The 230,686-nt window shown below is 43.2% G+C and carries 189 protein-coding genes, 1 tRNA gene and 3 pseudogenes (2 of these 193 cut by a window edge); 116 read left to right on the forward strand and 77 right to left on the reverse strand.

Annotated features, from left to right (window positions below; genetic code table 11):
- Window positions 1–549: the 5' portion of an RsiV family protein gene (locus BSHG_RS07895; protein WP_005787233.1), read on the reverse strand. The gene continues 306 nt to the left of window position 1, outside the view; 549 of the gene's 855 nt are visible here — the first part of the coding sequence; its start codon is at window positions 547–549; its stop codon lies off the left edge, out of view.
- A gap of 138 nt (window positions 550–687) precedes the next feature.
- On the opposite strand from BSHG_RS07895, the gene BSHG_RS07890 reads away from it, so the two are divergent.
- From BSHG_RS07890 to BSHG_RS07880, 4 genes are all read left to right on the forward strand, one after another.
- Entirely contained in the window at window positions 688–1,083 is a 396-nt protein-coding gene (locus BSHG_RS07890; protein ID WP_008768506.1) for a hypothetical protein, read from the forward strand.
- A 179-nt stretch (window positions 1,084–1,262) separates the two neighbouring features.
- A complete protein-coding gene (locus tag BSHG_RS07885; protein WP_005787236.1) occupies window positions 1,263–3,479 on the forward strand; it encodes a TonB-dependent receptor in 2,217 nt (738 codons plus the stop codon).
- Window positions 3,480–3,529: 50 nt separating this feature from the next.
- On the forward strand, window positions 3,530–3,841 hold the full coding sequence (locus tag BSHG_RS0220490) for a heavy-metal-associated domain-containing protein (protein ID WP_005794486.1): 312 nt from the start codon (window positions 3,530–3,532) through the stop codon (window positions 3,839–3,841).
- A gap of 51 nt (window positions 3,842–3,892) precedes the next feature.
- Window positions 3,893–6,103 (forward strand): heavy metal translocating P-type ATPase, encoded by a 2,211-nt coding sequence (locus tag BSHG_RS07880; protein WP_008659938.1) that lies wholly within the window; start codon window positions 3,893–3,895, stop codon window positions 6,101–6,103.
- A gap of 175 nt (window positions 6,104–6,278) precedes the next feature.
- Here the strand turns inward: BSHG_RS07880 and BSHG_RS07875 are convergent, their stop codons facing one another.
- Window positions 6,279–7,118 (reverse strand): helix-turn-helix domain-containing protein, encoded by an 840-nt coding sequence (locus BSHG_RS07875; RefSeq protein ID WP_005787242.1) that lies wholly within the window; start codon window positions 7,116–7,118, stop codon window positions 6,279–6,281.
- Between the two features lie 65 nt (window positions 7,119–7,183).
- Between BSHG_RS07875 and lipB the strand changes: the two genes are divergently transcribed.
- Together lipB and BSHG_RS23725 are read left to right on the forward strand one after the other, a co-directional pair.
- Window positions 7,184–7,849: a lipoyl(octanoyl) transferase LipB gene (gene lipB / locus BSHG_RS07870; protein WP_008659941.1), complete on the forward strand. Its 666-nt coding sequence runs from the start codon at window positions 7,184–7,186 to the stop codon at window positions 7,847–7,849.
- A 320-nt stretch (window positions 7,850–8,169) separates the two neighbouring features.
- Window positions 8,170–8,367 (forward strand): hypothetical protein, encoded by a 198-nt coding sequence (locus BSHG_RS23725; RefSeq protein WP_008659943.1) that lies wholly within the window; start codon window positions 8,170–8,172, stop codon window positions 8,365–8,367.
- Window positions 8,368–8,421: 54 nt separating this feature from the next.
- On the opposite strand, the gene BSHG_RS0220495 is transcribed toward BSHG_RS23725, so the two are convergent.
- From BSHG_RS0220495 to BSHG_RS07845, 6 genes are all read right to left on the reverse strand, one after another.
- On the reverse strand, window positions 8,422–9,198 hold the full coding sequence (locus BSHG_RS0220495; protein ID WP_005794479.1) for an N-acetylmuramoyl-L-alanine amidase-like domain-containing protein: 777 nt from the start codon (window positions 9,196–9,198) through the stop codon (window positions 8,422–8,424).
- A gap of 37 nt (window positions 9,199–9,235) precedes the next feature.
- Window positions 9,236–10,099: an alpha/beta hydrolase gene (locus tag BSHG_RS0220500; protein ID WP_011202700.1), complete on the reverse strand. Its 864-nt coding sequence runs from the start codon at window positions 10,097–10,099 to the stop codon at window positions 9,236–9,238.
- Window positions 10,096–12,084, reverse strand: a complete 1,989-nt coding sequence (locus BSHG_RS07860) for an OPT family oligopeptide transporter (RefSeq protein ID WP_005787253.1) — start codon at window positions 12,082–12,084, stop codon at window positions 10,096–10,098. Before BSHG_RS07860 ends, BSHG_RS0220500 begins: the two co-directional genes overlap by 4 nt.
- A 130-nt stretch (window positions 12,085–12,214) precedes the next feature.
- Window positions 12,215–12,610: a DUF1573 domain-containing protein gene (locus BSHG_RS07855; RefSeq protein WP_005787254.1), complete on the reverse strand. Its 396-nt coding sequence runs from the start codon at window positions 12,608–12,610 to the stop codon at window positions 12,215–12,217.
- Window positions 12,611–12,793: 183 nt separating this feature from the next.
- Entirely contained in the window at window positions 12,794–14,113 is a 1,320-nt protein-coding gene (locus BSHG_RS07850; RefSeq protein ID WP_008659947.1) for a sensor histidine kinase, read from the reverse strand.
- A gap of 19 nt (window positions 14,114–14,132) precedes the next feature.
- Window positions 14,133–15,503, reverse strand: coding sequence for a sigma-54-dependent transcriptional regulator (locus BSHG_RS07845; protein WP_008659948.1), 1,371 nt, complete (start codon window positions 15,501–15,503; stop codon window positions 14,133–14,135).
- A 189-nt stretch (window positions 15,504–15,692) separates the two neighbouring features.
- Here BSHG_RS07845 and BSHG_RS07840 point away from each other — a divergent pair, with 189 nt between their 5' ends.
- The 4 genes from BSHG_RS07840 to BSHG_RS07825 all read left to right on the forward strand — a co-directional run bounded on the left by BSHG_RS07840 (window position 15,693) and on the right by BSHG_RS07825 (window position 21,716).
- The gene (locus BSHG_RS07840) at window positions 15,693–17,051 is read left to right on the forward strand and encodes a DUF4933 domain-containing protein (protein WP_008659950.1); all 1,359 of its coding nucleotides are present in this window, start codon (window positions 15,693–15,695) and stop codon (window positions 17,049–17,051) included.
- 181 nt (window positions 17,052–17,232) lie between these two features.
- Window positions 17,233–18,600, forward strand: coding sequence for a DUF4933 domain-containing protein (locus tag BSHG_RS07835; RefSeq protein WP_008659953.1), 1,368 nt, complete (start codon window positions 17,233–17,235; stop codon window positions 18,598–18,600).
- Window positions 18,601–18,613: 13 nt separating this feature from the next.
- Entirely contained in the window at window positions 18,614–21,025 is a 2,412-nt protein-coding gene (locus tag BSHG_RS07830; protein WP_032497476.1) for an ABC transporter permease, read from the forward strand.
- Window positions 21,026–21,041: 16 nt separating this feature from the next.
- Entirely contained in the window at window positions 21,042–21,716 is a 675-nt protein-coding gene (locus BSHG_RS07825; RefSeq protein ID WP_008659956.1) for an ABC transporter ATP-binding protein, read from the forward strand.
- 52 nt (window positions 21,717–21,768) lie between these two features.
- Here the strand turns inward: BSHG_RS07825 and BSHG_RS07820 are convergent, their stop codons facing one another.
- The 5 genes from BSHG_RS07820 to BSHG_RS07800 all read right to left on the reverse strand — a co-directional run bounded on the left by BSHG_RS07820 (window position 21,769) and on the right by BSHG_RS07800 (window position 26,161).
- Window positions 21,769–22,368, reverse strand: a complete 600-nt coding sequence (locus BSHG_RS07820; protein ID WP_005787260.1) for a DUF4923 family protein — start codon at window positions 22,366–22,368, stop codon at window positions 21,769–21,771.
- 15 nt (window positions 22,369–22,383) lie between these two features.
- Window positions 22,384–22,989 (reverse strand): ribosome biogenesis GTP-binding protein YihA/YsxC, encoded by a 606-nt coding sequence (gene yihA / locus BSHG_RS07815; protein WP_005794469.1) that lies wholly within the window; start codon window positions 22,987–22,989, stop codon window positions 22,384–22,386.
- A gap of 14 nt (window positions 22,990–23,003) precedes the next feature.
- Window positions 23,004–24,455, reverse strand: coding sequence for a sodium:solute symporter (locus BSHG_RS07810; RefSeq protein WP_008659961.1), 1,452 nt, complete (start codon window positions 24,453–24,455; stop codon window positions 23,004–23,006).
- Window positions 24,456–24,951: 496 nt separating this feature from the next.
- The gene (locus tag BSHG_RS07805; protein WP_005787267.1) at window positions 24,952–25,467 is read right to left on the reverse strand and encodes an isoprenylcysteine carboxyl methyltransferase family protein; all 516 of its coding nucleotides are present in this window, start codon (window positions 25,465–25,467) and stop codon (window positions 24,952–24,954) included.
- Window positions 25,468–25,750: 283 nt separating this feature from the next.
- The gene (locus tag BSHG_RS07800) at window positions 25,751–26,161 is read right to left on the reverse strand and encodes a hypothetical protein (protein WP_008659964.1); all 411 of its coding nucleotides are present in this window, start codon (window positions 26,159–26,161) and stop codon (window positions 25,751–25,753) included.
- 275 nt (window positions 26,162–26,436) lie between these two features.
- On the opposite strand from BSHG_RS07800, the gene recR reads away from it, so the two are divergent.
- From recR to BSHG_RS07785, 3 genes are read left to right on the forward strand one after another with little or no spacing between them, the layout of a single operon-like run.
- Window positions 26,437–27,054, forward strand: a complete 618-nt coding sequence (gene recR, locus BSHG_RS07795; RefSeq protein WP_005787270.1) for a recombination mediator RecR — start codon at window positions 26,437–26,439, stop codon at window positions 27,052–27,054.
- 38 nt (window positions 27,055–27,092) lie between these two features.
- Window positions 27,093–27,542 (forward strand): hypothetical protein, encoded by a 450-nt coding sequence (locus tag BSHG_RS07790; RefSeq protein WP_005787272.1) that lies wholly within the window; start codon window positions 27,093–27,095, stop codon window positions 27,540–27,542.
- 3 nt (window positions 27,543–27,545) lie between these two features.
- A complete protein-coding gene (locus BSHG_RS07785) occupies window positions 27,546–28,082 on the forward strand; it encodes a GNAT family N-acetyltransferase (protein WP_005787274.1) in 537 nt (178 codons plus the stop codon).
- Between the two features lie 2 nt (window positions 28,083–28,084).
- On the opposite strand, the gene BSHG_RS07780 is transcribed toward BSHG_RS07785, so the two are convergent.
- Together BSHG_RS07780 and BSHG_RS07775 are read right to left on the reverse strand one after the other, a co-directional pair.
- Window positions 28,085–28,675, reverse strand: a complete 591-nt coding sequence (locus BSHG_RS07780) for a YqgE/AlgH family protein (protein ID WP_005787276.1) — start codon at window positions 28,673–28,675, stop codon at window positions 28,085–28,087.
- A gap of 71 nt (window positions 28,676–28,746) precedes the next feature.
- A complete protein-coding gene (locus tag BSHG_RS07775; protein WP_008659970.1) occupies window positions 28,747–30,063 on the reverse strand; it encodes an aminotransferase class I/II-fold pyridoxal phosphate-dependent enzyme in 1,317 nt (438 codons plus the stop codon).
- Window positions 30,064–30,235: 172 nt separating this feature from the next.
- Here BSHG_RS07775 and BSHG_RS07770 point away from each other — a divergent pair.
- Window positions 30,236–30,309, forward strand: a tRNA-Asp gene (locus tag BSHG_RS07770).
- A gap of 220 nt (window positions 30,310–30,529) precedes the next feature.
- Here the strand turns inward: BSHG_RS07770 and BSHG_RS07765 are convergent.
- The 10 genes from BSHG_RS07765 to BSHG_RS23535 all read right to left on the reverse strand — a co-directional run bounded on the left by BSHG_RS07765 (window position 30,530) and on the right by BSHG_RS23535 (window position 39,668).
- Window positions 30,530–31,057 (reverse strand): hypothetical protein, encoded by a 528-nt coding sequence (locus BSHG_RS07765; protein WP_008659972.1) that lies wholly within the window; start codon window positions 31,055–31,057, stop codon window positions 30,530–30,532.
- A gap of 10 nt (window positions 31,058–31,067) precedes the next feature.
- Window positions 31,068–31,511, reverse strand: coding sequence for a hypothetical protein (locus BSHG_RS07760; RefSeq protein ID WP_008659973.1), 444 nt, complete (start codon window positions 31,509–31,511; stop codon window positions 31,068–31,070).
- An 11-nt stretch (window positions 31,512–31,522) separates the two neighbouring features.
- Window positions 31,523–31,972 carry a hypothetical protein gene (locus BSHG_RS07755; RefSeq protein WP_008659974.1) on the reverse strand — a complete coding sequence of 150 codons (450 nt, stop codon included), beginning with the start codon at window positions 31,970–31,972 and terminating at the stop codon, window positions 31,523–31,525.
- A 332-nt stretch (window positions 31,973–32,304) separates the two neighbouring features.
- A complete protein-coding gene (gene mobV / locus BSHG_RS07750; RefSeq protein ID WP_008659977.1) occupies window positions 32,305–33,651 on the reverse strand; it encodes a MobV family relaxase in 1,347 nt (448 codons plus the stop codon).
- A gap of 182 nt (window positions 33,652–33,833) precedes the next feature.
- On the reverse strand, window positions 33,834–34,802 hold the full coding sequence (locus tag BSHG_RS07745; protein ID WP_008659979.1) for a toprim domain-containing protein: 969 nt from the start codon (window positions 34,800–34,802) through the stop codon (window positions 33,834–33,836).
- Window positions 34,803–35,009: 207 nt separating this feature from the next.
- On the reverse strand, window positions 35,010–36,080 hold the full coding sequence (locus tag BSHG_RS07740; RefSeq protein ID WP_008659980.1) for an AAA family ATPase: 1,071 nt from the start codon (window positions 36,078–36,080) through the stop codon (window positions 35,010–35,012).
- 11 nt (window positions 36,081–36,091) lie between these two features.
- Window positions 36,092–36,400, reverse strand: coding sequence for a DUF3853 family protein (locus BSHG_RS07735; RefSeq protein WP_008659981.1), 309 nt, complete (start codon window positions 36,398–36,400; stop codon window positions 36,092–36,094).
- A 221-nt stretch (window positions 36,401–36,621) separates the two neighbouring features.
- Entirely contained in the window at window positions 36,622–37,656 is a 1,035-nt protein-coding gene (locus tag BSHG_RS07730; protein ID WP_032497411.1) for a hypothetical protein, read from the reverse strand.
- A gap of 13 nt (window positions 37,657–37,669) precedes the next feature.
- On the reverse strand, window positions 37,670–38,956 hold the full coding sequence (locus tag BSHG_RS07725; protein ID WP_008659984.1) for a site-specific integrase: 1,287 nt from the start codon (window positions 38,954–38,956) through the stop codon (window positions 37,670–37,672).
- Window positions 38,957–39,572: 616 nt separating this feature from the next.
- Window positions 39,573–39,668, reverse strand: coding sequence for an AraC family transcriptional regulator (locus tag BSHG_RS23535; protein WP_224223220.1), 96 nt, complete (start codon window positions 39,666–39,668; stop codon window positions 39,573–39,575).
- Between the two features lie 106 nt (window positions 39,669–39,774).
- Here BSHG_RS23535 and BSHG_RS07720 point away from each other — a divergent pair, with 106 nt between their 5' ends.
- The 3 genes from BSHG_RS07720 to BSHG_RS07710 all read left to right on the forward strand — a co-directional run bounded on the left by BSHG_RS07720 (window position 39,775) and on the right by BSHG_RS07710 (window position 42,855).
- A complete protein-coding gene (locus BSHG_RS07720; RefSeq protein ID WP_008659986.1) occupies window positions 39,775–40,908 on the forward strand; it encodes an aldo/keto reductase in 1,134 nt (377 codons plus the stop codon).
- A 7-nt stretch (window positions 40,909–40,915) separates the two neighbouring features.
- On the forward strand, window positions 40,916–41,908 hold the full coding sequence (locus BSHG_RS07715; RefSeq protein WP_005787282.1) for a flavin reductase: 993 nt from the start codon (window positions 40,916–40,918) through the stop codon (window positions 41,906–41,908).
- A 95-nt stretch (window positions 41,909–42,003) separates the two neighbouring features.
- A complete protein-coding gene (locus tag BSHG_RS07710; protein WP_008659989.1) occupies window positions 42,004–42,855 on the forward strand; it encodes an aldo/keto reductase in 852 nt (283 codons plus the stop codon).
- A gap of 161 nt (window positions 42,856–43,016) precedes the next feature.
- On the opposite strand, the gene BSHG_RS0220505 is transcribed toward BSHG_RS07710, so the two are convergent.
- Window positions 43,017–43,202, reverse strand: coding sequence for a hypothetical protein (locus BSHG_RS0220505; protein WP_025814671.1), 186 nt, complete (start codon window positions 43,200–43,202; stop codon window positions 43,017–43,019).
- Between the two features lie 95 nt (window positions 43,203–43,297).
- On the opposite strand from BSHG_RS0220505, the gene BSHG_RS0220510 reads away from it, so the two are divergent.
- Window positions 43,298–43,930: an aldo/keto reductase gene (locus BSHG_RS0220510; protein ID WP_225550633.1), complete on the forward strand. Its 633-nt coding sequence runs from the start codon at window positions 43,298–43,300 to the stop codon at window positions 43,928–43,930.
- On the opposite strand, the gene BSHG_RS23310 is transcribed toward BSHG_RS0220510, so the two are convergent.
- Window positions 43,924–44,217 carry a hypothetical protein gene (locus BSHG_RS23310; RefSeq protein ID WP_165354106.1) on the reverse strand — a complete coding sequence of 98 codons (294 nt, stop codon included), beginning with the start codon at window positions 44,215–44,217 and terminating at the stop codon, window positions 43,924–43,926. The genes BSHG_RS0220510 and BSHG_RS23310 overlap by 7 nt on opposite strands.
- Window positions 44,218–44,546: 329 nt before the next feature.
- On the opposite strand from BSHG_RS23310, the gene BSHG_RS07705 reads away from it, so the two are divergent.
- From BSHG_RS07705 to BSHG_RS07620, 19 genes and pseudogenes are all read left to right on the forward strand, one after another.
- Entirely contained in the window at window positions 44,547–45,413 is an 867-nt protein-coding gene (locus BSHG_RS07705; protein ID WP_008659990.1) for a DUF3737 family protein, read from the forward strand.
- Window positions 45,414–45,432: 19 nt separating this feature from the next.
- Window positions 45,433–46,866 carry an MATE family efflux transporter gene (locus BSHG_RS07700; RefSeq protein ID WP_008659991.1) on the forward strand — a complete coding sequence of 478 codons (1,434 nt, stop codon included), beginning with the start codon at window positions 45,433–45,435 and terminating at the stop codon, window positions 46,864–46,866.
- 3 nt (window positions 46,867–46,869) lie between these two features.
- On the forward strand, window positions 46,870–48,033 hold the full coding sequence (locus tag BSHG_RS07695; protein ID WP_008659993.1) for a MalY/PatB family protein: 1,164 nt from the start codon (window positions 46,870–46,872) through the stop codon (window positions 48,031–48,033).
- A gap of 119 nt (window positions 48,034–48,152) precedes the next feature.
- Window positions 48,153–49,097, forward strand: a complete 945-nt coding sequence (locus BSHG_RS07690) for an aldo/keto reductase (RefSeq protein WP_008659995.1) — start codon at window positions 48,153–48,155, stop codon at window positions 49,095–49,097.
- Between the two features lie 16 nt (window positions 49,098–49,113).
- Window positions 49,114–50,121 (forward strand): amidohydrolase family protein, encoded by a 1,008-nt coding sequence (locus tag BSHG_RS07685; protein ID WP_008659998.1) that lies wholly within the window; start codon window positions 49,114–49,116, stop codon window positions 50,119–50,121.
- A gap of 29 nt (window positions 50,122–50,150) precedes the next feature.
- Window positions 50,151–50,978 carry an SDR family oxidoreductase gene (locus BSHG_RS07680; protein ID WP_008660000.1) on the forward strand — a complete coding sequence of 276 codons (828 nt, stop codon included), beginning with the start codon at window positions 50,151–50,153 and terminating at the stop codon, window positions 50,976–50,978.
- A gap of 141 nt (window positions 50,979–51,119) precedes the next feature.
- Window positions 51,120–51,932 carry an AraC family transcriptional regulator gene (locus BSHG_RS07675; RefSeq protein ID WP_008660002.1) on the forward strand — a complete coding sequence of 271 codons (813 nt, stop codon included), beginning with the start codon at window positions 51,120–51,122 and terminating at the stop codon, window positions 51,930–51,932.
- A gap of 130 nt (window positions 51,933–52,062) precedes the next feature.
- Window positions 52,063–52,896: a carboxymuconolactone decarboxylase family protein gene (locus tag BSHG_RS07670; RefSeq protein ID WP_008660004.1), complete on the forward strand. Its 834-nt coding sequence runs from the start codon at window positions 52,063–52,065 to the stop codon at window positions 52,894–52,896.
- Window position 52,897: 1 nt separating this feature from the next.
- Window positions 52,898–53,470, forward strand: coding sequence for a flavodoxin (locus BSHG_RS07665; RefSeq protein ID WP_008660006.1), 573 nt, complete (start codon window positions 52,898–52,900; stop codon window positions 53,468–53,470).
- Between the two features lie 11 nt (window positions 53,471–53,481).
- Window positions 53,482–53,748: a hypothetical protein gene (locus tag BSHG_RS23315; protein WP_008660008.1), complete on the forward strand. Its 267-nt coding sequence runs from the start codon at window positions 53,482–53,484 to the stop codon at window positions 53,746–53,748.
- A gap of 1 nt (window position 53,749) precedes the next feature.
- Window positions 53,750–54,127: an acetyltransferase gene (locus BSHG_RS07655; protein WP_008660011.1), complete on the forward strand. Its 378-nt coding sequence runs from the start codon at window positions 53,750–53,752 to the stop codon at window positions 54,125–54,127.
- 4 nt (window positions 54,128–54,131) lie between these two features.
- Window positions 54,132–55,196 (forward strand): MBL fold metallo-hydrolase, encoded by a 1,065-nt coding sequence (locus tag BSHG_RS07650; protein ID WP_008660013.1) that lies wholly within the window; start codon window positions 54,132–54,134, stop codon window positions 55,194–55,196.
- Window positions 55,197–55,861: 665 nt separating this feature from the next.
- On the forward strand, window positions 55,862–56,233 hold the full coding sequence (locus tag BSHG_RS07645; RefSeq protein WP_005787322.1) for a hypothetical protein: 372 nt from the start codon (window positions 55,862–55,864) through the stop codon (window positions 56,231–56,233).
- Window positions 56,234–56,508: 275 nt separating this feature from the next.
- On the forward strand, window positions 56,509–57,261 hold the full coding sequence (locus BSHG_RS07640; RefSeq protein WP_008660016.1) for an SDR family NAD(P)-dependent oxidoreductase: 753 nt from the start codon (window positions 56,509–56,511) through the stop codon (window positions 57,259–57,261).
- A 25-nt stretch (window positions 57,262–57,286) separates the two neighbouring features.
- A complete protein-coding gene (locus tag BSHG_RS07635) occupies window positions 57,287–58,450 on the forward strand; it encodes an aldo/keto reductase (protein ID WP_008660018.1) in 1,164 nt (387 codons plus the stop codon).
- Between the two features lie 94 nt (window positions 58,451–58,544).
- Entirely contained in the window at window positions 58,545–59,222 is a 678-nt protein-coding gene (locus tag BSHG_RS07630; protein ID WP_032497412.1) for a dihydrofolate reductase family protein, read from the forward strand.
- A gap of 7 nt (window positions 59,223–59,229) precedes the next feature.
- Window positions 59,230–60,300: pseudogene (locus BSHG_RS0220520) on the forward strand (alpha/beta hydrolase).
- 76 nt (window positions 60,301–60,376) lie between these two features.
- Window positions 60,377–61,612, forward strand: coding sequence for a DUF418 domain-containing protein (locus tag BSHG_RS07625; RefSeq protein ID WP_008660022.1), 1,236 nt, complete (start codon window positions 60,377–60,379; stop codon window positions 61,610–61,612).
- A 39-nt stretch (window positions 61,613–61,651) separates the two neighbouring features.
- Entirely contained in the window at window positions 61,652–62,668 is a 1,017-nt protein-coding gene (locus BSHG_RS07620) for an aldo/keto reductase (RefSeq protein WP_005787335.1), read from the forward strand.
- 383 nt (window positions 62,669–63,051) lie between these two features.
- Here the strand turns inward: BSHG_RS07620 and BSHG_RS23540 are convergent, their stop codons facing one another.
- Window positions 63,052–63,237: a hypothetical protein gene (locus BSHG_RS23540; protein ID WP_032529501.1), complete on the reverse strand. Its 186-nt coding sequence runs from the start codon at window positions 63,235–63,237 to the stop codon at window positions 63,052–63,054.
- Window positions 63,238–63,582: 345 nt separating this feature from the next.
- On the opposite strand from BSHG_RS23540, the gene BSHG_RS07615 reads away from it, so the two are divergent.
- The 5 genes from BSHG_RS07615 (at window position 63,583) to BSHG_RS07595 (ending at window position 70,341) form a co-directional block, all read left to right on the forward strand.
- Window positions 63,583–64,068 (forward strand): DUF6769 family protein, encoded by a 486-nt coding sequence (locus tag BSHG_RS07615; protein ID WP_005794279.1) that lies wholly within the window; start codon window positions 63,583–63,585, stop codon window positions 64,066–64,068.
- Between the two features lie 507 nt (window positions 64,069–64,575).
- Window positions 64,576–65,784, forward strand: coding sequence for an efflux RND transporter periplasmic adaptor subunit (locus BSHG_RS07610; protein WP_008660026.1), 1,209 nt, complete (start codon window positions 64,576–64,578; stop codon window positions 65,782–65,784).
- Window positions 65,785–65,802: 18 nt separating this feature from the next.
- Window positions 65,803–68,916: an efflux RND transporter permease subunit gene (locus BSHG_RS07605; protein WP_005787339.1), complete on the forward strand. Its 3,114-nt coding sequence runs from the start codon at window positions 65,803–65,805 to the stop codon at window positions 68,914–68,916.
- A 1-nt stretch (window position 68,917) separates the two neighbouring features.
- Entirely contained in the window at window positions 68,918–70,093 is a 1,176-nt protein-coding gene (locus BSHG_RS07600) for a TolC family protein (RefSeq protein WP_008660028.1), read from the forward strand.
- Between the two features lie 11 nt (window positions 70,094–70,104).
- Entirely contained in the window at window positions 70,105–70,341 is a 237-nt protein-coding gene (locus BSHG_RS07595) for a hypothetical protein (RefSeq protein ID WP_005787343.1), read from the forward strand.
- A 195-nt stretch (window positions 70,342–70,536) separates the two neighbouring features.
- Here the strand turns inward: BSHG_RS07595 and BSHG_RS07590 are convergent, their stop codons facing one another.
- On the reverse strand, window positions 70,537–72,213 hold the full coding sequence (locus BSHG_RS07590) for a S41 family peptidase (protein ID WP_008660031.1): 1,677 nt from the start codon (window positions 72,211–72,213) through the stop codon (window positions 70,537–70,539).
- Between the two features lie 11 nt (window positions 72,214–72,224).
- Complete coding sequence (locus BSHG_RS07585) at window positions 72,225–72,959, reverse strand: outer membrane beta-barrel protein (RefSeq protein ID WP_005794274.1); 735 nt, start codon at window positions 72,957–72,959, stop codon at window positions 72,225–72,227.
- A gap of 734 nt (window positions 72,960–73,693) precedes the next feature.
- Between BSHG_RS07585 and BSHG_RS07580 the strand changes: the two genes are divergently transcribed.
- The 8 genes from BSHG_RS07580 to BSHG_RS07545 all read left to right on the forward strand — a co-directional run bounded on the left by BSHG_RS07580 (window position 73,694) and on the right by BSHG_RS07545 (window position 84,501).
- Entirely contained in the window at window positions 73,694–76,462 is a 2,769-nt protein-coding gene (locus BSHG_RS07580) for an outer membrane beta-barrel protein (protein WP_008660036.1), read from the forward strand.
- 113 nt (window positions 76,463–76,575) lie between these two features.
- Window positions 76,576–77,994 carry a hypothetical protein gene (locus BSHG_RS07575; RefSeq protein WP_008660039.1) on the forward strand — a complete coding sequence of 473 codons (1,419 nt, stop codon included), beginning with the start codon at window positions 76,576–76,578 and terminating at the stop codon, window positions 77,992–77,994.
- Window positions 77,995–78,035: 41 nt separating this feature from the next.
- Window positions 78,036–78,539, forward strand: coding sequence for a hypothetical protein (locus tag BSHG_RS07570; protein WP_008660041.1), 504 nt, complete (start codon window positions 78,036–78,038; stop codon window positions 78,537–78,539).
- Between the two features lie 295 nt (window positions 78,540–78,834).
- On the forward strand, window positions 78,835–79,482 hold the full coding sequence (locus BSHG_RS07565; protein ID WP_005787354.1) for a DUF4903 family protein: 648 nt from the start codon (window positions 78,835–78,837) through the stop codon (window positions 79,480–79,482).
- 36 nt (window positions 79,483–79,518) lie between these two features.
- Complete coding sequence (locus BSHG_RS07560; protein ID WP_008660045.1) at window positions 79,519–81,876, forward strand: TonB-dependent receptor; 2,358 nt, start codon at window positions 79,519–79,521, stop codon at window positions 81,874–81,876.
- A complete protein-coding gene (locus BSHG_RS07555; protein ID WP_005787358.1) occupies window positions 81,873–82,589 on the forward strand; it encodes an HmuY family protein in 717 nt (238 codons plus the stop codon). Before BSHG_RS07560 ends, BSHG_RS07555 begins: the two co-directional genes overlap by 4 nt.
- A 90-nt stretch (window positions 82,590–82,679) precedes the next feature.
- Entirely contained in the window at window positions 82,680–83,600 is a 921-nt protein-coding gene (locus tag BSHG_RS07550; RefSeq protein WP_008660047.1) for a hypothetical protein, read from the forward strand.
- A 1-nt stretch (window position 83,601) separates the two neighbouring features.
- Complete coding sequence (locus BSHG_RS07545; protein ID WP_008660049.1) at window positions 83,602–84,501, forward strand: hypothetical protein; 900 nt, start codon at window positions 83,602–83,604, stop codon at window positions 84,499–84,501.
- A 106-nt stretch (window positions 84,502–84,607) separates the two neighbouring features.
- Here BSHG_RS07545 and BSHG_RS07540 read toward each other — a convergent pair whose 3' ends face one another.
- Entirely contained in the window at window positions 84,608–84,928 is a 321-nt protein-coding gene (locus BSHG_RS07540; protein WP_005787369.1) for a hypothetical protein, read from the reverse strand.
- A gap of 326 nt (window positions 84,929–85,254) precedes the next feature.
- Here BSHG_RS07540 and BSHG_RS07535 point away from each other — a divergent pair, with 326 nt between their 5' ends.
- The 4 genes from BSHG_RS07535 to BSHG_RS07520 all read left to right on the forward strand — a co-directional run bounded on the left by BSHG_RS07535 (window position 85,255) and on the right by BSHG_RS07520 (window position 90,395).
- Window positions 85,255–85,866, forward strand: a complete 612-nt coding sequence (locus tag BSHG_RS07535; protein WP_005787373.1) for a TetR/AcrR family transcriptional regulator — start codon at window positions 85,255–85,257, stop codon at window positions 85,864–85,866.
- 149 nt (window positions 85,867–86,015) lie between these two features.
- Window positions 86,016–86,834, forward strand: coding sequence for a class I SAM-dependent methyltransferase (locus tag BSHG_RS07530; RefSeq protein WP_008660051.1), 819 nt, complete (start codon window positions 86,016–86,018; stop codon window positions 86,832–86,834).
- Window positions 86,835–86,849: 15 nt separating this feature from the next.
- Window positions 86,850–88,661 (forward strand): ABC transporter ATP-binding protein, encoded by a 1,812-nt coding sequence (locus tag BSHG_RS07525; protein ID WP_008660053.1) that lies wholly within the window; start codon window positions 86,850–86,852, stop codon window positions 88,659–88,661.
- 3 nt (window positions 88,662–88,664) lie between these two features.
- On the forward strand, window positions 88,665–90,395 hold the full coding sequence (locus BSHG_RS07520; protein ID WP_005787376.1) for an ABC transporter ATP-binding protein: 1,731 nt from the start codon (window positions 88,665–88,667) through the stop codon (window positions 90,393–90,395).
- 300 nt (window positions 90,396–90,695) lie between these two features.
- Here BSHG_RS07520 and BSHG_RS07515 read toward each other — a convergent pair whose 3' ends face one another.
- Entirely contained in the window at window positions 90,696–92,231 is a 1,536-nt protein-coding gene (locus tag BSHG_RS07515; protein WP_008660058.1) for a sensor histidine kinase, read from the reverse strand.
- 301 nt (window positions 92,232–92,532) lie between these two features.
- Between BSHG_RS07515 and BSHG_RS07510 the strand changes: the two genes are divergently transcribed.
- Window positions 92,533–93,378: a helix-turn-helix domain-containing protein gene (locus tag BSHG_RS07510; RefSeq protein WP_005794262.1), complete on the forward strand. Its 846-nt coding sequence runs from the start codon at window positions 92,533–92,535 to the stop codon at window positions 93,376–93,378.
- A 43-nt stretch (window positions 93,379–93,421) separates the two neighbouring features.
- Here BSHG_RS07510 and BSHG_RS07505 read toward each other — a convergent pair whose 3' ends face one another.
- Window positions 93,422–93,859, reverse strand: a complete 438-nt coding sequence (locus tag BSHG_RS07505) for a DUF2000 domain-containing protein (RefSeq protein WP_005787381.1) — start codon at window positions 93,857–93,859, stop codon at window positions 93,422–93,424.
- A 156-nt stretch (window positions 93,860–94,015) separates the two neighbouring features.
- Here BSHG_RS07505 and BSHG_RS07500 point away from each other — a divergent pair, with 156 nt between their 5' ends.
- Entirely contained in the window at window positions 94,016–94,483 is a 468-nt protein-coding gene (locus BSHG_RS07500) for an Lrp/AsnC family transcriptional regulator (RefSeq protein ID WP_005794261.1), read from the forward strand.
- Between the two features lie 151 nt (window positions 94,484–94,634).
- Here the strand turns inward: BSHG_RS07500 and BSHG_RS23545 are convergent, their stop codons facing one another.
- Window positions 94,635–94,847, reverse strand: coding sequence for a hypothetical protein (locus BSHG_RS23545; RefSeq protein ID WP_232282868.1), 213 nt, complete (start codon window positions 94,845–94,847; stop codon window positions 94,635–94,637).
- Window positions 94,848–94,866: 19 nt separating this feature from the next.
- On the reverse strand, window positions 94,867–95,715 hold the full coding sequence (locus BSHG_RS07495) for a helix-turn-helix transcriptional regulator (protein WP_005794260.1): 849 nt from the start codon (window positions 95,713–95,715) through the stop codon (window positions 94,867–94,869).
- Window positions 95,716–95,915: 200 nt separating this feature from the next.
- On the opposite strand from BSHG_RS07495, the gene BSHG_RS07490 reads away from it, so the two are divergent.
- The 7 genes from BSHG_RS07490 to BSHG_RS07460 all read left to right on the forward strand — a co-directional run bounded on the left by BSHG_RS07490 (window position 95,916) and on the right by BSHG_RS07460 (window position 103,147).
- Window positions 95,916–96,311, forward strand: coding sequence for a hypothetical protein (locus BSHG_RS07490; RefSeq protein ID WP_005787390.1), 396 nt, complete (start codon window positions 95,916–95,918; stop codon window positions 96,309–96,311).
- A complete protein-coding gene (locus BSHG_RS07485; RefSeq protein WP_005787392.1) occupies window positions 96,308–97,612 on the forward strand; it encodes a DUF3440 domain-containing protein in 1,305 nt (434 codons plus the stop codon). The genes BSHG_RS07490 and BSHG_RS07485 overlap by 4 nt, the downstream gene beginning before the upstream one ends.
- On the forward strand, window positions 97,609–98,154 hold the full coding sequence (locus tag BSHG_RS07480; RefSeq protein WP_005787394.1) for an IbrB-like domain-containing protein: 546 nt from the start codon (window positions 97,609–97,611) through the stop codon (window positions 98,152–98,154). Before BSHG_RS07485 ends, BSHG_RS07480 begins: the two co-directional genes overlap by 4 nt.
- 336 nt (window positions 98,155–98,490) lie before the next feature.
- Window positions 98,491–99,057 (forward strand): DUF3575 domain-containing protein, encoded by a 567-nt coding sequence (locus tag BSHG_RS07475; RefSeq protein WP_008660065.1) that lies wholly within the window; start codon window positions 98,491–98,493, stop codon window positions 99,055–99,057.
- A 26-nt stretch (window positions 99,058–99,083) separates the two neighbouring features.
- The gene (locus tag BSHG_RS07470; protein ID WP_008660067.1) at window positions 99,084–100,535 is read left to right on the forward strand and encodes a DUF3868 domain-containing protein; all 1,452 of its coding nucleotides are present in this window, start codon (window positions 99,084–99,086) and stop codon (window positions 100,533–100,535) included.
- Between the two features lie 40 nt (window positions 100,536–100,575).
- The gene (locus tag BSHG_RS07465) at window positions 100,576–102,135 is read left to right on the forward strand and encodes an Mfa1 family fimbria major subunit (protein ID WP_008660069.1); all 1,560 of its coding nucleotides are present in this window, start codon (window positions 100,576–100,578) and stop codon (window positions 102,133–102,135) included.
- A gap of 31 nt (window positions 102,136–102,166) precedes the next feature.
- Window positions 102,167–103,147, forward strand: a complete 981-nt coding sequence (locus tag BSHG_RS07460) for a FimB/Mfa2 family fimbrial subunit (RefSeq protein ID WP_008660071.1) — start codon at window positions 102,167–102,169, stop codon at window positions 103,145–103,147.
- 114 nt (window positions 103,148–103,261) lie between these two features.
- Here BSHG_RS07460 and BSHG_RS07455 read toward each other — a convergent pair whose 3' ends face one another.
- Together BSHG_RS07455 and BSHG_RS07450 are read right to left on the reverse strand one after the other, a co-directional pair.
- The gene (locus BSHG_RS07455) at window positions 103,262–104,221 is read right to left on the reverse strand and encodes a hypothetical protein (protein WP_005794255.1); all 960 of its coding nucleotides are present in this window, start codon (window positions 104,219–104,221) and stop codon (window positions 103,262–103,264) included.
- Between the two features lie 249 nt (window positions 104,222–104,470).
- Window positions 104,471–105,430: a hypothetical protein gene (locus BSHG_RS07450; RefSeq protein ID WP_005787400.1), complete on the reverse strand. Its 960-nt coding sequence runs from the start codon at window positions 105,428–105,430 to the stop codon at window positions 104,471–104,473.
- Window positions 105,431–105,681: 251 nt separating this feature from the next.
- Between BSHG_RS07450 and BSHG_RS07445 the strand changes: the two genes are divergently transcribed.
- The 3 genes from BSHG_RS07445 to BSHG_RS07435 all read left to right on the forward strand — a co-directional run bounded on the left by BSHG_RS07445 (window position 105,682) and on the right by BSHG_RS07435 (window position 108,240).
- Entirely contained in the window at window positions 105,682–105,999 is a 318-nt protein-coding gene (locus BSHG_RS07445; RefSeq protein ID WP_005787402.1) for a hypothetical protein, read from the forward strand.
- Between the two features lie 140 nt (window positions 106,000–106,139).
- Window positions 106,140–107,078, forward strand: a complete 939-nt coding sequence (locus BSHG_RS07440) for a UDP-glucuronic acid decarboxylase family protein (RefSeq protein WP_005787404.1) — start codon at window positions 106,140–106,142, stop codon at window positions 107,076–107,078.
- Window positions 107,079–107,112: 34 nt separating this feature from the next.
- Entirely contained in the window at window positions 107,113–108,240 is a 1,128-nt protein-coding gene (locus tag BSHG_RS07435) for a response regulator (protein WP_005787406.1), read from the forward strand.
- Window positions 108,241–108,484: 244 nt separating this feature from the next.
- Here BSHG_RS07435 and BSHG_RS07430 read toward each other — a convergent pair whose 3' ends face one another.
- The 3 genes from BSHG_RS07430 to BSHG_RS07420 are packed head-to-tail and all read right to left on the reverse strand — an operon-like array spanning window position 108,485 to window position 116,129.
- Window positions 108,485–111,358: a PD-(D/E)XK nuclease family protein gene (locus BSHG_RS07430; protein ID WP_008660076.1), complete on the reverse strand. Its 2,874-nt coding sequence runs from the start codon at window positions 111,356–111,358 to the stop codon at window positions 108,485–108,487.
- Window positions 111,355–114,528, reverse strand: coding sequence for a UvrD-helicase domain-containing protein (locus BSHG_RS07425; RefSeq protein ID WP_008660078.1), 3,174 nt, complete (start codon window positions 114,526–114,528; stop codon window positions 111,355–111,357). Before BSHG_RS07425 ends, BSHG_RS07430 begins: the two co-directional genes overlap by 4 nt.
- Window positions 114,529–114,551: 23 nt before the next feature.
- Window positions 114,552–116,129, reverse strand: a complete 1,578-nt coding sequence (locus BSHG_RS07420; protein WP_008660080.1) for a beta-N-acetylhexosaminidase — start codon at window positions 116,127–116,129, stop codon at window positions 114,552–114,554.
- Window positions 116,130–116,385: 256 nt separating this feature from the next.
- On the opposite strand from BSHG_RS07420, the gene BSHG_RS07415 reads away from it, so the two are divergent.
- The 3 genes from BSHG_RS07415 to BSHG_RS07405 all read left to right on the forward strand — a co-directional run bounded on the left by BSHG_RS07415 (window position 116,386) and on the right by BSHG_RS07405 (window position 123,813).
- Complete coding sequence (locus tag BSHG_RS07415) at window positions 116,386–119,025, forward strand: zinc-dependent metalloprotease (protein WP_008660082.1); 2,640 nt, start codon at window positions 116,386–116,388, stop codon at window positions 119,023–119,025.
- Window positions 119,026–119,153: 128 nt separating this feature from the next.
- A complete protein-coding gene (locus BSHG_RS07410; protein WP_008660084.1) occupies window positions 119,154–122,459 on the forward strand; it encodes a SusC/RagA family TonB-linked outer membrane protein in 3,306 nt (1,101 codons plus the stop codon).
- Window positions 122,460–122,481: 22 nt separating this feature from the next.
- A complete protein-coding gene (locus tag BSHG_RS07405) occupies window positions 122,482–123,813 on the forward strand; it encodes a RagB/SusD family nutrient uptake outer membrane protein (RefSeq protein WP_005794243.1) in 1,332 nt (443 codons plus the stop codon).
- A 502-nt stretch (window positions 123,814–124,315) separates the two neighbouring features.
- On the opposite strand, the gene BSHG_RS07400 is transcribed toward BSHG_RS07405, so the two are convergent.
- Together BSHG_RS07400 and BSHG_RS0220535 are read right to left on the reverse strand one after the other, a co-directional pair.
- A complete protein-coding gene (locus BSHG_RS07400; protein WP_005817735.1) occupies window positions 124,316–125,686 on the reverse strand; it encodes a VWA domain-containing protein in 1,371 nt (456 codons plus the stop codon).
- Window positions 125,661–127,235 (reverse strand): annotated as a pseudogene (locus tag BSHG_RS0220535) (AAA family ATPase). The gene BSHG_RS07400 and the pseudogene BSHG_RS0220535 overlap by 26 nt, the downstream one beginning before the upstream one ends.
- 187 nt (window positions 127,236–127,422) lie before the next feature.
- Here BSHG_RS0220535 and BSHG_RS07395 point away from each other — a divergent pair.
- Window positions 127,423–128,205, forward strand: coding sequence for a HipA family kinase (locus BSHG_RS07395; protein WP_005787419.1), 783 nt, complete (start codon window positions 127,423–127,425; stop codon window positions 128,203–128,205).
- Window positions 128,183–128,566, forward strand: coding sequence for a DUF3037 domain-containing protein (locus BSHG_RS07390; RefSeq protein WP_005787420.1), 384 nt, complete (start codon window positions 128,183–128,185; stop codon window positions 128,564–128,566). Before BSHG_RS07395 ends, BSHG_RS07390 begins: the two co-directional genes overlap by 23 nt.
- A 5-nt stretch (window positions 128,567–128,571) precedes the next feature.
- Here BSHG_RS07390 and BSHG_RS0220540 read toward each other — a convergent pair.
- A pseudogene (locus tag BSHG_RS0220540) lies at window positions 128,572–130,237 on the reverse strand (long-chain fatty acid--CoA ligase).
- 213 nt (window positions 130,238–130,450) lie between these two features.
- Entirely contained in the window at window positions 130,451–131,917 is a 1,467-nt protein-coding gene (locus BSHG_RS07385; RefSeq protein ID WP_005787423.1) for a potassium/proton antiporter, read from the reverse strand.
- Window positions 131,918–132,088: 171 nt separating this feature from the next.
- Between BSHG_RS07385 and BSHG_RS07380 the strand changes: the two genes are divergently transcribed.
- Entirely contained in the window at window positions 132,089–133,276 is a 1,188-nt protein-coding gene (locus BSHG_RS07380; RefSeq protein ID WP_005817724.1) for a uracil-xanthine permease family protein, read from the forward strand.
- 126 nt (window positions 133,277–133,402) lie between these two features.
- On the opposite strand, the gene hcp is transcribed toward BSHG_RS07380, so the two are convergent.
- The 6 genes from hcp to BSHG_RS07350 form a co-directional block, all read right to left on the reverse strand.
- Entirely contained in the window at window positions 133,403–135,034 is a 1,632-nt protein-coding gene (hcp, locus tag BSHG_RS07375) for a hydroxylamine reductase (protein ID WP_008660090.1), read from the reverse strand.
- Between the two features lie 515 nt (window positions 135,035–135,549).
- Window positions 135,550–136,215, reverse strand: a complete 666-nt coding sequence (locus BSHG_RS07370) for a Crp/Fnr family transcriptional regulator (protein ID WP_005787429.1) — start codon at window positions 136,213–136,215, stop codon at window positions 135,550–135,552.
- Window positions 136,216–136,330: 115 nt separating this feature from the next.
- Entirely contained in the window at window positions 136,331–137,644 is a 1,314-nt protein-coding gene (locus BSHG_RS07365) for a sensor histidine kinase (RefSeq protein ID WP_008660093.1), read from the reverse strand.
- On the reverse strand, window positions 137,641–138,972 hold the full coding sequence (locus BSHG_RS07360) for a sigma-54-dependent transcriptional regulator (protein WP_005787435.1): 1,332 nt from the start codon (window positions 138,970–138,972) through the stop codon (window positions 137,641–137,643). The genes BSHG_RS07365 and BSHG_RS07360 overlap by 4 nt, the downstream gene beginning before the upstream one ends.
- Before the next feature lie 138 nt (window positions 138,973–139,110).
- Entirely contained in the window at window positions 139,111–139,821 is a 711-nt protein-coding gene (locus tag BSHG_RS07355) for a hypothetical protein (RefSeq protein WP_005787437.1), read from the reverse strand.
- The gene (locus BSHG_RS07350) at window positions 139,796–140,605 is read right to left on the reverse strand and encodes a metallophosphoesterase family protein (RefSeq protein ID WP_005787439.1); all 810 of its coding nucleotides are present in this window, start codon (window positions 140,603–140,605) and stop codon (window positions 139,796–139,798) included. The genes BSHG_RS07355 and BSHG_RS07350 overlap by 26 nt, the downstream gene beginning before the upstream one ends.
- 254 nt (window positions 140,606–140,859) lie before the next feature.
- Between BSHG_RS07350 and BSHG_RS07345 the strand changes: the two genes are divergently transcribed.
- Genes BSHG_RS07345 through BSHG_RS07320 form a run of 6 tightly spaced genes read left to right on the forward strand, consistent with a single transcriptional unit; the run spans window position 140,860 to window position 151,509 of the window.
- On the forward strand, window positions 140,860–143,148 hold the full coding sequence (locus BSHG_RS07345; RefSeq protein WP_008660097.1) for an ABC transporter permease: 2,289 nt from the start codon (window positions 140,860–140,862) through the stop codon (window positions 143,146–143,148).
- A gap of 25 nt (window positions 143,149–143,173) precedes the next feature.
- On the forward strand, window positions 143,174–143,848 hold the full coding sequence (locus BSHG_RS07340) for an ABC transporter ATP-binding protein (RefSeq protein WP_008660099.1): 675 nt from the start codon (window positions 143,174–143,176) through the stop codon (window positions 143,846–143,848).
- A 16-nt stretch (window positions 143,849–143,864) separates the two neighbouring features.
- On the forward strand, window positions 143,865–146,171 hold the full coding sequence (locus tag BSHG_RS07335; protein WP_008660101.1) for an ABC transporter permease: 2,307 nt from the start codon (window positions 143,865–143,867) through the stop codon (window positions 146,169–146,171).
- Between the two features lie 15 nt (window positions 146,172–146,186).
- Entirely contained in the window at window positions 146,187–146,861 is a 675-nt protein-coding gene (locus BSHG_RS07330; protein WP_005794222.1) for an ABC transporter ATP-binding protein, read from the forward strand.
- A gap of 16 nt (window positions 146,862–146,877) precedes the next feature.
- A complete protein-coding gene (locus tag BSHG_RS07325) occupies window positions 146,878–149,184 on the forward strand; it encodes an FtsX-like permease family protein (protein WP_008660104.1) in 2,307 nt (768 codons plus the stop codon).
- A 30-nt stretch (window positions 149,185–149,214) separates the two neighbouring features.
- Window positions 149,215–151,509 (forward strand): ABC transporter permease, encoded by a 2,295-nt coding sequence (locus BSHG_RS07320; protein ID WP_008660106.1) that lies wholly within the window; start codon window positions 149,215–149,217, stop codon window positions 151,507–151,509.
- An 83-nt stretch (window positions 151,510–151,592) separates the two neighbouring features.
- Here the strand turns inward: BSHG_RS07320 and BSHG_RS07315 are convergent, their stop codons facing one another.
- On the reverse strand, window positions 151,593–152,957 hold the full coding sequence (locus BSHG_RS07315) for an MATE family efflux transporter (protein WP_008660108.1): 1,365 nt from the start codon (window positions 152,955–152,957) through the stop codon (window positions 151,593–151,595).
- 107 nt (window positions 152,958–153,064) lie between these two features.
- Here BSHG_RS07315 and BSHG_RS07310 point away from each other — a divergent pair, with 107 nt between their 5' ends.
- From BSHG_RS07310 to BSHG_RS07290, 5 genes are all read left to right on the forward strand, one after another.
- Entirely contained in the window at window positions 153,065–153,727 is a 663-nt protein-coding gene (locus BSHG_RS07310; protein WP_005803409.1) for an HAD family hydrolase, read from the forward strand.
- A gap of 71 nt (window positions 153,728–153,798) precedes the next feature.
- On the forward strand, window positions 153,799–154,794 hold the full coding sequence (locus BSHG_RS07305; protein WP_008660112.1) for a quinone-dependent dihydroorotate dehydrogenase: 996 nt from the start codon (window positions 153,799–153,801) through the stop codon (window positions 154,792–154,794).
- A gap of 14 nt (window positions 154,795–154,808) precedes the next feature.
- Window positions 154,809–155,537: an alpha/beta hydrolase gene (locus BSHG_RS07300; RefSeq protein WP_008660114.1), complete on the forward strand. Its 729-nt coding sequence runs from the start codon at window positions 154,809–154,811 to the stop codon at window positions 155,535–155,537.
- A 91-nt stretch (window positions 155,538–155,628) separates the two neighbouring features.
- Window positions 155,629–156,450, forward strand: coding sequence for a 3-methyl-2-oxobutanoate hydroxymethyltransferase (gene panB, locus BSHG_RS07295; RefSeq protein WP_008660118.1), 822 nt, complete (start codon window positions 155,629–155,631; stop codon window positions 156,448–156,450).
- 7 nt (window positions 156,451–156,457) lie between these two features.
- Window positions 156,458–157,624, forward strand: coding sequence for an MFS transporter (locus BSHG_RS07290; protein ID WP_005803413.1), 1,167 nt, complete (start codon window positions 156,458–156,460; stop codon window positions 157,622–157,624).
- Window positions 157,625–157,712: 88 nt separating this feature from the next.
- Here the strand turns inward: BSHG_RS07290 and BSHG_RS07285 are convergent, their stop codons facing one another.
- Together BSHG_RS07285 and BSHG_RS07280 are read right to left on the reverse strand one after the other, a co-directional pair.
- Entirely contained in the window at window positions 157,713–158,099 is a 387-nt protein-coding gene (locus BSHG_RS07285; protein WP_005794207.1) for a diacylglycerol kinase family protein, read from the reverse strand.
- A gap of 2 nt (window positions 158,100–158,101) precedes the next feature.
- Complete coding sequence (locus tag BSHG_RS07280; protein WP_008660120.1) at window positions 158,102–160,315, reverse strand: RelA/SpoT family protein; 2,214 nt, start codon at window positions 160,313–160,315, stop codon at window positions 158,102–158,104.
- Between the two features lie 107 nt (window positions 160,316–160,422).
- Between BSHG_RS07280 and BSHG_RS07275 the strand changes: the two genes are divergently transcribed.
- Complete coding sequence (locus BSHG_RS07275; RefSeq protein ID WP_008660122.1) at window positions 160,423–161,940, forward strand: DUF4301 family protein; 1,518 nt, start codon at window positions 160,423–160,425, stop codon at window positions 161,938–161,940.
- Between the two features lie 69 nt (window positions 161,941–162,009).
- On the opposite strand, the gene BSHG_RS07270 is transcribed toward BSHG_RS07275, so the two are convergent.
- On the reverse strand, window positions 162,010–162,255 hold the full coding sequence (locus BSHG_RS07270; RefSeq protein WP_005787472.1) for an RNA recognition motif domain-containing protein: 246 nt from the start codon (window positions 162,253–162,255) through the stop codon (window positions 162,010–162,012).
- Window positions 162,256–162,902: 647 nt separating this feature from the next.
- Here BSHG_RS07270 and purT point away from each other — a divergent pair.
- The 11 genes from purT to BSHG_RS07215 all read left to right on the forward strand — a co-directional run bounded on the left by purT (window position 162,903) and on the right by BSHG_RS07215 (window position 174,633).
- Window positions 162,903–164,069 carry a formate-dependent phosphoribosylglycinamide formyltransferase gene (gene purT, locus BSHG_RS07265; protein ID WP_008660128.1) on the forward strand — a complete coding sequence of 389 codons (1,167 nt, stop codon included), beginning with the start codon at window positions 162,903–162,905 and terminating at the stop codon, window positions 164,067–164,069.
- A 642-nt stretch (window positions 164,070–164,711) separates the two neighbouring features.
- The gene (atpD, locus tag BSHG_RS07260; RefSeq protein WP_005787476.1) at window positions 164,712–166,229 is read left to right on the forward strand and encodes a F0F1 ATP synthase subunit beta; all 1,518 of its coding nucleotides are present in this window, start codon (window positions 164,712–164,714) and stop codon (window positions 166,227–166,229) included.
- Between the two features lie 11 nt (window positions 166,230–166,240).
- Entirely contained in the window at window positions 166,241–166,486 is a 246-nt protein-coding gene (gene atpC, locus BSHG_RS07255) for an ATP synthase F1 subunit epsilon (protein WP_005787478.1), read from the forward strand.
- A gap of 33 nt (window positions 166,487–166,519) precedes the next feature.
- Window positions 166,520–166,948, forward strand: coding sequence for a hypothetical protein (locus BSHG_RS07250; protein WP_005787480.1), 429 nt, complete (start codon window positions 166,520–166,522; stop codon window positions 166,946–166,948).
- On the forward strand, window positions 166,932–168,083 hold the full coding sequence (gene atpB, locus BSHG_RS07245; protein ID WP_005787483.1) for a F0F1 ATP synthase subunit A: 1,152 nt from the start codon (window positions 166,932–166,934) through the stop codon (window positions 168,081–168,083). The genes BSHG_RS07250 and atpB overlap by 17 nt, the downstream gene beginning before the upstream one ends.
- 26 nt (window positions 168,084–168,109) lie before the next feature.
- The gene (atpE, locus tag BSHG_RS07240; protein WP_005777530.1) at window positions 168,110–168,367 is read left to right on the forward strand and encodes an ATP synthase F0 subunit C; all 258 of its coding nucleotides are present in this window, start codon (window positions 168,110–168,112) and stop codon (window positions 168,365–168,367) included.
- A gap of 15 nt (window positions 168,368–168,382) precedes the next feature.
- On the forward strand, window positions 168,383–168,880 hold the full coding sequence (gene atpF / locus BSHG_RS07235) for a F0F1 ATP synthase subunit B (protein ID WP_005787487.1): 498 nt from the start codon (window positions 168,383–168,385) through the stop codon (window positions 168,878–168,880).
- Between the two features lie 9 nt (window positions 168,881–168,889).
- Window positions 168,890–169,450, forward strand: coding sequence for a F0F1 ATP synthase subunit delta (locus BSHG_RS07230; RefSeq protein ID WP_008768717.1), 561 nt, complete (start codon window positions 168,890–168,892; stop codon window positions 169,448–169,450).
- A gap of 13 nt (window positions 169,451–169,463) precedes the next feature.
- A complete protein-coding gene (gene atpA, locus BSHG_RS07225) occupies window positions 169,464–171,047 on the forward strand; it encodes a F0F1 ATP synthase subunit alpha (RefSeq protein WP_005787491.1) in 1,584 nt (527 codons plus the stop codon).
- 21 nt (window positions 171,048–171,068) lie between these two features.
- Window positions 171,069–171,941 (forward strand): F0F1 ATP synthase subunit gamma, encoded by an 873-nt coding sequence (locus tag BSHG_RS07220; protein WP_008660135.1) that lies wholly within the window; start codon window positions 171,069–171,071, stop codon window positions 171,939–171,941.
- 157 nt (window positions 171,942–172,098) lie between these two features.
- Complete coding sequence (locus BSHG_RS07215; RefSeq protein WP_008660137.1) at window positions 172,099–174,633, forward strand: helix-turn-helix domain-containing protein; 2,535 nt, start codon at window positions 172,099–172,101, stop codon at window positions 174,631–174,633.
- Window positions 174,634–174,790: 157 nt separating this feature from the next.
- Here the strand turns inward: BSHG_RS07215 and BSHG_RS07210 are convergent, their stop codons facing one another.
- Window positions 174,791–175,147 carry a thioredoxin family protein gene (locus tag BSHG_RS07210; protein WP_005787498.1) on the reverse strand — a complete coding sequence of 119 codons (357 nt, stop codon included), beginning with the start codon at window positions 175,145–175,147 and terminating at the stop codon, window positions 174,791–174,793.
- A gap of 232 nt (window positions 175,148–175,379) precedes the next feature.
- On the opposite strand from BSHG_RS07210, the gene BSHG_RS07205 reads away from it, so the two are divergent.
- The 6 genes from BSHG_RS07205 to BSHG_RS07180 all read left to right on the forward strand — a co-directional run bounded on the left by BSHG_RS07205 (window position 175,380) and on the right by BSHG_RS07180 (window position 183,810).
- Window positions 175,380–176,642, forward strand: a complete 1,263-nt coding sequence (locus BSHG_RS07205) for a TolC family protein (RefSeq protein ID WP_005787500.1) — start codon at window positions 175,380–175,382, stop codon at window positions 176,640–176,642.
- Window positions 176,643–176,655: 13 nt separating this feature from the next.
- Entirely contained in the window at window positions 176,656–177,747 is a 1,092-nt protein-coding gene (locus BSHG_RS07200) for an efflux RND transporter periplasmic adaptor subunit (protein ID WP_008660142.1), read from the forward strand.
- A gap of 15 nt (window positions 177,748–177,762) precedes the next feature.
- Entirely contained in the window at window positions 177,763–180,888 is a 3,126-nt protein-coding gene (locus BSHG_RS07195; RefSeq protein ID WP_008660143.1) for an efflux RND transporter permease subunit, read from the forward strand.
- Between the two features lie 34 nt (window positions 180,889–180,922).
- The gene (locus BSHG_RS07190) at window positions 180,923–181,597 is read left to right on the forward strand and encodes a response regulator transcription factor (protein WP_008660145.1); all 675 of its coding nucleotides are present in this window, start codon (window positions 180,923–180,925) and stop codon (window positions 181,595–181,597) included.
- A gap of 17 nt (window positions 181,598–181,614) precedes the next feature.
- On the forward strand, window positions 181,615–182,952 hold the full coding sequence (locus BSHG_RS07185; RefSeq protein WP_005817691.1) for a sensor histidine kinase: 1,338 nt from the start codon (window positions 181,615–181,617) through the stop codon (window positions 182,950–182,952).
- 183 nt (window positions 182,953–183,135) lie between these two features.
- The gene (locus BSHG_RS07180; protein WP_005787510.1) at window positions 183,136–183,810 is read left to right on the forward strand and encodes a MarC family protein; all 675 of its coding nucleotides are present in this window, start codon (window positions 183,136–183,138) and stop codon (window positions 183,808–183,810) included.
- 189 nt (window positions 183,811–183,999) lie between these two features.
- Here the strand turns inward: BSHG_RS07180 and BSHG_RS07175 are convergent, their stop codons facing one another.
- Entirely contained in the window at window positions 184,000–185,745 is a 1,746-nt protein-coding gene (locus tag BSHG_RS07175) for an SGNH/GDSL hydrolase family protein (protein WP_008660147.1), read from the reverse strand.
- A 194-nt stretch (window positions 185,746–185,939) separates the two neighbouring features.
- Entirely contained in the window at window positions 185,940–186,647 is a 708-nt protein-coding gene (locus BSHG_RS07170) for a precorrin-2 C(20)-methyltransferase (protein ID WP_008660149.1), read from the reverse strand.
- Window positions 186,648–186,760: 113 nt separating this feature from the next.
- Between BSHG_RS07170 and BSHG_RS07165 the strand changes: the two genes are divergently transcribed.
- Genes BSHG_RS07165 through BSHG_RS07155 form a run of 3 tightly spaced genes read left to right on the forward strand, consistent with a single transcriptional unit; the run spans window position 186,761 to window position 189,990 of the window.
- Window positions 186,761–187,909, forward strand: a complete 1,149-nt coding sequence (locus BSHG_RS07165) for an ABC transporter substrate-binding protein (protein WP_008660150.1) — start codon at window positions 186,761–186,763, stop codon at window positions 187,907–187,909.
- Window positions 187,910–187,917: 8 nt separating this feature from the next.
- Complete coding sequence (locus BSHG_RS07160; RefSeq protein ID WP_005787518.1) at window positions 187,918–188,955, forward strand: iron ABC transporter permease; 1,038 nt, start codon at window positions 187,918–187,920, stop codon at window positions 188,953–188,955.
- Between the two features lie 6 nt (window positions 188,956–188,961).
- Complete coding sequence (locus BSHG_RS07155; protein WP_005787520.1) at window positions 188,962–189,990, forward strand: ABC transporter ATP-binding protein; 1,029 nt, start codon at window positions 188,962–188,964, stop codon at window positions 189,988–189,990.
- 133 nt (window positions 189,991–190,123) lie between these two features.
- On the opposite strand, the gene BSHG_RS07150 is transcribed toward BSHG_RS07155, so the two are convergent.
- The 5 genes from BSHG_RS07150 to BSHG_RS07130 form a co-directional block, all read right to left on the reverse strand.
- The gene (locus BSHG_RS07150) at window positions 190,124–191,014 is read right to left on the reverse strand and encodes an SDR family oxidoreductase (RefSeq protein ID WP_005787522.1); all 891 of its coding nucleotides are present in this window, start codon (window positions 191,012–191,014) and stop codon (window positions 190,124–190,126) included.
- 12 nt (window positions 191,015–191,026) lie between these two features.
- A complete protein-coding gene (locus BSHG_RS07145; protein WP_005787524.1) occupies window positions 191,027–191,560 on the reverse strand; it encodes a hypothetical protein in 534 nt (177 codons plus the stop codon).
- 63 nt (window positions 191,561–191,623) lie between these two features.
- Entirely contained in the window at window positions 191,624–192,412 is a 789-nt protein-coding gene (locus tag BSHG_RS07140) for a hypothetical protein (protein ID WP_008660154.1), read from the reverse strand.
- A 12-nt stretch (window positions 192,413–192,424) separates the two neighbouring features.
- Entirely contained in the window at window positions 192,425–193,120 is a 696-nt protein-coding gene (locus BSHG_RS07135) for a response regulator transcription factor (protein WP_005787526.1), read from the reverse strand.
- The gene (locus BSHG_RS07130) at window positions 193,117–194,646 is read right to left on the reverse strand and encodes an ATP-binding protein (protein WP_008660156.1); all 1,530 of its coding nucleotides are present in this window, start codon (window positions 194,644–194,646) and stop codon (window positions 193,117–193,119) included. Before BSHG_RS07130 ends, BSHG_RS07135 begins: the two co-directional genes overlap by 4 nt.
- A gap of 205 nt (window positions 194,647–194,851) precedes the next feature.
- On the opposite strand from BSHG_RS07130, the gene BSHG_RS07125 reads away from it, so the two are divergent.
- Window positions 194,852–196,969, forward strand: a complete 2,118-nt coding sequence (locus tag BSHG_RS07125) for an outer membrane beta-barrel family protein (RefSeq protein ID WP_008660159.1) — start codon at window positions 194,852–194,854, stop codon at window positions 196,967–196,969.
- Window positions 196,970–196,995: 26 nt separating this feature from the next.
- Here the strand turns inward: BSHG_RS07125 and BSHG_RS07120 are convergent, their stop codons facing one another.
- A complete protein-coding gene (locus BSHG_RS07120; RefSeq protein WP_050443355.1) occupies window positions 196,996–199,005 on the reverse strand; it encodes a sensor histidine kinase in 2,010 nt (669 codons plus the stop codon).
- Between the two features lie 168 nt (window positions 199,006–199,173).
- Between BSHG_RS07120 and BSHG_RS07115 the strand changes: the two genes are divergently transcribed.
- A complete protein-coding gene (locus BSHG_RS07115) occupies window positions 199,174–200,841 on the forward strand; it encodes a formate--tetrahydrofolate ligase (protein WP_005817680.1) in 1,668 nt (555 codons plus the stop codon).
- A gap of 295 nt (window positions 200,842–201,136) precedes the next feature.
- Here BSHG_RS07115 and BSHG_RS07110 read toward each other — a convergent pair whose 3' ends face one another.
- The 6 genes from BSHG_RS07110 to pyrB all read right to left on the reverse strand — a co-directional run bounded on the left by BSHG_RS07110 (window position 201,137) and on the right by pyrB (window position 206,180).
- Complete coding sequence (locus BSHG_RS07110) at window positions 201,137–201,847, reverse strand: hypothetical protein (RefSeq protein WP_032497418.1); 711 nt, start codon at window positions 201,845–201,847, stop codon at window positions 201,137–201,139.
- Window positions 201,848–202,019: 172 nt separating this feature from the next.
- Entirely contained in the window at window positions 202,020–203,300 is a 1,281-nt protein-coding gene (glyA, locus tag BSHG_RS07105) for a serine hydroxymethyltransferase (protein ID WP_005787540.1), read from the reverse strand.
- Between the two features lie 107 nt (window positions 203,301–203,407).
- Window positions 203,408–204,136, reverse strand: coding sequence for a porin family protein (locus BSHG_RS07100; protein WP_005787542.1), 729 nt, complete (start codon window positions 204,134–204,136; stop codon window positions 203,408–203,410).
- Complete coding sequence (locus BSHG_RS07095) at window positions 204,133–204,702, reverse strand: flavin reductase family protein (RefSeq protein ID WP_005803433.1); 570 nt, start codon at window positions 204,700–204,702, stop codon at window positions 204,133–204,135. Before BSHG_RS07095 ends, BSHG_RS07100 begins: the two co-directional genes overlap by 4 nt.
- 85 nt (window positions 204,703–204,787) lie before the next feature.
- Window positions 204,788–205,249 (reverse strand): aspartate carbamoyltransferase regulatory subunit, encoded by a 462-nt coding sequence (gene pyrI / locus BSHG_RS07090; RefSeq protein ID WP_005787546.1) that lies wholly within the window; start codon window positions 205,247–205,249, stop codon window positions 204,788–204,790.
- A gap of 4 nt (window positions 205,250–205,253) precedes the next feature.
- Entirely contained in the window at window positions 205,254–206,180 is a 927-nt protein-coding gene (gene pyrB / locus BSHG_RS07085) for an aspartate carbamoyltransferase (RefSeq protein WP_005787548.1), read from the reverse strand.
- Window positions 206,181–206,611: 431 nt separating this feature from the next.
- Between pyrB and BSHG_RS07080 the strand changes: the two genes are divergently transcribed.
- Window positions 206,612–206,890, forward strand: coding sequence for a LysO family transporter (locus BSHG_RS07080; RefSeq protein WP_005803434.1), 279 nt, complete (start codon window positions 206,612–206,614; stop codon window positions 206,888–206,890).
- A complete protein-coding gene (locus BSHG_RS07075) occupies window positions 206,887–207,507 on the forward strand; it encodes a lysine exporter LysO family protein (RefSeq protein WP_005803436.1) in 621 nt (206 codons plus the stop codon). The genes BSHG_RS07080 and BSHG_RS07075 overlap by 4 nt, the downstream gene beginning before the upstream one ends.
- Here BSHG_RS07075 and BSHG_RS07070 read toward each other — a convergent pair whose 3' ends face one another.
- Both BSHG_RS07070 and BSHG_RS07065 read right to left on the reverse strand, forming a co-directional pair.
- Window positions 207,508–208,425 carry a FimB/Mfa2 family fimbrial subunit gene (locus BSHG_RS07070; RefSeq protein WP_008660173.1) on the reverse strand — a complete coding sequence of 306 codons (918 nt, stop codon included), beginning with the start codon at window positions 208,423–208,425 and terminating at the stop codon, window positions 207,508–207,510.
- 23 nt (window positions 208,426–208,448) lie between these two features.
- The gene (locus tag BSHG_RS07065; RefSeq protein ID WP_008660176.1) at window positions 208,449–209,828 is read right to left on the reverse strand and encodes an Mfa1 family fimbria major subunit; all 1,380 of its coding nucleotides are present in this window, start codon (window positions 209,826–209,828) and stop codon (window positions 208,449–208,451) included.
- Between the two features lie 234 nt (window positions 209,829–210,062).
- Here BSHG_RS07065 and BSHG_RS07060 point away from each other — a divergent pair, with 234 nt between their 5' ends.
- Together BSHG_RS07060 and BSHG_RS07055 are read left to right on the forward strand one after the other, a co-directional pair.
- The gene (locus BSHG_RS07060; RefSeq protein ID WP_008660179.1) at window positions 210,063–211,025 is read left to right on the forward strand and encodes a helix-turn-helix domain-containing protein; all 963 of its coding nucleotides are present in this window, start codon (window positions 210,063–210,065) and stop codon (window positions 211,023–211,025) included.
- A 179-nt stretch (window positions 211,026–211,204) separates the two neighbouring features.
- Window positions 211,205–213,376, forward strand: coding sequence for a fimbrial protein (locus tag BSHG_RS07055; protein WP_008660180.1), 2,172 nt, complete (start codon window positions 211,205–211,207; stop codon window positions 213,374–213,376).
- A 3-nt stretch (window positions 213,377–213,379) separates the two neighbouring features.
- Here the strand turns inward: BSHG_RS07055 and BSHG_RS07050 are convergent, their stop codons facing one another.
- The 3 genes from BSHG_RS07050 to BSHG_RS07040 all read right to left on the reverse strand — a co-directional run bounded on the left by BSHG_RS07050 (window position 213,380) and on the right by BSHG_RS07040 (window position 219,921).
- The gene (locus BSHG_RS07050) at window positions 213,380–214,330 is read right to left on the reverse strand and encodes a Dyp-type peroxidase (RefSeq protein ID WP_008660182.1); all 951 of its coding nucleotides are present in this window, start codon (window positions 214,328–214,330) and stop codon (window positions 213,380–213,382) included.
- 220 nt (window positions 214,331–214,550) lie between these two features.
- Window positions 214,551–216,635, reverse strand: a complete 2,085-nt coding sequence (locus tag BSHG_RS07045) for a RagB/SusD family nutrient uptake outer membrane protein (protein ID WP_032496903.1) — start codon at window positions 216,633–216,635, stop codon at window positions 214,551–214,553.
- A 16-nt stretch (window positions 216,636–216,651) separates the two neighbouring features.
- On the reverse strand, window positions 216,652–219,921 hold the full coding sequence (locus BSHG_RS07040; protein WP_008660184.1) for a SusC/RagA family TonB-linked outer membrane protein: 3,270 nt from the start codon (window positions 219,919–219,921) through the stop codon (window positions 216,652–216,654).
- 336 nt (window positions 219,922–220,257) lie between these two features.
- Here BSHG_RS07040 and BSHG_RS07035 point away from each other — a divergent pair, with 336 nt between their 5' ends.
- Complete coding sequence (locus BSHG_RS07035; protein WP_005817665.1) at window positions 220,258–220,746, forward strand: PepSY-like domain-containing protein; 489 nt, start codon at window positions 220,258–220,260, stop codon at window positions 220,744–220,746.
- Between the two features lie 87 nt (window positions 220,747–220,833).
- Here the strand turns inward: BSHG_RS07035 and BSHG_RS07030 are convergent, their stop codons facing one another.
- From BSHG_RS07030 to kdsB, 3 genes are read right to left on the reverse strand one after another with little or no spacing between them, the layout of a single operon-like run.
- Window positions 220,834–222,105: a WD40/YVTN/BNR-like repeat-containing protein gene (locus BSHG_RS07030; protein WP_008660185.1), complete on the reverse strand. Its 1,272-nt coding sequence runs from the start codon at window positions 222,103–222,105 to the stop codon at window positions 220,834–220,836.
- Complete coding sequence (locus BSHG_RS20915; RefSeq protein WP_008660186.1) at window positions 222,077–223,378, reverse strand: histidine phosphatase family protein; 1,302 nt, start codon at window positions 223,376–223,378, stop codon at window positions 222,077–222,079. The genes BSHG_RS07030 and BSHG_RS20915 overlap by 29 nt, the downstream gene beginning before the upstream one ends.
- Complete coding sequence (gene kdsB, locus BSHG_RS07025; protein ID WP_005787574.1) at window positions 223,375–224,205, reverse strand: 3-deoxy-manno-octulosonate cytidylyltransferase; 831 nt, start codon at window positions 224,203–224,205, stop codon at window positions 223,375–223,377. The genes BSHG_RS20915 and kdsB overlap by 4 nt, the downstream gene beginning before the upstream one ends.
- Window positions 224,206–225,061: 856 nt before the next feature.
- On the opposite strand from kdsB, the gene BSHG_RS07020 reads away from it, so the two are divergent.
- From BSHG_RS07020 to BSHG_RS07000, 5 genes are all read left to right on the forward strand, one after another.
- Window positions 225,062–225,529 (forward strand): HU family DNA-binding protein, encoded by a 468-nt coding sequence (locus BSHG_RS07020; RefSeq protein ID WP_005787578.1) that lies wholly within the window; start codon window positions 225,062–225,064, stop codon window positions 225,527–225,529.
- Between the two features lie 210 nt (window positions 225,530–225,739).
- Window positions 225,740–228,073: a transglycosylase domain-containing protein gene (locus tag BSHG_RS07015; RefSeq protein ID WP_008660187.1), complete on the forward strand. Its 2,334-nt coding sequence runs from the start codon at window positions 225,740–225,742 to the stop codon at window positions 228,071–228,073.
- 13 nt (window positions 228,074–228,086) lie between these two features.
- Window positions 228,087–228,455 carry a 2-amino-4-hydroxy-6-hydroxymethyldihydropteridine diphosphokinase gene (locus tag BSHG_RS07010; RefSeq protein ID WP_005787582.1) on the forward strand — a complete coding sequence of 123 codons (369 nt, stop codon included), beginning with the start codon at window positions 228,087–228,089 and terminating at the stop codon, window positions 228,453–228,455.
- 62 nt (window positions 228,456–228,517) lie between these two features.
- Window positions 228,518–229,804, forward strand: a complete 1,287-nt coding sequence (locus BSHG_RS07005) for a M16 family metallopeptidase (RefSeq protein WP_005787583.1) — start codon at window positions 228,518–228,520, stop codon at window positions 229,802–229,804.
- Between the two features lie 50 nt (window positions 229,805–229,854).
- On the forward strand, window positions 229,855–230,686 hold the 5' portion of the coding sequence (locus tag BSHG_RS07000; RefSeq protein WP_008660188.1) for a phosphatidylinositol-4-phosphate 5-kinase. 329 nt of this gene lie beyond the right edge of the window; the window shows 832 of its 1,161 coding nt (coding positions 1–832); it begins with the start codon at window positions 229,855–229,857; its stop codon lies beyond the right edge, outside the window.

The following is a 230,686-nucleotide window of genomic DNA, read 5'->3' on the forward strand; positions in this document are numbered from 1 at the left end:
CGGACGCAGGTTTATCAGGTCCATATTCAGGAAAGTTGTCATGTAAATGCCGTGTGCGCCTCCGGTATATTCATTGTAGTTAATGCGATAGACCAACAGATTCTTATAATAAAGTTGCACGTGGCTTTCTATCCCTTTATAGTATGAGTACCATGCACCGATGGAGCCTTCACTCTCTTTGTTCTTTTCGTCTTCGGCATACATCGGTTCGAGGTCTGTGCGATATTCTTTTACGTAATGTTCGGTGTACTCCTTGACCACCTGCGCCGGTTTCTCTCCGATATATCCTTCACCGAAGCAGGCGGCTATAAAGTAGCTGTTCAGGCTGTCTTTCAGTTTATTGTCCGTCGACTTCACCGGATAGGCGAAATTGATGGTCAGATTACATGCCGGTTTTGCGGTATCTCCGAAGAGATGTGCTGTTTCGTTTACCTGTATACTGTCGAATTCCAGTGCACCGGTATTCTTGTTCATCTTGTCACCGCAAGAAAATAAAAAGCCACTTGTAGCAAGTATTATCGCAAGCAGGCTGACATATTGTTTTTTCATAAGGGGTTCTTCTTTAAATTCAACATTTATATAATCGTTCACTATCGACAAATATAGTTCATATTAGTGAATCGACAGCATAAAAAAAGAAAAAAGAATGTGGCAGGCTGGTTAAATCTGCTTATCTTTGCAACCGTTATGAAGAGATTCCGCTATATACTTGCCGTTATTCTTTCTCTCCTTATAGTATATGTAGGAGCGGGAGTCTCTGTTGCCCAATATTGTTGCAGTGGTTGTGAAACGGCCAATTGTTGCTGTGCCGACAAATGCGGCTTCTGTGGTAAGTTTGACTTTGAGTTCCATAAATCATGCCGGGGCGAGGGATGTACGGCGACCATCTATAAGCTTGATCTGGTAAAGCAGGCATTCGAATCCTCTGTTCCTGCTCCTGTCAGCTTGTTGCTTTGTGACCAGGTATCGGACTTGCTATGCGCTCTTTTCCGCGATGAGGTGTTGGATCCTCCTTATGTGATACCGCCACCCAAGACAAGTTCCCGGCATTATCTGGCTCTTTATTCTACTTTGCTTATTTAGTTTCTTCGATTTTTATTGTTTGGATTGCATCGCAGATTGCACTGGCTTTCACCGTTTAAGGATTGATTCCGTAGATTGTTGGAGCCGGGTAACTTGTGTCACCCTGTGCAGTCTGCGGTGAATCCTATCTGTTTCTTATTGAATATAAACCGAATAAAAAAGACAAACGAAGAAATTTAATGAAATACATGTTATTGACCGGACTGCTTCTCGGCAGTCTGACCGTACAGGCGCAAGTGAGCGGTACGGTGAAAGATCAGGCAGGCGAACCGATTATAGGCGCCAACGTTTTCTGGAAAAACATTCCCGGTGGGGTAGCCACTCGTGAGGACGGTACTTTTTCCATATCTAAACCCGACAAGTCCAATCATCTGATTGTAAGTTTTATAGGTTACGAAAACGACACCATACAAGTGAACGATAAGAAAGCCGTTCTGGACGTGGTGCTGCGCGAAGGAATGGAACTGAGTGAAGTGCAGATTGTCAGCCGTAAGTTGAGTACGCTGAAGTTGCGCAGCAGTGTGATGAACGAAGAGATCATTACCAGCGACGAGCTCTGTCGTGCGGCATGTTGCAATCTCGGTGAAAGTTTTGTTACCAATCCGTCGGTAGACGTCAGCTATTCGGATGCTGCAACGGGAGCGAAACAGATCAAGTTGCTCGGGCTTTCCGGAACCTATGTGCAGATGCTGACCGAGAATATCCCGAACTATCGTGGTGCTGCTTCTCCTTATGGGTTGGGTTATGTGCCCGGTCCTTGGATGCATAGCATACAGGTTTCAAAGGGAATCTCGTCAGTAAAAAACGGTTACGAGGCCCTTACGGGGCAGATCAATGTTGAGTTTAAGAAGCCACAGTTGCCTGAGGCCGATTGGGTTTCGGCCAACCTCTTTGCCAGTACTACCAATCGTTATGAAGCGAATGCAGACGCCACCGTGAAACTGTCCAAGCGGTGGAGTACTTCATTGCTGGCGCATTACGAGAATGAAACAAAGGCACACGACGGCAATGATGACGGCTTTGCCGATATTCCCCGGATAGAGCAGTATAACTTCTGGAATCGCTGGGCATATATGGGGGATCATTATGTGTTTCAGGCAGGCATCAAGGCATTGGACGAAAGCAGAAAAGGCGGTCAGGTGAGTCATAGCGGCGTGCCGGCAGCCGATCGGTATGAAATAGACATCGACACCCGGCGCTACGAGGCCTTTACCAAGAATGCCTATATATTTAATAAGGAGAAGAATACCAATCTTGCACTGATTCTGTCCGGTACGTTGCACAATCAAGATGCACTTTATGGACGGAAGATCTATAACGTCGACCAATCCAACGCCTATGCTTCACTTATGTTCGAAACCGAATTTACGAAAGAGCACAATCTATCTGCAGGCTTCAGCTATAATTATGACGGATACGACCAGCATTACCGACTGACCAATAACGCTGAAACACCGTTGACGAAAGCTTTTGCACGTGAATCGGTGGGCGGGGCCTACGCACAGTATACCTTCAACCTGGATAATAAGTTCGTGTTGATGGCCGGACTTCGTGGCGACCATAGCAGTGAGTACGGATTCTTTGTGACTCCGCGTGCGCACATTAAGTACAACCCCAATGACTTTGTTCATTTCCGTCTTTCCGCCGGAAAGGGATATCGCACCAACCATGTGCTTGCCGAGAATAATTATCTGATGGCAAGCAGCCGCAAGGTGAGCATCGCCGATCATCTCGATCAGGAAGAGGCTTGGAATTATGGAGCAAGCATATCGGGATATATCCCGCTTTTCGGGAAGACGCTGAACCTGAACCTGGAATACTATTACACCGACTTCCTGAAACAGGTCGTTGTCGATATGGATACGAATCCGCACGAGGTGGCCTTTTACAATCTCGACGGACGCTCGTACTCACAGGTATTTCAGGTGGAGGCCACTTATCCCTTCTTTCAGGGATTCTCGCTGACTGCCGCATATCGCTGGACAGACGCGAAGACTACCTATAATCATCAATTGATGGAGAAGCCCCTGACGGGAAAATATAAAGGCCTCGTCACTGCCTCTTATCAGACTCCGCTGGGTTTGTGGCAGTTTGATGCCACATGGCAGATGAACGGGGGAGGACGTATGCCCAATCCGTACACACTTGCCGACGGAACCTCTTCGTGGGATGCACGCTACAAAGGCTTCAGCCAACTCAGCGCCCAAGTGACACGCTACTTCCGCCGCTGGTCGATATACATCGGGGGCGAAAACCTGACTAATTTTAAACAGAAGAATCCGATTATCGATGCTGCCGATCCTTGGGGCGACCGTTTTGACTCGACCATGATATGGGGGCCGGTTCATGGAGCGAAAGGTTATATCGGAGTCAGGTTCAATCTGGCGAGAGATTAAGAATAAAAAGTGACAGATCACAGAATTTATCAATACTAATACTTACATTTATGAAGACTAAAAAAATGATTGCTACCCTGGTGGTGGCTTTGCTCTCGGTGACGGCCGTTATGGCAAAAGACTTCCGTATTGTCGTTTTCAAAGTGGCACAGATGGAATGTGCCAACTGCGAACGAAAGGTGAAGAACAATATCAAGTTCGAGAAAGGGCTTAAAAACTTTACAACCGATCTTAAGGAACGAACTGTTACCATTACCTATGATGCCGAGAAGACAAATGTTGAAAAGCTGAAAGAAGGCTTTCGGAAATTTAAATACGAAGCTGTAGTCATAAAGGAGGCAAAGGAAACGGACAAGAAGTGAACATTGTTCTTTACCTCATTGTTTATTAGATAGTATATATAATAATAGATTATGAGTAATATAACAAAGAAAGCGTTTCCTGTACTGAATATGCACTGTGCAGGGTGCGCTAATAATGTGGAAAAAACAGTGAAGAAACTGGCCGGTGTGGTAGACGCATCGGTCAACTTCGCCACAAACACACTGTCCGTTTCGTACGAGGCCGACAAGCTGACCCCCGGAGAGATCCGTGCGGCTGTACTTGCCGCAGGTTATGACCTGATAGTGGAAGAGGCCCTGAAAGAGGAACGTCAGGAGGAGGCACAGGAGAAACACTACCGGCTGCTGAAACGGCAGGTTATCGGTGCATGGATCTTCGTTGTTCCTATGTTGCTGTTTTCTATGGTTCTGATGCATGTACCTTTCTCTGACGAGATCCAGTTGATACTGGCCCTCCCTGTAATGATCTTTTTTGGTGGATCTTTCTACGTCAACGCCTGGCGGCAGGCACGTCTGGGGAGGAGTAACATGGATACGCTGGTGGCACTGAGTACCTCCATCGCATTCCTGTTCAGTGTCTTCAATACATTTTTCCCTGAGTTCTGGTATAGCCGCGGACTTGAGCCGCACGTCTATTACGAAGCCGCAGTAGTCATCATTGCCTTTGTACTGACCGGAAAGTTAATGGAAGAGCGTGCTAAGGGAAACACCTCTACCGCCATTCGTAAATTGATGGGACTTCAGCCCCGTGTGGCCCGAGTGCTTCGCGAAGGGATCGAAGAAGACATCCTGATAGACCAGTTGCAAACCGGCGATCTGGTGGTCGTACGTCCGGGCGAACAGATTCCCGTGGACGGACGTCTGTCTGAAGGAGAGTCTTATGTAGACGAAAGCATGATTAGCGGAGAGCCTATTCCTGTAGAGAAGAAGGTCGGTGACCGGGTACTGGCGGGAACCATCAACCAGAAGGGAGCTTTTGTAATCAAGGCGTCCGGTGTGGGAAGTGAGACGGTGCTGGCGCGCATCATCCGCATGGTTCAGGAAGCGCAGGGAAGTAAAGCTCCCGTACAGCGTATCGTAGACCGGGTGACGGGTATCTTCGTACCGGTGGTGCTGTGCATTGCCGTGCTGACATTTGTCATCTGGCTGTTGGTGGGAGGAACCGATTATTTCTCACATGCCTTGCTTTCGGCTGTATCCGTACTGGTTATTGCCTGTCCGTGTGCTTTGGGACTTGCTACTCCTACCGCTCTGATGGTGGGTATCGGCAAAGCAGCCAGCAACCATATTCTGATAAAGGATGCTGTTGCCCTCGAGCAGATGCGTAAAGTCGATGTAGTGGTGCTCGACAAAACCGGGACATTGACCGAGGGACACCCCACTGTCTCCGGATGGCTTTGGGCCCAAGTACAGGAAGAGCATTTCAAGAATGTTCTGCTGGCAGCCGAGCTTAAATCCGAACATCCGCTTGCCGGAGCCATTGTCTCTTCTCTGCAAGAGGTGGAGAAGATAGTTCCTGCCCAGTTGGAGAGTTTTGAGAGTATCACCGGAAAAGGTATCAAGGTGGTATATCAGGGTGACACTTATTGGGTGGGCAGCCACAAATTGCTGAAAGATTTCAGTGCTTCTCTTTCTGACGTACTTGCCGAGATGATGGTGCAATACGAATCGGACGGGAACAGTATCGTTTACTTTGGCCGTGGAACAGAGGTACTTGCCGTTGTCGCCATTGCCGACCAGATAAAGCCGACTTCTGCCGAGGCGGTGAAGGAACTGAAACGTCAGGGCATCGACATTTGCATGCTGACCGGTGACGGACAACGGACGGCACTTGCCGTATCGGGCAAATTGGGCATCGACCGCTTTGTGGCAGATGCCTTGCCGGATGATAAAGAAGAGTTTGTGCGTGAGCTCCAGATGCAGGGCAAAACGGTTGCTATGGTGGGTGACGGAATCAATGACTCACAGGCGTTGGCTTTGGCTGATGTCAGCATAGCGATGGGGAAAGGTACCGATATAGCCATGGATGTGGCGATGGTTACGTTGATGACATCGGATCTGCTGTTGCTGCCCCGTGCATTCGAACTCTCCAAGCAAACAGTAAAACTGATTCACCAGAATCTGTTTTGGGCGTTTATCTATAATCTGATAGGCATTCCCATTGCAGCCGGAATCTTGTTCCCTGTCAACGGGTTGCTGCTCAATCCGATGCTTGCCAGTGCAGCGATGGCATTTTCAAGTGTAAGTGTCGTGCTGAATTCACTGAGTCTGGCCAGAAAATAACAATTCCTTTCAAAACGAACTCACCACAGAGGGCACAGAGTAACACAGAGGATACAGAGGGCAGAGAGTACACAGAGCGTTCATGTTGGTCATCCATAATTTGAAGTTTGCTCTGTGTTACTCTCTGCCCTCTGTGGTAAAAAAGGGTTTTGAATGTCTTTCCCGGAGAAAGTCGTCAGCTGTTTCTGAATTCCAGCGGACTCATGCCTACATATCTCCTGAAATATTTTCCAAAGAACGAAGCACTGGGGAAGTTCAGTGAATAAGCGATTTCCTGGATAGTCATGTTGCTCGATTTGAGTTTGGCTTTCGCGTCGATGATAACCACGTAGGCTATGACGTCCAACACGTTACGTCCGGTCACCTGCTTGACCGTAGTACTGAGGTGTTGCAGCGATATTCCCAACTTGTCCGCATAGAACTGGGCACGACGCTCCTCGGTGTAATGTTCCGTGACCAGTCCTACCAGTTCACGGCAGATTTCTTCCTTACGGTTCGTATTGTGGTTTTTCGAGGAGTATCTCTGATAGATTAGTCCGACGGCAGTCAGGATCGATCTTAAAGACACCTCTGTCATTTCGGAGGGGAGAGATAATTTTTCGTCACACGTCACGCGTGCCAGCAAAGAAAAATAATCTATCAGATAGCTGGCTATATCCTCCTGCAACTCTACAATCGGACATTCGGTTATTTTGGAGAAGGAACTGACCATTGATTTTATCAGATTGATGCGTTCTACGCATTCCGATGAGAATCCCGCAAAGCATAAACGTACTTTTTCCGTGCGTTCGCGGAATTGGATAATGGTACCCGGTAACAGTGTGATCAAGTCGTTCGGTTTTATCTCGTAGTCAATCAGATTAATGGTTGCGGTCATCTTGCCTTCCGTACAAATAGCAAAGATGCCGGCTTTCAGCCTGCATGATTGTTTGTAGATATTTAATATATCTTCGGTTACATCATTCCATGCCAAAATCTCGCACGGAAGATCTACTTGTGGAAAGTCAAACTTCATATTACTTTCTTTTTTTGAATCACGCAAATATACACATTTTCTTTTATTTTTTTATCTTTGTCCTTATGAAAACAATTACAACCGATTGGGAACTTATTCCATATTCTGAGGCATGGAGCCGCCAGACTGAATGGTTCGATGCCCTTGTCCATGCGAAGCAGAACGGGGAGAATTACGAGAACCGTATAATTTTTTGTGAACATCCGCACGTTTACACGCTGGGGCGTAGCGGGAAAGAAAATAATATGTTGCTGGGAGAGGAGCAACTGAAGACTATCGGTGCCACTCTCTATCATATCGATCGTGGGGGAGACATCACTTATCACGGTCCCGGGCAGTTGGTGTGCTATCCGATTCTCAATCTTGAAGAGTTCGGATTGGGATTGAAGGAGTATGTGCATTTATTGGAAGAAGCCGTCATCCGTGTCTGTGCGTCTTACGGTGTTGTGGCGGGGCGGTTGGAGAAGGCGACCGGTGTCTGGCTGGAGGGAGATACGTCCCGTGCCCGCAAGATATGTGCGATAGGGGTCAGGAGCAGCCATTATGTGACAATGCACGGATTGGCATTGAATGTCAATACCGATTTACGTTATTTCAGCTACATCCATCCTTGTGGTTTCATTGATAAGGGTGTGACCTCGCTTCAGCAAGAACTTGGCCGTAGCATCGATATGGCGGAGGTGAAAGAACAGTTGGGCCGGGAGTTGCTTGCTGCCCTTTTGTCAAAATGATAATCAAACCTCTCTGGATTGCTCTATTTCCGTCCAATGATGCACTGAACGGATAAAATCGCCTTCCTTGCGGGTTAGCAATTTTGTTTTTGATATCAGATGTCTTTGCAGGCTGTCATAATGGCGATGTCGTGAAGCTATCGGAATGAAAAGGTGCGTAATAAGAGCATGTGGCTCTCTTTCTGTTAGTTCGGACTTGTCTGCTTCGGGAGTACAACCAGAGAATAATCTTTCTCTTTTAACCTCCGAAACCCTAACAATAGATGTAAAGTAGGAAAACATATAGAGATAATTTGAAAAGACGTAAGCATATTCTGTAAATGCTTACGTCTTTCGGACCGAATGCTTACTTCTTTTTGCTGAAATCCGGTTACTTTTCGGGTCAGACCCCGGCTCTCCGGCTACAAAAGTCCGGTTTTCCGGGAAGAAAAGTCCTGCTTTCCGCCTTCCGCACTTCCGGTTGCTGTCTAAAAGCAGAAGGTGCTGTCATGGAATCCGCTAATTTCCTTTCATATTGACAAGAAAAAGAGGATATATCAAAACTCGTGTTCACCACAGGTAGGTTATGCAGATTATTTTTTCATTCTCAGCACTCTGATGCCGGTCAGTGATTTTCTGTCTTTCAACATTTGGCTCAGTGCGGTTTTGCCCACTACTACTTTACCCTCTTTGGATGAAGCATGCAGCAGGTGCAACTGCCCCTTGATGTAAATGGCAATGCCCATGTGGCTTACGTCCAGTCCCGGAGTATTGGTGGTCAGGGCGATGATGTCTCCGTTCTTGATCCAAGGCAGTCCGTCCGGTTCCAGTTTGTCTTTGGGCAGATAGTGTACCTCTTTGCCGCTCAAGGCTTTTTCATACTTTGCCATTTGGGCTACGTTCTCCGGAGAATTTTTCAACGATTTGTAGAGTTCCGGATGCGTACTCATGTACGAGAGCGACAGTTTTTGTTTGAAGGGGCTGTAGGCAGCCGTTACATCTTCGAGCAGGCCTTGGCGGACCGCATTGTTGATCCAGTCGGATATATAGTGCAGGCGGGAGGTGTATCCGTCTATTTTTCCGTCACGATAGCGGATGCGTTGCAAATTGCGGGCGAAATCGCCTTCCTGCATTTCGTCTCCTTGCTGCGGGCAGAGGGCCATTGCCAGTGCATATTCAACGAAAGTGGTACAATCCACTTCGTCACAATTGATAATAAGGTCTTCTGTGTCATCTACTTCCAGGGTGCCTGCCTTATAGGGGGTGTCGACAAACCCGAGTCCGTTACTCAGCACCAGGCTGCTCTCCTGTGCTGCAACTGTTCCGGCCAATAGGCTGGTACATAATAAAAGTGTGCGAATTGTTTTCATTTTTATAAAGATTGTTTTTGTAATACCTTCGTTGTATCTATTGGAACCTGACTCCGTCCCGCAACCATTTCTCTAATTCTTCCGTCCATTGGCGTTTATAGGTAAAACTGTCATAGAACCCCCATCCGTGTCCGCCCGTGGGATAAATGTGGAGGGTGGCAGGCACCTTATGCTTTTGCAACGCCAGATAGTAATTCACGCCATTGGCGGGAGGCACTCCTTCGTCGTCCGAAGAGAGGGTGATGAAAGCCTGCGGAGTGTGATCCGTCACTTGCTGTTCGTTGGAGAACTTTCTGGTTAATTCCGGCGTTGCGTCCGGCCCGAGCAGATTGTGGCGTGATCCTCCGTGGGTGTCGCCGGATTCCATCGTGATTACCGGATAGAGCAATATCTGAAAGTCGGGTCGTGTGTCCTCACTGCTGTAATGCGTAGCAAGGGTAGAGGCGAGATGACCGCCGGCCGAAGCTCCCATAATGCCCACCCGGTCTGTACGAATATTCCAGTCTTTGGCATGTTTCCGCACTATTCGTATCGCTTGTTCAGCATCCGACAAAGGCACCTCGCAGTGTCCGTTAGGCATCCGGTATTTTAGTACCACATAGGTGATGCCCAATGAATTGAACCATGGTGCCATGTCGTGTCCTTCATGATCCATGGCCAAGAGAGCGTAAGCACCGCCGGGACACATGATGATGGTCATGCCGTTAGGTGTCGCCGGACGATAGACGGTGATGGTGGGCTGTGTGACGTTAGTGAGCCGGTATGGAGCCGACATCACTTCTTCGCCTTTCAGCCCGTTATCATTGGGAGCGCCGTTGGGCCATAAAGGCAGCTCAACGGGCTTTTGTGCTGACAAGCCGGTAGCCATGAACAGAAGAATGGATGTGATTAATGTTTTCATTTTACTTTCATGGATGCTTTGATGAAATAGAGAATCAACAGGGCATAAGCTATCAGGGCCGCAAGTTGAGACAGAGTGTTGTTCAGCCACGCGTCATTTACCAGATTGATGCCTCCGAAGCGCATTGCCGCACTGACTACACCCATCAGGGCACCTCCGGCGATGAATCCGGATGCCAGTAATGTACCTTTCTCTCCCCGTTCCGTGTTGAGTGAAGCGTCTTTACTGCGGGTAGTCACATACCAGTTGATCGCACCGCCCACCACCAGCGGTATATTCAGTTCGAGAGGAATAAACATACCGAGTGCAAATGCCAGTGCGGGAACTTTCAGGAGCGTCAATACGATGGCCAGTACGGCACCGATGCCATAGAGCATCCACGGAGCACCCACACCACTCATTAACGGCTCGATGACGGCAGCCATTGCGTTAGCCTGCGGGGCAGCCAGCTGACCGCTTGTGAATCCGTAAGTTTTGTTCAGGATAATCATTACACCGCCTACGGTAGCAGCCGAAACGATGGTTCCGAGGAACTTCCATGCTTCCTGCTTGGCCGGTGTGCTGCCGAGCCAGTATCCGATTTTCAAGTCTGTGATAAAACCTCCTGCCATGGAAAGTGCGGTACAGACCACACCACCCATTACCAATGAAGCCACCATGCCTGAAGGGCCTTTCAACCCGACAGCCACCATAACGACCGATGCCAGAATCAATGTCATCAGAGTCATGCCCGATACGGGATTAGTGCCCACGATAGCGATTGCATTGGCGGCTACCGTTGTGAACAGGAATGAAATTCCGGCCACTAGCAGGATGGCTACCAGTGTATGCACCAGGTTGCCTTGCATCACATCGAAATAGAAGAAAAGCACTACCAGAATCAGCGTGATAATGGAACCGATGGCAATGATTTTCATTGAGAGGTCGCGTTGGGTGCGGATAATGTTCTTTTCGGCATCACTCTTTCCGCCCATTTCCTTAGCCGCCAGTCCCACCGCACTGCGGATGATGCTCCATGATTTGATGATGCCGATGACACCTGCCATGGCAATGCCGCCGATACCGATGCTTTTGGCATAGTGGCTGAATATCTGTTCGGGACTCATAGAGCCTACCGTGGCGGTTATGTCCGGATTCCACTGATTCAGTACCGAATCACCGAAGAAGAGTGACATGCCCGGTACGATGATCCACCATACGGCCAGGGAGCCGAAGCAGATAATGGAAGCATATTTCAGTCCGACGATATATCCCAGGCCGAGTACGGCTGCGCCGGTGTTTACCTTGAAAACCAGTTTGGCTTTGTCGGCCAGCATTTCGCCTACTCCGCATACGCGGGTGGTGAAGTTTTCGTTCCACCAGCCGAAGGTAGCCACGATGAAATCGTACAGACCGCCGATCAATCCTGCCATCAGCAATGGCTTGGCCTGGCTGCCTCCTTTTTCACCCGACACCAGCACCTGTGTGGTGGCTGTCGCTTCGGGAAAAGGATACTTGCCATGCATGTCGCTTACAAAGTATTTGCGGAAAGGAATCAGGAACAAGATGCCCAGTACACCGCCCAGCAGTGAACTGATGAACACTTGCATAAAGGTGACCGACATATCCGGATATTTGGCTTGCAGGATATAGAGGGCAGGCAGTGTGAAGATGGCTCCTGCCACGATGACGCCTGAGCAGGCGCCGATGGATTGGATAATGACGTTTTCGCCGAGTGCGTTTTTGCGTTTGGCTGCGCCGGATACTCCGACTGCTATGATGGCGATGGGGATGGCAGCTTCGAATACTTGTCCTACTTTTAGTCCCAGATAGGCTGCGGCAGCCGAGAAAAGGATGGCCATGGCGATACCCCATGCTACAGACCAGAGGTTTACCTCCGGATACGTTTTCTTTGGACTCATCAGCGGGTTGTACACTTCTCCCGGTTTCAGTTCCCGGAATGCGTTCTCGGGTAAGCCCGTAAACTTGTCTTCTTCTTGTTTCATAATTGTTTTTTGTAGTTTATGTATAGTTTATCAGATTTCCAAACGGTCGGTTTCTCAAAACAGCTTCAAAGTAAGCAAAAAAAAAGGAGAATCCCGAAAGATTCTCCTCATTGTTGTTATTAATTTTTGCTTATTTCGCGTCTTTGGCTGTCATGTCGCCTTCCACGAAAAGACGTATCATCTCCGTCTTGGCGTTTGTACGCAGGGTTATGGACTTTTTGAAGTGTCCCGGATATTTATCCGTTCCGTTGTAAGTCACCTTGATTGTACCTGTTTTTCCCGGCATGATAGGTTCCTGGGTATATTCGGGTACGGTACATCCGCAGGATGCTACAGCCTGATGAATGACTAACGGGGCATCGCCGATATTTGTGAACTTGAAAGTGCAACTCACAACAGGATTGTTTTCCGAGAACGTTCCGAAGTCGTGGGTTGTCTTATCAAACTTTATTTCTGCTTTTCCTTGAGCTTGGGCAAGTCCGATGCTCAGCACCATCATAGTGATAAAAAATAGTATTTTCTTCATTTTCTATTTCTTTTTATGGTTTTGTGAGTGGCAAAGGTAAGGTTTTTTTTGATAAATGATGTCGTATGACGGTGAAATTGTATTAAAAAGGCATCTGACAGAGAGGGTGTAGCTGTCCGGTATATAGGGTGTAGCCATGCGAGGCTTAGGGCTACACCCTGTGCACCGTATGGCTACACCTCTTTAGAATACGCCCGGAAACAAGAGGGTGAAGATACTGCCTTTCCCCGGTTCGGATGAAACGGTGATGGTGCCGCGGTGCAGATGCATGATCTGTCGTGAGATGGTCAGGCCGATGCCCGATCCGGTGGGTTTAGTCGTGAAGAACGGGATAAAGATGCGGTCGAGCACCTCTTGCTCGATTCCTGTCCCGTTGTCTTCTATCCTTATATAGGGGCGTTCTCCGGAGCTTAATCCGGCTGAGATCCGGATGTCGGTCGCATCGTTCTCACGGGCGTTTTTAATCAGGTTGATCAGCACTTGTTCAATCAGATCTTTGTCCGCCATCAGGCGTTGGGCCTTGGGCGGAAGTATCAGGTGCAGGTCATTCGGTTCTCTGTACATCAACCGTACCACACCTGTCAGTAATTCTTGTGATGTATATATCTTCAGCAGGGGTTGTGGCAGGTGAGACACTTCCCGGTAACTGTTGACAAACCGAATTAACCCGTCGCCCCGCCGGCGGATGGTTTGTAACATCCGGAGCATTTCGGCCCGCTCTTCTTCATTGCCGTCAAAGTCTTCGATCTGATGTTCCAGCAATTCGGACAAAGACGTGACCGGAGTGATGGAATTCATGATTTCGTGTGTCAGTACACGGATCAGTTTCTGCCAGGCTTCGGTTTCCTGGCTGTCTAATACCGAATCGATGTTTTTCATGCTGGCCACTGTGAGCGGTCGTCCCTGTATCACAAACTCCATTCCGGAAAGTGCCAGTTGGATGGTCTCTTCCTCTTTTTTCGCCTGCAGAACGGCGATGTCACCCGCTTTTAAGGAGTAAAGGCGGGCAGGCAGCTCGCTGTGAAAGTATTTCAGTTCATCAATACTTTTCAGATTGTGGTTATCGAGCAGTCTTTTGGCGGCTTCATTCATCCACTCGATCCGTCCGGAAGGGGTATATACCAATACGGACATATCGATGTGGTTGGCCAGAGCCTGAAAATATTGTAGTTTGCTTTCTTTCTTCTGAAGGTTCTGTTTGTAGAAATCCAAGGCTTGGTTCATTTCGTTCAGAAGCTCTGCCGGCAGTGAACGGAGGCTTTCTTCGCTTTGCACGGGGGAGGAGAGGAACTCGGAATAGCGGACAGACCAGATGAACTGTGCCATGGCACGTGTGGAGCGGAGGATGTAGCGATAGATTCTGTAGGCTGTGTATAGCAAGAGGCATACGGATACCGGCAGGCTGATATAGAAACCGTGCATGCCTAACCACACGGTGGTGTAACAGCAGATCAAAAGGGCTGCTGTCAATATAAGGGGTTTCCTCGCCCATTTTTGTTTCATGTCGTGTAACTGTTTGAGGTTATAATCCGTGTTTCTCGATCCGCCTGTATAGCGATGTCCGGGTGATTCCCAGCATTTCTGAGGCTAACGTAATGTTGCCGGCACAAAGCCGGAGTACTTCGCTGATGGTTTCGCGCTCCTGGCGTTCAAGGTTGTATTTCTCTTTCTCCGAAACCTGTCCCTGAGGCGATGTGCGAAGCATGAAGTCGTTCGGCATCAACATTGGATTGCCTGAGAGGATGACCGCCCGTTCGATGGTATGTTCTAGCTCGCGTACATTCCCCGGCCAACGATAGAGTTGCATCAATCTGCGCGCTTCTTTCGAAATGCCCCGGACTTCTTTTTTATATTTTTTCCGATAGCGTTGTAAAAAGTGATCGGCAAGCAGGAAAAGGTCGTTGCCCCGTTCGTGTAAGGGAGGGATACGTATTTCGATCGTATTGATGCGGTAGAGAAGATCTTGCCGGAACAGCCCGTTATCGATGGCTGTATACAGGTCGGTATTCGTTGCGCATATCAGTCTCACGTCTACCGGATAAGAAGTGGTGGAACCCAGTCGCGAACTTTTGCGTTGTTCGATGACCGAAAGCAGCTTGGCCTGTAAAGGCAGGCTCAGGTTGCCAATTTCATTTAGGAACAGAGTACCTCCCGAGGCTACCTCCAGCCTTCCGGGTTTCTTTTTCCGCGCATCTGTAAAAGCACCTTTTTCGAATCCGAAGAGTTCGCTCTCAAACAGTGTTTCGGGGATGCTTCCCAAATCGATCGGGACGTATATTTCGCCTTTCCGGGGCGACTGTTCGTATACATAGCGTGCTATCAGATCTTTTCCTGTACCGTTTTCACCTAAAAGCAACAGGTTGGCGTCCGTATCGGCAAATTTCCGGATGGTCTGGAAAATAGCCTGCATGGCGGCCGATTCGCCGATGATTCGGGCCGGTTCCGGCGAGGGGGCGGTCAGAGCTTCTTTCTGCTCCTTCAGTGATTCTACTTCCGTACGGCTGAAGCTGAGTTGCAATGCCGCAGATACGGTTGCAATCATCTTATCGTTTTGCCAGGGCTTGGCGATGAAGTCGGTAGCCCCGAGCTTGATGGCCCGTACAGCCTTTTCGGTATCGGCATAAGCCGTGATGAAGATTACCACTGCTCCCGAATCCAGTTTCAGGATCTCTTCCAACCAGTGGAATCCTTCCCGTCCGCTGACAGCATCGTTCCTGAAATTCATGTCCAGCAAGATGACATCATAGTGTGTGCGTGACAGGATGGGGAGCAGTTCTCTCGGATCGGTCGTGATGCTGATTGATTCTGTAATGGGGCGTAACAGCATTTTCAGTGTGAAAAGGATGTCTTCATTATCATCGGCTATCAGTATTTTGCCTCGTTTCAGTGTCATAGTATAGTATGTTGATTGGCAGGAACAAAGATAGAGAAAAAGTTTGGGTAATCTGTGTACGATATCGTACAAAAACTGCACGCTTTCGTACGAATTACAGATCGTCCGTTTTCGGTAACAGGTTGATAAATAATAGGATGTCTGTTTGGTATACTTCTTGCTTTTATTTAATAAATAGAATTTGCAAAGATGATCGGAAGTAAAATGAAAAGCACTTGGATGTTGGGACTGCTGCTCCTCCTGGGAAGCTGTCAGCAGAAAGGGCCGGCAAGTGGCCGGGTGGAGATGAAAGGAGAGTCGGATAGTTTGAGTGTCCGGCATGGGCAAGAGAATGCATTGTCGGTTTCGGATGAATATCCGGAAGGGTATGTTCCTGTTCCGGGCATTCGGTATCAGGCGAACTATCTTACCGGAAATCCGGAGCGTCTTGACGTGAAGGCCGCATTGCGGAATGTCCGTCCTCTGAAGTTGAGTCAATTGGGCAGTCAGCTTGATTTCATGGTATTTAAAGATGTGAAAGGAGGCATCTTCCGCCTGATACCGATTGAAGAGGGCTGCTTGGGAGTGGGGATTGGTGGCATCTGGCTGCTGGATGGGAACCTGAAAATGATTCGGATGTTGTTTCGCAATGATGTGGATATTACGGAAGAAAATGGATTTACCAACTTTCAGACGAAGCGTTACATCAATCCGGATTATTATGAAAAGACTTCCCGGACGTTGATCGGCGTGCTGTATGATCAGAGGGATAAAAAGAATCCCAAATCCTTTGTCAGGCTTTCTCTGAAAGATTTGTTAAGCGCATCCCGGCCTCTGACACCGGACGATATCCATAAACGTGCAGGTATTTCCGGAAATTATCTGTTAGGAATGGCAGACGGGTATGCTACCTGGACCCGATTTACGAACGACGTTTATACCTTCAATTTGCGGGGTGATACACTTTGTCATTTTACTATCGGAGAGAAAGTAAACTATCCTCCCCGCGGTAACGGTTCATATCGTTCGGGAGAACAAGCGACTGTTTATCATTATAAGGGCTGTCCCATGATCATTATGCCTTATGGGAATACGGTTTATCGTATGAAAGACGCCTTTACCCTGGAACCGGTTTATGAACTTGATTTCGGCACGTTGCATCGGGCTACGGGAGAAGAGGTGGTTGGCGGTGCCGATGTGGACAATGCCTATTTCCTGTCGGATTGGGTGGAGACCGACAGCTACGTATTCATGCATGTAGAAAAAGGATATGACTGTCCCTATGCACGCGACAAGAAGCAAGTAACGCTTTACTCGCTGATATATGACAAACGGTCTAAAGCGTTTTTCTCCTTACCGCAGGCTGAAGAAACGGTTCATCCCTGTCCGGAGCCTGATCTTCCTGACGGCATTCCGTTTTGGCCCCGGAAAGGTTTTTCTGAGAAGCAGCTTGCTACATTTACAACCGGGTGGAAATTAAGTAAATCTTCTCCTGAAGTATTCAAGCGGATACCTGCTTTACAGGGTACCGAGAAAGAGACTACGTCACTTATAATCACTCTAAAATGAACGATACACGATGCTGAAACACTACTTCCGCCAACTCGGCTTATAAAACGGAATATGGATAGTCTCAGGGCCCGGTTAAATCCGGCCCGGGATTGTTTTGAGATCTGTTCTCGATAAAACTCGTATAAAATTTATTCAAGGAAAATTTAAACAGGCTTTTTAAAAAGGGGAGTGAAAGGTAATGATTAAAAGATATTATTATTGGGGGAATTTACTTTTGATGGGAGGACTGTGCCTGTCGGCTTGTGGTAATAAAAATCCGGGGGTGAGTAAGGAGGAGCTGCGGAGGGAGTTTGCTAAAAGTGCAACTCCGGCGGCCGATGTGGAAGACTCGCTTGCCGGATGGGGAGATAACGATTCTCTACAGGTATTTCCGGAAGACTATCAGGCCCCTTCCGGAATTAAATATGATTCTCACATCACAGATCATGGAATGATTGTTTTGAACGTGGAGTCTGCATTGCGAAACGTTCGCCCGATGAAACTGACTGATCTCGGGCAGCAGGTGCAATACAGGATCATGGAAGCCAATGATGATTGGACATCCCTGATTGCTGCCGGTGATGATTTTCTGATACCTGATGAAGAGGGTGTGTGGCTGTTGGATAAGGACCTGAGGAAGAAACGACTGCTTATTCGATCGGATTTACAGGTGATACACACGCCGGGCGGTGGCGTCGGAATAGGAGGGGGACACTTGATGCAGAACTTTTATTATGATTCTGAAAGGAAACAATTACGCTTTACGTGCTATAATACAGATAAACGGAGGTCTTATCTGGTAGTCGCCTCTTTGACCGGACTGATGGCTTCTTCTCAGCCGGCGGAGCTTAAGACATTCCGAAACAGACTGCCTATAGGAAACAGCTATCTGTTTTCAATGCCCGGAGGATACGGAATGGCGGTAAGACATTCGGATGAACTCTATACATTCGGGATGAAGGGGGATACTCTCTGTCACTTTGTTTTGGGAAATTCCGAACGTTATAAACCTCGTCTTTTTGAGGCTGAACGGGACATTGTGTATCATGTGGGAGGAAGAACACTGTTTTATCATGCATACGGCAATAAGATCTACAGGGTGAAGGATGCCTCGACACTGGAGGTCGTTTATAAACTTGATTTCGGTTCATTATCCCGCATTACAGGGGCCGACGTGGCTAGAGGGGGCAATGTGCGGAGTTCATATTTTGTAACTTCGTGTATGGAGACGGATCATTTCCTCTTTTTGAATGTCGATAAAGGGTACGATAGTGAAAATGCCCGTAGGAAGGGGGAAGTGCAACTTTATTCTTTGGTCTATGACAAGCGGAACGGAGAGTTTTTTTCTTTGCCGGAAGTTACCGGTGGGGGACATCCGGAATCACCGCTGATAGCTGCCGGTCTACAAGAAGATTTACCCTTCTGGCCCAACTTGAATCTGAATGGGGATCCTGCTTTTGTTGTCGGAAAAGCTGTTTTGGAAAAATACTATCCGATACAGCTGCGGGGAAATGACAAGCTTGGAGAGTTTAATGAAACCGATCTGATTTTGATGACCGTTAAATAAGTTGACCGCTATGATGATAAACCATTATTTTAAAGTTGCTCTTCGTCTGATCAAACGGAGCTTTCTGTTTTCAAGCATTCATATACTTGGATTTGTATGGGGGATGGCAGCGGCTTTCCTTATCTACTTGTGGGTGATAGATGAATTTACTTTTGAAGATCACAATCCGGATGCAGGTAGAATTTTCAGGGTGATTGAAGCGAATTGCTCCGAAAGCGGAGAGGTGACTGAAAATCCTTATACTTCGAAACTTCTGGCAGATGCTTTCCGTAAAGAGTTTCCGCAGGTGGAAGAAGCCACTTATCTTGGGAATGTCGATATGACTTCTTTGAGGTCGGGTGATAAATTTTTGTCACTCAATTGGATGCGTGTGGATACGGCCTTTTTTGATGTTTTCCATTTTCCTGTGGTAGAGGGAGATCCCGGCAGGCTGAAATCGGGATTCAATCACATCGTTTTGTCTGAGACGCTGGCTAAAAAGTTTTTTGGGAATGAACCGGCGGTGGGGAAAGAAGTAATGTATAACAGAGGAATGGATGGCGAGTCGGTATTGAGGATCGTAGGGGTGGTGAAAGTACCCCGTAAAAGCCATATTCAGTTTGATGCGATTGTAGGGCAGTCTTTTTTTGATAAGATAGATGTCAACATCGTGCGGATGTCTTCTCCTTGGGATGTTCGGGATGCGATGGTGTATGTGAAAATGCGTCCCGGGACATCTGTGTCCGACTCCGACCGGGTGCGGATGAGTCGTATACTGAGTAAACACACACATACGGAACGTCTGCTCCGTTTCCAACCGCTCAGGGACATTCATTTAAAGACCGATTTTGCTGATATTTCCGTTAAGAATCATGGTAGTATGGCCTCCATCTATCTGTTTATAATCTTGGCCGTATTGATTATATTTATGGGAGCGTTCAATTTCACCACTTTGTCGACTGCACGTGCCGCATTACGATATAAAGAGATCGGAGTGCGTAAGGTGACGGGGGCCAAGCGGAAAACGCTGATCGTTCAGTTTCTTTCTGAAAGTTTGGTGCAAGCATTCATTTCGTTGATATTGGCGCTGGCCTTGACCGAACTGCTGTTGCCGGTCTTTAATCGGATAATGGATAAGGACATCACGTTGCAGGCAAGTTGGAGTGTGTTAGTCTACGTTGTTTTGGGCATTATCGGTGTGGGATGCCTTTCGGGCAGCTATCCGGCATTCTATCTTTCGGCGGTTAACCCTTTGATTGCTTTTAAAGGAGGACAGAAGAACGGGAAAAAGGGGGGCTTGATACGGGGGCTGCTCTGTGTGCAGTTTGTCATAGCAATCACGTTGTTGCTGTGTACCGGTATTGTGTTTAAACAACTGAACTATTTGCAAAACAAGGACCTGGGATTGGAAAAAGAAAATGTTGTTTCCATTTATACAGGTCTGTGGTATAATGTGGACGGGTTCAAGCAGGAAATATTAAAGAATCCGAATGTACGCAGCGTCTCGATGGGAGCTGAAATTACTGATTATCTGGAAGGGGACAAAAGTCAGGGGGATGTATTGAGGTGGACTGACGAAAGAGGAGAGACTGACTCTTTACGAATGATGTGTATTTGGGCGGATGGTGATTTTGTGAATACATTCGGATTAAAACTTCTGAAAGGAGAGGGTTTGAAGGCGGATGGAGGAGCCTACTTCAGTGGCACGTACGATTTTCCGGTGATTATTAATGAAGCGGCCCGGAAGGCTATGAAGGTAGCAGATCCGATAGGTATGGAGATAAGCGGAGGGTTTGGAGTAGGCACAAATAAAAAACGGATTGTAGGAGTGGTACAGGATTTCAATTTCCAGTCGTTGCGACAGAAGATAAAGCCGGCATATTTGATGTATAGTCCCGAATGTTTGGGGAATATACATATCAAAATAGCTCCGGAACATAAACAGGAAACCTTGAACTTCATACAAAAGAAGTTTGAGGAGATGGCCCCCTTTTTCATAAAGGAGTTTAAATATAAGTTTTTCTCAGATGCTTTAAACCGGAACTATGAACAAGAGAGACAACAGAGCCGGATGTTACTTGCGTTTACGATCCTTGCCGTTGTGATTGCCATGATGGGAGTCTTCGGATTGGTAACGCTGTCCACCCGGCAGCGAACGAAGGAAATAGGGATTCGAAAAGTGAATGGAGCACATTCCGGTGGGATCGTAAAAATGTTCTGTCTGGAATATCTGAAATGGGTGGGCATTGCTTTCATGCCGGCTTGTCCGTTGGGTTATCTTTTTATGTATCACTGGCTGGGTGAATTTGCTTACCGGACTACTATGAGCTGGTGGCTGTTTTTGGGGGGCGGACTGATTATTGCGGGGATTACGTTATTAACTGTTATCGGACAAACCTGGCGGACGGCTTCACAGAATCCGGTGAGATCATTGAGATATGAATAATAAATAGTTGGAGATTATGATAAAAGCAATTGGATTGACTAAGATATTCCGTACAGAGAGTGTACAGACTATTGCGTTGAATGAAATCAGTATCGATATATCGGAAGGCGAATTTGTAGCTATAATGGGACCCTCAGGATGTGGCAAATCGACCTTGCTGAATATACTGGGACTATTGGACAATCCGACTTCCGGTGAGTTGTGGTTCATCGGTAAAGAAGTTTCCCGCTACTCGGAAAATGATCGTACAGACATGCGGAACGGCAATATCGGCTTTGTATTTCAGAGCTTTAACCTGATAGATGAACTGACTGTATTTGAGAATGTAGAATTACCGTTGCTATATGCCGGTGTGTCGGTTCATGAGCGTGTAGATCGAGTGAACAAAGCGTTGGAAAGGATGCAGATAGGCCATCGTACGGAACATTATCCTCAACAACTTTCCGGAGGTCAACAACAGCGTGTGGCTATTGCCCGAGCTATTGTGACGAACCCGAAAATTATATTGGCTGACGAACCGACGGGTAACCTCGATTCTACCAATGGCAACGAGGTGATGCTTTTATTGAAGGAGTTAAATCAAGATGGAGCTACAGTCGTGATGGTAACTCACTCTGAAGAAAATGCCCGGGAGGCAGGCCGTATTGTGCGGATGATGGATGGTTGTATCCTGACGGAGAACAGACGATGAAAAGTTTTGAACGATGAATGATCACCGCCGATCATTCATCGTTCAGAACCTTTCATCGTTTCAATTCATATCCCAGCATCATGCCGTCATAGCTATCTGCCAATGAACTGATGGCTTTGAGGGTGGCACTGCTGCTCTTACTGGATAAGAAAGTGATTAGCTTCAGCAATTTGTCTGCTTCGAACAGAAGATCCATCTGCTGAGTGGTATAATTGACTTTTGCATTCATGGGGATTAATTTCATATACCTCAGGTGGAGCATCTGGGTGCCGGCATCGTAAGAGTATGTTCCGTTCAGCTTGCGTTTGCCTAAAGTGCTTACGAAAGTACTGTCCGCATTGAATGTAAAACTCAGTTGCCCCTCTTTAATGCCGACTTTGGCCAGCTGTTCGTCCAGCTTTTGTTCGGCAGCGGAAGCAGCGACGGTTCCTCCGGCTTTCTTCAGCAGGTTTTCAGACTCGAACTCAATGGCCGAGCCGGTATAACGCCAGGTCCCGGTCATATCCACTGTTTCGGTATGTCCTGTGACAGCGTTGACAACTTTGGAGATATTGTCTTTATTGAATAAGTCCTTGATAGATTGTGCACGGTTTACGGTCGGTACAAGCAGTAGTGTGATAAGAACTGCAAATGATAATAGTTTTCTTTTCATTTGATATCCTTGTTTTTATTTTGAATTAAGTTCTTTATTGATTGACTCGATGTAGTTTAATACCTCTGTCCTGCCAAGGCGCTCTTCTGATGAAGTGATGAAATAGGGAGGGAGTTCTTCCCATTGTTTCCGTAATTCTCTCAAGTAAGCGCTGATATTTATTTTGAGTCGTCCCCCTTTCAGTTTGTCTGCTTTGGTGAAGATAATGGCAAAAGGAATGCCGTTCTCACCCAGCCATTCCATGAATTCAAGATCTATTTTCTGGGGTTCCAGACGGCTGTCTATCAATACGAATAGATTGGTCATCTGTTCGCGTTCGAGGATGTAATCTTCGATGATGGTGCGTATCTGTTCCTGTCCTTTCTGACCTCGTCTGGCATATCCGTATCCGGGTAAGTCAACCAGGTACCAGCTGTTGTTGATCAGAAAATGATTGATAAGCATGGTCTTACCGGGAGTAGCGGAAGTCATGGCCAGCCCCTTTCGTCCGGTCAGCATATTGATGAGGCTGGATTTTCCTACATTGGATCGGCCGATAAAGGCATATTCGGGGAAAGTGCCTGCCGGACATTTTTTCACGTCCGTATTACTAATTACAAATTCAGCATTGGTTATTTCCATATTTCTTGTTGGTTTTAAAATTCATTTTTTAGTTGTTTCTTTGATACGATCCACATTCCTGCAAAAGTAAGGATGCCGTTCAGCATCAATAATTCGTATCCGAACTGATAGCCGGTTTCCTGCCGGGCAAATCTATCGGCTGCGTAACAAATCAGTGGTGAAGCTATCGCAATAAACGGCACCCATCGGTCGTTTGTTTTTCGTTGGGTGAATAATCCGAAAGCAAACATTCCCAGAAGAGGTCCGTATGTATAGGAGGCTATGATGTAAATAGCATCGATGACGCTTTGGTTATTCAATGCATCGACAAGGCAGATAAAGAAAATAAGTAGGACGGATAGTCCTATATGTACCCGGTTTCGTTTTCTACGGGCTTCTTCCTCTGTGTCTTTGCCTGTGTCGAGCAAGTCGATGCAAAAGCTCGTTGTCATGGCGGTTAAGGCTGAATCCGAATTGCTGAAAGCGGCGGCAATGATACCGATTGTAAATAGGATAAGTACTCCTTCGCCCAGATAACCCTGGGTAGCAAACAACGGCAGGATGTCGTCACCGGCAGCCGGAAGTTCCAATTGCATCTCTTGAGCAAGGACCAGTAATAAAATGCCAAGCCCCAGAAACAGCAGGTTGAGCGGAGCGAATGCAAAGCCATAACAATACATGTTCTTCTGCGCGTCACGCAGACTACGGCAGGAAAGGTTTTTCTGCATCATATCCTGATCGAGTCCGGTCATGACAATAACAATAAAAATCCCACTTAGAAACTGTTTGAAGAAATTCTGGCGCGACATCCAGTCATCAAATACAAAGATGCGACTGTGTTCATTGCTGCTGATTGTTTGTATAACTCCGCTGAAGTCAAGATTTAACTTTGCAGTGACAAAAACAAGGATGCTGATCAGTGCTGCGATCAGGCAGAAAGTCTGTAAAGTATCCGTCCAGACAATTGTTTTAATGCCACTTTTGTGAGTGTATATCCATACTAAAGCTACCGATCCGGCAGCAATACTCCAGAATGGGATACCCATATCACGAAATACGTAGGTATATAGAATCAGACAGACAAGGTATAGTTTTGCAGCTGTGCCCAGCATACGCGAAAGAAGGAAAAAAGAGGCTCCTGTACGGTAGGCACGCTTTCCGATACGGGTATCCAGATAAGTGTATATACTGGTCAGGTTGAGTTTATAGTAGAGTGGGAGGAGTATATGGGCGACAGCCAGATAACCGAAGAAAAAGCCGAATACAGTTTGCATATACGTCATATCCATCGCCTTTACCATGCCCGGTACGGATACAAAGGTTACTCCCGAAATAGATGCGCCAATCATTCCGAAAGCAACGACGTACCATGGAGACTGGTTTTCTCCTTTAAAAAACGCTGCATTCGAACCTCCTTTCCGTCCGGTGATACGGGCTATCAGCAAGAGAATGGCAAAGTAGCATACAATAGTGGCAAGTATCATCATAACGAGCGCAAAGGTAACACTTATTTTGCAAACGATGATTGCTAATTAAAATTTGATATTTGTCTTTGAAGGCATATACCATCAAAAGGCCACCCAGTATAGGTGTCAGAGTGCCGAGTGTTATTAACAGATTTCCATCGCCATTAGGATCGAATACGATGTTCATGATGGCATAGACAGGGACAATGCCGGCTAATAGTACAAGAATTGTGACAAATTTTTGATATTGTTTTCATGATAGTTAAGCGCTTGATAATTAGTACGGCAAAATTAAACAATAATAGTGGATAATGGATAGCTCAAATACCGGCTTGGGACAGAATGTTTTTTCCGGAGTGGTTTTGAATTCACCACGGATCACATGGATTAACACGGATTCTTTAATCTAATTCTCAATGAAATAAATTATTTGTCTGTGTTACGTGTAATCTGTGGTGAGACCTATCCAGTTCTATTATATGATGAAAATGTTTCCTCCAAATACAAATGTAGAAACTTAATTCTCCAATAGTTCTTTCATGGCCCTTTCCTCTTGTCGGATACGTATAGCGAGCAAACAAGCGTAGATAGGGAGTCCAATGAGTAATGTATACCAGGCATTGCAGAGTAAAGCAACTCCAATTAGTTCAGGTATGATATTCAGATAGTAATTGGGGTGTCTTACTGTTCTGAAAAGGAAGCTTTTTTCAATGCGATGATCGGGAATGATATAAAGTTTTACTGTCCATACATCATGGAGTTTATAGATCACATAGAATAGCATAGCATAAGCAAAGCCCATTATAAAAACACCACAAACAGAGAAGTAGTTGAAGGTAGTTCCCGAAGTGTATGCTTCATAGAGGGCCGAAAAATAGTAGACGATATGTGCTAATGTCAGTAATAGCGAATTAACTTTACCATATTGTACCGCTCCACTTTTCAGAAGACGTTTCTCGTTACGAATGGAGTAGGATAAGGAAAGTAATCTGAGTACAAAAAAGGCAATAAATGTAATAATGATATTTTGCATCGTTTTATTTTTTGAGGGATAAGATATATTTTATTTTCTTTCTTAGAACTTATGAAGGAATACCCAAGAGGGCGATTGAACCGGAATTCAGTTCATTTCGGAATAGTTATAAATCGGAGGAGCATAATAAGTTTCAAGAACTGGTTAAGAAATATGGTTTCTATCCTGAGTTGTGCGATACCTGTAGAAAAGGGAATCTACTGAAGATAAAATCAAAAAGGCGGTTTTATAAGTCACTCTGTGGGGGCATGACCCGCGATTTGCTTATAAAACCGTTTTTCGTTTATAAAGGCTTAAGTTTCAACTCGATTTGTGTAACTGAACCCAGGCGTACGGTACGTCCTGCAGACCATATTTCATAATTTTCTGTACCACTGCCATATTGGACAGCGAAAGTGAAAAATCGGTCTTTGTTTGATTCGAACCACTTATCATAAGTAAAAATGAAAGTGGCAACTCCGGTGGAGTTAGTTAATGCATATGCCGTAGGAGTTGTTCGATTGTCTTTTTTGAACTCTTCATAAGTCTTTTCATCGAACATTTGCACAATTTCGTTGGGCAGAGGTTTGCCATCAGCACTGACTACAGTAACTGTTACCTGCGCATCATTTTTGTTTTCATCATCGTTGCTACAGGAAATTAACATCAAACTAAAGAGCGTAAATAAGTAGAAAGTTGTCTTTTTTAAGTCCATAAATTTAGTTTTTTAGCTATAATAACAAAAATGTAGACTTGATTGTTCAACAATCAAGAGACGACTGTATTGTTGTAGCAGGAGCAATGAACAAGATGACCGATAAATAGCCTATTTTATTAACACCTGATTTGCCATTTATAAAATATGCGTATCTTTGTACTCCATAAAGTATACAGTGGCTTTATGGGGTTGGAGTCCTTTCTATTATAGGTTTGCAACTTTTTTACTGGTATATACTTTATTGATAATTAAATAGATATACTTGTTTGTACATGAATCAACAATATCCATCGACGTTACTTGAAAAGGCCGTCGGAGAGTTTTCTAAATTGCCGGGTATCGGACGGAAAACAGCTATGAGACTGGTGCTTCACCTGTTGCGTCAGGATACCTCTGTGGTGGAAGCTTTCGGAAGTTCTATTATAACTTTAAAGCATGAGGTGAAATATTGCAAGGTGTGTCATAATATATCTGATACGGAAACTTGTCAGATTTGTGCAAATCCGCAGCGGGACGCGTCTATGGTCTGCGTAGTGGAGAATATACGGGATGTGATGGCCGTAGAGGCCACTCAACAATATCGTGGGTTGTACCATGTTTTGGGGGGAGTGATTTCACCGATGGATGGGGTAGGACCGGGCGATCTGCAGATAGAAAGTCTGGTGCGCCGGGTAGCCGAAGGGGGAATAAATGAAGTGATTCTTGCTCTAAGCACAACCATGGAAGGGGATACCACGAATTTTTATATTTACCGTAAACTTGAGAAAATGGGTGTCAAATTGAGCGTACTTGCCCGTGGGGTATCCATTGGTGACGAGCTGGAATACACAGACGAGATAACGTTGGGTAGAAGTATTGTGAACCGTACGACTTTTACCGGAACCGTTTAAAAGGAAACTTACCATTAACTGATAATCATTATATATAAATGGAAGAGCAAATAAAACGCATTGTGAAAAGCCAGAAGGTACAGTATATTTCTTTTTGGATTATTCCGTTATTGTTGGTGCTATTGGGAGAAGCCGGCGTGTTGCCTGTAGGAATAAAAGCAGACAATGTACGGGCTGTTTATGTTTTCGAAACAGTAGGTATTTTGATGACTGCCGTCTGTATACCTCTTTCTCTTAAACTATTTAGTTTTGTTCTGACAAAGAAAATAGATCAGCTGACGTTTCCGGTGGCCCTGAGCCGTTATATGCTTTGGGGGGCTGTTCGGCTGGCTTTACTGGAATTTGTAGTGGTGTTTAATCTGGCCGGTTACTACTTTACACTTAGTAGTACAGGTGCGTTATGTGCACTTATAGGACTGACAGCCTCTTTTTTCTGTCTTCCGGGAGAAAAAAGATTGCGTGCCGAACTGCATATTGATAAAGAATAAATGATGAAGCAATCTTTCTTAGCCAACGAGCGAATATATCTCCGTGCAGTGGAACCGGAGGATTTGGATCTTATGTACGAAATGGAAAATGATCCTTCTATGTGGGATATCAGTAGTTTTACAGTTCCCTATTCGCGTTTTGTACTCAAACAGTATATTGAAGGATCGCAAAGTGACATGTTTGCCGATAAACAGTTGCGGCTGATGATTATGCGTCGGAAAGATAATTGTACTTTGGGTACGGTCGATATAACTGATTTTGTACCTTTACATTCAAGAGGGGCAGTCGGAATTGCCGTTCACAGCAATTATAGACAGGAGGGGTATGCTTCCGATGCATTGAAACTGCTTTGTGAATATGCTTTCAACTTTTTATTTATAAAACAATTGTATGCCCATATAGCTGTGGATAATGAACCCAGTTTGCGATTGTTCAATTCTTGTGGATTTACCCAATGTGGAGTATTGAAAGAATGGCTGTTAACACACGAAGGTTATAAAGATGCCGTGCTTGTGCAATGTATGAATCCCAAACGATAATTTTAGTTTAAAGAAGGAACTTGCGGGAAGCGGGACCAGGTTTCATACTTGCTGCCCAATTTCCCTAAGGCTTCCTTCCACATACCTTTTATATCTTCATTCATTAAGTAGGTATTTTCTTCTTTTGAAATAATCCAGGTATTCTCCTTTATTTCCTGAATCAGTTGTTCGCATTCCCAGCCGGAATATCCGAGGAAAAAGCGTATCTTTCCTTTTATAGGGTTTCCTTGTAAAATGTATTTCTTGATAGCATCGAAATCTCCGTTGAGATATAATCCATTGTTGATCGGAAGGGTTCCGGGTATTTCGTGTAAAGTATGCAGATAAAACAAAGTGTCAGTTCCGATAGGACCTCCTTTGTGTAACGGAATATCTTCTATATATTTAAATTCTTTAATGATATCATTGAGCATCAATGGGAGTGGTTTATTTATAATCAATCCCATACTTCCTTCTTCAGTATGATCAACAAGCAATACTACTGACCTTCCGAAAGTTACATCGTGGAGGAAAGGCTCTGATATCAGAATCTTTCCTCTCGACGGCATTACATTATTCGATTGTATCTTAAATATGTCAGTATTGATGTTCATGCCCCTAATTTAAAGATTTATTTTACACGAACAAACAATATTCCTCTTTTTTTCGATTTAGTGTGCTCTTTTTAAGATATAGGATGATTTTCGGCAAATAACTTCATTCTTTCATCCAGTTGAGCATATTGGTGCTCTTTGATAAAGGAAGTGCATGCACGTAGTCCCTGTTGTTGGCTACCTGTAGTAACCAAGGAAATTGCACTGACCCCATAATACATCAACTCTTTTGCCAGCTCTCCACTTGTCATTCCCGGATAGCCTATGGTGAAATAGAAACCGTCGGCAACAGGATCTTCAAGATCTTTGTCGTATACCAGATGGAATCCGTAACGCAAGAATATTTCTTTCAATTTACGGGCGCGTTCACCATATATCCTCACTTCGTTCAGGAAATTGTATTTACCTTCGTTCGCTGCTTTCAGCATAGCTGCCATGGCGAATTGTGCCGAATGGCTCGTCCCCGAAGAGAGGGCATAAAGCACACGATGGATAAATACAGTGCCAAAAGTACCGCCTCCGTAGCGTTTATCGAATCCGGGATAATGGCGATGGTATAATTTATCAGAAATACAGCTGACACCAATACGTTGGCCTGCATAACTGAAGGCTTTGGAACCGGATATAAGCAAAATATAATTATCTGTATAGTGTGCCACCGAAGGCTGATAAGGTGCATGATACGGAGTACTCAGATCTTGGCGGAAGTCCATGGCAAAATAAGCTAAATCTTCAAGGACGATTACATCATATTGGGTGGCTAGTTCACCGATGATCTTCAGTTCTTCATCTTTTAAACAGATCCAGCTGGGGTTATTCGGATTTGAGTATATAACAGCTGAAATATTTCCTTTTTTCAGGTGGCTCTCGAGTTTTTCTTTTAATTTGTCTCCCCGATAATCGTATACATCAAATGTCTCGTACTTCTGTCCCATGACCACCAATTGCTGCTTTTGGACCGGAAAGCCAGGATCTATGAACAGAATAGTATCTTTTTTTTCATCACATTGACTACAAGTAAGGAAAGATGCGAAAGTACCTTGCATGGATCCCGTGACAGGTACGCAACCTTCCGGTTTGAGATCTATATCGATAAATGCTTTTATAAATTTGGAGGCTTCCGATTTTAGTTCCGGTAGTCCATTAATATCGGGATACAAACTGGCTATTCCATTTTGCAATGCTTCTATCTCGGCTTTTACTCCTACAGTAGAAGGGGGGAGACCCGGTACGCCCATTTCCATTTTTATAAATTCGACTCCGGATGCTGTTTCTGCTTTAGCTGCTATGGCTTTTACTTCACGAATGGTTGCTTTTGAGAAATCTGTAATTTGAAATTCTTCGATAGTTTCATCAATAAGATGCCGTTTGATAGGTGTATCTTTCATGTTTCTTTTTGTTGCTTTATAAATTGTGTCACAAAGATAGATATAATCTACTTATAATCAACAAATGAATGAGAAAGATGAAAAAAATCTTTTTCAGCTATTGCAGATATAAAAAAAACAGCTACCTTTGCAACCGCAATCGAGAGAGACAGCAATAAAGAAATGAAATTTTGGTGCGTTAGTTCAGTTGGTTAGAATACATGCCTGTCACGCATGGGGTCACGGGTTCGAGTCCCGTACGCACCGCAATAAACATTGAAAATCAATAGTTTGCAAAAATAACACCCAATTTTACACCCGTTAATGTAAAATTGGGTGTTTTTGTATTGTTTAGCATTTACACGTCTTAACTCCAATTTTAGTTGTTCAAATATTTGTTATTACTTACTTTAATAACTACACGTAGGGTAAAAATGCGGGACAAGAAAACATCCTCGTCCCGCTACTATAAAACGTATGTTTAATACTAAAAATCCTCACTATGTTCACATAAAGAGAACTGTAGTTTATATCCGACAAAAGTTCCATAAAAGTCAATAAAACAGTTAGCTTCCTTGCTATTAGAAATCCACTGTACTCCTATTCTATTATATTGGGAATGGTTTTCAGTTAGCTTATATTGGGGGTCACCATATAATCTGGTCAGACCTGCTTGAATAACATCCAGTTCACTTGCGTCAAATACTGTAGCATGTTCATTCGTAGCTTTAACCATTTTTATCACTTCTATAGCATGTACCTTTCCATTCAAACCGATAACTCTTACATAATTCATAGTTACATTAAAAATGCTATAATAATAAGCATCTGTCACTTTGTAAATAGAGTAACCATTTGAACTTTTCTCAAAACTCAATTTATTAGATATTTCAGATATTGGCATTCCGATAGTTATCCCTTTAAAGGAAGGTTTAGCTTCCAATTGTTGAATATTTTGAGAGTGCATAGTAAATATGCTCATTAAAAACGAAAGAAGTAAAAGTATATTTTTCATAACATTCTATTTATTTGGAGATAAACTCCCACCGTCTATATAACTCATTCCATTTATAGTAACCTACCATATTCCCATAAGTATCGTAAATCTCATATCGTTGGTATAAGTCATTCCACTTTTTCTTATATTTTACATTGCCATATGAGTCATATTCTTCATTTTGGTTATAAAGATTGTTTCTTTTCTCATAACCCTGCTGGTTTCCGTATTGATCTTTGATATCTTTTCTATTATATAAGCTATTATATTGTTCTGTTTTTAACAAATCTCCGTTTGCATTGTAATACTCTAAGCGGTCATATAATGAGTTATATTTGGCATATCCAATGAGATTGCCATAGGAATTGTAAAACTCTGTTCTATCATATAGCTCATTGTATTTTTGCGTATAATTCTGTCCCCATAATAGGGTAGAAATGCATAAAAGAACGATTGTAAATAATGTTTTCATAATTGTAATTTTTAATATATAAACCATGAATAAGATAATATCTCCTTTTTCTTTATCGCGAACAATGCACGATTTGCTTCAAGAAAGCCTTTTTTTAAAGCCTTTTTTAGAAATTTCTTTCCTTTTCTTTTTTGTCCAGACAAGTAGTATGATATTCCCAAATTGTAGTATAACTGGCTATTGTAATAGCCAGTACTTAAAGCAGCATTGGCATAACTCGTAAAATATCCAATTTGTTTCTTTTGTAGGTATTCATAAGCAGTCCGTGAATACTTGTCAAAATCTTCTCGAGCTCGCTTCTCTCTATACACTTCTGCCGCCGCTCTTAACATCATTTCTTCATGTGTCATCGGAACATAAGTGTTAGTAAATGTTGCGTTAGCGGGAGTGTCATAACGGTTTTGTGCATTAGCAAATATTGAAACCGTAAGAAATACAAAACATAGTAACTTTTTAGTCATGTACTACAATATTTTTATTCTTCCCAGCTCCATGAAGAAGTTTATAAAAACACGAAGCGTGGAACTGCAATGCCACGTCTTAGATGAAGGTCGTAGGAAAAATACCTTGAGTACAGATATGGATATAGCAGCCCACGCTATAGCGTGAGAACCACTATGCTATCCCTTGTACTCTTTGAAAATTTCCTACGTTTTCATCTACAAGATAAGCATAACGCTTCTTTCTTTACTAATATGTCTGGAGAGAGTGTGTGCTCAATCCGGTGCAAAAGTATGAAAAATAATCAAATAAACTCTGTAAAAGCCATTCTTATTTTCTCATTTCTTGTGTTTTATAACCTTAATCCCCTCTTCGGTCTGTTTTCTTCTTTTTGGGTGTGGCTTACACCCAGCTTTTCTTTGAGCTCTTTGAATTTCATCCTGAACCATTCAAGTATCGGCATACCGTCAATACACAGCTGGAATTTACCTTTCTCTTGTGGGTTTCTCTCTACGGTAGCCGTTGAGTGCTCCGTCCTGAACTTCTCCTTGTGTTCTTTCGAATAGAGCCTGCCTTTGAACCCTACGGGCTGCAGGCTGACGATTCGCCTTGTCAGTTCCTCGGTAAACCCCACTTCCCGGCATTGTTCGGCTATGGGCAGCAGTTCCGTTACGATAGGGAAATAGGTGTCTATCTGTTTCAGCCTATTGTCGTACCCTGCAATTTTCTGTTGGTAACTCCGGTCTATTCTGATTATCTCGCTGTTGTGGCGGTTCTCCATGTTCTTCTGCTCCCTCTGTTCGGCTTGCACCTGCTTTTGCAGATTCACAACGTCCTGCTTCAAGCCCTCATTCTCCGCTTCCAGCCTCCTGACCTTGCTGCCGCCCAAAAGAGAACTCACCCCGTCCGCTATGGCTGTGGTGGCGTTTACCGCCGCACCCTTCATCTTCTGCACGTTGATTTCTCCCTTGACCTGCTTCAACCTCTTCTGCGCTTCCTCTTCCAGTCCCAGCAGGGTTTCTATGTTCTCCTGCAGGCTGTCTTGTTGTTCTACCAGCTCCTTGTAGTATTGCATGGTGGAGATGTGTTTTGCCAGTGAACCGTCTATTCCTCTTTGCAAGCCATATTTGCCCATGGCTTGTGCGTAGGTGTCCTGATAGTGTTTCAGCTTGTGCCTTGCCATGACATCATCAGCACACAGCCGCACGTCCTGCGTGCTCTTCTTGCGGTATTTCTTTTTCCCGTTCTGTTCTTCTTTTTTGGCTTTCCTGCGCTCTCCGGTCACTATCGGTACGATAGTGGCGTGTATGTGCGGTGTCTTTTCGTCCATGTGCAGAACTGCCGACACGAGGTTCCGCTCCCCGTATGTTTCACGGAGCCATTGCAGGCTGTCGTTGCACCATTCGTCAAGCTGTCCGTCCGCTTCCATTTGCTTCATGTCCTTGTTGCTTCCGGTGAGCAGTACCCGGATTGCCTTCACCTGGTTGGTGCCCACCTTGCGTCTGATACCTGCCGTCTCTATCCGGTGCGCTATTGCCTGTGTGCGGTTCCTCACTCCTTCGGGGAATTGCACCAATTCCCGGTTCAGGTGCGTGCGCGTTCTGTCCGCGTTCTTGGGGTGGACGGTGCGCTCTATGTGTGCGGACATCCTGCTGTCCGTACCCTTTGCTTTCTCCAAATGCAAAACTACATATCCCATAACTGTAATACATTTTTCGGTTAATACTTCCCCTGCCTTGTTCCCCTGCCGCATGGCTCCGGGGTTTCAAAAGGGGCGGCGTCCCTTTTGCTCATTGGGGCTTTTTTAGCAATGCGTGCATTGCGTGAAGAAAAAGCCCTAATAAGCTATGGCTTTTTTAAAGCCATCTGCCGGCTGTGCGGTTACATCCTGAAACCTCTGCCTTTCCTCTCCGGCTGCCTTGCCTGCCGTTGTTCTCTTTCCGGTTCCGGTTTCTCCTGCCGCCGTTCCGCTTGTCCTGACCGTTTACCACAAAGGAAGTCGTTCAGGTCGTTGTAGTCTCCGTATATGTGTGATGCGTCCCGGACACGCAGCCCGTATTCCTCCCGCAGTTTCTGAACGGCTTCCATTCCCGCCTTGTCGTTGTCAAGGAAGCAATGGATGTGCCCGTAACCACCCAAAGGTCGGATTGCTTTGGATAGGTTGGAAGTCGAGTTCAGCACGATGTAGTCCTGCCCGTCAAGGTCGGGGCAGTTGGGACACCTTTCCAGCCGCAGGGTGAGGAAGGAGAGGTAGTCCATGAAGCCCTCGAAGAGGCAGCAGGTCTCCCTCGGCTGTTCCTGCCGTATGTGGGTGATGTCCTTCGGTGCGATGCACCCCTTGAAGAACTTGTTGCGTATCTCGTAGCCTCCCGAACGGTTGGGGAAGCCGACGGCAAAGTATGGTTTGCCGTCGGTCAGATAGCGCACTTCCCTGCATTCTCTTTTCGCCAGCTCCGTATTTATCCCCCTCTGCCGCAGATAGGAATACAAGGCGGGGGAAGAGAGCGGCACCACCTCCAACTGTTGGAAGCTCGGTTTTGAGAGTGCCTGCTTGCCAAAATAAAAGGAGACCGGATGCACGCCGGGCGCCTGCTCCGCTATCCGTTCCAAAAGGTAGGGCAGGCTGTCGGATGCGTAGAGTTCCTGCGCCAGTGCGATGATGTTCCCGCCCCTGCCTGCGCTAAAATCGTACCATAGATTGCGTTCCGTGTTGACCTTGAAGGACGGTTCCCGTTCATTCCTGAATGGTGACTTGTACCATAGGCTGTCGCCCTGTTTCCTTACCGGGTCGTAGCCGAGACTGTGCAGATATTCCTCTATGCGTATCTGTTTCGCTTCATTCGTATTCATGTAGGTTTCTGTTTAAGTGGATATTGTTTTTTTTCTTTTCGCCCGTACCTTTCCGTATATTACGGGCTGTATCCACTTTACTTTACTTCCGTATATATATGGTACGGGAATAAAGTAAAGTGCTTTTATCAGCAACCGGAACACTTCACTTTACTCTGACATATATATATACCCTGACTAAAGTAAAGTGGTTTCCGGTCTGTGCCGCTAATAGTGGAAGTCGGGGTTGAAAGTGTATTTCCTGCCGTTCTCCTGCACTATCATCCGCTTGCTTTTGAGTACGGTGATGAGTTTTACCACCTTGTTGTCTCCAAGCGTGACACCGACAGAGGCGTATGCTTCCTGCAAGGCTTCCGCAAGTTCCTGATAGCCGTATTCGGCTTTCAGGGTGAACGCCGCTTCCAGTGCAATGCGGTGTTGCCGCTCGGTGATGTCCTTGTACGGGTCGAACTTCTCCCTATTTCCTTTTGTCTCATCCTTGTCCTTGAACTGGTAGTCCTCCAGCAGTTCGGGCAATGCTTCCTCATTAATGCGGAATGCGAACGGTTCGAAGTCCACCGCTCTGATATGTGCGGTTTTGACCGTACTTATGTCGGGGTTCTTGCTGTCCTTCTCCACTTGCAGCACCGTTTCCGCCTTGTTGCTTAGCTCGGTTCCGATGTGCCCCCTTGCGTTCTCGTCCCCCTTGTTCTGATGCAGTATGGTATGGATGTGGATGTTCCTTTCCCCCGTCCATGTCATCAGCAGGGAGATTACCTTCGTGGATTCGCCGGGGCTGTTGATGTCGTACACCATGTCCCGTATTCCGTCGATGACTACCAGCCCGATATTCTCGGTGCGGTAGATTGCCTCCCTCATGATTGCTATGCGCTCTTCAGGCGTGTATTTCCGCAGGACGAGGAACTCGAGGTTCTCATGGTTGCTGCCTGTCGGCAGTCCCGCCATGCGCAGGCTGCGCCTTGCCACTTTCGCACAGTGGTAGGAGCTCTGTTCGGTGTCCACATAGAGTATTTTCCGCTTGTTTTCGGGCAGTTCCGCCGTATAGTTCAGTACCGTCCCGTTTTTCAGCGCAGCCGCCACGATTGCGGAGACGTTGAATGTTTTCTTGCTTTTGGCTTTTCCGATTGACGCGCTGAAGTTTCCCAGTGTGCCGATGACGGAGCCCTGCACTTTCAGGATTTCAGGTGCCTGCTCATAGTCTTCCGAAAGGTCAAGTCGCGAGGCATGCCATAGGATTATCGCCTCTTCGGGCGTGATGTTTCTTTCCTTGTTTTCCATATGGCACCTCCCTATCTGCGTCCCCCGCTTTTACGTCCTGCCAGTTCCAGTGCCATGTCCGCATCGACGATGATTTTGCGCCCTATCTGCGTAATGGCTCTGTCTATCCTCCCGCTTTTCTTGATGCGGTTTGCAGTGGGTATGCTGCACCCGAACAGCCGGGCTATGCCGCCTATCCCGTACACGTATTTCTTGTCCTTGTCGGCTGCTGGCTGGGCTGGCTTCGTTTCGCTTTCCTGCAAGGCATGTCGGTTCAGGAATATGAACTCTTCGCCCGTCATCTGCCATACGGGCTTTGATAAAAGGTCTCTAATTTCCATATCAGAATGAAATTAACGTTTGTACTGTAAGCCCTGCGCATGGGCTTTTTATTTCGTTCGAACAGTGCAAAGTTAGTTCCGGGTACGGGTGGTAAGGATGTGGATAGCGTGATTGGGGTATCACGCTATCTTATTAAGTATCAGTAAGTAATAAAAGGTGGTAGAAATTATTTTGAGTGGTAAAAGTGGTCGTGTCGTGGAATGTCGGGGCATATCATCGGCTATCGGAATATTAACCGCATTTCCTTGGCAAATTCCTGATTGCTGTCACTGGCTAAATCTGTACGGGGAACGGGTGCCTTGTATTTGGATTTGTAATATTTTATGTCTATATCCAGCAATCTCATGATTTCATCCTTCCACTTCTCTCTGTCCTGATTGGAGAGGGTCTCACCCATGAGGAATATCAGGTAGCATACACGCGCCTTTTCTCCCGGTCTTATCTTCAGCCTGTTCCTGCATGGCTGCAAGTTCATTCCGGCGTAGAAATCGGCTTCGGGAACGGCTTCAAACTGTTTGTCGTTGCATTTCTCATAAATGGCTGACAGCAGTCGCATGGGGAAATAGGCGGGTGGGCTTGCCGGGGTGGTACCGGATGAGGGAATTTCCTTTTCTTCCCCCTCCTTTTTCTTTTGGTCGGTCAGGTATTTATCAAGGATTGCCAATAGTGAGCCTCCCAGCCTGCAAATGTCCCCGCAACGGTTTTGCAGGCATTGCAGGGCTTCCCGCCTTGCCTGCTCCTTCTGCCTGTACAGTTCATCCAGTTTGGCTTTCTCCTTGTCGTATTCCCGTTTGCACCGGTCGTACCTTCTTTCCAGCAGTTCCTCTTCCTGACGGTCGTGTTCCCTGAAACCTACTGCTTCCAAAGAGCCGTTAGCTGCCATGAGTTCCCGGTAATATCCGTTTGTGACTTTCATCTGTCTGTCGATGCTCCAGTCGAAGCGCTCTTCATGCTGTCGGCAGACATATCCGGTATCGAGACAGTCAAAAAACTCCTTGCAGGCGCTGTAAGTCGAGATGTTGCCCTCAATCTCCCGTTTCAGGCTGTTCAGCAATATGGAGAAGTGCGCGGCGTCCGCTTCAAGCATGAGGCTGATAAGTGCGGTTTCAAAGGTCTGCGTGTCCCCGTACTCTCTGTAAAAATCAGAAATGAACTGTTGCTTCTCAAAAGAGAAACTGCCGCCGGATATTATTTCGGCGTATATTTTGTTGAGCTTCCCGTAGCGGGGTATCATTGACGTTATTCTTTCTTCCATGATATAATTGTGGTTACAGTTGGTTGAATTTGTTCATCGCATTAGCTTTGATGTTGTCGGCTATGTCTATGTACGGTTTCATCGCCTTGTAGTCGCTGTGTCCCGTCCATTTCATCACCACTTGTGCGGGAATGCCCAATGCCAAAGCGTTACAGATGAATGTCCGCCTTCCGGCATGGGTTCCCAGCAAGGCGTATTTGGGTGTGACGGTGTCTATACGTTCGTTTCCCTTGTAGTAAGTTTCCCTTACCGGGTCGTTGATTTCCGCAAGCTCCCCCAGTTCTTTCAAATAATCGTTCATCTTCTGATTGCTGATGACCGGAAGTGCCTTATGGTCTTCAAAGTATACGTCCTTGTATTTTTCCAGTATCGCCTTGCTGTGGTTGTTTAACTCTATGATAAGGCTGTCCGCTGTTTTGACGGTGGTCACTTCTATGTGGTCGGGCTTGATGTCACTCCGTTTGAGGTTGTACACGTCCGAATAGCGCAGCCCGCTGAAACAGCAGAACAGAAAGACGTCCCTTACCCGTTCGAGATATTGCTTGGTCGGGGGTATTTTGTAGTCTTTCAGCTTGTTCAGTTCTTCCCATGTGAGAAATATCACCTTCTTTTGGACGCTTTTCAGCTTCGGGTTGAAGCTCTCGTAGGCGTTGTTCATGCAGTACCCTTTCTTGGTGCACCACCGTAGGAACCATTTCAGGTAGGCTATCTGCTTCATGGTGGACGTGTTGCGCAAGCCTTCCACGTCCTTGAGGAAATTCACATAGCTTGTCAGCTTGGGTTCGTCCAGTGTCTCGAAGGTCAGTTCCTTGTCGAACTTCTCAAGGTGTTTCCTCACTGCGGCGAACTTCTCATAAGTGGCGTCAGACCAGCCGTTCTGTGTCCCGCATTCCTTGATGAACTCCCCGAATACCTCCATAGGGGCGAACGTCAGGGGTTTCTGCTGTTCTTCCTCCCTCTTTTCGCTGTGCAGGCTGTTGAAAGCCTCCTTTACTTGTGCGGTGGTAGGCATGGTTCCCTGAACCTCGAACTCCTTGAAGATGTTCTGTATTTCCGTATAGTAGCGCAGCAGGTCGGTATTGATTTCGGATGCGCTCTGTTTCAGCTTGTTGGTGCAGCCCGGCTTTACACGTTGTTTGTCTGTGTCCCATTTGGCTGCGTCGATGCGGTAGCCCGTTGTAAACTCGATGCGCTGGCTGGCAAATATCACACGCATACGGATAGGCACATTCTCCACGATTGGTACGCCGTTCTTCTTCCGGCTTTCCAAAGAAAAGATGATGTTTCTCTTGATATTCATATTCGGGTGTAATTAAATTAGCACCCAAATATACACCCAATTATTGAGATAGCAAAAGATTTTAGGTGATATTTTACGATATATACCAATCATAATAAGCTGTTTACTAGTAGATAGTTGCAAGTTTATGATATTTTGTAAAATTGTAGGTTAAAGTACCGTACGCACCGCAAAGGATAATTAAGAACAAATATTTAGCACTGATATTCAATATATTAGTGCTTTTTTTATGTTCTTACCTTTGCTACACTTTTAAAAATAGTGTGCATAATGTGCGACCAACTATTAGTAACCCGTGCGACCAATCCATACGTAACATTCATGTGTTATAACTATTTGATTCGATGAATGTTATATATTAGTTGTCCGTAAGGCTGCTCGTTCCATTGAAATGGTAATAAATATCGTGTTCAGATTGCGTAGCTGGGAAAGTCTGTATTTCTGATAGCATCTGATGAAAATTCTGTATCCGAACAATAAGAATATCGGTTGTTTGTTGTTTTGTATGACAGGATACAAGGAAAGAACGGTATTTTCTTGAATCCCTGCTAAAGAGCGTCCGGACTGCTACCCATACCTAGGGGATATGTCATCATGTACTGTCCCTCCCTTTTTGTTAATTTATTAACCGATATTCATTAGGAGCAAACCCCATTATCTTCTTAAAAAGAAAACTGAAATATTGTATTGAAGGAAATCTGAGCTCATGCACTATTTCGAGGATTCGGGTATAAATATCCGTAAATCGTATACAAGCCGACTTATTCAATCGCGGTAAATTTGCAATCAGAAAATGAACAATGAAAAAATAGAAGATTATGGATCGCAGAAATTTCTTAAGGACGGCATCAAGTTTTGCACTACTCGCGGCCGGAGCTACAACGGGTGTTTCCCGTGTGTTTACCGAATCCCCTATCTCTTCTTTATCAGGAAATTTATCTGATAAAAATACGCCAAATGCGGACGATACGATGGAGTATCGCAAGCTCGGAGAGCTGGACGTATCAGCTATTGGTCTGGGTTGTCTGCCAATGGTGGGATATTACGGTGGGAAGTACGACAAAAAGGATATGATCGCTCTGATTCGCCGGGCATACGACAAAGGTGTCACTTTCTTCGATACGGCGGAGGTCTATGGCTCTTACACCAGCGAAGAGTGGGTCGGCGAGGCACTCGCACCGTTTCGCGACAAAGTGAAAATCGGGACGAAATTCGGCTTCGGTGTCGAGGAGAAACAACCGACCGCTATCAACAGCCGTCCCGATCACATCCGCCAGGCTGTGGAAGGTTCGCTGAAACGCCTGCGCACCGACCATATCGACCTGTTGTATCAGCACCGTGTCGATCCTGCCGTTCCGATGGAGGATGTGGCCGGAACGGTAAAGGATTTGATGCAGGAGGGTAAAGTGCTGCATTGGGGGCTGTCGGAAGCGAGTGCCCGTTCCATCCGTCGGGCGCATGCCGTCTGCCCGCTTTCCGCCGTGCAGAGCGAGTATGCCATTTGGTGGCGGGAGCCTGAAACCAAAATCTTCCCGACATTGGAAAAACTCGGTATCGGCTTCGTGCCTTATTGTCCGCTGGGGCGTGCGTTTCTCACCGGGATAATCAATGAAAACAGCCGTTTCTACGAGGGAGACCGGCGTTGGAACTTGCCGCAATTCACGCCCGAAGCTTTGAAGCACAATATGCCGCTTATCGCCTTGGTTCGCAAATGGGCCGAGCGCAAGGGAGTGACACTCGCGCAATTCGCTTTGCTATGGATGTTATCTCGCAAATCGTGGATTGCTCCGATACCCGGAACGACCAATCCGGCACACTTGGATGACCTGCTCGGTGCGGGAACGGTCCGTCTCTCAGCTTGGGAGATGGAGGAGTTTGATAAGGAGTATGCCAAAATCGATTTGATGGGGCATCGTGCCGATCCGTTCACCGAAAGTCAAATAGATAAATAAATCAATCATGGTAAAAATAATCTTAGGTGTTCTGTCACTGCTTGTCATGTTGTCGTGCAGCACTGCCGTGAAAGAGAACACTACACAACCCGATATAATGGAGACAAACAAGAAAAATCTCGGAAATCTGTTGGCACTCTATCCCAAACCAATGACGGTTGTCGGGGCGGAGGTCGAAGGGAAAGTAAACTGGCTTGTGGTAGGACACACGGGAGTCATCGGCCATGACCGGATACTGGTCAGCATGAGTAAAAGTCATTATACCAATCAAGGTATTAAAAAATCAAAACGACTTTCCGTCAATCTTGTGAGTCGTGAGATGTTACCGAAAGCTGACTATGTAGGAAGTGTAAGTGGTGCGACGGTCGATAAGTCGGAGGTGTTTGCTTACCATATCGGAGAGAACGATACGCCCGTTATAGACGCATCACCACTCACGATGGAGTGTGAAGTGGTGGACATTTATGAAACCGACGGTTTCGACAATTTCATTTGCGCGATAGTCAATACATACGCTGCTTCCGATGTGCTTGACAGCGATGGCAAACTCGACTATACGAAACTAAAACCCGTATTATTCGAGTTCCCGACCTACTCCTACCTTGCGACAGGAGAGATCATCGGCAAATGTCTGAATCCGGATAAGCCGGGTATGTGCGTTAAAGAGCCGATGACGACCGATGGTATCGTACGGCTGTCGAAAATAGAGGTTTATCCGCAGTATCTTGACGAGTATATGAACTATGCAACCGAGGTAGGTGAAATCTCCCTGCGTACCGAACCGGGCGTACTGACGATGTATGCTGTCGGCGAAAAGGAGAATCCCTGTAAAGTAACGATTCTCGAAACCTATGCGAGCCGTGAAGCATACGAGCAGCATATCGCTTCGGAACACTTTCAGAAGTACAAGCAGGGAACGTTGCATATGGTCAAATCGTTGGTATTGTCCGACCAAACACCGCTCAATCCGGCCAACAAACTCAATAACTTCATGCAATAGATAATGTTTTTTATTCAGGTTATTGGAATGGATTCGGAGTGTATCTACAATCATGATTGAATATCTTGAAAAACTAATTATAACGATATTATGGTATGGATTTCAAAGAATTGAATAACGGAGTAAAGATGCAGATACAAGGCTTTGGTGTCTTTCAGATACCCGATGCCACCGAGTGCGAAAGAGTTGTTACCGATGCGCTTGCCGTCGGCTATCGGCTCATCGACACCGCTTCGGTCTATGGAAATGAACGGGCGGTCGGTATGGCTATTCGGAAAAGTGGTATTCCGCGTGAGGAACTGTTCATCACGACCAAAGCATGGATTTCAGAAATGGGTTATGAACGGACATTGCGGGCATTAGACACTTCGCTCGCCCGTTTGGGATTGGATTACCTCGACCTCTATCTGATCCACATGCCTTTCGGCGACTATTACGGAGCATGGCGGGCTATGGAAAAACTTTATGCGAAAGGACGTGTGCGGGCTATCGGGGTATGCAATTTCGAGCCGGACAGATTGCTGGATTTATGCCATAATGCTAATGTTATTCCGGCGGTCAATCAGATAGAGGTGCATCCTTATACTCCGCAAACCGATGCGACACGGACCATGCAGGAACTCGGCATACAAGCAGAGGCATGGGGGCCTTTGGCCGAAGGACGGAACGGATTGTTCACGGACGATATTCTGACCGGTATCGCTCGCAAATATGATAAATCGGCAGCACAGGTCGTACTGCGCTGGCACTTACAGCGCGGAGTTGTCGCCATTCCCAAATCGGTACATCGGCAGCGGATGCAAGAGAATTTCAACATCGGGGATTTCATGCTGACACCGGAGGATATGGCCGCAATTGCTTCCATGAATATGGGATACAATATGATTCTCGACCTACACGCTCCGGAAGAAGTACAGCGACTCTATGGTATTGAGTGTCCTGCATGACAGACATTTTCTCGATTTTTCTGAAGTTCCGGTAATCGATAAGGTTATCGGAACTTTCGTTCCTCTATATCTCTACTGTATTCCGAGAGAGTCTGTCCGGTCTGTTTTTTGAATATACAACTTAAATGTTGCGGGTATTCGAACCCCAAGTCATAAGCGGTCTACATGATTTGTTCTCCGTTGATAAGTTTACTTTTGGCCATATCGATGATATGACAACGGATGTGCTCTCCGGCTTCATTGGACTGATAAGAAAAGAAAGAGAAGTCTTTGATGTGATTACCCAACGGAGTTCCATGCAACAAGTCCGGAGAGAAGAGTAACGCCCATCCCTTTATAAAGTGCATAGACTGAAAATTGGCTGTGCGTATGCAAGATGGGCGTGACGGTATCGTAATCTATCACGCTGACCAAGGGATGCTGGTCGGCATGTCCTACAAAAGTGTTTCCTGACAGGAACCATACTGACAGGTTGTGGGGCAGAACTTCCAACAACGGACAAACGGCTCAAACGGCCGATACACTGCCTGCCATTCTCCGTGTCGTGCTGAACAACGGGATAGAGATGCCGCAGTTGGGTGTTGGCACGTCTACTCTCAAGGAGACTGCCGCAGAGTGTGTGAAACACGCCATCGGACTGGGATACCGTTTGGTCGATGCGGCGCAAGGCTACGACAACGAGGCCGAAGTGTGGTACGGAATCAAGGAAAGCGGTATCGGCCGGAGTGAAGTGTTCATTATTTCGAAAGTCTCTCCCGATGCCGTACGTAGCGGAAAGGTACGCGAGTCGCTCGACCGGACTATTGAAGCATTCGGGGGAACGTATGTTGACCTGATGCTGATTCATTGGTCGGTAGCCAGAAAGGTCAAGGAGAGATGGAGAATCATGGAAAAGTATGTCGATGTGGGGAAGATCCGTGCCATCGGGGTGAGCAACTTCAATCCGCATCATGTGGACGAATTGCTGGCATACGCTCGTATCAAGCCTGTCGTCAACCCGATCAAGATTCATCCCTACATGAAACATCAGGAGGTCGTGGGCAACACTTTTGCCAAAGGTATTCAAGTTCAGTGATGGCCCCGTTGGGACAGAGTAAGATCAATGAAATCTACGATGACGAAGTATTGCAGTATATCGTCGACCGCTATCACAAGACGGTACGCCAAGTGGTATAGCGCTTTCAGATCCAGTCGGGTATGGTTGTTATCCCAAAAACGACACACATCGAACGTATGAAGGAAAATCTCGAAATGTTCGATAACGAAATGGAGATACTGCGGGCCCTTGACAAAGGACAGCCCCTTATCGGGAATCCCCAAAATCCAGATTTTGTTTCTTCTTCGGTCAATTGGTAACTTCATTCAATCGTTTGGACCAAAGAGCCGGTATCGGAATAATATAATCCACTACTACACGTTAAAACAGAGTTAGATTAGGCTTTAGGCAATTTGTGTAGAATAGGCATAAGCATAATCCGTAATTTGGGTATGAATACCGGGAATTCGTCTACAAAGCATGTGGCAGATACCATCTATTTTTGCATCAGAGAGATAAAATATTACCTCACCATTACAAGGTGAACTTCAGAACAAAGTAGTTTGAGCCTTGAAGCAAAGTTGTTATGGAGGGAGCTTCGTACTTTTGCGTTGTTACAAGTTGAATATGAATAATAATTAAAAATAAGGAAAGTATGAAAGTAATATCAAATGCAGAATTCGGAGGTGAAAGACCTTTGTTCGAATCACATGACTTACGTTTGGAGAATGTAATTATCCGTGCCGGAGAATCAGCCATCAAGGAATGCAGCAACATCGAAGCCGTTGATTGCCGGTTCGAGGGAAATTATCCCTTCTGGCACGTGCACGGTTTCGTTATCGACCGTTGTTTCTTCGATGTCGGCGGGCGTTCGGCTCTGTGGTACTCCGATAATCTGAAAATGACGAACACACGCATCGACGCCCCCAAGATGTTCCGCGAGATGCACGACATCGAAATTGAGAACGTAGAGATAAAAGATGCCGACGAAGTGTTCTGGCGTTGCAAGAATTTGGACATCAAAAATCTGAAACTGCATGGCGGCACTTATCCGTTCATGTTCAGCAGCAATATCCGCATAGACGGATTGGAGGGTGACAGTAAATACGTATTCCAGTACGTGAAGAATGTGGAACTGCGCAATGCCAAAATCACCACGAAAGATGCCTTTTGGGAAGTGGAGAATGTGACAATCTACGATTCAGAACTCAACGGTGAATACTTGGGCTGGCATTCGCACAACCTTCGGTTGGTAAACTGTCACATTACCGGCGAGCAGCCGCTCTGCTACGCCCACGACCTCGTATTGGAAAATTGTACGTTCGGCCCCGACTGCGACCGGGCTTTCGAGTACAGTTCGGTGCAGGCGACCATCAAAGGCGCAATAGGTGGGGTGAAGAATCCGCGAACGGGCTGTATCACCGCCGAGAGCTACGGGGAGATTATCCTCGACGAGAATATCAAGGCTCCCGCCGATTGCAAGCTGAAACTCTGGGACGAGAAAACTTGTTTCACAGACTAATGCCCTTGTACATAACCTGATGGGAACAGGAAAGGGAAAGACAGATTACCTGCTATCGCTTATCCGCGAAGGGAAGCAGATGACACTGGGGCAACAGTTGCGCCTGACTGCATACCTCAGTGTCCCTGCCATTATGGCACAGATATCTTCCATCGCCATGCAGTATATCGATGCCTCGATGGTGGGCAGCCTGGGCGCGAATGCCGCTGCTTCCATCGGATTGGTCTCTACCACGACATGGCTGTTTTGGGAGCTGTGCGCAGCCGCCGCAACGGGCTTCTCCGTTCAAGTAGCGCATAAAATCGGAGCCGGGGATTTCGTGGGAGCACGAAAGATACTCCGCCAGTCGATTGCTGCCACATTGGTTTTCAGCTCATTGTTGGCGGCTGTCGGCATTTCCATCAGTGGTATGCTTCCCGGCTGGTTGGGCGGTGATGAAGCAATACGGAGCGATTCATCCCTCTACTTTTGGATATTCGCACTTTTCCTTCCTGCCTTGCAGTTGAATTTCCTTGCGGGTGGCATGTTGCGATGCAGTGGAAATATGCATGTGCCCAGTATGCTGAACGTGCTGATGTGTCTTCTGGATATCGTGTTCAACTTCTTCCTGATTTTCCCTTCGAGGCAGGTGGAATGGTTAGGGGTGGAATTTACCGCTCCAGGTGCAGGCTTAGGCGTGGAAGGCGCGATATTGGGAACGGTGCTGGCCGAACTCATCACTGCCGGAGGAATGATGTGGTATCTTTGCCATCGCTCGCCCATGTTGAGACTATCCGGAGAATGGGGAAGTTTCCTACCTCAAAAAGAGACGCTGCGTAAAGCTTTCCGCATCTCCCTGCCGATGGGATTCGAGCACATGGCCATTTGCGGGGCGCAGATTGCAACGACGGTGATCGTCGCTCCACTCGGTATCATCGCCATTGCCGCCAACTCGTTCGCCATCACTGCCGAAAGTCTCTGCTATATGCCCGGCTACGGTATCTCGGAGGCTGCCACGACGTTGGTCGGTCAGAGCCTCGGAGCGAACCGTATCCGGTTGCTCCGTCGTTTCGCCAATATTACCGTCTGGTCGGGAATGTTGATTATGGGTGTCATGGGAGCATTGATGTATATGGCAGCTCCACAAATCATCGGAGTGATGACTCCCGTGGAGGAAATCCGCACGTTGGGAATCGAGATTCTGCGGATAGAAGCCTTTGCGGAGCCGATGTTCGCGGCGTCTATCGTAGCCTACGGTATATTCGTGGGTATGGGTAATACATTCGTACCCAGTCTGATGAACTTCGGCTGCATTTGGGGCGTGCGACTGACACTGGCGGCATGGCTCGCCCCCACGATGGGACTACGCGGCGTGTGGTTTGCCATGTGCATTGAGCTTTGTTTCCGGGGGGTAATCTTCCTCGCGAGACTTTGGGGCAGTAACTGGATTTATAAATTACGAATAAATAGATAAGTTATGAGATACGATTTCGATACGATTGTCCCGCGTCGCGGGACGAACTCCTACAAATGGGACACTCCCGAAGAGGAAAATGTACTGCCCATGTGGGTGGCGGATATGGATTTCCGTACCGCACCCGCCATTATCGATGCCCTGCAAAAGCGGGTGGAGCACGGCATTTTCGGCTATACAAAAGTGCCCGAAACCTATTACGATGCGGTCGTCTGGTGGTTTGAAGACCGCCATCGTTGGCGGATAGATCCCCGGTGGATTATCTATACAAGCGGTGTCGTGCCGGCTCTGTCGGCCATTATCAAAGCCCTGACCGTACCGGGCGACAAAGTAATCGTCCAGACTCCGGCATACAACTGTTTCTATTCGTCAATTCGCAATGACGGGTGCGAACTGTCGGCCAATAACCTCGTTTACCGGAACGGTCGCTACTCAATCGACTTCGACGACTTTGAAGCGAAAGCGGCCGACCCGAAGGCGAAACTGCTGTTGTTGTGTAATCCTCACAATCCGGTCGGGCGGGTCTGGACACCGGAAGAACTGCGGCATATCGGTGACATCTGTTTGCGCAACGGAGTGTTTGTTGTGGCAGATGAAATTCATTGCGAACTGACCTACGAGGGACACGACTATACGCCTTTTGCCTCCCTCTCCGAACGCTTCCAGCAAAACTCCATCACTTGCGTTTCACCGAGCAAGGCGTTCAACCTTGCCGGACTGCAAATCGCCAACATCATTGCGGCCGATGATGATGTACGTCGTCGTATCGACCGTGCCATCAATATCAATGAGGTGTGCGACGTCAACCCGTTCGGCGTGATCGCTACGATAGCCGCTTACAACGAGGGTGGCGAGTGGCTCGATGCTTTGCGAAAATACCTGCGAGGGAATTATGAATATCTATGCCATTTTTTCGCCGAAAGGCTGCTGCAATATCCCGTATTGCCACTCGAAGGAACTTATTTGGTCTGGATAGACTGCCGGGCACTCGGTATCGGTTCGGACGCCACGACCCTGCGCCTGCAAGAGCAGCAGAAACTGATGGTCAATTCCGGCACGATGTACGGCCCCGGTGGCGAAGGGTTCATCCGCCTGAATATCGCCTGCCCCCGTGCGTTGCTTGCCGACGGACTGGAAAGGATGGCGCGTGTATTGGAATACAGTTAAAAGATTGGAATCGAGTATTTGGGTATAAATATCCGTAAATCGTCTACAAGCGGATCATTTTGAACCGTGTAATTTTGCAATGTGAATTAGAAATTGAATAACGAAAAAAGAAATTGGATATGGAAAAATTACCATCAATAGCATTAGGAACATGGTCGTGGGGTACGGGATTCGCCGGAGGCGACCGGGTATTCGGGAACAATCTCGGAGTGGAAGAACTGAAACCCGTATTCGACGAGGCGATGGCCAACGGGCTGAACCTGTGGGATTCCGCCGTGGTATATGGCATGGGAGTTTCGGAAACGGTGCTTTCGACATTTACGAAGAACTGCAAGCGGGAGGATGTGTTTATCTCGACCAAGTTCACACCGCAGATTGCTGGCGATTCGGAGAACCCGGTAGCGGATATGCTGGCAGGAAGCCTCGATCGTTTCGCCACCGATTACATCGACATTTACTGGATACACAATCCGGCCGACGTGGAGAAATGGACGCCTTATCTTATCCCGTTGGTAAAAAGCGGCAAGGTAAAACGGATTGGTGTATCTAATCACAACCTTGCGCAAATCAAGCGTGCGGAGGAGATTCTCTCGAAAGAAGGGGTACATATCTTTGCTGTACAGAACCATTACAGCCTGCTGTATCGTTCTTCGGAGAAAGCCGGTATTCTGGACTATTGCAAGGAGAACGGTATCGACTTCTGGGCTTACATGGTATTGGAGCAAGGAGCGTTGAGCGGGAAATACGATACCGCGCAGCCGTTACCCGCCGGTAGCCAGCGTGGGGAAACCTACAATCCGTTGTTGCCGCAAATTGAGAAACTTGTTGCCGTGATGCGCACAGTCGGCAATAAATATGGTATCACACCGGCACAAGTCGCTCTGGCGTGGGCGATAGCGAAAGGCACGACACCGATTATCGGCGTGACGAAACCCTCGCAAGTGCAGGATGCCTTGCAAGCGACAAAAGTTTTCTTGACTGCCGACGAAATGAAGGCATTGGAAGAAGCTGCCGAAAGTACCGGTGTCGATACGAGAGGTTCGTGGGAAATGCCGATGGTTTAAGAAAGGAGGAATGGGTATGAAGTGTTATTTGATCGGTTTATTGAGTATGCTGTCCGTACATGCCGCTATGGGGCAACAGGCGATAGACGTGCATTGTCATAATATACTTCCCACATTCAAGGAACTGTTGGACAGGCATGGGGCAACTTTGGAAGAGACTTTCCCGCTTCCGGATTGGGATGTGGCTTCTCATCTGAAATTCATGAAAGAAGCGGGTATCGAAACATCCGTCCTTTCGATGCCTGCTCCCCAACCGTGGTTCGGCGATGTGGAAGAGAGTCGTCGTGCGGTCAGGCAATACAACGAGACGTGCTCCCGGCTGAAAGCGGATTATCCCGGCAAATTCCTCTTCTGTGCTTCATTGCCCCTGCCCGATGTGGACGCGGCTATCAAGGAAGCGGTCTATGTACTCGACACGCTCGGCGCGGACGGCATCAAGCTGGCTACCAACAGCCGGGGACAGTATGTGGGCGATGCGGCACTCGATACGCTGATGCAAGTTCTGAACGAGCACCATGCCGTCGTGATGCTGCATCCGCACAAACCTTCGCCCGTAAACGATGGAATCATTGCAACAGCACCGCTAGCCGTTTACGAATATCCGGCCGAGACGACCCGTACCGTCGTCAATCTGATTGCGAGAAATGTTCCGGCCCGGTATCCGAATCTGAAGTTCGTCGTACCGCATTGCGGTTCATTTCTGCCGCTGGCCCTTCCGCGCATGAAGGTGGTATATCTGGTCATGGCGGCGAAAGGGCTTATGGAACCGATTGACTGGAATGCCAATCTGAAGGCGTTCTATTATGACCTTGCAGGAGGTGCAACACCTGAAGTTGTTAAGGTTCTGCTGACCATAACCACCCCCGACCGGTTGCTTTATGGCTCGGATTATCCATACCAGCCGGCAACAGTTCTGACAGGAAATTTGAAACAATTGCGAACGTGGATAACCGATGATGCCGAGCTCACACCTTTTGCGGAAAAAATCCTGCATGACAACGCCCTTAAACTGTTTGGCAAATAAAAATGAGTAAACAGATAAAAAAGAGTAATATGAAGAAAGAGGTAATGATATTGACCGGTGCCGGTCAGATAGGAATGGCGATAGCCCGCCGTATGGGATATGGGAAAAAGATCATTGTCGGAGACCTGAACCCGGAGAGTGCCGAGGCTGTTTGCCGTATATTGAATGAGGCGGGATTTGATGCAGTACCCGTCGAAATGAATCTCTCTTCAAGGGAGTCCATTTTGAACTTGATTGCGGTTGCACGGGAACATGGTGAAATTTCAATGCTCGTCAATGCGGCGGGCGTATCACCGAGTCAGGCTTCCATCGAAACGATTTTGAAAGTCGATCTGTACGGAACGGCTGTCTTGCTCGAAGAAGTGGGGAAGGTTATTAAAGAGGACGGTGTCGGGGTGACGATTTCCAGCCAGTCGGGACATCGGATGCCCGCGCTGACCATCGAGGAGGATATGCTACTGGCCACGACTCCTACCGAAGAATTACTCTCGCTCGACATGCTGCAACCGGATAGTATCAAGGATACGTTACACGCTTACCAGATGGCCAAGCGTTGTAACGTGAAACGTGTAATGGCCGAAGCTGTGAAATGGGGTGAGCGCGGGGCAAGAATCAACTCCATTTCACCGGGTATCATCGTAACTCCCTTGGCTATCGACGAATTCAACGGGCCGCGAGGTGATTTTTACAAAAACATGTTCGCCAAATGCCCGGCAGGACGCCCCGGAACCGCGGACGAGGTTGCCAATGTTGCCGAACTACTTATGAGCGACAGAGGGGCATTTATCACGGGAGCGGACTTTCTGATTGACGGCGGTGCCACGGCATCTTATTTTTACGGCCCGTTGAAACCTTAATGTATTGTAAACAGTAAGGTAACCGCTGTCATACAATGTCAAGCGTACAAAAATATTTTATCCGTTTTGCAAATTTGAGCCTTACAACAAAGACTTTATGGTTGGAATGCGTTATATTTGTAAAAATTAAAAACTGACAATATGGAACGATTAGATGTATTCGATTGCTCGAACGTGCTTATAGCGAGTTATTTCACCGATGACCGGGGATGCGCCCATGAAAACAGGGAGCATACGCTTATTTATCTGTGCTCCGGTGAATTGGAGATAGAAGAGCGTGGCAAGAAAACCGTGTTGCATCCGGGGGATTGCGCTTTCATGCGGCGCGATAACCGGATGTGGTTACAGAAAAAGGTTGAGGACGGAAAGCCTTACCGTTCTGTCGTACTGAAGTTCTCAAGACCGTTTCTAAGAGAATTTTACCAGACGCTTAACCGGCAACAGATTCCGACCGACTCCGAACGTGAGAAGGTAAGCCTGCGTGTGTTGCCCAGTAACAGGCTTGATATCCGTTCGCTGTTCGAATCCGTCATTCCCTATTTCGAGGCAGGCGAAAAACCGTCCGAAGACGTACTGAAGCTGAAAATGGTAGAAGGGATATATGTACTGCTTAATACTGACCGGAATCTTTATGCTTCGCTGTTCGACTTCGTGGAGCCGTGGAAAATCGACATTCTCGACTATCTGAACGAGAACTATATGTGTGATCTCTCTTTGGAGGAAATCGCAAGTTACACGGGACGCAGCCTGGCTACCTTCAAGCGGGACTTTGCCAAAGTCAGTAATCTGACACCGCAAAAGTGGATTATCAAACGCCGTCTGGAAGTCGCGCACGGCCTGATAAAATCAGGCAAGAAGAAAGTGACGGAAGCCTGCTTCGATGTGGGTTTCAAGAACCTGTCGCATTTCTCCAAGATATACAAGGAGGCTTATGGTGTCGCTCCTTCATGGTAAGATGAACTTCAGGACAAAACAGTTTGAGCCTTGCAGCAAAGTTGTTGTGGAATAATGCCCGTACTTTTGTATCGGAAACAGGAAAGACCTGTCGGTTGTCTTGGAAATGTCGAACTAAAAATCATATCGTATGAAAACAAAAGTAGCATCATTAGCTTTATTATTGACTTTAATTTTTCCGATCATGGCAAAATCACAAGTAAAAATTCAACAGACTGCCGGACGCGACGCGCTCGGCGAATTTGCCCCCGAATTTGCACGTTTGAACGATGATATTCTTTTCGGGGAAGTGTGGAGCCGGAACGATCTGCTTTCGCTCCGCGATCGTTCCATCGTAACCGTAGTGGCCCTGATGTCGCAGGGACTGACCGATTCCTCGTTCAAATACCATCTCGAATCGGCGAAGAAGAACGGAGTGACCCGAACCGAGATAGCCGAAATACTCACCCATGCCGCATTCTACGCGGGCTGGTCGAAAGCGTGGGCGGCTTTCCGTATGGCAAAAGAAGTTTGGACCGACGGTAATGCCGACAGCGTGGCGGCAGGTTCACTCGAAGCGTACGCGCAAACCATCATTTTCCCCGTGGGGAAACCCAACGATGCCTATGCCAAGTATTTCATCGGTCAAAGTTACACGGCTCCCGTGGTAACGGACGGAGTCCCCGTGGTAAATGTGACCTTCGAGCCGGGCTGCCGCAACAACTGGCACGTGCACAAGGCAACGAAAGGCGGCGGTCAGACATTCGTATGCGTGGGCGGTCGCGGCTACTATCAGGAATGGGGTAAAGAGCCGGTGGAACTGCGTCCCGGGGATGCTATCAATATTCCGGCAGGCGTGAAACATTGGCACGGGGCGGCTCCCGACAGCTGGTTTTCGCATTTAGCCATCGAAGTGCCCGGTGAGAACAACAGTACCGAATGGCTGGAACCTGTCGGTGATGAAGAATATTCTAAATTAAAATGACATGAAACAGTTAGTATTGATATTTATGAGCCTGCTTACTTTCAGTTGCCCGTCGAAAGCACAAAAACAGACAGCGGATACCGACAGGCCGTCCGACAAGAAAATCCTTGTAGCCTATTTCTCCTGCACGGGGACGACAGAGAAAGTGGCAACCGCTATCGCAAAAGAGACTGGCGGTAAACTTTACCGGATTACTCCGGCTACGGCCTACACTTCGTCGGATCTTGACTGGAACGACAAAGCGAGCCGCAGTTCGGTGGAGATGACAGACGAAAAATCACGTCCTGCATTGGGTGGAGAAACGATTGATCTGAAAGATTACGATGTGGTGTTCCTCGGTTATCCGCTATGGTGGGACTTGTGTCCGCGTCCGGTCAATACCTTTCTTGAGAAATATGATTTCGCGGGTAAAACCGTTATTCCTTTTGCCACTTCGGGTGGCAGTTCAATCACGGGTAGCGTGAAACAACTCAAGAAACTCTATCCCAAAATCGAATGGGAAGAAGGCCGACTGTTCAACAGTGGTACGGTAAACGTCGCCGGATGGTCGAAGCAGATTATTGAAAAACTCTAAAAACGACAGATATGGAAAATTTCGCATATTATACTCCGACCCGTTTGATTTTCGGGAAAGGGCTCGCCATCATCACACCGAGATGGATGCGACATATCCTCAACGACCACACGCTGGAACGTTTTGTGAAGTTCAGTGTGGATATTTACGGTTTGCTCCGCTTACGGAAAAGGACATTTACGAAATACTTGAAGCATCATTGTAGAATATACGAGGAATATAATCGCGGACGGATTTTCGGACAAGGAGTCTGTCTGTTTATTATTTATTATAAATGATATGGAAGAATTCAGAATAGACTGCCTGTACCAGACGGAAGAAGAACTGGTAGTAACAAAAGAGTTACGGCAAAATATCTTCCGGTTGAATCATACGATGCCGGATACGGAGGAATATCGTGAATTATTGCACAAGGTTTTTCCGCATCTCGGAGAGAATTGCCGTATCGAAACACCGTTTTCGGGTGTCCGTACCGCTAACGTGAAGTTCGGACGCAATGTGATTGTCATGCCGGGCTGTCTGATGATGTCGGCGGGAGGCATTACCATCGGTGAGAATGCTGTGGTCGGAGCCGGCAGTGTTGTCACGCACGATGTGGAGCCGGATACCCTTGTCGCAGGCAATCCCGCCAAATTTATTCGCAAGATAAAATCATGATTGGATGAAACAGAAAATGATTATATGTGTATCCATTTTTATAGTATTGGTTCTTACCGTTATTATCGTTCTGAACCATCCGGCTTTCGGTCGTACTCCTCGTGGAGAACGACTGGTACGGATCGAACGTTCTCCGAACTACAAGGAGGGGCAATTCGTAAATCAGGAACCTACTCCGTTTATGACCACCGATAAAAGCCGGTGGCGGATCATGTGGGATAACCTGACGGAAAAGAAACCGGACAATCTTGTTCCGTCTGAAAGCATCCGTGCGGTCAAGACCGACCTGAAACAGTTGGACTTGTCGAAAGATGCCGTCGTATGGTTCGGGCACTCGTCTTACCTGCTGATTAACGGCGGTAAGAAAATATTGGTCGATCCGGTGCTGACGACAGGTTTCCCGGCCTCTCTTATGATGAAGCCTTTCAAAGGGACAGACATTTACTCGCCGGAAGACATCCCGGAGGTGGATTACCTTATCATCACGCACGACCATTACGACCACCTCGATTATGGGACTGTGAAAGCGATACGCGACAAAGTGAACAAAGTCATCTGTCCGCTCGGTGTGGGGGAACATCTCGAATACTGGGGATATTCCGCAGAGAAGATTGTCGAAATGGACTGGAATGAAGTATATACCTCCGAACCCGGCTTTCGGATTACGTGTTTGCCTGCCCGCCATTTTTCAGGCCGGTTCCTTCGGCAGAATCCCTCGTTGTGGGCTTCATTCATGCTCGAAGGGCACTCTACGGTCTATATTGGCGGTGATAGCGGCTACGGTGCTCATTTCTCGGAAATCGGCAAACGGTTTCCGCATATCGACCTTGCCATCCTCGAAAACGGGCAATACAATGAAGACTGGCGGTATATACATACGATGCCCGAACAGCTTCCGGTAGAGGTTCACGAACTGGATGCGGCTAAAGTCCTTCCGGTGCACAACAGCAAATTTTCACTGTCCCGTCACGCATGGGACGAACCGATCCACCGCATCGAACAAGCAGCAACAAAGGACAGCAGCCTGCATGTAATACATGGTATCATCGGTAGTCCCATAACCTATTGAAATAGTCCATAAGATACATCCTGTTCCTTTTTTAACAAAATGAACTTCTTGACAAAGAACGTTGAGCCTCGCAGCAAAGTTGTTGCGGGGCTCAATTCGTAATTTTGCACCAGAACATTAAAGCAAATCGTTATGGATTCAAAAAATATGGGAACAATCAGCAACACGGACTATGGAGGAGAATAGCCGTTGGTCCGGATTTCGCAACCTCCAATTGGAAAATGCAGTTCTTGCATTTGAATATTCCAATTTTGCAGGTCTAAATTGGACATATAGCGAGTATCAAGAATTCCGGTGAGGAGGGCTATTCTGACCGACAGTATCGATGAGATTATACCGGACGAATTTATATCGTTCCCAGGTTTAAATAGCCATAGTAGCCACCGAATTTATATGGCAGTCTCGTTATCCGTTTCAGGCAATTTACTTTTACTCCAGTGTTTTCATCTCACCTGAAAACGGAAGACCTGGCTGCCATTTCATCTCTTTACACTGATTGTAGCGTGCGGTCATGACCGGAAAGTCAGATTTTCGATTGCGGTCTTTTTACCAGCCATCGACTCTTTACTATCCGGTATATCCCTGGTTACAATACTGCCATTATTATGTTACAGCCCTGACGTGGCGTGATGCTTATTTATCTCAAACATGAAAAAAGGGAATTTATGATTAATGAGAAATACCAAATGACCTTGGATGATACCCTCGTGCTAAGAAGTATATCCATATTGATTATTATTTTGCATAATTATATTCACCGGTTTTCAAATGTCGTACTTGAAAATCAGCATGTATATTATCCTGAAAGAAATAAGGAGCTTATAGATAGTTTCCTTGAATTTGATTCCGGTTTATTCCTGGATTTGATTTCCCACTATGGGCATTATGGAGTACCGGTATTCGTTTTTCAAAGTGGATATGGTCTGGTCATGAAATATGAGAAAAAAGAGGTCTCCTTAAAATTTCGGAAGTTTATGAAGAGGCATGCCGACAAACTTTGGCTGCTTCTGTTACCGGATCATGCATGCTCGGAATAAACCAAGACTTCCCTTGTCTATCTATTTTGGGGTATACATTTCTAAACATATTGTTTGCGTGGGAATATGAAAGACTTCTACTGTGGTGCAAAAACAGAATCGTATTCAAACAGAGGGAATAATATATGGATCTGGAAGGAAATTTATATTGTAAAATATCCAATGGTATTATTTTAACAAATTGAACTTTATAACAAAGCAGAATGAGCTTTGCAGCAAAATTGTTGCGGGACTCTCTTCGTAACTTTGCATCAGAACATTAAAACAAAAGAATCATGGAAACAATGAATGAAAAGGTAGCAATGGTAACGGGTGCAGCGGCAGGTATCGGGCTGGCCTCGGCAGAAGCATTTGCAAAAGCGGGTGCAACCGTAGTATTGGTGGACATCAATGAACCGAAAGAACAAGTCGAGAAGTTGGTTTCAGAAGGGTATAAAGCCGTGGCATATCGCTGCGACGTGTCCGACACGCGGGCTGTAAAGGAGATGATCGATTGGATCGTTGCGACTTACGGCAGGTTGGACGCTGCATTGAACAATGCCGGGATACAGACCCCGCAACGACCGATGGCCGAGATTACCGACGAGGAGTTCGACCGTACGATGGCTGTCGATCTGAAAGGTGTCTGGAACTGTATGCGTTATGAGATTATCCAGATGCTGAAACAAGGCGGTGGCGCTATTGTCAATACTTCGTCGCATGGCGGCGTTACGGGGTTCCCCGGACAAGCGGCCTATATCGCCTGCAAACATGCGGTGATCGGTCTGACCCGCACGGCTGCCATCGACTACTCGGCAAAAGGGATTCGTATCAATGCCATCTGTCCGGGTGTGATCCGAACACCTATGGCCGAAGAACTGATACGGCGTAACCCCGATCTGGAAAAGGAACTGGTCCGCGATATTCCTGCCGGACGTCTCGGTAAACCGGAAGAAATAGCCAACGCCGTATTGTGGCTTTGCTCACCGCAGGCAAGTTTCGTAGACGGACACGCCCTTTTAGTGGACGGGGCATTTTCTATTCATTAAGTTATAATGCATAAAACATAAAATCATGGAAGAAAACAATAAAATGGATATCAGCCGTCGTGGATTTCTCAAGACGGCTGCATTGGCAGGAGCCGCAATGGCCATGCCTTCTGGATTGGGCAAGGTATTCGCTTCAGAAGCGAAACAAGCGGAAACATCCGATGTGGATACCGATGCAGCCCGTATCAAGGGACATCGTGTATTGGGTACGGGCAAGGCGGCATTCGAGGTGTCGGCACTCGGCTTCGGCGTGATGGGCATGACCTACAACCGCAGCCAGCACCCGGACAAGAAAGAGTGTATCCGATTGTTGCATGAAGCGGTGGATCGCGGTGTAACGCTTTTCGACACAGCTATCATTTATGGACCGTTGACCAATGAGAACCTGGCAGAAGAAGCGCTGTCCGAATTCAAGGGACGGATTAACGTAACGACTAAATTTGGGCATGAAGTCATCGACGGTAAAGGAACCGGCCGTCAGGACAGCCGTCCGGCCACCATCCGTCGCTATTGCGAGGAGTCACTTCGCCGATTGAGACTCGATTCACTGCCGATGTTCTACCAGCACCGTGCAGACCCGAATACTCCGGCCGAGGAGGTAGCGGCTACCATTGCCGACTTAATCAAGGAAGGTAAAGTGCAACGCTGGGGCATGTGCGAGGTCAGTGCCGAAACAATCCGTAAGGCCCACGCCATTTGTCCGCTGACGGCTATCCAAAGCGAGTACCATCTGATGCACCGCCTGGTGGAAGAGAACGGCGTTCTCGATGTATGCCGGGAGCTGGGTATCGGCTTTGTACCGTACAGTCCGATTAACCGTGGCTTTCTGGGAGGCTGCATCAACGAATACACGGTATTCGATGTGAACAACGACAACCGTCAGACCCTGCCGCGTTTCCAGCCGGAAGCGATGCGTGCGAATACCCGCATTGTAAATGCGCTGCAAGCTTTCGGTCGCACACGGGGCATGACCTCGGCACAGGTGGCTCTTGGCTGGTTGCTTCAGAAAGCACCGTGGATCGTACCGATTCCGGGAACAACAAAACTGTCTCATCTGGAGGAAAACCTGCGTACACTCGACTTCAACATCAGCTCCGGGGAGTGGAAAGAGTTAGAGGATGCCGTGGCTGCTATTCCCGTTGTGGGAGACCGGTACAATGCGGAACAGCAACGTCAGGTAGGCCGATAAAGAATCAGTAAATAAGGTAGTATAATCCGTAATTTGTCTACCGGCAGAGTGGAGAAGCTGCCTTACTTTTGCATTATAAATAAAAACCAAGAATATGAGACCATATATAATCAGTCACATGATGACTTCGGTCGATGGCCGCATCGACTGCCCGATGGTCGGGCAACTGAGTACGGATGAATATTACATAGCCTTGGAAAAACTGGGGCCTTGCTCGAAACTGTCAGGACGAATAACTACCGCACTCGAATGTTCCGCCGTCAAAGAGGAAAGTACCCCCATGGAGGGAACTCCGATAGGTCATAAATCCGTATATGTCGCCAGTAAATCGGACGAATATACGATCATTGTCGATACCTATGGGAAACTGCGTTGGCAGGAGGGTGAAGCTGACGGGCATCCTCTACTTTGTATTGTCAGTGAACAGGTGTCCGAGGAATATCTGGAAACGCTGCGCACATTGGGTATTTCATGGATTGCGGCCGGTACGGAACGCATTGACTTGCCGGAAGCGATGGAGTTGCTTCACGAACATTTCGGTGTCGAACGCTTGGCGATTGTCGGGGGAGGGCATATCTGTGGCGGTTTCCTGGAGGCCGGACTGATTGACGAAGTGAGTATTATGGTAGCCCCGGGTATCGACGGTCGCAAGAGACAGACGGTGGTTTTCGATGGAATTTCCCGTATGGAATGTAACCCGTACAAGCTGAAATTAGAGAGTGTGGAACAATGGGAAGCAGATATTGTCTGGCTCCGCTATAAAATAAAATAATACGGCTATGAAGTTACAAGCAATCGCCATATTGACGTTCCTGATCTTTGAGAATGTCATGGCACAAGAAACGACAACAGCAAAATATATAAATTCAACCGATATGGAAGCATTGAAATTGACGCAGGAATGGGATAAGACCTTTCCGCAGAGCGATAAGGTGGAACATACGAAAATCACGTTTCACAACCGTTACGGCATCACGCTTGCCGCAGACCTTTACAAGCCGAAAAATACGCAAGGACGTCTGGCAGCCATTGCCGTCAGTGGCCCTTACGGTGCGGTGAAAGAACAAGTGTCAGGCCGTTATGCCCAGACACTTGCCGAACGAGGCTTTCTGACCATTGCTTTCGATCCCTCCTATTACGGCGAAAGTGGTGGTACACCTCGCTATCTTACGTCACCCGAAATCAGTACGGAGGATTTCAGCGCGGCAGTCGATTATCTGACATCCCGTGCGGACGTCGATCCGGAACGTATCGGAATCTTAGGCATCTGCGGTTGGGGCGGGTTTGCACTTAATGCTGCGGCCAATGACCCTCGTATCAAAGCGACGGTAACATCCACTATGTATGATATGAGCCGGGTAAATGCCAACGGGTATTTCGACGCCATGAGCTCCGATGACCGTTACAAATTGCGCGAATAACTCAACGCACAGCGTACTGAGGATTATCGTGATGACAGCTATGTACGCGACGGTGGCGTACTTGACCCCGTAACGGACGATACTCCGCAATTCGTCAAGGAGTATCACGACTACTACAAGACGGAACGAGGCTACCATCGCCGTTCACCGAACTCCAACGAGGGAATCACGAAAACCAGCGTATTGTCATTCATCAATATACCGTTGCTCACCTATATCAGCGAAATCCGCAGTGCCGTGTTGATGATTCATGGAGAAAAAGCTCATTCCCGCTATTTCAGCGAGGATGCCTACAAACGGCTGACGGGTAGTAACAAGGAACTGTTGATTATACCCGGAGCCAACCATGTCGATTTGTACGATAATCTCAACGTGATTCCGTTCGACAAGATAGATGCTTTCTTTAAGAATGCCTTAAAGGAGAAATAGGCTTTAAATTTTTAGTAAAAATTGGTAGGAATTTTCTCCACTCATGCTTGTGAGAATCCGGTAAAAGAAAGAATCAATGAATAAGGAAATAGACATAAAAGACATGGCACCCGTGAAGGCCTCGGAACGCCATGTCATCCTCGATGCTCTAAGAGGATTTGCATTGCTGGGAATCTGCTTTGCCAACTTTCCGGAATTCTCGCTTTACACTTTTCAAAAACCGGAAATTACGGAGGCTATGCCTACGGCGGAAATAGATAAGGTAATTCGCTTTCTTCAATACCTTTTCGTGGACGGTAAGTTCTACACCATATTCTCGCTGCTGTTCGGTATCGGATTCTCAATCATAATCAGCAACGCGGTTAAAAAGGGAACGGACGGATTCCGTATTTTTTACCGGCGGATGATTGTTCTGGCCGCCATTGGTTTTCTGCATCTGATGTTTATCTGGAGTGGGGACATCTTGTTGTTGTATGCCTTATTGGGCATGTTGCTCCCTCTTTTCCGGCATGTTTCGGACAGAGTGTTGCTGGGGACTTCCGCTGTCTTATTGCTACTTCCTATTCTGATTGATTGGTTGGCCGGTACATTCGGAGTGTCCCGGTCGGCTCCCGCAGTGCGAATGCAACAGCACTATTGCAATTTATATGGTATAACGGAATATAACTTCGGAATCTGGCTACGCGACGCGGAAAACTACGGAGGGGTCTTTCAATTCCTGGTACAAGGTGCATGGGTGCGCTTGCAGGAATTTATCGACGGCAATCGCTATTTTAAGGTATTGGGATTGTTCTTATTGGGCTTCTACATCGGACGAAAGCAAATATACGCCGATCTTGAGGCCAATCGGGTACTACTGAAAAAAACGGTGACATACGGTTTTCTGCTGGGACTTCCCCTATCCGTTCTCTATGCCTGGAGTGCGGTAAACGGGCATCCTTTCGGAACGACTGCACACACCGCCATCTATACGGCAAGTGTCTATCCTTTAGGTTTTGCATACGTTTCCGCTATCTGTCTCCTGTACCTGCATGGTAGAGAGTGGCGCTTGTGGCGCTGTCTTGCCGCTCCGGGGAGAATGGCACTGACTAATTACGTGGGACAGTCGGTATGGGGCATGGTTCTCTTCTACGGTATCGGCTTCGGACTGGGTGCCGGCATTGGATTGACAGGAACAGAATCCATAGCTTTCTACGTCTTTCTTGTCCAGATGGCATTCAGTGCCTTATGGCTCTCCTATTTCCGCTTTGGGCCTCTAGAATGGGGCTGGCGGATGCTGACTTATGGGAAGTGGTTAAAAATAAGGAAATAAAGTAATTCAATAATAATCTCACTCTAAAAAAATAATAGTATGGATAAAAGGAAATTAGGACAGCTGGAAGTATCTCCGATAGGAATGGGATGTATGGGATTCAGCCACGGTTACGGGCAAGTGCCACCCGAAGCGTATGCCATAGAAGCCATCCGCGGGGCATACGACTACGGCTGCACGCATTTCGATACGGCGGAAGCCTATGGCAAAGAACAATTCTACGCCGGACATAACGAGGAATTGGTGGGTAAGGCGATTGAACCGTTCCGTAAGAAGGTGGTGCTCGCCACCAAATTTCATATTGGTGAACTCTCGAAACCGGACGAGACGAATCTCTACCAGGAGGTACGCCGGCATCTTGAAGATTCCATGAGCAGACTTCGTACGGATTATATCGACCTGTATTACCTGCACCGTATCAGTGAGGCAGTCCGGCTTGAGGATGTGGCAACCGTCATGGGACGGCTTATTCAGGAAGGACTGATACGTGGTTGGGGATTGTCGCAAGTATCGGCCGATCAGATACGGGCGGCACATAAGATTACTCCATTATCCGCCGTCCAGAACATCTATTCGATGGTGGAACGCGATTGCGAAACGGAGATTTTCCCGGTGTGCCTTGAAAAAGGAATCGGAGTCGTACCGTTCTCGCCGATTGCAAGCGGGTTCCTTTCGGGTAAGGTAACGGCACAGGAGCAGTTCGGCTTCGATGACGTGCGGAAATTCGTTCCCCAATTATCGAAAGAGAATATCGAGGCCAACCAGCCCATACTCGATTTGCTGTATCGGTTCGCCGTAGAGAAAAATGCTACCAACGCCCAGATATCGCTCGCGTGGATGCTCCATAAATATCCCAATGTCGTACCTATTCCCGGTTCCAAGAACCAGGAAAGGATTCTGGAGAACCTGGGGGCTTGGAACGTCACGCTTTCCGATGATGAGTTCCGGCAGTTACAATCAGCATTGGATGAATGTAAGGTACACGGACATCGTGGATGCGTGGAAACGGAACAGACGAGTTTCGGTAAACAATGGAGTGAAGAAACAGATAAGTGAATTAAGTCACATTCAGTCCGGTACTGAATAATCAAGAAAAAAGGTAGTGAACTTCCTGGCAAAACAAATTGAGCCTCGCAGCAAAGACGTTGCGGGGCTTTGCTTTTACCTTTGTATCAAAGGAATAACTTAAAAATAGCAGATATGAAAACGAAACTCTTATTTTTCTTTGTATGGCTTGTGTTGCCCGTTACGGGCTGTTCCGCAGGTGAACCCTAAACGGATTTGCCAAGTACATCTCCGGTTGAAAAACCGGAAGAACCTGTCGAACCTTCCGGGGATAAAAAAGTGTTGATTGTCTATTTTTCGGTTCTTCTTTAAATTTGGTGGTAAATTCTTTATTTCTTTATTTTCAAGTTGATAATTGTTCTTTTTGTTTGCTTTTATAAGAAAAAATAGACACAGGCTGAATAAGATAACTCAAGTTTCGGAAGTGAGTTTACGCCGTCTGAACCGGTATCTTCATCCTTGTACCTTTTTTCAATTAACATTGTTAACGCCTTTTGTAGGTTGTCAGGTTCTTGTGCGCAAATAACAAGTCTTTTGCATTTAAAGAACTTCTTATTCACATCCAAAGAACAAGCTTTAACTCTGTGTTAAAACAAAGCTTTTGAAGACAGAAATCTTACTTTTTAAAGATATTGATTTTCAGTTGGTTTAGTATAAAATACGCTTCTTCACTTCACGGATGGATTCTTCAGGCGAAAGCTGGGATACTTGCTTTTTTGTCAACTATAAACGAGGGTTTACACTTCTGAAAACTGAATTAGATTCCATGAGTAAAAGAAAACTTACCACCAAATGGCCTTTGAGTAACTTGATATATTAACATGAATCTGTTTGTGAAGTTAAAATAATAGGTTCTATAACAAATGGGGTTTAGAACAAAAAATTGAGAAAAATAACATTGTAACATGTTTGCAACTTGGTTGCAAGAAATATACTCTATTTTTGTCCCGAAAGTAAAAACCAAACAGATGAAGCGTATCTTTTTCGTATATCCACTTGCCATAGCGACACTATTCTTAATAGTGCTTTCCGCTATTCCGCATCACCATCATAAAGAGATGATGTGTACGGTGATGGAATTATGTGAACAAGACGATATCTACAATGATGGGCATACGGATCATGAGGCGGGGCAAGATGCACATAATGAAAACACCTGTGTATCACAAGCTGGTTATATTTTTCCTTCCAGCGTTGATAAAAGTAATCTGCATGATGGAAGCCTGATGAATATCCACTTGCCGGTTCTATATCTGTTTGCTGACATTCTGACTATTCATTTCGATATACCAATCCCTGAAAACACATACGATAGGTATGTTGTCTCTTATACGTCCGTAGTGCTGGGTGAGAGCAGCGGATTGCGTGCTCCTCCCTATTTTTTCTCTTAAGTATTTATTGCAGGGTTTATAATACTGTAATATCTGCTATTCTTTCCGGTAACTGTAATCAGTTACCTCCAATATTTATCTTTTGATAATTAGATTTCACCACTTTGGGAGAAAGCCCAAACGAACCAGAATCGGTAATGACAGGGATATGTGCTCTGACTGTTTATGACACGGTTAAAACTTTCTTGGCTAATCAATTATGGAACAAAATATGAGGTTGTCAATCAATGTGAAATCGAAATTTTGGATAGACGATATTTTCCCTTTCAGATAGACCATTGCTGCCTGAACAGGGCTTCTTGGGGGCAACGATTATTAGTTCGGTGATATGCTTGCAGATGCCGGAATGGGTATTCTCAGTATTCGTGTTGTTTATTGGCACTATTCTGTATTACAGAGGAAACTCTCAAACAAAAAAAATGGGGGAGTAGCCTTGTCTTTGCGTTGTTTTACAATGGTTGGCAAGGTTGTCCTTCTTTTTCAATTCAACTTTAAAATATAACAAAAATGAAAATATATATATTTATTATACTGGCTGCGGCCACTTCAATCTCCCTGATATCTTGCGATTCGAAACAGAGTGACACCCGCTCGGCCTCTTCCTCAGAGGTTCACCGGAATGACGACGGTCATGATCATCGGGAAAGTTATGGAGACAACCATAGTGAAATAGAGAACTCCGGCAAGGGACATGAGGACGAAATCATTTTCACTCGGCAACAGGCGGAAGCTATCGGGTTGGAGATATATAATGTGGTACCCGGATCTTTTGCACAGGTAATCAGAACCAGCGGACAGATACAGGCAGCCCAAGGAGATGAAGAAACTATTGTCGCCACGACCAATGGTGTCGTATCTTTTCCCGGACAAAACATCATCGAAGGAGCAACTGTTGGTGTGGGAAGTACTATTGTAACCATTTCAGCTAAAAATCTTTATGAAGGAGATCCGGTGGCAAAAGCCAAGATTGCCTATGAAACTGCCTTGAAAGAGTATCAGCGTGCAGAAGGTCTGGTAAAGGATAAGATTATTTCCGCTAAAGAGTTCGAACAGACTCGTATGAAATATGAAAATGCCAGAACTGCTTATGAAGCCCAAGCTGCCAATGTAACTGTTTCCGGGGTAAAAGTTACTTCTCCCATCAGTGGATATGTCAAAAACAGGCTGGTGAGTCAGGGGGAATACGTGACTGTCGGACAGCCTGTTGCTACAATTTCCAAGAACCGGAGATTGCAACTGCGAGCCGATGTTTCAGAAAACTATTTCAATGAACTTAAGAAAATCAGGGGAGCCAACTTCATGGTATCCTACAATAACAAGGTTTATAGGTTGGAAGATCTTCACGGGCGTTTATTATCCTTTGGCAAAGCCGCTGCTGAATCTTCTTTCTATATCCCGATTACTTTTGAGTTCGATAATATCGGTGATTTCATTCCCGGTTCTTATGTAGAGGTATACCTGCTCACCACTCCCCAAAATAACGTATTTTCCATTCCTGTTACTGCATTGACGGAAGAACAGGGTATCTATTTTGTCTACCTGCAAATAGCAGAGGAGGAGTTCGTGAAGCGTGAAGTCGGTATCGGAGAGAGTGACGGTAAAAACGTGAGAATACTTTCTGGCTTGAAAGGGGGTGAGAGAGTGGTCGTTAAAGGTGCTTATCAGGTAAAGCTGGCTTCTAGTTCATCGGTGTTGCCCGAAGGGCATAGTCATTAATTATAAAAGGAAGAAATCATGTTGAATAAAATTATAAAATTCTCTCTGAACAACCGTATTGTTGTTCTGATAGGGGCTCTATTATTGATTATTGCGGGAACTTATACTGCTGTGAATATGGAAGTGGATGTTTTCCCGGATCTGAATGCCCCTACTGTTGTTGTGATGACGGAGGCTAAAGGGATGGCTCCTGAAGAGGTGGAGCGTCTGGTGACTTTTCCGGTAGAAACCGCTGTAAATGGTGCCACTGACGTACGTCGTGTGCGTTCTTCTTCTACTACAGGTTTTTCTATTGTATGGGTCGAATTTAATTGGGGTACGGATATTTATCGTGCCCGTCAGATAGTCTCCGAGAAGTTGGCTGTGTTGGGTGACGCCTTGCCTTCCAATGTGGGTAAGCCAACCTTAGGTCCACAGTCCTCCATTCTGGGAGAGTTGCTTATTATCGGTTTGACCTCCGATAGTGTATCCCTACAGGATTTGCGAACGATGGCAGACTGGACTATCCGTCCCCGTTTGTTGTCTACTGGCGGTGTAGCCCAGGTAACAGTTTTAGGGGGTGATATTAAAGAGTACCAGATATTACTTGATCCGGGTAAGATGAAACATTATGGAATCGGCTTGAACGAGGTCATAGACGTAGTGAAAGATATGAATCAGAATGCCGCCGGTGGTGTTTTGTATGAATTTGGAAATGAATTTATTGTTCGTGGCGTATTATCCACTAATAAGGTGGAGGCCCTTCGTAAGGCTGTAATTAAGAATGTTGATGAAGTACCCATTACACTGGAGAATATTGCTGAGGTTAAAATCGGTGCTAAGGCTCCCAAGATGGGACTGGCTTCCGAACGCGGTAAAGCCGGTATATTGTTGACTGTCACCAAGCAACCCAACACAAGTACCCTTGATCTGACCGGTAAGTTGGATAAGTCTTTGGAGGATTTGCAAAAGGTATTACCTAAAGATGTGAAGGTTACTACCGATATTTTCCGTCAATCCCGTTTTATTAATAATTCGATTGATAATGTTCAGAAGTCTTTATATGAAGGCGGTATCTTTGTAATTATTGTACTGCTCTTATTCCTGATGAATATACGTACTACCGTTATTTCATTGATTACCATACCGCTTTCGGTTATTGTAGCTATTCTTACTTTGAAGACTTTGGGGCTTACCATCAATACGATGAGTTTGGGAGGTATTGCCATAGCTATCGGTTCTTTAGTGGATGATGCAATTGTGGATGTGGAGAATGTATTCAAACGCTTGCGGGAGAACAGGCAAAAACCTAAAGAGGAACAAAAAAATGTTCTGACAGTTGTCTTTGAGGCCTCCAAGGAAGTACGTATGCCTATCTTAAACTCCACTCTGATTATTGTAGCCAGTTTTGTTCCTCTTTTCTTCCTTTCCGGAATGGAAGGCAGGATGTTGGCACCATTGGGCATTACTTTCGTTATTTCACTTTTTGCTTCCACTGTGGTTGCTCTGACCCTTACACCGGTTTTATGCAGTTACCTGCTGAATAAACCAAAGAACAATGGTGAGGAACATGACCCTTATTTGGTTCGTAAGTTGAAATCCGGTTATGGGATGGCTTTGCGGTGGACGTTATGCCATAAGAAAGTGGTTTTGGGAGCTATCGGAGCCATTTTGATTGTTTCGTTGGTGATGATGGCTTCCTTTGGACGTAGTTTTCTTCCACCTTTCAATGAAGGCTCGTTCACCGTGAGCATCAGTACTTTGCCCGGTATTTCTCTGGAAGAGTCTGATAAGATAGGCCGGATGGCCGAAGATATACTTCTCTCGGTACCGGAGGTACAGACTGTAGGACGAAAGACCGGACGTGCTGAACTGGATGAGCATGCCTTGGGTGTGAACACTTCCGAAATAGAGGCGCCGTTTATACTCGACAAGCGTTCAAAGGATGAAGTTCTGACAGAAATCCGGGAGAAAATAAAGGTTATTCCGGGTGTGAATATTGAAATTGGTGCACCTATTACACACCGTATCAATGCTATGTTATCCGGATCGAGAGCTAATATCGCCATAAAGTTGTTTGGTACGGACTTGAACAGGATGTATGAAATCGGAAACCAGATAAAAAATTCGATTCAGGATATTGAAGGTGTAGCCGACCTGAATGTGGAGCAGCAGGTAGAACGTCCACAGTTAAAGATCGAGCCCAAACGGGAGATGTTGGCTAAATATGGCGTTACACTTCCTCAGTTTGGTGATATTGTAAATGTCATGCTGGGAGGTGAGGCAGTGTCTCAGGTATACGAGGAAAATAGGTCTTTTGATTTGACGCTGAAGGTGAATGATGCCAGTCGTGCTAGTGCCGAGAGAATACGCAAGCTGATCGTGGACGCCAATGGTCGTAAAGTGCCGTTGGAAAATATTGCCAATGTGACATCATCGATGGGGCCTAATACGATTAGCCGTGAGAATGTGGCTCGTAAGATTGTTATTTCAGCCAATGTTGCCGGTCGTGATTTACGGGGAGTAGTAAATGATATTCAGTCGAAAGTTGACAGTGAGATACAATTACCCGAAGGATATCATATTGAATATGGCGGACAGTTTGAAAGTGAGCAGGCTGCTTCGCGTATTATCACTATCACTTCCATTTTCTCTATCCTGGTTATTTTCCTGCTCTTGTTCAAAGAGTTCAAGAGTGCGACTCAGTCATTGGTAATCCTGCTGAATCTGCCACTTGCACTGATTGGAGGTGTGTTCAGTATCTATTTCACATCCGGTATATTGAGTATCCCGGCCATTATCGGGTTTATTTCTCTTTTTGGTATTGCAACCCGTAACGGTATGCTGTTGATAGACAGGTATAACAGCCTGAGAGCTTCCGGAATGTCTGTGAATGACAGTATCCTGCACGGTTCTCTGGACCGTCTGAATCCGATTCTGATGACAGCTTTGTCTTCCGGATTGGCATTGATACCGCTGGCATTGGGAGGTGAACTGCCCGGTAATGAAATTCAAAGTCCTATGGCCAAAGTTATCTTGGGAGGACTTTTGAGTTCAACTATCCTCAATGGATTTATTATTCCTATTATGTACCTGTATATCAGTCGTAAACAAGAAAAGAAAATTGAAACAATTGAACTAACTGAAGACTAAAATGAGAACAATTATATTAATAATGGCGTTGCTGGCAAGTGTGTCACTTGTCGCCCAAGAAAACATAGGCAGCATACTTTTCTCCATTGAGGAGAATAATTCAACCCTGAAAGCATTGAGAGAAGAAACAAACGCTCAGAAATTGGGGAATAAGACAGGTATATACTTGTCCGACCCTGATGTAGAGTTTGGTTATCTTTTGGGAAATCCCGGAAAGATCGGTAATCGCCAGGATTTCAGTATCAAACAGACTTTTGACATTCCGACCCTTACCGGGATGCGAAGTCGCTTGGCCGGCAACCAGAATAAGCTGGTAGAACTTCAGTATGCTTCTGAAAGAATTAACCTGCTTTTGGAGGCGAAGCAATATTGCATCGATCTGGTTTATTATAATGGTTTGAAAAAAGAACTTAAAGTCCGATTACGACATGCACAAGCCATAGCCGATGCTTATCGACAACGACTGGATCGTGGAGACGCCAGTATTCTGGAGTACAATAAGGTTCAGTTGAATCTTTCCACCGTGCAAGGGGAGATGTCAAGAATAGAAGTGGAGAGGAACGCTCTTCTTTCCGAACTCAAACGATTGAATGGTGGTATGGATGTGATTTTTGAGGCGAGCAATTATTCTCCGGCTTCGCTGCCTGTCAATTTTGAAGACTGGTATCTGTCGGCTCAACAAAAGAATCCGCTACTGCAATATGTAAAGCAACAGATAGAGGTCAGTAAGGAGCAGGTTAAGCTCGGTAAGGCCATGACACTTCCGAAATTTTCAGCCGGTTATTCGCTGGAAAGGACCCTTGGACAAAAATATCAGGGAATAAGTGTGGGGATTTCCATCCCTTTATGGGAGAATAAGAATCGGGTGAAGCAGGCCAAAGCCGGTGTTGTGGCGGCACAGGCCAGAGAGCAGGATAGCAAACAGCAGTTCTATGACAGGCTCCGGAATTTATATATGCGTGCCAGTGGTCTCCAGCAGACAGCCATTGCCTATCGTGAGTCCCTCAAGGCACTCAATAATACCGCTTTACTGATGAAAGCACTGGATGTGGGTGAGATATCCTTGTTAAACTATATCGTTGAGATAGGCCTGTATTATGACACAGTTAATCAGACGTTGGCTGCCGAGCGTGATTTTGAAAAGGCTTTGGCAGATTTGTCTGCTGTTGAACTCTAAAAAAACGACCTATGAGAAAACTAAAAAAGCCATATTCTCAAAATTGGAGAGGTCTGTCTGCCAAATGGCTGTTTATTTTGTCTACTGTTTTAGGGATTATAGCAGGGACTTGTTTTTGGATTTTTATTTCTCGCTGTGGAAATGAGGAGTGTTTTTTAAATTATGATCCATTGCCGGAAATGTTTATTGGTGGCGTAATAGGAGCGTTTTTATATGTTATCATATGGGGTATGACGTCTGATATGTGATATGGTTTAGGAAGTCCTGCATGAACGATAAGTTTCTGCAGGACTACAAAAAATCACACTTTTTAATAAATTACCGCTTGATATTCTATCAATAGATGTATACTGAATAGAGTACATCGTGATTGGAATATCAATGCGGTAACCAATATTTAGTAGGTTTTCGAACCTCATCGGTTTTAGTTGTAAAAAGAAGTGTTAATTATTGCTCAAGACTTCTATTGCCTGTTTTAATGTACGATCAATATGAGTAAAAGGTGAAAGAGCCATTTCACGAACTTCATCTTCTGTTAGTGGGTCTACTAGTAGGTCCGGTTTGATACCTATTCCTTCTATTACAGTATGGGTTGCATCCTGCATTGCAAGTAAAGGCATATAAAACTCTAAATAGTCACTAACCTTTCCTCTTATTCCTCCGTTGAATTGATCCGAATCTCCCAATCCAGCAGTTGCACCAGCGCTATAGCCTCCTACGACTGTGACATGTTTTCCTTGGCTTTTTAACATTAAAGTGCTGATTTCGGACATACTAGCACTATTGTTATCTAAAAGAATAACTATCGGTATTTCCTTTTTTATCCCAATGCCTGTTGTTTTTGTCATGCAAGGTATCCATGGGGTATAACTGAATGGATTATTATCTTCCTTAAATCTTTGGTAACCAAATATAGCATCTTTAGTGATAAAACGATCTGTAAATGTTCTTGCATCAAGTACCATACCGCCACCATTTCCTCTAAGATCCAGTATTATCTTTTTTATTTTTCCAACTTTGAGGGGTACCAAAAAGTTTCTATAGAAATCTATTTTATATTGATTGTTGATGACATTATCTATGTTTGATAGAAAGACGGTATATTCACATGCTAATTGTAAATGTTCGGTTGAGCGCTGTTTAAACCATGTAGTATAATTAGGATTTAATCTAAATTCTTTCAAACCACTTAACTGTGATAATTCAATATTTATATCAGGCGCATTTTCTTTTGCTTTGGATAATGCTTCAATAAAACTATTGTCTGGATTTTCTGATTGATTAAAATCCGCTATTTTTTTTATTGCATCTTGTGCGATTTCAGACCTCATGAAGGAGTTAAACTTATTCATGTATTCTATCGATTTCTCAATTAGGGCACTTTTTACTGCGGGGTCTTTAATTTTATTCGCTTCGACAGTATCTCTGATCTCTTTTTCTGTTAAATAGTACGGACTTTTATCGTCTATAACCAAGTATTCGCTGCCAAATGACAATATATAATGATTACTTATTGTAAATGATTTAAAGCTGAAGTAATATATGTCAGGATTGTCTGATAAGAAACCACCTAACATATCGTTGGCCTGTCCGAATACTCCTGTTTCAGATTGTATTTTAGATCTCATGTATTCATACTTGAGTTCAAAAGGGTAAGTATATATCTTTTCTTTACTCTTCATACCACCATGAAAGTAGACATTTCTGATAAAACTATGCGATACAGGAAGTGAAATCTTTACATAGAAGTGCCTGTCTATGATGGGATCTATGATTTCTGTAAAATATTCTATCGCTTTATTACAATCTTCTGAGATTTCCGCTTTGCTATACTGCTTATCTCTGTTGAACGTTTTCAATTTTTTGAATTTCGGAGCATATTCATTATATACCGTTTCCCAATTAAAACTGCTCTGCTCGTAAAAATAATTATATCTTTGATTCATTGTATTCCAAAACACTTCAAACAGGTCAGAATATGATTTTATATCGTTTGCTGTATACCGTGTTGGTTCTTTGGTTGATTCTGTAACATCTTCAACGCAGCTGCTGGAGATAAAGATCACAAGAAATAAAAGAAAGGAATGACGTAATGTCCAATTATATTTTTTAGCTTTCATAATCTATAATTTTAAAATTTATAGGCAACGCCTAACGATATGATGTTTGAGATTCTTTTTGATTTACGATTAGAAGAAGTTTTTGCTTTGTATATATCGGTAAGACCATACTGATAGGTATATGAAGCAAAAACGTCGATCCTATTGAAAGAATAGCCAACTTCTCCTGTCCCCTCTATCCCGAATAGGTTTCTTTTCAAGTTGTTTTCATTTCTCTTAAAATCGTATGTTTCATTTACCTGAGCTTTGATGTAGGAACCATCTTCTTGTAATTGTGCAAAGATTGGATATTCGCCTTTCCGATGCATTCTTGTGAAGTACTCATAGAAGACGCCACCTTGAACTTTTAGCCATATACCATTTTCTTTATGAGGGTTATTAAAAAGATACAAGCCTACATTTAACGGTATATCCATAAAGTTGTTTTTATACAGTGTATGTGTTCCTGTAATATTATCCGTCTTTTTGTATTCATAATTCTTTTGTATGAATCCCAGTCCTGTTCCTACTATAAAATCTTTAAAAAAATTATATTCAAGATTTACCCTTGTTGCAACACCTGTTTTGGTATTATAACGTGTATTGACCAAATTAGAAACATCGCTATTCAAAATGCTTTTGGATAGACCGGCACTTAAACTAACTTTTAGTTTCTGTGCTTTTACTGACGAAGGAATTGCAATAATTCCTAGCAGAATGAAAATTACTAATTGTTTTTTCATAAAATTAATGTTTAAATTAAACATAGAACCAATTGTTTGTTATGGTTCGGAATAAATAATTTATAATGGATAAAATATTAGGTATAGTAGGAACAGGTATTGAGTGTATATGAATGGTTGTCACGAGAAATGCACAACAATTTAATCATCTATGGAGTTGTATGCTATTCATATCCATAGCATGCTCAGCAATAGTAAATATCTTATGCTGGCAATATCACTTGACAAATCCCTTTTTTAGAAAGAATTCGTCCATATGCTGATTATCTCTATAAATTTTAAATTTCTTCATAATAATATAGGTTTTGATTAAAATAAGAACTTCTACATTTCGCAAAACTATTATTCTAAGACACATAACAAACACATTTCATTGCTTTTTTTTAGGATTTATATGAAAAATACCATAAATATGTTAGATGATATTGATAATATTGCCTCATATGTTGATGCTTTTAAGTGGATTTCCTATTCTTCATTTCGATAGAATGTGTATTTATACCCATGATGTTTATACCCAGATATCGTTTCTGTTTTCCTTTATCACGTGCCGCATGCAGACCGATTCTTTTTGATTTGAATTTTTTAAATGAAATAAGCTACAGATTTAGTGCCATGATAAGAATTTCCATTCCTAGCGTGAATTATTAGTCCTTTTTGAAAAGGATAGTAAAGCATTATCGGCATATTACCTATTTTAAGGTATTGAGCAGCCAATGAAAACTGTCTAATTTTGCGTCTGTTTAGTTTTCTTCGGAATGAATATACGAATGAACATACTTTTATGCTTTTTATGGCTATTTTCAGCTACCCTGTCCGCTCAGCAGGTGAAAATAGTCAAAGGACATGTTTGCGTTCTTTCCGAAGATTCGATAGAGAGAAGTTTGCCTTATGCAAGCGTGGTCGTTTTGGAAGGAAAGGATTCCGCTTTTGTAAAGGGGATGGCGAGTGATGCAAATGGGAGCTTCAAGTTGGAGTTTATACCACAAAAGCGAATGGAATACTTGTTGCGGATATCTTATATCGGTATGTCAACTATCTTTCGGAAGTTAGATCCGCATATGATGGATACTGATTGTGGACATATTCTGATGAAAAGTGGTATCAAACTGGCCGAAGTGCTGGTGACTGCTCCCGTCAAAGAGATAGATATGGTAGGGGATACGACCGTAATTAATGCTGATGCCTACCGGACTCCAGAAGGCTCAAATCTGGAGGAGTTAGTGAGAAAGATTCCGGGACTGGAATACGACGACCGAAGTAAATCCTTATCATACAACGGTCTTGTCATTAGCGAAATCAGTGTGAATGGTGAGGCTTTTTTTTCAGGGAATCATGTATTGGCATTAGAAAACTTGCCGGCCGATTTAATAAGTAGGATAAAGGTCTATGATAAGCGTAGTGAGATGGAAAAGTTTACCGGAGTCAGGACTGTTGATGAAAACTATGTGCTCGATTTGCAAACCAAAAAAGAGCTTAATGGTACGCTGATAACTTCGGTTGCTGTGGGAAAGGGAAATAAGAAAAAGAAAGAGGCAGAGTTAATAAGCAACTTTTTCAAAGCTGATGGAGAAAACCTGTCCGTTATTGCCAAAAGTGGTAATCGTGATATAACCACTGAGAATAAAAAGAATCGTCAAGACAACATAGCGGTCAATTTCTTGAAGAAGTTTGGAGAAACAGTACATATCAATGGGAATATCATGTACAACAATGCGATTAATGGTATTAACGGGACTTCCTATTATGAGCAATACCTGATGACAGGAAACCGTTATCGGTATGCGACCGATAATGGTTATCATACGAATCGTATGATAAGTGCCATGTTAAGTGTGAGATGGAACATTGACAAAAAGACCTTGCTTAATATTTCGGGAAGTTTTAATGCTCTAAAAGGTATTAATGATGATAGTAACAGGCAAGCTACTTATAATGCAGATCCAAAGTTAGATGTAACAAGTCCCTTTAATAGAGACGCGAGTGAGCAAATTGAGGATAGTATACGGGTGAATGACATCTGTATGACTTCGAGGTCATCAAGCATTAACCGACTATATTCTATCGGTGCTGACATTACCCGACGACTGAATGCAAAAGGTACAAGTTTGGGACTGACCGTTCAATATTCGGAGGAACGAGGCAACAATAAAGCTTTCTCTTTATCATCCACTACCTATTATCAGTTACAGAATGTAAAGGGCAATGACTCTATACTCTACCGTAACCAATATCAAGAAAGTCCGAACAGAAACCGTACTATTAAGTTGGGACTAATACTGACACAAATACTTCGCAAGAACTTGAGGGCGCAGTTGTCATACATATTTAAATTGGATAACCAAAGTCGTGACCGTAACACTTACGTTCTTTCTCCTGTGATAGACGGTGAAGAACATACACCTACCGGTAATTTTCCGAAAGGTTACGAAGTGGAATATACCGATAGTTTGAGTAACAAAAGTCGTAGTCATACGATGGCACATGGAGTTTCCCTTAATCTTAATTATACTGATAAAACGTGGGAGATTACTACCGGTTTGTCCGTTACACCCAAACGACAAACTCTTGACCAAAAGACAGGGTGGACACAGGCTGATACATTGAGATATTCTGTAAACTATCATCCCACTCTTACCATCTTATGGCGCAAAAGAAAGACATGGGTGCAACTAAGTTATGAAGGGAATACTCAACAACCAGGACTGGCAGAATTGCTTACGCTAACAGACAACAGTGACCCTTTGAATATCATTCGTGGGAATCCCGATCTAAAATCTTCATACACCCAAAAGGTAAGGTTTGAAGTTCGGGATACGAAAACCGGGCTAAGCGGTGACGTGAATTGGACGAGCATGTTGAACAATGTGACGAGGGCTGTGATATATGACAGTCAGACAGGAGGTATTGAGAGCCGTCCTGTGAATGTCAACGGGAATTGGAATATAAAAGCTGCCATGCGTTATCAAAAGCGTATTAATCATTACTTCAATTTGTCTGCACGTACCGGTACTTCATTTATCCAAAACGTGAGTCTTGTAAACGATGGACAACGAGAACAGCCCGAACGTAGCGTTACCCATAATCGACTGTATAATGCCGGTCTACGTGTAGGCTACCAACCTAAATGGGGAGGTTTTGATTTGAGCGGTGACTGGCGATTCCGCCATTCTACGAATCTTTTAAGAGAAACAAACAATTATATTCGTGATTATTCTTTCGGATTGACCGCTTACGCCGTTTTTCCGGGTAATATACGTTTGAAAAGTGAGACAACCCATACGTTTCGCAACGGTACCAATATCAATAGAAGTGAGGATAACGAAGTAGTTTGGAACCTCCACTTGTCATGGAGTTTTCTCAAATATAAGAAAGCTGAATTTTCTGTGTATTGGGCGGATATTCTCAGTCAGAAAAAGAGCTATAGCCGTAACGTTACATCCCATGGATTGTCCGAACGATATACTCAGCAGATCGGCAGTTATTTCATTGTATCTTTTAAGTATCGTTTTAATAGACAGTTATAGGGGAATCACCTCTTCATTTCTATTTAATTTACCGATTAATAGGTATTGTCAGGTATAATTGCCTACAGTAAATTTGCAACTATTAAAATATATATTATAAATAGTGTAATGAAATGAACAATTTGAGAAACTATCTCGGTTTGAGTGCTCTTACAATGGGCCTGTGTTTAATGTCGTGCAATGACGACAATACACCGTCATATAGCCAAACGACTATGAAGAATAGTGAGTTGAAGACAATTTTGCAACAGAAAGGATACCAATTTAATGAACAGGGTAACTTACTGTTGGATGATTTAGCTAATAATACTACTACTTTAGATTTATCGGGAACAAAACTTTCTAACTTGTCGGAACTTGATATTCTTCCCAATCTGACAGAAGTAAAATTGTCAGATAACGATTATGGTCCTGTATTCGACTTTTCAAAACTGCCCAAACAGATTACAGGAATTGATCTGACTGGTAATGATATTTATGATTATGATAATCTTGTTAACGTTGTAGTAGAAGAAAATGGTAATGAAACAGTAACAAATTTGCATGATATTACCAAACTTTACCTTCCCCGGACAGCTAAAGACAATATTAAGGATCTGGTACGTTTCTATATTAAAAATAAGGACGCTATAACAAATGGGAAAATAGATATGAAGATAAAAGATGAGAGCGGAACCTTACAAACGTATACCACATTGAGGGAGGTGCCAGATGAAAATTTGCGTACTTATTTACAGGCCAATTTTTCTGATTTATTCAATGGTGACCAAATAGATCTTAGCAAGCATTTGGGATATGCTCAAAAGACTACGATTCTGCTTATTCAAGCTAATGCCGGAGTGACTAACTTTGAGGGAATACAATACATTATACAGAATCCTTATTGGGAAGGTGCAGCAGTCGCTCTTTATTCTGCTGCGCAAAGTGGTGCTAACATGCCTTCTGTCAAATTGGGTAAATATGTCACCAATCTTGTATTGAATAATCTGAATGTGAGAAGTTTGGACTTGTCGAATGCCGGAAGTCTTTTTGTACTTAATATCGGAACTGTTGCCGGTTTGAGCACATTAGATTTAACCCACACTATTTGGGGGCAGCGTGAAAAGGAGATAGAAGCAGAGGAATCCAAAGGCAGTTATTTGATCGTTTATGATTGTCCTTCGCTGAAAGAAATTAAACTGCCAAAGAAAGATGAGCTGAAAACGTGCTTCTTAGATCTTGAATGTTTGGATGCATTGGAAACATTTGATATATCTAATCTGAAGATGGTAAAGAATCTTATTTTTGGAAATTTACCGGAAAATTTCAATCTCGTTTATCCAGAGCTGACTGTTTTTTATTCTCCGGAAGGGAGGTCTGCAACTTCTTTTTGTTGTTCAGAAAGTACATTCAATAGAGAATCGACAAAGACGTTTCTTGATAGATATTATACTAAAGGTACGGGAGTTGAAAAGTTAGGATTTAGTATCTCTATGAGTTGTAATAAGAATGATGGGTACAATTGGAGAAAAGCTCTTAAGAAGAAGTCTTAGGAGACGTTTATAATTTTTGTTTAATTTAATGCTTTAATTTTATGAAAAAAGGTATTTTGTTTATTGCTCTTTTTGCAGCAAGTTTCGGATTTATGCAGTCTTCTTTCGCTGCACCATCGATGAGTGCTAACTCTATAACCAACGTGTTGGCTATAAGTGACTATGAAGGCACTTATAGCGGTACGATGGATAATATCATAATGAGAGGTAAGCCTTATGAATCACGGGCTGCAACTTATAAAATAGAGGGTGGCCGTTTGAAATGTGATTTTCCGCAGATAGGTAGTATGCCGGGTACAATTACTATTTCTTTGGCTGTGGAAGTAGATGAGGAAACCGGCGAGATTACAGCTTACAACGGGGACGAAGCAGGCACTTTGTCGCTTCCGTTGGGAATAAAGGTCAAATTGTATTTGGACGACTTGAGAGATGCAAAGATTACGGATAATGGTAGCTCTAAACAAATAGAATTTACACTGGACGTTTCCGGTACATTCTTGGGAGCTAATTTCCCTGCATCTGTGCATTTTGTAGGTACAAAATAGCAGCAAGTGTATCATAGTAAGATTATTATATTTTGCCTGACACTAATTTAAAGTTCTAAAGGAGTTAAGGAGGAGTTTTTAGTGAATACCCCTTAACTCCTTATCCTATATAATTTATTTATTGTAATCCAATCGGAGAGGTATGGGGGACTTGCTTTAATCCTGCTGCCCTGCTTTTGCTAACTTCCTTTAGTTCGATAGTGGTTTGCAGTATGTTTTATTTCTTTCTACAGGTATCTGTAGAAGAAACCAATAAAAGAAAATCATTTATAAACTATATAAAAAGAAAACTGAAATGTATAATAAAATAAGATTTGATACTTTTATGTTGATGTGCTTCTTTATGATAACAATTCTCGGATTAAGTGCGTGTGATAGCGATGAAAAGATAACACAGGAGCCACCTTCCCAGACATATGTTAAAAAGGCGAAAGAGATTCTTGCAGGAGATATTGTACTCTCTACCAGAGCAACAATGAATGGTGTGGACAAGACATTGTTGAAGAGTGGTTGCCCAACCAAATTTAACTTTTCCTGGCGTGAGGACGGTATGATGATACTGAACCTGAGTGATTTCAGCGTAGGTGCTATGCCATTTGCCATTAGCTTCAAATGTGCTACGAAAATCATGCAGCTCAACAGTTGGGAACAGGATGAATATCCCGGAGATGGATGGATTAAGTTTGTTGGTACAGATGGTAATGTTACGACTTCCGGTGATGATGCCGAAGATAATCAAGAAGGGAGCGGAGCGAGAGTAGATGGTTATTTGAACGTGAATACCAACCAAATAGAGTTTATTGTAGATTACAATATGATGAATGTCCGCACTGAAACATTTTTGCAAACAATCGATAAAACCCGTATCGATCGCTTTAAGGAAGAGTTTGCACAATACGAGAAAGATTTGGAAGAGGCTAAGAAAGACCAAGGAAAGGCCTAATCTTTCTTCCGTTGCATAATATGTTTTTAACGACGAATGAAAAGAGTAACTACAATTCTATTCTTAATGTTGCTGATATGTGTTCATACGGCAGCACAACAAAAAGTCAAGTTAGAGGTGTTGGAGAAGGGCACGGAACAACCCATTATCGCAGCCAATGTGATCTATGCCGATAATGAAGCTTTGCGAAATCCCCAATATGCCATTACGAATACATCCGGACAGGCTGAATTAAAGCTTCCTTCTAAGGGAATCTGCTATTATAAGGTGACTTATATCGGCTATGTACCTGTGACGGGGAAGATTGGAGGGACACAAGATGAAAAAGTCATTTATATGAAAGAAGATGACCTGGGAATAAATGAAGTTGTCGTGACAGGTTCACGTACAGCCCGTCCCATCAAGATGTCTCCGGTTACGACACAGGTACTTGGCGGCAAAGCACTGGTAGATGCCGGATATAGTAATCTTCAACAGGCACTGCAGCAGGAAACGCCTGGACTTAACATACAGAAGGTGGGGTTCGGTAATGAAATCTCCATGCAAGGGTTGGACGCACGCCACGTGTTGTTTTTGATGGACGGAGAGCGCATGACAGGCGACATGGCGGGTAATTTGGATTACGAACGTTTTAACCTGCATGCCATAGATCGCGTCGAGATAGTGAAAGGTGCGAGCAGTACCCTCTACGGATCACGTGCGGCCGGTGCAGTCATTAATTTGATTACCAAGAAGACAGACAAACCTCTCTCGATAGATGCCGGAATACGTTATGGGCAGATGAATGAACGCAATTACAAGCATCCGCAACCGAAGGACTTCCTTTACATGTTTGAGCAAAATGCAGATCGCCCTAACTTACAAAGCTGGGTATCTGCCGGATTCAAGGCCGGAAAATTCACGTCGCAGACCGACGTATGGTATAGCGAGAGTGATGCCTTTTATATGTATCAGGCAGAAAATGACAAGAAAGTTTACACAAAGGAAGCGAATCCCTTCTTGCCACATGACATAATTGTGGTCAGCAATGCTGTCCGTCCACCCATGGGTATCGAAGGCAAAGAGCACATTACGGTATCGCAGAAACTGTACTATAATCCGAATCCGAATCTGTCGGTGCTGGTTTATGGCAGTTCTTTTTTCATGAACACGTATGACTTGATACAGGATATGACGTTCAGCCAGGCACGAGATTGGACAGCTGGGACTAAAGTGACTTATCATGTGAAAGACTGGTTTAGTGTGACAGGAAGTCTGCACGCTGATTTTTACGATCGCTTCAAACGCCATGAACGTATCGACAAGCGGCAGAAGGATTATGAAAGTAGCATTTATCAGCCACGTTTGACCGTTACGAGCAATTACTTCAACGGACACAGCTTAATATTGGGTATGGAGCATACGTCGGATGAATTGACTTCCGATCGTTTCTCCGGCAATGCTAACCATGACCTGAAAACGCGTGCATTGAAAGAAACAGAATACTTTCTGCAAGATGAATGGACCATCAATCCTCGGTGGATGATATCTGCTGGTATCCGTACTAACTTCTCGAAAGCATTTGGTTTCATGGGAATGCCCAAAGTGGCAGCCAAATATTCGCCTGATAAGCATTGGAGCCTTCGTGCCAACTATTCGATGGGTTATCGCTCACCGAGTATCAAGGAGTTGTTCTTCAACTGGGATCATCTGGGAATGTTCATGATCCGCGGTAATGAAAATATGCGACCGGAGAAAAACAATTATTTCTCGCTCGGAGCGGAGTACAGTAACGACCGTTTGTTTGTTTCCGGAACAGCATACGGTAACTATTTTCGTGATAAGATTGAAGGTGTATGGCGTATTTACGATATGCAGTACAATTTTGAGTATACCAACCTGAGCCAACAACGCCTGCTGGGACTGGAAGTGCTGGCACGATGGAGTGTGCTGGACTGTCTGACGCTGAATGGAACTTACAGTTTTGTAGATGTAAGTAAGAATAAAGGCATACAGGTGAATACCACCTCGCCCCATGCGGCTACGGCAAGCATGGATTACAAATACATGAAGAAAAATTATCGATTGAACGCTGTGTTCAGTGCCTCTTATATGGGAGGGAAAAAGTTTGATGTACAGGACCGGGTGTTTGTAAAGGAGGAGAATAAAAGCTATGATGCCTATTTTCGGTGCGACCTGCCACAATATGTACTTTGTAATTTATCCGTTTCGCAGACTTTTTGGAATAAGGTGAAATTGACGTTGGGAATGGACAATCTCTTCAACTATGTACCTAAAACACTTGGCTCAGGGATCACCATGTTCAATGTGCCTGCCACAGCCGGAGCACGTGGATGGGTACAGGTAGAGTTCATGCTGGATGATGTGATAAACTCTTTAAAGAAAAAGAAATGAAACATACAGGATTATTCAAAACCCTCTGCTTTTGTGCAGGCTGCCTTCTACTGTCTGCCTGCGTGGACTACAGTGATATACAACCCTTCGATGGGAAAACTTTACCCCGCAAGTCGGGCTATACCACCGGAGTGACAAATGACTGGATTTACTTCAACCTGCGTACGGGAGAGATTTTCAATGCACTGGGGGTAAACCGGGATATCAAGGAAGGTGGGCAGATGAATCGCACAGACTGGGATCTGGCTTTTTGCGGTTACGTGATGCGTACCAATTCCGGTACGAGTGGGATCGGTCGGGGAGGAGCTGCCGATTTGGGCTATGGGAACTACGAAAATTGGACAAGTGTGGCTCAATTACCCTCCGATCTGAAATGGGTGGAAGACAATCAAGAGGTGTATGTCACTATGTCTCAGAATGACTGGAATCACTATCTGATAGAAAATGGTCTGGACTTCAACAGTAATCCATGGTTTGATCCGAATAACGGACCGCAGAAGACTACAACCAACGCTAATCCCGTACTGGCTCAAGCCATGAGTTTTGCCGGCCCGCCTCCTGTATATACTCCCTCATATCATACTTATGTGGTACGTACTGCTGATGGCAAACATTACTTCAAGATTCAGATCATCAGTTGGTATGATGCGAATGTGGAGATAGGTGATGAAGGCGGACGTCTAAGTTATTACTGTGACGAACTGCAACCATGAGAAGAAGTAATGTGATAGAAATAGTTGCATGCCGTCCTGTCAGTGGCGCCATGTTGTATAATTAAGTATATTAAAGTAAACTAATGAAATATGGAACAAATAACCGATGTAAAGACGACAGAAATGAACCTGATGCCATCTGCCGGTTCTAAACGCTATTGGTGGAAAGCAATAGCTTCTTTCCTGATGGTACTGTTTACTATGCCTTTGGGGCATGCACTGATGATTATCATGGAACATGTCATGAATGAGACCGTGTTGCATTATTCTGCTTTTGCTATGGGAGCGGTGGGGATGGTCATGGTAATTATAGGCGTGTTTGCCCAAGGAGATACCCGCCAGACGCTATGGGGCTTTTTTGGAGGACTGCTTTTTTGGACGGGTTGGGTGGAATTTTTATTTATGTATTTTGCCAATCGTTTCGGTACACAACCTGAACTGGATCCGGTGACGGGAGAAATCGTGACCCGTCCTGAATATCTGATACTGCCCGCTTCTTTTGGCTTTTGGATGATGGTGATGGTAATGTATTTGTTCAGTACGAAGAATGGCTGCAATTTCATCAACTGGTGGCAGCGTTTGTTATTGCGCGGACGAAAAGCCGATATAGCGGCACGTCCCATGACACGCCATGTGTCGATCATCACCTTTATGGAACTGATGATGATCCTGTGGACTTCTTATCTTGTGCTGATGTTTTGTTATGACGATGTATTTCTCGGCGAACATCATCCGGTGACTCTGTTAGTGGGGTTAGGATGTCTGGTAGGAGCGTTCTTTATCTTTGTCAAGCAATTACGCATTGCCTCGTGGGGAGCGAATATACGTATGGCTATTGCTACAGTGGTGGTGTTCTGGACACCGGTGGAGATACTGGGACGCATGAATCTGTTCAGTGAGATATGGATTGATCCGATGAACCACGTGATGGAGATGGGTATTATTCTTGCTGTGTTCATTATCCTTACTGTTTATCTCTGGTACATGAGTGCAAAGAAAAAAAAACGGTAAAATGAAAGATAGCAAATTAAAAACGGCAGGTATGCGGAAACTTCACTGGGGTAAAGCGGTTATGTCCATAGTAGTGACACTGGCTGCTATGCCGTTGACCCATAGCCTGGCACGTGTCCTGAAAGAGGGAACCACAGGAGTGGAGCAGTTTTATGCCGGAATGGGAATGGGGGCTTTCGGATTATTCATGGTGATTGCGGGAGTGTTTGTGAAAGGGCATATCCGGCAGACTTTATTGGGATTGTTCGGAGGAATGTTCTATTGGATGGGAGCTGTCGACTTTCTGTTTATGTATTTTGCCAACCGTTTCGGTACGCAGGCACAACTTGATCCGGTGACAGGAGAGGTCGTCAGCCGGCCGGAGTATCTGTTACTGCCTGCTACCTTCGGTTTTTGGGTTATGGTGATGATACTCTATCTGTTCTGTACTCGGAACGGATGCAACTTCTTGAACTGGTGGCAGAAATTATTTTTCGGCAAGCACAAAAAGGAGATTGTTGTCCGGGCCATGACGCGCCACACAAGTATTGTAGCTTTTATGGAAGTGATCACTATGCTATGGACGTGTTACCTGGTACTGATGTTTTGTTATGATGAACGGTTCTTTGGCGATCACCATCCGGTGACACTGTTGGTGGGAATGTTGGGACTTATCGGTTCGATTTTTATGTTTGCCAAACTGCTGCGTCATGCCTCGTGGGATATGAGTTTACGGTTCGGCTTTGCCACCGTCATTATTTTTTGGATAGCGGTAGAGGTGTTTGATCGTATTCATTTGTTCCCCGGTCTGTGGGAAAATCCGGGTGGACATAAGCAGGAATTGCTTCTTATAGCGGCTTCTATCATTTTTACAGGGTGTTGTCTTGTATATAATAACCTATTAGTTTTAAAGAATAAATGAAACCTTTTATATTCAAGGTTATGCTTTTATATTCATATACCAATGAAAAAATCCGGTTCATAACGAACCGGATTTTTTCATTGATTCTTTGCATTCAAAGTTTTCGTTATGCCTCTTTTATCTCTTCGCCCTTTTCGTCCAGAAGTACGGTAACTTCCTGAGAATCTTTGGTTGTAAGAATCACCTTATAAATCTTACCGGTCTCTTTGTCAGCCGAATAAACTTCTTTGATTGAGGCACCTTCATAAGATTTAGCCAAGGCATTCATAACTGCATCCGGAAGTTTTTTGGCATCAATTTTCGTAAACTCATCTTGTGGAGCTTGTGCCTGCGTTTCTACTGCCGTAGAGTTTTCAACTTCCTGTGCAAATGCTACAGAACTACCTAATCCCATTACCAATGCTACTGCTACTAATACCTTTTTCATGATCGTAATTTTTTTAATGATTATTAAAATTCTAACCTGTTATCTCTTGTACAAATAGTATTGCAAACGGGATGCCAAAAAAACATTTGAAATATAAATCATTGAAAATTAATGTGTTGGTTGTTTGGGATAATGGTGGTGTGAAATAAATTATGTGGAATAGTGTAGAATTGGGGAACACAGTATTGGGGAAAATAATATAAAGGGTGAGTATTGCTGTCGTCCGAATGTTTGAAGGTGTCATTCCAAAACCACTATTTATAGGTATTGTGTGTCAAAGTGAAATACCGTAATTTTACGTCCGGAAACAAAACGCTGTTCGTCATATGCAAACACTCAAATCGGATATACGCAACCGGATTCTGTCGGCCGCAAAAGAGCAATTTGTGCAGAGAGGATATTTGAAGACCTCTATGCGCGAAATAGCCGATGCTGTAGATGTAGGCGTAGGAAATCTCTATAACTATTTTGAGAATAAAGATGAGTTGTTTTGTGTGATACTTCGTCCTGTATCGGATGCTTTGGAGCGAATGCTGCAGGAACATCATGGAGCCAAAGGAGCAGATATTATGCTTATATGTTCCGAAGAGTATCTCAAGTCTGCTGTCGATGAATATATATCCTTGATAAACAAGCATGGTGAGCTGATGAAGATTCTATTGTTCCATTCACAAGGCTCTTCATTGGAAACATTCAGGGAAGACTATACAAACCGTTCGACGGAGATGGTTAAAACATGGTTTGCCGAAATGAAAGAGAAGCATCCGGAAATCAATGTGGTGGTATCGGATTTTATGATCCATCTGCAAGCAGTCTGGATGTTCACCCTTTTTGAAGAAATGTTGAAGCATGCTATCGATAGCAAGGAAATGGAGTATATCGTGCATGAGTATATATTGTTTGAAATTCAAGGTTGGAGGGCTTTGCTGAGAGTATGAGCAATAGAAGACAAAAATATAAATCGCCGTTTACCGGATTAAAATTGAGAAGAGAATCTTTACGAAGGTTCTCTTCTTTTTTTGTGAACGATTTTGAATACCGTTCATTTTTCAGCGCTACTCTGACACTAACATCATAAAAGTATAGAATGAAACAAAAACATGAATTTGAAAACATCGTGGCGGAAACATTATTGATTCCGCTTTACATGAGAGCCAAGGAGAACCGTCGGAAAAATCCGATTCTATGTGACAAATTGGCTGAGCAACTGGTTGAGAACATCGAATATGATTATTCCAGGTTCGATGGGGCCAAGTTGAGTGAAGTAGGTTGTGTGATACGCGGTTGGTATTTTGATCATGCTATCCGGCGGTTCATTGACACTCACACCCGCCCGGTAGTGGTAAATGTGGGTTGCGGACTCGATACCCGTTATCAGCGTGTCGGAAATGATGGAAAGGCCGTATTTTATGAGTTGGATCTACCGGAGGTTATTGCTATACGTCGTCGGTTGATACCCGAACCGGAGAATGATTGTTACCTGTCTGCATCGTTGTTGGAAACCGATTGGATGGATAGGATCCGACTCCTTCATCCCAATGGAGATTTCATCTTTGTTGTGGAAGGAGTATTGATGTATTTTCGTGAGGAACAGGTACGGACATTTCTACATAACATAACCATGCGCTTCGAAGGCGGCGAGTTGTGGTTCGATGTATGCGGAACGATGATGAGCCGATGTGGTGTGAAGCCCGACTCCTTGAGGGAACATAAGGCGCAGATACGTTCGGGGATAGATGACGGGCATATGGTGGAGTTGTGGGAACCCGGATTGCATTTGTTGGAACAGGCCAATTATATGAAATTTTTCCGTTCCCGTTGGGGATTTTTTTTCGGGCAGATATTGGGCAGGATGACGAAGTTGTGCTACAAGTTCAGTTCCATGCTCGGGTATAAAATAGGATAAATAAATTGGTTGATCATGGTAAATAAGAAGAAAGAAGGGCTGTCCCGTCTGTTTGAGATTGCAGGACAGAAAAAAAGTCTGCTTCTGTTGGCAGGCTTGTTATCGGCTGGGAGCGCGGTGTGTATGCTCATACCTTATTGGGCGATCTACCGGATACTCTATGAATTGTTGAACCATAGCCGGGAGCTGTCGTCCATCGATGAGACCAATATGATTCGTTGGGGTTGGATAGCCTTTGGCGGGCTGATCGGCGGATTATTGTTGCTGTATGCTTCCCTGATGTCATCTCATGTGGCAGCATACCGTATTCTCTACGGACTGCGTGTCCGGTTGACGGAACATATCGGGAGATTGCCGCTGGGTTATCTGAACGGGACATCAACGGGAGCCATCAAGAAGACGATGGAGCAGAATGTAGAAAAGATAGAGAACTTCATAGCCCACACGATTCCCGATTTGGTGAACGTTATGGCAACAGTAGTGGTGATGTTCCTCATTTTCTTTTCGCTCGATGGATGGCTGGCAGGTGTCTGTTTGGCAGTGATCGTACTAAGTATATTCTTGCAATTTTCCAATTTCATGGGAAAAAAGGCACGGGAATTTACACGCATCTATTACAACGCGCAAGAGCAGATGAGTGCTTCTGCCGTGCAATATGTGCGCGGAATGCCTGTGGTGAAAATCTTTGGACAGAGTGTCCGCTCATTCCGTCAGTTCAATGCCGAAATCGAAGCTTACAAGACCTATGCATTGAAAGTTTGCGACACTTACGAATCGGGTATGACATATTTTACCGTACTGCTCAATTCGATTGTCACCTTCATTCTCCCTGTCGGTATTTTACTAATGCAAAATGACTCCCGGAGTCTTACGCTGGCAGCTGTATGGCTTTTCTTTATCATACTCGGTCCGGGCGTGGCTTCACCCGTCTATAAGTTGATGTATCTGGGCAGCAGTACGCGGGAAATCAATGAAGGTGTATCGCGTATTGATCGTATTCTTGAAAATCAGCCGGTCTCGGAACCTGCTTGTCCGAAAATTCCCGCGACGTATGATATAGAGTTTCGTCATGTCTCGTTTTCCTATGAAAACAAGGAGCAGGCTACTCGTACCGAAGCGTTGCACGATCTCTGTTTCACGGCCCCTCAAGGTAAAATTACCGCTTTTGTCGGTCCGTCGGGAAGTGGTAAATCTACCGTCGCCAATCTGATTCCCCGGTTTTGGGATGTGGAGCAGGGAGAAATCCTTATCGGCAATGTGAATGTGAAGGATATTGCAACGGAGCAGTTAATGGATCTCGTTTCGTTCGTCTTTCAGGATACGTTCCTTTTTTACGATACACTCTATGAAAATATTGCCGTAGGTTCGTCCAAGGCAACGAGAGATACGGTCATTGCTGCCGCTCGTGCTGCGCAATGCCATGAGTTTATCGAGAAGTTACCGAACGGATACGAAACACGTATCGGAGATAAAGGTGTTTTCCTTTCCGGTGGTGAAGCACAACGAGTCTGTGTGGCACGGGCTATTTTGAAGAATGCTCCTATACTTGTACTGGATGAAGCAACGGCTTTTGCCGATCCCGAGAACGAGTACAAGATGCAGCAGGCTTTGAAATCACTTATTAAGGATAAGACGGTCATCATCATAGCCCACCGCCTTTCTTCCATTGTATCGTCCGACCGGATCATCGTACTGAAAGATGGAAGGGCAGTACAATGCGGACGGCATGAAGAACTTTCCTCTCAAGAAGGGGTATATAAAAAGATGTGGAATGCTTATACGAGTGCGTTCCGCTGGCAATTGAATGTGAAACAAGAAAAAGAATAGAGAATGAGTGCAATAAGAAATATTACAATAGGCCGTACGGAAAGGCTTTATAAACCTGTAGGCTACACTATGCTTGCCAATTTGGTGAACATTGTTCCTTTTTGCCTTTCTATCGAGGCGATTCGTATTATATTCCGTGCTTTTAACGGAGGCGGGCAATCGCTTGATACCACCCGGTTGTGGTGTATATTTGGCTGTATGACAGGTTATATAGCTGTTATGGTACTGGCGGAAAGGGCTGCCTATCGTGCCAATTTCCGTGGTGCTTACGAAATGAGTGCATCGGGACGCATCTCTTTGGCAGAACATTTACGCAAACTTTCGTTAGGTTTTCTGGGTAAACGGGATCCGGGTGATTTATCATCCATGCTTATTACCGATTTTACAATGGCGGAAACAGGTATCTCGCATTATTTGCCTCAACTGATGGGAGCATTGGTGATGCCTGTACTGGCTTTTGTTTCGCTTCTTTGGATCGATTGGCGCATGGCGGTCGCCATGTTCGTGGCTCTTCCGTTTGCAATGGGCATTTTGTGGTTGAGCACGAGCGTACAGGAGAGGCTGAGTGGCAGGCAGATCAAAGCAAAAGTCAATGCCGGAAACCGCCTGGAAGAGTACCTGCAAGGCATCCGGGTGATGAAAGCCTACAATCTGCTGGGTGATCGTTTTGTTCGGTTGCGTGATGCTTTTGCCGAATTACGTCGTGCCTGCATTCGGTTGGAGGCTCTATTGGGACCTTTTGTTCTATTGGCTATTACACTCGTGCGTGCAGGATTGACATTGATGGTACTGTGCGGAACATACCTGCTTTTAGGTGGCCAGTTGTCGATTCTCACGTTTGTCATGTTCCTTGTTGTCGGTTCCCGTGTATTCGACCCGCTGACTTCCGCTCTTACCAATTTTACAGAGTTCCGTCATTTTTCTATTTCGGGAGGACGTATTCTTTCTCTTATGAACGAACCCGAAATGAAAGGGACAAAAGAAGCTCCCGAAGACGGTAATATCATCTTTGAAAATGTGTCATTCGGCTATCAGGAGAAAGAGGTCCTACATGGCATTTCTGTCATTTTATCGCGAAATTCACTGACAGCTCTTGTTGGCCCGTCAGGAAGTGGAAAGAGTACGGTAATGAAACTTTGTGCCCGTTTTTATGATCCGACAAAAGGGCGTATACTGTTTGGTGGAGTACCGGTACGAGAGATTGAACCTGAAAAATTGATGAGTCGTATTTCGATGGTTTTTCAGGATGTTTATTTATTTCAGGATAGCATACGCAACAATATTCGGTTTGGTAAAAGTGATGCCACAGATGAAGAGATTGTAGCAGCGGCCAAAAAGGCCTGTTGTCACGACTTTATCATGCATCTGCCACATGGTTACGATACAATGGTGGGAGAGGGAGGCTGTACGTTATCAGGTGGTGAAAAACAACGGCTTTCCATTGCGCGTGCCATGCTGAAAGACGCACAGATCGTTCTGCTGGACGAGGCAACTGCTTCGCTTGATCCCGAGAACGAAGTAGAGATACAGAAGGCTATCGATACGTTGATTAAAGGACGAACGGTTATCGTTATCGCCCATCGTCTCAAGACAATAATGGGGGCCGACCACATCGTTGTCTTATCCGATGGAAAAGTGGAAGAACAAGGTACGCATTCGGAATTGATGTGCCGGGATGGTTTATATCGGAAGCTCTGGAACATTCAAGAAAGTACATTGGGATGGACATTATAGTGGGTTATTGTAACTTATATGAATGAAGTGAAATGCAGACTTCACATCCGGACTGTGCCGGATGGATGAAAAGAGGTGCTTTTGTCCGGAGCAACGCACTTCTTCAAAGAAGCTGCATTTTATAGGTTCCGCTATGGGTTGCTTTATGTCAGTCTTGCTACCCGGGCCCATCAGTCCGGATATCTGCGTTCTTCAGCCCGGGCTGCGGGGGGGGGATGGGACTGGGCAGCAGAGACTTTGGGTGGGAGATGGAAGATTGAAATGCATTCGGTCCATCGGTTATGCATGGTTGCAAAACTTTTATTTATGGAGTCTGTTTAGCGGTAGGATCACGGAAAAACGAGAACCTTCTTTCAGTTGCGAATATACATTAATCGTACCTCCCAGACCTTCTACAATAGTTTTGCAGACTGAAAGTCCTAAACCGGCACCCTGTACGAATGAATTGATTTTATAAAAGCGCTCGAATACTTTTTTATATTGATCGCTTGGAATACCGCAACCGGTATCGGCAACGAATACATATATTTTCTCACCATGATCCGACAGGGCATATCCGATATCTATATGCCCTTTTACTGTAAATTTTGCCGCATTATCCAACAAGTGCTCTATCACTTGCCGTAGGCGCACAGCATCTGTTTCTATTTCAACATTATCTGTGGGTAGCAGCAAATTAAACTGTACCTCCTGAGGTATTCTGTTTTCATATTTCTGATAGATTTCTGTCAGAAGTCGGGTAAGTGGATATATTGTAAACTTAAAAGTCATCGTGTCGGACTCTATACATGAAAGATCAAGGACATCCGAGACCAGTGTGAGCAGATAATTACAGTTTTTACTGATTAATGCCGAGTAATCTCTGGCTTCCTCCGTATCCAAGTCGACAATCCCGCCTGCAATAAGATTGGAGAAACCGACAATAGCATTCAGGGGAGTTCGTATTTCATGACTCATGTTAGCCAGAAATGCACTTTTGAGTCTGTCGCTTTCTTGGGCTTTATTGCGTGCAGCGCGCAATTTATCTTCAGTATTTTTATGCTCCTGAATGCTATGGCATACGCCTACAATACGATAAGGTGAACCGTCATTGGTTTTGCTGAGATACATCGACTGTTCAGAAAACCACTCCCAACTTCCATCGCCCCGTTGCAGCCGATAGGAGAATGAATCGGGTATTTCTTTTTCTGATAACTGTTTTTGCAAAGCATCTGCAAGCATATCCCGTTCGTTGGGATGTACTCTGGAGAAGAACTTCTCGATTGTTATCTCACAGTCTCCTGCCGGGATACCCAGATAAGAAAACCAGTGGGCATCGATTAACATTTTATTACGTTTCAAGTCGAAAAACCATGGAAAGATCTTTGTCCTTGCCAGAATCATGCTCAGAAGGTGTTCATGCGTTACTTCATCCATTGTATTACGGAATGCTAATAAATAACGTCCGGTCTCCAACTGCATGATACACCCACTGGCAAAGAATTGCACCTTCGTTTCCAGAGAACGTATCAAAGTGTCTATTGGCAATTTCTCCATATCCGTTTCCGAAGACTTCAATCGGGCGATCAGTTCCGGGAAGATATCTTTTTCTTGGTGGATGATTGAAATGATGTCTGTTATTTTATGTCCGGAAGGATCCCGGGGGATCTGTAAATCCTCGCATGCCAAGTTGTTGATACCGGAAATGATTTGTTCGGTATTGAAAAAGATCACACCGGTCTGCATGGTTTCAAGAATCCTGGCGGAATAATCATTGGCTTCCGGATAGCCATTTCCTTTTTGAGTTTCCCCGTTTCGGAGTAGCGCCGTTTTTGATTTAATAGAAGAATTCGACATTTATATTTTTATTAGAGTAAAAACATGTTTTCCAAACAATGCATTTATAGACAAAGGTATTTATAAAACTGTATCTATTGTTATTTGGGCAATTATTGCCTATTAATAGTGAAAAACACATCATTTCTTTAGTTGGCTATATTTTCCGTTTAGATAAGTGTGAGAACTGACCGGGTTAAAAAAGATGAAATAGAATGGTGGTTGTTTGATAAAAAGGAACTTTTTCTGTCCTTTGCAGTACCTCCGTCACATAAAACTTTGGAATGAACGCAAAATGGCAGATAATGTAAAAGCAAACAAAATGAACTCTCAGGCCGACGATGACATTGGATTTGGGATCTATACGGATATTGCAGATCTTCCTATGACCGGTTGTCCGTCTTATATTGAAGAGGGGATCGGCGGTGTATGCGAATCGGGTACGGCAACTATCGTAGTTTTTGATGTTCCATTCCAAATCGTACCGAATGTGGTCATTACCCTGATGCCGTGGCAACTCGTTTTTATCAAAGAGATTAGTGAGGATTTCAGGATCACTTTTTTCAAAATTTCCAAAGATATGTTTTCAGAAACTCTGAGTACATTATGGAGACCCGCTTCCGGGTTTTTGCTGTACATGCGCAAGCATATTGTATCAATCCCGGACGGGGAGTTGATCGGTCGTTTTTTGGCGTATTGTAATCTTCTGGTATACAGGATGAAGCATACACCGCAAAATTGTCGTCAGGAATCAATCATGCAACTGTTAAGGGTTTACTTCTGGGATGTCTATACTGTGTATATCAATGATCCTCAGGCTGAGAAGAGTCTGAAGTTTACACGTAAAGACGAATATGTCTATCAATTTGTACGTCTGATTATAGAAGATCATTCTCCGGATAAAGATGTGGCCTATTTTGCACAGAAACTGGGTATTTCTCCCAAAAGGCTCACAAATCTTATCCGGAGTATCAGTGGTCAATCAGCGCGTGAATGGATTGTTTATTATACCATTCTTGAGATCAAGTCATTGTTACGGGAGTCATCCCTGGACATTAAGTCGATTGCCGCCAGGGTTAATTTTCCCGATCAAACGACATTGAGTAGGTATTTTCGTCATTATACCGGAGTAACGCCATCCCAATACAGAAAAAATATTTATTTTTGATCTGAATCAGATTCGGGAAATTTTGTTAATTGGTCTTTGGGTTTTATCTGATCAGACTCAGGCTGCCGGTTGCTTTATTTATAGCTTTCTTCTCTGCACAAATACCGATACCTACATAGTGCAGATCATCTTCATTGGCACTATACATTTCACGTTCATATTCATCATAAGTTCTGGATTGTTGGGCAATAGTGGAAAAGTCAACCAGTACCAGATCTTCAATTTCTAAAGAGTGGAAATAGTTCCGGAGCTCTTTTATCTTCTCCTGTGAAGCTCCAAGTATAGGAATCGGCAGTTGTGTTATGCCCAAATGCCTTTCACCTTGTTTATCATATACATCATGACTCACAATGTTGCTGACTCTGCACCCTAGCGTCATGGATAAGACACTGGCAATATTGGCTACTATGCCCGTAGGTTGAGCGTTATCGATCACTAAAACACATTTGTGTGTGGCATTTGAAAGAATCTTTGTTTCCATATATTCTATATACTTTTGTACCTGCAAAGGTATCTATAATGGATTATTTTCCTATGTCTCAACTAAAAATACGATATAATTCCTATATTTGCCCGTATCTTTATCCGATTTTCCTGAAAAGGCGAATCGAAAACATTAAAAATAGGAAAAAAGACTATGGGGCAATTAGACAAAACGGATGTTGAAATACTTCAGGTATTACAGAAAGATGCGAAAGTGAACACTAAAGAGCTTTCTGAGAAGCTCCATATATCAAAAACGCCGATATATGAACGCATCAAACGACTCGAAAATGATGGGTATATAAAAGGATATGTCGCTTTGGTGGATAATAAAAAAGTCGGATTGCCTTTGATTGTTTTCTGTAATGTCTCTCTGGCAGTTCACGACGACGAACATATAAAGCGCTTTCAAGAGGAGATCAAGGAGATCGATGAAATTATGGAGTGCTATTCTACCGGCGGTATTTATGATTTTTTCATTAAGGTGGTCTTGAAAGATCTGGATGCCTATAACCGATTCGTTTTTGAGAAACTGACTAAAGTTCACGGTATAGTTAAGATGCAGAGTTCGTTTGTTCTTAGTGAGATTAAACATACGACAGTTTTGAATATAGACCGATGACCTTATGCGCAGATGGGTGATGAATAGCTGCGATAAAGAAATTATGGAGGGAGTAGCGCTTTCCAATTCAGGAAGATATTTTCATCTTCGTTGAACGGCGGAAGTAATATTTTTATGGAGTCATCCATCATGGATGTCTGATACTTCCTTTCTAATTTTTTATAATTTTTTTATTGACGCGGGCTATAGCATAGTTTTCATCGGGTTGCACTCCAATACATTTTCTGACTTCGACTTCCGGATGAAGCATACATAGCAAAAAGGCTGACCATTCGTAAGTATACCAATATCCGTTGATGTAATTTAAATAAATGCCATTTCTGTTATTTTGTTCCCGGCGTAATACAATCTCTATTTTTTCCATGTTTTAGGGTCGGAACTTCTTATTTTGCAATTTTTTCTCTGAATTCGCTCGGAGTGATTCCAAGTCTTTTTTTACAGTAAGTAGTGAAATGTGAAGGTGAAGCAAAATGAAAGGTTCTGGCTATTTCACTGATCGGTATATTACGATTGGCTAATTGCCCTTTAATATGGCGTGTTTTTTGATTAAGAATCCAATTGTAGGGAGTATCGTGAAAGCAGCTTTTGAATTTACGATTGAAAGAACGTTCGGAACAATGATATAATTGTGCAAACTGTTTGATGTTTCGTATCTGCAGGTAGTTTTCCAATACGAAACTTTTGAAATTCGGATCTCGCCCTGTGATGGGCATCAGGAAGTGGGCCATATCTGTTCGATTGTAGAATGTACCGAATACCATGAATATCTCTTTCTGTTTCAGTTCATGCATATGACTACACTGAACTTTCTGTTTGAGATAGAAGCAAATACTGTCCAACACATGTCGTAGCGGAGGACAGATAGATAAGGAATAAAAACAACTCTTTTCAGACTCAAGATGAATGGCAGACAATTCAATCGACATTTTACTGTGAAGATTGACTTGATTGTCGAAGAACAGTAGTATAAATTCTGTTTCTGTCATGCTTTTGCTTTGATTAGGATCGTTTTGGGGAAAGAGAACCATGTGCCCTTCAACGATGTGCTGATCGTGAAACTCGCTGCAGGATGTCAGTATTTCCCCTTTTAAAAGAAATAAGATACACGAGTGGTGATGGTTATCTATCTTAAAATCGCCCCCGGAGAAGAGTCTTTGATGAATAAAGCATATATTGTAATCTGATACATAATTGAGGCAAGTGGTGTGTCGTTCTATATGTAATAATTTCATAGTTAAACTATTTCTTGTTTAATAATTATACGAAAACAAAAAAACAGAGCGGGAAGTTTTATATTAAAAAGACACAATGTTCTATAATCGTGCCATCTTTTTTCTTTTTGTTTTTTTATAGTTATATCTGCCTTTCGCTTTCATTTTTTTATCTATTTTTGTCTTTTTCATAGATTATATACCCAAAGGGAATTAATATCATGATACAGACAATACAAGTACAAGGAACAGAAAAACGCTTATACCAACTTATTGCTCCATTGGTGATGAATCCGGATGTTTTAAGTGCAAATAATAATTATCCTTTTAAAACGACAGAACAATACGTGTGGTTCATTGCTATTGATAAAAAATCGGTTGTTGGTTTTATGCCGGTGGAGCATAGAAGGAGCGGATGCGTAATCAACAACTATTATGTCAGCGGTGATAACCGTGAAACACTCTCATTATTAATCTCCAGTGTTTTGGAAGCAATCGGAAAAGAAGTACGTTTGTTTGCCGTTGTTATGGTCAACCATCAGGCTGTATTTGAGGAACACGGGTTTATAATGGAGAAGGCATGGAAACGTTATGTAAAAATGCAAAAAGATGAATGATGACTAAAACTACAACTGTACCTAAAAATGTGTATGAACTGGCGCAAGAACGTTTGCGTATCGTCTTCAATGAGTTCGATAATGTCTATCTTTCCTTTTCGGGAGGAAAAGATAGCGGAGTGCTGTTGAGCTTATGTATTGATTATATTCGCCGGAATAACCTGAAGATAAAACTCGGGGTTTTCCATATGGATTATGAGATACAATATAAGATGACGATTGACTATATAGCCCGTATGTTGGAAGACAATAAGGATATTCTTGAAGTATACCGGGTTTGTGTACCTTTCAGGGTAGCTACCTGTACTTCCATGTACCAGTCTTTCTGGCGTCCGTGGGAAGATAGTAAAAAAGACCTCTGGGTACGTCCGTTACCTGAGAATGCCATGACTAAAGAAGACTTTCCTTTTTATAATACACAAATGTGGGATTATGAGTTCCAAATGCGTTTTGCCAGTTGGCTTCATGAGAAAAAGGATGCCGTGCGCACCTGCTGTCTGATCGGTATTCGTACGCAGGAAAGTTTCAATCGTTGGCGCTGTATTTACCTCAATCGCAAGTACCAGATGTATCATCGTTATCGGTGGACTTCGAAGGTAGGAAACGATATCTTTAATGCATATCCTATATACGACTGGAAAACTACGGATGTATGGACTGCTAACGGAAAGTTTAAGTGGGATTACAATAAACTATACGACTATTACTATTGGGCGGGAGTCAATCTGGAACGTCAGCGCGTTGCCAGCCCGTTCATAGGTGAGGCACAAGAGAGTCTGGCACTTTACCGAGCCATCGATCCGAATACGTGGGGGAAAATGATAGGCCGTGTCAATGGAGTGAACTTCACGAGTATGTATGGAGGAACCCATGCGATGGGATGGCAGTCCATTAAGCTTCCGGAAGGATATACCTGGCGGGAATTCATGTATTTTCTGCTTTCCACTTTGCCCGACCGTGCCCGAAACGGATATCTCCGGAAGTTACAGGTCAGTGTACAATTCTGGCGTAATAAGGGAGGGTGTCTGAGTGACGAAACTATTCGTAGGCTGAATGAAGCCAAGGTACCTATTATTGTAATGGACAACTCCAATTATAAAACGACCAAGAAGCCGGTCCGCATGGAATATCAGGATGATATTGATATTCCGGAGTTCAGGGAAATCCCCACCTACAAGCGCATGTGCATCTGTATTCTGAAAAATGATCATGCTTGCAAGTATATGGGATTCTCTCCGACAAAAGAGGAAATGAGTAAACGAAATCAAGTAATCGAACAATATAAAAACATATTGCAATGAGTATAAAGAAAAGTCCGGTATATAATGTAATAGCAGTTCCCGTAGAAAAAGTACAGGCCAACGATTACAATCCGAATGTGGTGGCTCCTCCGGAGATGAGGCTTCTTGAACTTTCTATCTGGGAAGACGGCTTCACTATGCCCTGCGTCTGCTATTATGATAAGGAAAAGGATGTTTATATCCTTGTCGACGGTTTCCACCGTTATTCTGTGCTGAAGACTTCGAAACGTATCTTTCAGAGAGAAAACGGGATGTTGCCTATTGTGGTAATCGAAAAGGATCTTTCCAATCGTATGAGTTCCACTATCCGCCATAATCGTGCCCGGGGTACGCACAATATAGAACTGATGTGCCATATTGTTGCCGAACTTGATAAGGCAGGCATGTCCGATCAATGGATTATGAAGAATATCGGTATGGATCGGGACGAGTTGTTGCGCTTAAAGCAAATATCGGGTTTGGCCGATCTGTTTGCCAATCGTGACTTCAGTGTTCCCGAAGATGACCAGCCGGGAAATGTAGATAAGAAACCTACTCGTTAAAGTTTGCCTTGCAGGCGTGGATTTTATAGATGCATATACTGTCGTCAGCAGATATATGCCGTATAGAATCTATGCCTGTTTTTTTGCCTCTCTGTTTGTCCGAATCGCAACGTTCGGTTACCTTATTTGCGGAAAATGAAACTGCACAGAACTTTTCCCTCCCTTTTTTATATTTAGCAACTTCACTTCATTAAAGCCCCATTATTAGAAGTTTTATTACTCTTTCTTCCTCTATAAGAGAAATGAATACAATTTCCGGAATGATACAATTCCGCGATATTTGTCATATTCATTTTGAGCAAGTTTTAGTCAGTATATATAATAGAAGAAACGAGTATGAAAAATCTAATTCTGTTTGGAGCCGCAATATCGATTTCAGTAGCTGTAAGTGCACAGCATGTCGCTCTGAAAAATAATCTCCTGTACGATGCTACCACCACACCCAATCTGGCATTAGAGGTAGGGTTGGGGAAGAAGACCACGCTTGACCTGTATGGCGGCTATAATCCGTTTACGTTCGGAAATCACAAGCGTTTCAAGCACTGGCTGGCACAGCCGGAATTCCGTTACTGGACCTGTGAGCGTTTCAATGGAACCTTCTGGGGGGTACATTTGCATGGAGGTGAGTTTAGCGTGGCCGGTATCAGTTTACCTTTCAAAATATTCCCTTCTCTTAAAGACCATCGCTATGAAGGATACTTCTATGGAGGAGGTGTCAGTGTGGGACATCAATGGCTGTTGAGTAAACATTGGAGCCTGGAGGCCTCGGTCGGAGTGGGATATGCTTATTGGGTATACGATAAGTATCGTTGTGTGAATTGCAGTCCTAAAATAAAGAGTGGGCATAAAAACTATGTCGGTCCTACCAAAGCGGCTGTTTCATTGGTCTACTTTATTCGCTAAGTTGAATTTGATAAAAAATGAAAGATATGAAAAAGTTTTATTTTCTGATATTGGGCATCGCCCTCTGCGACATGGTTGCGCAGGCGCAAAATTCATACGAAGGTCATATCGGCTTCGGACAACACCATGTGGTTCGGAAAGGAGGGGAGTTGAACGTGGAGGTATCCCTTGATTTAGGGGCTGTAAAGCTGGCTGCACAGCAAATGATTGTGCTTACACCGGTCTTGCGATCTACAGAAGGAGAAGAACAACAGCTATTAGCTCCGGTAGTGATAGCCGGACCCCGTCGCTATCGGGTGCTGAAACGATCTTTAGCTTTCGGCACTGACAATTTTGAAATGTCTCCTATGCTTGTCGAGAAACGAAAGAGCGGTACTCCCCAGACTGTGAATCTTCACTTCGGATTACCCTATCATGAATGGATGCGCCGGGCAGAGCTGATTTTACGTGAAGAGGTGACCGGTTGTGCCGATTGTCCTGTCAGTCAGGGTGACCATACCGTTATAACATCGGTATTCGACGAACAATTTACACCTCGTTATGAGCTGAGTTATGTGACTCCGCCGGTAGAACCGTTGAAGCAGCGTAGCGAGACACATACAGCCTATCTGAATTTTGAGGTGGACAAATATGTATTGCTGCGCAATTATAAGAATAATGCCAACGTGCTTGCTGATGTCGACCGGATTGTCAATGAGATACAAAACGATTCCAACCTGACCGTAACGGAATTTCGGGTGACAGGCTATGCATCTCCTGAAGGTAACTATAGCCGCAACATGAAGTTGTCCGAAAACCGTGCATTGGCATTTGTCGGTTATCTGCAGAATCACGGAGGAGTTGACGAATCTCTGTTGACAGTCGATTGGAAAGGAGAAGACTGGTCCGGCCTGCGTCGTGAAGTTGCGGCTTCGAGTCTGATTGATAAGGGAGCTATACTTGCCGTTATCGACGGATATACGGATTTCGCCACACGAAAAAATCGGTTGCAGGCGCTGAATGGAGGAACTACCTACCGGATGTTACTGAGGGACTATTATCCGCCTTTACGTCGTAATGAATATACCATTTCTTATGTGGCGCGTGCTTTCAATGTAGACGAGGCGAAGCAACTTATTAAAACCAAACCTCAGTACCTCAGTCTGAATGAAATGTTTCTCGTGGCGAATACTTACCCCAAGGACAGCGGTGAATTTAAAGAGGTGTTTGACATTGCTGCCCGCATTTATCCCGATGACCCGGTAGCGCGGCTCAACACTGCGGCACTTGAACTGGAGAATGGCGCTATAGATGCTGCCATAGTCCGACTTCAGAAGTCGGATATGCCTGAAGCATGGAATAATTTAGGAATCGCATACATCTTGAAACAAGATTATAAGAAAGGAGGAGAGTATCTGGAAAAAGCGATTGATGCCGGCATTCAAGCGGCAGCATATAATATGGGGCAATTAGCAGCTTGGCTAAAGACCCAGGAGTGACTTATAAATGTATTTTTTTTAATTAAACAATTGTAGAACTATGAAAGTAGAATGGAAAAAACTAATGTTCGGCCTCGCAATCGGAGCCGGAATGATGATGATGGCATCTTGTAGTGATGAAGAGAATTTTGACCCTGGTGGAAGTACCGGTAAGGAAACTCCGGAACCGACCGAGAAAGCATTTCTCTCCATGCGCCTGTCTACCGGTTCGTTGGCCGGTACCCGGGTGGCAGTCGACCCGACAACTTCGGGACGTACTGAAGAGCAAGTCGTGAATCATGTACGCATGGTGCTGTATGAAACCAAGAATAATACCGTGCGTTACTCTTGGGACCTGAATGTATCTACTGACGGAATGAATGAATTTACCGGAGGAGATGTAGTGAGAGGAGAAGATGTGCCATCGGCTACGCCGACTGTGAGTCGTTTTGTTACAGTAGGTCGTGAAGTGGTGAAACAGGATTATGAGTTATTGATATTGATCAATCCTCCCGGTGAATTGCTGGAGATTACCGGACAGGGAAATCCCAGAAGTTATTTATCGCGTGCAGCCAATATGACAAAAGAGTCGCTGATACAGCCTTATGGTATTGCTGCCGATAATAACTTTTATATGACTAATCATCAGGACCTTATTTTTGTTCCTGAGGTGGAGTTGAGGGATAATCAACGGATGGCCGAAGAAAATCCGGTAAGGGTCGAGGTGGAACGTGCGGTAGCTAAAGTCGTTGTCAGCGGAGTGCCTGAGGTAGTACCGCACGGTGATCGGATTGACAATCTGAAATGGGGACTGGATGTGACCAATATGTATACCTACTGGATGCGTAAGATGACTTTTATAGCTAACTCGGGTGGTGTTCCGAATGAAATGGAACAACTCAATGCCGGATACCGCGAGGAACGCTATGCCGAAGATCCTAACTTTACAAGATTCAGTTCCTGGAATGGAGGAAACCCTGTCGGACAGTTTGAGTATTTGTCAGGAACTCCGGAGTTGAGCAAGAATTTTGATGACTATGATTATACGCTGGAAAATACGATGGACGCTGCCGACCAGCGGCATGACGTAACTACCCGTGTAGTGATTAGCGGAACTTACACGCCGAATGGCTTCGGATCGGTTGCGACTCGTAACGGAGGGGGCATCAGTTTCTACTATTTCAAAGGCAATGCTATCAGAGTGGAAGCCATGCGGGATATGGTAAATGACAGGGGGCAGATTCCTCAGGAATTACGTGATGCAGGTTTGGAACAGGCTATAGAGAACGTACTGGCCTGGAACCCGAATGCATTTAATTCACCTACGGCTTCTTTTTCGGAGGGTGGCATTAATTTCTACTATCAGGGAGTGTGCTATTATACGGTTCTGATTCGTCATTTCTCCAATAACATGGTACCTGTATTGATGGGATACGGACGCTATGGTGTGGTACGGAATAATGTATATCAGCTTAGTATCAATAAGATTATCGGTCCGGGACAGCCGGTGATCAATCCTCCCGGGACAGATCCGGATGACGAAGACACTTCCTGGATCTCGGCTGACGTCAACATTATGCGGTGGTATATCCGTAATCAGAATGTAGAGGAACTTTTATAAATTCTTTCTTATAAACTAAACTGAAGTAACTATGAACAGATTTATCGGATACATACAGGTTGCATGTTGCTGCCTTCTGCTATGTGCTTCCTGCGTCAGAGACGGGATGGATGAAGATTGCAACTCTTATGTCCGCTTTGTATACGACTACAACCTGGAATACATAGACTTGTTTCATAAGCAGGCAACCAAGATGAACCTGTATGTATTCGATGAAAAAGGTGTATTTGTGACAGAATTGAAAGAAGAATCCGGTGCTTTTGCACCGGATTACCTGATGACTTTACCCGGAGCCATGGCAGGCAGAAGATATATTTTTGTGGCTTGGTCGGGGTTGTATGGCGAGTCGTATGACAAAGTTACCCTGACTCCCGGGGTATCTACGTTGGAAGATCTGGAAGTCAGTGTCAACAATCTGAAAACCTGGATTGGAGGAGGGGTGGTCGACAGAGAACTCCATTTACTGTGGCATGGCAAACAGACGGAGGTATCTCCACAGTATAATAATGATATCACCACTGTCTCTTTGCTGAAGAATACGAAGAAATTCCGTATCATCATGCAGATGCTCGACGACAGCAGTATTCACGTGGATGATTATGATTTTCGAATTATTTCGCCCAATGGGAGGTACAACCATGAAAATGGGCTTTTGGGAGACGAAACGGACGAGAAAGTGGAATATACTGCTTATCATACCGAAGACGATCCTGAGACCGGAGCTATAGCCGAACTGAATACGTTGCGTCTGATGACTGATACCGAAAACAGATTGGTTATCACGCATAAGTCATCGGGTAATGTGATTCTTGACATCCCCTTGAATAAATATCTTAATGCGCTGAGGCTTCAGCAATATGCTGATATACCCTTGCAGGAATATCTGGACCGTGCCGATAAACACGGTATTATTCTATTCTTTAAAGGTATGGATGGCAACGGAAATTATATAAGTGTGGATGTACAGATCAACGGTTGGCTGATCCGGAAGCAAGAGGTCGATGGAGTTTAAGTATCAGGGTGTAGCTATCCGTTCCGGATGGCTACACCCTAATGCCGATATGGCTACACCCTTTCTTCTGCAGGGTGTAGCCATATTTTTATACAGGTATTGGTCGGTCGGGGGTTACAGGGTGTCGATGAAACTCTTCTGCTGTTCCAGGAAAGTAATTCTTTGGGACTCTCCGCTTTCTGAAATCAGTGTGGAGTGTCTTTTCAATGATTGTATCCAGTCTTTTTGTATGCCGCAAATTCGTGGGCTTTGAGAGTCCATTGAGTTAATAGAATATACCCGGAGGAGACTGATTTGGAAATCTTTCTTTTCTATATAGCTGTAGGTTGCTTCAAAATCGATATTGGATAAGTAAATGGCTACTTTGTTTCCGTTACTGAATTCACCTTTTGCGGATATCTGTTCCAGTTCATGCAGCAACAGCTCCAGTTCGTTTTTTAAATGTATCAGGTCTGTTTCCGAAATCAGATTGAGGCCGGCAAAATACTTCATCTCTTTTACAAACGAGTAGAAGACATTGCTGTCCCATATAAAACAGGTCTTTCTGCACGCTTTGACAGCCTCACTCAACAGTTTATGGGCATGGACCGCTTTGTCCGGTATGTGCATTCCCGATAAGCTGTTTGGGGTACGTATTTTTCCATTTTGATAAATCCATCTGCACAGGCGAAACTTTGATAAGTATTCGTACGAAGAATAGAGGGTGAAAGGAATTACGTTCGAAGCGGTATATATCTTCGTGCTGATATCATCTTTTACGTAGTTGAATATGCGCAGATAGCGTTCTATAATCTCATAATAACTTTCCAGAGGATCGGGTGAGTGAAGCAGGTTTAAATCGAAAGTCACACGGTTCGACTGGTGATTTCCAATAATCTGATCAATTGATATTCCCAGTTTGCATGAAATCATGGCAATTTCGTCAAAGGTGAAAGCCACTTCGCCTCGTAATCTTCGGTATACAGCCTCTTTTCCCATACATAGGGCATCTGTCAGGTAGTTGGCCAGATTTATTCCACGGGGAATCCGTTCTTTCATTGCTGCAATGAGTTCGTTAACGATATAATTTTTCATAACTGCCGTTTGGGTTATTGATTAATAATATTGCGAGAATCACAATGGCTTGTGACATATGCAAATATAGAGTAAGTAGACCGAACTTTTGTATGGTATATCATGTGTAGAAAAAAGAGGGATTTTCTGATTGGAGAATTATTGTCGGAGGGATGGCTGGAGAATGAAAAAAAACAGATGGCAATGCCATCTGTTTCCGATAATTGTCACTGTTCTCCTACCTTGTTTCGTTTTTCGTTTTTAATAAAGTTATAAGGTATTTATTATTTCACGCTGTTCATTAAAGAAACGTATACGTTGCATCTCTCCGCTTTCGGATATTTGAGTTGAGAATTTTTTGAGTGATTGTACCCACTCTTTCAGGCTGCGGAACATGCCGTCATCCTGCGTTGTGATGGCATTGATGGAGTATATGCGTATCATACTGATATGGCTGTTGCTGGTTGCCACATAGCTATAGGTGGCATCGAACTTGATATTTGAGATATAGATACGTACATCGTTACCGGTTTCATACTTACCTTTTCCGGCCAACTCTTCCAATTCATCCGTCAGAAGCAATAAATCGTCTTTTATCAACTCTTTGTCTTCTTCCGAAACCAGGTGGATTTCCGAAAAGAACTGTATGTCTCTCACTACATGTTCGAATACGGTATTGTCCCAGATATAATCAGTCGTCTTCATCTGCTGTGTCATATTGACAAAGTCTTTCTGGATGTTATATATTTTGTGGGGAATTTCCAGTTCATCAAAATGCTTGCATTTGATATTTTCATTCTGGTACATCCATTTAAACAGACGAAACTTTGAAAGTACATCATGTTTGAGATATAATGCTTGAGGCAATATGTTTGAAGAGGTTGCCATTTCTGTAGTGGGATCTTCCCGGATGTTATCGAATGCATCGACATATTTCGTGAGAATATCGTGATAGGTTTCGAATGTATTGGTATGGTGTACGACGTTCAGGTCGAATACCGCATTGTTGCTGAAACTCACACCGATCATCTTGTCGAGCGATATTCCCATTTTTCTCGAGATGACGGCAGCTTCTGCCAAAGTAAACGGTACTTCTCCCCGCAGTCGGCGATAGATGGCCTCCTTACCTATATATAAAATGTCCATTAGAGTGTTTGCCAGGTTGGTTCCGGTCGGCATCTTTTCTTTTGCGGCTTCTATTAAGCCTATATTTAATTCGTTTGTTATCATAATTTTCAGTTTGTACTGTTTCTCTGTTTAACACTTTTATCCCCCGGCTTGTTTCGCAATTCGCAACTATTTTTTATTTGGTGCCCTTACTTGCAAAAAGAGGAAGTCTGTCACGATCAATCTACATATAGAGAAAGGGCCGGAGGGATAGAAACATTCTGCCGGTCACAAATATCCTTCAATCCCGATGTAGTTTTGTGACATAAGCCGGAAAGCTTGTTCTTTTATGTCAAACCCCTAAAGCAATTACGATGGATTTAGAAAAGGTATTAATTAGAGAGATAAACAATGATAGTCGTATTTTTCTGTATAAAGAAGGAGATTGCTGGAGTGCGCACGATAATTCCGCACGGCATCTTTGCTTTTTATATTCGCAGTTCAATGCGTATGATCGCATTTATCAGGCGTATGAGATTGTATTAAAGTGCGTTATGCTGAGTAATGCAATGATTGAGAAGTTTATCGAACATACATTGGTGAGTACGGTTCATGAAGATGAAATTGAAATCTGCATTCCAAAAGAAAAAAGAGCAGAATTTGAAAGCTGGCGTAGTACGTCCGGGGTATAAAAGAATTTTTAGAATCAGTTTCTTTTTATTAAAAATATATGTTCGAAAAACTTGCATATTTTAATCAAATCTTATACATTTGTCCAGATATAGATGAGAAGAGAGCATGTATTTGCCCTTTGTCATTATAAAATAATTACATGAAAAGAATCTTAGTTAGCGGAGGTGCGGGTTTTATTGGTTCGCATCTTTGTACCCGGCTAATCAACGAGGGGCACGACGTTATTTGTCTGGATAATTTTTTTACCGGATCAAAAGAAAATATTATCCATTTGATGGATAACCACCATTTCGAAGTGGTACGTCATGATATAACATTTCCATATAGTGCTGAAGTAGACGAAATATACAACCTTGCCTGCCCGGCGTCTCCCATACATTATCAGTACGATGCCATTCAAACCATTAAAACATCCGTAATGGGAGCTATCAATATGTTGGGGTTAGCCCGTAGGCTCAATGCTAAAATATTGCAAGCTTCAACCAGTGAGGTTTACGGAGATCCGGAGGTTCATCCGCAACCTGAATCTTATTGGGGAAATGTCAATCCGATCGGCATCCGTTCTTGTTATGATGAAGGGAAACGTTGTTCTGAAACTCTCTTTATGGATTATCACCGGCAGAATAACGTACGCATTAAAATTGTTCGTATTTTCAATACATACGGTCCTCGGATGTTGCCGAATGACGGGAGAGTGGTTTCTAATTTTCTTATCCAGGCACTGAAGAACGACGATATTACTATCTATGGGACAGGTGAGCAAACCCGTAGCTTCCAGTATATTGATGATTTGGTTGAGGGTATGATCCGGATGATGAATACGGGTGATGATTTTATCGGACCGATAAATCTTGGCAATCCGAATGAATTTTCCATGCTTCAGTTAGCGGAGAAGATCATCCAAAAGACCGGATCGAAGTCGAAGATTACTTTTAAGCCCCTGCCGCACGACGATCCCCAACAGCGTAAGCCTGATATCAGACTGGCACAGGAGAAATTGGGTTGGCAACCGACTATTTTGCTGGATGAAGGTTTGGATCGTATGATTGACTATTTCAAAATGAAGTATAAGTTATAATAAAATAAGAACTCAAGATTAAAGCTACATAAAGATGAATATGGAAATTAATCCCTCGGAATATAAAATTCTCATTGTAGACGATGTTATGTCCAATGTCCTTTTATTGAAGGTATTGCTGACCAATGAGAAGTTTAACATAGTGACAGCTAGCAATGGGAATCAGGCATTGGACCAAGTAAAGAAAGAGAATCCCGACCTGATATTGCTGGATGTGATGATGCCGGATATGAGTGGTTTTGAAGTTTCTCAAAAGTTGAAGGCGGATCCCGAAGCGGCCCATATTCCGATCATCTTTTTGACCGCATTGAATAGTACTGCCGATATAGTCAAAGGATTTCAGGTAGGCGGCAACGATTTTATCTCTAAACCTTTTAATAAAGAAGAACTGATTATTCGGGTCAGTCATCAGATTTCTTTAGTAGCGGCCAAACGTATTATTGAAGCCAAAACGGAGGAACTTAAAAAGACTATTATCGGGCGTGATAAGCTTTATTCTGTGATTGCCCATGACCTCCGTTCGCCTATGGGATCTATTAAGATGGTGCTTAATATGCTGATTCTTAGTTTGCCCAAAGAAAAAATCGGCGAAGATATGTATGAGCTGCTGACTATGGCCAATCAGACTACCGAAGATGTGTTTTCGTTGTTGGATAACTTACTGAAATGGACAAAAAGCCAGATAGGTAAGCTTAAAGTCGTATATCAGGATATCGACATGGTGGAAGTTGTAGAGGGAGTAGGAGAAATCTTCGCAATGGTTGCCGGCCTGAAGAATATTCGTTTGCGAATTGAATCGCCGGAATGTCAGGCGGTACATGCCGATATCGATATGATAAAGACGGTGATACGCAATTTAATAAGCAATGCCATTAAATTCAGTAATGAAGGTTCCGAAGTTCTTATAAAAGTTGAAGAGTCGGATGGAATGTCGGTAGTTAGTGTTAAAGATAGCGGATGCGGTATTGACGAAGAAAGCCAGAAAAAACTGTTGCATACCGATACACATTTCAGTACATTCGGTACTAATAATGAAGAAGGTTCGGGACTCGGGTTACTTTTGTGCCAGGATTTTGTTGTGAAAAATGGAGGAAAGTTGTGGTTTACTTCTGTTAAAGATGAAGGTTCAACTTTCTATTTCTCGATTCCACTGAAAAAATAAGGATTCCGATAGCGATGGAAGAATCGTTCCGAATATAGATTATTCTAATAAAAATGGAGATGTACTCCCATTCATCACAGGGTGAACTTTATCAGTGTTATCTGTGATGTCTTAACATAATAAGTAAACCCCGAAAGTTTTTTGTCCAACTTTCGGGGTTTACTTCATTTCGACACAGATCCATTTTTTCTATTGCCGGATTCCGGTGTTGTTTCTGGGATTATATATGGATAGGAGGTTTTTATTATCGTTTGCACATTGCTTTAAAATCGCAATATTCACATTTCTTTGTATCCTCTGTTTGAGTGAATTCCTCTTTGTCATCGTATATCTCTTCAAGCAATTTCAGGAGACGCTCACGGAATTCATCTTCATAAACCGAAAAATCATCGACCGGCAGTTTAGGCTTGCGAGCTTCTCCTATTTCAATTACAGGAGAGTAACTCTCGGAAGCTGCCCGATGAATATAGAGTAGCGAGGGAGCTACTTTTAGTGCCTGTTGCCGTGCCATAATGGCGGCGTATAGGAAAGTTTGGAAGATGTAGTTGGGGCGTCCTTCGGCAGGTGTGAATAATTGTTCTATATTTGCCGGTACTTTGGGGCTGCCTCCGGTCTTATAATCCACAATTCGGAGTGTACCTTCTTTGCTATCCATACGGTCGATGGTGCCTCCGATTCTTAGTGATAACTTTCCCACAGGCCCTTCTATCCGGATATCCTCCACTACTTCCTGTTCCATACCCATCATTCGGAAAGGGGCATATTGCAGGTCATTACGCAGCAGTTGGCGGAGATACGAAGTGATAACCTTTGAGTTTATTAGCTGGATTCCGTTATACTCGGGCTTCTCGTCGATAGGAACATGAAAAAATATTTCTTTAAAAGCTATATCCACGTAGTTTTGAAGACGGATATTATCGCGCAATAGGCGTTCAAGATCTTCTTTATGGACATCTCGTTTGTTGGCTGTCAGATCTAAATAAACCAATTGGGCAGAACGGTGGAAGATGGTTCCGAACAGGGCGGAGTCAATTTCAGCACTGACTTCATCGGGAGCTTTAAGGCGTGCCACATAACGGAAATAAAACTTCAGCCGACAATCAAGATAGGTGTTTAATGCTGAAGGCGAAAGTATTAGGGCATCCGGGTTGCGTGAGAAGTCATAAGTCCGGTATAAACGGTCAATAATTTCCGGGGTTTTTGTAATGCGGATTTCCTTGCTGTTTTGTGGCGATTGTCCGGCTTCAAGATATTCACGGCTGATTTCATGTGGCCATTCAATCAGAAACTGTAGCATGAAACGTGACCATTCTCCTCTGTTTAACCCATCTGATGAGGTGTTATACATTAAGGTTATATTTTCTGCACGCTGAATCAGGCGATAGAAATAATAGGCATAAACAGCATTCTTATGTTCAATAGTAGTCATGCCGAAAGCTTTGCGTAAATTATAAGGGATGAATGATGACTCACCTCCCGATTTGGGCAATTGGCCTTCATTAAGCGATAGAAGGAGCAAGTTACGGAAGTCGAGGTTACGTGTTTCCAATACTCCCATGATCTGCATTCCTATAGCCGGTTCACCATGAAAAGGAATGTTGGCTGCATTCAGTATTTTATTTAATAAACGTTTCAGAGTTTCTATGCGTACCTGCAATTCGTTGTTGTCTATCAGATTGAGCAACCTGTTGACTAATGTGAAACTTTTGAAGAGAGATTCACGGTACAGCTGATTGAAAATGTCATCGCTTTCCTGTTCCTGACGATATAAAACAGATACTTCTTTCAGCAGTTCCGTGATGTAGACACAGAGTTCACGGATACCATTGCGGGGCGTAAACAATATGTCCAGAAATTTGTCTTTCTTTAATTCGGATGGAAAAGGATAAAAACGGTTGGTCTTTGTAAGTTCCCGTTGCAGCGGCTCAGCTTTATCTGAGAGGCGGCGGGTATAGGGATGTTTCAATACCGTCTGTACGGCATCATAGATATATCGTCCCGAGTCTGTCCGGTATCCGCTGGTTTGCAGTTCGAGTATGGCGTTGATAAAACTATATACCGGAGTCTGTGCTAACGGAAATCCCATGGTGATATTGACATTCCTTACTACCTCCGGTATAGAGTGCAAAACAGGGAGAAGTAAAGCTTCATTGCACAGCACAACGGCATTTTCTTTTTCTTCGTTACTCAGGTTCTCATGTACCCATTGAGGCAGATAACGGGCTTGTGCGTTCTCGGTTGGGGAAGAGATAAAACGAACTTTTTTGGGTTTTATCAATTCATTGAACAATTCGGCAGGAAGCTCATTGGGGAAGAGTTTGAGATTGCGGTTGATAAATTCTCCGGCCTCATGGCGTTGTTTTTGCCGGGAAGGAAGCTGAGTGTAAAACACGTCATAATCCCAATAGAAAAGAGCCTTACCCGCATTCTGCAATTGTTGGAAGAAGTGAGTTTCCACCTTGTTCAGTACGTTGAAGCCGACAAATACATAGCAGTCATATTTCAATGAATCCGGTTCAAGTTGTTCAATAACGTTTCGGTAGAGCATACCTTCGTAGGCAAATCCTAATTCTTCCAGCTTTTTATGATATCGGTGATAAATATCACCCAATTTATCCCAAAGAGAAATAAACTTTTCTTTTAACAGTGTTCTCTTTTCGATAGAAAAATTTTGGAAAAACTGCTGGATAGCCTGTTCTTGCTCTTGGTCGAGAAATTCATAATCATCCATGACATTCTTTAAGTCCTGCAGATTAGTAAATAACTTATCTGCATGAACCAGATTTTTGTCTACATCATCAAAATCACTGATTAATAACTCACCCCAGAAGTAGAAGTCGTCCAGTGATTCGTCACTATTTGTTTCTTCACGGAATATTTTATAAAGCTCGCATACTAACCGAATCGGATCTCCTAGTTTTAACACCGATAAATGCTGAAATAATTCGCTGATACTTAAATATGCCGGTGACCAAAGAGGTTGATCGGACTGATTTGCCAAATGTTCATTAAAGAACAGACTGGCACGTTTGTTAGGGAATATGATAGCTGTGCGTGACAGATCATTTCCTATTTTACAGTAAAGGTCCTGCGCGACCAATTGGAGAAATGTTTTCATACTTTTTCGATTATTTCTTCTTCTACATACCACAGATAACCTGTGATGTTTTTGTATCCCATTCGGGAGAGGAGCTGCATGTATCCTTTTACCTGTTTGTTGTATTTTTTGTTTGCTTTACCAAATTTGAAGTCTACCACAACTACTTGCTCGTTTTTCATCATTACACGATCAGGGCGACGGGTTTGTAATACACCTTTGTCTTTGTAAATGATTGCGCACTCGTTGAACAATCTCCATTCACCGGAGTACCACTCTTGTACTTCAGGCAGGGAGAAGGCCTTTACGGTCAGAGAACGTATTTGTTCTTCCGCTTCTTTGCTGCCAATGATTCCCTCGAATATCAAGCGCTGAATGGCCGGTTCTATGTCATCCTTGGTCTCAATGGCAGAAAATAAAGTATGCAACAATTGTCCGTGATTTATGAAGCGGTCATCGGATTCTTCTTCAGAAAGCCCCTTGATAAAATCAGCAGATCGGTTGGACTGTCGGAATTCTATATCCGGATGCATAGATTCCATATTGATCGGAAGTTTCTCCGGTTTGCGAGTCAGCTTGTTACCTGAATCGATTTTTTTCTCATTTTCGGATGGGCAAAGGTCACCTAATTCATATACCTGTTCTTCATCCCATTCCTGATCTAATTTGTTGGCGGCCTGTGGTAGTGCTCCGGTTAGCAATTCGGCCATTGTATTTCTTTGTCCTTTCCGACTCCAGATAATCAAATTTTTGCCGGCACGTGTAAATGCTACGTAAAGCAGATTCAGATTGTCTACCCATAGTTGCAGGCGTTCGTGTAAATAATCTGTGCGGTATACTGATTCTGCCATGGCGGAAGAGTAATTTACCGGCACAATATCCAACTCGTTGAAAGGGGCTTCTTGAGGTACGCACCAGACGAGTTGGTTGTTTGTTTCATTTTCCAGTTTCCAGTCGCAGAAGGGTAGGAGTACCGTATGAAATTCCAGTCCTTTGGATTTATGTATTGAAAAGATACGTATACCCTCCACTTCGCCACTCGGAATTGTTTTCCCGGATAACGTCTCGTTCCAATATCGTATAAAGCTGTCCGGATCAGAAGAGTGGCTTTGCAGATAATCGGTTACTGCATCAAAGAAAGCAAACAGGTAAGCATCCTGTTGTTCAATACGGTGCAGTTCAAATAAACTGAAAAGTTCCTCTAACAGTTCATACAGAGGCATTAACCGTAGTTCTGCCATTCGTTCCAGAAAAGCCGGTGGAAATAATTCTTCGGCTTTATGGAGGAGCAGCGAATTGAGATCATACTCCGAATGAAGTATTTGTAATTGGTAATTAGTGGCCAACTGTGCTTTCACGATCCGATTCTCCGGATCGGAAAGATAGCGCAAGGCATCCAACATCATACAGATGGCGAGCGAGGCATCCAGACGAAAGGCTTCGTCAGACACAATCTTATAATTTAGTTGTTTATCGAAGTAATCGGCAATACGCGGAATACTTTTATTCTTTCTTACGAGAATAGCTATATCGTTCAGTTTGACGCCGGATTGTAACAGATGTTCTACTTCCATTCCCAGGCTGATAAGGGTTTGTTCTGTATAATCGTGTTCTTCGTCCGGTTCGAGAAACTCTACCTTAACGTATCCTTGTTGTTTGTTTCGGAGGGATTCCTGTTCCACGTCGGCATATGCATTGATCAGAGGCTCACAAATACTTCCCAACTGCTTATTATACATTTCGTTGAGATAGTCCACAGCCGCGGAGAATATACTATTGTTGAATCGTATGATATTGGTTTCACTTCGGCGGTTGGTTTTTAACGTTTCTGTACGGATAGAAAAATATCCAAGTTGCTTGTTTAATCCGTTAAGGATTCCCCAATCGCCGTTTCGCCAACGATAAATAGATTGCTTGACATCACCTACAATCAAGCTGTCGGCTCCTTGAGACAATCCTTCAAGTAGCAGGAGTTTAAAATTATCCCATTGCATTCGACTGGTGTCTTGAAATTCGTCTATCATCACATTGCGGATGTTAGTTCCGATTTTTTCGAAAACAAAAGAGGAATCACCGTCTTTCACTAATTGGTGGAGCAAAGCGTTGGTATCCGAAAGGAGGAAACGATTGTTTTCACGATTCAGTTGACGTACTTCTTCATCAATATTGGTTAAAAGCCGGACTTTGTTCAGGTGCTGTGTCGACAGTCGGCAGCTGTTCACTATTCGATTGTTGCGTGAGCGATATTGTTCGGCATTTTGTAGAAGTGGCATTAAGATGGAAGAAGCCAACAATATAATATCCGTATATTGTTTTGATGTTTTTGCAGCCCAATTAGTCTCGTCATCGAGGCATTTGATTACAGTAGCATTGACTATCTCGTCTCCGAGTATACCGTTTTTTAGTTTATTGAAATAGCTTCCTATTCCTTTGGCTCCGTTCTTTAAATCAGTTGGTTTCAGTGATTGACTGGAAAGTACATTTTCAAACTGTTGAGCGAACTCTTTCATCTGTTCAAGAGCGGCTGTTTCCATCTCTTTTAATGTCTTACGATAATTATGGATTACATTCGGGTCACGGAGGCGTCGGCGGAGACCATCACCTTTCTCGATGTATCCTTCATCAAAAATATTCCGTCCGAAACTTTTGATCTCATCCGAAACATTCCAGCGTTTATCGTCAGCGATACGTTCATCTATATAATCGAGCAGCCATACCAGTACAGGTGAATTGGGTCCCAACTTTTCAATCATACTGTCCACAGCATCGCTCAATACTTCTACGTTGTTCAGTTCGATATTCAGATTGGGACTCAATTCAAGTTCACGAGCCAGATTACGCATGACCGATTGAAAAAAAGAATCAATGGTTTCGACGCGGAACCGACTGTAGTCATGAAGCATATAACCCAAAGCTATGCCTGCCGTTGTTCGTATCTCGTCTTCCGAATGCCCTGTCTCGGCAATTATGCGTTTTAGATAGGCATCCGAATCCGGATCACCTATCTGTATTCCATATAATTGACTAAGAATACGCTCCTTCATTTCAGCAGTAGCTTTATTAGTAAAGGTTACTGCTAAAATCTGGCGATAGGCGCGCGGATTCCGGATTAGTAACTTGATATATTCAACAGCCAGGGTGAAGGTTTTTCCGGACCCGGCGGAGGCTTTATAGACAATGAGTTCGCTCATTCACAGTTTGTATTGGATAATGATTATTTTCTTTTTACTATTTCGAATGGTACACGTATTGAAACGCCTTTTTTCATTAAGTTATTCAGATTGGGATATAAACGTTCTTTGAAAGAATCCCAATTGCGATGTTCCATTTGGGTCCATCCTGCTTCTGCCAGTGCCAGACCGCGGGGATAGGTCATATATGTCACTCGGTTAATGTCCTTTATTGCTTCTCCCCAAAGTGTTCCCATTACTCCCAGAATGTGTGCCTGTTCTGCTGCGGGTTTTCCGTATCCCGGATCAAACTGATAGCATGTTTCGAGTGTAGTTACCGGCATTCCCCAGTTATTAAATTCCGGAAGATCTCCTTTGAACTGCGGATAATCCAGATATGCAAATTCTCCCGGAGCCATAATCAGAGGGTTACCATGCTGTTGGGTCAGTTTCTGGCAAGTTGGCGTCAATCCGTATCTCCAGCTCACAAGTGTTACATTTTTAGGGTAAGGGAACAGATAATCGTTGGCCGGCATGCGAATGTTATCTAATTCACACCAGAGAATAGGGTATTTTCCATCAGCCTCTACGAAACTGAGCATACGGCTGAAAAAAGGAATCATTAATTGGGAAGCCTTTTCGTATTTCAGTTCCTTCATCATCTTTTGGCAACGTTCACATTTGGTCCAGTTCTTTTCTATAACTGCTTCGTCACCACCCAGGTGAATATAACGTGAAGGAAAGAGAGCACTTACTTCATCAATAATATCATTGTACACTTCATACACTTTTTCATTATTGGCACAAAGCATTAAGTTTACAGTCTCACCTACATTCTTTGCAATGGTATCGGTGTGTGTACATCCCAGTTCAGGATAAGCGGCTAATACAGCGACAGTGTGTCCCGGAATATCCAATTCCGGCACTATTTCAACATGGCGTTCGGCTGCATAACGAATCAGGTCGGCCAACTCTTCTTGAGTATAAAAAGATTGTCCTGCGGTAAGTTTCGGATGCTTTCTAATTTCGATTCTCCATCCTTGATCATCTGTCAGGTGAAGTTGAAGCACATTATATTTGTAGCGTACCATCTGATCGATGTAGAACTTTACATCTTCTATTGGTAAAAAATGCCGGGCAGGGTCTAGCATTAAAGCCCGGTAGCCAAAGCGAGGCGCATCATCGATACTGATAGGAGTCATTTCTTTCCGATTGCTGGAGCATACATCTCCCAAGAGAACTTGATCGACAGTCATTACACCATAGAAAACGGCTGCTGCACTGGCTCCGCTAATGGTCATCCCTTTCTGGTCAACTTTGAGTTGATAATGTTCTTTTCCTTCCAATTGTGGATCAATAATTAACCGGATGGGGGATTGGCGAGAGCCGGAAAGGGGAATGTCTACTTGCATGCGGTCTTTCAGTATACTTTGCAGAGTAGTAGCCGCAAACTTTAATTCCGGTTGTCCGGGGTGAATCGTGATGTTCTTACCTGTTAAGCTAAAAGGTTTACCTTGCACTTGCTCTATGTGATTGGGCATAGGCAACAGGGCTGAACGATTGTTTTGTGCGGTTGCTGTAAAAGCAAACAAGAGGAAAATCAGTCCTAAATAGTTTTTCATGGGGTTAATTTATTAATTAGTTTCGTGGCAAATATACAGTTTTTGTACGAGAAAACGGACACTTCAGCACAGAAAGAGAGTATGCCGATACTTTCTTTTCGATTAGAATTTTGCATAAAAATGTGAGATTCATTCGTGAAATAGAGAAAAAAGATAAAAATAGATCATTCTTATTAGGTAATATGAGCTATTTTGTTACCTTTGCGCCCCCTTATTCCATAGCGTAGAATAAGGTTAAGTGCTAATTAGATTTAACATGAGACTAAAAACAATCCTACTGACCACTATGGCCACCGGTTCATTTTTGTGCGAGCCTGTTGCTGCTATGTGTATTGAACCTCCCGCAACTCCTGATATGGGATGGTTTTTGAAAAAGAAAAAAAAGAGTAATCCCCAAGACAGTATTAAGGTTAAGAATGAGTATGAGAAATTAACAGGAAGCGATAGTGTCGTTCGTCGTGGTATGTTCAATGTATACCAAAAGAAGAACGATTATTACTTTGAGATTCCTTCCACCCTGTTGGGGCGTGATATGCTGGTGGTGAATAAACTGCAACGGGTACCTGCAGAACTGAATGAAGCCGGAGTGAATCGTGGAACTAATTATGAGAATCAGATGATCCGCTTTGAGTTGGATAAATCGGCTAATAAATTATTAATCCGTCAAAGTCGTCCGTTACCTATTTCACCATCTGAAGATGCCATTAGCCAATCGGTGAAGGATAATTATATTTCTCCGCTGATAGCCGGGTTTAAGGTAGAAGCATATAACAATGATTCTACCAGCATGCTGATTAAAGTGAACGATATATATGATGGTACAGAGACAAGCATAAATAACGTATTTACCAATATTAATCTTGGCACATCGGCCATCAAGAATTTATCAAGAATTCTATCCATCAAGTCCTTTGATAATAATGTGGTAGCAACCTCGGAACTGACTACTCGTGTGACCGAAGGTACTACTACTATCTATGTGACGGTAGAGGTTAGTTCCTCTATTTTGTTGCTTCCTGAAGTGCCGATGACCGGACGTTTGGATAATCCGCGTGTGGGATATTTCACTAATCCTCTGACTAATTTCAGTGATGGACAACAACGGGTAAATAAAAAACAATTTATTACTCGATGGCGTCTGGAGCCCAGGCCTGAAGATCGGGCAGCGTATTTACGTGGAGAATTGGTAGAACCCCGAAAACCGATTGTCTTTTATATAGAAAATTCGACACCTTATCGTTGGAGGAAGTATATTAGACAAGGAATTGAAGACTGGCAAGTAGCCTTTGAACGTGCCGGATTTAAAAATGCCATTATCGCTAAAGATATTACCGAGGACATGGAGGTAGATATGGATGATGTGAATTATTCTGTGCTGACTTATGCCGCATCTACCAAAGCAAATGCAATGGGACCTTCTATTCTTGATCCGCGTTCGGGAGAAATCCTTGAGGCTGATATCATGTGGTGGCATAATGTACTTTCAATGCTTCAGGAGTGGATTACGGTACAAACAGGTGTAGTGCGTCCTGAGGCTCGTGGTGTTGCTTTACCGGATAGTCTGATGGGAGATGCCATGCGCTTTGTTGCCTGTCATGAAGTGGGACATTCACTCGGACTGCGCCATAACATGATGGGGTCATGGGCTTTTCCTACAGATTCTCTCCGTTCGAAAACATTTACCGACCGAATGAATTCGACTTCATCGTCTATCATGGATTATGCCCGCTTTAATTATGTGGCACAGCCGGGTGATGGTATAAAGGCACTTTCTCCTCACATCGGGCCGTATGATATGTTTGCTATAGAATATGGTTATCGTTGGTATGGCAAGCAAACACCGGAAGAAGAAAAAGAATTGTTGCAGGATTTTTTAGCGAAACACACTGATCGGCTTTATAAATATAGTGAGGCACAGGATCCGCGGGATGCCGTTGACCCTCGTGCACAGAACGAAGATCTTGGCGATGATCCGATCCGTTCTTCACAGTATGGCATTGCCAATTTGAAATGTATTGTTCCCCAAATCATTCAATGGACAACTACCGGAGAGAAAGGACAGACGTACGAAGAGGCTTCTCGTTTGTATTATGCCGTTATTAATCAATGGAATAATTATCTTTATCATGTAATGGCGAACATTGGAGGTATTTATATTGAAAATACAACGGTAGGTGATGGTGAGAAAACTTATACGTTTGTGGAAAAGGAGAAGCAGCAGGCTGCTTTGAGGTTTTTGCTTGATGAGGTGCTATGCTATCCGAAATGGTTGTTCGACCCTGAAATAGCTCAATATACTTATCTGCTTAAAAATACTCCTTTGGGAGTAGTAGAGAATGCCCCAACACAAGTGCTGAAAAATGCACAGGCTTATGTTTTCTGGGATTTACTGTCGAATAATCGCCTGATGCGTATGCTTGAGAATGAATCGGTAAACGGGAAAAAAGCCTTCACAGCTGTTGAATTGATGGATGGTTTGCATAAAAGTATTTTTGCTGTAACAGAGCGTGGTGGACTGCCCGATGTTATGACACGTAACTTACAGAAAGGTTTTGTAGATGCATTGATTACTGCTGCTGCCGAAAGCGAGGGAGTGAAAGTTAACAAGAAATTGATTGATAATCACTTCTTGTTCGACCTTCAGACACCGATTTGTAGTTGTGATGACCATGCACATCGTTCGGCACATACTGATCGCATGGGGGCTCGCCGTGAACTGAATTTTTATGGGTCTCAGATAAACCGTATTTCCGATGCCATTTCAGTAAAACGTGGTGAATTGCTTCGCATTAAAGATTTGCTTCAAAGCCGTTTGGGCACATCGGATGTAGCTACCAAATATCACTATAAAGATTTGATTTTACGCATAAATACTGCGTTGGGCATTTCGAAATAAAAACACCAAAACACAAAGTTCTCTCTGACAAACACTCAACGAATTTATTTGCTGAGCGAGGGGCTTTGTGTATTTATACCAAAACAGACAGTTTTCAAAATGAGTATTAATTTTATAGGATGTAACAAATGAAAAGACACGTTTTTATTCTTTTATTGTCTTTTGCCGGAGTTTTGACTTCTGCTTTTGCTGCCAGTAGGCAAGTACAAGGAGTGGTGATCTCTTCAGAAGATAATATGCCGTTGATCGGTGCTTCTGTCTATATAAAAGCAGAAGACCTGTCGAAAGATGGTAATTCTCCGACAATAACAGGAGTAATTACCGATATAGATGGAAAATTCAATATTTCAGTACCGGAGGGGGTGACACGTTTATTCTGCAGTTATGTAGGACATGAAGTACAGGAACTCAAGCTCGTTCCCGGAAAAAATCAATATGAAATCACTCTTTTCCCATCAGCTCAGATGCTTGATGCTGTGGTAGTGACTGGTTATCAGACAGTGGAACGCCGTAAGTTGACAGCAGCTGTCGGGAAACTGAACATTTCGGATGAAACCATCGGTGCTGTGAAAAGTATTGACCAGGCACTGGCCGGGCAAATTGCCGGTCTTTCCGTAACCTCTACTTCCGGAGCACCGGGTGCACCTGCAAAAATACGTATTCGTGGAACTTCGTCATTGAATGGAACTCAGGATCCATTGTGGGTATTGGATGGTATTCCGTTGGAAGGTACGGATGTACCTCAGTCGAATGTATTGAATGATGTTTCTAATATACAGCAATCGTCTATTGCCGGACTGAATCCTGCAGATATTGAAAATATTACCGTGCTAAAGGATGCGGCAGCTACAGCCATTTATGGAGCACGTGCTGCAAATGGTGTAATTGTGATAACGACTAAAAAAGGAAAAGTGGGAAAACCGGTGATTAATTTCTCCTCGAAGTTTACTTATATACCTACATTGAGTACAAACCGACTCAATATGTTGAATTCACAAGAGAAAGTAGATTTGGAACTTGAATTGCTTCGTTCTAATTTTGCGTACGGTGACAATAAGGGGGGAGTTTCTAAAATAATTTCCGGTTACGGATTGACTGATGCCTATAAAAAAGGGGGGTGGGGTGCGCTGACTCCCGAAGCCCAAACGGATATAAGTCGGTTGCGGAATACAGAAACTGATTGGGGCGATATTCTTTTCCGCGATGCATTCAATCAGGAGTATAGTTTAAGTCTTTCGGGAGGTAACGAACGGGTGACTTATTATACTTCTATCGGATATTATCAAGAAAATGGTAATGTTAAAGGCGTCGGGCTGGATCGTCTGAATGTTGTAGCGAAGACTTCATATAAAGTCAACCGGATGTTGAAATTCGGAGTTTCTTTATTTGTTAATCGCCGTAACAATAAAACCTACCTGACCGATACTTATGGATTGGTGAATCCGGTATACTATTCGCGTAAGGCTAATCCATACTATCAACCTTTCGATGCAAACGGAAATTATGTATATGATTTCGATGTTCAGAACAATTCTGATACGGATTTAGGGTTTAATATTTTTGAAGAGCGTAAAAATACTTCGAATGAGGAAACGATTAATGCGCTTTCGTCTATTTTTGATGCAGAGTTACGTTTTAATGATAAACTGAAGTTTACAACTCAACTTGGTTTGCAATTGGATAAAGCATCGAAAGAACAGATTGCCGATAAGGAGAGTTTTTCAATGCGTATAATTCGCAAAAACAGTAAATATTGGGATTCTGCCTCTCAAAGCAATAAATACTTTATTCCGGACGGAGGAGTGCATAAAGCGTATGAGAATACGAACTCCCAGATTACCTGGAAAGCAATGGGAGAGTACCGGGACAGTTTCAATGATATCCACGAACTGGAAGTAATGGTAGGTACCGAGTTGCGTAAAACTTGGTATGAAACACTTTTCTCTGCAGGATATGGTTTTGATCGCCAGACGTTGACTACAAAACCGGTTGTCTTTCCGGATGAAGACCGTGCCAGACAGTTTCCTCTTCATCAGAAAACGTATAAAGAAAATGCCTATGTCTCTTTCTTCTCTACAGCTTCCTATTCGTTGATGAACCGTTATACATTCGGAGGAAGTATCCGTTTTGATGGTTCTGACTTATTTGGCGTAGACAAGAAATACCGTTATTTGCCTCTGTACTCTGTAAGTGGATTATGGAGATTGTCAAATGAACCTTTTATGCAGGGAACTAGAAAATGGATGGATAACCTTGCATTCCGTGTTTCGTATGGTATTCAGGGAAATATTGATAAAAATACATCTCCCTTTCTGTTGGGTAAATATATTGTAGATAATATTTTACCGGGTGGTTCGGAACATATGATTGATATAAATTCTGCTCCAAACAAGAAACTTCGTTGGGAGAAAACTCAATCAGTAAATGTTGGACTTGATTTTTCGGTACTCAATCAGGCGCTTAATCTGAGTGTAGATTACTATTATCGTAAAGGTACAGACCTAATCGGAAAACAAATGCTTCCACTTGAAACCGGCTTTGTTTCGACCAATATAAACTGGGCAAGTATGGTCAATAAAGGTGTTGAGGTATCTCTTTCTACGCGAAACGTTGCAACAAAAAATTTCTCGTGGTATACTAATTTAAATTTTGCTTATAACAATAACAAGGTATTGAGAGAAGCTATTCCTGAAGCGCAAACTATTCCGGGACGTGAGGGGTATCCGGTAGATGCTATCTTCGCGATAAAAACTGCCGGTCTGGATGAAGAAGGTTATCCTTTGTTTTATGATAAAGAAGGGAAAAAAGTAACTTTGAAAGAACTGTATCGCTTGCAGGATCCTTTTGGATTAGGTTTTACGGTTAATTCGGATGTAACTCCGGCAGAAGAACGTAGCTTTTATTCGTATATTGGTTCACAAGATACTCCTTATACGGGTGGCCTGATCAATACATTCAGTTATAAAAATTGGGAATTAACAGCCAATTTATCATTTAATCTGGGAGGATATGTGCGTACAACGCCTTCCTATAATTTCATTAATTTTGATAGAGGGCAGAACGTAAATAGTGATATTTTAGATCGTTGGACTCCGGAGAATACCGATGGGCGTCTGCCGGCATTAATCACCAGCGAGAAACGGGCTGACGAGTATTATTGGTATGATCAGAAGAGCGAAATTTACAAGAATTTAGATATTTGGGTAAAGAAATTAAATTATTTCCGGTTGCAAAATTTGCGTTTAGGTTACCGTCTACCTGAGAAAATGACTAAATCTTTAGGAATGGGATCGGCTTCTGTGGCTATTGAAGGACGCAATTTACTTGTTTTTGGTTCAAGTTATAAGAATTTTCTTGATCCGGAGTCGATGTATAATCCGTATGCACCGCCTATCCCTAAATCAATTACGTTTAGCTTGAATTTAAATTTTTAATCATTAAGTCGAAAAAAAGAAGATGAAGAAAATATATGTTTTGGCTTTGTTGAGCTGTCTGTTGATGTTATCAGCTTGTGACAGTTATCTTGATATCAGACCCGTGGGGAGCGTGATTCCTCAAACCGCTGAGGAGTATCGTGCTTTGCTGGCACGTGCTTATCTGAATGTGCCCAATGACAGAGGGCTGGCTTGTCTTCGTTCTGATGAAATGTTGGTTAATGATAATGAATATGACCGAAATTCGTATGGAGACATTGAACGTTGGAACGATGTGTCACCATTTCCGGGAACCAGCCAGTTTACCTGGTCTAATTTCTATAATGTACTTTTTATTGCTAATCAAGTAATTGAGAGTCAAAAGGAGATTACAGAAGGAACTCCGGAGGTCGTGAATCAGTTGGTGGGTGAAGCTCATTTGCTTCGGGCTTATCTGCATTTTGTATTAGTGAACCTGCATGGACAGCCATATACGAAGTCCGGTGCTTTAAATTCAAAATCAATACCTTTAAAATTGGACACGGATCTTGAAAAAACGTTGGGACGTAATACGGTAGAAGAAGTTTATACTTCTATTTTATCGGATATAGAGCATGCCCGTGAATTAATAAATAAGGAAAAGTGGGAAACTGTCTTTTCATATCGGTTCAATGTTTTGTCTGTAGATGCGTTACAGTCTCGTGTCAGCTTATACATGGGAGCATGGCCGAAGTGTTTGGAATCGGCCGAAGCAGTATTGGCAAAGAAATCTGTTCTTGTCGATATGAATGAAACTCCTTTGGCTCTTCCCAATCATTTTGAGTCGGTTGAATCGATAACTGCTTTGGAACAGGTTATGGGTTCTTCTGTCAACAATGCTGTGTGGGTACCTGCTACTTTTCTGGCTCTTTATCAGGAAGGAGATAAGAGATTGGCCGCTTATTTTGCTGCTCCGGATGAAAATGGGAACCGAAAAAGTTCTAAAGGAGGAAAAAGAGAGTTTTCTTGTACTTTTCGTGTAGGTGAACTTTATCTTAACGCAGCCGAAGCTGCAGCAAACATGGATAAACTGCCACATGCACGTATGCGTCTTTTAGAATTAATGCGGAAGCGTTATACTCCCGAAGCATATGCCAAGAAAGAGAATGCAGTGAATGTGATGGATAAAAATGCCTTGATTAGTGAAATACTGAACGAGCGTGCTCGTGAATTAGCTTTTGAGGGACATCGTTGGTTTGATCTTCGTCGTACTACACGTCCTCGGATGGTGAAAGTACTTCAAGGTAAAACTTATATATTGGAACAGGACGATCCTCGTTATACAATTCCTATTCCGAGAGATGCTATTGCTGCCAATCCGGGATTAGCTAACTAATACACATGAAAATCTGAACACACACAAACCCAAGCCGTAGAGTTTATAAAAGGACCCTACGGCTTTTTAATTAATATATTATTCTGTGTTACCAAGCTGGGATATAGTCTTTAGCTATTTCATAGAGGATGTGGAGATGGACTCTATAAAATGTATGTAAGGAAACTCTTGACAGTCTAAAAGTATAAAATCAAAACTTTAGAAAAATCAATCGGACTTTTTTTAGATGGTATATATGGTATTATCGACAGACAGACGAAGAAAAGGATCTGGCAAATAACCTTTATTGCATTTATCAATGGGTAATAAAGAAGCAAGAGGACAAATGAAATTTATGGTGGAAATATAATCCTGTTAAGGATAGAAATAAAAAAGGAGTACCGCCGTACTCCAACCTTTGTTAACCTTAAAATCTAATACTATGAAAAACACATTGCAAATGTACGTACTTTGGTTTAAATAGCAAATTATTCAGAATGGAAAATGTGTTTTATAACATACTTTAAACAAACCAGAACTTATTGCAGACGTTTAAATAGGTATTTTCACTTTGTTTATGTACAGAGAGGGCGTATAAATGAGTCTTATTTTGCTTTATTTTTTTTATTTCCTCTGAAAGTTCTTCGTTTAAAGGAGGCATTTCAAAATCTGACATCATTACTAAATCGGCATTTCGATAGGACTTTGTTTTTAGAATGTGTATTGCGTGTAGAAGTGCGGGAGTTAAATCTGTACCCCCATGAAAACTTTGACAAAGAAAGTTTGCCAGTTCCTGTATATTTTGTCCCAGACGTTCGATTTCGATACAAGCTATGTCGTTGGAGAAATTTATAAGATAACATTTTCGATCTTGTTGTTCTGTAAGTTCTGCAATGGCAAGAATGGCCGATTTCACGAACTCTTCTCTTTCTCCACTCATGGATCCTGAAGTATCCACGCAAATGATAAATGGGCCTGATTGTTCTTCTACAATTTCATTCCCTTGTATTTTTATATCTTTAATGCGATGTTGATCTTTTGATTCATAATCCATCATTTGCAGCTTCTTCTTGTTGAATCGCTCAAAGAAAAGTGGTTGCAAAGCAGGATCTGACAGATAACAATACTCTATGGGTAGGAGGCTGTTTAAATCATTACCTTCACATACTCCGGTAATATCACTTTTAGTGGCATGAGTGATGATTTGTTCCCGGTGGATACCTGCAACCATACGGAATTTCTTTTCTTTACCATAATGCTGCTTTCCCAGTATCTTTGTCAGTTCTCTGATAGCCGGATGATTTTTGGCTATTTCATCATAATGAAACAGTTGTTTGGCAAGTTCTTGGTGTGTTCTCAACAGCCACATTAAACGGGCATTGCCTCGTTGGGGAAGTTGATCTGCAATATTTTTCTGTAAGCGATAGAATCTCTCACAAAGATTGTTGATACGTTCTATTTGGTAATTATATTCATTATTTGCCAACAGGTGATACCATTTATCAAAAAAAAGATTACGAAGGTGTTTCCACTCTTTTGATCGTTTTTTGAGTGTATGAAATCGGTCAATATAATATTGAAGATTTAAATCACCACGGTTATATTTCATTTGTAGAGGGTAAGCCGAATTTTCAAGAAAGCGTAAAAATGCACTGTCTGTAAGCTCATGTCCCTCGTAAAAATGTTCCCACTGTGTAGCGTAGTGTGAATAAAACTCTTGTAGAGAAGGTTGTGTATGTTGATAATAAGACATAATTTCTCCCTCAAGTTCCTCTTGTTTCACGATACCATTTTGAAAATGTGACTCGTATACTCTATAAGCAATGTTTTTCAGCTTCTCTTGATAAATCTCCCTGAGTTCTTGTAGCCTAATATTCCTTATTTTCCAATCCATGCGTATAAGCTATTTCTCTGATTTCATTTTGGTAAATTTCCAACATTTCTTTTTGTCTGTTTAATATTTGTTTGACCATATTACGTTGTTTGTCATCCATGAATAGATGTTCTTTACAATAGGTCAGTTCAATGTCGGTCATGCGCTTTAATTCGTTCTCCCTGTTGTGATATAAATCGATCACTTCCTGAAAACGAAATTCAAAGGGTAAAGAGGCTTCTTGAGGGTAAGCTATGTCGTATCCTGCGTTGCAAGCTAGTGGATACTCTTGATTGTTGATGAATACAGAACGTGTGCCTTTCTTGAGTGAAACTATGGCTGATTGGGATATGTTCCGGTTGCGGACATGGTCATATACTTTTAATATCCAGTTAACAGGACGATATTTATCTCTTTGAATGTAAAATAATTTTTGAGTATCTTTTTGTAAACTTTGCTAGTCGGAAGCAAAAATCAACAGATTGCCTGCTACAGGATATCTTTCAATTTGATGATAGAAGGTGTCTACAATTTGCAGGGCCGTATCTTTTGTTTCACGCAAACTGTGTTCTGACTTCATGTCTTCCCGAATACTGCTCAGCTTTTGTTCTAAAGTCCGTTCGCCACAAAGATAATGGCTGATACATTCGTCAAGTGCCGATGACACCATTTGTTCGATAATTGGTATTTGTTCTATTTCATTCCATAAGCAATGAAGTAATAAAGTACAATCTGAAAAGCGGATGGTATCTGTTTCATTCAGAAAAGCAGAAGTTCTGAGCAGCGATACGATTTTCTTCCATCGACGGTCGGAAATATAGAGCGTTGAGTGTGGAACCTCTTCTTTCTGTATGTTATATTTTTCAATTTGCCGCTTGATGGAATGAATTAATTCAAAAACAGTATAATGTATCTTGATTTGGCTGATTTGAGTTCTCCAATCTGTATATTGTTCTTCTGTAATAGAAAGTCCGGTGGGAATTTCTGCTTCCATGTCATTGACAGAGGCTATCATTTGATCGAAAGCGAATTCCTGTTCGATATTCCCTATAAAATAGCGTATTAAGAAACGATCCCACAGGGCTTCTAACCCTTCTCCCTGAGCCGGCAATTCATTGGAAGCTGCAATTAGTCCTTTTAATGGTAACTGTATGGTATATTGTCCATTGCGGTATACTTTTTCGTTGATAACTGTTAGCAGTGAGTTTTGTATGCTTGGTCCTGCTTTCCATATTTCATCTAAAAAAACGATTGTTGCCGAGGGGAGATAACCTTCGATAATGCGTTCGTATTTGTCTTCATCTTTCAATTTAGAGATAGATACCGGACCGAATATTTCATCAGGGGTGCTAAAACGAGACATCAGATATTCAAAAGCAGTACTTTGGTCGAAAGCCAGTTTCAAGCGCCTTGCAATAAGGCTCTTGGCAACTCCCGGAGGCCCGAGGAAGAAAATACTTTCTCCTGAAATTGCGGAGAGTAGTGATAATGCGATGGGATGTTCTTTTTCGAAAATTCCCTTGTTCATGGCATGCAACAATTGGGTGATATGTGTTTTGACAGTTTTCATGTAATCTCTGAATTTTGTGCAAATTTAAGAGATTTTTCTGCCAAAATCAGGCATAGTTGTATTTTTGTCTATCAATAGGTTCTATAAACATATATTCATAAGAAAGTGTTATCGATTGAAATTGGTGAAATAGAAACAATATCGTATCTTTATCACCTGTAATAGCATATAGAAAGGAGCTTTATCTATGGAGTTGCGTACTGTCAATGTCACTCGTTATATTATGCCTCTGCGTGAAGGTGGTTCACTGCCTGCATTGGCAGAAGCTGATGACAGTTTTAAGTATGTTGTCAAGTTTCGGGGAGCGGGACATGGAACCAAGGCATTAATTGCAGAACTGATTGGCGGTGAGGTTGCACGAGTATTAGGCTTTCGTGTACCGGAGTTAGTGTTTTTGAATTTAGATGAAGCTTTCGGACGTTCGGAGGGTGACGAAGAGATACAGGATTTATTGCAAGGAAGCCGCGGATTAAATATGGGACTACATTTTCTCTCAGGGGCTCTACCATTCGATCCGGTTGTCACTGAAGTTGATGAAAAACTGGCATCACAGGTGGTATGGTTAGATGCTTTATTGACTAATGTAGATCGTACAGTGAAGAATACCAATATGCTTATGTGGCATAAAGAGTTGTGGTTGATAGATCATGGTGCATCTCTATTTTTTCATCATTCATGGGTCAATTGGCATAAACATGCACTTAGTTCTTTTACCCAAGTTAAAGACCATGCCTTATTGCCGCTTGCCGGTAAGTTGGACGAAGTGGATGCCGAATTTCGGAAATTACTGACTTCGGAAAAAATACGTGAAATAGTGGATCTGATTCCTGATAGCTGGATAGAGTGGCGTGATAAAGATGAAACTCCTCAAGATATTCGTGATATCTATTATCGTTTTTTGAAAGAAAGGATTGAACATTCTGAAATATTTGTAAAAGAAGCACAACATGCCAGAAAAGCATATTTATGAATACGCCGTTGTTCGGATAGTTCCGAAAGTGGAGCGTGAGGAATTTATCAACGTTGGGGTTATCTTGTTTTCTAAACAGGCTGCCTTTATCCGGATGCGTTATGAAATTAATAAGAAGAGGTTGGAGGCCTTATCACCGGAACCTGATATCGATTCTTTCCGGAAATATTTGGAGGCTTTCAGTAAAGTGTGTGCAGGCTGTCCGACGGGAGGAGTCATTGCTAAACTGGAAGTTCCGGAACGTTTTCGTTGGTTGACAGCCCATCGTAGTTCCTGCATTCAGACCTCAAGACCTCATGTTGGCTATTCTGACAATTTAGAGGAAACATTGGAGCGGTTGTTCGAGGAATTGGTTCTTTGATCCTTTTATCCTTTTGCTTCCTGATACATGAATCGTTTAATGCTCTTCTTCGCTGTTTTCTCAAACTCCTCGAAGTGGATTTTGATTTTAGTAATCTGACAGTAGGCCGGAAGTTGTTGATTGAGTTCTATTCGGTTGGTTTCCATTATCTTCTCAATATCGCTTTGCAACAGTCCGTGTGCGAAAGCATCGTCAAAATCCGGGTAGATTAGTGCTACAAGTTTATCTTTCTGGAGTAGAACCAACGATTCGGACACATAAGGCATGTTATTAAACTTGCTTTCTATTTCTTCCGGATAAATATTCTGCCCGCTTGAAGTAAGTAACATATTCTTGCTCCGACCTCGTACTGTTACATATCCTTCCGAATCCATGGTAGCCAAATCTCCAGTGTGGAGCCATCCGTTTACATCGATGATTTGTGAAGTGGCCTCCGTATTTTTGTAGTATCCCAACATTAAGTTTGTACCTTTACAAATAATTTCTCCTGCAATATTTTCCGGATCAGGAGAATCTATTTTCACTTCCATTCGGCTGGTAGCTTTACCGCATGAAGCCTGTTTGAGAGTTTCCCAGCGGCTGGAACAAATGATGGGACCACATTCTGTCATACCATAGGCAATGGTGTATGGAAATCCTATTTGTTTAAGAAAAGCTTCCACTTCTGCATTGAACGGAGCTCCTCCGATAATAATTTCATCAAAATTTCCACCAAAAATTTCCATTGCTGCCTTGCCGGGCAGCTGCTTTAATTTTATCGTTAACAATGGGTACTCTCAGCAACAACTTACCTATTTTATTATCCAGTTTGGGGAGAATATCTTTTTTAATAATCTTTTCTACAATCAACGGTACACAAGCAATTACTCTCGGTTTGATTTCGGCAAATGATTGTGCAATGATTTTGGGAGACGGCATACGTGTCAAGAAGTAGAGGTGTGCACCCGCAGAAAATCCGTAAAGAAAATCGTAGACCATGCCGAATACGTGCCCCATGGGAAGCATCGAAACGATGTGATCACCAGGTTTTACCGGAAGCATCTCGTGACAATAAGCAATGTTTGACCAAAGACTACGATAGGGTAACATCACTCCTTTGGAATAACCTGTTGTTCCTGATGTGTAATTTATAACAGCCAGCTCTTCCGGCATATCTTTACGGTAGGAGATATGTTCCGGACGAAAATTTTTAGGATATCGCTGTCCATATATCTCATTACGGTGTTCATGTGCATATGTCAGTTTGTCATTGCGCGACACAAGTGGAGTAAAGTCTGTCAAAGAAGATATACCTTCAAGTAAAGGCATCCGATCTTCATTAAGGTTTTCCCATACCTGATCACCTACAAAGAGGAGTTTTGCCTCAGAGTGATTGACGATATTATGGATATTGTCAGCCTTAAATTCATGTAAAATGGGAACAATTACAGCACCATAAGTCACGGTGGCCAAAAAGGTTACAGCCCAATGGGCGCTATTGCGGCCACAGACAGCGATCTTATCACCCGGTTGAATACCGGCCATTTCTAATATAATGTGAAATTTGGCTATTTTGCGGGCTACATCCTTATATTGAAGGGTGATTCCTTTGTAGTCTGTCAGGGCGTTTGCATCCCAGTTGTTTATGATGCTTTGTTCAATATAACCAATGAACCGTTGTTCTTGTTCCATTTTGTAATTTCTGCACATTCAGTTAAAAACTGCGCAAAATTAATATTCTATTAACGGAAACCGAATTCTCTCGTAAAGTTTTACGTTAAATTAACGGAGGGTAGGTCATTCTATTTATCGATTATCTAAGATAGAATGAACACAGAGACACGTTCTGCCAATATCGAAAATGATATGTGGATTTCACGTTCTCTGTGTTTTTATCATGATTTTCTATTCATTCTTAACCGTTTCCTGCTTATTTTTCTCTGAGATCAGCAGCAGTTTGTCTCCTACATGTAATTTTAGTGTGCCGTTGGGGATAAGAAATTCATCACCACGTTTGACGATCATTACTAAAGTACCTTTTGGCAAATTCATATCTTTCAGGGTGTCTGCCTCATTCAGCATTTCCATAGTAATGGTCATATCCGAAAGATCAGTATCTATCTCTTCCGGAAGTTCTACACCGAAGTCATTTCCGGTCTTTTCGAGTGGAGTGGACAAGTGTAACAAGCGTGCCACAAACGAAACACTTGTTCCTTGTACAATCAATGAAACAATCGTAATAAAAAACACGATATTGAAAATCATATTCGATCCTTCCACGTTTGCCACTACCGGATAAGTTGCGAAAATGATGGGTACAGCTCCTCGTAGCCCTACCCACGAGACAAACAGACGGGATTTTAAAGTAATCTTCCTAAATGGTAAAAGACAAAGGAATACGCTTAATGGTCGTCCGATAACGATCATGAATACTCCGATAAGCAATGCTACAACGGCAACTTCAATCATTTCGTGAGGATTGACAAGCAGTCCTAACATAAGGAACATAATGATTTGGAACAGCCAGGTCAGACCATCCATGAATGTTGCAATTTCCTTTCGGAAAGTTATTTTATGGTTACCTACCATCATGCCGGCAATGTATACAGCCAAATACCCATTACCGCGAAGCAGATCGGTGATGGCAAAAGTGAAGAATACAAAAGACAATAACAGAATGGGATAAAGTGATTGGTTATCGATATTTATTTTGTTGAGTATCAATATCGCCAGTTTTCCCAAGATATATCCGGCAGCAGCACCTACCAAGAATTGGATGATGAATGAACCGATTATGTTGCCTGTACCCATGCCATCTGATTGAATGAATTGTATCAGGACTATGGTAAGCATATAGGCCATTGGGTCGTTGCTTCCGCTCTCCAGTTCAAGCATAGGACGTAGGTTATGTTTCAGATTCATCTTTTGCGAACGGAGGATGGCGAATACTGAAGCAGAATCCGTTGACGACATGGTAGATGCAAGTAATAGGGAAGTGATCAATGGAAAGTGGATATTGGTCCAACTCATTCCCGAAAGATACCAAATGAATAATCCGGTAAAAAGTGCCGTGAGAAATACTCCCACTGTTGAAAGTACGATTCCCGGAGAAAGAATAGGACGAATTTCTTTGAATTTAGTATCCATACCTCCGGAGAACAGAATGACGCTAAGGGCAACCATACCTATAAATTGGGCTATCTTGGCATTATGAAATTGTAATCCCAATCCGTCGCTTCCGAAAAGCATACCTACAAGAAGGAATAATAATAAGGCCGGCACTCCGAAGCGATATCCGGTTTTTCCGACAACAATGCTGACAAATAGTAAAATAGAACCAATGAGTAGAATGTTTTCAGCGGTAAAAATCATAAGCAATGAGTACTAAGGGTTGTTAATTTGTTATTTTACATTTCACTGTGCGAAGTTACTTAAATTATGTAACAAATAGAAACGCTCTTTGGATGTATTTATGTTCCAAATAGCTGTAAAATAGTTTAAAAATGTTATTTTTGCAGCTTAAATAATATCATTCTATTCTATATGGATTCAAATCATCTTTCTCCTTTACGCAAAGGAGTAGTAGGAGTACAGTTCCTTTTTGTGGCTTTTGGAGCTACTGTACTTGTCCCCTTATTGGTCGGGCTCGATCCTTCTACAGCTTTGTTTACTGCCGGTATCGGCACACTTCTTTTTCATCTGGTAACAAAAGGGAAGGTCCCTATTTTTTTAGGTAGTAGTTTTGCATTTATTGCTCCTATTATTAAAGCAACCGAACTGTATGGACTTGCCGGCACACTTTCGGGAATGGTAGGCGTTGCAATGGTCTACTTTGTTATGAGTGCTTTAGTTAAATGGCAGGGTATCAGGTTGATCGAGCGCCTGTTTCCACCGGTAGTTATTGGTCCGGTAATTATATTGATAGGGCTTTCACTTGCCGGGACTGGAGTGAATATGGCAAAGGAAAACTGGACATTGGCGTTGCTTTCGTTGTTTACTGCCGTGATTGTATCTATTCGGGCGAAGGGACTATTGAAGTTAATACCTATTTTTTGTGGAATTATTGTGGGATATATTGCTGCGCTGATCTTTTATGATGTTGATATGTCGGGAGTCAGAAACGCTGCGTGGTTGGGTTTTCCACAGTTTGTGTTTCCACAGTTTTCGTGGGAACCTATTTTGTTTATGATGCCGGTGGCTATTGCTCCGGTGATAGAACACATTGGGGATGTGTATGTGGTAAACACTGTGACGGGAAAAGACTATGTAAAAGATCCCGGGTTGCATCGCACACTATTAGGTGATGGCTTGGCATGTCTTTGTGCCGGTTTATTGGGAGGACCTCCTGTAACTACCTATTCGGAAGTTACAGGAGCCATGTCGCTTACTAAAGTGACGAATCCTCAAGTAATAAGAATAGCGGCGATTACGGCCATTCTGTTTTCCGTAATCGGTAAAGTCAGCGCTTTATTGAAGTCTATTCCTTCGGCTGTATTAGGAGGAATCATGTTACTCTTATTCGGTACGATCGCTTGCGCGGGAATTGCTAACCTTGTCAATAATTGTATTGACTTGAGCCGGACACGTAATATCATTATTGTCTCGCTGACTCTGACTATTGGCATCGGTGGTGCCGTATTGGCATGGGGCGAATTCTCACTGTCGGGAATCGGTCTTGCTGCATTGGTAGGAGTAGGCTTGAATCTGGTACTGCCAAGAGAAGAGAGATGAATGAAAAAAGTAAGAAGAGGTGTCAGTGCTCATATTCACCACAGGATTACACAGATAAATAGATTAAGTTCACTCTGTGTTACTCTGTGGTGAATTATAACGCTCCTCTTACTTACTTGTACATTATCATGCCAAAAATTTTGCAATATCTTCGTCTGCTGTACTGATACCGCCAATTCCAAAATTATCGATCAGTACCTGCTTCACGTTAGGAGATAAGAATGCAGGAAGCGTCGGCCCTAAATGAATCTTTTTCACTCCAAGTGCCAACAGAGCCAGCAGAACAATAACGGCTTTTTGTTCGTACCACGCAATGTTATATACAATCGGAAGATCATTGATGTCTTTTAGTCCGAAGACTTCCTGCAACTTCATAGCAATTATAGCCAATGAGTAACTGTCATTACACTGTCCTGCATCCAGTACACGAGGAATGCCATTAATATCCCCCAGAGGTAATTTATTATATCGGTATTTGGCGCACCCTGCTGTCAGGATTACCGTATCTGCCGGTAGCTTTTCTGCAAACTCTGTGTAGTAACTGCGACTTTTCATTCGCCCGTCACATCCGGCCATAACAAAAAATTTACGGATAGCACCGCTTTTTACTGCTTCAACCACCTTATCGGCCAGTGCGATTACTTGCGCATGAGCAAATCCACCTACAATCTTACCACTTTCTATTGCCACTGGTGGCTGGCAACGCCGTGCATGTTCAATAATAACGGAGAAATCTTTCTGCTTTCCGTCTTTTCGTTCGGGTATGTAGGTAGCACCTTCCAAGCCGGTTGCGCCTGTCGTATAGATGCGATCTTTATAAGTCGCATTCGGGCGTGGTGGAACAATGCAATTAGTAGTGAAGAGGATAGGACCGTTGAAACTTTCAAATTCCTCTTTCTGTTTCCACCAGGCATTACCGTAGTTTCCTGCCAGGTGTTTATATTTCTTCAACTGAGGATAATAATGAGCCGGTAGCATTTCACTGTGTGTGTATATGTCGATACCGGTACCTTCAGTCTGTTGCAACAGTTCTTCAATATCTTTCAAGTCATGTCCACTGACAAGGATACCCGGATTGTTTCGAACACCAATGTTTACTTCGGAGATTTCCGGATTTCCGTAATGGCTGGTATTGGCAGTATCGAGTTGGGTCATAGCCTGCACACCATGGTTACCCGTAGCGAGTGTGAGGGTTATCAGTTCGTCCACAGTAATATCTTCGCGGGTCAATTCAGCCAAAGCATATTGCATGAATGCAAATATCTCCGGATTCTCATATCCTAAGTTATAGGCATGCTCCACATAAGCAGCCATTCCTTTGATACCATAGTGAACCAACTCCTTCAATGATCGAATGTCTTCGTCAGAAGTTCGCAGCACCCCCACCGTTTGGGCTTTCTCTTCAAACTCTGTTTCGTCACCATACCAAGTACATTCGTCGGGCGCATGTTCTATTGTGACTTGGTTACTTAGATCTTTCTTTAGCTCCAGTCCTTTCTTTATTTTCTCGATAATGGCGTGTTTATCAAAGTTGGCATTTGTAATGGTAGTGAACAATGCGTCAAAGATAAACTTATCTGCCCGGGCAGAAGAACGTCCATCTTTGCGTAACGCCTGATTGTAGACTGCGATTCCGCGTACTACAAAAAGCAACAAGTCTTGCATATTGGCTACTTCGGGAGTTTTCCCGCATACTCCGCTTAAGATACAACCTGTACCTTTTGCGGTTTCCTGACACTGAAAACAGAACATACTCATAATTTTTACGTATTAATAGGTTTCTTTTCTGGATGCAAAGATAGGAGGAGGATTTGGGGTAATTCTGTAACCAATGTTACAAACAAGAGAAAAAAGATTGGAAATCTTAGAGTTTGTTTAAGAGACTGTTTTAATTTTCCTCCGGAATCATTTCAGTCCGTTATTTCGATAACGAGGATGTGGCAACCGAACGTTACTCCATAAGCGGACCTTCTGTCCGGGTGATACAGGCAGGTATCAAAGATCCGGACGCTTGAGTGACTGATACAAAGAGGAGCTTTTGTACACTCTTCCTACAAAAATGCATTTCGATCTTCCATCTTCCACCTTCTGTTTTGGTAGAGAAAGCAAGCGCAATGGTTTGATATATAGTGTGATGTATCTATTATTCTATCTGTTTATGCCTATAAAAGCATTTTGTTTTCCTCCATGTCTTTAGCGAAAAAGGTCCGATTCTCACTCTGTTACCGTTCCATCTGTCTGATACTTAAACAGGCTTTAAATTTTGCTCAAACTTATTGTATCAGTTGCATCATATCTTCTTTTCTCAAGATATGCACTAATTTCCTGTCCGTTTTGATCAGGCCGTCATCCTGCATATGAGCCAGCTCGCGTGCCAGAGAGGGACGAGATACTCCGAAATAATCAGCCAGTTCCTGTTGTGAGCGGTCAAGTTGTATCGGACTGTCTCCTTGTTGTTTCAACATCCGTAGCAGATAGGAAGCAAGTTTCTGCCGAATCGTCTTAAAGGACATAAAAAACAGTTTGTCAGCAAGTGTTCGGGCATAATTGGCAGAAAGATTCATGTAGTTCTCTAAGAATTTCTCATTCCGTCGAAATAATTTCAGTACGCTTTCTTTCGGAATTTCGAAAACTTCGGTAGCTTCGTTTGCTGTAACTTCTACCGGGTAGCGATTGTCTGCACCAAATAAGAAAAGAGGGGCAATTGCACGAGGAGCAATAATATCTTCCACTTTAATCAATCTGCCCGAGTAATCGATCATTTCTCCCCGGACACTGCCTTTCAGTAATATCATCAGCCGATTGCATACATCACCTTGCCTGGCAAGAATGTCTCCTTTACGGAACATGCGGAGGTGAGATACGATTCCGTCAAAATCACGGGAAAGCGTTTCTGGAGAGATTCCATGGAATAGGGGGTTGGTAGCGAGGTAGGTCATAATTTTAAGATTGAAATGATATTATTAATAACAGAAATCTTTTCTTATTGTTTGCCGGATATCCTTGCTATTACATTGTTAATGATGCAAGTAATTACACTATGAATCTATGTACTTATTTAAATTTCAGAATAAATTTAGTTTCTTTGCCTTGCAGCAGAGTGATGCTTCCACCTGACAGACGCATGATCTGACGTGAAATGCTCAATCCGATACCACTACCTCCTTCTTTGGTGGTAAAAAAAGGAATGAATATATGATCTGCTATATCTGAAGGAATGGCAGGGCCATTATTTTTTATTTCAATCAATACTTCTTCAGCAGCATTACATCGTCCTTGTATTTCAATCTTTCCATCGGCCTGTGCATCGATAGCTTGTATGGCATTTTTCAATAGATTAATTACTACTTGCGAAATCAGATTTTCGTCGGCATACACAATCAGATCAGCAGGAGCAATATCTATATGGAACGTTATGTTGTCACATTTGTTTTGATGGCGTGCCAGCTCTACCATTCGGTCAATAAAAGCTTTTACATAAAATAAGGATGGTTCCGGGGTCGGGATACGGGTAAAACGGCGGTAGGATTCCACGAAGGAGAGCAGGCCTTTTCCCGTAGTACTGATTGTTTGTAAGCCCCGGCGTATTTCTTCATCCCGGGTATCGGCCAACGATAGTAGTGTTTCGCTAAGAGAGGTGATGGGAGTAACCGAATTCATGATTTCATGAGTCAATACACGTGTCAGTCGTATCCACGAATCGATTTCTTTTTCATCCAATTCACTGTTGATGTCGTTAAAAGCGAGAATGCGCAATTGTTCTTCACGAACAGTGATGCCTGATACACGAATGGATAAATTGATTGTACCCCGTTCATTGTTGAAAATAGTTTGTATTTTATCTCCCGGACGGCAGAATTCTATTTTCTTCATCAGCTGTATATCCACTTTGTTCAGTTGGCGGATATGGGTAAACACATTTAATCCGAGCAGGCGAAGCGCTTCATTATTTTTTTGATAAACCGCTCCATTTTCATTGAGAACGAGTACACCGGTGTTTACACAGTCCATTATCAGTTCGTAATACTTTTCTTGTTGTACCGTTTCCGACTTTACATTATATAATATGCGTCCGACCCGGTTGAGTGCACGGTTGACCTCTCGGGTCTCAGGCATTATCTGCTCTTCCGGGAAGTGAATGGCGCTGTCATTGTTCTCGAGGGCGTCAATCATGAAAAGAACTCGTTTGGTATGAATACGGTAAAGTGAAAGTTGCCACCAAATGCTGAATAGTAGCAAACAGAGGCTCAATCCCATCCAAATGAAGTCTCTGTCGGCATAAGACAGAGCTGCAGTTATGGCGAAACAGAGGCTTAGTCCGAGACGAAACCAATAGCGCTCTGTGAGTAACTTTAAATGGATTTTCATAAACCAAACTTTTTCATCTTATTATATAATGTTTGGCGGGTAATGCCTAATTGGGCGGCTACAGCCGAAAGGTTTCCTCCACATTTGTCGAGAGCCTTGCGAATCATGGCCTTTTCCATATCTTCAAGAGTAGAGGTCTCTGTTTCCGGGTTCTCCGTTTTCTGCACTAATTGGAACATTTCAGCGGGGATGGTTTCACCATCGCTAATAATGACTGCTTTCTCAATGGCATGTTCCAATTCGCGGATATTGCCATACCAGGCATGTGCGGTCAGTTTCTCGCAAGCGGCCGGACTCAGGCTGATAGAGGCTTTGTCATACTGTTTGCAAAAGCGGGCTATAAAACGCTCAGCTAGCGGAACAATATCTTCTTTACGTTTGCGAAGTGGAGGAATTTCTACATGAATGGTGTTGATACGGTATAATAAATCTTCACGGAATAAGCCTTTGTCTACCATCTCCTGCAAGTTTCGGTTAGTTGCGCAGATTAGGCGAATGTCTACGGGGATAGATTGGTTACTACCTACACGAACTATGCTTCTCTGCTGAATGGCTGTCAGTAGCTTAGCCTGCAAATGAAAGGGAAGGTTTCCTATTTCGTCAAGAAACAGGGAACTTCGGTCTGCTGCTTCAAACTTACCTGTACGGTCGGCATGGGCATCGGTAAAAGAACCCTTCACATGCCCGAACAATTCACTCTCAAACAAGGATTCGGTGATAGCACCCATATCAACGGATATCATGCTCTCGGCAGAGCGTGGTGATAAAGCATGGATCTCACGCGCGAGCATTTCCTTTCCCGTTCCGTTTTCACCTGTTATCAGTATATTCGCATTGGTCGTTGCTACTTTCTCAATCAACGTGCGGAGCTGCTGCATAGCACTGCTTTCACCCCAATACATGGCAGAAACCGGAGATGATTCTTTTTTGCGATTCTTTTTCTTTCCGTCTTTTGCTTGTGAAGCGGCATTTAAAAGAGTTTCCAACAGCTTTTGATTATCCCATGGTTTCACTACAAAATCAGATGCTCCTTCTTTTATCCCCCGTACGGCAAGATCAATATCAGCATAAGCTGTGAATAGTACTACCGGAAGGTCTCTGTATTGCCGTTTGATTTCATGTAACCAAAACAGACCTTCGTTACCATTATTGATTCCGGAAGTGAAATTCATGTCCAATAAGACAACTTCCGGGTTTTCTTCTCTAAGCACTGTGGACAGACTGACAGGAGAGGATAAGGTAATGACTTTCGAAAAATGATTTTTCAATAGTAATTGTACGGCTGTCAGCACTCCTTTATTATCGTCAACAATGATGATAGTTCCCATTTTGGTCAATAGAATATTAAATACGAATAATAATTTGTCGGCAACAAAGTTAGCAACATTTCCTTATTCTTATGAATTTCGAAAGAGTTTAAATAAGGTGTCTTTGTCTTTATGCACCTAGTTTTACTTCCGTATCAACTAAAGCCATTGGAATTTAAGTCCGAAGGATAAACTCAGATAATCCCGAGCCCGCAGGTAACTGTTGGTTACGCGGCTGATCAATAATAGGTCACAGGTACTCAGCTCATAAAAGAGAGTCACAGATTTTGCAAAGAACCGGCGTTCTCTATCTATATCGTATGTCAGCCGTTGTCCCAGAAAGATGTGTGTGCGTATCTTGGACGAGAATCCGTAGTATCCTTCCGGATAACGGCTAGGCTCGTGTACCCAGAATTCGTGTCCGAAAACAGTGTTAAAATAGATACCACATGCCAAAGGTTCGGTTGAAAATCCTTTCCCAAGCTCCAGGCTCCAAGGCATGTAATTTTGTTTTAAGGTCATGGTCATCTTAGCCCGATGGGAGTCATGTTTGGGTATGAAGCCGAAGAACAGATCCGTTTCCCACTGATCTCTTTTTCCGTAATCCCAACCGGTTCCGAACGAGAACATTCCCATGTTGCCCGCATATTGTATTTTGTTGTGTGTAGGTATAAGTGAATTCCATCCTTTACGAAAGCGGTGAATACGTTTGTCATATTTGCTGTATTTCGACTGTGTTGTCTGGATGGTATCTATCTTTTGTTTGGTATCGTTTTTGTCGGTTTGTGCAGCGACGTTTTCTGTGTAAAACAGCAGCGATAGTACTGCCATGCCAATAATGGAATTAAAATTCAACCACTTCATAATCATAACCATCAGGTTTTATCGTGAATACTAAATAACTGCGATTTTTCATACAATTGCTTCCATAATACATCACGCCATCGTCAAACACATCTGACGCACTGATCCGATGTTCGTGAGCTACAGTGCAAAATTGCAAACCGGGAAATTGGCGAACATACATTTGAAACACTTTGGCCACATTGTTATTGAACTGATCACAAAGGGGACGGGCATGCATACAGAATACGGTTTTATTAAATTCGTCGGCACGTTCTGTGAGTTGTCTTTCAATATAGTCAAAATCAGGGATCGGTTCCGAATAATCATATTCCATTGCGTTGGTATTGAGGCATACAAATTTCACACCTCCGGCTATGAACGAAAAGTTTGTATCGCCGAATATTTGCCGGAATGCATCTTCTCCGGTTCCCAAACAATCATGGTTTCCGATAAGTCCTACATAAGGAACCTTTAGTTTATTCATTATATCCCTTTGCCAAAGAAATTCATCGGTAAGTCCGAAGTCACTGAAGTCGCCTCCATGAACTACAAAGTCGATGTCGTCTCTTTTGTTGACAGCGTTTACAAAGTCAACGGTTTCGTCATACCAGCGTTGCGAGTCACCCATGGCGATAAAGCGTATAGTAGACTTTCCCAGGCATTTGGCTTCGATCTTTTGAATATTTTTCGCATTAATGTCTCTTTCTCCTTTTATGTCGACGTCATATGGATGATAATCTATCAAGTCACATCCGGCAACTAGCAGACAACAAAGAAAGATTGCGGTAATTCCTTTTATTTGTCTCATAATTTTTATTTTAGTGTATGAAAACTCGATGCAAAGATAGAGTTTTCTTTATGAAAAACAAAGTGTTGCTGTCTAATTAATAGACGACAGTGTCTAATAATTAGACAACATTCTCGCACTATGAATTATGTAATCCGTTGTTTTATTGTGCATTACTTCTTTTGGCACGCTTTGTGCAATTAAGAAATTCAGGTGATCTGCATGAAAGAGACACCTTATATTTATTAAAATTCTAAAATACAAACAGGGCTGATATGAGACAATTGTACTACACTTTCCGAACTCTTCTCCGTGGGAGAGGTGTAAATCTGACCAAAATAGTTTCGTTAACTTTAGGGCTTTTGGTCGGCATCCTGTTATTTGCCAGGGTTGCATTTGAATTGAGCTTTGATGGTCATTATAAAGAAGTTGATAGATTGTGTGTGATTAATGCTGTTTATTACGTTGGCGGAGAGAAAGGAGAGGCACATCAGGTCGTTCTTGCTCCGGTTCCGGGTGCCATAGCCGAAGGTTTTCCTGACGAGATCGAATCATCTACAGTTGTTCGTATCCGGTATGGTGATAACACTCTTTTTTATAATAATGTCCGTCAGTGTCCGAAAATGATTCTTTCTGATTCACTTTTCTTCAAGACAATGGGTATCGATATTATTAGCGGCGATCCACGTGAATTGGTCAATCCTGAAACCATGTTTGTTTCACGGAGTTTTGCTCGTAGAATATTTGGTGATGAAAGTCCGATAGGGAAAACGCTACTTTATAATCGCACTTTGCCCATGACGATAAAAGGAGTTTATGAAGACATTCCGGAGAACAGTTCTTTATATCACGAAGTTGTAATCTCTTTCTCTACTATTGAAAAGCATCATTGGGAATGTATGGGTTGGGAATGTGGAGATAGTTTTCAAGGATACATCCGATTGAAAAATGCCTCTGATCTGGATAAAGTCAACTCACGTATCGATCCTATAATCGAAAAACATCTTCCTTTCAGACCTGAAGAGGGATTTGCCATACGCTATTCATTACAACCTATTCGTGGAGTTCATGCCAGCGCTCCTGTCATACAAAAGATGGTGATGATTATGTCACTGTTAGGATTGGTGATTCTTTTTATCGCTGCCATGAATTATGTGCTAATCTCTATCTCTTCACTTGCCCGACGTGCCAAAGCAATAGGCGTACATAAATGTAATGGTGCCAGTGAAAGGAATATTTTCTCGATGTTTCTCTGGGAGACGGGTATCATTATAATGATATCGCTGATACTGGTGAGTGTATTGGTTTTGAATTTCAGAGAGGATATTGAATATCTTGCTTCTGCTTCAATCGGTGCTCTTTTCACTTGGGAGACTTTATGGGTACCTATTTGTGTTATCGTGATTCTGTTTATAGTTGCCGGCATTATTCCGGGACATTTGTTTTCTTCTATTCCTGTCACCCATGTCTTCCGGAACTATACCGAAAGAAAGGGGGGATGGAAGCGTACTTTACTTTTTCTTCAGTTTACTGGAGTTACTTTTGTGCTGGGTATCTTATGTGTGGTGTTGCTTCAATATAACCGGATCACTACGAAACCGATAGGCTATAATCCGGAGGGAGTCGCATTTACATATCATAATTTTGCCGATTCGGAGTCTGCATTAGACAATCTTCGCCGACTTCCTATGGTCAGCGATGTTTCAGATAGTGAATCGAGTATCATCTCGGGATATGGAGGTTTGGCTGTTACCGATGAGAATGGGATTATTTTATTTACTACACGTTTGAATGCGTGCTTATATAACTATGTTCCGTTTATGGGTATCCGTATCAAAGAAGGAAGGAATCTCAATGGTCCCGATCAGGCATTGGTAAACGAAGAGTTTGTACGACAAATGCGTTGGACTGATGGAGCTGTCGGAAAGAAATATGAAAATTTCACCATAGTGGGAGTCATGGAGAATTTCCCGGTAAACAGCTATTATGAAGAGCAAGATCCCGTGGCATTCATCGGTCAACAGCAGATTAATAATTGCTATCATGTCCGGCTCAAACAACCATACGAGGAAAATTTGCGATCACTTAATAAATCAATGGAAGAGATGTATCCTACAGAGGATATTGTTTTTAAGTCCCTGTCTTATAGCATTGAGGATCAATATCAGAATGTACGTCGTTTTCGTGATGCCGTAATGTTGGCTTTCGTCGTTATTTTGCTGATATCTCTGATGGGATTGATTGGGTATATTTCTGACGAAATACAACGTCGTAGTAAAGAAATCGCTATACGTAAAGTCAATGGGGCGGAAGTTTCTCATATTTTGAACTTGCTTTCCAAAGATATTATTTGGACTGCCTCGCCTGCGGTGTTGTTTGGAACTGCCGGTGCATACTTTGTGGGCATACAATGGCTCGGACAGTTCGCTGAACGAATCAGTTTACAGGTATATTGGTTTGTACTGATAGCTATAGTTGTATTGGCTATGATTTTTTTGAGTGCAGTGATTAAGGTTTGGCATATTGCCAACGAGAATCCGGTAAAGAGTATTAAAAGTGAATAAACAAATGAATTAAATAGAAATGATGATGATACAGATTAGTGACATTAGTAAAGTGTTCCGCACTTCAGAAGTAGAAACAGTAGCGTTGAATCATGTTAGTCTGAATGTAGAAGAAGGTGAATTTGTAGCCATTATGGGACCTTCCGGTTGTGGTAAATCTACACTTCTCAATATTTTGGGTCTTCTTGATAATCCTACAGAAGGTTCTTATAAACTTATGGGACAGGAAGTAGCTATTCTTCATGAAAAGGAACGTACCCGTGTTCGTAAGGGTAAATTAGGATTTGTGTTCCAAAGTTTTAATCTGATAGACGAACTGAATGTGTATGAGAATGTAGAGCTTCCGCTTACTTATCTGGGTATAAAAGCTTCAGAACGTCGTCAGATGGTAAATAATATACTTCATCGGATGAACATCAGTCATCGTGCCAAACATTTTCCCCAACAGCTTTCGGGTGGTCAACAACAGCGTGTAGCTATTGCGCGGGCGGTGGTTACTAACCCGAAGCTGATCTTGGCCGACGAACCTACGGGCAATCTCGACTCTAAAAACGGTGCTGAAGTAATGAATCTGCTGACGGAACTCAACCATGAAGGAACAACTATAATTATGGTGACTCACTCACAACATGACGCTTCATTCGCTCATCGCACAGTGCATCTTTTTGATGGAAGTATTGTCGCCAGTGTGAAAGCTTAACTTAACGGCAGATATGATGAAACAATTTTATTATACTATTCAGACATTGCTACGAGGGCAGGGAAACAATATGATCAAGATAGTTTCACTGACTTTGGGACTATTCGTCGGAATATTACTTTTTTCCCGCGTAGCATTTGAATTAAACTATGATAGCTATTATCAAGAACCGGAAAATCTTTTTCTAACTTTACGTACAGTTGTTTCGCAAGGTGAAAAGAAAGAGCCTGTTTGTAGTAATTACGGAAAACTTCCAGCAGCAATTCGTGAAAATTTTCCTGATGAAGTGGAAGATGCAACTTTGATTGACTTATTTAGTCGCAGTTCGCTTTACCATGAAGGCCAGGAAAAGAAAGATGCAATACTGGCTACTTCCCGAAGCCATATTTTTTCCACTTTGGGCGTTAAAGTACTTTCCGGAAATGTGTCTGAATTGGATAATATGGATGCATTGTTTATATCCCGTTCTCTTGCTCAAAGTCTTTTTGCAGATGCCGATCCTATTGGAAAGACAGTAATGATTAATATTGATTATCCATTGACTGTTCGAGGTGTTTTCGAAGATATTCCGGAAAATGCCGAGTTTCGGTTTGATGGGGTCTATTCATTTGTGACTCGTGCTAATAGATTCAGAGATGAACGTGGTGGATGGCGGGGTGATATCAGCTATACATGTATGGTTCGTTTTCGCCATCCGGAAGATGTAGAGAAAGTGGCGGCACGTATGCCTGATATGATGAAGAAGTATATACAGTATAATAAAGACTGGTTTGAAGAATTTTCGTTTATAACTCCTTCACAGTTTCATTTGCAGAAAAAGGAATCACGTAAAATTATCAGTATTCTATCGATTCTCGGATTTGCTATTTTGCTGATTGCCGGGATGAATAATGTACTTATTTCTATTTCTTCCTTGCCACAGCGGGCCAAATCAGTAGGAGTGCATAAATGCAGCGGAGCTTCAACCGGACATATATATCGTATGTTCTTATGGGAATCGGCATTATTGATTCTCGTTTCTCTTTTGGGGGTTATAGTCCTTCTGCTCTATTTTAAACCGGAAATAGAAGACTTGTCTGGTGCCTTATTAGCAACCCTGTTTACATGGCGTACCCTATGGGTTCCTGCATTAGTAACCATTTTTTTATTTTTACTGATTGGCTTGCTTCCGGGAAAGCTTTTCTCTTCCATCCCTGTGACACAAGTTTTCCATCGTTTTACCGGGTATCGTGCTTCCTGGAAATATCCGTTGTTGTTTGTACAATTTACAGGAGTTGCTTTCATATTGGGATTGCTAATGATCATTCTTTTACAGTACAATCAAGTCATGAATCGAAGTATGGGCTATAAAATAGATAATTTAGTTATAGGGTGGGGGCCATTTGATTCAATGGATAAAATAGATGGCATTCTCCGGGGATTGCCTTTTATTGAAGCATCTTGTAATAGTGCTTCATTTATCTATAATGGTCATACAAGACAATCTTTTACTGATATTAACGGAAAACGTTTTATGGGGTGTATCGATTTTATAGATGAGCATTACGTCCCGATTTTAGGATTGCAGATTTTGCAGGGTCGTAACGTTCATCAGGATGGTGAAGTACTGGTAAATGAAGAATTGCTACGGCAAGTAGGTTGGACTGATTCGCCTATAGGACGGAAACTGATGGAAGATAACTATGAATGGGGGACTGTGGTTGGAGTAGTCAAAGATTATGTAGCACAAAGTGCATATCAGCCACAAGCCTCTGTGGCATTGGTGAATAGCTTGGAAAGGAGATGGGAAGCCAATAAACGGAATCTGATTTTGAAAGAACCATTTAAAGAGAATCTTTCTAGAATCAGGGCTTTGATGAAAGAAACATTTCCTACGGAGGATATTCAGTTCCGTTCTGCTCGTCAGGAGGTCGATAATCTGTATCAGGTAGTACGCCGTTTCCGCAATATTGTGATTGTAGCTTCCGTTTCGATTGTAGTAATCGTATTGATGGGGTTATTCGGATTTGTGAATGATGAAGTACAACGGCGCAGTAAAGAAATTGCCATTCGTAAGGTGAATGGGGCTGAGTCGGGAAATATTATTAATCTTTTGAATCATAATATTTTCTGGATTGCTTTACCGGCTATCTTTGTTGGAATCGCTTTAGCCTATGTCGTCGGACATAAATGGGTGGAACAATTTACCGATCAGATCAATCTCAACGCAGGGCATTTTCTTTTGCTTCTCTTATTAATATTATTATTGATTTTAGGAAGTGTCACCGGAGAATCTTGGCGCATTGCTAACGAAAATCCGGTAAACAGTATTAAGAACGAGTAATTAAAAATAATGATTATGATAGAAATTAATGACATTAGTAAAGTGTTTCGTACTTCAGAAGTAGAAACCGTAGCGTTAAATCATGTAAGCTTGAATGTAGAAGAAGGTGAATTTGTGGCCATTATGGGGCCTTCCGGTTGTGGAAAATCTACTTTACTCAATATCCTGGGACTTCTGGATAATCCTACGGAGGGTTCTTATAAACTCATAGGACAGGAGGTAGCCGATCTTCATGAAAAGGAACGTACCCGTGTGCGTAAAGGGAAGTTGGGGTTTGTATTCCAAAGTTTCAATCTGATAGATGAATTGAATGTTTATGAAAATGTGGAACTTCCGCTTACTTATTTAAATATCAAGGCTTCGGAACGCCGCCGGATGGTAGACAATATTCTTCATCGGATGAATATTAGCCATCGTGCCAAACACTTTCCCCAACAGCTTTCGGGTGGACAACAACAACGTGTGGCCATAGCCCGCGCTGTGGTTACCAATCCAAAACTGATTCTTGCCGATGAGCCTACGGGAAATCTTGATTCTAAAAATGGTGCGGAAGTGATGAATCTGTTGACAGAGCTGAATCGCGAAGGTACAACGATAATTATGGTTACGCACTCTCAGCACGATGCTTCGTTTGCACATCGTACGATACATCTGTTCGATGGTAGCATAGTGGCCAGTGTGAAAGCTTAACCAATAAAAAAACATAATGAAACAACTCTACTATACCATTCAAACATTACTACGGGGACGTGGAAGTAATATAATTAAAGTAATTTCACTGACACTGGGATTGCTGGTAGGAATTCTGCTGTTTGCTCGCGTTGCATTCGAGCTGAATTATGATAGTTATTATTCGGAACCGGAGAATTTGTGTATAACTTTACGTACGGGTATTTCGGATGGGATAAAAAAAGAGCCGAATATCGATAACTATGGTAAGTTAGCAGAGGCCATTCGCGAAAATTTCCCAGATGAAGTAGAAGATGCGACCGTGCTTGATCTCTTTAGCCAGAGTCCTCTCTATCATGAGGGTAAGAAGATGGAACATGTAATCTTAGCAACCTCTAAAAGTCACGTTTTTTCTACTTTAGGTATTAAAGTCTTACTCGGCGATGTTTCCCAACTCGACAGAGTGGATGTTATTTTTATCTCCTGTTCACTTGCCCGGCGTTTGTTTGCAGACGCAAATCCGATCGGAAAAACAATCAATATTGAAATTGATTATCCGTTGACTGTGCAAGGAGTTTTTGAGGATATTCCGGAAAATACCGAATTTCATTTTGACGGAGTTTATTCCTTCGATACCCGATCTAAGCAATATGGTTCTGAACGTGGTGGCTGGGGATATGATTCCAGTTATCATTGTATGGTTCGTTTCCGCCATCCCGATGAAAGAGAGAAAGTGGAGGTACGTATGCCTGAAATGCTGAAAAAGTATATACACAACTATAAGGGCCAATCAGAGGAGTATTCGTTTATGACTCCTTCACAGTATCATTTGCAAAAACCGGAATCTCGTAAAATAGTTATGATTCTTTCAATACTCGGATTTGCCATCTTGTTGGTTGCCGGCATGAATAATGTCTTGATTTCTGTTTCATCATTGGCTCAACGAGCTAAGTCTGTTGGCATACATAAGTGTAATGGTGCTTCTGATGGGCATATCTATCGTATGTTTCTGTATGAATCAGCACTATTGATATTGCTTTCTTTATTGTTCGTGACAGTCCTGTTATTCACTTTTAAGTTGGAGATAGAAGATCTTTCCGGAGCTTCATTAAAGGCTTTATTTACATGGCAAACTCTGTGGGTACCGATTTTGGTTTCTTTGGTTTTATTTCTGGTCATCGGACTATTTCCGGGCAAGTTGTTTGCCGCTATTCCTGTGACACAAGTTTTCCATCGTTTTACTGCACATCGTTTTGTCTGGAAGCGATCATTGCTTTTTATACAGTTTGCGGGAATTGCATTTATTTTAGGCCTGTTGATGGTTATTCTTTTACAGTATCATCAGGTGATGACTCGTGACATGGGATATAAGGTTGATAATTTGGCAGTTGGGTGGTCGCCATATAGAGAAATTGATAAAATGGATGGTATTCTCCGAGGACTGCCCATAGTTGAGGAGTTTTGTAATGCAAGTACGATTATTTATGGTGGTTACATGGGGCAACCTTACACAGATGCACATGGGAAGGAATTTATGGGACGTATCGAATTTGTTGATGAACATTATGTTCCGGTTATGGGACTTCAGATTATAAAAGGCAGGAATATCCAGCAAGATAAAGAGATCTTGATTAATGAAGAGATGGTTCGTCAAATTGGTTGGACGGATAGTCCCATCGGTAAGAATCTGGAAGATGGCAAAAATAACTTTGGTACGATTGTCGGAGTTGTGAAAGACTATGTTGTACAAAGTGCGTACATGCCACAGGCTCCTGTAGCACTGATGAGTAATTTGGAATGGATGAATGTGCTTAATAAACGGAATATTATTTTGAAAGAACCTTTTGGTGAGAACCTGGCTAAGATTAACACATTGATGAAAGAGGCTTTTCCGACAGTAGATATTGTATTCCGTTCTGCCCGTCAGGAGATTGATAAGCAATATCAAGAGGTCCGCCGTTTCCGTAATGTCGTGATTATAGCTTCTATTGCTATCCTGTTGATTGCTTTGATGGGACTGTTCGGCTTTGTAAATGATGAAATTCAACGTCGTAGCAAAGAAATTGCCATTCGTAAAGTGAACGGTGCCGAAGTACCGGATATTCTTCGTTTGGTTTCCGGGAATATTTTCTGGACGGCACTAAGTGCTGTTCTGGTCGGAATAGTATTTGCGTATATTGTAAGTAATAAATGGCTGGAACAGTTTTCTGACCGAATATCAGTCAATGGGGGACATTTTCTTGTCGTGATCATAATTATCTTGTTGTTGATCATGGGAAGTGTCATCGGGAGGTCCTGGAATGTGGCTAATGAGAATCCGGTGAACAGTATCAAGAACGAATAGTGATGATTTAATATGTAAAAAGACAAAACAATGAAACAATTCCATTATACCATTCAGACATTAATTCGCGATCGTAGAAGTTGTGTCATTAAGGTGATCTCATTGTCGTTGGGATTATTGGTATCTATCATTTTATTTTCTCGGGTAGCTTTCGAACTGAGCTATGATAACTGTTTTCAGGATGTGGACAACCTTTACATTGTAAAGACGGAATGGATTAAGGATGGAGTGATCAAAGGAAATGCAGGATCATATACATTAATACCGATAGCATCGACAGTTGCTGAGGAGTTTCCGAAGGAGGTGGAAAGTGCGGTTTGCTCAAGTATATCTTTTGAAGCTATTTTCAAAATAGGTAATCGGAAGATGAATAAATCTTTTATTTTATCAGACTCCCTTTATTTCCGTACTATGGGAATTGAGGTCATTAGTGGTAATCCGAATGATTTGACCAATCCTGATGTGCTCTTTTTATCACAGTCGGTTGCACGAGAAGCATTCGGTGAAGAAAATCCTATTGGAAAGACTTTGCATATGATGGTTTGGGGCACTCCCGTAGAAGCTTTGGTAAAAGGAGTATTTGCCGATCTTCCGTATAATGTATCGTTGGAACGTCACGAAGCCGTCCTGTCTTTTGCCAGTCATAGTAAATATGGTTGGGGACGTCCTGGCTGGACGAGTGGTGGTAATTACAATGCCTTTATTCGTTTAAAAGATGGAGAAAGGAGTGCTGATGTTATTAATACTGACATTGATAAAGTAATTGCAAAACATATTCCCTCAGACATGAATATGCACTTACATATGTTTGTGGTTCCTTTGCGGACTATTCACCTGGAACATTCAGATGTGAAAAGGACGATTCTCATATTATCTTTGTTAGGATTCGCCATTCTTTTTGCGGCCACCATGAACTATGTGCTTATTTTTGTTTCCTCACTTTCTCAGCGTGCCAAAGGAATTGGAATTCATAAGTGTAACGGTGCATCCGATAAGGCTATATTTTCTATGTTTATATATGAAACGGCTTTGATTATCGGTGTTTCCCTGGTGCTTATGATCATATTTCTATTCCAATTTCAGGAAAAGATCGAAGAATTGGCAGAGGTACCCTTATCATCTCTTTTTACCTGGCATAATTTATGGGCTCCATTATCGGTAGTTACTTTTCTGTTTGTTATTGGAGGCATATTGCCCGGAAAAGTATTTTCTTTGATTCCCGTTACTCAGGTCTTCCATCCCTATATTAAAAAGAATAGGGGATGGAAAAGGATATTGTTGTTTATTGAATTTGCAGGGGTGGCTTTTATCTTTGGATTGATGTGTGTGGCATATCTTCAGTGTCACTACATTATAAATAGGGATATGGGATATCAGCCGAAGGGTGTTGCATCTTGTAAGCATGATTTTGCTGAACCTGATAACGCACGTAATAACCTGAAATCTTTACCTTATGTGGAGGGGGTAGCTTCTATTCGTGGAAGTATGACCTGGTTTGGGAATCGGGAGGTAACTGATGAAGGTGGAAAACTTCTTTTCACTCCTCGTTGTGCGGCATTCGACAAAGACTTTGTTCCATTGTTGGGACTTCATATCAAGGCCGGGCGTAATTTTACAGGTGAAAGGCAGTTTCTGGTTAATCAGCCATATGTAGAGAAGATGGGCTGGAAGGGTAGTGGGGTTGGCGAGATAGTTCCTAATCGAGGTACGGTGGTTGGCGTGCTTGCTCCTTTTTGTTGTGGTGTGCTTCCGGCTGATGATGAACCTTTGGAAATTGAATATGGTACTAATTTGAGGAATGTCCATGTTCGTCTCAAGGAACCTTTTACAGAGAACTTGCATAGACTGAATAATGAAATGAAAAAGATATATCCGCAAGAGGATATAGAGTTTAGGTCTTTAGAACAGGATTTAGAACGATACTATCGGCCCACAATAATTTTTCGTGACGCCACTTTTTTGGCTTTTATAACGATACTGTTTATCACTCTGATGGGATTGATTGGTTATATAAATGATGAAGTCCGTCGGCGTAGCAAAGAGATAGCTATTCGTAAAATAAATGGTGCCGAAGCCAGATCTATTCTCTTTTTATTATCTAAAGATATCTTCTGGGTTGCAATTCTCTCGGTTGCCATCGGTACATACGGAGCTTACTACATGAGTCAGTTGTGGATAAGTCAATTTGAAGATACAATCTGTGTTTATGCAGGTTGGTATGTAGTGACAGCTATTTGTTTATTGGCCTTTATCTTTGTTTTCATTATAGGGAGATCCTGGCATATAGCTAATGAAAATCCGGTGAACAGCATCAAGTCTGAGTAATGTTTCAATTCCATGAAAGAAAGGCCCGGTTTCAGCGAAACCGGGCCTTTCTTTTGTCTGTATCAAGTCTCTGTTTCACCGGTTTATAGCTTCTGTCCGGATGTTTTCTCTTTTACTTTCTTGATATACACCATCAAAATCACTACCGCTGTTACAAAAGCCAATCCGTCAGAGACAGGCATGCTGATCCATACCCCCTTTACACCATATAAGGGTGGAAGCAGAAGTAATCCCGGGAGCAGGTATACTAACTGGCGCGAAAGTGACAGAAAAATACTGATCTTAGCCATTCCTATACTCTGGAAGAAATTTGATATAACGATTTGTGCACCTACAAACGGGAACATCAGCGTGCAAATGCGCAGCCCGGACGATGCCATGTCAATCAATTCATCGCTATCGGTAAAGATGGCCGAAACTGTGTGCGGAAAAAGTTCACAGATAATGAAACCGCTACTCGTTATCAATACACCGACAATGATACCGAGACGGAGCGTATGCTTTACACGGTCAATCTTCTGTGCACCATAATTGTATCCGACGATGGGCTGCATTCCCATAGTCAACCCCATTACCACCATTACATACAGCATCAGCAGGCGATTAATGATACCATAGGCACCGATAGCCATATCGCCACCGTATTTTTGCAAACTATTATTAATGAGTATGACAATGATACATGCCGTAACATTCATGGCAAAAGGAGACATTCCTATGGAGAAGATACTGCCGATGATGCGTTTCTTCATTTTCCAGAAACCCGGCATGAAATGGACAAAACTCTCTTTGTTACGGAAGTGATTTACTACCCATATCATTCCGATAAACTGTGACAGGACTGTAGCCATAGCAGCTCCCCGAATCCCCCAGCCGAAATGGAAAATGAAGATAGGAGCGATGATGACATTGGCAATAACTGTCACCAGGGATGTCAACATGGCCTTTTTCGGATATCCCGTAGCACGCATCACGTTGTTCAACCCTATCATGGTATAAGTGATGGGGGTTCCCAAGAGAATCACTTGCATAAAATCACGGGCATAGGGAAGTGTACCGGTACTGGCACCGAAGAAAAACAATATCGGGTCCAGAAACAGATAAGCCAGTCCGCCGAACAGTACTGCATTCGTCAGGCAAAGCATCAATGTATTTCCCAGAACATCGGTCGCACCCTTAATGTCTTTTTGTCCCAGGCGTATGGATGAAATGGTAGCTCCACCTGCCGAAATCAGTACACAGAACGCTACGACCAGATTCATTAGCGGGAAGGTGATCGCCAGTCCGGAGATAGCCATGGGACCGACACCGTGCCCGATGAAAATACTGTCGATGATATTATAAAGTGACGTAATAGTCATTCCGATAATGGCCGGGATGGAATATTGTAACAGAAGTTTGCCAATAGGTTCTGTACCCAGTATGCGGGGATCGGTTTGTTGTGCCATATAGTGAAGCGTTACATATTTTTAAGTGCAGCAAAGGTACAAATAATTTGCCTGATTCGATGATTCTTCTGAACTTTGCCCACAGAGTTTAACAAACAGGTAAAAGAATGTTTATGGATGCAACAAAGAAAATAACGGCATTATTCGATTGTGATGGTGTAATTGTCGATACAGAAGGGCAATATACCGTTTTCTGGAATGAAATGGGGCAAAAGTATGTAAATGATGAAAACTTTGGTTCTAAGGTTAAGGGCCAGACACTGGTACAGATTTATGATAAATACTTTGCGGGAGAACCGGAAAAACAGCGGGATATCACCGAGGCATTGAACCGTTTTGAAATAAAAATGAATTATGACTATGTTCCCGGAATAGTTGAGTTTATAGCAGATCTGCGTCGGCATGGTGTGAAAATAGCTTTGGTTACCAGTTCCAATACGGCAAAAATGGAGAATGTTTATCATGCCCATCCCGAGTTTAAATCCCTTTTTGATGAAATATTGACTGCAGAGCGTTTTAAGCGTTCTAAGCCTGATCCTGAATGTTTCTTGTTGGGAATGACAATTTTCGGTTCCGATTCAAAAGATTCGTATGTGTTCGAAGATTCATTTCATGGTTTGCAGGCCGGTAGATCATCCGGAGCCATTGTTGTCGGATTGGCAACTACGAATTCACGCGAAGCCATTGCCGACAAGGCAGACTATGTAATAGACGATTTCAGAGGGATGACTTACGAAAAACTGCTGACTATAACTTCACGTTATATCTGATAAGAAAGATTGAATAGCATCTCAGGGAAGAATCCCTTAGCTTTGCATGGTATTTAAAAAGAGAGAAAGCCATGTATAAGCAAACGATTCGTCCTGTTTTATTTCTGATGGAACCCGAAAAGGTACATGCCTTGTTGGTTTCCTGCCTCAAATGTTACCGGCATTTGCCATGGTGCAGATGCTGGATACGTCACCTTTATACTTGTTCCGACAAACAGTTGATATGGAATCATCTTACTTTTCGAAACCGTATCGGTCTGTCGGCCGGTTTCGATAAAGGAGCCGAAATTTTTGATGAATTGGCCGATTATGGTTTCGGATTTATCGAAGTAGGTACTGTAACTCCCGATTCTCAGGATGGAAATCCCCGTCCGCGTATTTTTCGCTTGCCTCAGTGTGAATCTTTAATTTCCCGTACGGGCTTCAATAATCCCGGATTGGATGTTATTAAACGCCGTCTTGAACAGAAAAGCGGTTCGTATGTTTTAGGTGTAAATATAAATAAGAATCCCTCTTCGGAAGGAGAGCAAGCGGTGGCAGACTTTTTGCGTCTGTATAAGGAGTTACATCCTCATGTCGGTTATTTCACACTTAATTGGGGATCTGTGGATGTTGCTCTGATGAAACAGGTGCTCCAGGGGTTGGCAGCTTTTCGTGTGGAGCAAAACATACATGTTCCGTTGCTACTCAAACTTCCTGCCGATATCACAGAAGAAGGAATGGATGATGTGATCGACTGTACTCGTCTGTACCGGGTAGATGGAGTGATAGCTACCGGACCTACCATGGAGCGGAGTTGCTTAAAAGGTTATTCACCTGCACAATTACAGAAGATCGGCTCCGGTGGAATCAGTGGACGCGGGATAGGGGAGAGGTCATTAAAAGCCGTCAGCTATTTGCGTGCCCATGCCGGAAAAAGCCTTCTGATAGTAGGGGCAGGCGGAATCATTACTCCCGCTGATGCCCGTAGGATGTTGGATGCGGGGGCCAATCTGATACAAATCTATTCTTCGTTTATTTATGAAGGGCCGGGTATAGTGAAAAAAATGATTCAGGAAATTAAATGATAAGGAATAAAGTTATGGAACAGAGTTTTATCGAATATTCGTTAGGAAAAGATGCTTCTTCGGCTGTCCTTTGGGTTTATCCGGTTCGCAAGCCAAGAGGTAAAGCCATTATTATGTGTCCCGGTGGCGGGTTCAATCAGATAGCTTCAGATCATGAAGGACATGATTTTGCTGCGTGGTTTAATAATCAGGGCATCACATACGCCGTACTGAATTATCGCATGCCTCACGGTGATGTTGAAGTGATTCGTGAGGATATTCGTGAAGCGATTCGCCTGATCCGCCGTCAGTCGGCAGAGTGGGGAATCCATCAACTGGGTGTTATGGGAGCTTCTATCGGAGGCTATATCGCTGCTACTGCCGCAACTCTTTATACCGGAACAGACCGGCCCGACTTTCAAGTATTGCTTTATCCCGTTATCAGCATGACCGACAGGCTGACTCATTGGCCTTCACGCGAACGTATGTTGGGAGAAACTATCTCCGAAGGTTTGAAAGAAACACTATCCCTTGAACTTCACGTCACAGCCGATACTCCTCCTACATTCATCGTTTTGGCCGAAGATGATCAGGCCGTATCTCCTCTCAACAGTATTGTCTATTATACAGCATTATTGAAACATGGAGTCTCTGCCGGACTGCATATTTATCCGGAAGGCGGACATAGCTTCGGATTTCGTGACAGTTTCATATATAAGAAGTTATGGACTGATGAACTACAAAAATGGTTGCTGACCTTTTAATGTAGATCCGCTAATTTATTCACTTTTACTTGTATGGTATGAATTAAAAGTTATACCTTTGCGCCCGATTTTTAATTTAAAAAGATTGGATATGGCTGGTTATATATCAGATGACACAAGAAAAGTGACGACTCATCGCCTAATCGAAATGAAGCAAAGAGGCGAAAAAATATCTATGCTTACATCGTATGACTACACAATGGCACAGATTGTCGACGGTGCCGGTATCGATGTAATTCTTGTAGGCGATTCCGCATCGAATGTGATGGCAGGTAATGTGACTACACTTCCTATTACCCTGGATCAGATGATCTATCATGGAAAATCGGTTGTACGTGGTGTAAAGCGTGCAATGGTAGTAGTGGATATGCCTTTTGGCTCTTATCAGGGTAATGAAATGGAAGGGCTTGCTTCAGCTATCCGCATAATGAAGGAGAGTCATGCCGATGCATTGAAACTGGAAGGGGGTGAAGAGGTTATAGATACTGTGAAACGTATTCTGAGTGCCGGTATCCCCGTGATGGGACATCTTGGACTGATGCCACAATCTATCAATAAATATGGTACATACACGGTTCGTGCCAAGGATGATGCCGAAGCAGAGAAATTGATTCGTGATGCACATTTACTTGAGGAGGCCGGATGTTTCGGACTTGTTCTTGAAAAGATTCCTGCAGCATTGGCATCACGTGTCGCAAGCGAACTGACCATTCCGGTGATCGGTATCGGTGCCGGTGGAGATGTAGACGGACAGGTATTGGTAATTCAGGATATGTTGGGTATGAATAACGGTTTCCGCCCGCGCTTCCTCCGTCGTTATGCCGATCTTTATACGGTAATGACCGATGCTATCAGTCACTATGTTTCAGATGTAAAGAACTGCGACTTCCCGAACGAGAAAGAACAATATTAATTGTCGTATGGCGACTAAATTATGGACATTGCATTTTATGCGGATATGCCTTGCTAATTTATTGTTGTTCATATCCCTGTATTTGTTGTACCCTGTACTCCCGGTGATGATGGCTTCACGTTTAGGCGTGCCTGTCAGTCAGACGGGAGTCATATTTATATTTTTTACGCTTGCAATGTTTTTTATCGGCCCGTTCCATGCCTATTTGGTCGATGTTTACAAGCGGAAATATATATGTATGCTTTCGTTTGGGGTAATGGTTGCAGCAACAGCCGGTTATACGTTGGTGCAGAACGCAACACATCTGTTGATGCTTTGCATTGTGCAGGGAGTATCCTTTGGAATGGCTGCCACGGCAGGCATCACATTGGCCATCGATATCACCAATTCCACTTTTCGCAGCGCAGGTAATGTGGTCTTTTCCTGGGCTGCACGCTTGGGGATGATTATCGGAGCGGCTTTGGGAGTATATTTGTTTCGGACACATGGCTTTGAGACTTTGCTATATGTTGCTGTGGCGTTGGGAGCGTTGGGAATATTATCTGTGTCAAGGGTATATGTTCCCTTTCGTGCACCTATCGGGATGAAAGTTTGTTCCATGGACCGATTCCTGCTTCCCCGGGGACTTATTCCGGCATTCAATTTAATATTGATTGCTTTTATACCGGGATTGATGCTTCCTGTGCTTGCCGGTGCGCCGAGTGATGTGCCGGTAGGAGGCGAGACAGTACCTTTTTTTGCTTTGGTCGGATGCGGATTTCTCTTATCAGTATTAATTGTGAAATTGTTTTTCCGCTATGATAATAAAATGTGGTTGCAGATAGTTGTCGGGCTGGTGACAGTAATCGGATCGATGGCTATGCTGTTCTCTCCTGAAACAAGCTGGAATGCTCCGGCAGCTGTTTTGATGGGTTTAGGACTCGGCTTGGTCACTCCGGAGTTTCTTATGATGTTTGTCAAATTGTCGCAACACTGCCAGCGCGGCACGGCTAATACCACTCATCTACTTGCATGGGAACTTGGAGTCGGATTGGGTATTGCATCTGCGTGTCATTTACATCTTACGGCTAATGAACAGGCCGTTTATCGGGTCGGATTGTTATCGGCAATCGTGTCTTTGGCATTCTTCGTTTTACTTACGTATCCTTATTTTAAAAGGAAGAAGGTAAGATAAATGTGATATACATTATAAAAAGCGGACTCCGTATATTTGCAACGAATTGTAGCATAATATACGGAGTCCGCTTTTTTTAATGTATCATTTATCCCATATTACACAGTAAAACAGCAAGTACATAAGGCATGAAGATGATAATTCCTACAATGGCAGCAACTATAGCACATATCAGAACGGAACCCGCTGCGATATCTTTCACATCACCTGCTATCGGATTACGTTCCGGAGATACAAGATTGACCAATCTTTCTATAGCCGTGTTGAATCCCTCTGCTGCCAGTACTACTCCAAAACAAAGTATGATAGCTATCCATTCGTTCCGGGTGATGCCGAAACAGAATCCGGCCACTGTTACTATAATAATTGCCGTGCAATGTATCCAGGCATTATGTTCTTTGCTTACAAAACTTCGGATACCTTTCCAGGCATATCCGAAGCTCCGTATTCTTTTTCTGGTGCTGAATTTTTCCATTCTTAATTTCTGCTAACCTGTTTTACTCCTTTTACTGTGCGCAACTTCTTGATCAGCGCTTCCAGACGTCCGGTATCACTTACCATAATGGTCAATGTACCCGAGAAAAGGCCGTCGTTCGAATCGATACCGATAGAACGTAGCGAGATACCATTTTCTTTTGAGATGATCGAAGTGATATTTGTTACAATACCGATATCATCATGACCCACAACGCGGAGTGTTATTGGGTATTGAGTACCTTCCGATTTACCGGCCCAGCGTGCTTTTACGATCCGATAGCCGAAGCGTTCGCGCATCTGTCCTGCATTGGGGCAATCATTTCGGTGTATCTTGATACCTCCGGATACTGTGACAAACCCGAATACATCGTCTCCGTATATGGGATTACAACATTTGGCGAGTTTGAAATCCAATCCTTTCAGGTTTTGGTCAATAACGAGTACATCTTCTTTAGTGACTGTTGTTTCGTCTATCTGGTTTTGCAGGTTGTATTCTTCTGCACTGCGATAGGTCACCTCATCACGTTCGCTGTCCCGCTTTTGTTGTTCGATGTATTTATCCAGAATATCGTTTATGTCGAGTACCTCATCGGCAATCTTCTGATAAAACTCTGTCACGTTCTTGAATCCCAAGCGTTTGATTAAGCGCATCATCACAGCTTCATCGTATTCCATCTTCCGGTTCTTGAACTTGCGTTCCAGGGTCTCTTTGGCAAAATCGTGCTGACGCGCTACCATCTCCTTGAGGGCCTGACGAATCTTAGTACGGGCTTTTGAAGTAGTGACAATGTTCAGCCAGTCTTGTTTCGGAGTCTGTGTGTTCGATGTCATAATCTCTACCTGATCCCCGCTATTCAGCTTTTGTCTTAACTGTACATTTTTACCGTTTACTTTTGCTCCGATACATTTACATCCCAATTTGCTGTGAATGTGGAAAGCAAAATCAAGTACGGTAGCCCCTTTGCCCAGTTTAAAAAGGTCTCCCTTCGGTGTAAATACGAATACTTCGTCTTCATACAGATCCAGTTTGAACTGGTCCATCATTTCCAGGTCGTTCTCCGTATTTTCCAGTGCTTCACGTATTGAAGTCAGCCATTCGTCCAGTCCGCTTTCACCCTTCACGCCTTTATATCTCCAATGAGCTGCCAATCCGCGCTCGGCAATATCGTCCATACGCTCCGTACGAATCTGTACTTCAACCCATTTGCCTTCGGGCCCCATAACAGTGATGTGTAATGACTCGTAACCGTTACTTTTGGGAACCGACAGCCAGTCACGCAGACGTTTGGGGTTAGGTTGATACATATCCGTCACTATGGAATATGCCTGCCAACATTCCTGCTTCTCTTTTTCAAACTGAGATTCCAGGATGATACGGATAGCAAACAAGTCATATACGTTTTCGAACTGGCATTTCTGTTTCTTCATTTTCTGATAGATGGAATGAATGGACTTGGTACGTCCTTTCATGTGGAAATGCAGTCCTGCTTCCTCCAATTTCTGTTGTATCGGAGCAATGAAGTTGGCAATATAACGGTCACGTGACTTTTTCGTCTCGTTCAGCTTTTCCTTGATATGGTAATAGATGTCATGTTCGGTATATTTTAGTGACAAATCTTCCAGTTCCGATTTCAGCTTATACAATCCCAGTTTGTGGGCTAGCGGAGCATACAGATAGGCTGCTTCATTGGCCACCCGTCTGCGGGCCTCGTCATTTTCGGCATCTTTCATTTGTCGCATCACGTTTACACGGTCGGCAATCATGATCAGAATTACCCGCATATCTTCGGCAAAAGACAGTAGCAGATTGCGGAAATTCTCCGATTCTATGGTCGGACTCTTATCATAAAGGTCATTGATCTTGATTAATCCCCGGATAATTCCGGCCACATCTTCACCATACTCCTGTTGAATGTATTCTATTGTATAAGAGTGGCAACGTACAGGCGTGTGTAGCATAATGCCTAAAATAGATGCCCGTTTCATGCCGATTTCTTCAGCCACGATTACAGCAGTCTGCATATCTTTGATAACAGGATTCAGCCCAAAACTGTCCCTCTGCATCGTATTGTTTTGAGTGGAGTCGATAAGATGCTTTTTCAGCTTTCTGCAATCTCCTTTTTGTAAGGTTTCTCCGGTGAGACGCAGTAGTTTTTTGTATAGTGAGAACAATAATTCTCTCTCTTCTTTCGTAAAGAATTCATCTCTTTCCATAAGCAGCTCAAATTTATCGTCGGTAAAGATAGTTTTTTTCCGGGTTTTGTAGGGTGTCCTCTTCCTTTTTTTGTATTTTTGGGCATGAATTAATAAAATTAGATAGTATGATAACACCTGAAGACAAAGAATTGCTTGCCAAAAAGGGCATTTCGGAAGTACAAATCGCTGAGCAGTTGGCTTGCTTCCAAAAAGGCTCTCCTTATTTGAAGTTAGATGCTGCCGCATCTGTAGAAAAAGGCATTTTGGCTCCTGATGCCGAGGAGCAGAAAGCTTATCTTGCAGCATGGGATGCCTATACCAATTCAGACAAAACGATTGTGAAGTTTGTACCCGCTTCGGGTGCTGCCAGCCGTATGTTCAAGAATCTATTTGAATTTTTGGATGCTGACTATACTGAACCCACTACAAAGTTCGAACAAACTTTTTTTGAATCGATTGAAAGATTTGCTTTTTATGATGACTTGAATACGGCTTGTGTGCGGACAGAAGGCAAAGGTATTCCTACCCTGATTGCAGAAGGCAATTATAAAGCGGTCGTTTCAGGATTGCTTAATGTAGCGGGACTGAATTACGGTGCGCTTCCCAAGGGGTTACTTAAGTTTCATAAGTATGAAGAAGGTTCGCGTACCCCGCTTGAGGAACATTTGGCAGAAGGTGCTATGTACGCTGCCGGAAAAAGCGGAAAAGTCAATGTGCATTTTACCGTCTCTACCGAGCACCGTGAACTGTTTAAATCATTGGTTACCGAAAAAGTCGATGCTTTTGCCAAACGTTATGGCGTGGATTATAATATCACTTTCTCCGAACAGAAACCAAGCACTGATACAATTGCCGCTGATATGGAAAACCAGCCATTCCGCGATAACGGTAAGCTTTTGTTTCGTCCCGGCGGGCATGGTGCGCTGATTGAGAATCTGAATGATCTGGATGCGGATGTTATTTTTATTAAGAACATTGACAATGTGGTTCCTGATAAATTGAAAGGCGATACAGTGCTTTATAAGAAACTGATTGCCGGTGTACTGGTATCTCTCCAGAAGCAAGCTTTTCAATATCTGGAATTATTGGATAGTGGTCGTTATACACATGAGCAGGTGATGGATATCCTGCAATTTGTACAAAAGAAACTTTTCTGTAAGAATCCTGAAACAAAAGATCTGGAAGATGCCGAGTTGGTCATTTACCTGAAGAATAAATTGAACCGTCCGATGCGTGTTTGTGGTATGGTGAAGAACGTGGGCGAGCCGGGCGGTGGTCCGTTCCTGGCATATAATAGTGATGGAACTATCTCCCTGCAAATCCTTGAAAGCTCACAAATCGATATGAATAATCCGGAAGCAAAGGAAATGTTTGAAAAGGGTACGCACTTCAACCCGGTCGATCTGGTTTGCGCCGTACGTGATTATAAGGGTCATAAATTTGATTTGGCGAAATATGTGGATAAAGCTACCGGCTTCATCTCTTATAAGTCGAAGAGTGGTAAGGATCTGAAAGCTCTTGAACTTCCCGGTTTGTGGAATGGTGCTATGAGCGATTGGAGTACGGTATTTGTGGAGGTTCCACTTTCCACTTTCAATCCGGTAAAGACTGTGAACGACCTGTTGCGTGAACAGCATCAGTAATCAAAGGAAAATAAAAAAGGGGATATTCACGGCGAATATCCCCTTTTTATTATTTAATTGCTTTTCAGATCAATTTCTTGGCAAAGCTTCTTTTACTACCATCGGACGACCGGCATATTCTGCTCCGTTCAATTCTTTAATGGCATTGCTTGCTTCTGAAGATTCCGGCATTTCGACAAACGCAAACCCTTTAGATCTTCTTGTTTCGCGGTCTGTGATCAGTTTTACTGATTCTACTACTCCATACTCTTCCATAACTTGTCTCAAATCTGACTCCTTAACATTATAGCTAAGATTTCCAACGTACATATTCATAAATATACAAAAATAAAAAATTAATAAAATAACAATAAAGCTTTAGGAAGTGTAAATCAGAGATGAAAGTTCTCAATGCGAACATTGAGGAAATACATGTGAGAGTTAAACCAATAAAAACCTCTTATTGTTTGATGTTGCAAAGTAAGGCATTAATTCCGGATAATACACCATATCCGCTTCTTTTTATCCTTTTAAATATTCTTTATTGTGTAATTAGAGCAAAAATTAACATTTCTCTTTGGCTATATGTGTCTTATTTGTTATAATATTGGAAATTATATTATGACATTTACGAAGTTAACATCCTGTCATGTACGATGTTAACAACGTATTTATACGAAGTTAATATCGTATCTGCAGGAAGTTAACTTCTTGGAACTACGATATTAACTTCGTAAAATCTCTTTTTTACTATCGGTGTAAGTGCTTGATAATCATGATTAATATGCTGTTAAGTAATGTTCCCGTTCTCTTTTAAAGGAGGACTTTGTTCTTGAAGAACAGCTTGTTGTTCTGTGGTATGTTAATCTTTTTCTATGTAATTGCCTTTTTCTCTCTTTTATCGTAATCATTTAGTAGCTCGTTCGGGATTTATTGGAAGAAAAGTAGTATTTTTGCGTCATTATATCTTAAAATATTCAATCATGAAGAAAATACTTTTACTCGGATCGGGCGAATTGGGCAAGGAATTTGTAATTTCTGCTCAACGTAAAGGTCAACACATCATTACTTGTGATTCATATGCCGGGGCACCTGCCATGCAGGTTGCTGATGAATGCGAAGTATTCGATATGCTGAACGGTGAAGAACTGGAGCGTATTGTAAAAAAGCATCGGCCGGACATTATCGTCCCCGAGATTGAAGCCATTCGTACGGAACGTTTATACGATTTCGAAAAAGAAGGGATTCAGGTAGTGCCGAGTGCACGTGCCGTTAATTACACAATGAACCGAAAGGCTATCCGTGATTTGGCCGCTAAGGAACTGGGACTGAAAACTGCGAAATACTATTATGCCAAGTCATTGGAAGAACTGAAGGAAGCCGCTGAGAAAATCGGTTTCCCTTGTGTCGTGAAGCCTTTAATGTCCTCATCGGGTAAAGGGCAGTCATTGGTCAAGAGCGCTGCCGAGTTGGAACATGCTTGGGAATATGGGTGTAATGGCAGCCGTGGAGATATTCGTGAGCTAATCATTGAGGAATTTATCAAATTCGATAGTGAGATAACTTTGCTTACAGTGACACAGAAGAATGGTCCGACTCTGTTTTGTCCGCCTATCGGGCATGTACAAAAGGGTGGGGATTATCGGGAAAGTTTCCAACCTGCACACATTGATCCTGCACACTTGAAGGAAGCAGAAGATATGGCTGAAAAAGTAACTCGTGCATTGACCGGTGCAGGACTGTGGGGAGTAGAATTTTTCCTGAGCCATGAAAACGGGGTTTACTTTTCGGAACTGTCTCCACGTCCACATGATACGGGAATGGTGACATTGGCCGGAACACAAAATCTGAATGAATTTGAACTTCACCTACGTGCCGTATTGGGGTTGCCCATTCCGGGAATAAAACAAGAAAGAATAGGAGCGAGTGCCGTTATTCTGTCGCCGATTGCCAGTCAGGAACGTCCGCAGTATAGAGGTATGGAGGAAGTTACCGGAGAAGAGGATACTTATCTGCGTATATTTGGTAAGCCGTATACACGTGTGAATCGGCGTATGGGAGTAGTGCTTTGCTATGCTCCAAACGGTTCGGATCTGGATGCTTTGCGTGATAAGGCAAAGCGGATAGCCGATAAAGTAGAAGTATATTAAATACCGGGATTATTGGTTGAAAAACCATAGTGGGGTGTGCCGAAACTCCTGTTTACCACAAAGTACCACAGGATGAACTTAATCTATTGATTACTTTTATCTGTATGAATCTGTGGTGAATACGAGTCTTGGTACACCCCTGTTTTTTATCTGATTATACCTTTGTTCTCTTCGCTTTTGCAATTGTTAATACTCTATCCTATTCATGGCGTAAAGAGCGAAAAATGCCTTTAAAACGCAACTTCCCTTTGTTTGTATAAAACTCGTTGCATGTTGTACTATCTAACATTTGACTAATTGACTGAAAACGCTACAGCTACTTGAAAACTTAATCAATTCTCTGATTGGGCAGAGGATAGAGCGTATTGGCTCTAATATGCTTTGTATAGTAGTAAAAAGGGTGCTAATGTTGTTCATTTTCACACCTTTATAAGTTTAATGAATGTTATCTAAAGAGAAAAAACAGAAAAATGGTACAACGGGGAAAAAAAGTTTCTACTTTTGCGAAGTTGTTTGTTTAACTATCTATGTGAACAAAACCGGATATCGAACGTTATGTTAATAGTGAAACTGGTAAAAACGCGACTTACCATGCTATAACGTTTTAGAGTATTAGAAGAATAATATATAAAAAGATTGCTTATGTCACAGATTATCGGACATATCTCTCAGGTAATTGGCCCTGTGGTCGATGTGTATTTTGAAGGTACAGAATCGGACTTGATATTGCCAAGTATCCACGACGCATTAGAGATAAAAAGGCACAACGGCAAAAAGCTGATTGTAGAAGTTCAACAACACATTGGTGAAAATACCGTACGTACGGTTGCCATGGATAGTACCGACGGCTTGCAGCGCGGGATGAAGGTATTTCCGACGGGAGGTCCTATCACAATGCCGGTAGGCGAACAGATCAAAGGACGTTTGATGAACGTAGTCGGCGACTCCATCGATGGAATGAAAGAACTCAATCGCGACGGTGCATATTCTATTCACCGTGATCCTCCCAAATTTGAAGATTTAACCACTGTACAGGAAGTTCTGTTTACCGGAATTAAGGTGATAGACCTGCTTGAGCCTTATTCAAAAGGAGGTAAGATCGGTTTGTTTGGCGGGGCCGGAGTGGGTAAAACTGTACTTATTATGGAGCTCATTAATAACATTGCCAAGAAGCATAATGGTTTTTCCGTATTTGCCGGAGTGGGAGAGCGTACCCGTGAAGGTAATGATTTGCTTCGTGAGATGATTGAATCGGGTGTAATCCGTTATGGAGAAGCATTCAAAGAAAGCATGGAAAAAGGACATTGGGACCTCTCGAAAGTGGATTATAATGAGGTAGAAAAGTCACAGGCTACATTGGTGTTCGGACAGATGAACGAACCTCCCGGAGCACGTGCTTCAGTTGCTTTGTCAGGATTGACTGTCGCTGAATCTTTCCGGGATATGGGGGCAAAATCGGGAGCGAGAGATATATTGTTTTTTATCGATAATATTTTCCGTTTCACTCAGGCGGGTTCCGAGGTTTCGGCTTTGTTGGGGCGTATGCCTTCTGCGGTAGGTTATCAACCTACGTTGGCTACCGAAATGGGTGCTATGCAAGAACGTATCACTTCGACAAAAACGGGTTCTATCACTTCGGTGCAGGCTGTTTACGTACCGGCTGATGACTTGACCGACCCTGCTCCGGCAACAACTTTTACCCACTTGGATGCAACGACTGTGTTGAGTCGTAAAATTACTGAGCTTGGTATTTATCCGGCAGTGGATCCGTTGGAGTCTACTTCTCGTATTCTCGATCCGCACATTGTGGGTCAAGAGCATTATGATGTCGCACAACGTGTGAAGCAGATTCTTCAACGCAATAAAGAATTACAGGATATTATCTCTATTTTAGGTATGGAGGAGTTATCCGACGCCGACCGTCTGGTGGTAAACCGTGCGCGCAGGGTACAGCGTTTCCTGTCTCAACCATTTACAGTGGCCGAACAGTTTACCGGAGTACCGGGAGCAATGGTGGCCATTGAAGATACAATAAAAGGATTCAAAATGATTTTGGATGGTGAAGTAGATTATCTGCCTGAACCGGCGTTTCTGAATGTGGGAACCATTGAAGAAGCTATCGAAAAAGGTAAGAAACTGCTTGAACAGGCTAACAAATAAAATAAGGAATCATGAAAGAACTGCATTTGAATATTGTATCGCCGGAAAAAGAGGTCTTTAATGGTGAAGTGAAGAGTGTTACCCTTCCGGGCACCAGTGGAGTCTTTTCTATTCTGCCGCAGCATGCACCGATTGTTTCTTCCCTGCAAGAAGGGACAGTCAGTTACACGACAACGGATGGCGAAGAGCATACGCTGGATATTCACAGCGGTTTTGTGGAGCTAAGCAATGGTGAAGCTTCCGTTTGCGTATCCTGAGCCTTGATCTCCGCACAATAATCTGTTTTTACTATGAATATGAGCATCACAAAACGCAATTTTCTGGGTTATCTCAGCATCCTTACTCTTGTAGGGGGAGGATTGGGAGCCTTGGTCTTGCATTATCTGGAACCCGGACATTATTTCGGAGGTTATCCGTTGATACCGGTGTACTTTTATATATTCGGTGTATTTTATATTTATATGTTTGATGCCTGCAGGCGTCATGCACCGGAGAAGATGGTGATGCTCTTTTTAGTGGCAAAAGTATTGAAAATGATTGTATCAGTTTTCTTACTAATCATTTATTGTGTGGCTGTGCCCGATTCCGCTATTGAATTTCTGCTGACGTTCCTGGCGTTCTATCTGGGCTATCTTATATATGAAAGCTGGTTTTTCTTCGTTTTCGAGTGGAATCAGAAACTTAAAAAGAAATCAAAAAAATATGAAACAGTTGCGTAACATAGTTGCCGGAATGCTTGTCTTGATAGGAGGAATGTTGCCTGCTACAACCTTTGCACAGGAGCCTGTACCGGGTGATACCACCGCTACTTTGCAGCAGGAGATTATTGTAGGGAAAGACACAATCAATCAGGAAGCTAATCAGGTAGATGTAAAAGGCATTGTGTTCGGCCATATTGGAGATTCTTACGAGTGGCATATCACGAATATAGGAAAAACTTCAATTTGCATTCCGTTGCCGATTATCGTGTATAGCGAAACTTCTGGTTGGCATGCTTTTCTGTCTTCGCGCCTAGAAGAGAATGGCGGCAAATACGAGGGATTTTATATAGCTCCTGCCGGGAGCAAGTATGAGGGGAAAGTAGTAGAACGTAATGCGACGGGAGAGGAAGTACGTCCGTGGGATATTTCCATTACAAAGGTAACTTTGTCTCTCTTTATCAATAGCGCTATTTTGCTGGCCATCATTCTGAGTGTAGCGCATTGGTATCGCAAACGTGAACAGGGTGCATATGCTCCGGGAGGATTTATCGGATTTATGGAGATGTTTATTATGATGGTTCATGATGATGTGATTAAGAGTTGTGTGGGACCCAACTATAAAAAGTTTGCTCCCTATCTGCTCACAGCCTTTTTCTTCATTTTCATTAACAATATTATGGGACTGATCCCCATCTTTCCCGGAGGAGCGAATGTAACCGGAAATATTGCCATAACATTGGTATTAGCTTTATTCACATTCGTTATTGTTAATATATTCGGAACAAAACACTATTGGAAAGATATTTTCTGGCCTGATGTTCCCTGGTGGCTGAAGGTACCTATACCCATGATGCCGTTTATCGAATTTTTCGGTGTATTTACCAAACCGTTTGCCTTGATGATCCGTCTGTTTGCCAACATGTTGTCCGGACACATGGCCATGTTAGTGCTTACCTGCCTGATATTTATATCGGCAAGCATGGGACCGGCTATCAATGGTTCGCTTACGGTGGCTTCCGTATTATTCAACATTTTTATGAATTTGCTGGAAGTATTGGTTGCCTTTATTCAGGCTTATGTGTTCACGATGTTATCTGCTGTATTCATCGGACTGGCCCAGGAAGGTGGTAAAAAAGAAGAAGTAAAAGAATAATATAAACCATTTTAAAACTGAAAATTATGTTACTATCAGTATTATTGCAAGCTGCTGCTGCAGGAGTAGGATTAAGTAAATTGGGAGCAGCTCTCGGAGCTGGTTTAGCTGTTATCGGAGCAGGTATCGGTATTGGTAAGATCGGTGGCTCGGCCATGGAAGGTATTGCACGTCAACCGGAGGCATCGGGAGATATCCGTATGAATATGATTATTGCCGCTGCCTTGGTTGAAGGTGTAGCGTTGTTGGCATTAGTTGTTTGTCTATTGGTACTTTTCTTATAATAAACAAAGAAGATTATGTCATTGTTACTACCCGATAGTGGCCTGATATTCTGGATGCTCCTTTCTTTTGGAATTGTATTCGCAGTATTGGCAAAATACGGCTTCCCCGTCATTATTAAGATGGTGGAAGGCCGTAAAACCTACATTGACGAATCATTGGAGGTAGCCAGAGAAGCAAACGCCCAGTTGTCACGACTGAAAGAGGAGGGCGAAGCTATTGTGGCTGCCGCTAACAAGGAACAGGGACGTATCATGAAAGAGGCTATGCAGGAACGTGAAAAGATTATTTACGAGGCCCGCAAACAAGCTGAAATAGCTGCTCAGAAGGAACTGGATGAAGTGAAACGACAGATTCAGATTGAAAAAGACGAAGCCATACGTGATATCCGTCGGCAGGTAGCTCTGCTTTCTGTGGATATAGCCGAGAAGGTCATTCGCAAAAATCTGGATGATAAACAAGAGCAGATGGGAATGATTGACCGTATGCTTGATGAAGTATTAACGAAGAACTAACAGAAGAAGATGGAAGTCGGAATAATTTCAATGCGGTATGCGAAAGCTCTGATGGCTTATGCTGAAGAGAGAGGAGCGGAGGAGAGGCTTTATCATGAGCTTGTCACACTGGCGCACAGTTTCCGTACTGTGAAGGGATTTTGTGCCGTGCTTGACAATCCTATTGTTTCTGTTAACGAAAAGTTTAATCTGATCTGTACGGCAGCCGATGGGGACCATAAACCGAGTGAAGAATTTATTCGTTTCATTCGGTTGGTACTCAAGGAGAGAAGGGAGACCTATCTGCAATTTATGAGTCTGATGTATCTGGATCTTTACCGGAAGAAGAAACACATCGGTGTAGGGAAACTGATCACTGCTGTTCCGGTAGACAAAGCTACAGAAGAGCGTATCCGACAAACTGCTGCACATATTTTGCATGCATATATGGAGTTGGAAACAGTGGTTGACCCTTCTATAGAAGGCGGCTTCGTTTTCGATATTAACGATTACCGACTGGATGCCAGTATCGCTACACAGTTGAAGAAAGTCAAACAACAATTCATTGATAAGAATCGAAGAATTGTATAATTAGTGAAAAATTATGTCTGAAAATATAAGAGTAAGCGAAGTATCCGACATTCTGCGGCAGCAGCTTGAAGGGATCGAGACCAAAGTGCAGCTTGACGAAATAGGTACGGTGCTACAGGTAAGCGATGGTGTAGTGCGTATTTATGGTCTACGCAATGCCGAGGCCAACGAACTACTTGAATTTGACAATGGTATCAAGGCCATTGTGATGAACTTGGAAGAAGATAATGTAGGTGCCGTGTTGCTGGGACCGACGGATAAAATCAAGGAGGGATTTACGGTGAAACGTACCAAGCGAATTGCTTCTATCCGTGTGGGAGAAAGTATGTTGGGACGCGTTATCGACCCGTTGGGTGAACCATTGGACGGAAAAGGGCTGATAGGAGGTGAACTTTATGAAATGCCGCTGGAGCGTAAAGCTCCCGGGGTCATCTATCGTCAGCCGGTGAATCAACCTTTGCAAACGGGTCTGAAGGCTGTTGATGCAATGATCCCTATCGGCCGTGGACAGCGTGAGCTGATAATCGGTGACCGACAGACGGGTAAGACATCGATAGCCATTGATACGATCATCAATCAGCGAAGTAATTATGAAGCTGGTGATCCTGTATATTGCATTTATGTAGCTATCGGACAAAAAGGTTCCACGGTAGCTTCTATCGTAAACACCTTACGCCAATATGGTGCGATGGATTATACTATTGTGGTGGCGGCTACAGCTGGAGACCCGGCTGCATTGCAATATTTTGCTCCGTTTGCGGGGGCTGCCATCGGTGAGTATTTTCGTGATACCGGCCGACATGCACTGGTTGTTTATGATGATTTGTCGAAACAAGCAGTATCTTACCGTGAAGTGTCTTTGATTCTCCGTCGCCCCTCGGGACGTGAAGCCTATCCGGGCGATATTTTCTATTTACACTCCCGTTTGCTGGAGCGTGCAGCCAAGATTATTAATCAGGAAGAAGTGGCCCGTGAGATGAACGATTTGCCCGAAAGCCTGAAAGGTAAAGTGAAAGGTGGAGGTTCGCTGACAGCATTGCCTATTATTGAAACTCAGGCCGGAGACGTTTCTGCCTATATTCCGACTAATGTGATCTCTATTACAGACGGTCAGATATTCCTTGATACGGATTTATTCAATCAAGGTAATCGTCCGGCTATTAATGTAGGTATATCGGTTTCCCGTGTGGGAGGTAATGCGCAGATTAAGGCTATGAAGAAAGTGGCCGGTACATTGAAAATCGATCAGGCACAATATCGCGAATTGGAAGCATTCTCCAAATTTAGTGGAGATATGGATCCGGTTACCGCACTGACCATTGACAAGGGGCAGAAAAACGCCCGTTTGCTGGTTCAGCCCCAATACTCTCCAATGCCGGTAGAGAAGCAGATTGCCATTCTCTATTGCGGTATCCACGGATTATTGCGAAATGTTCCGTTGGATAAGGTAGAAGATTTTGAAGCAGCGTTCCTCAATACACTCGCTCTCGATCATCAGGCAGATGTGCTGGATGTATTGAAAACCGGAGTGATCAATGACGAGGTAACGAAGGCCATTGAAGAAACGGCGGCAATGGTTGCCAAACAGTATAGTTAATTATAAATCATTTAGAAGATTATGGCTTCACTAAAAGAAGTAAAAACCAGAATAAATTCGGTACAAAGTACCCGAAAAATCACTTCAGCAATGAAGATGGTGGCTTCTGCCAAGTTACACAAGGCGCAGGGAGCCATTGAGAATATGCTGCCTTATCAGAGGAAGTTGAATAAGATTCTGACTAACTTTCTGAGTGCTGATCTTCCGGTAGAGTCTCTGTTCTGTGTGGAACGTCCCGTCAAGCGGGTCGCTATTGTGGCTTTTTCTTCCAACAGTTCTTTATGCGGTGCTTTCAATGCGAATGTACTGAAAATGTTTTTGCAGACGGTGGGAGAATATCGCGAGTTGGGACAAGATAATATCCTGATCTATCCGGTGGGCAAAAAAATAGAGGAAGCTGTCAAGAAGTTAGGATTCTTTCCTCAAGGCAGTTATCAGAAGTTGGCAGATAAACCGTCGTATGATGAAGCCGCTGCATTGGCCAAATTGTTGATGGAACTTTTTCTGGAAAAAAATATCGACCGTGTGGAGTTGATTTATCACCATTTCAAGTCAATGGGGGTACAAGAACTGTTGCGCGAAAGATATTTACCGATTGACTTGTCTGCCGTTCAAAATGACGAAGAGAGAGGTGGAGTAGTGAATGACTATATCATAGAACCTTCTGCAGCTCAATTGATAGCAGACTTGATTCCGCAGGTGTTGAGTCAGAAGATATTTACAGCTGCTCTCGATTCTAATGCATCCGAACATGCTGCACGTACTTTGGCTATGCAGATAGCGACGGACAATGCCAACGAACTGATTCAGGAGTTGACAAAGCAGTATAATAAAACCCGCCAGCAGGCCATTACAAATGAATTGCTCGATATTGTAGGTGGCAGTATGGCATAGATTTCCACACCAAAGTATACAAAGGTCACGGAATGGTTATTAATGAAAAGTTGATAACCTTCATTCCGTGACCTTTGTGGTTTCTACCGTGAAATAACTTATTATTATATTGCTTTCTTCTTTCTTTTGCTTTAACTTTGTCGCAAAGTATTATTGCATGGAAGAGAACCACGAAATAGAATTAGCCTGGCAAGTCATTGAAAATACCGGTACGCATCTTTTTCTGACAGGAAAGGCCGGAACCGGAAAAACAACTTTTCTCCGTCGGTTAAAAGAACTTACCCCAAAGCGTATGGTAGTGGTTGCACCTACGGGGATTGCTGCCATTAATGCCGGAGGTGTCACTATACACTCCTTTTTTCAGTTGAACTTCGCACCTTACATTCCGGAAAGCACATTTAATTCTGCTCAGCAAGGTTTTCATAAATTCGGAAAAGAAAAAATCAATATTATCCGTAGTATAGACTTGTTGGTGATCGATGAAATCAGTATGGTACGTGCCGATCAACTGGATGCAATTGATGCTGTACTGCGTCGGTATCGTGATCGCTCGAAACCTTTCGGCGGTGTTCAGCTCCTGATGATAGGCGACTTGCAGCAATTGGCTCCCGTGGTGAAAGAAGAGGACTGGAGCCTGTTGAGCTCTTACTATGATACAGCATTTTTCTTTGGCAGTCATTCACTGAAAGAGACGGAATATATCACGATAGAGTTAAAGAAAGTCTATCGGCAAAGTGATACGGAATTTGTCGGATTATTGAATAAAATCAGAGAGAAAGAGGCAGACGACGCTGTTCTGGAAGAATTGAACAAACGTTATCTTCCGGGATTCCGTCCGAGAGAGGAAGAAGGATATATCCGACTGACTACACATAACTATCAGGCTCAGCAATATAACGACCGACAACTGCTTTCTCTTTCAGGAAGAGCTTTCAGTTTCCAGGCGAAGGTGGAAGGCACTTTTCCGGAATCGGCATACCCGGCTGATGAAATGCTTACCGTTAAGGAAGGGGCTCAGATAATGTTTATTAAAAACGATTCTTCCGGTGAACATCGATATTATAATGGAATGATCGGTTTGGTTACGGCTGTCAGTAAAGATGGCATCCGGGTGAAAGGGAACGGAGAATCACAGGACTTTCTGCTTGAAACCGAAGAATGGACAAATAGTAAATACAGCCTGAATCCGCAGACGAAAGAGATTACCGAAGAGGTGGAAGGTACTTTCCGGCAATATCCCATTCGTCTGGCATGGGCAATAACCATCCATAAAAGCCAGGGGTTAACTTTCGAACGTGCAATCATTGATGCAAATGCCTCTTTTGCCCATGGACAGGTTTATGTCGCTCTGAGTCGTTGTAAGTCGCTTCAGGGATTGGTGCTTAGTTCTCCTTTAAGGCGAGAGTCCATTATCAGTGACGATACGATTGATGAATTTACCCGTAATGCCGGAGAGATGACTCCCGACAAGCATAAATTGGCTCTATTGCGTCAACATTACTTCTATGAATTGTTGTGCGAACAGTTTGATTTTCATCCGATTGAACAGCATTTTTTACGTTTGCTTCGCTTGCTTGACGAGCATTTATATCGTCTCTATCCAAAGTTGTTGGAACGATATAAGACAACTGCCGATCTGTATAAAACGCAGATAATGAAAGTCGCCGATACATTTAAACTGCAATATTCTGCCCTATTGATGGGGGCTGAAGATTATACCGCCAACCCGAAATTGAATGAACGGGTTATGGCCGGTGCCCACTATTTCCGTCAACATCTGGAAGATTTATTAACTCCGCTGATTACTTCTACAAAAGTAGAAACGGATAATAAAGAACTGAAAAAGAAATTCTCCGAAGCGGCAGATGCAATGAAGACAGCATTGCACGTAAAGCTGGGGACCTTGTGCTATACTGAGAAAGAAGGTTTTTCTGTTTCCGCATTTCTAAAACAGAAGGCTGTTCTTACGTTATCTGTTTCGGGAGGAGAAGCTGCGTCTTCTTCCGGAAGATCGGAGCGTAAATCCCGGACAGCCGAGAAAATAGAAGTACCGACTGATATTCTTCATCCGGAATTATATAAGCAATTGATTGCCTGGAGAAATTCTGAAGCTGCAAAAGCTGGTTTGCCTGTATATACCATCATACAGCAGAAAGCAATTCTGGGTATTGTAAATCTCTTGCCGAATGATGCGGCTTCACTGATACGTATTCCGTATTTCGGAAAACGCGGTGCCGAAAAATACGGTGATGCCTTGCTTGAAATGGTGAACCGATACGTAGAGGAGCATGGCATAGAACGTCCGCAAATGCCAACAGCGACGTTGACTGTCAATAATGGGATTAAAACGTCGAAAGAGCCCAAACCTTTAAAAGAGGCTAAATCGGTGAAAGAACCGAAGCCTGATACCAAAGAGGTAACATATCGTCTTTTCAGGCAGGGGAAGAGTATTGAAGAAATAGCCAAGGAACGCGAGCTGGTTTCCGGAACCATAGCGGGACATCTGGAACACTATGTACGCTCTGGTGAAGTTAAAATAGAGCAGTTGGTGGCAAGAGAGAAAATCACGAAAATCATCCGTTACGTACAGGCCCATGGAAGTGATAAAGGACTGACGGTTATTAAAGCAGCTTTGGGGGATGATGTCTCATATGCAGATATAAGGTTGGTACTTGCTGCCGGAATAAAATAGTCATATTAATTTCAAGAGAGTGTTTCATAACTCACCACAGGGGTACACAGAGTCACACAGAGTAAGCTTAATCTATTCTATTTATCTGTGTGAATCCGTGTAATCTGTGGTGAATACGGGTTTCGATACCCCTTCATTAAATGATTGATCCGGTAAATTATAACAAAACTTCTTCTATCAATGCTTTTAACTGGGTTTTATTCATAGTTCCTAATTTCATACTTGGTTTTCCTCCCATCGGACAAAGCAACAGGTTAGGGATTGTACGAATGGCAAAAGCAGCCTCCAGTTCCGGTTCCTGATCTACATCCACTTTATAAATATCTATTTTCCCATCATATTCTACAGCCAGTTGGTCGAGTATAGGTGACAGGGCTTTGCAATATACACACCAGGGAGCATGAAAATCCACCAGGCAAGGTTTATCACCTTTAAAATCCCATTTATTCGGGTATTCTTGGAATTCGGCCACTTTCTCTACGAAGCTTTCTTTTGTTAAATCAATGACTTTCATATTTTTACTTTTTTAGTGATTACTCATTTATTTCTTTCTTTGATGTTGCAAAGATAGGAAGATAGATCTTATTGTCAGATAGCTATTTCTCCTATTATATTAGCAATTCTTCCTTGTCCCGTTTTTTCTGCTTTCTAATAACTTTCTAATCTTATCTGAGTATCTTATAATTGCTTTCAAACGGTTTGCTTCATGGGGGAGTTGTACTTTTGCTTCCAAAATAACAAGGACTATGATCAGAAAGTTTTTTATTCTCTTTTTTCTTGGCTTTTTCGGATTTGCCGAAGCCCAACAGCCGTCCGTCGGCTTGACTCTGAAGGAGGCAGAGCAACGTTTCCTGAAATGTAATTTATCCCTATTGGCCGAGCGCTACAATGTAGACATCGCACAAGCCAGGTTGCTTCAGGCCGGACTGTTCGATAATCCGGTAATTTCATTCGAACAAAATGTGTATAACCGATTGAATGGAAAGTACTTTGACTTCGGCAAAAAAGGTGAGTCGGTAGTCGAAATAGAGCAGGTGATACGCCTTGCCGGACAACGGAATAAGCAGATACGGCTGGAAAAGATAAACAAGGAAATTGCCGGTTATCAGTTCGAAGAAGTGATGAGGACTTTACGCCAGGAACTTGGCGAGGCATTTACAGAAGTTTTCTATCTCTCAAAGTCATTGTCTGTTTATGATAAAGAAATCAATTCGCTGGAGCATTTGCTGACAGGTATAAAAGAGCAGCATGCAAAGGGAAATATCTCTTTAATGGAAATGGCGAGACTCGAGTCTATGCTGCTTTCTCTGAAGAAAGACAAGAACGAATGCGAAAGCAACTATTTGTCCCGGAGAGGAGAATTGAATCTGTTACTGAATCTGCCTGCCGACTTTCGGACAGAGCCTGTAATAGATGAAGGAGATCTTCGACAATTAAACATGGACCGGTTGTCTTATGCCGATTTACAAGAGAGGGTACACGGGAGACCTGACCAGAAGTTGGCACGCAGCTGTGTCACTGCTTCGCAAGCCGATCTGAAATTGCAGAAGGCGTTGGCTTTTCCGGAATTCGCAGTAAAAGGTAGTTATGATCGCCAAGGTAATTTTATTAATAACTACTTTGCAATCGGATTCAGTATGTCGGTACCTATCTTTAACCGTAACCAGGGGAATATTAAAATGGCCCGTTTCAATCTTCTGAAGGCGGATCGGGAGCAAGAGTATTCCCGAAATAAAGCCGAGGCCGAACTATACGCAGCTTATACTGCTTTAGAGAAAGCATGTCAGTTGTATCAGTCGACTGATATGGGACTGGAACAGAATTTTGAGAAACTGATAGCCGGAGCCAACGAGAACTTTATCAAACGTAACATCAGTCTTTTAGAATTCATCGACTTTTATGATAGCTACAAAGAGACTTGCATCCGGCTTTACGAAATCAAGAAAAACGTACTGCTCGGTATAGAGAACCTGAATGCGGTGGCCGGACAACCTATTTTTAACTACTAAATCCATATAATTTATGAATTGGACAAAATACCTTCCATGCCTATTGATTTTGGGTATGGGGAGTGGTTGCTCATCAGAAGTAAAGCACCCCGGAGAAAATCAAGATCTGTGTCTGACAGACAGTTTACTGAAAATAGTTTCCGTCGATACGGTGCATCTGCATGATGTGGCAGATGAATTGACTTTGAACGGACGTGTTACTTTTAATCAGGAACAGGTGGCACACGTCTATCCGATGTTTGGCGGAACAGTGACGGAACTTCGCGCTGAAGTTGGGGATTATGTGCGAAAAGGAGACATACTTGCCATATTGCGTAGCGGTGAAGTGGCCGATTACGAAAGACAGATGAAAGAGGCGGAGCAACAGGTGATTATTGCCCGCAGAAATGTAAATGCTACCCGGGATATGTTCGATTCCGGGTTGGCATCCGATAAAGATGTATTGCAGGCACGTCAGGAATTGATCAATGCAGAAGCGGAAGAGGATCGCATCAAAGAAATTTTTTCCATAAATAACTTCAGCGGCCGGTCATTCTATGAAGTCAAATCTCCCGTTAGCGGTTTTATTGTGGAAAAGAGTGTGAGTAGAAATATGCAGCTTCGTCCCGATCAGGGTGAGGAGATATTTACTGTCTCCGGTCTGGAGCATGTATGGGTGATGGCAGATGTTTATGAAAGCGACATCAGTAAAGTAGCAGAAGGAGCATCGGTACATATCACTACGCTGGCATATCCGGGTAAGGTGTTCTCCGGAAATATAGATAAAATATACCACATGTTGAATACTGAAAGTAAGACAATGAACGTACGGGTAAAGCTGTGTAACGAAGACTATCTGTTGAAGCCGGGTATGTTCACCACGGTCAATGTTGAGTGCAAATCTTCCGGGAAACAGATGCCTCGGATCAATGCACATGCCTTGATATTTGAAGGAGGTAAGAATTACGTCGTAACCGTCACCCCCGACAACCGCCTGAAAGTGAAAGAAGTCGATGTATACAAACGGCAAAATCAGGAATGCTATGTCCGTTCCGGGCTTTCTGAGGGTGACAGAGTGCTGAATCAGAATGTATTATTGGTCTACAATAGTTTAAATGCAGACTAAAAACGGAAGAATACTATGCATAAGTTTATAGACAATATTGTGGCATTTTCGTTGAAAAATAAGTTCTTCATCTTTTTTTGTACGGCGATTGCCGTCATTGCCGGTGTGGTTTCGTTCAAGCATACACCGATAGATGCATTTCCCGATGTGACGAATACGAAAGTGACCATCATTACCCAATGGGCGGGACGCAGTGCGGAAGAGGTGGAGAAGTTCATTACGATTCCGGTGGAGATAGCCATGAACTCGGTACAGAAGAAGACGGACATCCGTTCGACAACCCTATTCGGACTGTCGGTCATCAATGTGTTGTTTGAAGATCATGTGGATGATTTTGTTGCCCGTCAGCAGGTATACAATTTATTGAATGACGCAGATCTTCCGGATGGGGTGACTCCGGAAGTACAACCTCTTTACGGACCTACGGGTGAGATTTACCGTTATACTTTGCGAAGTGACAAACGGAGTGTACGCGAACTGAAAACGATTCAGGATTGGGTGATCGACCGTAACTTGCGTGCCGTATCGGGAGTGGCGGATATTGTCAGTTTCGGCGGGGAAGTGAAGACTTTTGAAGTCAGTGTCAATCCGAATCAGTTAATCAATTATGGCATCACTTCGCTTGAACTTTATGATGCCATAGCGAAAAGCAATATCAATGTCGGGGGAGATGTGATTACCAAAAGTTCGCAGGCCTATGTTGTGAGAGGTATCGGATTGATTAATGACTTGGAAGAACTGCGGAACATTGTAGTAAAAAACATTAATGGGACTCCCATACTGGTGAAAAATCTGGCCGATGTACGCGAATCATGTTTACCCCGTTTGGGCCAGGTGGGGCGTATGGATGAAGATGATGTAGTGGAAGGCATTGTGGTGATGCGCAAAGGAGAGAATCCGGGAGAAGTCATATCCGGGTTGAAAGCGAAAATAGACGAACTGAATGAGAATATCCTGCCGTCGGATGTGGAGATCGTACCTTTCTATGACCGGGAAGATCTGGTGGATCTTGCAGTTCATACGGTGACACACAATTTGGTAGAGGGCATATTGCTGGTAACTTTCATTGTATTTATTTTTATGGCAGACTGGCGGACGACGGCAGTAGTTGCGGTCATTATACCGTTAGCCCTGTTATTTGCTTTTATCTGCTTGCACATAATGGGGATGTCTGCCAACCTGCTTTCAATGGGAGCTATTGATTTTGGGATCATTATAGACGGAGCGGTAGTGATGGTGGAGGGAATATTCGTTGCCCTCGACCGAAAAGCGAAAGAGGTGGGAATGCCCGTATTCAACAGGATGTCAAAAATGGGCCTGATCCGAAGTACAGCCAAAGAAAAGGCCAAAGCTGTCTTTTTTTCTAAGCTGATTATCATTACAGCGCTGATTCCCATCTTTTCGTTTCAAAAAGTAGAAGGAAAAATGTTTTCTCCTTTGGCCTATACTCTGGGATTTGCTTTACTGGGAGCATTGATTTTCACATTGACGCTGGTTCCGGTCATGTCGTCTATTCTTTTGAAGAAGAATGTGCGTGAGAGAAGTAATTTTCTGGTGCACTTTATCAGAGAGAAGAGTGCGGCTTTGTTTGCGATCTTTCATGCCCATCGTAAATTGTCTATCGGATTGGCTTCTTTGGCAGGAGGAGTCGGTCTGTTTCTCTATTCGTTTCTGGGAATGGAATTTTTGCCGCAGTTGAATGAAGGGGCTATTTATATTCGCGCTACCCTTCCGCAGAGCATTTCTTTGGATGAGTCAGTATCCCTTGCCAATAGAATGCGCAGAGAATTACTGGCATTTCCCGAGGTAAGACAGGTGCTTTCGCAAACCGGGCGTCCGAATGACGGAACCGATGCCACCGGTTTTTATAATGTGGAGTTTCATGTCGATATTTTCCCGGAGAAGGAGTGGGAAAGCGGACTTAGCAAAGGACAACTGATTGAGAAAATGCAATCTGCCCTTGCTCTTTATCCCGGCACCGATTTTAATTTCTCGCAGCCGATCACTGACAATGTAGAGGAAGCGGCTTCGGGTGTAAAAGGATCTATTGCCGTTAAAGTTTTCGGCAAAGACTTATATGAAGCGGAGAAACTGGCTGTGCAGATCGACAAAGTATTGGGAACCGTACAAGGTATCGAGGATTTGGGAGTGATCCGCAACATTGGCCAGCCGGAACTTCGCATCGAGTTGAATGAAAAGCAACTGGCGCGTTACGGTGTGTCTAAAGAGAACGTGCAGTCTATTATCGAGATGGCTATAGGAGGTAAATCGGCCTCCCTGCTTTATGAAGACGAGCGTAAATTCAATATCATGGTGCGTTACAATGAAGAGTTTCGCCGGAACGAAGAGCAAATAGGTAAGATTCTGGTACCCGCGATGGATGGTACGATGATACCGATCAAAGAGCTGGCGGATATCCGGACTATTACGGGACCTCTACTTATATTCCGTGACAGTCATGCCCGTTTTTGTGCCGTTAAGTTCTCCGTACGCGGACGTGCTATGGGGTCTGCTGTCGCCGAAGCACAAAAGAAAGTGGCGGCTTCGGTACATCTGCCGGACGGATATACGCTGAAATGGACCGGAGATTTTGAAAATCAGCAACGTGCCAGTAAGCGGCTTGCCCAGGTGGTTCCTGTCAGCATTGCCATTATTTTCGTCATTCTCTTCATCCTTTTTTCGAATGCGAGAGATGCAGGCCTGGTGCTACTGAATGTGCCGTTTGCAGCTGCTGGGGGAATTATTGCTTTGTTGATTACCCATTTCAACTTTTCGATTTCTGCGGGGATCGGTTTCATTGCCCTGTTCGGTATCTGCATCCAGAATGGAGTGATTATGATCTCGGGCATTAAATCGAACGTACGTTCACACATACCTTTATCGGAAGCTGTAAAGAATACCGTCCGTTCGCGTGTTCGTCCGGTCGTGATGACGGCTGCTATGGCTGCCATCGGATTAATGCCGGCCGCCTTGAGTCATGGCATCGGTTCTGAGTCGCAACGCCCGCTTGCCATTGTCATTATCGGGGGCGTATTGTGCGATACTTTCTTTACTCTATTCATTTTTCCGTTGATTGTAGAAGTTATTTATGGTAAAACGTTGTATGATAAAGAGGGTAAATTGCGGCAAAGACGAGTGTAAACAGTATATTTGCCACTTTAAAAACTAAAGAAGGATGGCTAAGATATTATTGGTAGAAGATGAAGTGAATATAGCTTCGTTTATAGAACGGGGTTTGAAGGAGTTTGGACATTCTGTGTCGGTGGCTAATGACGGTGATGCCGGATGGGAACTCATCCGGCAAGAAGCATTCGACCTGTTGATCCTGGATATTATCATGCCTAAGATGAACGGTCTGGAGCTATGCCGGCTTTATCGTCAGCAATACGGTTATCTCACCCCGGTTATAATGTTGACTGCATTGGGCACCACGGAGGATATCGTGAAAGGGCTCGATTCGGGGGCGGATGACTATTTGGTGAAACCATTCAGCTTTCAGGAACTGGAGGCGCGCATCAAGGCCATCCTGCGCAGAGGGCGGGAAGACTCTGTCCAGCAGCTGGTATGTGATGATCTGGTGCTTAACTGCAACACCCGCCGTGCCAGACGCAAGGAGGTGGAGATAGAACTCACTGTTAAGGAGTACCGCTTGCTGGAGTATTTCATGACCCATCAAGGCATGGTGCTTTCGCGCCTGACATTATTGAAAGATGTATGGGATAAGAATTTCGATACGAATACCAATGTGGTAGATGTTTATGTGAACTATCTTCGTGGTAAAATAGATAAGGAGCATGACAAGAAATTGATTCATACGGTGGTAGGTTCGGGATATATCATGTATGCTTAACTTTAACAAGTCAGGCTATGAAAATAGGACGTAAAATCGCACTCTTTTATACGTTGGTAACGGTACTGACCACCATGGCGGTTATCGGAGTGTTCTACCTGTTCAGTTCAAGGTATATCGATGGGTTGTACAGGTCATACCTTCGGGAAAAAGCTTTTCTGACCGCTCAGAAACACTGGGAGCGAGATGAAGTGGATGAGCAAAGCTATCAGACCATTCAACGGAAGTATGATGAGCTGCTGCCGGAGGCCAAAGAGATTTTGTTGGATATGGATAGTGATGCCGTGGTGCGTGATACGCTGAATAAATATCTTTCCGCCAGCCAGCAGAAGCAGCTTCTTGAGTCAAAAGAGATGTCATCGGTCTCTTTCGTATATCAGGATATGCTGGGAGCCGCACTATACTATCCCGATAATGAAGGCAATTTTATCGTAATTATCATGTCGCATAACAGTTATGGGGTCAAGATACAGGAACATTTGCTGCTCTTATCCGCCTTTCTGGTATTATGCAGCTCGGTATTGATCTTTTTCATCGGACAACTCTATTCTACGAGAATATTGATTCCCTTGCAGCACGTCCTGTTACAGTTGAAACAGATCCGCGGCAACAGTCTGAACCGCAGATTGAAGACCACCGGCAATAAAGATGAACTGGACCATCTGATAGAAACCTTAAACAGTATGCTCGACCGTATCGATACGGCATTTAGAGCAGAAAAATCATTTGTCAGCCATGCTTCTCACGAACTGAATAATCCTATTACCGCCATTCAGGGTGAATGTGAAATAAGTCTCCTGAAAGAACGGAGTACCGATGAGTACATCGAAGCACTCCGGCGGATAGCCGGGGAAAGTAAACGCCTGTCCAATCTGATCAGGCATCTGCTGTTTCTGTCGAGACAGGAAGAGGACATCCGGAAGAATAACGTAGAAGAGATTCGTCTGGCAGACCTGTTGGAAGAGGCTGGAGCTGCTAACCCGCGCATCCGGCTGCAATATCCGGAAGATGCCGCAAGGTACGCTGTGGTCAGTGCCAGCCCTTACTTGTTTAAAATAGCCTTGCAAAACGTGATAGACAATGCCTGCAAGTATTCGCAAGGCGAGGTGCTTATCCGGCTTTACAAGGAAGATGAGCGATGGGGGATAGCTGTCAAAGATTCCGGAATCGGCATCCCGGCGGATGAAATGGAACTTATCTTCCAGTCATTCTACCGGGGAAGTAATACGAGAGAATACGCCGGTCAAGGGATCGGGTTAAGTCTTTCCATGAAAATCTTTTCTGTCTACAGGGGTAAGGTCAGCATTCGTTCCGAAGAAGGGAAGGGGACGGAAGTGAGAGTTGTCTTCGCATAATATACGATTTACTTTTCCGGGGAAGTGCGGATACACACGTATGTATGTTTCCCATTAGTGTTAGTCCGTTAAAATATCACAATAAGAAAATGTTTCTTGCAATTGCAGCATCAATAAGAGTCCATCTGTGTTTTTACATAGGTATTGTATTCTTAATGGAGTATTTTAAAAAATGCAAGAACTATGTCACTGAGTAATCTGCTAATTATATTCTCTTCCTCTTTTATGGCTTTGTTTCCCGTGGTGAATCCTTTGGGAAACGGTTTTGTGGTGAATGGCTTTTTTACCGACCTGGATCCCAAGCAGCGGAAAACCGCCATCCGGAAACTGATTCTTAACTTTATAATAATCGGTGTGGGTACTTTGGTCATAGGCCACCTGTTTTTGTTAATGTTCGGACTGGCCATCCCTGTCATTCAGTTGGGCGGTGGGATACTTATCTGTAAAACGGCCATGGAGTTGCTCGGCGATTCTAACTCCCCGGATCAGGAAGAATCGAGCCGGAACATGGATAGCCTCAAATGGAAGAATATAGAACAGAAGATATTTTATCCCATCACGTTTCCCATCAGCATCGGTCCGGGCAGTATATCCGTTATATTTACTCTGATGGCTTCTGCCAGCGTCAAAGGTAAATTGTTGCAAACCGGAATCAATTATTTTGTGATCGCACTTGTTATAGTTTGTATGGCAGCCATACTTTATATCTTTCTTTCCCAAGGGCAAAGAATTATTCAGAAACTCGGGCCGGTAGGGAATCAGATCATTAACAAGCTCGTTGCCTTTTTTACATTCTGCATCGGCATACAGATTTCCGTGACAGGTATATCTCAGATATTTCATTTGAGTATCTTATGATTACAGCCGTTACAGAGCGGCTGCGGCAGCCGGCAATGATATTTACCCGTTTCTATCCGTTTGTCCGGATCAGTATGAGCAACATACGGTTCATGATGAAAACGAATATATACCATTGTCAGACTCTGGAAAAATGCAGTGGCACTTTAAGGGGGAGGAGGCATAATTATTAAGGATTGAGTCCTTTGTTTATAAGTAGCCTTTCAGCACTTTTGCGATGCGTTTGTATCCTTCGGCATTCGGGTGAAGCCCGTCACGGAACAGTGAATGGTCTATTGTTCCGTCTTTATGCGTCAGTTGCGGAGCAAGATTAATGAAAGTACAATCTTTGCCGTTCAGTCGCTCTTGCAATGCCGCGTCTATTTGGGCAATGCGGGTTTCCATCTCTTTTCTCGGCAGGATGCCCATCACGCAGAGTTTTGTACGGGGCTGACGCTCGCGAATCGCTTTTACGACCCGGCAGATTCCCTCTATGACTTCATCGTCGGTATTGAACAAGAGATTGTTGGTGCCTATCAGCAGGAAAATGTTCTGTGCCTGAAAACCGTCCAGCTCACCGTGGTAGATACGCCACAGTACATTTTCTGTTTTGTCCCAGCCAAATCCGAGGTTACGGACCCGCTTTCCTTTGAAAAGTTTATCCCAGGATTCTGTTCCAAACTGATTGTGTGCAATAGGTTCGCCTCCCCAGAAATGCGTGATCGAGTTGCCGATCATCACCACTTCGGGAGCACTTTGCTTATTTAGTTTCAAGATCTCTTCGTGGCGTCCGTACCAGTCGTATGGATCTCTTTGCTGCTTGCAGGGGATACATGAAGTAGGCCCTTCACTCTCTTCGTGTAAGATCTCACCTATCTTCTTCCGGTAACTGTCCGCATATTGCTGCATACCCAGGTCGGTGGAATGAACACCGTCTACCATGGCATCCATCGGCATACCGATTTCTTCCTTGGTCAGATAATAGACAGCAGGAACCTGCTCTTTTTGCAGCGTCTCGTATGCCTTGCGTAGTTCTGCATTGGCCACACGATAGGATTCCTCCGCGCTTTCGGAACTGAATTCATTGCTATATCCGTCGTGTTCTACCAACAGGATGGGGGCCCGGCTCTTTTCACGAAGTTTTTTCACTCCCTCCAAAGTGCGTTGGTACACTACGGCCGATGCTTCTTTTCCTGCCAGATTGGGCATACAGTCAATGATATATAGCCGTGCATCGATCTCTGACAGAAGATCGAAGAGTGCTTCTTCCAGTTTTCCGTTGCCGGAGAACCCCAGATTGATGACCGGATGTCCCAACTTCCGGTTCAGTATATTGCCCCATGCCATGCCAGGACGCGAAGCACAGGCTCCTTGCGCAATGGAAGTGCCGTATATGACCAGAGGCTTTTCTTGTGAAACCGGAAGAAAACGGAAAGAAGCGTCGGCAGGAACACCTATCTCCATCCATGATACACTGTTGTATAGCGGCAGGAATAGTTGGTATTCAAATCCGTTGCCGGATTTAGCCGCGTATGAAAGTCCCCTGAAATTGTAGACAATGGTGTCTCCCATGGAATAATTTCCGGCACACCAGCGTTCTTGCCCGTTATTGTCTGTAGCATACAGATCGATGCCCGAAACTCCCGTAGCCGGCATATGGGGCATAGAGAGTCCGCCTTTTACTACGTAGCGAACCTTTATTTCGGATGCGTTGGAACGGAAGGCGACAGACAGCCCTGCGCTTTGCCGCGACAAATCCCATAAAGGCTTGCGTACTTTATCTTCTGCCCTTTGCGGGAGGCGGGCATAAGAATCTTTCAGTTCGTCCTGCCATGCTTGTCCGCGTACTGTATGAAAGTCTTGTTTGAGTGGATCTGCCCATTTGTATTGTGCCTGTAGAGAAGCGCACCCCAGAAAAAGGGCTAAAAGGGAAAGTTGGAGTCTGGTAGTTTTCATGATCATTGAGTATTAGGGGATATAAATGTAATCATTCTATCTTGAATATGCAATCAACCGATGTAATCGTAGACGAGTTGTACAACTGGTACACGACGAGTTGTGCAACTGGTGATGTACGAGTTGTACAACTCGTATGTGCCGGGATGTATAGCTGGTACGTGATTGGTCGGGGACTTTAACGAGGTGTAACCTTATCCGAATCTGATAATCATTACCGAGAAATAAGGGTATCTTTTTTCCCGAAGTTCTTCGGTGGAGCAAGAGTAGTATTCCTTCTCGGTCCCTACATTTTCAAAGTAGTGGTATTGGTATTCCAGATGGTTAATTATACATTGGTGTACCTCGTCTATACATTGCGATAGCTTCATTATGACCACTACCGTCTGATGTTTCAGGTAGTCGTCCAGTTCTTTGGCGGTGACGTGACCCGGTATCACGATCAGCCGCTCTTCCTGACTGACAATATGCAGGCCCGCCATCGCTCCGGAAGCAATAAAAGCGGGAATACCGGCAATCTGTTCAACGGGGATGTCGTCTTGTTGCAGCTCGTCGTAGATGTAGTGGATGGAAGAGTAAAGACCCGCATCTCCTTCGGCCACAATTACGACGTTTTGTCCCTCTGCACGGAGTATTTTGCTGCTTTCATATACAGCTTCATAAGATCTTAATGCCAGTGTCCTGTCCTTGTCCATAGGAAGCCGGAAACACTGTACGGTGTCCGAGAATCCGAGAGTGTTCAGGATGGAGAGTGCCCGTGAAGAGGACTTGCCGTCTTGAGTCATGGTGGCCGGACAGAAGATGCAATCGGCTCCTTGCAGTGCTTTGAGTCCTTTCAATGTAATCAGATCCGGTTCTCCGGGGCCTAAAGATACGAAACGTATGGGATGTGTAGTTATCATTTGTTATCGGTTTATCATCTTAATGTTCTGCAAAAGTGAGGAAAATATCCCTATGAAACAAGAATTATTAAGTATCTTTGACCGCTGTAATCTGAATTAAAAGACAAATAACGATGAAACAATTCCTGATCGGATGCGCACTGCTGGCCTGTATCTCTTTAGCCGGTTGCCGTCCGAAGAACAACCAGAATGTAACGATAGTAACCGGTGAGGTGTCCGATACATCTTCTGTCCGTATCACACCAGTTTATGCCAAAGGTTTTAAAGTGACCTATACTCCTACATGCCGCTTGGTCGATATCAGCGATCCGCAGAAAGAAGGAGGTGAATCTTTTCATTACGCTCTTGTGCCCGGAGGGACGAAACCTGAAAATATTCCTGCCGGCTATACAGTGATAGAGACTCCCGTGAAGAGTGTTATCTGTATGACTTCCTTGCAGTTATCCAACTTTATTAAACTGGATGCTTTAAATCATGTAGTGGGTATCACGAGCACCCGTCATCTCTTCAACAAAGAAATGAACGAACGCTTGAAGCAGGGTAGAACGGCTAAGATAGGTATCGAGGGGAACTTTGATAATGAAGTGATCATGAGTGTGAATCCCGATGTCATCTTCATTTCTCCTTTCAAGCGCGGCGGATACGATGCCATGCGTGAAGTGGGCATTCCGCTGGTGCCGCATTTGGGATACAAAGAGATGACTCCGTTGGGACAGGCCGAATGGATTAAGTTTATCGGACTTTTCATCGGAGAGGAAGAGACTGCCAACCGGAAATTTGCAGCCATAGAAAAGCATTATAATGAATTGAAAGAAAGGGTTGCCCATGTAAAGAAGCGTCCGGTGGTGTTCAGTGGAGAGATCCGCGGGGGCAACTGGTATGCCGTGGGCGGTAAAAGTTTTCTGGCACAGCTCTTTCGTGATGCAGGTGCCGATTATTTTCTGAAAGACGATCCCCGGTCGGGAGGTGTCACACTCGACTTCGAAACAGTGTACAGCCAGGCGGAAAGTGCCGACTATTGGCGTATTGTCAATAGTTTCGACGGGACTTTCTCTTATGATGTATTGAAGAGTGAAGATCCGAGATATGCCGATTTTCGTGCTTTCCGTGAGAAAGGGGTGATATATTGCAACATGCGTGAAAAGCCGTTTTATGAAAGTATGCCTACCCAGCCGGAAGTGGTACTGGAAGATTTGATTAAGGCTTTTCATCCGGACTTGTTGCCCGATTATACGCCTGTCTATTACGAACGACTCAATTAATCTGTCCAATGAAACGACCGACAATACCTCTTATGCTGCTTATAGCCGCATCTATTTTTGTCTTTTTTCTGCTGAATCTGTTGTTGGGCTCGGTTTCCATTCCCATCGGTTCGGTATGGAACATACTTTGGGGCGGAACGGATGAATCCGTTATCTGGCAAAATATCATCTGGAAGTCACGGGTACCGCAGGCTTTGACTGCTTTGGTGGCGGGTGCCGGACTTTCTATCAGTGGCTTGCAGATGCAGACCGTATTTCGTAATCCGCTGGCAGGACCTTCTGTACTTGGTATCAGTTCCGGTGCCAGCCTGGGAGTGGCTTTCGTGGTATTGTTGTCCGGAGCATTTGGAGGCGTGGCACTTAGCAAATTGGGATATATGGGCGAGGTGGCTCTTTCGTTGGCAGCCGTTATCGGTGCCCTGTCGGTGATGGCGCTTATTGTGTATGTATCCCAAAAAGTGAAAGGAAATGTAACTTTGTTGATTATCGGTGTGATGATTGGCTATGTGGCGAGTGCCGTTATCGGTGTACTCAAATATTTTAGTGTGGAAGAAGACATCCGCGCTTACGTCATTTGGGGGTTGGGTAGCTTTGCCCGCGTCTCCGGTGATCAGATGACCTTGTTCGTCTGTATCATGGTTGTGCTGATTCCGCTCTCTTTCCTGTTGATTAAAACCATGAATCTGATGCTGCTTGGCGATGGGTATGCACGTAACTTGGGATTGAACATCAAGCGTGCCCGCCTGTTGGTCATTTCATGTTCGGGAGTGCTTGTAGCCATCGTGACCGCTTATTGCGGACCGATTATGTTCATTGGTTTGGCGGTTCCTCATCTTTGCCGTGCCATCTTTCATACCTCGGATCACCGCATCCTGATGCCGGCCACTTTGCTGGCAGGTGCTTCGTTGGCTTTGGTATGCAATCTGGTTGCCCGCATGCCGGGCTTTGAGGGAGCTCTTCCGGTCAACTCCGTGACTGCGCTGGTAGGCGCGCCGGTCGTGGCATCAGTGTTGTTCCGTAAGCGTAAAAGTGAATTAAGTGAATAAAGAATCATGAAGCAAAAAACCATTCATATAGAGAATCTTTCGATAGGCTACCTGGGTAAGACCGATGTTAAAGTTGTGGCCGATCGTATCAATGCCGGCATTAACTGTGGCGAACTGACTTGCCTGTTGGGAGCTAATGGAGTGGGGAAGTCCACCCTGTTGCGTACACTTTCGGCATTTCAACCTAAATTGGGGGGTAAGATAGAGATTGTGGGCAAGGAGATCGATGCATATACCGACAAGGAACTGTCAACCGTCATTAGCGTAGTGCTCACTGAGAAATGTGATATTCGCAATATGACGGTGCACGAGCTTGTAGGTTTGGGGCGCAGTCCGTATACCGGTTTTTGGGGAACACTTCGCGGAGAAGATAAGGAGGTGGTCGAACGTTCCATTGCTTTGGTGAAGATTCAGAACCTGGCACACCGCATGGTGCATACCCTGAGTGATGGTGAGCGACAGAAAGTGATGATTGCCAAAGCGCTGGCACAAGAGACTCCGGTGATCTTTCTGGACGAACCGACGGCATTTCTCGATTTCCCCAGTAAAGTGGAGATGATGCAGTTGCTTCACCGGTTGAGCCGCCAGACCAATAAAACGATTTTTCTTTCCACACATGATCTGGAGCTGGCTTTACAGATTGCCGATAAAATCTGGTTGATGGACAAGATGAACGGGGTGACTATCGGTACTCCGGAAGATCTGTCACTGAGTGGCAAACTGAGTAGTTTCTTTGCCCGTAAAGGCATTGTGTTCGATTTGGAGACGGGCTTGTTCCGGGTAGACAACGAATATACATCGCAGATACGCCTGGTGGGGCATGGACAGAAATATGCCATGGTGCGTAAAGCCCTGCAACGTAACGGGATTTTGGCTAATCGTACTGTCGAGTCGGATACCTACATCGAAACCGGTGATCTGAAAGACGGTAACGGATTCATCCTACATCCGCAGGAAGGGGAAGCCGTAACGCTGAACAGCATTGAAGAACTGTTGGAGAGATTGCAGGCCGGGAGTGCCGAAAGAGCCGTTTAACCGCTGAGGGGCATCCCAAGAACCCTTATCGTTCAGAATCTGGCACAACAGCTCCGAAACGACTGCACCATGATGGCTGTTGCCTGCTCCTGATAAATGGGAAATTACTTTTCTGCTCTCCTCTGCTGTGAAGTTAGAACAAAGAAGCCTCCATACCTTCTTCCAATGTGCGCGGGGTGTACCCGATTTCGGCTTTAGCCTTTTCGATACTTAATCCGCTGAAACGCGGGCGGGGAGTAACCTCTTTCATTTCTTCGGTAGTGACAGGTTCGATCAATGAACGATCCAGTTTCAGAAAATCAGCCACCCGGTAGGCGATTTCGGCAATTGTGAGGCATTCGCTGCCGCAAATATGATAGATGCCGTTGGCTGTATGAAACATCAGCTTTTCTACTCCTACTGAAATATCTCCAACAAAGGTCGGTGTACGCCATTGATCGGATACGACACGGATCGTTTCTCCGTTTCTCAACCGGTTGGCTACTAGCTGAAGGATGTTGCCATGCTGTCCCGGAAGGGCTTTTCCATAAACGACGACTACACGTACTATGGCATAATTACTACAAATGCTGGCTATAATCTTTTCGGCTTTCAGTTTCGTAACACCGTAATAATTCACCGGGATCGCTTCATCTTCTTCCTTGTAGAGCCGGGTGCTTTTACCGTCAAATACAAAGTCCGTGGAAAGATGGATGAAACGGCTGCCATACTGTTCGCAAACATGTGCTATCGTTTCGACTGCTGTAACATTTGTAGCTTCAGCTTCTGCATGATGGGTTTCGCAATAGTCCGGTACCGAAAGGGCAGAGGTGTTGATTACGATATCCGGCCGGCATTCTTTAAATAATTTCCGTACTTCATTTTCGTCCCGGATATCGGTACGTACGAAGCGATAATCTTTGCCGGGACAAATGTCATCTCTCAGCGAGCATCCTGTGACGTGGTATATAGGGTTAACCGATAAGTCATTCAGTATCCGGCGCCCCGTAAATCCATTGGCACCGATAATCAATATGTTTTTCATTTCTTTCTTTTTTTAATATGGATAGTTGCGCCCCTGCTGGACTTCAATGCGGATACCGAAATTCCCATCGGAAGATTTCATCTCGAAAGCCCCTTTGAAGTTGTTCTTTTCCCATGGCATGGCGGCAGGGTTAGGGACTTTTTTGCCATCGGCATTATATTCCCCATACGTGTTCAGACGCATGCCGTTTTTCAGTTTAAACGATCCCATCTGGAGCTGTTGCGGAGACGAGAAGAAATCGTGTCCGCCCCAACCGAATCCGTATGAAAGGGAGGGAGTGAACACATTGGATAGTCCTTGTGTCATTATGACGTCCGGATTCAAACTGAAGATCCGGTTATAGTCTTTGCTTGCATCGGGTAATTCGAATTTATATTTCGGCAGTTTGGGAGGAGCTGCTATAAACAATCCCATATCGATCAGGAAATCTCCGTATTGCTTGACGGTAGAAGGCAAATGCCGGATGCTGTCGGAAGGTTGTTCCGACTGGGCAGAAAGTGAGGCCGTACTCAGTAACAGCAGCAAAAAGAATATCAGCTTCTTCATATCCGTTCTATGTTATCTTTCAAAACGCAAAGATATGAAAATAATCTGCTTGCCGTGAATCCTTTATTTCTTTTTTAGATGAATTACAGGGCCGAAAACAGGGTTCGTTTCCCAACGTCCTTTTACGGGATTGAATTCGTGGATGGCTCCGCCGGTAATGCCGAATTTACCATTGAACATGTAGTCGACTGTTCCTCCGAAATGATTCTGCATATATAAGTCGGGGACCATATAGCCCTTCTTAGAGTTTCGTTGCCCGTTGAGCGAATATTGGCCGAACACGTTCAGGTATAAATGGTCTGTAAGCCTGTAGGTAATTTTTCCGTGGATACCGGCATCAAAGCGTGAACCGGCCATCGGAGCCGTGGGGATGCGAAGGCTTGGCAATGTATATTTAGCAACAAACACTCCTCCCGAAAAGATCCAGCGATCATTGGGAGAGAACGAGTAGGCAGCACCCGCCTTTACGATGGTGCCTATGCTGAGATAAGTGTTATAATTGCTGAAAGTACTGAGATTACTGTTGGGAGAAAGGTTGAAATTGTAATAACGGTCGTAATCCCAAATGAAGGGGTTGGAATAGCTCCCCAATTGAGGGACGATCCAACCGGACGGAATACTTTCCGGGTACGGTATACGGAAAGTCATACTGTCACCGGCTGCAGCTTGTCGGGTGTTGTCCGGAAGAGTACCGTCTGTTTGTATGTTTCTATCGTTGATATGCAGTCCCTGACGAATTTCAGGTACAGTTTCGCGATGCCCTTTGATACTGTCTTTCGGTTGTTCTGTTTGTGCACATACCATCACTGTAATGATTGCCAGTATAAATGTGCAGTATATTCTATTCTTCATCATTCTGTGTATTTAATTTAAGATCAGTTTATATCCTATCCCTCTGACATTGACAATGCGAATTCGCTCGTCGGCTGACAGTTTATGGCGGAGCTTTGTGATGAAAACGTGTAAACTTCTTGAGTTAAAAAAGTTATCGTCTCCCCATAGGTCGAGTAATACATTCTGTGTGTTGACCACTTGATTCTGATTTTCGCAAAGTCGCTTCAGGATTTCCGATTCCCGATGAGAAAGCTCCTGCTTCAATCCGGCATGTGTCAGTGTTTGTGCAAGAGAGTCGAACAAATAGTTGCCTATCTCAAACCGGGTGGTTGTTTTCTTTTCTTCATTGAAACTGAATGCTTTGCCAACCAATGCTTTGATGCGTATGATCAGCTCCTGCATGCCGAATGGCTTCTTCAGGTAGTCGTTGGCGCCTAGTTCGAAGCCTTCTACCACATCGTTAATAGCCGAACGTGCTGTCAGGAAAAGTACCGGTGTTTGTTTATCGGTCTGGCGGATACGTCTTACCATTTCAAAGCCATCCATGCGGGGCATCATTACATCGGCCACCAGCACGTCCGGACGAATATCGAAAAACATGCGTAATCCTTCTTCACCGTTGGCTGCAATAGTGAGAATGAAGTCGTCCTCTTCGAGTGTGTCTTTGATAATCATGGCGAGGGTCAGTTCGTCCTCTGCCAACAATACTTTGATTTTCTCTTTCATAACGTGATGGTGAATGTGCTACCGTGTCCGGGTTCGCTTTTTACACAAACTGTTCCGCCATGTTTTTCTATCATTGTTTTTACATAATAGAGTCCCAGTCCGTATCCCTTTACGTTGTGCAGGTTACCGGTCGGTACGCGATAGAATTTATCGAATATATGTTTTTGTTTCTCTTGTGCGATGCCTGTTCCTTCATCGCTGACGGAAATTTCCACTTTTCCGTTATCTGCTGTTTCGCGGCAATGAATGCGGATGACGGCCTTTCCCGGTGAATATTTCACTGCATTGTCTATCAGGTTGCTCAATATATTGCTGAAGTGGGTCCGGTCGGCAAATACTGTAAGGTTTGCCGGTTCTACTCTATAGTCGATGTCAATCGGATTTTGTGCTTTGAGTTTATGCTGTTCTGTCAATGATTCAAGTAAAGTAGCAAGAGTTATTTCTTCCGGACGGAGTCGGAAGGTTTTGCGTTGTTCCATACTCATCGTCAGTATCTGTTCAACCAGTCCGCTAAGCCTTTGCAGTTGTTCCTGGCTGATACTTAAATATTTGTCCCGTTTGGCTTTTTCGTCAGCTTGTCCGAAGTTGAGTAAAGCATCGTTGGCTGCATATGCCACGGCAATGGGAGTCTTTAGTTCATGGGTGATATTGTTGGTGAAGTCACTTTTCATCTCTTCCAGTGTTTTTTGTTTCAGCAATGTGCGGATCAGGAACCAGAAAGAGAATCCCAAAATCAACAGAATGATGAATGAAGTAATAAGTATTCCTGCCATCTGATGGACGATCACTCCTGCAACTGAATCCATCCGAAGGCGGTAGAGAGAATGGGAATGGATGTCGAAAGTGTAGTCGTACGTATGGGCATCCGGTCCGGGGATGTAGTTCACCGTACCGCTCATTCCTAATGTATCGGTGAAAAGTAAACTGGAGTCAGGCGTATTGCCGAAATGCAGATATTCTATCCGATACGGCAGTGAGATTCCTCTTTCCTGTAAACTGAGTGTCAGCAGGCTATCGTATGATTGAAAATCAGGATCCATGATAACGTCAAGGCCAGAGTGCAATCCTCTTTGAAAGTAAGTGGCCAGTTCGAGCATGGTATTCTGATCTTTCAATAGTATGTCCAGCCCGCCTTTTGTTTGCAGCATGGCAGCTTTTACCTCCTGCGAAGTGGAATCTTGCGGAACTATTTTTATTTCTTTCTGATCATTACGAACGACGATCAGGGTGTCCAGTTTCCGTTCGGTTTTGAGAATGGAATCTTGTTGTATTCCTGTGCTTCCCGGAATCTTTTCTTTATGGACCATAGTGCTGCTGCGAACCAGTGTTCCACCTTCATCATTGTATCCGGCGGAAACAGAGATTTCACCATGATCTTGGTCATCCCGACGCATGCGTTCTATGCGTAACATCATCTCATTGTAATCACTTGTGCGCATAGCCTCGATAATCGAATGTTCCATATCACTTTTCATGGTATGGTACATACTAACCAACCAGTATGCCTGGTAGGCAAAGATGGCCATCAGAGAAGCAATTACAAGTATGGCGATATGTTTGATTGGGAGTTTCATGCAGGCAAAGATAATGGTTAACCTTTGTTGTTGTTACATCTGATAAGACTAAATAACACTACCGATAACAGTAGATAACACTACATAAGTCGATGATAACGTATTGTCTTGCCTTTTCTGCCGTACTTTGCAACTGTAACCCAAACAAGGAATAAAAATGAAACGAATTTACTTGACTTTTGTGTTTGCAGGTGCTGTCTGCTTTCAGGTAGCGGCACAGAATGTGGATGAAGATCGGATACTTTCTGCGGATAGTCTGATTACGATGGATGGACGTTTAGACAGTTTATACAGATCCTTGCCCGAAGTGATGGTGGTAGGTGAACGTCCGGTGGTGAAAGCAATGCAGGGAAAACTTGTATATGATTTGCCTCGACTTATTCAGAATTTTGCAGTAGACAATGCATATGATGCGATAAAGGAGCTCCCCGGAGTGAGCGAAATGAATGATAATCTGACTTTAGGAGGAAAAAGTGTTACGGTTGTATTGGATGGCAAAGTAACCACAATGACTCAGGAACAACTGAACACTCTTTTAAAAAGCATTCCTGCCGGGCGTATTGAAAAGGCCGAAGTGATGTATTCGGCTCCTGCACGTTATCAGGTGCGGGGGGCTATGATAAATATCTGCCTGAAACAGGGAGACTCCGGGAAATCCACCTTGCAGGGTGAGTTTTTCAGTGATTATCGGCAAAGGCATTATGAATATTTGACTGAGCGTGCGAGCCTTCTGTATTCGGGACATAAATTCTCTGCAGACTTTCTTTACTCTTACAGTCATGGGCGAAACTATTTCCTGACGGATAAAGAGGCTTTGCACGCTTTGTCAGATGGTACGATACATCCCATAAGTACGAATGAATCTCAACGAAGCCGTTCGAATAGACACAACCTGCGTTTAGCCGGCGATTATGTATTTGCCGCAAACCATCAACTTAGTGTGACATACAATGCCCAATTTGTGAATGGTTTTAATCTGAGCACTGTAGACGGCACTCAAATTTCGAATGCCCGTACCCGTATGACCGACCAGCTCCATAATGCACGCCTCGATTATCATATGCCATTCGGATGGAAAGCCGGAGTGGAATATACTTATTATCATTCACCTTCTTCACAATTACTTCACAGTCGGATGGGGAGTGATGAACTGGATTTTCGTGTTAAAGACTCTCAGCGTATCAATCGTTGGAAACTTTTCCTCTCCGGAGAACATGATCTGGGCAATGGGTGGGGAATGAATTATGGGGCAGTCTATACGACAAGTTTGGACAACAGCCATCAATATTATCATGACCCTGAAACTGATGAAATAATATCGGGAAATAGCAATATGAAGTCTCGTCGTCGGGAACAAACACTTAATTTTTACGCCGGATTTAACAAGGCTTTTGGTGATAAATTGTCTTTAGATGCCTCATTGGCTGCCGAACAATTCCACACGACTGTATGGAATGAATGGAGCCTGTATCCGACTTTTAACATTAACTATGCTCCTGCACCGGGAAATGTATGGCAATTATCCCTCAGCAGTGATAAAAGTTATCCCGATTACTGGGCTACTCAGGATGCAGTTTCTTATATGGGTGGAGGGTATTCCGAGATTCACGGCAATCCTTACTTGAAACCTGAGATTAACTACCAGCTACAGTTGACTTATGTTTTAAACAGTAAATATATGTTTAATGCATGGTATAGTCATACTAAGGATAATGCAACACAAACCCTTTATCAATCACCGGAGCGATTGGTTGAAATTTATAAGTATTTCAATTTTGATTTTGAACAGCAAGCCGGTGTACAGGCTGTTGTCCCATTTGCGATCGGACGCTGGCTGAAATCGCGTTTCACATTGACCGGCGTTTACGATCGTCAAAAAGACAGTGACTTTTGGGATATTCCTTTTGATCGGAAAGCATATTATGCGATGTTGAATATGAATCATACAGTGACTCTGTTCTCACATCCGGATATTAAGCTGATTGTGAGTGGAATGATACGCAGTAAGGCGATACAAGGCATCTATGATTTACCGGCATCCGGCAACTTGGACATAGCGCTCAGGTATGGTTTTGCCAATGGAAAGGCATTGCTGACTCTTCGATGTAATGACTTGCTTGAAACAGGGCAGATTTCACCGCGAATTTATTATGCTATGCAGAACGTGACCAACCATTACTCTGCTTTCCGTGAATTTGGTGTTTCGCTTACCTATAAGTTTGGAGGCTATAAAGAGAAGAAACGGGAGGGAGTGGATACCTCACGTTTCAAATAGTTCTGTGTTCGAGAATTAAGGAGGTGTCATTGAACAGGTAAAATCACTGTTATTCTGGTACCTCCTGTATATGTTGGGTCAATGCTTATCTTTCCGGACAATCTGCGGATGATCAGTTGGCACAAATAAAGTCCCAATCCGTTACCCGGAGTGAATGCATTGAGCTTGGAGAATCGTTCGAAAACCTCCTTATGTTTGTCTGCCGGTATACCACATCCGGTATCTGTTACGCTTATATGAACTTGTTGGCGTGCTTCGTCGATGTGACAATGGAGGGTGATAATGCCTTTTTCAGTGAACTTATTTGCATTGTTCAATAGATGCTCTATGACTAATGATAAATATTTCTCGTGTGTGGTCAGTATGATGGGGTGTTCCGGCAAGTCAATCCGATAGTCTATATCGGGTTTATGAGACCGATTTAATAATGTCATCTCTTGTATACAGATAGAATTAAGATTCGCTTCTTTGCAAGGTAATTTTTCTTGTGATACATCCAGGCTGGATATTTCAAGCATATTATCGATTAATGAAGTAAGTAGAATTGTACTTTTCTGAATCTCTTGTGAAAAACCTTCACGGGTTTCTTTATCTATCTCATCATTGAATATCAAGTCGGAGAAACCTACAATCGAATTGAGTGGCGTACGTATCTCGTGGCAAATAGAGTTTATGAAAGCTGTCTTCATCTTTTCACTTTCTTCGGCTTTTTGCTTGAGGTTCCGGAGATGAAACTTCATCTTTTTCTCTTTTTTCAGGTCGTGATATAAATACAGACAGACAAAGATTACAATTATCAGAATGATAGACAGGCATATCACCAGAATACGTTTGTTTTTAATTTCAAGTTGTGACTTTTCATTGTTCAACTTATTCACTTCATATTTTATCTGGAGTTCACCCAATTGCTTTTGCATGTTTTCAGTAGTCAGCGAATCTTTATATTGAGTCGCTATTCTGAGGTATGCCAATGCCTCTTTGAAGTTACCCATGGCTTCGTAGGTTTGTGATTGAATGTCGTATAATCCCGGTAGATTGTTTGGGATTATTTCTTGTGCAATTTGTATCAGACTATCATTAGCCATCAATGCTTTTTCATAATGGGGTTGGGGCTTTTGATTCAGGTAATAGTTATTCATCGATAGAAAATAATTATATCGATCGTACGGATTGGTTAGTTTTTTGTTCAATTTAACTATTTGTTGCCAGTAATAATCCATTTTTTCGGGAGCTTCCAAAATAGCATTAGCCAATAGCGATGTATAAAAGTGCAATTCGTGTATTGCCATATTATAAAAAGGACGTTGGGCTTGGTAGTGATCTTTGTAATATTGTTGTTGGGTTTGCAGATTCTCATCTAAAATCCGGATAGCAGAATCACATCTATTCAGTATGCCATATGTGTTGGATAATTTCCAAACAATGGTTGATGTAAATAAGACTTGTTTTTCCGGAGGCAATTGCTTAGATAAGTTCATTGCTGTTTCCAGATAGGGGAGTGCCTCCTTTATCATGTCATTGTAATGAAGGCTACCACCAGTGATGTAAGCTTGGACGATTTTATTGTAAAGTGATGCTTCATCAGATTTCTTTTCTTCTATAAATTGCAATTCTTTTGTGATAGCTTCTTCTGTTTCATTGTGGCTGCATAGTGTATCGAAAAATCGCATTTGAAGGTAAGCCAATACAGGGGCTGTTTCTTGGGGCTCCCGGATTGCTTTTATCAGTTCCATATAATGATATGCTGAATCCATACGATATTCTTTTGTCTCTCCGCATACAAGATCATTTAAGGCATTGAGCATCCCCGATGTATCGCCAGCCTTTTGGGCTTCTCTATACATGTTGAGCAAATATGTCTTTTCATCAGGGGTTTCAAAACAAATGTCCGCCAGGTTTCGGTAAATATTGATTCGTTCTACAGCTATTGTCGTCTGTTTTAATTGTAATAAAAGACTGTCTTTTGCATGGTTATCTATGGCCAATGCTATTCCGGTCCAGGCGCACAAGACTAAGAGGATTATATATCGCATCATATTGTTTGTTGTTTGTAGGTAACAAATATACGCCTTTTTTCAATGGGAAATCCGTCAATCCTCCGGTATCTTTTTGCTCCCTACTAAAAAAAGGTAATAAAGTCAACTTTGATATGGAGTTAATTGTTAATTTTGCAACTTCATTTTAAAAACCTAAAAACTCCCGATATGAAATCAGACATAGAAATAGCACGTAGTGTTGAGTTGAAGAAAATAAAACAAGTAGCAGAAAGCATCGGTATTCCCCGCGATGAAGTAGAAAATTATGGTCGTTATATTGCCAAAATTCCCGAGTATCTGATTGATGAAGAGAAAGTAAAAAAGAGTAACCTGATTTTGGTTACTGCCATTACTGCAACCAAGGCGGGTATTGGTAAAACGACTGTTTCTATCGGTCTTGCGTTAGGACTGAATAAGATCGGCAAAAAAGCAATTGTCGCTTTGCGCGAACCTTCCTTGGGACCGTGCTTCGGAATGAAAGGAGGAGCGGCAGGAGGCGGTTATGCCCAGGTACTTCCGATGGAGAAGATTAATTTGCATTTTACCGGTGATTTTCATGCTATCACTTCTGCTCACAATATGATTTCCGCATTGCTGGATAATTATTTATACCAAAATCAATCTAAGGGTTTCGGTCTAAAAGAGATTCTTTGGCGTCGGGTACTTGATGTGAACGACCGTTCTTTACGGAATATCGTAGTTGGTCTAGGACCGAAAACCAACGGTATTACGCAGGAATCCGGATTTGATATTACTCCAGCATCAGAAATCATGGCAATTCTTTGTCTTTCAAAAGACGTGGATGATCTTCGCCGTCGAATTGAAAATATTCTTTTAGGATATACCTATGATAATAAACCGTTTACAGTTAAAGATCTGGGTGTGGCAGGAGCCATAACAGTTCTATTGAAAGATGCTATACATCCGAACCTGGTACAGACTACCGAAGGTACTGCCGCCTTTGTGCATGGAGGCCCATTTGCTAATATTGCTCATGGATGTAATTCTATATTAGCAACGAAGATGGCAATGACTTTTGGTGATTATGTAATTACAGAGGCCGGTTTCGGTGCTGATTTGGGAGCAGAGAAATTCTACAATATTAAATGTCGCAAGAGTGGATTGCAGCCGCGTTTGACAGTGATTGTGGCTACTGCGCAAGGACTTAAAATGCATGGGGGAGTTAGCCTCGATCGCATTAAGGAGCCAAACCTCGAAGGATTGAGAGAAGGTTTGCGTAATTTAGATAAGCATGTCCGCAATCTGCGCTCGTTTGGTCAGACTGTTATTGTTGCTTTCAATAAGTTTGCCAGTGATACGGATGAAGAGATGGAGTTGCTTCGTGAGCACTGTGAGCAGTTGGGAGTAGGCTATGCTATCAATAATGCTTTTTCAGAAGGTGGTGAAGGCGCTGTCGATCTAGCGAATCTGGTGGTTGAGACAATTGAAAACAAACCATCCGAACCATTACAGTTTACCTATAATGATGAAGATAGTGTACAGCAGAAGATTGAGAAAGTCGCAACCAATTTATATGGTGCAAGCGTTGTGACCTATAGCACGTTGACCCGTAACAAGATTAAATTAATTGAAGAAATGGGAATCGGTCATTATCCTGTATGCATTGCCAAAACGCAATATTCTTTTTCAGCCGATCCAAAAGTATATGGGGCAGTAGATAACTTTGAACTCCATATTAAAGATATCGTTATTAACAATGGAGCCGAAATGATTGTAGCGATTGCAGGTGAGATTATGCGTATGCCTGGTTTGCCAAAAGAGCCGCAAGCACTCCATATCGATATTGTGGATGGCAATATTGAAGGATTGAGCTAAACTTTTCCATATACAGGAAGAGGTAGTTTCAAAAAAGAAACTGGAAATTGAGGATTTTATAGATTAAAACTTCAAATATAAGAATCCCCTTGTTCTAGCCTTGTATTGTAATAGATTAAAGCTAGAATGAGGGGATCATTATATCCGAACCTGTAATATTGCCTCTTTTTTCCATTCTGAGATAGTTTCTTGGAGGCCCATAAATTTATTGTAATTCTTGGAGACTAGTCAAATAAATCCCCGCTATTCTTTCTGAACGAATGGCGGGGATGACGGATATATAGAGTCCAGTGTGCTATTTTTTAATTCTTTCTAACACACTGTACGATTGTAGCTCCTTTTTATTATTGTATTGTTCGGAACGGACAATACCAATATTGGGTGCATACCATTCATATCCGTAACCCTTAATTGTTTCTTTCGGTGTCCAGATATTCATTTCATACTTTACTTTCGTACAATAAAATGCTCCAGCAGGAGTATTTATAGTTTCTGTAGTAACAAATTCTCTGTCGAAAACGGAGATTTCAGCCCGGTTGTTTTTATTTCCTTTTTGGTAAAGACGCAGAGTTCCGTCATCAAATTCGTCATCGTCTCCCGGATTCATCGGATTAGAAAAGGCATCCGGATAATTCATTAAATCTCCCATCATATATACATCAGCATTCATCATGTTGAGTGCTGTGGGGAATGTTGCCACATCTCCCATACTCATAGAAAAATTTCCATCGCTACAACGAGCTACCATTTGTCCGGAATTGAGTGTTTTGCCTGCGGCATCAGCAAATGTATAGTTTGCTACTACCTCCATACCTGACGGATATTCATACGCCTGATCTACTCTGTAGACTAGGATATTAGTAAGTTTACCATCAGCAGTGTAGCAATTACGGGTGATTTGTTCACCTTCTTGGTTGGGAAAGAAGAAGGCACAATCTTGATTTTGAGCCATAGCTCCGGCAGTAACCAATAAGGTTGCTGCGACCATTAGATTTCTTATTTTCATATCAGTTTAGGTATTAACTTCTTTTTTTAGTTACTTATCAACGGTTAACAGGAATGAAAGGTTTTGAGGGAGGTGTTAATGCGATGTTAAAAGAGCAAAAAAATGCCCGCAACTTTCTTCACAGAGAATTGCGAGCCCACGTATGTTATTGTTTAATACTAAAATGTGCTATTTAATATGCGAAGATCGGATATTTTTCCATTGTCTTGTTGACACGTGCACGTACTTGTGCTATCACTTCTTCATTTTCTACGTTAGATAATACGGTTTCGATCATTTCCGCGATTTCCAACATCAGATCTTCTTTTGCACCACGTGTTGTGATGGCAGGAGTACCCAAACGGATACCTGAAGTCTGGAATGCGGAACGACTATCAAACGGAACCATATTTTTATTAACTGTTATATCAGCAGATACGAGTGCTTTTTCTGCAACCTTACCTGTTAGAGTAGGGTATTTACTACGCAAGTCAACCAGCATGGAATGATTATCTGTGCCACCTGAAACAATAGTGAAACCACGGTCAATCAAGGCTTGTGCTAATACAGCGGCATTCTTCTGTACCTGTTTTTGATATTCTTTATATTCGGGTTGCAAACATTCACCGAAAGCTACAGCTTTGGCTGCAATCACATGTTCCAACGGCCCTCCTTGTATTCCTGGGAATACAGCTGAGTCAAGTAGTTGAGACATCATCTTAATTTCTCCTTTCGGAGTTTTCTTTCCCCAAGGATTAGGAAAGTCTTTTCCCATCATGATTACGCCACCACGAGGTCCTCGGAGGGTCTTATGAGTGGTTGAAGTCACAATATGTGCATATTTCACAGGATTATCCAATAGACCGGCTGCAATTAACCCGGCAGGATGTGCCATGTCGATCATGAGAATTGCTCCTACCTTGTCGGCAATTTCGCGCATACGTTTATAATCCCATTCACGAGAGTAGGCCGAACCGCCTCCAATGATCATTTTGGGCTTTTCACGCAATGCTACTTCCTCCATTTGATCGTAATCTACGCGACCGGTTTCCTGTTTCAGATTATATTCGCAGGGAGTATAAATGATTCCCGAAGTGTTTACTAATGAACCATGTGAAAGGTGTCCTCCATGTGCCAGATTCAGCCCCATGAATTTATCTCCCGGATTCAGTACAGCCAGAAATACGGCTGCATTAGCCTGTGCTCCTGAGTGGGGTTGCACATTGGCCCATTCTGCACCAAAAATCTCTTTCAGGCGGTCAATGGCAATTTGTTCGCTTTGGTCTACCACTTCACAGCCACCATAGTAGCGTTTACCCGGATATCCTTCCGCATATTTATTGGTAAGACAAGATCCCATTGCCTCCATCACCTGATCACTTACGAAATTTTCTGATGCGATCAGCTCAATGCCTTTCAACTGACGTTGATGTTCTTTTTCGATAATATCGAAAATTAAATCGTCTCTTTTCATTATTTGTTATAATAAGATTAAAGTGTATCTTGAAACCTTTATTATTATAATCGCACAAATTTAGATATTATTTAAAGAGTGTGCAACCTTTTTGAAGAAAAAGTTATTTAAAATATAACTCCGAGTGAAAAACTAAGCACATTGTCACGACGTCGAAAGGTGATATTGCTTACTTCCGGTCTACCTTCCATATCTATATTATCGTATGTTACTGATTTTGATAAATTGTGAAGCCCTTGTTCGTATCGAAAATCGAAAAAAATGCGGGAGATGTTGACACTAACGCCAATTACTGCACTGACATTGAAGGGATACAGCTTTTCGTGGATACCCTGTTGATCAAAGTTCTCAAAAGTGATTTTATTCTTCTTATTCCACAAGTATCTTAGTTTCGGTCCTGCAAAGAGAGACATTGTGTAAGGACCTTGTTTTACTACATGATAACCATATAGTAATGGAAAATCAATGCTGTGGATAGTGGAACTGACCGATGCATAGTCAGGTTCAATGTCGGGATGCTGTGAGCCGAGTTTATCGAAAGAAATCTCGCACCTGCTGATATTATACGAGATTTCCGGTTGTATAAAATGCCTTTTCATGTTCAAGCGCATAAAGAGAGCACCGAAATATCCTATTTTGTAGTTGTTCTGAATTTCGTCAATGGTTACATCTTTAATTTTCAGATCAGAAACCAGAAACATAGAAGAGTTGAATCCACCCCTGATTCCTACATTTATTTTGCGGTCATCCGGGTGTCTTTCCTTTTTATGATTGTCTTCCCCATAAGCGGCAAAAGCAATCCATATCGATATAAAAAGGAGAACTATTCGTTTCACTTTGTTTTCTTTTCTACTGACCAACCGAATTTTCCTATCTTTTCTCCTAAATTATAATATCCTCCGTGTACATATACAAGCGGATTTGCTTCCGCCAATTCCAACTTTCCGGTTTCCCGGTTTAGATGACGATCATCTGCACGGATGTTTACTACGTCAGCAATAAACATGTCATGTGATCCCAGAGATACGATTTCTTTCACACGGCATTCAATACAAAGGGGAGATTCTTCAATGAGAGGTGCATTCACTACAGAACATTTGCCCGGGGTTAGTTTCATTTCTTCAAACTTATGATAATCCTTCCCTGAACGTACTCCACACCAATCTGTTGCGAAAGCCATATCCCGGGTTGTTAAATTGATCACAAATTCCATATTCTTTTTTATAATAGGATAAGAATGACGTTCGGGACGAACAGAAATGTAACACATCGGCGGATTGGTACAAATGGTTCCGGTCCATGCTACCGTAAGTATATTGTATTCGCTTTCATCGCTTCCGCAACTTACCAATACGGCAGGCAACGGATAAATCAGAGTTCCGGGCTTCCAGTCTTGCTTCATCTTTTTATTCACTTTATATGTTACGAGCTACGAGTTACGTCCGACATCGTTTAGCGGTCTAGAACTCGTAGCTTGCAGTGCATAACTAAATGATTGTAATATCTTCTCTTTTTTGTTCTTTCTCGCAGTAATGACATTTTATAACACAATTGTCTTTGTCGATCACGTGAAATAAAGTAGCCATCGGTTCATTATTCGTGATACATTTGGGATTAGCACATTTTACGATAGCTTTTAACTCGTCAGGCATTCGCACTTCTTTTTTTTCTACTACTTCGTAATCACGGATGATGTTCAGTTTTACATGAGGGGCTACTACGGAAATTCGATTGATTTCTTCGTCACAGAAAAATTTATCGGCAATCTTGATGATTCCTTTCTTACCTAGTTTTTTACTGTCCAAATTGAATCCGATAGTAATATTAGTCGTCATGTGTTCCAATCCGAGCAATGAAACTACCGTAAAAAGTTTCTCTGAAGGTATATGGTCGATAACAGTGCCATTTTTCAGTGCGGCCACCTGTAATGCTTGTTTATTCTCGCTCATGATTTTATAAAATATCTTGTAAAGTGATTCCTAATACATCGCAAAGTATAGCTTGACGGGCATAGAGTCCATTTTGTGCTTGTTGAAAATAATAAGCTTTCGGACTGTCATCCACATCATAAGCAATTTCATTGACACGTGGTAACGGATGAAGAATACGAAGGTTAGAACGAGTATTTTCAAGCATTTTCGCTTTAAGGATATATACGTTTTTTACCCGTTCATATTCCATTAGATCAGTGAAACGTTCACGTTGTACGCGGGTCATGTAAAGGATATCAGCATCCTTAATTACCTCTTCGTTAAAGTCCGTATGCTCTACATATTTTATATTGTGCTCTTTGCAATATATTTTATATTCTTCCGGCATTTTCAGTTCCTCGGGGGCAATAAAGTGGAAAGTCGGGTTAAAGTGGCGCATAGCCATCAGTAAAGAGTGTACGGTACGTCCGTATTTCAAATCACCTACCAAATAGATATTCAGATTCTCCAGTGTACCTTGTGTTTTATATATAGAATAGAGATCGAGCATCGTTTGCGAAGGATGCTGGTTGGCTCCGTCTCCGGCATTTACGATAGGTACCGGAGCCACTTCACTTGCATAGCGTGCTGCTCCTTCCAGATAATGTCTCATAACAATCACATCAGCGTAATTACTCACCATCATAATGGTATCTTTCAGAGTCTCCCCCTTGGATGAACTGGTGGCTTTGGGATCCGAAAATCCGATTACCCGTGCGCCTAGTCGATTGGCAGCAGTTTCGAAACTTAGTCGGGTACGCGTAGAAGGTTCAAAGAACAGGGTAGCGACTACTTTGCCTTCCAATAATCGGCGGTTGGGATTCTTTTCAAATTGTTTCGCCATTTCGAGCATATAGAGAATTTTCTCCCTCGAATGCTCCGCTATGGTTACTAAACTTCTGTTTTCCATATCGTTATATGTTTATTGATATATCCTTTATTTCGGTTTGTAAAGATACGAAGAAAAAAATAGGTTCTGCAAGATTTTCATCGTCTTTTTATGAGTAATTCCACTACTATGATTATTTATATTTTGCATAATTATTTGGAAAATATGCGCAAAAGTATTACCTTTGCACTGTAATTAATGAATAATATGAACCGATTGTTTACTACATATAGCATACATAATGCCGTGCAAGAAAATAAGATTCTGTACGGACACTGCATTGTGCATGTACATTGGTTTAGCGGATTTATCTGAATTACTCCCTGTTTTGTAGTTTGATTTATCTCTTTTCGTTCACTTATTAATATAAGGTGAAAGGGAGGATCTGTCCGGCAGCTTATACATAAAAGTTGCCAGGGAGTGCATTGTGTAACTTTTTAAAATATACGAGTATGTTTTCCATTATATCTATCATGTTTTTAGGTATTGGCATCGGTTATTTGCTGCGTAACCTAAAATTTCTGGAGAAAGTAGAAAAGAGTACTTCGCTTACGATATTCCTGCTACTTTTCGTGCTGGGCCTTTCGATAGGCTCCAATAGTTTAATCGTAAATAATCTGGGTAAATTCGGATGGCAAGCCATTGTGTTGGCTACTTCAAGTATCTTGGGCAGCATGTTGGCTTCTTTTCTCGTATTACGCCTGTTTTTCAAGAAAGGAGGAAAATTATGAAAAGCAGTCTGATTGTTGTTGCATTTTTCTGTATAGGTTGTCTGGTCGGAATCTTCAATGATTTCCAGTTTGACATGCACAATCTTTCTATGTACATACTTTATGCGTTGATGTTGCAGGTTGGCATCAGCATCGGAAGCAATAAGAATCTGAAATTTCTGATCAAAAGTCTACGCCCCAATATGCTTTTAGTGCCGATAGCTACCATTGTCGGAACCCTTCTTTTTTCAGCTTTTGCCAGTTTATTGTTGAGCCAGTGGAGTGTATTCGATTGTATGGCGGTAGGAAGCGGATTTGCTTATTATTCCCTTTCATCTATTTTGATTACTCAATTCAAAGAGGCTTCTGTCGGATTACAGTTGGCAACAGAGCTTGGCACTATTGCTCTGCTGGCTAATATCTTCCGTGAGATGATGGCATTACTGGGTGCACCGTTAATCCGAAAATACTTTGGAAAACTGGCACCAATTTCTGCAGCCGGAGTAAATTCAATGGATGTATTGTTGCCATCCATCACCCTTTATTCCGGAAAGGATATGATACCTGTTGCCATCTTTCACGGAATCCTCATTGATATGAGTGTACCTTTCTTTGTTTCATTGTTCTGCAGTTTATAGTCATATTTCTTCATTAACTATCTCCCAGCCATTAATCTTGATAATGACCGGGATGTAGTTATCGAAGGATATTTCAATGGTGAAATCATGGTTATGCTCAAAATCAATATTGGGATTTCCGCCTATAAGTTTACCAATAAGATTCTCATCATAGCGGATTGTACCAGTTTTGTCGGCAATTCGCAGCCGGGGTTCTCTATCCTTTTCCAGCCTCATTACATTGAAGTCGGCAATCAACGGATTTGATTGTTCCGATGATGCTTCATAAATGGGAATATAGCTTATCTGGTCATCATCGGAGAATTGTGAATCATATCCATACTTACCGTTATTATCCTCTATATAAATGTTGTCACTTCTGTCTTGATTCAAATTATGAGCAATGACCCGGATATGATTCGTCATTTGTTTCAAGTTTATCAATACAATTGTTTTTTCTTTACTGTTAAGCCCGACTATATCGTGCATACCGTGATAGAGCAGTTTGGGCTGATTGATTACCCGGTTGTCCTCCTGACGTTTTACAGATAGAAAGAAATCATCGATATAAGTTTTCCCCGGCACACATTCAGAAGTCTGATAAGTACTTTTATCATAGCCACCCCATGCTACAAATTGGTAACTGCCCTGTTTGTAAGGCAGCTCCATGACATAATCGTCATTGATTGAAGTCATAGAATCGTTTACCTGAGAGATAAAAAGCCCTTTTTCATCGAATATGAAAACAGCCAACCGATCGATACCTTGCGCAGTGCTCTGCCTTGAGTCTGCATTTGTATCATAGCTGAATTTGAGGGCCAACCCTCCATCATCCCGGGGACATCCGGACATATCTTCCCGGATGCAATTCGTGAGTACGAAAGACAATATAATGAATATGAATACTCTGAATCCGGCTTCTATCTTGCAGGTAAACATTCTGTGGAGCATTAATTAGCTGGTTATAAATCGTGATCTTCTTCAATCACCTCCCAAGGGATAATCTGGATGTCGACCCCAATCCATGAATTAGGCTTGATTGGTTCTCCGCTGTCAAAGTTATCCGAAGGATTTCCCGGTGCTTGTATAGAATTGATGTTGATCTTGAAATATTGGTTTCTGTAGATATTATAAGGAGCCTGTGGTGTGACTGCATCACCGTTAACAAAAATATGATAGTAACACAATCCGTTGCTATACGTATTCTCCGATAGTAGGTAGGTCCCATTGATAGATGGCATTTGCGGAGTATTTGCGGCACATAGCTCCGCAAACTTTTCTGCCGTAGGTCCATCTATAAAGTAATTGGCAACACCATCGGCAGTCCGCACGACAAAGAATGTTTTATCCGACGGTTTCGGATTGACGATGATTTCAAAATCAGCCGCAACTGTAGGGGGATTTATTTTGGCAGATATGATGTTAGTGGGTGTAAATACCCCGCTGACACTGATAAAAGTTGCTGCATCCACATTGGATGTACCCGAAATATACTGGAATGCATTTTCCGTAGCATAAGAGAAAGAGGTAGGCACATCAGCCGAAGCATAAACGTTGATGGCATCTGTTCCCCTCGTAAAATCTGCTGCGGTATAATTAGCCCAGTTATAGTCTTTGATGAGAGCGTCCCTGTTATCCTGAATAAAGTAGAATTTTTTATTCAGGTTTCTCCAGCCGAACTTCAGATCTGTCATCGTTCCGCCTCCATTCACTACAAAGCTCTGTGATTGGAACACCGCCGCCTTTGCAGTGACTCGATTTACAGAAATGGTTATGTGATTGTTTTCGGCTTCACTTTTCTTCTCATATAAATCAGTAGCGGGCGTAAGGGTCGGATAAGCACTATTGAACATGACAAATCCATTTGTTTGATCGGCCAATTTTGTTATTTCTTGTGTGAAATCTTTATAGCTGAATGCACCCAATCCGTTAGAAGTAATATAGTTCACTATTTCTGCATTAAGGTTTACTCCCGCAAAAATATATTTATCCGTCTTTTTGGTACTGACCGGCTGGCTGGTCACCCAGGTAGAACTCCCGGCTGGTTTCTGTGTGAGCGTACCTCCTGCGACCGTAAATTCAGCTACAGTAGGTGTATTGGGAGATTCTGCGTCATAAATAAACACATGTAGGGATTTCACTGTATTTTCCGCTGCAATTCCCGGATCTGTAGATACTGCACGTGTCTTCGATGCGTGGGGAATGCTGATGGAAAAAGAGGCATATGCATCCGAGGCAATTACGTCCGGATTGCTGGGCTGGTCAACCCAATCATTGTCATTGCTGCATGCAGCCATAGTCAATGCAACCAGTGTAGTCATAAAGATTTTACTTGTTTTCATTATCTTTTTATTTAGGTGGATATACTACGTTTTTTTCAGATAACAAATATACCTTCCAGACAGCAACGATTTGTGACTTTAAAAATGTATTTATAAACAAAAAGTGTCTATTGAAGCAATCCCTGAAAAAGAAAGCTCTGATAATGCAACGCACCGTCATCAAAGGGATTGTTCGTTTCGATAGGCGCAACAAAAGTTACAGATTACTTGTTTACAGATAAAAATATAAAAACAATGATTATGCGTAATATAAATACAGATTTAATAGATGCAATGAAAATATACTTACCCAAGGGGAACAATCTTGCAAATACGCTGATGGACATTCTTTACCTTGGCAAAGAAGCTACTTACAGGCGGTTGCGGGGTGAAGTACCGTTCACTTTTGCCGAAGTTGCCACCATATCTCAACACATGGGCATTTCTCTTGATAAAATAGTAGGGGCCGATTTGAATGACAACGCTATCGTTAATCTGAATATGTTGCAATGTCAACGCCCTGCGGAGACCTATTATTCTATTATCGATTCGTATATAAAGTTGTTCGGTCAATTGATTGAGCGGGAAAGTTCGGAAAGAAGTACCTCCTCAAATACCGTTCCGCAAACCCTGTATTTAAAGTATGAAGCCTTATCCAAATTCCAGCTTTTCAAATGGATTTACCAGCATGAAAGTACGTATGCAGGCAGACATTATGAAGATTTGGAGATTCCGGAAAAGTTGATTGACAAGCAAAAAGAATTTGTAAATTTGTCCCAGCTATTCCAGACAACCAATTATATATGGGATAAAGAGATATTTATCAGATTGGTCAATGAGATCAAGTTTTTCTTAAATATCAATCTGATATCAGAAGACAGTGTAAAAAGAATAAAGAAGGAATTATTGATATTACTGAATGAATTGGAGAAGATCTCAGCTCAGGGAAAATATTCATCCGGAAAAGATGTGAAAATATATATATCCGATATCAATTTTGAGTCTACATATAGTTATGTAGAAACAGATATCTACCATCAATGCCTGATAGGGGTCTTTTCTATTAATTCCATAACTTCGAAAGATGATTTGCTATTTCAGCATTTGAAGGTATGGATACAGTCATTAAAGAAGTATTCAACTTTGATTTCGCAGAGTGGTGAGGTTCAGCGAATCCATTTCTTTAACCGGCAACAAGAACTGGTGAAAAGTTTATAATGAAGTTTCGAAAATGGATACACGTCTTTATACACATTTCCGATTGTTGCATAATTGGACAATAAATTCATGTGAGATGTGATAATAGAAAAATCTTTGTTTACACCATTCATTAAACGCCACGGATTCCTTCCTGAAAAAGTCCATCTTTGTATCTGAGAAAATAAACCTAAACCCTAATGAAAAAATTAATGGTTATTCTGATAACCGGCCTTTTATATATGTCATGTACCGACAGTATGGAAGTGCCCGGAGATGCAGATAGAAATAATACAGAGGATGTATCGGTAAGGTTAGTGATAACCATACCGGCCTCCACTACATATGCCCGGACGCGAGGAACATTTGCGACGACCGATCATGAGTCTAAAATCAGTGAGATTCAAGTGTTAGTGTTTGAAGAAGGTAAATATAAGTACCGTGTACCCGGCATATCCATCAACAACACTTCATCTGCTGCTTCTTTTAAAGCTTTATTAAAATCAAGCAGTTCGCCTTTAAAATTACTCATATTAGCCAATGCTACCGATGCGGTAATAGCCAATGAGCCTTCGGTGGATGATAGCGAAGATTTGGTGAAAAAGAACATCAATCTCCGGTTCAACAATATCACTTCCGATTTTCCAATGTATGGGGAGTATGAATTGCCCGGAGGATTAGAAGCAACGGTTATAAATAATATTACCGGAATAAAGATGTTACGTTCCATTGCCCGGGTAGACGTGAAAGCTACGGAAGTGGCAAACTTTAAGTTGTCAGGGGTAAAAGCATATCGTGCCAATGACCACTTGCAGATAATACCCGATGAAACCGGAGTCGTCAGGGTTACGCTTCCGAGCGTACCTGCCGGAAGTACCGGAAATGTAAACAGTGTCCTGTATCCTGTATCTGCTGAGAACCTGAATGAATTTTCAGCCCAACTCTACTTGCCTGAGGCCGATTCACCAGCCCCGGACAATCGGGTTAGTCAGGCAACCTGTATTGTTGTGGAGGGTTATTATGAAGGAAGTGATCAACCGGGTTACTACCGTATGGATTTTGATCCCGATAATGTTGAAAATGCTTTCGGGCAAGTACTTCGTAATCATAAGTATATTTTCAATATAAAGAAGGTCTCAGGTCCGGGGTGGGGTAGTCCGGACGAAGCGGCTAATAATCGTTCCGCCCATATCGTAGCCGAAGTACAGGCATGGGATGATTATACCATTGACATGAGTTTCGATGGAGAACATCATTTTGGGGTGTCGACCCGGGAAATTGTTCTCAAGAACAAAGCAGGTTCCGCAGGCATTATCAACGTAAGTACCGATCTTCCGGACTATACCTTACAATGGGCCGATGCCGCAGGAACTCCCACAGGAACCGGAAGTCAGTCATTGGCAAATGAATACTTTACTGTAACAAAAGCTCAAAATGGAAGTCAGTTAGTGATTACGGCTCTGCAGAGTAATTCGACGAATGATACTAGCCGAATTCAAAATTTTGTCATCACAGCCCACCGTTGGCGTATTCTGGTGAATATTCAGCAAAAATATGATGTGGCCGCTTATCAGACAATTCATCTTCTAACGTTCAATGCCGGGTTGGGATATCTGGGAACGAACATTATTGGTTCCGGCAGTGCCGAAGCGCGTGCAACCGGTCTTCGAGGTATATTGAATAATCAAAATAATTTCGGTCCGACCGGAACTGTTGAATGTGGAGGTTATAATCTGATAGGTGTAAATGCCAACTATAATAACTTAACCGATGCTCTTTTTGCCTCTTTTGATGTTGTCTATGTCCATTATATGGGCAATCTGTTGTTCGGTACCTCGGATGCACAAAAAGCTCATAACTGGGTGAAATCGAAAAAGAATCGTGTATTGATTGTTTCTTATGATGCTCTGGATGTCAGCCAGAATTTATTAAAAGAGATATTGGGCGGGAATAACGGCATTTCTTTTTTAACGAGTAATACCGGTCCCTATCCTTTGGCAACTCCAGAGAATGGTAACAGCTACTTTAGCACTACCGGTCCTTTTACCAGTGCCCCATATACTCCTATCAATACCGACTTCTCTTTACGCAATTATGATGCTTATCATGGCGAAATACAGCTCAACACGGAAGCATCCAAAGGCATTACTCCTATATTGATGGGACCTGCGGGAGGTATTGTTTTAGGCATTGATTATTCAAGGAGAATCGTTTATTGGGGTGATACGGATATAAGTAGTTCGGCGTCCAGTTCGACGTCAACTACCGATAACCGTATAAACAATAATTCCGGGACCATTAATAATAATGCGTCCAAACTCATAGCTAATGTTTTTGCCTGGATAGTAGAAACTGTACTATATGGAGAGTAACTATTACTCTCCGAGTTTAGCAAGCAGATCGTATGAAGGTGCGAAAAACAGGGTTCCTGTTATCGGAGTGCTGAAGTCCAGTAAACGGTCGGTGTTTCCCACAGGGTCACCGATAAACATATTCTCCAACATTTTGTGGGTGGTGCTGAAGGTACTTGCATAGCCGATAAAATATGTTCCGTATTCTCCTTTCGAAGTATTGGCAAACGGCATATTGGCACGTACTATTTTCAAGTCGTCTCCAATATTAGTGACAGCGTTGTGTGCATTTTGCGGCTTTTCCTCGTCCGACAATTCCACATCATTGTATTTATGACGGCCGATTACCTTTTCCTGGGCTTCGACCGGAAGTGAATTCCATGTAGTCATGTCGTGAATGTATTTTTGTACGAAGACGTAACTGCCACCGATAAAGTCCGGGTCCTCGTCACCTATCACCGCAAAATGATAGGGATTCTCATCTACTGCCGGATTTTCGGTACCGTCCACAAAACCGATGATTGCTTTTCCATCCATATACCTGAATCCATGAGTTTCATCGATTGAATCTACAACCCCTTTCAGCTTTTCGTCGATAATGGAGGCAAACTCAAAGCAGAGTCCCATCTGTTTTGCCCGGATGTGTAGAAGAATATCACCGGGGGTTGAAACCGCAATATATTTAGCTCCTTTAATTGTTTCAAAAGTCTTTAATTCCTTAGGATTGCCCTGCTCTGGAAAAAGTTGTTTCCAAGCATCAGCTCCGAATCCGATCGTACAACTGAATTGCATTTCGGGAAATCGGTTACGCATACTGCGTATCAGTGCGGAAAAGTTAGCACATAGATCTTTTACTTGTTTTATAGTGTTATCCGATTGTTTCAGCCCGTAGACAATGAAGATAGCGTTTTCGCCTTGTTTTCCAGTTACATCTTGTGGAATATTTCCACCGAATAATTCTTGATGTGAATTCATAATTTCTTATATTTTTTTAAGTTGTTGTTTATGGTAGTCGGTCAGATTTGATTTTATCATTCCGTTTATTGTCTTCTTTATACATTATATAACTTAAAAAACATAAGATAAGTTCACTCGGAGATTTGTTTTTGTTCACCACAGGATACACTGGCAAATTTGCTTTGTGTAAACTCTGTGGTGAACTTATCATATTACGTTTTTTATACGTTTAGCGGTATCATTCAAGCGCTTTGCCTGTGCCGGCAGGCCAATATGGATTTTGATACATCATAGATGTATTGATATCCTCCGGATTGGTGGCCGACAATTGCAAGTCCTGTAAGCCGAGTGGTTCCAGATAATAAGCCTTTTTCCAGGTATATCCGTCATAAAGCTGATTATTGGTTTGTGTCCTACGCAATGGCCGTACGTATTTCCCGTCCGATTTTGGCGACATGTTGGCAGACGTGCTGCCATCAGCTACCACCGCGGATTTTTCATTGCCGTCTTTATCTACGGTTGTGTAAAGTTTATAGGCTTCATCCCAGAAGTTAATGCCCTCCACAATATATGGCTCCGTAAATAGCCGGTCCCAAGAGCGCCATCTTTTCAGGTCATCCCAGCGCATGCCTTCGGCAATAAATTCGCAGCGACGTTCGCGACGTATGTTGTAAAGTGTAGCGTCCACCATCCGGTCTCCTGAGTAAACTCCCAGATCGTCTTCGCGCCCCAGATCCGTGCGGGCGATTGTCTTCTGATAGTCTTCATCGACACCGGCACGTCTGCGTATGGCTTTCCAATATTCCTGTGCCTTGCTGTCCAGCGTACCATTCTTCTCATAACAAGCCTCTATGTAGTTAAGATATGCTTCGGAAGCACGGAAAATAGGACAGGCATTGGTCCCCAGCAGTTCGTCCGACTTACTTTGTTCATCATCATACGGATAGAACTTACGGGAACGATAACCAGTGATATCACGTGTCTGTTCCTGATCACTGATTACAGTAGATTTTACCCAAGGTACCGGTACCGGATTTGTCACTGAGTTTCCCGCCTGATCCTTATTGTAATTCTTCACTGTATCCGCTCTTTCATCTGTCATCCAGGCATCTTTTTCTCCCCATACAAACAATTGCAAGCGCTCGTCGCGGTCTTTCTTTTCGTCAGACACCGTTCTGTCATCAATAGTACTATTACTTGCATAAATAGGCAGACCGTCTTTCATCAGGAATGTTTTGATCAACGAACGTGTCAGTCCGGTACGGTCTCCGTTTTTAAGGCGGGCGCCCACACAATGCGACACGGTAAGTGACAGGTTATACTGTTTCCACAACAGTACTTCTTCCACGTTCGAAAGATCCGGTTGACTGAACATTTCAAAATAAGGATTCCATCCATAAAGTGTATTGTATGGAGGATTCATTACATGCGAGTTCTCTGCCAATTGAACATGGTCTGCAACAGCTACCGCTGCCTGCATTGCCTCGGTCAGGAAGAAGTTTATTTCGCCAGCAATATCGAATGTTTTTCCACTGTTATAACTCATGGCGGCTCCGGGCCATGTGGGATCGCCGGGTATGCGTCCCGTTCCCTGATGATATTTTTCAAAAGTTGCTTCAAACAGTGCAACTCTTGATTTCAGCACTAATGCAGCCTGTTTGTTGATGCGTTGGTTATTCTGAAAACCACGTTCCTTCAGTCGACTGACAGCTTCGTCAAGATCTTTTAGGATGAAACGTGCCACTTCATTGCGCGGGGCACGCTGACTTTTTTTGATCAGTGTTTCCGAATCATCCGGCAATACTTCGGTAATGATGGGATAATCACCGAAACGTACCAATGCGTTATAATATGCCAACGCACGGAAAAAATAGGCTTCTCCGATGTATTGCTTTAACAGTTCTGCATCTCCGGGGATTGTACCTTCTTTTTCTTTAGGTAATACTTTCTCAAAAAGATAATTCCATACCCGAATACGATTCAGAGGTTCCTGAATATTCTTCCCTTCGGGTACTTGCTTATTTCCCGCAAAATAATCCAGGTTTCCGTCATCACTCAATAAATTGTCAGTGTTCGCATCATTTCGTACCACTCCGGAGTTCCATGCTCTTTGGTGATACATTTTAGTCGTATTTGAGTTTTCAAGGTAGTCATCGTAATAATTGATAACATAGCTTCCCACTTGATCTACAGTGTTGAAGTAATCTTCCGGAGTGATGTCACTGATAGGCGAACGATCCAGAAAATCATTACACGAAGTCAGTGCCAATCCGCCCATTCCGATTAATGAGCAGAAATAAATATGTTTCAGTTTTATTTTCATAATTTGTCTGGTAAAATTAGAAGTTAACATTTAAGCCGATAGAAATCGTTCTTTGCAAGGGATAGAGCTTACCGTCTCCCCAGTCGCTACCCAATAATTCCGGATCAAATACTCCGCTGATTCCCGAAAAGGTAACCAGATTGTCTCCGGACACATAAACACGCACCGATTCCATTGCCGCTTTTCGAGTCCATGTTTTAGGCAGAGTATAACCTATCTGAGCATTCTTCAGGCGGCAATATGCAGCATTCTGAAGATATCCGCTTTGTACTTTCTGGTTTTTATCCGTATTAAAATAGGGTTTGGGATAATAAGCATTGGTGTTTGCACCGAGTGGATCGCCTTCAGGACGCCAATAATCCATATGTTCTTTGAATGCAGTCGATTGCCACAATCCTCCATTGGCCCCCCAGAAGTATGGCCCGTCCAACCAATAATCCCTTTTCATTACCCCTTGCAGGAACACCGAAAAGTCGAATCCTTTCCATGCCCCGGTCAACGTCAAACCGAAATTATATCTTGGGGTGTTGTTACCGATTATTGTCAGGTCACCATGATCTTCCAAAGTATTCGAACCATTGTTGACACCTTCTTTTCCATCAAGATTGGCATACATAACGTCACCGGCTCCCCAGTTCGTCCCCCAGTTTGGGGTACCTCCATTGGCCAAGTGTGCATTCATTTCTTCCTGGGTTTGTGCAATACCGATCGTTTTGTATCCCCAGATGTCACCCAATATTTGTCCATTATAGTATACATCCGAAGAGAGTGAGTTCGTAGGATTCGGATATCTCAATATTTTACGCTTCCCGTCAGATAAAACAAATCGTGCACTATAATCAAATTCACTGATGCGATCTCTCCATGAAAGTTCCAACTCCCAACCGTATGACTTCATATCACAGTTGTTCACTTGGGGAGGTAGGGCCCCTAACACGGGAGGTAATATAGGAGCCGGACCGATCATATCGTATGTATAACGGTTATAATAGCCGACTGATCCTGTCAGACGGTTATCGAGTAAACCGAAATCCAAACCAATGTCCCATGATTCAATGGTTTCCCAGGTCATCAGTGAATTGACGATACCCGGAAGTTGGGCAGTGTTCTGCTTTTTACTGTCGATCAACCATCCCGAATTGGCAGATCCCGTAATCATATTCTGGTAAAACGGATACCAGGCATTGGCCTTATCCGTGTTGTTGTTACCAAGCTGCCCCCAAGAACCTCTTAACTTCAAAGTGCCGATAACACCGGCCAATGGACGGAAGAAGTCTTCGCGTGCAATATTCCATCCGGCGGAGAATGACGGAAACAACCCCCAGCGCTTATCGCCAACAAACCGTGAAGAACCGTCATAACGCAGATTGGCTTCTAACATATACCGTTCTTTATAGTTGTAGTTCACACGTCCGAAGAAACCGGCAATTGCTCTTTCACGTGCCCATGCATTTGCTTTCTGATTGTCCTGTGTCAATCCTAAAGAAGGGACATTCGAGCTGATCAGGTCGGTTCCAAACCCGGTCATTCCGCTTGGCCGGAAGAGTTCGGCATTGAAACCGCCCATCACTTTAAAATAATGATTACCGATTGTTTTTGCATAGTCACTATAAATGTTTCCGGAGAAATAATCTTCATCTTCACGTTCGTCCTGAACCTCCGAATACCCTGCTGCTCCACCGTTCCATGACAATAAATAAGGTTTATTGTTTACGTCATATCCATAGATCGGTAATACAGCCCAGTGTTGTTTTCGCGTATACGTACGCATGCTTCCTTCTACTACGATTCGCCAGTCTTTAACGGGCTCGAAGATGGCTTGCAGCTGATTGGTATACCAATTTCTTTGACTGGTTTGTACGCCTCCCTCTTCCAATTGGATGATTTCCATGTTGGGCATATAATGGCCGTTTGGATCCATTGGAGCGCAAGTGGGCCAGCGACGGGCAATGTTATGAAAAAACGCACCTGTCATGTAGGTGGGACGGTCATAATCCTCACGGGTCCATTTGCTTGTATAGTTCAATGTGACCCATTCCGCAGGTTTTGCCGAAATTTTGGCGTTCATCGTATAGCGGTTGAAGTTATCTTCGCCATGCCTGATAAGGCCGTTCTGATTCAGGAAGCTGCCACTGATCATATAGGTCAGTTTCTCAGTTCCTCCACTGATACTCAGGTTGTGTTCCGTAGAAGGCGTCCAGCTCTTATAGAACTCTTTGAACCAGTCTGTATTGGCAAAAGATCCTGCATAGCTTTTCCATTTGCCGTCCGGTCCGGCCTCCACTCCATAATATTCGGGAGTAGAAGGGTCAGTAAATTTTCCGTTTTGGAAGTCCAGGATATTTTGCAATGCTTTTTCATCAAAGGTAGGAGATTCTCCACCATTGGTCGAAGCCCGGTTAAAGTATTGTGCAAAAGTGTAAGAATCCACCATATCGGGCAACTGAATAGCATCTGAGAAACGCACATTACCCGAATAGTTTACACGGGTTTTACCACTCTTGCCACTCTTCGTAGTAATCAGGATGACTCCGAATGCCGCACGTGCACCATAGATTGATGAAGAGGCTGCGTCCTTCAGTACAGATACCGATTCAATATCGTTTGGGTTAACAGTGTTCATGTCTCCTTCGATTCCGTCGATCAATACCAGCGGACTGCTGCTCGATCCGTCACTTATCGTACCCGCTCCACGGATATTCACGTTTAGTTTGCCATCCAACGTGCCACCGCTACTTCCTACAGACATATTTAGTCCGGGAATAACCCCTTGTAATGCTTGTGACACATTTTGTACGGGACGTGATTCCAAGACGTCTGCATTGACCATGCTTACAGAACCAGTAACGTTTACTTTCTTTTGTGAGCCGTAACCCACTACTACCACTTCGTCCAATTGTTTTGAATCTTCCTGCATAGTGATATGGAGTTCCTTTCCGGTCACTTCCATGGTAATGGTTTTATAACCGATAAATGAAAACTCAAGGAGAGCTTTTGGGCGAGTGTCAATTGAGAATTTTCCATCCAGGTCAGTGATGGTTCCGGTATTGGTGCCCTGCACTTTTACGGAAACTCCAATAAGAGGCTCACCCGTGTTGTCGATGATAACACCGGTGGTCTTCACTGTTTGCTGTTGTATACTTGCAGTCTCTTGTGTTTTGTAAGTATCGGCTTTTGCTTGTACGGGCAGCACGCAGCACAGTAATAAAGTTGCGGCTGCTGTTTTCAGGCAGTGTTTTTCCCATACTCTTGTAAACCTTAAGGATAGGTTACTTTTTTTCGTCATAAATAAAATAGGTTTGAGTTAAACATGTTTTTCAGTTTTCTACTTCTTTTACTACTCCATTCTTGCTTCCGAATCGGAGTCTAGTTAGTTCTTACTTCTTCTACTTTTTCATAATTTTTCTTTTAGGTGATACAATTATTGGGTTTCTCTGAAAAGAAACTAATGGATGAAATAGACAAAGATTATGCCAGCTGTGAAAGAATCGTATGAGCCGCTAATGAAGTATAATTTGGGGATAAGCATGTGGAATTTGCCACATGTTTGTGGAATTATTCCACAAACAAAATACTCCTCTTATTGTTACTTATCAAACTTGAAATTAAAAAGAACCTCATTATGAAAAAGCTTAAATTTAATTTGTTGACAGGATTGCTGTTGCTGATTTCCGTCTCTGTTTTTGCAGCCGGCTTTCCACCTCCCGATAAAGTACAGGAGACCTTTCAGAAAATGTATCCCAAAGTTACTACAGTTGATTGGCAACGAAAGGGAGACTATCACATTGCCGATATCAGGGTGGACGGACGGGAATTAAACGTCTGGTTTAGTGATAAGGGCAAATGGTTGATGACGGAGGTAGATGTCGAAACTCTGGAGGCTGTTCCTGCCGCTGTGGCAAAGGCCTTTATGCAAAGTACGATGGCATCTATGCAGCTGGAAGATGTAAGAATCATCACTTTCCCTAAGCAGCCGGCGGTAATTGTGATAGAAGTGGAAGAGTATAATACAGACTCTGAGTTTCAGTTGTTTTATGCTCCGGACGGCAAACTGTTGCAGACCCTTAACGTGAGCGATACCGGAGGAGAGATTTACCCGGGATTGTTTTAGGTAAAGTTTGTGGAGATGATGTCGGGTATTATGCCTCTGTCGATTTTTAGATATGATCTGTAACAATATCGGTTAATCAGTCATGAATCAATATATAAGCTGACGAAAGTTACTCACGATATGATGAGTTATCATGTTATTATATTGAGGGTTGAGTGCATGTTCATCGGCTGATCGGCAGACAATATGCAAATCATCTCCTTTGATTACCGCTGAAGGATAATTTCTTGAATATAATTCATTTGTAGAGCAAGCCACCATTCCGGCAAAACACCAGTCTACGCAATTCCTTGAAAAATGAAGTTGTAACCGGTGTCGTTCATTATTAGGTAATCCATATCTCTTTATATTTGATAAAGAGCTGACACGTCTCATAGAGTCTGTGGCCTGATTGGACACTAACCAATAAAATCTTGTCAGTTCATCATATATGATAAAGAATTTTAGATGTCCGCCGGGAAATGGGATATATGAAATCTTTTGTCCGGAAGGGGTGTGCTCCAATGAGGGAATCATACTTTGGTCGTCTTGTATTTCTATTTTAAAGAGGTGTGCATAATTGACACCTCCTGTATGGGCTCTTAGAAAAAGATGAAAAACTTCTTTCAAATCAGTATGCCAAATATGGTCTTTATCTACAAATTTAACTACATTTGCTTCAAGCCAGCCTAGGGGAGCATTGTTGATACCTGTCGCTATTTCCTTGGGCTTATTGGTTTCACAATCATAAAACGGAATGCCGAAAAAATCCAATTTGGCTCCATCAAACACTTCCTTATAAATAAATTTTTCAGATCTGCTCCATGAAGATGCAAGGCAAAGATTGTCCTCAACACAAGCCCGAAACAGCGTAGGGGATAATCCGGCTACGTCCCATCCTGTCACTTCGTTCAATCGGCAACGTTGCTCCATGGCTAAATATACATTCCCATTGGAAAAAAGGACATTGCAGGCTGAAGAATGCCACTTTTCTCCGTGGGTAAGGAAATAAGTGTCAGACCAGCTTTCACCATTATCTTCCGATTTCATTATACAAATATCCCCGGCATGACCGATCAGGTAGATGCTGTTACCTATTGTGAACAGACGTGCATGCCAAAACGGGAAATTTTGAACGAAAGTCCATTTCTGTCCATTATCATCAGAAATGAATATTTTCCCTTGTCCAAATCTGCTTCCACCAGCTCTGGATGACTTATGGCCCTCTATACTTTTTACACCTTCTCCTCCTAAATCGAAAGAAACTATTAAACGTCCCGTTGGTGTGACAAGAATGGAAGGCGTATAACAAAAAATCTTTGATGCGTCAGGAGAGGTGTAAATCGTATTTTCAGTAGCGACTATCTGCATATAGTTCATAAGGCTTGACATTCCAGGCAGAGCAAGTCCAGAATGAATCACCATCGTTTTTATCAAAAATACAAAGTCCTCCCGGAGCCACTTTTATTTTATGCTCTTGGGCGAACTTCTCAAAATCTCCCGTCAAATAGGGAGCAAAGCGTATAATTCCATTAGAAGTGACAAGTAAAGTTGTCTGATGAGGTATCACAGTCTTCTCTGCGAAATCCAGCCAAGTATGAATGATTTGGTCCGGATCTACTTTCCATCCATCAGGTACAACTGCATTTTTATCCCAATCTTCAATTATTTTTTTCCCTTTTTCGATATTTCCATTTCCTAAACGTAACCTCACTTCTTCTTCCGTTTTATTTTCGTCAACACCATAGTCGATCTCGACAAAAGCGTTTAATGAAGAAATATCTGAATCCAGACCGATGGTCTGAACAGCTAACCGGGCTGTCTGCATGGTACGCAAAAGTGGAGCCGCATAGATTACGTCAGGGATTATATCATGTTCTTTTAAATATCTTCCGATACTTCTTCCCTTAAATTCTTCGACTAATGGTAGATCGGTTTTTGCTCCGACTCTTGTCGGAGTTTCTTCCGGGCGAAACGTATTCCCGTGACGGGCTATGATAAGTCTGGTTCTCATTGGTTCTATTTGTTTAAAAGTGGTACAAATTCGTTTATATTCAGGCAATAAATATTGAAGGGTTTTGCTTCTTTCCTCAATATAATATGGAGGTATATAACGTTTCCTGTTTTTCGCTCGCCTCCTGGCTTCTTCTTCCGGGATAAAAATAAAATTAAAGTGAACTTCGTATCCCTCAGACAATAACAGATTAAATAAATCAATGTGTTGGGAGAGCGCAGACGAATGATCGAATATAATCAAATACTTATTTTCTATAGCTCTCTTAAGTAATTCATAACCGGCGATCCTTGCAGAAAGCTCCCATCTTTTGAATGCTTCTTCCGCATGGTTGACCTCTTCTCTAATATAGGGTAAACGCTCGTTTTCCATGATTGCATCAAATCCAATATAGATTGCACTTGAATTTTCAGGCATAGCAAGCAGTTTTTTGCAAAAAGTCGATTTGCCTGCCCCCGGAACTCCGCTGACATTTATTAAAGCTGGTATTTCCCGGGGAATTCCTTTTTGCAAATATTCATCAATGATTTCCTCGTACACGGCAGCAATTTCCTCCTTATCAACTCCGTCAGGTATCGTCTCTTTTATATTACTGTAAGAATAACCGGTTATGCTGATCGCTATATCTTCCATTTTCATTCCGGTGAAAGATTGAATTCTCCAAATTCGGCGATTATTTTTTCAGCTCTTTCGATATCTTCCGGTGAATCAACTCCGGACATGGATTTACGGTTTCTATAGTCTACATCTATCATTTTTACAGGTATCCTGTTATGTAAAAATCTCATTTGCTCTAATCCTTCAGGAAGCTCATAAGGAGAAGCTTCTACTTCAAAATATTTTTTGAGCGCGTCGTAAGTATACGAATAAAGTCCGATATGACGTCTGACAGGAGATTTATCAAGAATTTTTCTGACCTTTTCTTCATTTCTTATCACGGGAATCATAGCTTTACTGAATGCAAGCGCGTATCCAAATTTATCGACTTCAACCGTTGTCCCGCTATATGGTGTGATTTTCTTTGATTCTTTCATCCGGTCATACTCTTCCCAAGATAAATGAAGGCTGGGAGTGAAGACCTGTCCTTCCTTATCATTTTTCCAAGCTTCAATCAACTGTTCTATAAACCAGGGTGGGCATAACGGATTGTCTCCTTGCAGATTGACTATAAAATCCGGTTTCTCAGCAATTTTGGTTGTGACATCCCAGCATCTTTCTGTTCCACTTTTGCAGTTCTCGGAAGTCATCATTACAGCTATATTATTCTCCTTGCAGAAATTAACGATTTTTTCGTGGTCTGTTGCGACGATGTAATTGCATCCTTCTACCTTATTACAAACATAGTTGGCAATCTCTGCAACGCGCAAAACCATTTCTTTTCCTGCTATTTTCACTAAGGGCTTCTCCGGCAAACGGGTTGACGCAAACCTTGAAGGTATAATAATTAAAATCTTATTTTTCTTCATACTATAATTGTTTATGATATTAAAAACTATTTTGATTTAACAAAAGTGTTTATCAGTTGACAATATTCCCTCTTTTTCTATGCATTAAGTATGATAGCTCAATGCTATTGAAAGATTAACATAATGGGACATCGTACAAGCTTAACCGATAAAAGTTGCAAGTTATGGAAAATCTTTCAGATGACAAAGAACGTGAGCAAAAACATTCTTTTCGTCCTATATTTAAACACATCTGTTGGTTGGAAGCCAAATTTCCGGCATGGAGGATCGATAGGCTGAATTGTGGATTCTTTTAGAAATAGAGGACAGGCCTTGTGGCACTGATTCCGGCAAAACGATTTTGAACAGACCCGGCAGAATCTCTATGACTTCAGATAAGAACTTATTTCTTTAATATAATAATGTATCTTCCCGGATACTACGTTCTACTCTTAATGACTCTTCCGAAAGCTTGTATCCGAGAGGGGTGTAGCCCTACCATTACTTAGGTATAGCTATCCGGTCATTAGGGTTACACCCTTTGCTCCGGATAGCTACACCCATACAAGATATATAGTTAAGCTCACATACCATACAAATATTAAGATCATAGGAATAGATCTTGTGCTCCCTTTACAGAACTTTCCCGTAGCAAGATGTTTGTCTAGTTTGTATCAGTTTGTGGGAAACAGGAGTGTTTCGAAACACACATTCTGTATATTCCTCATGATCAGTCATTTATGATTTTTCTGGAAAAACATGCTCCGGAAGGCCCTTTTTGTTTGGCAGTCTCTGCGTAAAAGCGGACATTTGCATTGTTGATCAACAAAACGAGAGTAAAAAAATGAAATTTAAATCTTAAAAAAAGAAACGTAGTATGAGTGTAATTTTTAAAACAGTAAAGCGCCCGTCAGATCCGCGCGTTGAGAATTCTCCCAAAAGGTATTATCCGCAACTTATCACACTGGGAAGGTCGGTTGACTTAAAGTTTATTGCACAAAAGATTCAGGACCGTTCGTCACTTTCGGTAGGTGATATTAAGAGTACGATTCAGAATTTTGTAGAGAAACTGAAAGAGCAGTTGCTGGAAGGCAAAGCGGTAAATATCGAGGGATTGGGTGTATTTATGTTGGCTGCCAAATCGAAAGGCTCCGAAAAACAAGAGGACATCACTGCTAAAAGCGTGGATAGTGTGCGTATCTATTTTCAGGCTAATAAAGAACTGAAAATTACTAAAACAGCTACCCGTGCAGGTGAGAAGCTGGACCTGATCAGTCTGGATGATTATCTGAAAGGGGCGGCCGATGGAGGAAACGGAGATATCGTGGATGACCCCACAGCCTAAATCAATCGATAGGCTGGCTGTGGCGCCGCAGCCAACGGACGGATAAAGGGCATGAGTGTATGGCTTCCGGTTGGTTCCTCAATAAACGGGAACGACCGGAAGCCTTTTTTGCTTCGCTTAGACTTTTTTGTGTGCAAACATGGAAAAGAACGCTTGTCAGATGGACGGGAATGATTATCTTTGCAACTTCGAATAAAACTACGGAATAAAATGATTAAAAAGATAGTAAAAGGCCTTTGGGTTTTCTTTGCACTGATGGTGCTGGCAGGAATTGCAGTGTTTGCCTCTATCGCTTACGGATGGATTGGATATATGCCTCCTGTAGAAGAACTGGAAAACCCGAATTACAAATTTGCCACCGAAATTCTTTCGGAGGATGGCAAGGTTTTGGGTACGTGGTCGCTTAGTAAGGAAAATCGTGTATACACCTCTTATAATGAACTTTCACCTAACATTGTCAATGCGTTGATCGCCACGGAGGACGTTCGCTTTACCGAACATTCGGGTATCGACGCCAAAGCGCTGATACGTGCTGTGGTAAAGCGTGGATTGCTGATGCAGAAAAATGCAGGTGGAGGCAGTACGCTTTCACAACAGCTCGCCAAGCAATTGTTTACGGACGAAGTTGCCAGAAATACGTTGCAGCGCCTGTTTCAGAAGCCGATAGAGTGGGTGATTGCCGTAAAACTGGAACGTTATTATACAAAGGAAGAAATTTTGAGTATGTATCTCAATAAATTTGACTTCCTGAATAATGCAGTAGGAATTAAAACGGCTTCATATACCTATTTCGGATGCGAACCCAAAGATCTGAAAATAGAACAGGCTGCTACGCTGATCGGTATGTGTAAAAACCCTTCGCTTTACAATCCGGTGCGCTTCAACGAGCGTTCGCGCGGACGACGGAATACAGTGCTAGATCAAATGAGAAAGGCCGGATATATCACAGCGGAAGAGTGTGATTCGTTGCAGAATCTGCCGTTGGAATTGGTATATCACCGGGTGGATCACAAAGAAGGATTGGCAACTTATTTCCGCGAATATCTACGTGGTGTGATGACTGCTCCTAAACCGGTCCGCAGCAATTATCGTGGCTGGCAAATGCAGAAGTTTTATGAAGATTCGATCGACTGGGAAATGAATCCATTGTATGGTTGGTGTGAGAAGAATAAGAAAAAGGACGGTTCAAACTATAACATTTATACGGATGGACTGAAAATTTATACAACTATCAACTCACACATGCAGCGCTATGCCGAGGAAGCAGTGGAAGAACATGTTGGGGAGTACTTGCAACCTTTGTTTTTCAAAGAGAAGAAAGGACGCAAAAAGGCACCATACAGTAATCAGCTGACTCAAGAGGAAATTGACCGCATCCTGGACAGGGCTGTGAAACAGACTTCCCGTTATCAAACGATGAAGGAAGCCGGCATTTCGGAAGCGGAAATCAAAAAAGCATTCAATAAGCCGGAATCTATGTCGGTGTTCACTTGGCATGGTGTGAAAGACACTATAATGTCCCCAATGGACTCTATCCGATATTATAAGCACTTCCTGCGTGCAGGATTTATGTCGATGGACCCCATAAACGGGCAAGTAAAGGCATATGTAGGTGGTCCGAACTACACTTATTTTCAATATGACATGGCAATGGTGGGACGTCGTCAAGTGGGATCTACCATTAAACCGTATCTGTATGCATTGGCTATGGAAAACGGATTCTCACCTTGTGACGAGACACGTAATGTAGAAATCACTCTAATTGATGAAAATGGAAAACCTTGGTCACCCAAAAACACTTCAAAAGGACATTATGGTGAAATGGTGACTTTGAAATGGGGACTTGCAAACTCAAATAACTGGATTTCGGCATACTTGATGAGTAAACTGAATCCGTATGCTTTGGCACGTTTGATTCACTCTTTCGGCGTACGCAATAAAGAAATTCAACCTACAGTCTCTCTCTGCCTCGGTCCGTGTGAGATTTCGGTGGGAGAGATGGTAAGTGCATATACGGCATTTGCCAATAAGGGAATCCGGGTGGCTCCATTGTTTGTGACTAAAATAGAGGATAGCGAAGGCAATGTATTGGCTACCTTCTCGCCACAGATGGAAGAGGTGATCAGTGCATCGAGTGCTTATAAGATGTTGGTAATGTTGCGTGCCGTAATCAATGAAGGTACAGGAGGACGTGTCCGCAGGTATGGAATAACTGCCGATATGGGTGGTAAGACCGGAACGACTAACCGCAACTCGGACGGATGGTTCATGGGATTCACCCCTTCACTGGTATCCGGATGCTGGGTAGGCGGTGAAGAACGTGATATCCATTTCGATACAATGACTTATGGTCAGGGGGCTTCTCTGGCATTGCCTATCTGGACAAAATATATGCATAAGGTGTATGCCGACCAGACATTGGGATATGATCCGAAAGAGACTTTTAAATTGCCTGACGGATTTGACCCGTGCAAAGACTTCAGTATTTCGGGAGATAGCATTATAGATGAACCGGAATCAGGGTTGGACGATTTGTTTAATTAATGTAATGTGAGCGATGCACTCCTGTCTGATTTGTATAGGAAGCAATTATAACCGGAAGGAGAATCTCCTTCTGGCTCGCAGGAGACTGACGGCTCTGTTCCCCTCTATCCGTTTTACGGGTGAGCAGGAGACAAGGCCGTTATTCTTTCGTAACCCGGCACTATTCTCCAACCAAATGGCCCGTTTCTATACCGATGCAGATGCTGAACGGGTAGTGAAGGAGTTGAAAACAATCGAAAGAGAGGCCGGCAGGGAGCAGGAAGATAAAAAGAAAGAAAAGGTATGCCTGGATATTGATCTGCTTGTTTTTGATGACCGGATCTTGAGGCCGGAAGATCTGCAAAGAGAATATGTTCGCAAAGGACTTGAAGAATTGAAGTAGTCCTCTCGGGCTCACAACTAAATATAAGAATATATGAGTTTTTTACAGAAAAATAGTTTATTATGAACCGGACACTACAACCCGAAATCCAGGAACTGGTCCAATTTAATATTCTTCCTCCGGTGCGTACTGTCATGCCGAATGGAGTGCCGTTGACAATTATCAACGCAGGTGAACAGGATGTGGTACGTGTCGATATTTTGTTTGGAGGCGGACGATGGCAACAATCACAAAAACTGCAGGCATTATTTGCCAATCGCATGTTACGTGAAGGATCCCGAAAATATACAGCGGCAGAGATAGCCGAAAAGTTGGATTATTATGGAGCATGGCTTGAATTGTCCAGTTCGGCGGAATATGCATATATCACACTGTATTCGTTAAATAAGTATTTTGCCGAAACGCTCGATGTACTCGAATCGATCATAAAAGAACCTCTCTTCCCGGAAAAAGAACTGGGTACGGTAATAGATGCCAATATTCAGCAATATCAGGTAAATGCATCAAAAGTAGATTTTCTGGCACATAGAAGTTTATTGAGAGCACTTTACGGAGAGGAGCATCCGTGTGGACGCTATGTGGAAGAAATGGACTATCATCATATCACTCCGGCTTTATTACGCGAGTTTTATGATGCATATTATCATTCGGGAAATTGCTATGTTTACCTTTCCGGTAAAGTGACGGACGAGATTACCCACCGTATAGAAGCCGCTTTCGGTACGACACATTTTGGAAATCATCAGCAAGTGGCGGTCAAGAAAGATTTTCCATTTGTTAGCATACCCGAGAAACGTCTTTTCATAGAGAGAGAAGATGCGATGCAGAGTGCAGTAAAGCTGGGTACAACTACTATTATGAGGACACATCCGGACTATCTGAAACTCCGGGTACTGATCACTCTGTTCGGAGGATATTTTGGAAGCAGACTGATGTCTAATATCCGGGAAGAGAAAGGATACACGTATGGGATTTCAGCCGGAATCATGTTTTATCCGGGCAGCGGTTTGCTGGGTATCAGTACAGAAACAGCTAATGAATATGTAGAACCTCTGATACAGGAAGTCTACAAAGAGATTGATAAGTTGCAGAATGACAAAGTAACTCCGGAAGAACTGGCCATGGTGCGCAACTATATGCTTGGAGAAATGTGCCGTAATTATGAGTCGCCTTTCTCACTGGCAGATGCCTGGATGTTTATTCTGACATCAGGTCTGGACGATGATTATTTTGCCCGTTCACTACAAGCTGTGAAAGAGGTTACCCCGGAAGAAATACGGGAGTTGGCAGGCCGCTATTTGTGTAAAGAGAGTTTAAAAGAGGTCATTGCAGGTAAAAAGTTAACATAAAAATCTGTCAAAAGAAAGTAGCTTTAGTGTATAAATTGTATATTTGCCAAATGAAAACAACAAGATACATCTATACAGCACTCATTTTAGCGGCTCTTTCGCAAGGGAATGCTGTCGCACAAAATAAAGGTGGATTCTTCGGCAAAGTGCGGGACACCTTCTCAACAGAAATCAAGATAGGAAATTACACGTTTAAAGATGGTTCCGTATATACCGGAGAAATGAAAGGGCGTAAGCCAAATGGTAAAGGAAAAACCGTTTTTAAGAATGGTGACGTTTACGAAGGGGAATACGTGAAAGGTAAAAGAGAAGGATTCGGAGTTTACACCTTTCCGGATGGCGAACGATATGAAGGACAATGGTATCAAGACCAGCAGCATGGTAACGGAATCTACTATTTTATGAATAATAACCGTTACGACGGTATGTGGTTTCAGGATTATCAGCATGGTCCGGGTACGATGTATTACCACAATGGAGATATCTATGTGGGGGATTGGGTGAACGATAAACGTGAAGGTAAAGGTACCTATACCTGGAGAGACGGTTCCAAATACGTCGGTGACTGGAAAAATGATAAGAAAGATGGCAAAGGCGTATTGGTATGGAACGATGGGTGTAAATATGATGGCGACTGGAAGAATGACGTTCGTGAGGGCAAAGGGACCTTTGAATATACCAACGGTGAAAAATACGTAGGAGACTGGAAAGATGATCTACAACACGGAAAAGGTATTTTCTTTTTAGGGGGTGACCGCTATGAAGGTTCATATCTACAAGGAGAACGAACTGGTCCGGGTATCTATTATCATGCCAATGGAGATAAATATGTAGGAAACTTTAAAGACGGTATGCAGGACGGTGAAGGTACATTTACTTGGG

Source organism: Bacteroides sp. 3_2_5, assembly GCF_000159855.2.
GTDB lineage: Bacteria > Bacteroidota > Bacteroidia > Bacteroidales > Bacteroidaceae > Bacteroides > Bacteroides fragilis.

Excerpts from the sequence above, each read along its gene's own strand:
- BSHG_RS07890 (WP_008768506.1), top strand. The coding sequence starts at position 688 with ATGAAGAGATTCCGCTATATACTTGCCGTTATTCTTTCTCTCCTTATA.
- BSHG_RS07885 (WP_005787236.1), top strand. The coding sequence starts at position 1,263 with ATGAAATACATGTTATTGACCGGACTGCTTCTCGGCAGTCTGACCGTA.
- BSHG_RS0220490 (WP_005794486.1), top strand. The coding sequence starts at position 3,530 with ATGAAGACTAAAAAAATGATTGCTACCCTGGTGGTGGCTTTGCTCTCG.
- BSHG_RS07880 (WP_008659938.1), top strand. The coding sequence starts at position 3,893 with ATGAGTAATATAACAAAGAAAGCGTTTCCTGTACTGAATATGCACTGT.
- BSHG_RS07875 (WP_005787242.1), bottom strand. The coding sequence starts at position 7,118 with ATGAAGTTTGACTTTCCACAAGTAGATCTTCCGTGCGAGATTTTGGCA.
- lipB (WP_008659941.1), top strand. The coding sequence starts at position 7,184 with ATGAAAACAATTACAACCGATTGGGAACTTATTCCATATTCTGAGGCA.
- BSHG_RS23725 (WP_008659943.1), top strand. The coding sequence starts at position 8,170 with ATGCTTACGTCTTTCGGACCGAATGCTTACTTCTTTTTGCTGAAATCC.
- BSHG_RS0220495 (WP_005794479.1), bottom strand. The coding sequence starts at position 9,198 with ATGAAAACAATTCGCACACTTTTATTATGTACCAGCCTATTGGCCGGA.
- BSHG_RS0220500 (WP_011202700.1), bottom strand. The coding sequence starts at position 10,099 with ATGAAAACATTAATCACATCCATTCTTCTGTTCATGGCTACCGGCTTG.
- BSHG_RS07860 (WP_005787253.1), bottom strand. The coding sequence starts at position 12,084 with ATGAAACAAGAAGAAGACAAGTTTACGGGCTTACCCGAGAACGCATTC.
- BSHG_RS07855 (WP_005787254.1), bottom strand. The coding sequence starts at position 12,610 with ATGAAGAAAATACTATTTTTTATCACTATGATGGTGCTGAGCATCGGA.
- BSHG_RS07850 (WP_008659947.1), bottom strand. The coding sequence starts at position 14,113 with ATGAAACAAAAATGGGCGAGGAAACCCCTTATATTGACAGCAGCCCTT.
- BSHG_RS07845 (WP_008659948.1), bottom strand. The coding sequence starts at position 15,503 with ATGACACTGAAACGAGGCAAAATACTGATAGCCGATGATAATGAAGAC.
- BSHG_RS07840 (WP_008659950.1), top strand. The coding sequence starts at position 15,693 with ATGATCGGAAGTAAAATGAAAAGCACTTGGATGTTGGGACTGCTGCTC.
- BSHG_RS07835 (WP_008659953.1), top strand. The coding sequence starts at position 17,233 with ATGATTAAAAGATATTATTATTGGGGGAATTTACTTTTGATGGGAGGA.
- BSHG_RS07830 (WP_032497476.1), top strand. The coding sequence starts at position 18,614 with ATGATAAACCATTATTTTAAAGTTGCTCTTCGTCTGATCAAACGGAGC.
- BSHG_RS07825 (WP_008659956.1), top strand. The coding sequence starts at position 21,042 with ATGATAAAAGCAATTGGATTGACTAAGATATTCCGTACAGAGAGTGTA.
- BSHG_RS07820 (WP_005787260.1), bottom strand. The coding sequence starts at position 22,368 with ATGAAAAGAAAACTATTATCATTTGCAGTTCTTATCACACTACTGCTT.
- yihA (WP_005794469.1), bottom strand. The coding sequence starts at position 22,989 with ATGGAAATAACCAATGCTGAATTTGTAATTAGTAATACGGACGTGAAA.
- BSHG_RS07810 (WP_008659961.1), bottom strand. The coding sequence starts at position 24,455 with ATGATGATACTTGCCACTATTGTATGCTACTTTGCCATTCTCTTGCTG.
- BSHG_RS07805 (WP_005787267.1), bottom strand. The coding sequence starts at position 25,467 with ATGCAAAATATCATTATTACATTTATTGCCTTTTTTGTACTCAGATTA.
- BSHG_RS07800 (WP_008659964.1), bottom strand. The coding sequence starts at position 26,161 with ATGGACTTAAAAAAGACAACTTTCTACTTATTTACGCTCTTTAGTTTG.
- recR (WP_005787270.1), top strand. The coding sequence starts at position 26,437 with ATGAATCAACAATATCCATCGACGTTACTTGAAAAGGCCGTCGGAGAG.
- BSHG_RS07790 (WP_005787272.1), top strand. The coding sequence starts at position 27,093 with ATGGAAGAGCAAATAAAACGCATTGTGAAAAGCCAGAAGGTACAGTAT.
- BSHG_RS07785 (WP_005787274.1), top strand. The coding sequence starts at position 27,546 with ATGAAGCAATCTTTCTTAGCCAACGAGCGAATATATCTCCGTGCAGTG.
- BSHG_RS07780 (WP_005787276.1), bottom strand. The coding sequence starts at position 28,675 with ATGAACATCAATACTGACATATTTAAGATACAATCGAATAATGTAATG.
- BSHG_RS07775 (WP_008659970.1), bottom strand. The coding sequence starts at position 30,063 with ATGAAAGATACACCTATCAAACGGCATCTTATTGATGAAACTATCGAA.
- BSHG_RS07765 (WP_008659972.1), bottom strand. The coding sequence starts at position 31,057 with ATGAAAAATATACTTTTACTTCTTTCGTTTTTAATGAGCATATTTACT.
- BSHG_RS07760 (WP_008659973.1), bottom strand. The coding sequence starts at position 31,511 with ATGAAAACATTATTTACAATCGTTCTTTTATGCATTTCTACCCTATTA.
- BSHG_RS07755 (WP_008659974.1), bottom strand. The coding sequence starts at position 31,972 with ATGACTAAAAAGTTACTATGTTTTGTATTTCTTACGGTTTCAATATTT.
- mobV (WP_008659977.1), bottom strand. The coding sequence starts at position 33,651 with ATGGGATATGTAGTTTTGCATTTGGAGAAAGCAAAGGGTACGGACAGC.
- BSHG_RS07745 (WP_008659979.1), bottom strand. The coding sequence starts at position 34,802 with ATGAATACGAATGAAGCGAAACAGATACGCATAGAGGAATATCTGCAC.
- BSHG_RS07740 (WP_008659980.1), bottom strand. The coding sequence starts at position 36,080 with ATGGAAAACAAGGAAAGAAACATCACGCCCGAAGAGGCGATAATCCTA.
- BSHG_RS07735 (WP_008659981.1), bottom strand. The coding sequence starts at position 36,400 with ATGGAAATTAGAGACCTTTTATCAAAGCCCGTATGGCAGATGACGGGC.
- BSHG_RS07730 (WP_032497411.1), bottom strand. The coding sequence starts at position 37,656 with ATGGAAGAAAGAATAACGTCAATGATACCCCGCTACGGGAAGCTCAAC.
- BSHG_RS07725 (WP_008659984.1), bottom strand. The coding sequence starts at position 38,956 with ATGAATATCAAGAGAAACATCATCTTTTCTTTGGAAAGCCGGAAGAAG.
- BSHG_RS07720 (WP_008659986.1), top strand. The coding sequence starts at position 39,775 with ATGGATCGCAGAAATTTCTTAAGGACGGCATCAAGTTTTGCACTACTC.
- BSHG_RS07715 (WP_005787282.1), top strand. The coding sequence starts at position 40,916 with ATGGTAAAAATAATCTTAGGTGTTCTGTCACTGCTTGTCATGTTGTCG.
- BSHG_RS07710 (WP_008659989.1), top strand. The coding sequence starts at position 42,004 with ATGGATTTCAAAGAATTGAATAACGGAGTAAAGATGCAGATACAAGGC.
- BSHG_RS0220505 (WP_025814671.1), bottom strand. The coding sequence starts at position 43,202 with ATGCACTTTATAAAGGGATGGGCGTTACTCTTCTCTCCGGACTTGTTG.
- BSHG_RS23310 (WP_165354106.1), bottom strand. The coding sequence starts at position 44,217 with ATGAAGTTACCAATTGACCGAAGAAGAAACAAAATCTGGATTTTGGGG.
- BSHG_RS07705 (WP_008659990.1), top strand. The coding sequence starts at position 44,547 with ATGAAAGTAATATCAAATGCAGAATTCGGAGGTGAAAGACCTTTGTTC.
- BSHG_RS07700 (WP_008659991.1), top strand. The coding sequence starts at position 45,433 with ATGGGAACAGGAAAGGGAAAGACAGATTACCTGCTATCGCTTATCCGC.
- BSHG_RS07695 (WP_008659993.1), top strand. The coding sequence starts at position 46,870 with ATGAGATACGATTTCGATACGATTGTCCCGCGTCGCGGGACGAACTCC.
- BSHG_RS07690 (WP_008659995.1), top strand. The coding sequence starts at position 48,153 with ATGGAAAAATTACCATCAATAGCATTAGGAACATGGTCGTGGGGTACG.
- BSHG_RS07685 (WP_008659998.1), top strand. The coding sequence starts at position 49,114 with ATGAAGTGTTATTTGATCGGTTTATTGAGTATGCTGTCCGTACATGCC.
- BSHG_RS07680 (WP_008660000.1), top strand. The coding sequence starts at position 50,151 with ATGAAGAAAGAGGTAATGATATTGACCGGTGCCGGTCAGATAGGAATG.
- BSHG_RS07675 (WP_008660002.1), top strand. The coding sequence starts at position 51,120 with ATGGAACGATTAGATGTATTCGATTGCTCGAACGTGCTTATAGCGAGT.
- BSHG_RS07670 (WP_008660004.1), top strand. The coding sequence starts at position 52,063 with ATGAAAACAAAAGTAGCATCATTAGCTTTATTATTGACTTTAATTTTT.
- BSHG_RS07665 (WP_008660006.1), top strand. The coding sequence starts at position 52,898 with ATGAAACAGTTAGTATTGATATTTATGAGCCTGCTTACTTTCAGTTGC.
- BSHG_RS23315 (WP_008660008.1), top strand. The coding sequence starts at position 53,482 with ATGGAAAATTTCGCATATTATACTCCGACCCGTTTGATTTTCGGGAAA.
- BSHG_RS07655 (WP_008660011.1), top strand. The coding sequence starts at position 53,750 with ATGGAAGAATTCAGAATAGACTGCCTGTACCAGACGGAAGAAGAACTG.
- BSHG_RS07650 (WP_008660013.1), top strand. The coding sequence starts at position 54,132 with ATGAAACAGAAAATGATTATATGTGTATCCATTTTTATAGTATTGGTT.
- BSHG_RS07645 (WP_005787322.1), top strand. The coding sequence starts at position 55,862 with ATGATTAATGAGAAATACCAAATGACCTTGGATGATACCCTCGTGCTA.
- BSHG_RS07640 (WP_008660016.1), top strand. The coding sequence starts at position 56,509 with ATGGAAACAATGAATGAAAAGGTAGCAATGGTAACGGGTGCAGCGGCA.
- BSHG_RS07635 (WP_008660018.1), top strand. The coding sequence starts at position 57,287 with ATGGAAGAAAACAATAAAATGGATATCAGCCGTCGTGGATTTCTCAAG.
- BSHG_RS07630 (WP_032497412.1), top strand. The coding sequence starts at position 58,545 with ATGAGACCATATATAATCAGTCACATGATGACTTCGGTCGATGGCCGC.
- BSHG_RS07625 (WP_008660022.1), top strand. The coding sequence starts at position 60,377 with ATGAATAAGGAAATAGACATAAAAGACATGGCACCCGTGAAGGCCTCG.
- BSHG_RS07620 (WP_005787335.1), top strand. The coding sequence starts at position 61,652 with ATGGATAAAAGGAAATTAGGACAGCTGGAAGTATCTCCGATAGGAATG.
- BSHG_RS07615 (WP_005794279.1), top strand. The coding sequence starts at position 63,583 with ATGTTTGCAACTTGGTTGCAAGAAATATACTCTATTTTTGTCCCGAAA.
- BSHG_RS07610 (WP_008660026.1), top strand. The coding sequence starts at position 64,576 with ATGAAAATATATATATTTATTATACTGGCTGCGGCCACTTCAATCTCC.
- BSHG_RS07605 (WP_005787339.1), top strand. The coding sequence starts at position 65,803 with ATGTTGAATAAAATTATAAAATTCTCTCTGAACAACCGTATTGTTGTT.
- BSHG_RS07600 (WP_008660028.1), top strand. The coding sequence starts at position 68,918 with ATGAGAACAATTATATTAATAATGGCGTTGCTGGCAAGTGTGTCACTT.
- BSHG_RS07595 (WP_005787343.1), top strand. The coding sequence starts at position 70,105 with ATGAGAAAACTAAAAAAGCCATATTCTCAAAATTGGAGAGGTCTGTCT.
- BSHG_RS07590 (WP_008660031.1), bottom strand. The coding sequence starts at position 72,213 with ATGAAAGCTAAAAAATATAATTGGACATTACGTCATTCCTTTCTTTTA.
- BSHG_RS07585 (WP_005794274.1), bottom strand. The coding sequence starts at position 72,959 with ATGTTTAATTTAAACATTAATTTTATGAAAAAACAATTAGTAATTTTC.
- BSHG_RS07580 (WP_008660036.1), top strand. The coding sequence starts at position 73,694 with ATGAATATACGAATGAACATACTTTTATGCTTTTTATGGCTATTTTCA.
- BSHG_RS07575 (WP_008660039.1), top strand. The coding sequence starts at position 76,576 with ATGAACAATTTGAGAAACTATCTCGGTTTGAGTGCTCTTACAATGGGC.
- BSHG_RS07570 (WP_008660041.1), top strand. The coding sequence starts at position 78,036 with ATGAAAAAAGGTATTTTGTTTATTGCTCTTTTTGCAGCAAGTTTCGGA.
- BSHG_RS07565 (WP_005787354.1), top strand. The coding sequence starts at position 78,835 with ATGTATAATAAAATAAGATTTGATACTTTTATGTTGATGTGCTTCTTT.
- BSHG_RS07560 (WP_008660045.1), top strand. The coding sequence starts at position 79,519 with ATGAAAAGAGTAACTACAATTCTATTCTTAATGTTGCTGATATGTGTT.
- BSHG_RS07555 (WP_005787358.1), top strand. The coding sequence starts at position 81,873 with ATGAAACATACAGGATTATTCAAAACCCTCTGCTTTTGTGCAGGCTGC.
- BSHG_RS07550 (WP_008660047.1), top strand. The coding sequence starts at position 82,680 with ATGGAACAAATAACCGATGTAAAGACGACAGAAATGAACCTGATGCCA.
- BSHG_RS07545 (WP_008660049.1), top strand. The coding sequence starts at position 83,602 with ATGAAAGATAGCAAATTAAAAACGGCAGGTATGCGGAAACTTCACTGG.
- BSHG_RS07540 (WP_005787369.1), bottom strand. The coding sequence starts at position 84,928 with ATGAAAAAGGTATTAGTAGCAGTAGCATTGGTAATGGGATTAGGTAGT.
- BSHG_RS07535 (WP_005787373.1), top strand. The coding sequence starts at position 85,255 with ATGCAAACACTCAAATCGGATATACGCAACCGGATTCTGTCGGCCGCA.
- BSHG_RS07530 (WP_008660051.1), top strand. The coding sequence starts at position 86,016 with ATGAAACAAAAACATGAATTTGAAAACATCGTGGCGGAAACATTATTG.
- BSHG_RS07525 (WP_008660053.1), top strand. The coding sequence starts at position 86,850 with ATGGTAAATAAGAAGAAAGAAGGGCTGTCCCGTCTGTTTGAGATTGCA.
- BSHG_RS07520 (WP_005787376.1), top strand. The coding sequence starts at position 88,665 with ATGAGTGCAATAAGAAATATTACAATAGGCCGTACGGAAAGGCTTTAT.
- BSHG_RS07515 (WP_008660058.1), bottom strand. The coding sequence starts at position 92,231 with ATGTCGAATTCTTCTATTAAATCAAAAACGGCGCTACTCCGAAACGGG.
- BSHG_RS07510 (WP_005794262.1), top strand. The coding sequence starts at position 92,533 with ATGAACTCTCAGGCCGACGATGACATTGGATTTGGGATCTATACGGAT.
- BSHG_RS07505 (WP_005787381.1), bottom strand. The coding sequence starts at position 93,859 with ATGGAAACAAAGATTCTTTCAAATGCCACACACAAATGTGTTTTAGTG.
- BSHG_RS07500 (WP_005794261.1), top strand. The coding sequence starts at position 94,016 with ATGGGGCAATTAGACAAAACGGATGTTGAAATACTTCAGGTATTACAG.
- BSHG_RS23545 (WP_232282868.1), bottom strand. The coding sequence starts at position 94,847 with ATGGAAAAAATAGAGATTGTATTACGCCGGGAACAAAATAACAGAAAT.
- BSHG_RS07495 (WP_005794260.1), bottom strand. The coding sequence starts at position 95,715 with ATGAAATTATTACATATAGAACGACACACCACTTGCCTCAATTATGTA.
- BSHG_RS07490 (WP_005787390.1), top strand. The coding sequence starts at position 95,916 with ATGATACAGACAATACAAGTACAAGGAACAGAAAAACGCTTATACCAA.
- BSHG_RS07485 (WP_005787392.1), top strand. The coding sequence starts at position 96,308 with ATGATGACTAAAACTACAACTGTACCTAAAAATGTGTATGAACTGGCG.
- BSHG_RS07480 (WP_005787394.1), top strand. The coding sequence starts at position 97,609 with ATGAGTATAAAGAAAAGTCCGGTATATAATGTAATAGCAGTTCCCGTA.
- BSHG_RS07475 (WP_008660065.1), top strand. The coding sequence starts at position 98,491 with ATGAAAAATCTAATTCTGTTTGGAGCCGCAATATCGATTTCAGTAGCT.
- BSHG_RS07470 (WP_008660067.1), top strand. The coding sequence starts at position 99,084 with ATGAAAAAGTTTTATTTTCTGATATTGGGCATCGCCCTCTGCGACATG.
- BSHG_RS07465 (WP_008660069.1), top strand. The coding sequence starts at position 100,576 with ATGAAAGTAGAATGGAAAAAACTAATGTTCGGCCTCGCAATCGGAGCC.
- BSHG_RS07460 (WP_008660071.1), top strand. The coding sequence starts at position 102,167 with ATGAACAGATTTATCGGATACATACAGGTTGCATGTTGCTGCCTTCTG.
- BSHG_RS07455 (WP_005794255.1), bottom strand. The coding sequence starts at position 104,221 with ATGAAAAATTATATCGTTAACGAACTCATTGCAGCAATGAAAGAACGG.
- BSHG_RS07450 (WP_005787400.1), bottom strand. The coding sequence starts at position 105,430 with ATGATAACAAACGAATTAAATATAGGCTTAATAGAAGCCGCAAAAGAA.
- BSHG_RS07445 (WP_005787402.1), top strand. The coding sequence starts at position 105,682 with ATGGATTTAGAAAAGGTATTAATTAGAGAGATAAACAATGATAGTCGT.
- BSHG_RS07440 (WP_005787404.1), top strand. The coding sequence starts at position 106,140 with ATGAAAAGAATCTTAGTTAGCGGAGGTGCGGGTTTTATTGGTTCGCAT.
- BSHG_RS07435 (WP_005787406.1), top strand. The coding sequence starts at position 107,113 with ATGAATATGGAAATTAATCCCTCGGAATATAAAATTCTCATTGTAGAC.
- BSHG_RS07430 (WP_008660076.1), bottom strand. The coding sequence starts at position 111,358 with ATGAAAACATTTCTCCAATTGGTCGCGCAGGACCTTTACTGTAAAATA.
- BSHG_RS07425 (WP_008660078.1), bottom strand. The coding sequence starts at position 114,528 with ATGAGCGAACTCATTGTCTATAAAGCCTCCGCCGGGTCCGGAAAAACC.
- BSHG_RS07420 (WP_008660080.1), bottom strand. The coding sequence starts at position 116,129 with ATGAAAAACTATTTAGGACTGATTTTCCTCTTGTTTGCTTTTACAGCA.
- BSHG_RS07415 (WP_008660082.1), top strand. The coding sequence starts at position 116,386 with ATGAGACTAAAAACAATCCTACTGACCACTATGGCCACCGGTTCATTT.
- BSHG_RS07410 (WP_008660084.1), top strand. The coding sequence starts at position 119,154 with ATGAAAAGACACGTTTTTATTCTTTTATTGTCTTTTGCCGGAGTTTTG.
- BSHG_RS07405 (WP_005794243.1), top strand. The coding sequence starts at position 122,482 with ATGAAGAAAATATATGTTTTGGCTTTGTTGAGCTGTCTGTTGATGTTA.
- BSHG_RS07400 (WP_005817735.1), bottom strand. The coding sequence starts at position 125,686 with ATGGATTGGAAAATAAGGAATATTAGGCTACAAGAACTCAGGGAGATT.
- BSHG_RS07395 (WP_005787419.1), top strand. The coding sequence starts at position 127,423 with ATGGAGTTGCGTACTGTCAATGTCACTCGTTATATTATGCCTCTGCGT.
- BSHG_RS07390 (WP_005787420.1), top strand. The coding sequence starts at position 128,183 with ATGCCAGAAAAGCATATTTATGAATACGCCGTTGTTCGGATAGTTCCG.
- BSHG_RS07385 (WP_005787423.1), bottom strand. The coding sequence starts at position 131,917 with ATGATTTTTACCGCTGAAAACATTCTACTCATTGGTTCTATTTTACTA.
- BSHG_RS07380 (WP_005817724.1), top strand. The coding sequence starts at position 132,089 with ATGGATTCAAATCATCTTTCTCCTTTACGCAAAGGAGTAGTAGGAGTA.
- hcp (WP_008660090.1), bottom strand. The coding sequence starts at position 135,034 with ATGAGTATGTTCTGTTTTCAGTGTCAGGAAACCGCAAAAGGTACAGGT.
- BSHG_RS07370 (WP_005787429.1), bottom strand. The coding sequence starts at position 136,215 with ATGACCTACCTCGCTACCAACCCCCTATTCCATGGAATCTCTCCAGAA.
- BSHG_RS07365 (WP_008660093.1), bottom strand. The coding sequence starts at position 137,644 with ATGAAAATCCATTTAAAGTTACTCACAGAGCGCTATTGGTTTCGTCTC.
- BSHG_RS07360 (WP_005787435.1), bottom strand. The coding sequence starts at position 138,972 with ATGGGAACTATCATCATTGTTGACGATAATAAAGGAGTGCTGACAGCC.
- BSHG_RS07355 (WP_005787437.1), bottom strand. The coding sequence starts at position 139,821 with ATGATTATGAAGTGGTTGAATTTTAATTCCATTATTGGCATGGCAGTA.
- BSHG_RS07350 (WP_005787439.1), bottom strand. The coding sequence starts at position 140,605 with ATGAGACAAATAAAAGGAATTACCGCAATCTTTCTTTGTTGTCTGCTA.
- BSHG_RS07345 (WP_008660097.1), top strand. The coding sequence starts at position 140,860 with ATGAGACAATTGTACTACACTTTCCGAACTCTTCTCCGTGGGAGAGGT.
- BSHG_RS07340 (WP_008660099.1), top strand. The coding sequence starts at position 143,174 with ATGATACAGATTAGTGACATTAGTAAAGTGTTCCGCACTTCAGAAGTA.
- BSHG_RS07335 (WP_008660101.1), top strand. The coding sequence starts at position 143,865 with ATGAAACAATTTTATTATACTATTCAGACATTGCTACGAGGGCAGGGA.
- BSHG_RS07330 (WP_005794222.1), top strand. The coding sequence starts at position 146,187 with ATGATAGAAATTAATGACATTAGTAAAGTGTTTCGTACTTCAGAAGTA.
- BSHG_RS07325 (WP_008660104.1), top strand. The coding sequence starts at position 146,878 with ATGAAACAACTCTACTATACCATTCAAACATTACTACGGGGACGTGGA.
- BSHG_RS07320 (WP_008660106.1), top strand. The coding sequence starts at position 149,215 with ATGAAACAATTCCATTATACCATTCAGACATTAATTCGCGATCGTAGA.
- BSHG_RS07315 (WP_008660108.1), bottom strand. The coding sequence starts at position 152,957 with ATGGCACAACAAACCGATCCCCGCATACTGGGTACAGAACCTATTGGC.
- BSHG_RS07310 (WP_005803409.1), top strand. The coding sequence starts at position 153,065 with ATGTTTATGGATGCAACAAAGAAAATAACGGCATTATTCGATTGTGAT.
- BSHG_RS07305 (WP_008660112.1), top strand. The coding sequence starts at position 153,799 with ATGTATAAGCAAACGATTCGTCCTGTTTTATTTCTGATGGAACCCGAA.
- BSHG_RS07300 (WP_008660114.1), top strand. The coding sequence starts at position 154,809 with ATGGAACAGAGTTTTATCGAATATTCGTTAGGAAAAGATGCTTCTTCG.
- panB (WP_008660118.1), top strand. The coding sequence starts at position 155,629 with ATGGCTGGTTATATATCAGATGACACAAGAAAAGTGACGACTCATCGC.
- BSHG_RS07290 (WP_005803413.1), top strand. The coding sequence starts at position 156,458 with ATGGCGACTAAATTATGGACATTGCATTTTATGCGGATATGCCTTGCT.
- BSHG_RS07285 (WP_005794207.1), bottom strand. The coding sequence starts at position 158,099 with ATGGAAAAATTCAGCACCAGAAAAAGAATACGGAGCTTCGGATATGCC.
- BSHG_RS07280 (WP_008660120.1), bottom strand. The coding sequence starts at position 160,315 with ATGGAAAGAGATGAATTCTTTACGAAAGAAGAGAGAGAATTATTGTTC.
- BSHG_RS07275 (WP_008660122.1), top strand. The coding sequence starts at position 160,423 with ATGATAACACCTGAAGACAAAGAATTGCTTGCCAAAAAGGGCATTTCG.
- BSHG_RS07270 (WP_005787472.1), bottom strand. The coding sequence starts at position 162,255 with ATGAATATGTACGTTGGAAATCTTAGCTATAATGTTAAGGAGTCAGAT.
- purT (WP_008660128.1), top strand. The coding sequence starts at position 162,903 with ATGAAGAAAATACTTTTACTCGGATCGGGCGAATTGGGCAAGGAATTT.
- atpD (WP_005787476.1), top strand. The coding sequence starts at position 164,712 with ATGTCACAGATTATCGGACATATCTCTCAGGTAATTGGCCCTGTGGTC.
- atpC (WP_005787478.1), top strand. The coding sequence starts at position 166,241 with ATGAAAGAACTGCATTTGAATATTGTATCGCCGGAAAAAGAGGTCTTT.
- BSHG_RS07250 (WP_005787480.1), top strand. The coding sequence starts at position 166,520 with ATGAATATGAGCATCACAAAACGCAATTTTCTGGGTTATCTCAGCATC.
- atpB (WP_005787483.1), top strand. The coding sequence starts at position 166,932 with ATGAAACAGTTGCGTAACATAGTTGCCGGAATGCTTGTCTTGATAGGA.
- atpE (WP_005777530.1), top strand. The coding sequence starts at position 168,110 with ATGTTACTATCAGTATTATTGCAAGCTGCTGCTGCAGGAGTAGGATTA.
- atpF (WP_005787487.1), top strand. The coding sequence starts at position 168,383 with ATGTCATTGTTACTACCCGATAGTGGCCTGATATTCTGGATGCTCCTT.
- BSHG_RS07230 (WP_008768717.1), top strand. The coding sequence starts at position 168,890 with ATGGAAGTCGGAATAATTTCAATGCGGTATGCGAAAGCTCTGATGGCT.
- atpA (WP_005787491.1), top strand. The coding sequence starts at position 169,464 with ATGTCTGAAAATATAAGAGTAAGCGAAGTATCCGACATTCTGCGGCAG.
- BSHG_RS07220 (WP_008660135.1), top strand. The coding sequence starts at position 171,069 with ATGGCTTCACTAAAAGAAGTAAAAACCAGAATAAATTCGGTACAAAGT.
- BSHG_RS07215 (WP_008660137.1), top strand. The coding sequence starts at position 172,099 with ATGGAAGAGAACCACGAAATAGAATTAGCCTGGCAAGTCATTGAAAAT.
- BSHG_RS07210 (WP_005787498.1), bottom strand. The coding sequence starts at position 175,147 with ATGAAAGTCATTGATTTAACAAAAGAAAGCTTCGTAGAGAAAGTGGCC.
- BSHG_RS07205 (WP_005787500.1), top strand. The coding sequence starts at position 175,380 with ATGATCAGAAAGTTTTTTATTCTCTTTTTTCTTGGCTTTTTCGGATTT.
- BSHG_RS07200 (WP_008660142.1), top strand. The coding sequence starts at position 176,656 with ATGAATTGGACAAAATACCTTCCATGCCTATTGATTTTGGGTATGGGG.
- BSHG_RS07195 (WP_008660143.1), top strand. The coding sequence starts at position 177,763 with ATGCATAAGTTTATAGACAATATTGTGGCATTTTCGTTGAAAAATAAG.
- BSHG_RS07190 (WP_008660145.1), top strand. The coding sequence starts at position 180,923 with ATGGCTAAGATATTATTGGTAGAAGATGAAGTGAATATAGCTTCGTTT.
- BSHG_RS07185 (WP_005817691.1), top strand. The coding sequence starts at position 181,615 with ATGAAAATAGGACGTAAAATCGCACTCTTTTATACGTTGGTAACGGTA.
- BSHG_RS07180 (WP_005787510.1), top strand. The coding sequence starts at position 183,136 with ATGTCACTGAGTAATCTGCTAATTATATTCTCTTCCTCTTTTATGGCT.
- BSHG_RS07175 (WP_008660147.1), bottom strand. The coding sequence starts at position 185,745 with ATGAAAACTACCAGACTCCAACTTTCCCTTTTAGCCCTTTTTCTGGGG.
- BSHG_RS07170 (WP_008660149.1), bottom strand. The coding sequence starts at position 186,647 with ATGATAACTACACATCCCATACGTTTCGTATCTTTAGGCCCCGGAGAA.
- BSHG_RS07165 (WP_008660150.1), top strand. The coding sequence starts at position 186,761 with ATGAAACAATTCCTGATCGGATGCGCACTGCTGGCCTGTATCTCTTTA.
- BSHG_RS07160 (WP_005787518.1), top strand. The coding sequence starts at position 187,918 with ATGAAACGACCGACAATACCTCTTATGCTGCTTATAGCCGCATCTATT.
- BSHG_RS07155 (WP_005787520.1), top strand. The coding sequence starts at position 188,962 with ATGAAGCAAAAAACCATTCATATAGAGAATCTTTCGATAGGCTACCTG.
- BSHG_RS07150 (WP_005787522.1), bottom strand. The coding sequence starts at position 191,014 with ATGAAAAACATATTGATTATCGGTGCCAATGGATTTACGGGGCGCCGG.
- BSHG_RS07145 (WP_005787524.1), bottom strand. The coding sequence starts at position 191,560 with ATGAAGAAGCTGATATTCTTTTTGCTGCTGTTACTGAGTACGGCCTCA.
- BSHG_RS07140 (WP_008660154.1), bottom strand. The coding sequence starts at position 192,412 with ATGAAGAATAGAATATACTGCACATTTATACTGGCAATCATTACAGTG.
- BSHG_RS07135 (WP_005787526.1), bottom strand. The coding sequence starts at position 193,120 with ATGAAAGAGAAAATCAAAGTATTGTTGGCAGAGGACGAACTGACCCTC.
- BSHG_RS07130 (WP_008660156.1), bottom strand. The coding sequence starts at position 194,646 with ATGGCCATCTTTGCCTACCAGGCATACTGGTTGGTTAGTATGTACCAT.
- BSHG_RS07125 (WP_008660159.1), top strand. The coding sequence starts at position 194,852 with ATGAAACGAATTTACTTGACTTTTGTGTTTGCAGGTGCTGTCTGCTTT.
- BSHG_RS07120 (WP_050443355.1), bottom strand. The coding sequence starts at position 199,005 with ATGATGCGATATATAATCCTCTTAGTCTTGTGCGCCTGGACCGGAATA.
- BSHG_RS07115 (WP_005817680.1), top strand. The coding sequence starts at position 199,174 with ATGAAATCAGACATAGAAATAGCACGTAGTGTTGAGTTGAAGAAAATA.
- BSHG_RS07110 (WP_032497418.1), bottom strand. The coding sequence starts at position 201,847 with ATGAAAATAAGAAATCTAATGGTCGCAGCAACCTTATTGGTTACTGCC.
- glyA (WP_005787540.1), bottom strand. The coding sequence starts at position 203,300 with ATGAAAAGAGACGATTTAATTTTCGATATTATCGAAAAAGAACATCAA.
- BSHG_RS07095 (WP_005803433.1), bottom strand. The coding sequence starts at position 204,702 with ATGAAGCAAGACTGGAAGCCCGGAACTCTGATTTATCCGTTGCCTGCC.
- pyrI (WP_005787546.1), bottom strand. The coding sequence starts at position 205,249 with ATGAGCGAGAATAAACAAGCATTACAGGTGGCCGCACTGAAAAATGGC.
- pyrB (WP_005787548.1), bottom strand. The coding sequence starts at position 206,180 with ATGGAAAACAGAAGTTTAGTAACCATAGCGGAGCATTCGAGGGAGAAA.
- BSHG_RS07080 (WP_005803434.1), top strand. The coding sequence starts at position 206,612 with ATGTTTTCCATTATATCTATCATGTTTTTAGGTATTGGCATCGGTTAT.
- BSHG_RS07075 (WP_005803436.1), top strand. The coding sequence starts at position 206,887 with ATGAAAAGCAGTCTGATTGTTGTTGCATTTTTCTGTATAGGTTGTCTG.
- BSHG_RS07070 (WP_008660173.1), bottom strand. The coding sequence starts at position 208,425 with ATGTTTACCTGCAAGATAGAAGCCGGATTCAGAGTATTCATATTCATT.
- BSHG_RS07065 (WP_008660176.1), bottom strand. The coding sequence starts at position 209,828 with ATGAAAACAAGTAAAATCTTTATGACTACACTGGTTGCATTGACTATG.
- BSHG_RS07060 (WP_008660179.1), top strand. The coding sequence starts at position 210,063 with ATGATTATGCGTAATATAAATACAGATTTAATAGATGCAATGAAAATA.
- BSHG_RS07055 (WP_008660180.1), top strand. The coding sequence starts at position 211,205 with ATGAAAAAATTAATGGTTATTCTGATAACCGGCCTTTTATATATGTCA.
- BSHG_RS07050 (WP_008660182.1), bottom strand. The coding sequence starts at position 214,330 with ATGAATTCACATCAAGAATTATTCGGTGGAAATATTCCACAAGATGTA.
- BSHG_RS07045 (WP_032496903.1), bottom strand. The coding sequence starts at position 216,635 with ATGAAAATAAAACTGAAACATATTTATTTCTGCTCATTAATCGGAATG.
- BSHG_RS07040 (WP_008660184.1), bottom strand. The coding sequence starts at position 219,921 with ATGACGAAAAAAAGTAACCTATCCTTAAGGTTTACAAGAGTATGGGAA.
- BSHG_RS07035 (WP_005817665.1), top strand. The coding sequence starts at position 220,258 with ATGAAAAAGCTTAAATTTAATTTGTTGACAGGATTGCTGTTGCTGATT.
- BSHG_RS07030 (WP_008660185.1), bottom strand. The coding sequence starts at position 222,105 with ATGAACTATATGCAGATAGTCGCTACTGAAAATACGATTTACACCTCT.
- BSHG_RS20915 (WP_008660186.1), bottom strand. The coding sequence starts at position 223,378 with ATGAAAATGGAAGATATAGCGATCAGCATAACCGGTTATTCTTACAGT.
- kdsB (WP_005787574.1), bottom strand. The coding sequence starts at position 224,205 with ATGAAGAAAAATAAGATTTTAATTATTATACCTTCAAGGTTTGCGTCA.
- BSHG_RS07020 (WP_005787578.1), top strand. The coding sequence starts at position 225,062 with ATGAGTGTAATTTTTAAAACAGTAAAGCGCCCGTCAGATCCGCGCGTT.
- BSHG_RS07015 (WP_008660187.1), top strand. The coding sequence starts at position 225,740 with ATGATTAAAAAGATAGTAAAAGGCCTTTGGGTTTTCTTTGCACTGATG.
- BSHG_RS07010 (WP_005787582.1), top strand. The coding sequence starts at position 228,087 with ATGCACTCCTGTCTGATTTGTATAGGAAGCAATTATAACCGGAAGGAG.
- BSHG_RS07005 (WP_005787583.1), top strand. The coding sequence starts at position 228,518 with ATGAACCGGACACTACAACCCGAAATCCAGGAACTGGTCCAATTTAAT.